Origin of the sequence: Arthrobacter sp. IK3 (assembly GCF_051337705.1) — a bacterium.
Taxonomy (GTDB): domain Bacteria; phylum Actinomycetota; class Actinomycetes; order Actinomycetales; family Micrococcaceae; genus Arthrobacter_B; species Arthrobacter_B koreensis.
On record NZ_JBPPSW010000009.1, the window covers coordinates 1 to 203,257 of the forward strand.

Below are 203,257 nucleotides of genomic sequence, written 5' to 3' on the forward strand. Positions count from 1 at the left end.
CGCCGCGGCCGATGACTTCAGTTCCTCCAGCACCCGCAACAAATCCACCAGCTCATAGTCGGGCGCCTCCAATAGGTCGGCACCTGCGAGCGCGGCAGAGAAGCTTCGAACTCTCGCTGCGAGCTGCCGTCCAGGTTCGACTGGACTGCAGCCATTGCCAGCACTGACAGGAAGTGGATTCCCAGTGACACATGGAACATTGGTGTACATACCCCCTGAATTCCGTAGCGGTGGCGCCAGGGGCGGCTGGAATGATTCGAACATGTGTTCGAGTGTAGGGTCCCTCCCCTCGCACCAAAAGAGCGAACCTGCGGGTTCCAGTACTCGCCTTGAGCACCCGCGAGCGCGTGTAAGCTCGGCTTCCTTCGCAGGATCAAACCCGGCAGAGTACCTGGAGACTCTGGGGACAACTCATGGGCGAACCAGCCCAGCATGACGGACTGTGGAGGGGACAACGGTATGCACGAACGGCAGTGTTTTCATGGGGAACGTGTCCACACGCGTCCCGCAGTGGAGGCCCTCCTGAACTGCCCGGGCTCAGAACCCGTTCCCGGAACCTCGTCCAACCCGCCAGCTACCCGCAAACGCCGCGACAGCCACCAGTCCGAGCATCGGGAGGACAACCCACGATTCGGCAAGGAAGAAAGCCGCCAGGTACGCAGCGAAGGCCATTACACCGGTCGCTGCGGTCCGTGTCTCGCGGGTACGCAAAGCGAGTGCCAGAAGCGCCGCGCCATAGACCCCGCTATACGTCGTGCTCCACAGCAGAAGCGCCAGGAACGGTGCCGCGAAACCAAGCAAAGCCAGGGCGCCGCGCTGCCGCCGCACTTTGAAGCGGTTCTCCTTCCTGGCGACGAGGACATAGGCCGCGAATATCACCACTGCTGGAACTATCAGAGGCAGCAGACTCCAGAACGGATACAGCACCCCCGGAAAGAGGAAAGACAGGTCGGCGGGCTCCCACGGCGTCCTGAAGACGGCATTGCCACTCAGGACGTAGAGGAGGGACAACACCGTCCCGACGCCGACGGCGGACATCAGCGCAGCGCCGCTGTAGGCATCCGCAGCCACAGCGGAGCCAGCCGCTGATCCGATCTGATCGCCCGAACGCGCCCCCGGCTCACTCACCGAACTCTGGATCTGTCTCTCGTACCCCGGCATGGAGGGAAATCTAGCACGGAGGCCGGCAGCGCCCGACGGCGGCACCAGCGGACACGACCGGCGGCGCCCGCCTGGTCAACGTCCCGGTCAACGTCCCGGTCCGGCGGCCCACCCGACGAAACACCCCCGGGCACCACCCCGGGAAACACCCCCGGGAACCGCCCCCAAGAAACGGCCTATCCCTGCCACGCAGCAAGGAACCCGCCCCGCCCCCTGGCCAAGGACTAGTCTCAAAGCCCCGCAATCAGGAACACGAGGGCCAGCAGCGCGGGACCCGCCTGGATCAATGCTGGACGGAGCATCCGGGAGTCCTTCAGAAGCAGCACCACGCCGGCAAGCATCATGGAGGCAGCGGCGTAGCCGACGAGGGTAGCCCCTACGGCAACGTTCCCCACCCCCAGCAGGATGACGCCGAGGATCGCTCCCACGGCAAGGAAAAGATTGTAGAAGCCCTGGTTGTAGGCGAGCCCCTGGGTATGGGCCGCCTGTTCGCCGTTGGGAATCCGGAACAGCTCCATGGTCGCGGGGGCCGTCCACCGCATCGACTCAAGCACAAAGATGTACACGTGGATGGCAGCGGCAATGAGTGCGAAGACGGACGCGACGACGAGCATGGGTTCCTCCTACCGGTACCCGGTACCGGAGAACAGTGGACAGCAGGGACAGGCGCCCGGCGCCGTTTCCGGCTTCCCCTATGCTCGCATCCGGCACAGCCGGCCACAATGAGCCGCCGGCAACACGGACGCTCAGCAGAAGAACAGGCTGGCTGAATCCTAGCGGTGCTCAGACGGACGGCGGGTCCGGCCGATAGCTGTCTCCAACCATCCGGCCACGGTGTCCTCCCAGCGGGCAGGGTCAACGTTGTATTCGCGGGTATGCCCGCCCTGCGGGAAACGGACGAAAGTCACCAGGTCCGGATTCTTCTCCGCCAGGTCCGCGGAGGGACCCACGGGAACAAACTCGTCCCGCTCGCTGTGCACGATCAGCACGGGGGTCCGGATTTCCTCGGCCCGGGACACCCAGTCCATGCTCCGCAAATCCAGCGGTGCCGCGAGCCCGGTCAGTGTCCGTCCGGCAGCGTTGGAGATCAGCCACTGCCCCAGCCTGCCAACCTGCGCGGGAATCCGGTTCAGGCGCGCGTGGTGGGCCAGGACCTCCACCCAGTTCACTACCGGACCATCAAGCACCAGGGCACGGATGTGCCGCTTGAGCGGTGAAAGGTCCGCGGTCTGCAGCGCGATCGCTCCGCCCATGGACCAGCCGAAGAGCACGACGTCGCGTGCACCGTTCTCGAGCGCGTAGCGGATGGCTGCTTCGACGTCGCGCCATTCCGTCAGGCCCAGGCCGTAGCGGCCGTCGGAGGCGTAGGGGGCTTCGCCGTCGTTGCGGTAGGAAATCAGCAGGCTGGTCATGCCCGCGCGCCGGGCTGCACCCAGCCCGCGGATCGTTTCGGTGCGCTGGGCACCGCGGCCGTGGACCATGATGGCCCAGGTACCCGAATCGTCCAGCGAGCGCACCAGCCAGGCCGGCGCCGTGCCGTTCTCGACGTCGATCTCTACGTCCTCCTGCGGGAATCCGGCCGCTGAAGGCGACGGGTGAATGGCACCGGACCACCATCCCCGGACGGCCGAGGCGATGTCCCCCGAATAGACCTGTTCGACGTCGCGCTGCACGGTCCCTTCCCGCGGCACGTAGGAACGGATCTCGCCAATCCGGGCATGTCCCTCACCGCGGTTCCAATACAGGCCGTAGGTTCCGGGAACGGTCGTGTCCTCGTTGGCGGGCAGGATCACCTGCAGTCCGTGCGGTGAGTCGATCACCGCGAGGATTTCGAGGTTCTCATCCCGCTCCCGGCGGGGAGTGACTATTTGCCGCGCGAAGTAGACGGCCAGTCCCGACGTCGCAGCGAGCACGGCGGTGGACGCAGCAACGCCCATGCCGGCACCGAAAGCGGTCCATTTGACCCACGGCGGGGTCATTGCGGAGGAGGATTCGGTCACTTCGGAAGGAGAGAGAACCATGACTTCATTGTTACCGACTTTCCGCCGGCAGGGTAAACCCGGCTGGGCGACGTTCCGGGTGGCGCTGACGCCCGGAAAAGCTAGGCTGGCAGGATGAACCCTACGATTCTGGTGCTAACGGAAGAAACGCTGAACGAAGCCGATGCCCGCAACCTGGGTTATCTGGCGGAGGACAACCCGGTCCGGTTCGAAATCCTGGTACCGGCCGATCCCGGACGGAACATGCTGGTGGACGTCCTCGACAACCTCAGCCTGCTGGATTTCGCCGCTGCTTACCGCAACATCGCCGGGCCGCACCTGAGCGAGAAACAGGAGGTCAAGGCCGCTGAGCAGGAGCTCGCGGAATCTCTGGACCTGCTGCGCGGCCTGGGTTTTGACGCCGACGGGCGGGTCACAGGACAGAATCCGGTTGAAGCCGTGGTCGAGGAAGCGCGGCGCTCGCAGGCCCAGCAGGTAGTTGTCATCACCACTCCACACGCGGTGGAAGACACCTTCGGCACGGACTGGGCCAATGAAGCACAGGACCGCCTGGGCGTGCCGGTCCTGCACCTGTATTCGGGATCTACCTTCATCGGGGACTCCTAGGCAGACGGGAGGAACCCGGAGCCGGGATTTATTGGCCGGCTCCGGACGTTGCAGCGAACATGAGCACTAAAGGAACGAACAGTGAGGCGGCAATGAACAGCAGCAATGACACCGGTACTCAGTTCCCGGTCCAGAAGTCCGACGACGAATGGCGGGCCGAGCTGACTCCTGCCGAGTACCAGGTCCTCCGCCAGGCGGGCACGGAACGCCCGTACACCGGCGAATACTGGGACACCAAGACCGAGGGCGTCTACGCCTGCCGGGCCTGCGGTGCCGAACTGTTTACCAGCAGCGAGAAGTTCGATTCGCACTGCGGCTGGCCCTCCTTCTTCGCGCCGCTGGCCGAAGGCAAGGTTCGCTACCTGCATGACCGCAGCATGGGCATGGACCGCATCGAAGTCCGGTGCGCGAACTGCGACTCCCACATGGGACACCTGTTCGAGGGCGAGGGTTTCGACACCCCCACCGACCAGCGGTACTGCATCAATTCGATTTCCATCAAGCTGGTCCCCAAGGCCGCAGACGGGAACTGACCCCCGAGGGGCACGGTTGCCCCCCCGGCCATTGTGCCTCCCGATAGCCCGCCGTACGCTCGAATAACGCGCCGAACCCGTTTTCGGCCCAGCGTACGGCGGGTTTTTTGCTGCCCGCCCGTCTGGCCAGCCAGGAGCTGCAATGGGAACAGACCAGTACCACGAACCGCCGGCGGAGCTGTCCGCCGAGACCCGGACGTTTGCCAGGATGTGCGCCAGCCTGAGCGAGGAAGCCGAGGCGATCGGCTGGTACGTGCAGCGCATCTCCGTGGAGCCCGACGCCGAATCCCGGGCCATCATGCAGGACTCCCTCGGCGAGGAGTTCAAGCACTTCTCCATGGAACTTGAATTCCTGCTCCGCAGAACGCCCCAGTGGCGGGACATGGCACGGGGCATCCTCTTCACCGACGGCGACATCGTTGCCCACGGCGAAGCCTCGGAGGCAGCTGCAACCGACAGCGAGTAGGTCCGGAGCAGGAAGCTTTCCCCCTGCCGAACCCCCCGGAGGTGAATGGGCAATGGCACGGCCAACCATCCTGGACCGGTTCCGCCCGGTCGGCGCGCCCGGCCCCTCCGGGCCCGTAGGTGTTCCATCCACGGACCAGGAAGGCCCCGACGCCGAACTGCTGCCGGTCTTTGCCGCGCTCCAGCCGGATACCGAAGAAGGCAAAGCCCGCGTCGAGGCGGCCACGGCCCGCGCCGAGGAACTGCTGGCCGACGCACGGCGGCAGGCCGACGCCGACGTGGCCCAGGCGCGGCTTGATTCCGGGTCCGTCCGCGCCCGGGCCGCAGAAGAGGTAACCCAACGTGCCGCGGACCAGGAAAAGGAACTCCTTTCGGCGGCTCGGGACCGGGCCGATCGACTTGGGCGGGCAGCACGGGAACGGATTCCGGAGCTTGCCGCGAGGATCGCCGGCTCCATTGCCCGTGACTACCTCGGCGAAGACTCCCCCGACGCCGGACACGACGGCGGGACCGACGCCGGGCAAGGCAACAGCACACACACCGGGGACACACAGTGAGGTCCGACTGGGTGGCCGCATCTGTGCGTGCGAAGGCGATGGCACGCCGGCGGGCCGGGGCAGGACTGTGCCGGGAGGCTGCAGCCCTGGGCTCGCTGCCGCAGGCCCTGGGGCTCTTCGAACAAACCGGTTACGGCCCGGAACTCATCGCGAATCCGAACACCGCAACGGAGCGGACCCCCGCCAGGGCGGCATACGCAGCGGCAAGCGGCACGGAAGTTAGCCTGGCCGCTGCGCAGCACGCAACGCGCCGCAGCGTCCTGTGGCAGCTGCGCGTGCTTGCCGGCTGGCTGCCGGTCTCCGGAGCGCGGATGGTTCGGGCTGCCGGAGCCGTCTTCGAACTCGGGAACATCACAGTGCTTTCCCGGCGGCTCCGGGATGCCGAATCCGCCGAAAGGGATGACCCGCTGCGGCGCCGCGCGGCCCTCCCGGAGTACTTTGACCTGGGCGGACTTGCTACCGCTTGGCCGAGGCTCGCACGGGCGGGGACCTACTCGGAGCTGGTGGAAGCCCTGCGGACAAGCCCCTGGGGAGACCCGGGTACTCCGCAGGACCTCGCGGACACGCTGACGGTCGTCTGGCTCCGCCGGCTGGCGGCCAGTGCACCCCAAACCCGCCGCTGGATGGTGGCCGCCGCGGCGCTGCTGGCTGCCCGCCGCGTGCTCGCGGTACCCGGTGCGCAAGACACCGCAGGCGGCCGGATGGAACCGGGTAACCCCCCGGAAGGAAACCGCCTGAACACCCTGCTGCAGCCCATGATCGGCACGGCCTGGACCGAGGCGCAGGATGTGGCGTCCTTCCGCGCGGCGCTGCCCGCCGCAGCTGCCGGCGCCCTGTCCGGAATTGAGGACCCCGGTGAACTCTGGCGGGCCGAGGCGTCACTGCGGGCACAGGCCGAGGAGGAGGCGTTCGCCCTGCTGCGCTCCGGGCTGCCCGGCCCGGACATCGCCGTCGGGGCCATCACCGTCCTCGCCATGGATGCCTGGCGTGTCCGCGCGGCGCTGGCCGCCGCAGCTGCCGGCGGGGGCAGCGAGGTGCTCGATGCAGTGGCGTGAAACCCTCAGCCCCATCCGCATGGACCGTGTGGCGGTCATCGCCCCGGCGGACCGTACCCGTGACGCCCTGGAAGAGGTGGCCCGCAGCGCCGCCGTCGAACTTGAGCTTCCCTACACGCCCGGTGACGGGCCGGAGGAGATTGACCGCGCTGCCGGAGCGGCGGTGCAGAACGGCGCAGTAACCGGGCTGGTGGGTTGGGCGCCGTCGCGCCGGGTCCTTGAACTGCAGCAGGCGCTGAACCCTCTGGGCGCCGGCGTCGTTCCGCTCAAAGCGCCCCGCGGCGTCCAGCCGCCCACGCTGCTGACCGGAAATGAACACCGCACCCGGCAGGCGCCGAAATTTTCCCGCCTGCTCGTGGACACCTACACCACCGTGCCGTACGCCGACGTGGACCCGGCGAGGCTGGCCGGGCTCGCGTACGTGGTCATGTTCGGCATGATGTTCGGCGACGCCGGGCAGGGGCTGCTGCTGGTCCTGGCCGGACTGATCGTCCGCTCAGGCAGGATCGCGAAAATCCGCCGCTTCCAGCGGACCTGGCTCTTCATTTTCGGCGCCGGACTGGCGGCGGTCTTCTTCGGGGTGCTGTATGGGGAGTTCTTCGGCCCCACCCACGTTATTCCGGTGCTGTGGCTGGAACCGGTGGAGAATCCCGTGCCCCTGCTCATCGCCGCCTTGATTTTCGGTGCCGTGCTGCTCGCCTTCGCCTTCACCCTCGGCACCATCAACCGGGTGCGGGAAGGCGGCTGGGGCTATGCGCTCTATGCCCGCACAGGGCTCGCCGGCGCGTTGCTCTTCCTTGCCGTCGGCATGCTGGCGGGTGGGCTGGTTGCCGGCTGGACTCCCATGATCGTGGCCGCCGCCGTCCTGGCGCTGCTGGCGCTGGTGCTGATCTTCACCGGCCTGTTCGTGGAGGCGGGAGGAGGCGGCACCGGGACCATGCAGGCGTCCGTGGAGCTAGTGGATACCGTCATCCAGCTCGCCTCAAACCTAGTGTCCTTTACCCGGCTCGCCGCATTCGGCCTGACGCACGCGGCGCTGATGTCCATCGTCTGGCAGGGAACCACCGCGCTGTGGCATCCGGACTGGCGGGCCGTGCTGGCCGTGCTGGTGTTCCTTGTGGGTAACGCAATCACGTTCGCGCTGGGAGGCCTGGTTGCTGCGATCCAGGCCCTGCGGCTGGAGTACTACGAGCTTTTCTCACGCATCTTCACGGATGAAGGCCGTCCGTTCAAACCCTGGAGCCCCCGACTGCCCGAATCCGAGGCCTCCGGTTCGTCCACCACTGAAAGGCAAACGCCATGAATCCCTGGTTTGCCGGTATCCCCCTGGCACTGATCATCACCATCCTGCTGGCCGGAGGAGCGCTCTGGCTGCTCCGGCGCCGTCGGGGAGCAGGCATCAAGGTGATGCTCGGCGTGAACGGGCTGATCATGGCAGGAGCGCTGGCCCTGCTGGCCGCCGCCTTCGCGGCTGCACCGGCGTCAGCATCCGGCGGGGCCGCGGGAACAGCGGTTTCCATGGCCGCCGACGTATCCGACAGCTCCAGTGCCGCCCTGATCGGCGCCGCGATCGCCGTCGCGGGTTCCTCGATTGGTGCCGCAATCGCCGTGGCGTACACCGGATCGGCTGCGCTCGCAGCCATGAGTGAACGCCCGGAGATCTTTGGACGAGCCATGGTGGTGGTGGGACTGGCGGAAGGCATCGCGATCTACGGGCTGATCATCTCCATCATCCTGATCGGCCAGGCATGAGCGGCCGGGCGGTCATCGCCGCGCTGGGCGCGCCGGAGATACTGGCCGGGTATGAGCTCGCCGGCGCGCGGCTGGTCCCCGCGAAGACGGACGAGGACGTGCGGCAGGCCTGGTTCGCGCTCCCGGAGGACACCGCCGTCGTCCTCCTGACGGCCGACGCCGCTGCCGCCCTGGCCGGGCACCTGGACAATGCCGCTGCACCCCTGACCGTGGCGCTGCCCGCATGAGCAGCCTTCCGCGCACCGCCGCTCCCGCGCTGGCGCCCATCCGCGAGGCCATCCGTTCCGGCTCGGCAGCGCAGGCCCAAACCATCCTGGACACCGCCGAGCGCCAGGCAGCGGAAATCCGGGAACGCGGACGGTCGGAAGCAGGGCAAATCCGCAGCCGTGCCGAGGCGGACGGCCGTGAGGCGGCGCGGGCCGAGGCTGTGCTTCGTTCCGCCCGGGCGCGCCGCGAAGCCGGCAGGACGGTCCTGGCCCGCGAGGAGGAACTGCGCGAAGAACTGCGCCGCCAGGTCCTGGCCGAGGCGGCCAGGCTCCGCAGCGACCCGCGCTACCCCGCCCTGCTGGAGGCACTGCGGGACCAGGCCCGGCAGCTCCTCGGCGCCGGCGCGCGAACCAGCGAGGCCCCCGGCGGCGGCATCACGGCCAGCCTGGGCTCACGCAGCGTCGACCTGTCCCTGCCTGCGCTGGGCAGCGCAGCGCTCGAACGCTATGCCGGGGAGGTGCGTGACCTGTGGCAGGAGTAGGGACGGGAGGCACCGGCAACGGGGCCCAGGCCGGCGGGACGGGGCTGGTTCGGCGGGTCAGTGGACCGCTTGTTGAAATCAGCGGCCTCCCGGACGTCTCCATGCTGGAAGTGGTGGCACTGGGGCCTGACCGGATCTCCGCGGAGACGATTGCCGTCAACGGCAGCGACGCCGTGCTGCAGGCCTACGAATACACCGGCGGCCTCAAGGCCGGAGACGCTGCGGAAGGAACCGGGCACCAGCTTTCCGCCCTGCTCGGACCGCACCTGCTGGGACAGGTTTTCGACGGCCTGCTCCGGCCGCTGTCCTCCGCTCCCCTGTGGCTGAGCGCAGACCGGCAGGACGCCGCCGAGGACCGGCAGCTCCTGGACCGCCCGTGGAAGTTCGAGCCGCAGGCCACGGTCGGGGACACGGTCAGCCCGGGGCAGGTGCTCGGCACCGTTGCCGACGCGGGAAGCGTGCCGTTCCGGGTCACCGTGCCTCCGGGCGTAGAGGGGGAACTGACCTGGCTGGGCAACGGCCTGCTGCGTCCACTCGAACGCGCTGCCGTAGTGGGCGGGACCGATGTCAGCCTGGCCCAGCGCTGGCCCGTCCACCTCCCCCGCCCGGTCTCCTCCCGCCTCTCCGACGCCGTGCCGATGCACACCGGGCAGCGGGTCCTTGACCTGATGTTCCCCCTTCCCCGCGGAGCGGCCGCCGCTGTGCCGGGAGGATTCGGCACCGGCAAGACACTGCTGCTGCAGCAGATCGCCAAATGGTCCGACGCCGATGTGATTGTGTACGTAGGCTGCGGCGAGCGCGGCAATGAGATGGCGGATGTGCTCGATGGACTGGGCAGCCTGGAGGATCCGCGCACCGGCGGCGCACTCCTGGACCGCACCGTCATCATTGCCAACACGTCCAACATGCCCATGATGGCCCGGGAAGCGAGCATCAACACCGGGGTTACCGTCGCGGAGTTCTTCCGGGACATGGGCTACCACGCGGTGGTCATCGCCGACTCCACCTCGCGCTGGGCCGAAGCCCTGCGCGAGTTCGCCAACCGCAACGGTGACCTGCCGGCCGAGGAAGGATACCCGGCGTCGCTGGCATCCGAACTCGCAGCCTTCTACGAACGCGCGTCCCTGGCCATCACTCTGGGCGGGGGCACCGCATCCGTCACGGTCATCGGCGCCGTCTCTCCCCCGGGCGGGGACATGAGCGAACCGGTGACCACCGGAACCCAGCGCTTCGTCCGTTCGCTGTGGCAGCTGGACCGGGAGCTGGCCTATTCGCGGCACTATCCGGCCGTAAGCTGGCGCGGGTCCTTCTCCCGGGACGCCGACGCCCTGGGACGCTGGCACGCAGCCAACGGGGATCCGGAATGGGCCTCCCGCCGGGCCCGGGCCGGCCTCATCCTGGCCGAGGCGGACCGCCTGGCTGCCCTGGCCGAAATTATCGGAACGAACTCCCTGCCCGGCCACGAGCAGGTGGTGCTGCTGGGCGGGCGGCTGCTGCGCGACGGCGTGCTGGTGCAGAATGCGCTCAGCGCCAACGACGGCTACTGTTCCGCCGCCAAGGGCGCGGCCCTGCTGCAGGCCGTACTGGACACCGTAGACGCCTGCCAGGAACTGGTAGCCCGCGGTATTCCCCCGGCCACCGTCGATTCGTTCGATTTCTCCCCGCTGCTGCGCCTGCGCGAGTCCGCCGGGCCGACCGACGCCGACGGCGTCGCCGAGCGCGCCGCGGACTTCCTCGCCGGGCTAAAGGAGCTGCGATGACCGTGCCAAACCGCAACCTCGTTTCCCACCGCGACGTCCGCGAACTGCGCGGTCCGCTCATGGTTGTGGGCGACGCCGACGGCGTGGGCTGGGACGAGTTCGCCGGCGTCGACGTCGCGGGCGGCCCGGAACGGCATGCCCTGGTGCTGGAGGTCAACGGGGACCAGGCCCTGCTGCAGGTGCTTGAGGGCACCGACGGAATGCGCCTGGGCGGCATCTCGGTGCGTTTCCAGGGCAGGCCCCTGCACATACCGGTGGGACCGGAATGGCTTGGCCGGGTCTGCAACGGACGCGGTGAACCCCTTGACGGCGGCCCTCCGGTTACCGCAGACACCGTGGAGCCGGTGGGTGGATGGCCACTCAACCCGGTGTACCGGATCCCGCCGAAGGAAGCGGTCATCACGGGGATCTCCGCCATCGACGCCCTCACCACGCTGGTCCGCGGGCAAAAACTTCCCATCTTCTCCGTCGCCGGGCTGCCGCATCTGACCCTCGCCACGCAGATCGCCGCCCAGTCCCGCACCGGCGGCCGGAACTTCCGGGTGGTCTTCGCTGCCATGGGCATGACGCACGCGGACATCGCCTACATCCGGGACCGGCTGGAGGAACGTTCCGCGGCCGGGGAACTGGTGCTGCTGCTCAACGCCGCTGACGACCCGGTGATTGAGCGGATCCTCACCCCCCGGATCGCCCTGAGCATTGCCGAGCACCTGGCCTATGAGGAAGGCAGCGACGTCCTGGTGGTCATGAGCGACATGACCAGCTACGCCGAGGCCGTGCGGGAAGTCTCCGCCGCCCGCAAGGAAATCCCGGCACGCCGCGGCTACCCCGGCTACCTCTACAGCGATCTGGCGACCCTGTACGAACGCTGCGGACGTGTCCAGGGCAGGGAGGGGTCCGTGACGATCGTCCCGGTCCTGACCATGCCCTCGGGGGACATGACGCATCCGGTTCCGGACCTCACCGGCTACATCACCGAAGGGCAGATAGTGCTCTCCCCGGACATCAGCGCCCGGGACATCTACCCACCGGTAGACGTACTGTCCTCCCTCTCCCGGCTGATGCGTTCCGGGGCGGGCAAGGGCAGGACGCGGGAGGACCACCTGGATGTGGCGGCGCAGGTGCTCGCCGCCATGGCCAGGGCCCGGCAGGCTTCGGAACTGGCCGAACTCGTCGGTGAGGATGCGCTGGGTGAGGCGGACCGTGCCTACATAGCGTTCCGCTCGGCCGTGGAGGAGAAACTGCTGAACCAGGGAGTGGACGAGTACCGCTCCCTGGAGCAGACGCTCGGCCTGGCGTGGGAAGCCCTCGCCCTGCTGCCCCGCCGCGAGTTGAGCATGATCTCCAACGAAATGCTGGACAGATACCTCCCGGGACCGCTCGGAGGGGCCCGGCTGTGAGCGGGACCGGGCGGGCAGCACGGGCCGAAACCGAACGCCGGCTCGAGACGGCCCGGCGCGGGGCGGAGCTGCTGGACCGCAAGCAGCAGATCCTGCGGATCGCCATCGGCAACAGGGCCGAATCATCCGAGCAGAGCCTGCGGCGCTTCCACGCGGCTGCGGCCCGCGCGGCCCGCTGGCTGGGGCGGTCCCTGGCCCTGGACGGACTGGGACCCATCCGCGAAGCGGTGCCGGACACCCTTGCCGAGGCGGATATCCGCTGGGGCGGAGCCATGGGAATCGCCTACCCCGAGGGCGCCGCCGTCACACTGCCGCACCGGATGCCCTCCACGGGCTCCTCCGCGCTCGCCTACGCTGCCGCGGCACACCGGGAGGCGCTCGCTGCCGCCGTCGTCCATGCCGCCGATGAACGGGCACTGCTCCTGCTCAGCCGGGAACTCGCCGCGACCCGCACCCGGCAGCGCGCCGTCGAACACCGCTGGATACCGAAGCTGGAAGCGGACCTCGAACGGATCCTGCGCAGCCTCGCTGAACAGGAACTTGAGGAGAGCCTGCGGCTGCGGTGGGCGGCGGGTGCAATCTAGGCCGGGACATCCTCCCAGTCGAACGGCGTGACTTCTCCGCTGGCCCAGTCCTGCCGCAGAATGGCGTAGGCCACCGAGGCCACCCGGCTGCCTTCCGCCGTCGGCCAGCCCAGCCGGTAATGCGCTTCCTTCAGGAACCCGGCGCGCAGGAAAGTCCTGCGCATCGCCAGGTTGTCCTCCCGGGTCTGCCCCTCGAAACGCACCGCCTCCGGGAACCGCTCGAACACCAGGGCACACAGCGCCTTCAGGACTTCGGTTCCCCGTCCGCGGCCGCGGAACTCCTCCGCCAGCCGAAGGTCGAACATGGGGGTGTCCTCCTCCAAGTCGTCCAGCACCACCAGTCCGATCCGCTCCGGACCGTCCTCGATCCAGAATCCGATTGACTCCGGGCTCCAGAAGCGGCCCTCCTCCACCAGCTTCCGGGCGGATGCTTCGGTGTGCACCGGCAGGACGTGGAACGGGAAATGGTTGGAGGTCAGGAACCGGACCAGCGCGCGGGACTCATGGTCGGACTGCTCCATGGGCACAAAACTAATAGCCATGACGGAAGTCTAGGAGACGCGGCGGCGTTCAGCCGAGGCGTTCGATGATCGTGACGTTGGCCTGGCCGCCGCCCTCGCACATGGTCTGCAGTCCGTAGCGCCCGCCGGTGCGCTCCAGTTCGTGGAGCAGGGTAGTCATTAGGCGCGCACCCGTGGCGCCGATCGGGTGGCCCAGGGAGATCCCGCCACCGTTGACGTTTACCCTGGACATGTCTGCGTCCAGCTCCCGCTGCCAGGCCAGGACCACGGAGGCGAACGCCTCGTTGATCTCGATACGGTCCATCTGATCCAGGGACATGCCGGTGCGTTTGAGTGCGTGCCGGGTGGCTTCGATGGGAGCGCTGAGCATCATGACCGGGTCATCCCCGCGGGCAGAGATGTGGTGGATGCGGGCGCGTGGTGCCAGGCCGTACCGGCGGACGGCGTCTTCCGAGGCCAGCAGGAGCACTGCGGCGGCGTCCGAAATCTGCGACGACGTCGCGGCGGTCAGCTTGCCGCCGTCGCGCAGCGGTGCCAGGGATTCGATCTTCTCCCGGTTGGGCACGCGTGGGCCTTCGTCCGCCGTGATCCCGGCGACCGGGAGGATCTCGCGGTCGAAGCGGCCCTGGGCCTGGGCGGCAAGCGCCCGTTCGTGGGAGCCGACGGCGAAGTCCTCCATTTCGGCGCGGCTGAGGCCCCAGCGGTCCACCATCATTTCGGCGCCGATGAACTGCGAGATGGGATGCGTACCGTACCGGGCTTCCCAGCCCGCGGAACCGGCAAACGGGTTGGGGAAACCGAGCTCCGCCGCGGCCGTGTTGGCGAAGCCGATGGGCACCGCGGACATGTTCTGCACACCGCCGGCTATCACCAGGTCGCTGGTGCCGCTCATCACGGCCTGCGCGGCATAGGAAATTGCCTGCTGCCCCGACCCGCACTGGCGCTCGACAGTGGTTCCGGGCACCCGCTCGGAGAGCCCTGCGGCCAGCCAGGCGGTGCGGGCTATGTCCATGGCCTGCGGACCCACCTGGTCGATGCATCCCAGGATCACCTCGTCGAACTCATCGGATTCCAGTCCCGTGCGCCGCACCGTTTCGCCCAGGACGGCAGCGGCCAGGTCCGCCGGGTGCATCCCGCTCAGTCCCCCGCCGCGCCGTCCCACCGGAGTACGCAGCGCATCGATAATGAATGCCTCAGCCATGGCCGGCCCCTTTGCCGCTCGTTCGTCTGTGTCCTGCACCACGTTACCGCTCCGCTGCCGGAGCCCGCCGCGGAAACGGCTAGAATGGAAAGGCTGTCATCACGGGCAGCGCTGCCGCGGGCCCCCAGCCCCGCGGCCCTTCTTCCCACCACATGTGAAAGCAGCGGAGTGTCCCAACAGGTATCCACCACCGTCAGCGCCACCGCCACCAAGGAGATCCTCAAGGAGTCCGCCCGCCGGCGCACCTTTGCCGTCATCTCCCACCCCGACGCCGGCAAGTCCACCCTCACGGAAGCACTTGCCCTTCACGCCAGGGTCATCGGCACGGCAGGGGCCACCAATGGCAAGGAGAACCGCCGCGAAACGGTCTCCGACTGGATGCAGATGGAAAAGGACCGCGGCATCTCCATCAGCTCCACGGCCCTGCAGTTCGCCTACCGGGACACCGTCATCAACCTGCTGGACACCCCGGGCCACGCCGACTTCTCCGAGGACACCTACCGTGTCCTCGCTGCCGTAGACTGCGCAGTCATGCTGGTGGACGCCGCCAAGGGCCTGGAAACCCAGACCATGAAGCTCTTCGAAGTCTGCCGCGCGCGCAACCTGCCGATCATCACTGTCATCAACAAGTGGGACCGTCCCGGCCTGGACCCGCTGGCGCTCATGGACGAAATCACCGAGCGCACCGGCCTGGCCCCCATGCCGCTGACCTGGGCGATCGGCATCGCCGGCGACTTCCGCGGAGTCTGGGACCTGCAGAAGGACGAATACGTCCACTTCGAACGGCAGAACTCCGGCGCCTCCCTGGCCAAGGAAGAACACTTCACCCCGGAACAGGCACTGGAACGCGAAGGCGATGCCTGGACCGACTCCCTGGATGAGGCCGAACTCGTCATTGACGGCCGGGAATTCGACCGGGACGCCTTCCTCGACGCCAAGGCCACCCCCATCCTCTTCTCCTCCGCAGCCCTGAACTTCGGCGTCAAGCAGATCCTTGATGCCCTCGTGGACCTGGCCCCGTCAGCTGGACCGCGCGAGGACAAGGACGGCGGCCTGCGCCCTGTCGAGGCGCCCTTCTCCGGATTCGTCTTCAAGGTCCAGGCTGGAATGAACCGCGCCCACCGGGACCATGTAGCGTTCATCCGTGTCTGCTCCGGAATCTTCGAGCGCGGCATGGTGGTGACGCATTCAAACACCGGCAAGACCTTCGCCACGAAGTACGCCCAGCACCTGTTCGGCCGCGAACGTGAAGTGATTGACCAGGCGTACCCGGGCGACGTCGTCGGGCTCGTCAACGCTTCTGCTCTCCGGGTGGGCGACAGCCTGTATGTGGAGGAACCGGTGGAGTATCCCCCCATTCCGTTCTTCTCCCCCGAACACTTCCGGGTTGCCCGGTCCCAGGATCCCAGCCGGTACAAGCAGTTCCGGCGGGGCATCGACCAGCTTGAGCACGAAGGGATCATCCAGGTGCTCCGCTCCGACCGGCGCGGCGATCAGGCGCCCGTGCTCGCCGCCGTTGGCCCCATGCAGTTCGAGGTGGTGGAAGACCGCATGACACAGGACTTCAACGCCCCCATGCGCTACGAGCAGCTCTCCTACTCCCTCGCCCGGCTCACTTCCGCCGGTGCAGCGGAAATCCTCTCCAACGTGCACGGTGCCGAGGTACTGGTGCGCACCGACGGAGCGTTCGTCGCGGTATTCAATGACATCTGGGCGCTGCGCCGCGTGGAGAAAAACCACCCGGAGGTTCCGCTGGCAGTCATCGGCACGGAGTCACCGAACAGCCGCGGCTACTGACGAATACCCGAAGAACCGCTGGGCCAAATCCCGCAGCCGAAAGCGGGAAGCATAAGCGTTGCTTATTTGAACGCGCATCGAGGCTAAGTTTGCTTGATTTGTGGCTACGCTGGGGCCATCGCATCTTCCCGCGCCGGGGAGTTCGTGCAACCGGAAGGTCCCAGCCATGTCATCCACTGCTTTTTCCTCCCCCGCAGGCCAGCTCGCTGCCCCTGAGGACTCTGCCGCGTGGCTGCGCCTGAAGGACGCGGCGACCCGGTTCGCCCAGTTCCAGGAACAGGACGGGTCCGTGCCGGAAGAGCACCGGGACGCGGCGGCGCCGCTGCTGCAGTCCGCGCGGAACGCCGTAGCCGAACTGTCCCCGGCTTTCCCGCACGACGCCGAGTACCTGGACCTGGTGGTCCGGGACCTGGACCGCTGGCTGGAGGCAGGGCTCGGCGTGCCGGACTTCCTCGATTCCCTGCTGGCCTTCCAGCCGCAGCTTGACCGCACCGACGGCCTGCTCCACCTGGTGGTTTTCCCCATGTACACGCAGAACGGCTCCCGCTCCCGGCTGCTCGAAGCAGTACTGGTCGAGGTGATCTGGCCGGACTTCATCGCCGAGCTGGAAGCCGGCGAGTACTCGAACAAGCTCTTCGTCCCGATCCGCTTCCGCGACTTCACCCCCGGCTACGACACCAACTCGGCCGTCCTGTTTCCGGAAACCGTCGCCGTCCGCGAAACCCCGTCCTTCACCTGGGGCGCCATCTTCGCGGACCGGGAAGCCGCCCGGTTCCGCCGCGTCCTGCGGGCGGCCGCGGAAATCACGTCGCTGGAACTTCCCGAAGGTGCGGCCGACCTGCTGGACAGCCAGCAGCTCACCGAGGAAACCTTCGTGATGTGGGACCTCATCCACGACCGCACCCACATGCGCGGCGACCTGCCCTTTGACCCGTTCATGATCAAGCAGCGCATGCCCTACTTCCTCTACTCGCTGGAAGAGCTCCGCTGCGACCTCACGGCGTTCCGCGAGTCCGTCAGGATCCAAAAGGACGACGACGCCGATCCCAAGGCCCGCAGCACCGCACAGCTGGTGCAGTACGCGGTCATTTTCGACCGGATCTTCCGCTTCGCCATTACCGGCTCCCGGGTGCGCAACTATGACGGCCTCGGAGGACAGCTGCTCTTCGCCTGGATGCACCAGCACCGCGTGCTGCACTGGACCGACGGCAAGCTCAGCATTGACTGGGACGAGGCGCCCGCCGTCGTCGTCAAGCTGGGCGAGGAGATCGAGGACCTGTACTGGCGTTCGATTGACCGGCCGAAGACAGCGCACTGGCTCGCCGCGTACGCTCTGGTTTCCGGCACGCTGACACCCCACCCCGCCTCCCGCTGGGCCAAGGGTCCGGACGCGCTGCCGCTCGAGGGACCGCCCCGGGCACTGACGGACCAGGTGCTCGACGACGAATTCCCGCTGTCAATGTTCTACGAGGCACTGTCGAAGAAGATGGCACCTGTCATCGAATCGACCGCCGGAATCACAGGGAGCAGCACGCCATGAGCACAGCCGGAGCAGGGGATGCTGCCGGACTGCAGGGACTGAAGGTCCTGGTGGCCGGAGCCTCCTCCGCCTCCGGCACCGCGGTCTGCAAAGCGCTGGCCGGTGCAGGCGCGAGTGTGGTGGCCGTTGGCTCCAGTGCCGGGCGGCTGGCCGAGGCACTGGAGGATGTTCCCGGCGTCGAGCTGCGGACCTGCGACCTCAGCCGGCAGGGCGACGTGGACGGACTCGCCCGGGATCTGGCGGCCGAGGGCGGCGTGGATGGGCTCATCCACCTCGTGGGCGGCTGGCGCGGCGGCGGGACCCTCGCGGACCAGACCGATGAAGACTGGGATTTCCTGCAGCAGAACATCCTTACCACGCTGCGCAATGTCAGCCGGAGTTTCATCGGACAGCTTGCCACATCCCCGCACGGCCGCCTTGCCATCGTCTCTTCCACCGCCGTGGAGGCGCCCACGGCAGGGAACGCCGGGTATGCCGCTGCCAAGGCTGCGGCCGAGGCCTGGGTCCAGGCCATCGCCGCGGGTTTCAGCGGAACCCGGTCCGCCGCCGTCGTCTTCGTGGTGAAAGCCCTGGTCAACGAATCAATGCGCGCAGCAGCGCCGGAGCGGAAGTTCCCGGGTTACACCGGGGTGGACGAACTCGCTGCCGCGTCCGTGCGGCTCTTCACCTCCGACGCCGCACAAATCAACGGAAAGCGCATCAGCCTGGTGCCGCGCACCTGATCCGTTTTCGCCAATGCCCCACCTTGAGGAATACTGACACCCGTGACTGATACTGCTTCCCTGCATGACACTGCCCTGCGAGCCTTTGCCTCGGACAACTACTCCGGAGTCCACCCGGAAATCCTCCACGCACTCACGGCCGCGAACCTCGGCCACCAGGTCGCCTACGGGGAGGATGTCTACACCGCCAGGCTCCGCGAAGTCTTCACCGACCACTTCGGCAGCCGCATGCGTGCGTTCCCGGTCTTCAACGGCACCGGCGCGAACGTCATCAGCCTGCAGTCCCTGCTGCCCCGCTGGGGCGCGGTCATCTGTGCCTCCACAGCCCACATCAACGTAGATGAAAACGGCGCACCGGAGCGTGTTGGGGGCATGAAGCTCCTGACCGTCCCCACTCCGGACGGCAAGCTCACTCCTGAGCTGATCGACCGCGAGGCCTGGGGGTGGGGCGACGAGCACCGCGCCCAGCCGCTGGCAGTTTCCATCACCCAGTCCACCGAGCTGGGCACCCTGTACACCGTGGACGAAATCCGTGCCATCGCGGACCATATCCACGCCCGCGGCATGAAGCTGCACATGGACGGCGCCCGGCTGGGCAATGCCGCCGCGGCGCTGGGTGTGCCGCTGCGCGCCATCACCGCCGACGCCGGAGTGGACATCCTCTCGCTGGGCGGAACCAAGAACGGCATGATGTACGGCGAGTGCATCGTTGCCCTGGACCCGGATGCCGCCCCCGGCCTGGACTACCTGCGCAAGATGAACATGCAGCTTGCTTCCAAGATGCGCTTCGTCTCGGCCCAGTTCATCACCCTGTACGGCACGGACCTGTGGCAGCGGTCGGCATCCACCGCCAACGCCATGGCGGCCCGTCTGCGCGCCGCAGTGGAAAAGATCGACGGCATCACCCTGACCCAGCCCACCCAGTCCAACGCGGTCTTCGCGACCCTGCCGGCCGGCGTGGCGGATAGGCTGCGGGACAAGTTCCGCTTCTACGACTGGGACCAGGCCACCGGAGAGGTGCGCTGGATGTGCACCTTCGACACCACCGAAGCCGATGTGGACGCCTTCGCGGCAGCCATCGCAGAAGAGGTCGCAGCGGCCCGCTGAACCCGCACACTTTCGGTACGGGCCCTGCCTGCGTAAGGTGTAGCCACGTAACGAATAGGACACACCGGCGAGTCTGCGATCCCCGCAGGCGGGACCGCCGTAACCTTCGAGGGTGAGTGCGATTGGTGACCTGTCAGAGGTGCCCCCGGATTTCCTGACAGCCCTGGGGGCCCTGCGCCGGGCGAAATGCCGCCCGGAACTGCGGCTGGAAGAGATTCCGGCCCCCACTCGGCTGGCTCCGTTTGCCGTTTCCCTGGCCGCGGACGTCACTGCGTCCGGCCCGCAGCCGGTCAGCGGAACCTTCCACGGCCCGGTGGGGCCCGTCCTGCCGGAGAGCCGGGAACTGGCCACCGGCCGCTTCATCCTGCTGCATGATCCGGACGGAAGCGACGTCTGGAACGGAACCTTCCGGATCGTCACGTACATCCGCGCCGAACTTGAACCGGACATGGGAAATGACCAGATGCTCGGCTCCGTAGCGTGGACCTGGCTCGTGGATGCCCTGCAGGAGCACGGGGCGCGCTACTCCTCCGCCGGGGGCACCGCCACCCGGATCCTCTCCGAAAGCTATGGCACTCTTTCGGAGCGCAGCGACGCGATCGACATTGAGCTCCGGGCGTCCTGGACCCCGGACGGAGCCGACGTGCAGGCGCACCTCGAAGCGTGGTCGGACATGGTGTGCACCTTCGCGGGGCTGCCGCCCCTGCCCGACGGCGTGTCCCCGCTGCCGCGGAGACGGCTGAACTAGCCTCGTCCAGCCAAAGAAACAGGTATACGGCCAGTTCTCGATAGACTGAAGTTCTTATGACCGCGCAAACTTCCGGCAATCCGGCTTCAGAGCTGTCCGCAGACGAACCTGTTGCCGCACCCCTTCCCGTCCTTGATGCTCCGCGTGAGGGCGTCCCGCTTGTCATCGACACCTTCAGCGGGCTCGAGCGTGCTGCCCGTGCGCTGGCCGCCGGCACCGGCCCCGCCGGGGTCGACGCAGAACGCGCCTCCGGCTTCCGTTACGGCCAGCGGGCCTTCCTGGTGCAGATCCGGCGTGAGGGTGCCGGAACATGGTTGATCGATCCGGAACCCCTGCGGGACCTGAGCATCATCAACGAAGCGCTGTCCGGAGTTGAGTGGATCCTGCACGCTTCCACCCAGGACCTGCCCTGCCTGTCTGAACTGGGCATGTGGCCGGACAAGCTCTTCGATACGGAACTCGCCGCCCGGCTGGCCGGCCTCCCCCGTGTGGGACTGGCAGCCGTGATTGAGAACCTCCTCGGCTTCAGCCTTGCCAAGGAACACTCCGCCGCAGACTGGTCCACCCGTCCGCTGCCCGAGCCCTGGCTGCGCTACGCCGCCCTGGACGTGGAGGTGCTGGCCGAACTCCGCGAGGAGCTGATCAAGCTCCTGGAAGCGGACGGAAAGCTTGCCTTCGCTGAGGAGGAGTTCGAGGCGATTCGTACCGCGGATCCCGCACCGCCGCGCACCGATCCGTGGCGCCGCACGTCCGGGATGCACCAGCTGCGCGACCGCCGCCAGCTGGCCGCAGTACGCGAACTCTGGACGGAACGTGAGCACCTCGCCGAGCGGCGCGACACCGCGCCGGGCCGGCTGATTCCGGACGCTGCCATTGTGGCCGCTGCCAGGGCCATGCCCTCGACCGTGCCGCAGCTGCTCTCCACGCCGGGCTTCCATGGCCGTGCCGCCCACAAGGAAGCACCGCGGTGGCTGCGCTGCATCGCTGCGGCACGGGAGACGAAGGACCTCCCGCCGCTCCACATTCCCACCAACTCCCCGCCGCCGCCGCGCGTCTGGGCCAGGAATGACCCTGCCGCAGCTGCGCGCCTGCTCACCGCCAAGCCCCGCCTCGCTGCCGTGGCGGAACGCCTGGACATGCCGGTTGAGAATCTGCTGACCCCGGACCACCTGCGCCGGGTGGCCTGGCGTCCGCCGTCCGTGATCGACCTGGACACCGTGACTGCCGCCCTGCGGGAACTGGGCGCACGCGAATGGCAGATCCAGCAGACCGCCGCGGTACTCACCGTCGCGTTCCTGGACCCGGATCCGCTGCCGGAGAAAGAGAAGGACTAGCTACTGCAGGCGCAGGAGCTTGTCGGGATTCCGCATGGCATAGACCCCGGTCACCAGGCCGTCCTGCCGTTCCAGCTGGAAGACGGTGGTTACCGTACCGTCCTCGCGGAAGGCCACGGCGGGCAGCCCGTTCAGCTCGACGAACTCCGGGGCCGCATCCGCACCGAATTTGGCAGCCAGCCCGAGCAGCAGGGCGGCAACCTTCTCCTGACCGTAGACCGGCCGGCGGGCGGCGCTGACTATGCCGCCGCCGTCGGAGTGCAGCACGACGTCCGGTGCGAGGACCTCCAGCAGCGCCTGGATCTGCCCCGTCAGCGCAGCCTGCAGGAAACGTTCGACGGCGGCACGGTGCTCTGCCTTGTCCGGCGGGTTCCGCGGCACACCGGACCGCACTCTTTCCCGTGCCCGGTGTACCGTCTGGCGGACGGACGCCTGGGAGGATTCGAGCACCTCCGCTATTTCGGCGTAGCCGAAGCCAAAAATGTCCCGGAGCACCAGGGCCACCCGTTCCGGCCCGCCCAATTGCTGCATCAGTACCAGCATTGCGGTGGACACATCGGCTCCGGTCAGCGCCGAGGCCTCCGGGTCGTAGGGCCCGGGCGCATCCTGGCCGGTAGGCAGCGGTTCCGGCAGCCACTCCCCCGGATACTCTTCCCGCCGCCGGGATGCCGCACGGACGGCGTTCAGCGCCTGCCGGGACGCAACCCTGGCCAGGTATGCCCGCGGGTTCCGCGGCACACCGCTAGCCGCTGAGTACCGCAGCCAGGTTTCCTGCACCACATCCTCGGCGTCGGAGACGGAACCGGTCACGTCGTAGGCAATGGTGAAGACCAGCCGGCGGTGGGCCAGGAACTCCCGTTCCCGCTCCGCGCTCATACCTGCTGCATCACCGGTGATACCGGCTTCATCCGCGGGCCCGCCGGCCATGTGTATCCTCCGCTTCGCTTGGCTTCGCCGCGGATCCACCGTAGTGTCATGCGGCACAGTACTTCTTTTAGCATCGCAGCGGCTTTTCCGTGAAGGTGGATCCGCCGCGGTGTGTACCCGGCATGGAGTAGCTGGACAGCGCCGTCGGACCGGCCGAGCGAGACGCACTGCCCCAGGAAGCCGCTGCTGTGCGCCGGAAGCGGCGCCCCGGCACGCGACCGCAGGATGTTCGATGCCGCTTCGGCACCCATCGGCATCGCTGTGGCACAGGTCTGCGGAAGGTAGCCGTAGCCGGGAGCCGTGATGACGGCTGCGTCGCCGGCACCGAAGATCCGCCCGTGTCCCGGAACGCGCAGCGACGAATCCACCGTGAGCCGGCCCGCGGAGTCGACGGGCAGCCCGCTGCGCGCTGCGAGGTCGGGGACTCCGAATCCGGTGCACCACAGGACCGCCGCGGCAGCCGGGACGTTACCTTCCTTCACAGCCTGCTGCCGAACCGCAATTCCCGCCCGCTGCAGGCTGCGCAGCACTCCCGCGCGCGCCCCTGCGGAAAAGTGCGGCACCACCAGTCCGGCGGCATAAAGCGTCACCGGATTCCCCGGATGTGCCCGCGCCGTTTCGGCGGCAAGTTCGACAGCAGTCAGGCCGCCGCCCACCACTGCGACGGCGTCTCCCGGCTGCAGGGTGCTGAGCCGCTGCCGCGCAGCTCGGGCCCCGTCCAGCCGGTCGGGTGCCAGTGTTCCCGCAGGGACGGAACTGCTGCCGCTGCCCACGGCGTAGACGAGCCAGTCATAGTCCAGGTGAGTTCCGCCGGAGAGCTGGACCCGGTGCTCTCCGGCATCGATCTTCACGGCCGTTCCCCGGATTAGTTCCACGTCCGGGTGCAGCAGACTGCTGAAGGACACCGTCGCGTCGGCCCTGGTGCCTGCAGCGAACTCGTGCAGTCGGATCCGCTCGGTGAAGCGCGGCTCGGGAGTAGCCAGGCGCACCCTGATGCCGTGCCCGGCCAGACGGTTGGCTGCCATGACGCCGGCATATCCGCCGCCGAGGATTACTGCTGTGGTGTCCATTGGATTTCCTCCTGCAACTCGCTGCTGCGCTCCTTGTGCTGACGCAGATAGGACACCGGCCGGGGCTGTTTTGTGACAGCAGATCGGCAAATGTTTCCTATCCACCGTCTGGCTAGGCGTTTTCAGGATTTTCCTAGGAAAAGTCCGTAAGATCTTGGCTACTATGGACGATCCTTCTCATAAACCCATGCCCTCCTGTGTGCCAGACGACTTGGTTCTAGGAGGGCAGCCCCATGTATGAATGGCTCATGATCGGCGTCGGCCTCCTGCTGACCGTCGGTACCGGCCTCTTTGTGGCTTCTGAATTCGCCCTGGTCAACCTGGACCGCAGCGACCTGGAGGCCCGACAGGCCGCCGGGGAAAAGCGTCTTGGTCCCACGATCAAGGCCCTGAAGATCACCTCGACCCATCTTTCCGGTGCCCAGCTGGGCATCACCCTCACCACCCTGCTCTCCGGTTACACCTTTGAGCCGGCCATCAGCGCGCTCCTGCGCGGACCGCTGCTCGGCGCCGGCGTACCCGAGGCAGTTGTCGGCGGCACCGGCGCAGTGATTGCCATCGCCGTCGCCACCCTGCTGTCAATGATCATTGGCGAACTGGTGCCGAAGAACTTTGCCCTGGCGCTGCCCAAGGCAACCGCCAAGGTGGTTGTTCCGTTCCAGGCCGTGTTTACCACTGTCTTCAAACCGGTCATCCTCGTCTGCAACAACACAGCCAACAAGGTCATCCGCTCCTTCGGCATCGAACCGAAGGAAGAGCTCTCCGGCGCCCGCAGTGCCGAGGAGCTCAGCTTCCTGGTCCGGCGGTCGGCCCTTGAAGGCGTCCTGGACCAGGACCACGCAGAGCTGCTGCACCGCACGCTGCGCTTCACCGACCACACCGCCGAGGACGTCATGACTCCGCGCGTGCGCATGGTCGGCGTCCAGGCCACGGACACGGCAGAGGACATCATTGCCACAGCCGTGAACACCGGATACTCCCGTTTCCCGGTCCTGGGCCGGGATTCGGATGACATCCTGGGCGTGCTGCACGTGAAGCAGGCTTTCGCGCTGCCCCTGGAGGCACGCGCCACCACAACGGCGGCAGACGTGATGGTTCCGCCGCTGCGCGTTCCCGAATCCATGGGGGTGGACTCCCTGCTGGGCATCCTGCGCAGCCAGGGGCTGCAGATCGCCGTGGTGACCGATGAACACGGCGGCACCGCCGGCGTCGTCACCCTGGAGGACCTCGTGGAGGAGATCGTCGGCGAGTTGGAGGACGAACACGACCGCGCGCGCGTCGGCGTCGTCCGCACCGGACGCTCGGTGACCTTCGATGCCTCCCTGCGCCCGGACGAACTGCTGGACCGCGCGGGAATCACCGTGCCGGAAGGCGAGGACTACGAGACGCTGGCCGGCTTCGTCACGCACAGCCTGGACCGGATGCCCGAGCTGGGCGATGAAGTGGAAGTCGACGACGGCGTCCTGCGCGTCGAGCGCGTCCTCGGAACGCACGTTGAACGGCTGCGCTTCACGCCAAACCCCGGGTCCGAATCACCGCGCAGTGCGCACGACCGCCTGGTCGACACCCTGACGAAGGAAGCCATCCATGAATGAGTACCTGCCCGGCATCATCTGGCTGTTCGTGCTGCTGGCCGTGAACGCCTTCTTCGTGGGTGCCGAATTCGCCGTCATTTCCGCCCGCCGCTCCCAGATTGAGCCCAAGGCGGCACAGGGCAGCAAGGCCGCCAAGACCACGCTCTGGGCAATGGAGCATGCCACCCTGATGCTGGCCACCAGCCAGCTGGGTATTACGGTCTGTTCGCTGCTGATCCTGAACGTGTCCGAACCTGCCATCCACCACCTGCTTGAAATCCCGCTGGCCAATACGCCGCTGACCCCTGAGGCCATCAGTGTCACGGCCTTCATCGTGGCGCTGCTGCTGGTCACCTTCCTGCACGTGGTTGCAGGCGAGATGATCCCCAAGAACATCTCCTTCTCGGTGCCCACCCGGGCAGCACTGCTCCTGGCTCCTCCGCTGGTGCTCGTGGCCAAGATCTTCAAGCCCGTCATCTGGACGCTGAACTCCATTGCCAACGGTGTGCTGCGCCTGTTCAAGGTGGAGCCGAAGGACGAGGCAACCAGCACCTACACTCTGGATGAAGTGGCCACCATTGTGGAACAGTCCACGCGCGAAGGCGTGCTGGACGACGCCACGGGTGCCCTGACCAACGCCTTCGAGTTCACCTCAAAGACCGTTGCCGACGTCGAGGTACCGCTGGCAGAAATGGTCCTGGTTCCCGCCCAGCCGACCCCGGCTGATATCCAGGAGGCGGTGGGCAGCCACGGCTACTCCCGCTACATCCTGGCAGACGCCGACGGCGGGCTCACCGGCTACCTTCACCTGAAGGACGTCATGGACCTGAACACTCCGGAGAAGTTCAACGCCCCGGTTCCCGCTAAGCGCATCCGCCGCCTTGCTTCGGCGTTCCGCGGCAGCGAGCTGGAAGATGCGCTGGACACCATGCGCCGCACCGGCTCCCACGTGGCCCGGGTCTTCGACGCAGACGGCAACACCACCGGTGTCCTGTTCCTCGAGGACATTATCGAAGAGCTGGTTGGCGAAGTGCAGGACGCAACAACCGTCTAGCCTGCCAAGCTGCCCAAGGGCCGGAACCGCATACCGCGGTTCCGGCCCTTACAGGTTCCACTGTTAGACTCCGGGACATCATGAGGGGAACCATCCGCACCGCAGCTGCCCTGGCTTTGGACGTCCGGGCACTGGCGCGGCTTGTGCTGCCGGCAGTGGGCCTGCTCGCGATTCTCGCCGGGATCCTCGGCATGCACATGGCCTTCGACCCCCAGCCGGCTGCGGAGCACGCGTCCCCGCACGCGGCAGCGGCCGGACCCACGTCCCAGCACTCCCAGGTATCGGTCCCTGACGCCAGTGGCGCGTCCGGTTCCAGCGGGCATCATGCCGACGGCTGTGCGCAGTGCGGCCCCGCGGGGTGCATGGCAGGACTGTGCATACTCTTCCTGCTCCTCGTCAGCCTCGCGGCATTGCTGGACCCGCTCCGACGGCTGATCCGCGGACGGGAGACTACCGGCAGCCCTGGCTTCCTGCCCACCGCCAAGGCACCTCCCCGGGCTCCTTCACTGAATCAGCTCTGCATCAGCCGGACGTAGAATCCCGGCCCCGGCGCAACGCCGGGGCCTCGCCTGCGCGTCCTTCCCCGACGCGCAGGGCTGAATGCACAGTTAGGAATCGATTCCCAGAAGGAACCCACCGTGAACAAGCACGCCCTTTTTCCCACAGCCGCCCTCGCCGCCGGCCTCGTCCTCTCCGGTTGCGCTACCCCTGGCACGTCCGGATCTGCGTCTCCGTCCGCGGACGGCCGGAGCCACCATGCCAGCGAGTCCCCTGACGCCGAGGCTTCGCACAACAGTGCGGACACCATGTTTGCCCAGATGATGATTCCGCACCACGAACAAGCGGTCGTCATGAGCAGCATGATGCTCGACAAGGAGGACCTCGATCCCCGCATCACGGAACTGGCTCGGGAGATCAAGGCAGCCCAGGGCCCGGAAATCCAGCAGATGGAGGACTGGCTGGAAGCCTGGAACGAGCCGCGGGCCCCTCTGGAAGGGCATTCAATGACAATGGACGGGATGCTCGGGGAAGACCAGCTCGCCGCCCTGGAGCAGGCCCGCGGTCCGGAGGCCGCCAGGCTCTTCCTGACGGGGATGATTGCCCACCACGAAGGGGCGGTCGAGATGGCAGAGGAAGAGATCGCAGCCGGAAAGGACGCCGGCGCTGTTGAACTGGCGGAAACCATCGCAGCGACGCAGAACGCGGAGATCACCCGGATGCAGGCCCTGCTTCAGGACCTCTAGACCCTCCCTCCCTCCAAGAACCACTGATTGGAACCGCCATGACTTTGCAACGATCCACCCCCGCCCGCCGCCGTACGGCCCTCGGTGTGATTGCCCTATCCCTGTCCGCTGCCCTGGTTGGCTGCAGTGCGCCCGCCGGCGGCAGCCAGGAAGGAGCCAAACCGCCCTATCCAAGCCATGTCCACGCACTGGCGCTGGAACCCGGGACCACGACGGTGCTGATCGCCTCCCATGAGGGGATCTACGAGGTGGCAGGGAACCAGCTGACGCCTTCCGGAGCGGACATCGATCTGATGGGCTTCGCCGTGGACGCCGGCGGACGGTACCTGGCCTCGGGACATCCCGGGCCCGGGACAGACCTGCCGGACCCGGTTGGCCTGATCAGCTCGGATGATGGCTTGAACTGGACCCAGGTGTCCCTGGCCGGAGAATCCGACTTTCATGCCCTGGCCGCCACCGCAGACGGAATCATCGGATTCGACGGTTCCCTGCGGCAGAGCACCGATGGCTCTGCGTGGACCGATGCGTCCCCGCAGCTTCAAGTCCACAGCCTGGCGGGGTCCCCCGCCGGGACGCTCGCGGTAGCCACCACTGAGGACGGCCCGTACACATCCAACGACGCCGGAAGGAACTGGAAGCCGCTTCCCGGAGCTCCGCTGATCATGTTGGCAGCAGTCACGGACGATGCCCTGATAGTGGGAGTCCTTCCGGACGGAGGAATTGTCACCAGTTCCGACGAGGGCGCCTCATGGACTGCGGCCGGACAGGCTTCCGGATATCCGGTGGCCGTGACGGCGGCAGGCACAGCCGATGATCTGCAGATCTGGGTCATGACGGATTCAGGGCTGCAGCACTCGGCTGACGGCGGGAAGACTTTCACCACACTGGTTCAGGCGCCGGGGGCAGCATCATAGGCTGACTGCAAGGCCCGGGGCGGGAACCTGCCCGCCCCGGGCCTTGCAGCCTAAGTTACCCGCGAGTAACATTGAGCGTGAGCTAATCCACATCTCAAAGAGGAGCAGTACGTGAGCCCACAGAGCCGAGCACGGCAGATCAGGGACGTCGTTTTCGTCGACGGCGTTCGGACCCCTTTCGGACGCGCCGGCGAGAAGGGCATGTACGCCGACACCCGCGCCGATGACCTGGTGGTCAAGTGCATCCGTGAACTCCTGCGCCGCAATCCCTCCCTTCCGCCCGAGCGGGTGGACGAGGTAGCCATTGCCGCCACCACCCAGACCGGAGACCAGGGACTGACCATCGGCCGTACCGCGGCACTGCTGGCCGGACTCCCTCGCACCGTTCCCGGCTTTGCCATTGACCGCATGTGCGCCGGTGCCATGACTGCCGTGACCACCACCGCTTCCGGCATCGGCTTCGGCGCGTACGACGTCGTCATCGCCGGCGGCGTGGAGCACATGGGCCACCACCCGATGGGCGACGGCGCAGATCCCAACCCGCGCTTCGTCACCGAGCGCCTCGTGGACCCGGCCGCCCTGAACATGGGCAACACCGCCGAGAATCTGCACGACCGCTTCCCGGACATCACCAAGGAACGCACCGACGCATACGCTGCCGCCAGCCAGGAAAAGCTCGCCAAGGCCTACGCCGGCAACCAGATCCAGCCGGACCTGGTTCCCGTAGCCACCAAGAAGGCCGGCGCCGGCTGGACCCTCAGCACGGTTGACGAAGGGCCACGCCCGGGAACCACCGTCGAAGACCTGGCGACCCTGCGCACACCCTTCCGCCCGCACGGCCGGGTCACCGCCGGCAACGCCTCCGGCCTGAACGACGGCGCCACCACGGCCCTGCTTGCGTCCGCGGATACCGCTGAGGAACTCGGCCTTCCCGTAAAGATGCGTATGGTCGGCTACGCCTTCGCCGGCGTCGAGCCCGAGGTCATGGGCATTGGCCCGGTACCCGCCACCGAAAAGGCCCTGAAACAGACCGGCCTAACCATCGAGGACATCGGCCTGTTTGAAATCAACGAGGCCTTCGCCGTCCAGGTGCTCTCCTTCCTGGACCACTTCGGCATTGCCGACGACGATCCGCGCGTGAACCGCTACGGCGGCGCGATCGCCGTCGGGCACCCACTGGCTTCCTCCGGCGTGCGCCTCATGACGCAGCTGGCCCGCCAGTTCGAGGAAGATCCCTCGGTGCGCTACGGCATGACCACCATGTGCATCGGCCTGGGCATGGGCGCCACCGTCATCTGGGAAAACCCCAACCACCCCGACTACAACACCGAGTCCACGGAGGCATCGAAGTAATGACCGCACCTGACTACCAGCGCCTGGCCGGACTTTTCCCGAACGAGGTTGTCACCCACTCCTACGTTTCCGACATGGAGCTGCCCGGAGGTGCCGGCACGTTTGCACTCATCACCCTGGACAACGACGTAGACCACTCCCGCCCCACCACCCTGGGCCCGAACACCCTGCTGGAGCTCGGCCGCGTGCTTGACTCACTCAGGGAGCGTGCCGGCAAGGGCGAGATCGTCGGCGTCGGCGTGACCGGCAAGCCGCATTACCTCGTCGCCGGTGCGGACCTTTCGGCAGTAAAGACACTGGCCGAATACGAAGACGGCGTCGCCATGGCAGCCCTGGGCCACGAGGTCTACGGGAAGCTGGGAACACTCGGCGTTCCCAGCTTCGCGTTCATCAACGGCGTGGCCCTCGGCGGCGGGTTGGAGATTGCCCTGCAGTCGGACTACCGCACGGTATCCACCGGCGCCGGTGCACTGGCCCTGCCGGAAGCGTTCATCGGCCTGGTCCCGGGCTGGGGCGGCGTGTACCTGCTGCCGCGCCTCATCGGACCGGAGAATGCCGTCAAGGTGATGATCGAGAACCCGCTCAGCAACAACCGCACCCTCTCCGGTCCTGCTGCCTACAAGCTCGGGATCGCCGATGCTTTGTTCGAACCGGCCGACTTCCTGGAACAGTCCCTTGCCTGGGCCTCCCGGGTGATCACCGGTGCTGAGAGCGTGAACCGTCCCAACGCCGTCGAACCTTCCGAAGTTTCGGACCGCTGGGAAGCCGCTGTGGCAGCCGGCCGGGCATTTGTGGAGGCGCGCACTTCCAATGCAGCTCCGGCCCCGGCGAAGGTGCTGGACATCTTCGAGGCCGGCAAGGACTGGACCCGCGAACAGTCCCGCGAGGCTGAATGCGATGCCCTGGCTGAACTGATGCAGACTCCACAGTTCCAGTCCACCGTGTACGCGTTCCTGGACCTGGTGCAGAAGCGCGGCAAGCGTCCCGCCGGCGCGCCGGACAAGAAGCTCGCCCGCCCCGTGACCAAGGTCGGCGTCGTGGGCGCAGGCCTCATGGCCAGCCAGCTGGCACTGCTCTTCGCCAAGCAGCTCAAGGTCCCCGTAGTGATGACGGACATCGACCAGGAACGCGTGGACAAGGGCGTTGGCTACGTCCACGCCGAGGTGGAGAAGCTGCTCGGCAAGGGCCGCATCTCTGCGGACGCGGCGAACCGCACCAAGGCCCTGGTTACGGGGTCCGTCTCCAAGGAGGCCTTCTCCGACGCTGACTTTGTCATTGAGGCCGTCTTCGAGGAAATGTCCGTCAAGAAGCAGGTCTTCGCCGAGGTGGAGGCAGTCGTCTCCCCCGAGTGCATCCTGGCCACGAACACCTCCTCGCTCTCGGTCACCGAAATGGCAGCGGACCTGCAGCACCCGGAGCGCGTAGTGGGGTTCCACTTCTTTAATCCGGTGGCCGTGATGCCGCTGCTGGAAATTGTGCGTGCCCCGAAGACCGACGACGCCGTGCTGGCCACCGCATTCGTTCTCGCAAAGCAGCTCAAGAAGACCGCCGTGCTGGTGAAGGACGCGGCCGCATTTGTGGTGAACCGCATCCTGGGCCGCATGTTCGGCGAGATCACCAAGGTGTTTGATGAGGGTACCGACGCCGCAACGGCGGACAACGCGCTGCGCCCCATGGGCCTGCCTATGACGCCGTTCAGCCTGCTGGCCCTGGTTGGCCTGCCGGTGGGGCAGCACGTCCAGGAATCCCTGCACGCCGCCTTCGGCGACCGGTTCTATGTCTCGGAAAACTCGCAGAAGCTGATCGACGCCGGCATCAAGTCACTGTGGCAGAAGGACGAGGACGGGAAGCCGTACGTGCCGCAGGAAACCCTTGACCTGCTGTCCTTCGGCGACTCGCCGTCGACGTCCGAGGAAGTCCTGCGCCGCACGCAGGACGGTCTGGCCGAGGAAATCGGCCTGATGCTGGACGAAGGCGTCGTCGCCGGGCCGGAGGACATCGACCTCTGCGTCATCCTCGGCGCCGGCTGGCCGATGCACCTGGGCGGCATCACGCCGTACCTGGACCGCGTTGGAGCATCTGACCGGGTGAACGGGAAGCTCTTCAACGCCGGTGCTGTGCCGGTGGCGGCTTCCTAGCGTTTCTGTTCCACCCGCTTGGCACGCGCCGGGCGGACCGGAACGGCGGCAACGAAATTCCTGTGCTCGCAGAGCTCGCTTGGAGTATTAAAGCCGCCTAACCCGGTCCGTCCGGCGCTTTTGCTGTGCGGAACGGCCGTGCTGCAGCCTGTTCCGGGACTATCAGCATCCTTGCTAAACTTGCACGTATGAGTGCCCGACGCCGCTTCACCGTGCCTGCCTCCACGCAGGTCCTGTCGGCGTACCTCAAGCGGCTTCTGCTGGCCAAACGGGCCAGTGGCACCAACGGCTGGATGAGTTCCTGGGGCACCAACGCGCACGGCGAGATCGCCGGCTGCCCGCCGCCACGTATCTAGGACGCACCTGCGTTCTTGGCCTTCTTTGCTGAGGACGGACAGGTGCACTTTGCCCTGCCCTGATACCACGCGCGAAAGAACCAGCCATGTCCCACTCTTCCCCTGCCCTACCCAAAAACCAGCAGCCGCACGCAATCTGGCGCGGCGTCCATCAAACCCTCGCCAAGGACACTACGGGCGGCGCCCTGCTGTTGGGTGCCACCATACTGGCTCTCATTCTTGCCAACTCCGCGCTCTCGGGCGTCTACGAAGATGTCCGGCAGTTCACCTTCGGGCCTGAAGCGCTGCACCTGAACCTCAGCGTGGCTTCCTGGGCAGCGGACGGCCTGCTGGCCGTGTTCTTCTTCGTCGTCGGGCTTGAGCTGAAGGAAGAGTTCGTCGCCGGCAAGCTCCGTGATCCGCGGACGGCACTCGTACCCATCGTGGCCGCGATCGGCGGCGTCGCCGTTCCTGCGCTGATCTTCGCGCTGATCAACCGGAACTCCGGCGGGGACGCGCTCAACGGCTGGGCGATCCCCGCGGCCACGGACATCGCCTTCGCCGTCGCCGTGATTGCCGTCGTTGGACGGTTCCTGCCACCGGCGCTGAGGACATTCCTGCTGACGCTCGCCGTGGTGGATGATTTGCTGGCGATCTCCATCATCGCTGTCTTCTACACCGACGGCATCGCCTTCCTTCCGCTGCTCGTCGCCCTCCTGCCGCTGGCAGTCTTCGCAGTTCTGGTCCAGCGGGGCGTCCGTTCCTGGTGGATCCTGATCCCTCTCGGCGTGACCGTCTGGACGCTCATTCATGCCTCGGGAATCCACGCGACAGTAGCCGGCGTCCTGCTTGGTTTCATGGTTCCAGTGATCGCCAAGGGCCGTGCCAAGGTCCGGGTGGGAACCAAGGACAACGGCGAGCCTCTCTACGAAGGCATGGCTGCGCATTTCGCTGACAAATGGTCCGTTTTCTCCAGCGCAGTCGCAGTGCCCGTGTTCGCGTTCTTCTCCGCGGGCGTTACCGTCGGCGGCTTTACCGGCCTGTTTGATGCGCTGGGCAGCAGTATCGCCCTCGGCATCATCGGCGGCCTCGTTCTGGGCAAGGCGGTCGGCATCACCGCGGGGACCTTCCTCGTTACCCGGTTCCGCGGCATCACCATCGACAAGTCCCTGGCCTGGATCGATATCCTGGGCATGTCCTTCATCGCCGGTATTGGCTTCACCGTTTCACTCCTGGTCGGTGAACTCTCCTACGACGCCGCAAGTGCTGCATCGGACCACATGAAGGTGGGCGTGATCGTGGGATCCATTATCTCCGCGACTATTGGTGCCGCAATCCTGACTGTGCGGAACCGGCATTACCGTGCCGCCGGATCCGCTGGCGCCGAAGCAGCTGAGTCCCGCCAGTGCTGAAGCTACGAGCCGGCGTCGAGGCCCGTCACCGGTTCGCCCGTGCGGTCATAGACCAGTCGGAGGACACCGGACGGAAAAACCTGCGGTGGCTCCGCGAACGTGAACGCCGCCGGGACCCCGCCGTCGCCTGAGAATATCCGCTTCCCCGTGCCCAGCGTTATTGGATATACAAAGAGGTTCAGCCGATCCAGGATTCCAGCCGCAAGCAGTGATCCGGCGAGGTCTCCACTGCCCACAATATGGATCTCCTTGTAGTGATCCTTGAGCTGTGCAGCCTCCTCCCCGGCCGCCAGTACCGTGGTCCCGTCCCAGCTGGCATTGTCCAGCGTCCGGGAAACCACAAACTTGTCCATCGAATTGAACTTCTCCGCTATGGGGTTGGAGTCCCCGCGCAGCGGCCAGTAGCCCGCGAAGATGTCGTAGGTCCGCCGTCCCAGCAGCAGCGCGTCCATCCGGTTGATTCCTGACATGATCGCCGCGCCGGATTCGGCATCGGCGAAGGCGGCTTGCCAACCGCCGAAGGTAAACCCGCCGGAAGTGTCCTCATCCGCACCCCCAGGGCCCTGATAAACGCCGTCCAAGGTCATGAACAGATCCAGTGCGATGATCCCCACAGTTTCAGTCCCCCTCCTTCCGGCGGACCATCTCCGTAATCCAGATTGGTGCGTACGGCGAGGTGCAGTTCGGCGGCGTGGGATAGTCCTTCAGAACTTCCAGCCGTTCCCCGATTTCCACGGCCCGGGAGCGGAAATCGGGGTGGGCGATGCCGATCTGCGCCAGGCAGGTGTTCATGGCCCATTGGAGCCGGTCCGGAGCCTGCTGCATCTGAGACTCGATCGTGTCCAACAGGGCGCTGAGGTCCAGTCCTTGAGGCGACTTAGCCACCCGGTCGCTCGTCAGCGCCCAGCCGGCACTGGCCACCGCCGGGTCCGCGTCAGCCAACCATGCCACACGCAGTTCTTCGGCATACGGACTATTCTTGATCACGTAGTTCACCAGCCAGTCCTGCACTTTGGGTACGCGGGATCCGCGCAGCATGGTGTCCAGTTCGTCCTGGTCCAGGGATTTGGGCCGGCAGATCAGCAGCGCCAGCAACCGAGCCGCGGTGTCGCCCGTCTGCCAAAGCTGCCGGGACAGGTCCTGCTGCGTCTTCAGCTCTTTGGCGAGGGCGCGGAGCTTGCCGAGATTCACCCCGTGGTCATCGCCGTGCCTCTCATTGATGGCACGCATCTTCGGGTCTTCAAAGGCGGCAAGCCGTTCCATCACCTCAGAGACATCGGTCCTGGTGCCTGTCGCGGGCATGCTGGAGATTCCGTTCATATCCATCGGTGGGATCTCCGGGACCCTGCGGAATCACTGGCGGCCCGCAGGATCCTGTTCCGCAGCGCTACCGCAGCGGGGACGAGCGCCAGACCGGCAAGAAGTCCCAGCAGCATCGCGGGGCCGCCGATCGATTCAACAGACCCGGCGTGGGCGCAGATCCCGGCAACCGTGATGCCCGACAGACCGACGGACGCTGTTAGGGCGTTCGCCGGTGCGACGGCGCGAAGGGTCAGTCCGCCCTCTTCCAGCACGATTGTGACCATGCGCCAGGAGGCCAGCAGTGCCACTTCGAAGCCGGCGACGGCGGTAACGGCAGCGGCGGCGTACGGGACAGCCAGATGCGCGACTTGCGGATACGCGACGGCGTACTCACCCGCCAAACCCGGCAGCAGCACCGTCTGCGACAACAGGGCCAGGAGTCCCAAGGCCACCAGGAGAAAACGGAGGGGCAGTGCTTCCTGCATCGTCATAGGAAAATGCTCGTCAGTCAGGTTCCTGCTGTCAATCGCCTACCGCCCGCCTACTGGCCCACCCTATTTCGGCGCCCTTAGCACACACTCTGGGTGCTAAACGAAAGTTTTGCGCAATTTTTGCACAAGATGAGAGACAAAACTCAAGATCTTGCCCGGCCCTGATGCGTACGGTCTTCTTCCCTTCCCGGCATCTTGGCGGCGGTTGATTAGACCGCCTAGCGTCAAACCACCGTTCTGCTCCATCGGTGAACCCCCACCCCAGGGAACCGACACTTTCAAAGAACTTAGACGCACACCGGAGGAAAGCATGATTGAAACACCACAGGGCACCGGCGGTTCCAAGACACCCGGGCGGTGGCGTGGCCTTGCCGCTGCTGCCGCCCTCGCCGTCGTAATTCCGTTCAGCGGCGCAGTACCGGCAGCTGCAGACGCTAATTTTCCCTCACCGAACGGCAATACGAACATCTCCAGCATCCTGACCTACAACGACGTAGTGTCCCAGCTGCAGAAGCTTGAAAAGACGAGCCGCTTCAACGTCGATGCATTCACGCTTGCGGAGTACGGAACGCAGGTAAACACCTCCGAGCAGGGCCGTGACCTGTGGGTCGCCACGGTCGGCACCGGCCCGGAGCATGTCTGGGTCCAGGGACGGATCCACGGCAACGAGCCCTACGGCAGTGACTCGATCCTCGCCCTGCTCAAGGATCTGGGAACCAACGGATCTCCCGACTACAAGCTGCTCCGGGAAAAGTTCACGTTCCATTTCATCCCGATGTACAACCCTGACGGTTCGGAGGCCAACCTGCGCCAGACCATCCTCTGGGACCAGGAGACGGACACGCCGCGGCTTGGGTCGAACGGGCGTGAGCAGCGGATCGACCTGAACCGGGACTGGACGCCCACCGGGTTCGTGGCGAACGAATCGCTGGCCTTCTATGAGTACTGGACCAGCGTGAAGCCGGACTACGGCATCGACATCCACCATCAGGGCCTCAAGCAAGAATGGGGCACGGGAGACGATGTGAGCCTGTCCCTGGGCATCTCGCTGGCGCCAGGGGGACCAACTCTTCCCGGTATCAAGGACGGTGCCTACGACGTGCTGACCCGCCAGATGCTGGTCCATGTTTATGACGAGCTCTCCGGCTACGGCTACATCAACATGGACCGCTACCAGGTGGGCAACGGCCTGGAGATCGACATCAAGGGCGGCGTGGTTTCGGCCATGATGCTGGGCCTGAACTACCAGGGCATGAATCCGGAGGGCCATTCCAACCCTGTGGTCTTCTTTGAAACCTCCGGCAACACGTCGGACGGCAGCCTCGGCCAGAAGGCACGCGGCAAGAACATCCAGCAGAACGTTCTTGCTATGAAGGAACTGTTGCTTGGCCTCGCCACCGGCGAGGTCCAGCAGGAGGACCCGGAGCGCTGGGGGGAAATCCCTCACCAGCCGGTCACAGGCTACAACACCGACTATGCGGGCACGGTTCCGGTCCCGTAAATTCTGCGCTCAGGAGGCCCTGCGGCATTCCACCGCGGGGCCTCCTGTCTGCTGTCCGTCCGGCGTCTGTACCTACCCCCGTGTGGCCCTGCGCCTGCTGAGAGTTTCCCTGGGCTCCGATAGGGTGACGCTGTGATCACGAACCCGGAGGCGCCGGCCGAACCCGGAACAACTCAGCTCAGCCGTTCGAGCGCAGCGGCCAGGTACGGTGCCGTCCGCGACGTCTCGCACGCTGCCACGTCATCGGCTGTGCCGGAGCAGACAATCCGTCCGCCGTCGTCTCCACCGGCTGGCCCCATGTCGATCACCCAGTCCGCAGACGCCACCACATTCATCGAGTGCTCAACTACCACCACGGTATTTCCGGCCTCCACCAGCCGGTTCAGCTGGGCCAGCAGCAGCTGGACGTCCTGCGGGTGCAGGCCGGTGGTCGGCTCGTCCAGCAGGTAGAGGGTGTGTCCGCGCCTGGCGCGCTGAAGCTCAGTAGCGAGCTTGATGCGCTGTGCCTCGCCCCCGGAAAGTTCCGTGGCGGGCTGGCCGAGCCGCAGGTACCCGAGTCCGACGTCCAGCAAGGTGCTCAGGCTGCGGGCTGCCGCTGGAACGTCGGACAGGAACTCTGCCGCCGTCTCAACCCGCATGCCCAGGACATCCGCAATGGACTTGCCCCGGTAGGTGATCTCCAGGGTCTCCTCGTTGTACCGGGCGCCGTGACAGTCGGGGCAGGGACCGTATGTGCCTGGCAGGAACAGCAGTTCGACGGCGAGGAATCCCTCGCCCTGGCAGGTTTCACAGCGGCCGCCAGCCACGTTGAAGGAGAATCGTCCGGCGTTGTAACCGCGCGCACGTGCTTCGTCTGTCCCGGCGAAGAGCTTCCGGACGTGGTCGAAGAGACCCGTGTAGGTGGCGAGGTTGGACCGCGGTGTCCTCCCGATGGGACGCTGGTCCACTTTCACCAGGCGGTCCAGGTGTTCAAGGCCCTGTATGCGCCGCACCTGGACACCGGAGTCGGCGCTGCGCGCATCCGCCGCACCGTCGTCATCCTCGGCTTCCGGCGGAGCCCCGTTGACCTGGGTGCCCACGGCCTCTGCCAGGACCTGGCTGACCAGGGTGGACTTACCGGATCCGGATACCCCGGTGACTGCCGTGAGCACACCCAGCGGGATGTCGGCGTCGAGCTCCCGCAGGTTGTGCCGCGAAATGCCCTTCAGGGACAACCAGCGCTCGGCACGGCGACGCGCCGGGGAGATTTCTTCGGCTTCACCGAAGAGGAAGGGCCGGGTGGCGCTCTCCGTCACCCCAGCCAGACCCGCGACCGGGCCGCTGTAGAGCACGGTTCCGCCGCCGTCGCCGGCCTGCGGACCGACGTCGACAATCCATTCGGCGCTGCGCACCACGTCCATGTTGTGCTCAACCACGAACACCGAGTTCCCGGCGTCCTTCAGCTCCTGCAGGACGGCCAGCAGCGGTTCGGCGTCGGCCGGGTGCAGGCCAGCGGAGGGTTCATCCAGCACGTACACCACACCGAACAGGCCGGAGCGCAGCTGCGTGGCGATGCGCAGCCGCTGCATCTCGCCGGGCGAGAGCGTCGGCGTGGCGCGGGACAGGCTGAGGTAGCCCAGGCCCAAAGAAATCAGGATCTCCAGCCGGGAAAGCAGGTCCCGGGTGATGGTGACGGCAACCTCAGTGTCCTCATTCGACGCCGCGGACCGGGACGCCGTGCCCGCCGCCTTGAGTTCCGCCGTCGGCCGGATGACTTCTGCCAGCTCGCCGAGAGTCGCTCCGTTGAGTTCGGCGATGTTCCTCCCGGCGAAGGTGACGGCAAGCGCCTCCGGACGCAGGCCCGCCCCGCCGCAAACCGGGCAGGGGCCGGAGACCATGTACTCCAGGACACGTTCGCGCATCTTTGCGCTCCCGGAGTCAGCCAGGGTGTGCAGCACGTAGCTGCGTGCGCTCCAGAACCGGCCCTTGTAGGGCTTGGCTACGCGGTCGCGCTGCGGGGTAATGGTGACAACAGGCTGTTCTTCCGTGAAAAGGATCCAGTCGCGGTCCTTCTTCGGCAGTTTCCGCCAGGGCACATCGACGTCGTACCCAAGATGGATCAGGATGTCCCGCAGGTTCTTGCCCTGCCAGGCCCCGGGCCAGGCGGCAATGGCGCCCTCCCGGATGGTCAGGGACGGGTCCGGAACCAGGGACTCTTCCGTGACGGTGTGGGCAATGCCCAGTCCGGAGCACTCACGGCACGCACCGGCAGCGGTGTTGGGCGAAAAGGCATCGGAGTCCAGGCTGCCGGGCTGGGCATTGGCCGGGTAGGTACCGCCCCGGGAGAAGAGCATCCGCATTGAATTGGACAGTGTGGTGAGCGTGCCCACCGTCGAACGCGAACTGGCCGTACCGCGGCGCTGCTGGAGCGCGACGGCGGGAGGCAGGCCCGTGATGGCCTCCACCTTCGGATTGTGGCCCTGGGAAATCAGGCGCCGGGCGTAGGGGGCAACCGATTCGAAGTACCGTTTCTGTGCCTCCGCGTAGATGGTGCCGAACGCCAGTGAAGACTTGCCGGATCCCGAGATGCCGGTGAACGCGACAATCGAGTCCCGGGGAACATCGACGTCGACACTGCGCAGGTTGTTTTCCTGCGCACCGCGGACACGGACCATGCCGCGGCCGGCGGGATCGGGCGTGGGTCTGGGAGCGGACTGGACATCGGTTTTAGTGCTCACCCATCGACGCTAACAGGCAGTGTGCTTCCAAATCTGCGAATCCGGCTTGGTTTCACCAACGGCGTGATCAGCGCGCAACCGGATAGGTTGGAAACCATGAAGGACCAGATAGACCAGATCCTGGCTCAGTGGACGGCGGAACGGCCGGATCTTGATGCTTCCCCCATGGCCGTAGTAGGCCGGATCTCCAGGGTGTCGCGGAAAGTGGATACCCGGCTGGCAGCGACCTTTGCCTCACACGGCCTCGACGCGGCTGCTTTCGACGTCCTTGCGACCCTGCGCCGCTCCGGCGCCCCATACACCCTGAGCCCGTCTGAGCTGGCGGCCAGCACCATGGTGACCTCCGCCGCCATCGCACAGCGGCTGAACCGGCTGGAAGAACGCGGACTGGTCTCCCGTACCAAGAACACATCCGACGGGCGGGCCAAGCGCGTGGCCCTCACAGTGGAAGGCCTCGCCCTGGTGGAGCGGGCACTGCCGGACCATCTGGAGACTGAGGAAGGGATCCTCGGTGGGCTAAGCCCGCAGGAACGTGACCTCCTGGCCGGCCTGCTGGCCCGGATTGAGGCAACTCTGGACCAGCAGTAGTCTCCCCTCCGCGGCGGCACGGCAGTCTGCCGCCCCTTGGCCACATCGCCGGAGCTGTACAACCTCCCGCCTGCACTGGTTGAGTACCGGGCATGGCTTCACGAAGCAGCACTTCCGTCTGGCCCGCAGTGCACGAGGAACGCCGCGCACTGCTTGCGGACTTGGCGGACCTGCCCGAGGATGGCTGGCAAACGCCGTCGTTATGTCCGGGCTGGAGCGTCCACGACGTCCTGGCGCATCTCGTGGACACCGCACTCACCACCCGGCTGGGATTCCTGCGCGGCATGGTCACCGCCCGGTTCGATTTCGACCGCAGCAATGACGCCGGCATACGAAAGCACCGCGGAAACAGGCCGGCTGAAACGCTGGCAGCGTTTCGCTTGGTCCAGCAGCGGACGAGCGGACCCCCGGCGCCCCTCGCCACCCGCCTGGTGGAGGCAGTGGTCCACGGCGAGGACATCCGACGGCCCCTGGGAATCGACCGCACCTATCCCCTCGACGCCGTTACCGAGGCGCTGACCCACCAGGCAGAAACATCAGTGAAGCTGGGCGGCGGCAGGGAGCTGGTGGAAGGCCTGAGCCTGACGGCGGACGACGGCGCCTTCCGGCACAGCAGCGGCGCTGAGGTCCGCGGTTCCTCCCTGGCACTGCTGCTCGCGGTCTCCGGGCGGCCAGTTGGGGATGATGAGCTTTCCGGATCGGGTGCGGGCACGTTCCAGGAGCGCCTCTCAGCCAGGAGGAGCGCCTAGCCGTTCGGCGTCGGCCATGGCATCGCGAACTTCGGGCCGGCCGCATCCTGTGTGGCAATAGCGCTGTTCCGAAGGCTTCCCGGAAATCCTGTGCTGCGATAACGCTGTTACGCCGCTCGGGGAAGGACGTTACTGCGACACTGGACGGCCAGACGGACCCCAACCGACGTTACTGCGACACAGGACGGCAGAGCAGGCCGGTTGCCAGGAAGGGGCCGCAGGTCTGTAAGGCCGGCGGGCTGGGAAAACGCCTCCGGCCTTACAGAAAGAACGCCTAGAACAAAGCAACCTTCGGCGTCTGCGGGAAAATCCGGTCCAGTTCTTCAAGGTCCTTCTCCGACGGCACCCAGGAGGCTGCCTCAGCGTTCTGCTTCACCTGCTCCGGCTTCGTGGCTCCGGCGATGACGGAGGAAACCGATGGCCGGGATGCCAGCCAGGAGAACGCCACCTGCACCTCGGTCAGACCGCGGTCCCGGGCAAAGTCGCCGAACTCGCGCAGCTGGTCGTAGTCGGCGTTCTCGAGCAGGTTGGTGCGCGAGTGCGTCAGGCGGCTTCCCTCGGGCGCCTGTCCGGAACTGTATTTGCCGGTGAGCAGTCCGTTGGCGAGCGGGAAGTACGGCAGTACGCCAAGCCCGTAGGCTTCGGCTGCAGGAGTGACTTCCAGTTCGGCGCGGCGGTCCAGCAGGTTGTAGTGGTTCTGCGCCGAGATGAAGCGGGTGCTGCCCTTCATGCGCGCCGTGAATTCTGCTTCGGCAATCTGCCAGCCGGTCCGGTTTGAGTGCCCGATGTAGCGGACCTTTCCGCTGGCCACGAGGTCTTCGAGCGCAGCGAGTGTTTCGTCGATGGGCGTCAGCGGGTCCGGGGTGTGGAACTGGTACAGGTCGATCCAGTCAGTACCGAGCCGGCGGAGGGAAGCCTCAACGGCGGTCACGATGTAGCGGCGGGAACCCCGTGCACCGAAGTCGGGGCCATTGGCTCCCTGCATGTCCATGCCGAACTTCGTAGCCAGGACAACGTCCCCGCGGCGGGAGCCCAGGGCCTTGCCCAGCCGGATTTCGCTCAGTCCGGGTTCTGCACCGTAAATATCAGCCGTATCGAACAGGGTAATTCCCGCGTCAATCGCGGCATGAACGACGGCGTCCGTTCCCTCCTGGGATTCGGTTGCGGTGCCGCTTCGGCCCAGGTTGTTACAGCCCAGCCCAACCGCTGAAACGGTGAGGCCGGAATTGCCAAGTCTGTTGTAGGTGGTCATCCTGTAACGCTATCAATTGACGCTGCGCGGATTGGCTGCGACAGGCTAGGACCCGAAGACGCTCATGGGGCCGTTGGGGCTGGGCGGCTTGTCCGTCTCGAGGATGTACTGGATGGGAATGGGGCCGGTGGGAAGCAGCCCGGGGTAAATGCTCTCGTGGTTCCGGCGCCGCGGATGGTTGCCGTTCTGGCGCAGCTGGCGCGCAAACGCTGTTGATGAGACAGGATCCTGCTGGCCCTGCTCACACCAGATGATGTACATCCCGTACAGGTCTGCGGCCGGGGTGGCTTCGCTCTCGCTAAGCCCGGTGATGGTGCATTCCTGGAGAAAGTCCGTAACGGGACCGGATTGTGCCTGTTCCATACCTCCGACACTAGCCACGCTCCCCTGCGGCTGGGAAGAGTCCCTAGGATGAACTCTTGCCGTCGCTGCGCAGGTAATCTTCAAGGCTCACCGGCGCTGTACCGGTGAGTTCCGCGACGTCGTCAGTTACCCGGTCCATCTCACCGGTGGCGATGGCAGCGTAGCTGGTGGCCCAGGCAAGGGCCTGCCACTGCGAGGCTCCCGCCGCGAGGCGTGATTCAACGGCTTCGTCCAGGGATTCCGCGTAGTAGGTGATGTGCTGCCCCGTTACACGGGAGAGAATCTCAGCTACCGCCGACATGGACAGGGTCTGGGGCCCGGTGAGCGTATAGGTCCGGCGGGCATGCGGCACGGGGGCGGCCAGGATCCGGGCAGCCGCCCGCGCGACGTCGGTCCGCGCCACCGGGGCGAACCGCCCGTCGCCCGCGGGGCCGCGGATCACGCCGTCGCGCCCCACGAAGGAGGGAAGTATGTCCTGGTAGAAGGCATCGCGCAGGAACGTGAACTCGAGGCCCCGTTCGCGGATGTACTGTTCGGTGTCCCAGTGGTCGCGGCCCAGGGTGAAGACATCGTTCTCCGAGGCCCCCATGAATGAGGTGTAGACGATATGCCGTACCCCGGCGTCAACCGCAGCGTCGACGAACGTGCGCTGGTCCTGGGCGCGGTAGGGGTTCTCGGCCGCGGAGACCATAAAGAGGGTCTGCGTTCCCCTCAGTGCCCGCTCGGCATGTTCCTTGTCCGCGTAGGACACCGCGAAGGTGGGTGTGTCCGGCTGCTGCGGAACCCGGGCGGTATGCCGCGCCAGCAGGCGCAGGGGTATGCCCTGTTCCGCCAGCAGCTGCGCCACCATGCCGCCGAGCGCGCCGGTGGCTCCCGTAACGGCGAGGGGAGGTAGGTTGTTCGGCATTGGCGCCACCTGCTTTCCTTGCCCCGCCGGGCCTGCGGAGCTTACTTGATCTTGGGTATCTGTCCTGTCGGGGCCTGCTGTCCGGGCAGCGGCCGGGCGAAGGGAACCTTTGTTCCCAGCACCTGGGCCACGACGTCGTTGGCTACCTGGCGGGCCGTGAGGCCTACGCGCTCCATGACTTCGGCACGCGTCCCGTGATCCAGGAATTCCACCGGAAGCCCTACTTCGTTCAGGGCGGTGTCCACTCCCGCGGCGCGCATCTCCTGGCGGATCCTGGAGCCGACTCCCCCGGCGCGGACGCCGTCCTCGATGACGATGACGATCCGGTGTTCGGCCGCCATGCAGACGATCGAACGGGGAACGGGAAGGACCCAGCGCGGATCAACCACGCTGGAGCTGATTCCCTGGTCGCCGAGGCGGTCCGCCACTTCGAGCGCCATTTCGGCCATGGCACCCACGCTGACAATCAGGACGTCGTTGCTGGCATCGCCGGAGGGACGGCGGGCGAGGATGTCCACGCCGTCCTCGGTGCGTTCTTCAGCCTCGACGTCCGGGCCGACGGTTCCCTTGGAGAACCGGACAACGCTGGGGGCGTCGGAGATCGCAACGGCCTCGCGGAGTTCTTCCCGAAGGCGGGTGGCATCGCGGGGAGCTGCCAGGTGCAGTCCCGGGACGATCTGCAGCATGGACATATCCCACATGCCGTGGTGACTGGCGCCGTCGGGCCCGGTGACGCCGGCACGGTCCAGGACGATGGTGACCCCGGCCTTGTGCAGGGCGACGTCCATCAGCAGCTGGTCGAAGGCGCGGTTCAGGAACGTTGCGTAGAGCGCGACGACGGGGTGCAGTCCCCCGTAGGCCATGCCCGCGGCCGAGGTGAGGGCGTGCTGCTCGGCGATGCCGACGTCGAACACACGTTCCGGATGCTTCTCGGCCATGCGGTGCAGGCCCACCGGGATGAGCATGGCACCGGTGATGCCCACAATGTCCTTGCGCTCATCGGCGATGTCTGCGATCTCGCTGGCGAACACGGAGGTCCAGGACTGTTTTCCACCGGCCGACACCGGCGCGCCGGTCTCGGGATCAATGACGCCGACGGCGTGGAACTGGTCCTCCACGTGTGCGCGGGCCGGGGCGTAGCCGTGACCCTTTTCGGTCATCGCGTGGACGATCACCGGTCCGGCGAAGTTCTTGGCCTTTTCCAGCGCCTGCTCCACGGCTTCGAGGTCATGGCCGTCGATCGGTCCGACGTACTTCATGCCGAGGTCTTCGAAGAGGCCCTGGGGCGCCCACCAGTCCTTGACGCCCTTCTTGGCCGCGTGGAGGCTGTGGTACGCGAACCGGCCTACCGGTCCCCCGTTCTGCAGCCGGCCCTTCCACCAGTCCATGGTGTTCTCATACATGTGGTGGGTTCGCACGGCGTCGATGGTCGGCCGCAGCGAAGCAAGGTAATCGGCGACGCCGCCGATCGTGGGTGCGTAGGAGCGTCCGTTGTCGTTGACCACGATCACCACGCGCCGCTTCTGGTCTGCGGCAATGTTGTTGAGCGCTTCCCAGGCCATACCGCCGGTGAGGGCGCCGTCGCCCACCATGACCACGGTGTAGCGGTCACCTTCGCCGTTCAGCTGGCGTGCGCGGGAGATACCGTCGGCCCAGGAGAGGGAGGACGAAGCGTGGGAGCTCTCCACGATGTCGTGCACGGACTCAGCCCGGGACGGGTAGCCGGAAAGCCCGCCCTGCTGGCGCAGCGTGGAGAAGTCCTGCCGTCCGGTGAGGATCTTGTGCACGTAGGACTGGTGCCCCGTGTCGAAGACGATGCTGTCCCGCGGGGAATCGAAGACCCGGTGGATGCCCATGGTCAATTCAACGACACCCAGGTTCGGTCCCAGGTGCCCGCCGGTCTGGGCCACATTCGTGATGAGGAAAGTGCGGATCTCTTCAGCCAGCGCTGAGAGCTGGGAGTTGCTCAGCTTGCTGAGGTCCCGTGGATCACGGATGGTTTCCAGAAGTCCCAAGAGGGCGCCTCCCTTGCGTCATAGGCAACGGGCAAACGCACCGTCACAGCTTTTAACTCTAACGCCTGCCCCGTGTCCCGGGTTTCCACCCCCACGCAAAACGCCCCGTTTCCTTCCATTCGAAAGGAAACGGGGCGCTGTGCCTTGGTGCTTTGCAGGCCTACTTTGCCGAAATCTGGCGAAGCACGTACTGCAGGATGCCGCCGTTGCGGTAGTAGTCGGCCTCACCCGGGGTGTCGATGCGCAGAACCGCATCAAAGGTGATGGCTTCACCGTTCTCCGGCACCGCGGTGACCTTGACGGTCTTCGGGGTGGTGCCGTTGTTCAGTTCAGTCACACCTTCAACGGAGAAGGTCTCGGTGCCGGTCAGGCCCAGGGACTCGGCGTTCGTCCCGGCCGGGTACTGCAGCGGGAGAACGCCCATGCCAATGAGGTTGGAGCGGTGGATACGCTCGTAGCTCTCGGCGATGACGGCCTTGACGCCCAGCAGTGCGGTGCCCTTGGCTGCCCAGTCACGGGAAGATCCGGAACCGTATTCCTTGCCGGCCAGGACCACCAGCGGGGTGCCGGCTGCCTGGTAGTTGACCGATGCGTCGTACACGGTGTTCTGCGGGCCCTCGGGCTGCGTGAAGTCGCGGGTGAAGCCGCCCTCCACGCCGTCCAGGAGCTGGTTCTTGATGCGGATGTTCGCGAACGTACCGCGGATCATCACTTCGTGGTTGCCGCGGCGGGAACCGTAGGAGTTGAAGTCCTTGCGGGCCACGCCGTGCTCCAGCAGGTACTTGCCGGCCGGGGTGTCGGACTTGAAGGAACCTGCCGGGGAGATGTGGTCGGTGGTGACCGAATCGCCCAGCTTGAGCAGCACGCGGGCGCCTTCGATGTCCGAGACGGGCTCCGGCTGTGCCTTCATGCCCTCGAAGTACGGGGGCTTCCGGACGTACGTGGACTCCGAATCCCACTCGAAGGTTGCGCCTTCGGGGGTGGGCAGGGACTTCCAGCGGTCGTCACCCTCGAAGATGGTGGCGTAGGAATCCGTGAACATTTCCTGGCTGATGGACGCGTCGATGATCTCCTGGACCTCGGACGGGTTCGGCCAGATGTCCTTCAGGAAGATGTCGTTGCCCTCGGAGTCCTGGCCCAGCGGGTCGTTCTCGAAGTCGAAGTCCATCGAGCCGGCCAGTGCGTAGGCGACTACCAGCGGCGGGGAGGCCAGGTAGTTCATCTTCACGTCCGGGTTGATGCGGCCTTCGAAGTTACGGTTGCCGGAGAGCACGGCAGTAACAGCGAGGTCCGCTTCGTTGATCGCGGTGGAGATTTCGTCCTCCAGCGGACCCGAGTTGCCGATGCAGGTGGCGCAGCCGTAGCCGACCACGAAGAAGCCGAGCTTCTCCAGGTACGGGATCAGGCCGGACTTCTCGTAGTAGTCGGTGACTACCTTGGAACCCGGAGCAATCGAGGTCTTGACCCACGGCTGGGCCACGAGTCCCTTTTCGACGGCGTTGCGTGCCAGTACGGCTGCGGCCATCATCACCGACGGGTTGGACGTGTTGGTGCAGGAGGTGATCGAGGCGATCGTCACGGCGCCGTGGTCCAGCTCGAAGCTGCGGCCGTCAGGCATGGTGACCGGAACCTTGTTCACCGAGCGCTCGGCGGGAGCGTCGGATTCCTTGACCAGGTCGTGCTCGGCGTCCTTGATCTGCGTGCTGCCCTCGGTGAAGGACGGGGCGTCGGAGGCCGGGAAGGTTTCTTCCAGCGCCTCGTCGACGGTGCCGTTCTGCGCTTCCACGGTCTCGTGGACGTAGTTCTTCAGGTCCGCGCGGAACTGCTGCTTTGCGCTGGTCAGCTCAACGCGGTCCTGCGGACGCTTCGGACCGGCGATCGAGGGAACCACGGTGGAAAGATCCAGCTCGAGGTACTCGGAGTACTTGACCTCGTTGGACGGATCGTGCCAGAGGCCCTGTTCCTTGGCGTAGGCCTCGACGAGGGCTACGTTCTCCTCGGAGCGGCCGGTGAGTCGCAGGTAGTCCAGGGTGACGTCGTCGATCGGGAAGATCGCGGCGGTGGAACCGAACTCGGGGCTCATGTTGCCGATGGTGGCGCGGTTGGCGAGCGGCACGGAGGCGACGCCTTCGCCGTAGAACTCCACGAACTTGCCCACAACGCCGTGCTTGCGCAGCATCTCGGTGATGGTGAGGACGACGTCCGTGGCGGTGGCGCCGGCCGGAATTTCACCGGTGAGCTTGAAGCCGACAACGCGCGGGATGAGCATGGAGACGGGCTGGCCGAGCATTGCTGCTTCGGCTTCGATGCCGCCAACGCCCCAGCCGAGCACGCCCAGGCCGTTGACCATGGTGGTGTGGGAGTCGGTACCGACGCAGGTGTCCGGGTAGGCGCGCAGGACGCCGTCAACTTCACGGGTCATGACGGTGCGGGCCAGGTACTCAATATTGACCTGGTGGACGATGCCCATTCCCGGGGGAACAACCTTGAAGTCGTCGAATGCGGTCTGGCCCCAGCGCAGGAACTGGTAACGCTCGCCGTTGCGCTGGTACTCGATTTCCATGTTGCGCTCGAGGGCGCCGGCGTTGCCGAAGGCGTCGATCTGCACGGAGTGGTCAATGACCATTTCGGCCGGTGCCAGCGGGTTGACGCGCTTGGGGTCGCCACCGAGGTCGGCGACAGCTTCACGCATGGTTGCCAGGTCCACGATGCAGGGAACACCGGTGAAGTCCTGCATGATCACGCGGGCAGGCGTGAACTGGATTTCGGTGCTGGGCTCTGCGTTTGCGTCCCACTTGGCCAGGGCACGGACGTGGTCCGCGGTGATGTTGGCACCATCTTCGGTGCGCAGCAGGTTTTCCAGCAGGACCTTGAGGCTGAACGGAAGGCTCTGGGCGCCTTCGACGGAATTCAGCCGGAAAATTTCATATTCGTTTCCGTTGACGTCAAGGACGCCTTTGGAACCGAAGCTGTCCACATTACTCATAACAGGACTCCTCTCGCCACCGTTTTATCTTTGTCCAGTGATCCGCCGCACGCTAGTTAGGATTTCCTAACCGGCACAGCTGTTGGGCCCGGCCGGGAAATGGTGGGTGATTTCCCGGGCTGGCAAGTCCCCCCTGCCGTGCAAACGTATGGCGGGAATCCCTTCGGCACGGAGCCGGACAACTGTTTCCATCCTAGCCGGATGCGCGTCCGCCGGACCGTTCACCGCGCCGGATACCGGTATATGGCCCGCCACACACCGGCCGGGCTGCCCAATTCGGGCCGGTGTCAGGGGCGGCGCAGGACCGCGAAGGACTCCATGTGGTGGGTGTGCGGGTACAGGTCAAAGACGCGCAGCATCTCCAGCTCCCAGCCTGCTTCACCGAACCAGGCCAGGTCCCGCGCAAAGGAAGCCGGGTCGCAGGACACGTAGCCAACCACCCGCGGTGAGGCGGCACTGATCTGGTCGACAACCACCCGTCCGGCGCCGGTCCGCGGCGGGTCCAGGAGGACTGCGTCCAGGCGGCCTTCATGGTTGCGCAGCACGCGGTCCACGCGGCCCTGGACAACCTCCACCTGGGGCATGGCGAACAGGTTTTTGCGGGCATCGCGGCTGGTCCCGGGCGACCCCTCAACGGAAAGGACATGCCCCCCGGTTCCAACGGCCTCCGCGAGCGGAGCGGTGAACAGGCCCGCTCCGGCAAACAGGTCTGCGGCGCGCTCACCGGGCTGGAGGTCCAGGCCCTGCACCACAGCCTGCACCAGGGTCCCGGGGGCACTGCGGTGAATCTGCCAGAACCCGGCTCCGGTGACCCGGTAGTCATGCCCTTCGGCCTGTTCCCGGACCCAGGTCCGGCCGCGCAGCCGCGTCAGCTCATGGCTTTCCGGATCCCAGGCGGCCACAGATACGGTCTCACCGGCGCCGGGATCCGCAGCGGTGCCGATTTCGGAGGCAATGCGAGCCAGCGTCCGCGGACGGGTTCCGCCGGCGGGGATAAGCAGGACCAGCGGCGGACCGCCGGCGGCGGGTGCGGCAACCTCGACGCGTTCGGCACCGGTGAAGTCCACCTCCCACAGCTTCAGTGCATTGATGGCGGCCGAAGCGAGCGGCATCTCCTGGACCGGGACGAGGTCTTCGGATCGGTGCGGATGCATGGCCAGGTGCCCGCCCGGAGCTACCGAAAAGCTGGCACGGGTTCGCCAGCCCAGCCCGTCAGGATTTTCTTCGGCAGCCGCTTCAACGGTAACTTCGCGTTCGATGCCGGCAAGGCGCCGAAGCTGCTCGGCAAAGATGCCGGCCTTCAGCCTGCGCTGTTCAGCCAGACCGATGTGCCCGAATTCTGCCCCACCCACCGGAAGCCTGCCGCGTGATCCTGCCTTGAGCGCGTCCGCCGGTGCCCAGAAGTGCGGAACGCGGGCCGGCGCAGGTTCCAGGACCTCCACGACGTCGGCACGCCAGAACCTGGCCTTCTCCCCCGCGTCCGTGAGCCTCGCCCGGACGCGCTCCCCCGGCAGGGCATGCCGGACGAAAACGACGCGACCTTCGTGACGGGCAACGAAATGCCCGCCGTGGGCGGCCGGACCGATTGTCAGTTCAAGATCACCGGGGGCGGATGCGCCCTGCGGGGTTTGGGGGGTCATAGTTGCGTTCGAACTTCCGTGTTGGAGCTAAAACACCATCACACCACGATTTCACCTGCGCACCGGACTATGCTTTCCTTTGGCCCGGAGCGGGATACGGCAGTACGCGGGAGATCCCGCCAGGAACATGAGGTAGGACACGGTGGCGCATTACGTGATCATGGGCTGCGGCAGGGTGGGAGCCATGCTGGCCCATACCCTGGACAACGCAGGACATACCGTGGCGGTCATTGACCAGGATCCGCGGGCGTTCCGGCGGCTGCGGCCGTCCTTCACCGGCTCCCGGGTGACCGGCGTCGGGTTCGACCGCACCACCCTGGAACAGGCCGGCATCGAGGATGCCTACGCATTCGCCGCGGTTTCCAGCGGCGACAACTCAAACATCCTTTCTACGCGCGTGGCGCGCGAGACTTTCCATGTGCCCCACGTCGTGGCACGGATTTATGATCCGGGACGCGCCGAGATCTACCAGCGGCTGGGCATTCCCACCGTTGCAGCCGTGCGCTGGAGTGCAGACCAGGTGCTGCGCCGGATCCTGCCCGAACAGAGCATCAACGGCGACTTCCGGGAAGCATCGGGCCGGCTCATCCTGGGCGAACTGTCCCTGGAGCCTTCGTGGCTGGGCCGTCCCCTGCACGAGGTGGAGGCCGCGGCCGGCGTGCGGATCGCATACCTGACCCGCTTCGGCGAGGGCGTGCTTCCCCGCGCGGACACCAGCTACCAGCAGGGCGACGTCCTGCACGCAATGATGCAGGTAGGACGAACCGCGGAGATCAGCAGGATCCTCTCCGCTCCGCCAATGAAGGAGAACCCGTGAAGGTAGTGATTGCCGGAGCCGGCAGTGTTGGATCCTCGATTGCCCGCGAGCTGCTCTCCCACGGACATGACGTGCTCCTCATCGACGAGAAACCCGAAACTGAAAGCCGGAGCGAACTGACAGGTGCGGCGTGGCTGGTCGGCGACGCCTGCGAACTGACCACCCTGAAGGATGCCGGGATGGACAGTGCCGACGTGGTGGTCTCCGCAACGGGCGATGACAAGGTGAACCTGGTGGTTTCGCTGCTCGCCAAGACGGAGTTCGGAGTGGCGCGGACCGTAGGCAGGGTCAACAACCCCAAGAATGACTGGATGTTCGACGACTCCTGGGGCGTAGACGTTGCCGTCAATACGCCCCGCCTCATGACGGCGCTGGTGGAGGAAGCAGTCGAGGTCGGTGACCTTGTGCGGCTCCTGACCCTGCAGACCGGAGTCGCTTCGATGGTCGAGTTCACCGTCCCGGCCGCCTCGCCTATGCTGGGAGCGCGCGTGGGGTCCGTTCCGTGGCCGCAGGATTCAACCCTGGTTGCCATCCTGCGCGACGACGCTCCCATCACCCCCACCGGCGACGACGTCATAGAGGGCGGCGACGAGCTGTTCTTCGTCACGACCATTGCGGCGGAAGATGAGCTGCGGGCTCTGCTGGCCCCCAAGCCCTAGTTCCTGCGCCGGCTGTGCTTCGCCGCCGGCGCAGGAACTAGGAGGCGCGGACGGTTGCCGGCCGGGAAATGACCCAGGCCAGCCAGAGGCCCAGCGCGTACAGCGGCACGCCCATGGCCAGCCGCATGGTGCCCAGGGCTGCCACGTTGTCTGCCAGGTACAGGGGAAGCTGCACTGCGAGCCGCAGCGCAAACACGGAGATGATGATCCAGGTGGCCAGGGAGTAGGCGCGCAGGCGCTTTGGCTCACCGCGCCAGGACAGGTTCTCGCCCCGGATAAAGCCGAACAGGAGTCCGGCGACCGGCCACTTGACCAGAACTGAGACGGCAAAGGCAAGGATGTACGCGGCGTTGAGGTAGAACCCCGGGAGGAAGAACGTGGTGCCGCTGCCGCTTCGCAGCGCAAACACGGCGCAGATTGCGACGCCGATGACGCCGGTCAGGGACTGGACCAGCGGCCGCTTCTGGATCAGGTTGGCTACGGCGAAGGCTCCGGCCGCGACCACTGCGGCCCCAAGGGACAGGTACAGTCCCGCGGTGATGGTGTAGATCAGCGTGAAGAGCAGCCCGGGGAGGATTGCCTCGGCGAGTCCACGTACGCCGCCGACGGATTTCAGCACGTCTATCTGCCCGTCATCGCCGCGTTCGACGCCGGATCGGGCTGCGTACTGTCCGGCCAGCTCGCTCATCGAAGGCTGGCCGTCGGGGCGGCCCTTGCCTTCGGGGTCTGGGCTGGTGCTCATATTTCACCTTCCGGACGTCCGATGATTTCGTACCGCGGATTGAAGATGGTGGGCTGGCCGGCGACGCTGCTGACCATACCCTCGAACGCTACCTGGGTTCCTGCCACTATGCCGGGAATCCGCCGCTGGCCGATCCAGACCAGGCGGACCCGCCGCCGGGCCTGCACAGCCGCCGGATCCCGGTAGGCGCCCTGCAGGTCCGCCACAACCGCGGTGAACCGCGGCGCAGAATCCGCCGGAACCAGGGTGACTGATTCAACGTAGCCGGTGCTGTGTGCGCGTCCACGGCCCGGCAGATCGGCAATGCGGAGCCGGGCCGGTGCGCCGGCTGCGGCCGGAGTTGTCTGCTTAGCCAATGGTGGTAATTTCCGGCCCGCGCCGGGGCGGTTCCGGCTTGGCTGACTCTTCACCGCGCTTGGGCAGCGGAGAAGCGTCCCGGGGCAGGTTCAGCTGCAGCAGGTCCCGCGGAGGCAGCGGCGCATCGCCGCGGACCACCACAACGTTGCGGAAGACTTCTTCCAGCGGACCGGCTGCATCAGGGTTCATGGCCGCCGGGCCGCCGAAGACGCCGCGGAGGAACCAGCGGGGACCGTCGACTCCAACGAACCGTGCCACACGGTAGCCCTTGGAACCGTCCTGCGCCTGAGCGGGTACCCGGGCAAGCAGTTCGGTGCCCAGCCGTCCCTCAAGCTCGTCAGCCGTGCCGCCCTGGGAGGAGACCGATTGAACGATCTGTGCGCGGATTTCGTCCCAGAGGGTCTCCGACTTGGGTGCTGCGAAGGCCTGCAGCTGAAGACTGGAACCGTCCAGATCCAGGGTTACGGCCACAACGCGCTTGGTCTTTTCTTCTACTTCCAGGCGCAGCGCCAGCCCCTGTGTGGCAGCAATGCGCAGCGCACCCAGGTCCACGTAACCCTCCTCCGAAGGCCGGTCAGCGACGTCGTACGGGCCCTGGGCCGGTCCGTCCGCGGCGCCGGCAGCTTCTTCTGCGGTGTCCTGCTCCCCGGGCACGTACCCGGATTCCGCCCGGTCTTTCCTGCGGCGTCCAAATGCCATCGCCTAGTCCTCTTTCCTTCTGTGGTTCCGGGCAGGTGAACCCGGGATGTGGCGGCCTAAGCCGTTGCTGTGCCGAATCCGCCGGTGGAACCGAATCCTCCGGCTCCCCGTACCGAGTCGGAGAGCTCTGCAACGGGTTCGAACTCCGCAGTTTCAACGCGCTGGATCACCATCTGCGCAATCCGGTCCCCGCGCTTGAGCCGGATGGTCTCGGCGGCGTCCGTGTTTAACAGTGTGACGGAAATTTCACCGCGGTAACCCGCGTCAACGGTACCGGGTGCATTGACGATCGTGAGTCCGTGCCTGGTGGCCAAACCGGAGCGCGGGTGGATCAGGGCCACGTACCCAAACGGCAGGGCAATCGAGACGCCGGTGGGCACGAGGACGCGCTGGCCCGGAGCCAGTTCGACGTCGACGCGGGCCCGCAGGTCCGCGCCTGCGTCTCCGGGGTGGGCGTAAGACGGCGCTTCGAGGCCGTCGTCGAGCATTTTCAGCTGGACTTTCACGCTGGGTCCTGCTTGCTGCACAGCTGTCTCCGGGATCTTTCTGGAACGGTTTGGGAGCACCGGCAGCCAGGGACCGGCGGCGCCTTGATTACTTTAGCGCGTGCCGACTCCCCCGTGCCCTCCCGCCGCGCGGGCGGCACCAGGGGCCGGGCAGGCAAGATGAAAAGCCGGAACAAAGATGGAAAGCTAGGAGTATGTCAACACCCGCTGCCCACAGCCCCGCCCAGACCGTGCTCTACTCGGAGAGGCTGCTGCCGGCATTCTGGATCTGGCTGGTTGTGGCAGGCATGTCCGGGACCTTCGTCCTGGCCTTCATTCCCATCAGCCTGCTCGTGGGAATCCTGGTGGCCGCAGTGGCGGCCGTGGTACTGACCGTGCTCCTGCTGATGTCCACCCCGGTCATCAGGGTGACCGAAGAGACCGTCCAGGTGGGCCGTGCCCAGATTGAACGCAAGTGGATCGGCGCGGTGGAGGCATACCGCGGGGACGACGCGACACAGCAGCGCGGGCCCGCGCTCAACGGCACGGCGTACCTGTGCATCCGCGGCTGGATCAGCCCGGTGGTCAAGATGGAAATCACTGACCCGGCTGACCGGACCCCGTACTGGCTGACCTCCACGCGCAACCCGGAGAAGCTGGCAGCTGCACTGCAGGCGCCGCGCAGCTGACCCGCACCGCCGCAGAATCGGACCGGGCCTAGCCCTCGCACTCGATGCAGTAGTAGAGCCCGTCCTTTTCCTTGGCAATCTGCGAACGGTGCCGCACCAGGAAGCAGGACGCACACGTGAACTCATCCTGCTGGGCGGGAAGCACCCGAACCATGAGCTCTTCGCCGGAAAGGTCCGCGCCCGGCAGCTCGAAGCTGTCCGCTGCCTCCGCTTCGTCCTCATCCACCACGGCCGACTGTACGTTGGTCCGCCGTGTCTTCAATTCCTCGATTGACTCTTCACTGGCGTCCTCGTCGGCCTTGCGCGGCGCGTCGTAGTCTGTCGCCATATCTCTCATCCCACCATCGGTGTCAGTACTTCACGGATAGATCCAGGCACGTACTCCGGCCCCGGGCACCTGTCCCGAAACCGCAGCGCGGCTCGGACTACACAACGCCGCGGCCCCTGCGTTTGTGCCCGCAGTAGAGAGATTTTTGTCCGCCCTGAACGAAATAGCCACGCCTGCGCCGCCTGCACCGTGCCCGCAGGCCAAGAATCCTTGCAGGCGCAGGCCGTGGATCCGCGCCACACCGGGCTAAACGGTAGGAAATCCGGTGCCCGGGTGGCATTGTTTCAGGAAGGAGTTGCTATCGATAGCGAGGATTTTTTCATGCAGGATCTACGGCTCGTGGGTGTCCATGAGGGCGGCGAACATCTGCTGCTGAGCGGACGGGGCGGCGAAACATTCCGGCTCCGCATCGACGAAGCCCTGCGTGTTGCTGCTTCCCGCCCCGCGCGGCGTGCCGGACAGGCTGCCGAGCCCGAGGCGGGGCCCACCATGACTCCCCGCGATATCCAGGCACGGATCCGGTCCGGTGCCAGCGCCGAGGAGGTGGCTGAGCTCTCCGGCCACGACATCGCACACATCCGTCGGTACGAAGGACCCGTACTCGCTGAACGCGAGTACATTGCCCGCCAGGCCCAGTCCGTCGAGGTGGCAGCTCCCATGAGCGCTGCACAGGACAGCCACCGCTCAGCCTTCGGGGATTCTCCGGTGAACCTGGGCGACATGGTCAACCACCGCCTCCGCGCCTTCGGCGTGGACCCGGAAACCGTCGTCTGGGATTCATGGCGCCGCCCCGAGGGTTCCTGGGATGTAGTCGCCAGCTTCAGCCTCGGTGAGAACTCCCGGGTATCCGTCGGCGAGGAGCCCCCCGCCCGCTGGACCTACAGCCCGCTCCGCCGCCAGGTGACCAACGCCAACCGCTGGGCACAGCTGCTCAGCGAACTCGCGCCGGTGGACTCCCCGGTCCCGGCACGCAGGCTCTCCGCCGTCGCGGACCGTGTCTTCGATTTCGAAACCGACACCGCCCCCGAGGAGCCCCTTCCGGTCTCGGACGAAGAGACAGATGAGCTGTTGAACGTCCTGCGGTCCCGGCGCGGCCAGCGCCTGGGCACGGATGAAGACGCCGACGACGCCCTGGCCGCCCTGCTTGCCAAGGGCAGCATCCCCGCAGCCCACCCGCGTGACGGGCAGGCCGAGCTCGAGGACGAGTCCTCGGTGCCTCCGCGCACCGGCAAGCTGAGCCTGGCACCCGTACTGCCCGAGGAGCCGGAAGCAACCGCCGAGCCGGAAGCGGAAGAGGATCCATCCGATCCGCTGCGCCTGGATGATGGCATCAGCACCTCAACGCGGGAAATCAGTATCCTCGCCCGGCCGGTTCGCGGTTCGCGCGGGACGGATGCCGGAAAGCCTCCGGCCGAGCCGGAGGAGCCTTCCGAGACCCCCGAGGCGAAGGAACCGGTGACCGAGCGGCGGATCAAACCCAAGCGTTCCTCGGTTCCCAGCTGGGACGAGATCGTCTTCGGTACCAAAGGCGACTAGCGCCGAGGGCGGTCCGGAAGTATGGCGGACCGCCGGTGCAGCCTATTCCCGGACTGTGCCAACCGCGCAGATGTCCGGATCTTCGCCGGTTCCGGCGTACCGTGCGGCCTGCTGCGCACCCATGCGCCGCATGTAATGCCGCCGGCAGAGCGTTTCGTAGCCCACCACCGGCGGCGCGCCGGCTTCCTCGGGCTCAAAGAGCGCTTCGGGTCCGGGATCGGCCGGCCGCTTGTCCACGTCGCCCACCACAACCTGGTCACCGGTGACCACCATGACCCCGTCCACGGTGCGCGCGTTGTGCGTGGCGCGGCGCCCGCACCAACAGAGCGCGCGGACCTGCAGGACCTCGATTCGGTCGGCCAGTTCGATCAGCCGCTGCGAGCCCGGGAACAGCCGCGTACGGAAGTCCGTGGCGATGCCGAAGGCGAATACATCGACTTCCATCTCGTCCACGATCCGTGCGAGCTGCTCAATCTGCTCCTCGCTGTAGAACTGCGCCTCGTCGCAGATGAGGTAATCCACCCTGTCCCCCGCACCGCGGGTCCGGATCACCTCGTCCCAGAAGTCGGTGTGGTCCGTGACCTCAACGGCGCGGGTCTTCAGGCCCAGCCTGCTGGAGATCATCGCGTTGCCCGCGCGGTCATTGCGGCTGAAGAGAATTCCTCCGCGTCCGCGGGCGCTGTGGTTGTAGTCCATCTGCAGCGCCAGGGTGGACTTGCCGCAGTCCATGGTCCCGGAGAAGAACACGAGTTCAGCCATAACCTACTTCCGCCCGCCCTTTGCCGGACGGGCCAGCGTCAGGAGCGGGACTTCACGCTCGGCACGGGTTAGCGAGCCGTGCTGGCCCACCATCTGCAGGGCGGACGGGCTGGCCCGCCGGGTATCAAAGAGTGCAATCGGCTCACGTGCGGCAATCAGCAGGTCGCCGATGCGGGGCAGGGTTTCCGGGCGGACGGGCCCAAACAAGCCTGCCGCAACGGCTTGGTCCCGGGTCAGGATCCATGCCCTGGTGCCCAGTGCCTGCTGCCAGGAGGCCGTGAGCCGCTCCAGGGTGCCGGCCGGTGCATCCGTTTTAAGGTACAGCTGCACCATGCGCGGATCACCGGCGGTGTGCCGCACACCCTCGATCAGGTCCGGGTACGCCGAGTAGTCAATCCGGTGTTCGGGGGCGGTGTCCACCATGCCGTGGTCTGCGGTAAGGAGAACCAGGGTGTCCGGGGGAAGCTTGGCGGTGAAGCGCTTGAGTGCCGAATCCAGTTCCTCCAGCGCGCCTCCCCATTCCGGGGACTGGGCACCGTAGCGGTGTCCGGTCTTGTCCAGCTCATTGAAGTAGAAGTACATCAGCATGCGCTTTTCCGCGGCCAGCGCCCCCAGCGCGGCTTCTACGCGTGCATGGATGCCCGTGCCCGACGCATGGCTGCCGCCGCGAAGGGCGGCGCGGGTCATGGCTGAATCCGCAAACCGCGGCAGGCTGACCGTCGTGACGGGCAGATGCCCGGATGCCTGTTCAAGGACGGTCGGGAACGGCTGCCAGCTGCGTGGATCCACACCCGGGTCCCAGTTGCCCAGCATGTTGACCACTTTGTCCTGGGCGGGATCAAGCACGTCATAGCCAACCATTCCGTGCTGCCCCGGAGGGAGGCCGGTCCCCAGCGAGGCCAGGGACGCCGCCGTCGTGGTGGGGAAAGCAGCGGTGAGGGTGCGTCCGCCGTCCTGCAGCGACCGCAGGAAGGGAGCGTGTCCGGAGCGCTGTTTCAGCAGGCTCCGGCCGAGTCCGTCCACCATGACCACGCAGACCCGCTTCGCTGCGGGAAGCTCCAGGGTGTTGGTGAAGCCGGGGACCTGCAGGACAGCCGCGGCACTGGTGAGGACCTCAGCTACGGAACTGCGGCCATACCCGGGGGCCGGAGGAAGGGGTTCGGAGGCGGGTGCTGCGTCCATGCCCCTTACCGCTGGTGGTGGCCGCGGTTGAACCGGCTGCCGATGCCCGGCATCCGGTTCCGGTCGAGTGCCGGTTCCAGGGCGCGGACGTTCATGGTGTCGGTGTTGACCTTGCGCAGGGCGCGGGCGAAGGCCTTGGCGTTCTGAACTGCCTGGATTCCGTCAGCCTCCGCGGACACTCGCAGGACAATGTCTTCCTGCGCGATGGTTCCGGTGTAGCCGTGGTCAGCCTCGCACTGGGGATCGGCACAGCCTGCCGGGCCCATGTCCAGGCGCTGTCCGCCGGACCAGGCGATTGCCAGGGTCAGTTCACGGGCCTGGTCTGAGGGCTTGTAGTTCTGGGGCTGGGAGTACATGTAGCCAAGTACCACGGAGCGGATCTGGGCCACCGGAACAGATTCGGTGGAGACCTGCGCCATCATCTGCTCACCGGCTTCGTCGAGTTGCTGGTCGTCAACATGGGTGATCACCAGCATGTCCTCGGTCAGCACCAGGACAGTGATGTGGCGGTGCACCTCGGTCCGGTCGAAATGCGTTTCAAGGTGGATCAGATGGGAGAGGGGCTCGCGCCCGTCCAGGGCGTCATGCACAACGTCTGCCAGCAGCGTGGGGTAGAAGCCTGCGCGCTCAATGGAGGCGTCAAGGCTGCGGCGTTCAGCGGAAAGTAGCGGCGACATAACACCAGTTTCCCCCAGATGCACCCTGAGCACCTAAAAAGGCGCGCTGGGGTTGCATAAGCATCCCCGGCTGGTGCCGTGGCTGTGGAAAAACTAGTCACGCAGCGCACGGCGGGCACTGTCGGTGCGCTGCTGCGGGTTGCCCAGCCGGATATCAGCGCTCAGCACCGTGACGCCCTGCACCGAGACCAGCACCGGATTGATTTCCAGCAGCGCAATCTCCGGGTGCTCGTCCTTCAGCAGCGCCACCCGGGCAATGAGGTCCTCCAGGGCAGCGACGTCGACCTTGGGCAGTCCCTGGTAACCGAAAAGCCGCCGTGAGGTTCGCGGCGTCCTCACCAGGTCCGCAATATCGACGCTCGTCAGCGGCGGAATGCCGTGGGCCCAGTCATCGAGCAGGTTCACCGCGTCCCCGGCAATCCCGAAGGAGAGGACTGGGCCAAGCAGGGGATCCTCGATGGCCCGCAGTACACAGCCCTGGCCCGACGGCGCCATTGACTGCACCTCGAGTTCGAACCGGCCGTAGGGCTCCAGGGCCGTGCGCATCTCGGAAATGTTGCTCCGCAGCGACTGCTCCGAGGAGATGTTCAGCCGCACACCGCCCAGGTCCAGCCGGTGCCGCAGGTGTTCATCCATGGTCTTGAGGACAACGGGCCAGCCCAGCTGGTCCGCTGCCGCGACGGCCTCGTCCTCGGTGCGGAACGGCAGGGACGGCAGGAGGCTGATCCCGTAGAAATCCAGGAGCCGTGCGGTTTCGTCCGGGCCCAGGCGCAGGAGTTCGGTGTTGGCTACCCGGGACATCTGCTCGTCGATGAACGTCTGTGCGGCCTCCGTGTCTACGCCCGCCGGCTCCGCATAGTGGCCGTGTTCCCTTCCTGCCCATTCGCTGTAGCGCACCAGCGCGGCCAATGCGCTGACTGCGGCACCGGGACTGGCGAAACACGGGAGGCCGGCCGGCAGTCCGGGCTCCGCGGCCTCACCTTCCGCGGCCGGCTCCGGCGGAACCTGTTCGCGGGAGCCCAGTATGCCTTCAGTGAGCTGGCTGGGGTCCATGATGCCGGTGAAGACCGCCACCACGGGCTTTCCGCCCTCGATCGCACAGTCCAACAACGTTTCTGCGACGGCGTTGTTGTCCAGTCCCGGTGCCGGCAGCAGCGTCACGACGGCGCTGTGTACGGCCTCATCCGCCAGGGCCTTCGCGACGGCTTCACGCAGTGCAGGCAGTGCCACGCTCTGGCCGCGGTCCAGGTCGAGGTCGATGCGCAGGTGCACGGCGTCCAGGTCCAGCGGCACGGCCGCGTCGGCCAGCACCCGGCCGAGTGCCGCGGAGTTGCTCAGCACAGCCAGCCCCCTGCCCTGCGGCAGCGGCTGGCTGCAGGCGATCTGGGCTACGTCCATGAGCTGTTCGTTCGTGGCCACCCGGATCACGCCGGACTGGCGGAGCATTGCGTCCAGGGCTCCCTGCGGGGCCTGGGTCAGCCGTACCGAGTGCCCCGGGGGAAGCTGCAGGCCGGTGACGTCCGATTTGGCCACGATCACCGGCTTGCCGGTGGCGAGACGCCGGGCAATGCGGGAGAACTTTCGCGGGTTGCCCACCGATTCGAGGTACAGGCCCACCACCTTGGTGCCGGCGTCGTCTTCCCAGTACTGCATGACGTCGTTGCCGGAGACATCCGCCCGGTTGCCGGCCGAAATCGTGGAGGACAATCCCAGGCGCCGGCGCTGGGCAGCTGCGTAGAGAAGGACGCCGATCGCTGCGGACTGGCTGAACAGGCCCAGTCCTCCGCGTCGCGGCAGGGCCGGAGCCATGGAGGCGTTCAGCGAAACCTCGGGACGGGTGTTGATCAGGCCCAGGGACGCCGGTCCCAGAACCCGCATGCCGTTGGCCCGGGCGTAGCGCACCAGCCGGCGCTGGCGCGCCAGGCCCGCTTCGCCGTCGTCGAATCCCGCGCTGACCACCAAAAGGTGCTTGACGCCCGCCGCGGCACATTCCTGGGCCACGCACTGGACCTGGTCATACGGGACGGCAATGACTGCCAGGGAAACCGGTTCGGGGATCTCGGAGATCTTGCCGTAGGAGACCATTCCGGCGAGCTCGAAGGCCTCCGGGTTCACGGCGTAGACACTGCCGGTGAACCCGCCTTCAACGATGTGTTCCATCAGCTGGTAGCCGACGCTGCCCCATTCGCGGCTGGCGCCGATGACGGCAATGGACGACGGCGCGAGCAGGTCCGCGACGCTGCGCGCCTCCGCGCGGTGTTCGCGGGCCTCCATGACGGCGCGGGACTTTTCCGTCGGGTCGATGTCGAAGTCGAGGGCGATCACGCCGTCGTCGAATGCGCGGCGAACCTCATAGCCGGCGTCCGCGAAAACGCTGAGCATCTTGCGGTTCTCCGGAAGGACCTCGGCACTGAAGCGGCGGATCCCGTTTTCCCGGGCGGCGGCGGCCAGGTGTTCCAAGAGGATCGAACCGATCCCCCGGCCCTGGTGCTCATCGGAAATGTTGAAGGCGACTTCGGCCTCGGTGGGATCATCCAGGCGGTCATAGCGGCCGATTCCCACGATCTCGGAGCCGAGTGTGATGACAAACGCAACCCTGTCCCGGTAGTCCACGTTGGTAAAGCGCTTCAGCTCGCGGCCGCTCAGCTTAGCCTTGTAAGTGAAGAAACGAAGATAGATGGAGCTCTGGGACTGCCGCATGTGGAATGCCTGCAGCGCCTCGGCATCCGCCGGGGAGACAGGCCTCAGGTGGCCGGTGCGCCCGTCCCGCAAAACGACATCAGCTTCCCAATATTCGGGGTATTGTCCCTGCTCCGCCATAGACTCAGACTAGTGGGCAATTTTTAGAACCCGCCACTGACCCTCCACAAAGCACCGAAACCGACCAAGTCAACACCAACCTCAAGGACGCAAGAACTACATGGCCCGGCGCTCTGCCTCCGCACCCACTCCCGGCGAACCCATCGCTGAGAACATCATCGATATTGATGTCACCACCGAGATGGAGGGGTCCTTCCTCGAATACGCCTACTCGGTGATCTATTCGCGTGCCCTGCCGGACGCGCGTGACGGGCTGAAGCCCGTACAGCGGCGCATCCTGTACATGATGGCGGAGATGGGGCTGCGTCCGGACCGCGGACACGTCAAGAGTGCCCGCGTGGTCGGCGAGGTAATGGGCAAGCTCCACCCGCACGGTGACTCGGCAATCTATGACGCCATGGTCCGCATGGCCCAGGACTGGGCGCTGCGCCTGCCGCTGATCGACGGCCACGGCAACTTCGGCTCGCTGGATGACGGCCCCGCAGCTTCGCGCTACACGGAGGCAAGGCTGGCGGCCGCCGCGCTGACCCTCACTGACCACCTCGACGAAGACGTGGTGGACTTCGTTCCCAACTACGACAACCAGCTGATGCAGCCGGAAGTACTGCCGGCTGCGTTCCCCAACCTGCTGGTCAACGGCGCCTCCGGCATCGCCGTCGGCATGGCCACCAACATGGCACCGCACAACCTCGGCGAGGTCATCGCGGCTACCCAGCACCTGATCCGGCATCCCGAGGCGACACTGGATGACCTGATGCGCTTCGTGCCGGGTCCGGACCTGCCCTCGGGCGGCCGCATTGTGGGCCTGGACGGCATCCGCGACGCCTACGCCACCGGCCGCGGTTCGTTCAAGACCCGGGCCAAGGTAGAGGTGGAGCAGCTCACCGCCCGCAGGACCGGGCTCGTGGTCACTGAACTGCCGTACATGGTGGGGCCGGAAAAGGTGATCGAGAAGATCAAGGACGCGGTCACCTCCAAGAAGCTCCAGGGAATTTCCGACGTCGTTGACCTCACGGACCGGCAGAACGGACTGCGCCTGGTCATTGAGCTGAAGAACGGCTTCAATCCCAAGGCCGTCCTGGCCCAGTTGTACCGCTACACCCCGATGGAAGATTCCTTCGGCATCAACAACGTGTCCCTGGTGGACGGCCAGCCGCGCACCCTGGGCCTGGTGGAGCTGCTCCAGGTCTACGCTTCCCACAGGCTCGGCGTGGTCCGCCGCCGCACCGCGTACCGGCTGGGCCGCAAGAAGGACCGCCTGCACCTGGTTGAGGGCCTGCTGATCGCGATCGTGGACATTGACGAGGTCATCCAGGTCATCCGCTCCTCGGAAGAGACCGCGGAGGCACGGACCCGCCTGATGTCCATCTACGACCTCACCGAGATCCAGGCCAACCACATCCTTGAACTCCGGCTTCGCCAGCTGACGAAGTATTCGCGGCTGGAACTCGAGAAGGAACAGGAAGAACTGCGCGCAGCCATCGAGGAACTGCAGGCCATCCTGGATTCCGAGGAGCGCCTGCGGGAGCTCGTGTGCGAGGAACTCGGCGAAGTTGCCGCGAAGTACGCCACCCCGCGGCGCACAGTACTCCTCGAATCCGAGGCCGTGGCACCGGTGGCGTCCGAGACCGTTGCCGTCAAGGCGGGCAAGGGTGCCAAGGCCGTGCTCCCGCTGCAGATTCCGGACGATCCCTGCTGGGTGATCCTCTCGTCGTCAGGCCAGCTGGCACGCACCTCCAACCAGGAGCCGCTGGCCGAAGGCGGGCAGCGCACCCGGCACGATGTATTCCGCAGCGTGGTGGCAACGACGGCCCGTGGCGAGATCGGAGCGGTGACCTCCTCCGGCCGGATGATCCGCGTCCAGGTCATGGACATGCCCGCCCTGCCTCCAACCAACGGGCTGCCCAACCTCGCCGGCGGCGTGGCCGCCAAGGACTTCATGACGCTGACGAAGGGCGAGAAACTCGTTGGCCTGGTGCCGCTGAACGCCGTCCTGGCGCTCGGCACCCGCAACGGCGTCGTCAAGCGGGTCAATCCCGAGTATCCGCTGAACCGGGACGACTGGGAAGCGATCACGCTCAAGCCGCGCGATGAAGTGATTGGTGCCGCTGTCGCTGCGAACGACGACGACGAACTCGTCTTCGCGACCAGGGGCGCCCAGCTGCTTCGCTTCCCCGCTTCGGCCGTGCGGCCGCAGGGCCGGACCGCCGGCGGCGTGGCGGGCATGAAGCTCGGTGAAGGTGACGAGGTGATCTTCTTCGGCGTGGTCGCGGCGGGAGACCCGGACGCCGTCGTCGTCACCGTTGCTTCCGGCACCGAAACGATCCCCGGTACGCCCGGCGGCTCGGTGAAGGTGACGGACTTCGCCGAATACCCGGCGAAGGGCCGCGCCACGGCCGGTGTGCGGGCGCACCGGTTCCTCAAGGGTGAAGATGCACTGACAGTAGCCTGGGCCGGGCACGGACCCGCCAAGGCTGCGGCCGCGAACGGCGTGGCGCGGGCGCTGCCCACCGAACACGGGCGCCGGGACGGCTCCGGAGTTCCGCTGGCCAGCCCGGTTGAACATGTCGGTCCCAGCATGACTGCTCCGTAGCCCCCACCGCTCAACCGTGAAGGGCCGGACCTGGTTTTCCAGGTCCGGCCCTTCACCGTTTCAACTCTTCCGCTGCTAGGTGCCGAAGCGCCGCAGCCGCAGCGAGTTGGCGACCACCAGGACCGAGCTGGCGGCCATCGCCGCGCCGGCGATCATCGGGTTCAGCAGGCCAAAGGCTGCCACCGGGATGCCCACGGTGTTATAGAAGAACGCCCAGAACAGGTTCACCTTGATAGTCCGCAGGGTCCGTCGCGAAAGCTCGATCGCCGTGGCGACCTGCCCCAGCGAACTGCCCATCACGGTCAGGTCTGCCGCAGCCATCGCGGCGTCCGTTCCCGAGCCCATGGCGATGCCGAGGTCCGCCTGGGCCAGCGCTGCGGCGTCGTTCACGCCGTCGCCGGCCATGGCTACCGTTGCCCCCTGCTCCTGGAACCTGCGTACCGCGTCCACCTTGCCCTCCGGACGGACGTCGGCCAGCACGTCCTCGGGGGTGATTCCTACTTCCCGCGCCACGGCGGCGGCCACTACGGCGTTGTCACCGGTCAGCAGGACCGGACGAAGCCCCAGTTCGCGCAGCCGTGCCACCGCCTGCCGGGAACCGTCCTTGATGGTGTCCTGCAGGCTGATGATGCCTGCCGGCGTCCCGTCAAGCGCCACGACGACGGCGGTGGCACCGGTTTCCTGTTCGCGGCGAAGCGTGTCCGCCGCAGCTGAATCGAGCGGGATCCCGTTCTCTTCCAGCCAGCCCGGCCGGCCGGCCACGATGCTGCGTCCCTCAACCACTCCGCGGACCCCGCCTCCCGGCGAGGAAAGGAACCCGCTGACGGGCGCCAGCCCCGGCCCCTGCCCGGCAGCTGCCGCGATGGCACGGGCAATCGGGTGCTCTCCGGCATTCTCCAGGGAACCGGCCAGCCGGAGCAGCCCGTCCTCATCTTCGGATCCTGCACCCGGCAGCAGTACCGTCCGTGCCACCGAGAGCTTGCCGCTGGTTACCGTGCCGGTCTTGTCCAGCAGGATGGTGTCCACGGTGCGGGTGTCCTCCAGCACCTGCGGGCCCTTGATCAGGATGCCCAGCTGGGCACCGCGTCCGGTGCCGGTCAGCAGCCCTACCGGAGTAGCCAGTCCCAGGGCACAGGGGCAGGCAATGACCAGGACAGCGACGGCGGCGGTGAAGGCGCTCTGCAGGTCCCCGGTGAACACCAGCCAAAGCAGGAAAGTGACTACCGCGATGGCAAGCACAACGGGAACGAACACCGCGCTGATCCTGTCCGCGAGCCGCGCGATCGGTGCCTTGCCGGACTGGGCCGCGCTGACCAGCGCACCCATCTGGGCCAGGGTGGTTTCGCTGCCAACCCGGGTTGCCCGGACCAGCAGCCTGCCGGAGGTGTTGACGGTGGCGCCGGTGACGGGATCGCCGGGATGCACCTCCACCGGCAGTGACTCACCGGTGATGAGGGCTGCATCAATGGCAGACTCGCCCGCCACAACGGTTCCGTCCGTGGCGACCTTTTCCCCCGGACGCACCACGAACACGTCCCCGGGCACCAGCTCGGACGCAGGAATGAGCACTTCGCGCCCGTCCCGGAGCACCACTGCGTCCTTGGCTCCCAGGCTCAGCAGGGAGGTCAGGGCATCCGCAGCGCTGGTCTTGGCCCTGGCCTCGAGGTACCGGCCGAGCAGCAGGAACGTCGTGACCACCGCAGCCACCTCGAAGTAGAGGTGGGCTTCGCCCATGCCCGGATCAGCCGTCAGTCCCGGATCAGCTATCAGCTGGGCCAGGGAGAACAGGTACGCAGCGCTGACCCCGATCGAGACCAGCGTGTCCATGGTTGATGCCAGGTGGCGGGCATTGACCGCAGCCGCCCGGTGGAAAGGCCAGGCGGACCACAGGACCACCGGCAGCGAGAGTGCTGCTGCAACCCAGCCCCAGTTGGGGAACGCAAAAGCCGGCACCATCGAAACGAGCAGCACCGGCACGGTCAGGATAGCGGCGGTCATCAGGCGGGGGCGCAGCTCTGCCGCGGTGCCGCCGTGTGCCATGTGGTCCTCGTGCCCGCCGTGGCCCGCGGGCACCGCCACCTTCGCCTGGTAGCCGGCCGCTTCCACGGACGCGACCAGCTGGTCATCGGTCACGCCGGCAGGAACCCGGACCGATGCCGAGTTGAGCGGAAGGTTGACGGTGGCCTGGACTCCCTCGATCTTGCCGAGCTTGCGTTCAACGCGGTTGACGCAGGAAGCGCAGGTCATGCCCTGAATATCCAGCGACACCTCGCGCTCTGCCAGGTGCTGCTGTTCATGGGTTGCCATGATTCTCCTTTCAGCCCACTACGGTGTAGCCGGCTTCTGCAACGGCCTCACCGAGCAGCTCCGGCGCGATGGCTTCACTGGAAGTGACCACGGCGGTCGAAACGCCGTCGGCCACCAGGTCCACCTGGACATCCTGGACGCCTTCGACGGCGCTGAGTTCCTCGGTGACAGAAGCGACGCAGTGCCCGCAGGTCATTCCGGAAATGCTGAGTTTTGTTTCCATGGGTTGTTCCTCCTCTGGCGGGGCGGGGCCCCGCCGGTTCTCCGGCAGCCCGCTGCTAGCGCAGCAGCCGGCCAATGGCGTCTGTTGCTTCCTGGACCTTCGTGTCCACGATCGACGGATCCCCTGCTGCCTCCGCTTCCCTGGCGGCCGTAACCACGCAGTGCCCAATGTGGTCCTGGACCAGGCCGAGGCTGACGGCATGCAGCGCCTTGGTCACGGCAGAAACCTGGGTCAGGACGTCAATGCAGTACTTGTCCTCGTCCACCATCCGGGCAATCCCCCGGACCTGCCCCTCAATGCGCTTCAGCCGCCGCAGGTAGGCCTCTTTGTCGCTGGCGTAACCGCGCTCTTCTTCCACCACTTTGATGGCGTCAAGTGCATTCGTGTCCACGATCCGACCTCCCGGTAAATTCTGGCAACACCAGGAAATCTATACCCCCTATGGGTATCCGTCAAGTACCCCCAGGGGGTACCGCTGCGCCGGGTGGCGGACTGCCCGCCGGGCGCTGGCGTAAGGTTGGACGCGTGGGAAAGAAAGCACTGACCAGCGCGGCGGAGGACTACCTTAAGGTCATCTGGACGGCACAGGAGTGGACCGATGCGCCGGTGACGGTATCAGCCCTCTCGGCGCATCTGGGATTCTCTGCGTCCTCGGTTTCGGAGGCAGTGAAGAAACTGTCCGCCCAGGGGTTCCTGACCCATGCCCGCTACGGGTCAGTGGCCCTGACTGCCGCCGGTGAGCAGGCTGCGGTGAACATGGTCCGCAGGCACCGGCTCATCGAAACGTTCCTCGTTGAGTATCTTGGGTATGGCTGGGATGAAGTCCATGACGAGGCGGAGAACCTGGAACATGCCGTTTCGGACAAGATGGTGGAGGCCCTGGCCGTGCGGTTGGGTCACCCGGTCCGCGATCCGCACGGAGACCCCATTCCCGCCCCGGACGGCAGCCTGCCTCCGCTGGATGCTTCACGGCTGAGCCACAGTGAACCGGGAGAACTCCTGCGCATCGCGAGGGTCTCGGACACCAGCCCCGAGCTGCTGCGCTACCTGGGCGGCATGGGGCTGGGTCTGGACACCGAGATCAGCATCCTGGAGCGGCAGGCCTATGCCGGCACCCTCACACTGGAACGGGGCGGCGGACGCGTCGAGCTTGGACTGCCCGCCGCCGAAGCAATCTGGGTTGTGCGGGCCTAAGCCGGTTCCGTGTCCAGCGGCTGGTCATACACCACCTGCCGGCTGACCGGCCGGTAGCCCAGGTTCTCGTAGATCCTCAGGGCACCGGACGGATTCTCGGTATCCACGCCCAGTCCGGCGTTCTGCATTCCCGAGTCCCTGAAACGCCGCATGGCTTCAGCGAGCATGGCCGGGGCAATCCCCTTGCCTCGCCACGGCCGCAGCACACCCAGGAGCTCGGTATACCCTTCGGAGTAGCCGAAGATTGCCGGCGACTCGGGGTCATAGCTGGCCAGCTGGTAGGCGCCAATCGCTCCGGTGTCGTTATCGACCACCACGAAGCTCCAGTCAGGGCGGAACTGAGGATGGCCCACCGTAAACTTCCAGCTCTCGGCGTCACGGGGCTCACTCCCCCAGTGATCCCGGAAGGCTTCGTTGTGGGCCTGGCGCAGCTCCTCCGAAATCCCCTCCGAGAAGGTCCGGAACTCCATGCCGCCCGGAAGCTGCGCATCCGGCAGGTCTCCGTCAAGCGGACGCGTCATCTCAGTGAAGTACCGGACCACGCGGGCACCCACTGATTCAAGCAGGGCCAGATGCGATGGATTGTTGGCTTCTGCATAGCTGCGCAGCACCGGGTTCGCGCCGTTCCGTTCCCGGACCCGTTCCCGCGCCCGGGCGGCCTGCCAGCGGTAGACCGCGGTACCAATGCCCTGCCTCCGCCAGGCCGGGTCCACTCCGCCGAATCCGGTGGCCCGGACTGACCCGGGATTGAGGCTGACAAGACCAAACGCCCGCGGCACACCGTCCGCGTCCACCCCCAGCAGCGAGTCAGCTGCCGGATCATCACCCTGCCGCTGCAGCGCATGCTCCAGGTCAGCACGGTCTTCCGCCCAGCCAGGCTTGTCTACCTCCACCATGCGGCGGATCAGGGCATGCCAGTCATCGACGTCGGCGGCTGTAATGGCACGCCACGCCAGCTGGGTCTGCGGTCCGGGCAGCTGCACGGGATGTGTTGGGGCCATGGCTCCTAGCGTAAGGCAAGGCTGCTTTTCGCTGCACCCAGTTCGAGCCTGCGGCTGCACCAGGCGGCGTCGGCCGGGTTGTGGGTCACAACCACCACTGTCTTTCCGGCCAGTCCGGTGGCGAGGTCCGCCATCAGCTGGTGCCCGGCAGCAGCATCCAGGTGTGCGGTGGGCTCGTCCAGCAGAACGATTCCGGCTTCCGTGAGGAGGGCGCGTGCCACTGCGAGGCGCTGGCGCTGGCCGCCGGAGAGCCGGTGCCCGCCGTTGCCGATTCGGGTGTCGATGCCTTCTTCCAGCTCGCCAACCAATCCGCCCAGCCCGACCGCCTCAAGGGCAGCCAGCATTTCGGTTTCGCTGGGGGCCCGGGAACGGTCGCGGGCAATCAGCAGGTTTCCGCGCAGGGTGGAGTCAAAGAGATGTGCCTCCTGCGGGCACCAGGCCATGCCGCGGGCTTCGCGGCTGAAGTCCGACGCCGGACGCCCGCCAATGCGGAACGTCCCGGCCTGCGGCTGCAGGAACCCGAGCAGGACTCCCAGCAGGGTTGACTTGCCGCTGCCGGAGGGGCCGGTGACGGCGAGCCAGTCGCCCGGCTCCAGGCTGAGGTCGACGCCGCTGAGTACGTCCCGTGATCCGCCCGGGTACCGGTACCGGACACCGGCCAGTTCGATGCTGCCCGGGCGGGGCGCCGAGGGAATTCCCGCACTGGATTCCGGCTCCGTACCGGGATCCACCGAATCCGAGCCGAGGTCCGGGAGCACCTTGTCTCCGAGGACACGCCAGGCGGTGAACTGCTGGACGGATCCGTTGACGGCAGCGAAGCACTCGAGCAGGGCCAGCTGCATGAGCACGATCACTGCGGCGACTGTCGCGGGGACTCCCTGGGCCAGGCCCAGGATCCAGAGCGCGGAACCGGCGCAGGCCAGTGCCGTCAGAGCATTGGCCAGGCCCTGTGCCCAGGCGCTGCGCCGTGCGGCTCCGGCAGCGGCAGCGTCCAGCAGCCGCTGGCGCGTCAGCACGGGCGTTGCGGAACTGTTGGCTTCCAGGTCCCTGGCCGCCCCGAGCAGCTTGGCCATGGAGGCCATGGCCTTCGACTGCAGCGTCACCGTACGGGCACGCGCTGCGGCGTCGGCCCAAAGAGCCACGGCCGGAGCCGCGATGAGCCCAATCAGGCATAGGCCAATCTGCACCCAGATGGCTTCAGGGATCAGGACCCAGGTGGCAATGCAGGCGGCGACCGCGGTAACGAACGCCGTCAGCGGGGCGAAGACCACGCGCGGGGCGATGTCCCGCAGTTCATCCACGTCTCCCACGAGGCGTTCCAGCGCTCCCCCGCCGCGGGCCAGCCGGCGCCATCCTTCGGGGCGATTCAGCAGCCCGTTCCAGAGCCGGATGCGGATCGAGTTCGTGGCGCGGAAGACCGCGTCGTGCAGGTGGAGGCGTTCGCGGTAGCGCAGGACAGCGCGGCCAATGCCGAAGAACCGCACGCCCACAATGGCGGTCAGGAGGTACAGGATGGGAGGCTGTTCAGAGGCGCGGACAATCAGCCACCCGGACAGGGCACTGAGTGCGACGGCGAAGATGGTTGCGCCCGTGCCGTAGGCCAGTGCCTTCAGGAACTGCGGGCTCCAGGGGCGAAGCACCAGGAGATTTTTCCACAATGGCTGATGCACGTAGCCGGCCTGTGCGGTTGAACCGCTGAACTCGGGCTGCACCTCCGGAACGGCCGGGGCAGCCGCCGGCCGTGCGTCCGGCAGCGGGAGGTCAGCCCCGGCGCCGATCCTGACCACGGTCTGTGCAAGAGCAGCCGTCCGCCGGTCATGGGCGACCAACAGGATGGTGTATTCGGGGCTGAGGCGGGCCAGTGCGGACCGGACTGCAGCGGCACTTGATTCATCCAGGTGCGCGGTGGGTTCATCGGCGAGCAGCACACGCACGCCGGGCACGCTGCGCACGCGGGCGATGGCCCGTGCCACGGCTACCCGGCGCTGTTCGCCGGGGCTGAGGTCTGCGGTGTGGGCATCAAGCAGGTGCAGTGAGCGGATCTCTGCCAGCGCCTGCTCCGCTGCGGTGCGCTGCTCGCCGGGGTCCGCCAGGCCGGAGTAGAGGCCGATCTCCGCCGCCACGGTTTCTTCCATCAGCACCGGATGCTGCGGGATCCAGGCCACCTGGGCCCGGTTCACGCCGGAGGCTCGGCCGCTGATCCGTACTCCTGCTCCGTCCCGGCGAAGGCCGGCCAGAACTTCAAGGACGGTGGTCTTGCCGCTGCCGCTGGGGCCGGTCAATGAGGCTATCGCCCCGGCCGGCACGGCGAAGGACAGGTCTTCGACCACCGGTTCGGAGCGGCCGTCATAGGTGACGGTCAGCCCGTTAACCCTTAGGCCGGCGTCGTTGTCTTCCGGTTCCAGGGCGAGCGGCTGGGCGGAGGGCGCCTCGAGCACGGCGCTGGAGCGCTTCAGCGCCTCCAGCCCGTCTTCGCTGGAATGGTGCGCGGTACCGAGGTCACGCAGCGGCTGGTAGCACTCGGGAGCCAGGATCAGGGCCAGGAGTCCCATCTCCAGGGACATGTCCCCGTGCACCAGGCGCACACCGATGAACACGGCGACCACTGCCACAGAGATCGTGGCGATCAGCTCGAGCGCCAGGGAGGACATAAAGGCGACCCGGAGCGTTTCCAGGGTGGTGACGCGGTAGCGGTCGGCAACATCGCGCAGCGCCCGGGTCTGGGCACGCGCCCGGCCCAGGCCCACCAGCACCGGCAGCCCCTTGGCCAGTTCAAGCATGTTGTCTGAGAGCCGGTTCAGTGCCTCGATGGCCTTTGCCGTCTTGTCTCCGGTGTGCAGGCCAATGAGGATCATGAACACCGGCACCAGCGGAACGGTCAGCACCACTACGACGGCGCTGACCCAGTCCGCGGTGAGGATCCGGACACCCACCAGCAGCGGCAGGACCGCGCAGGTAACCAGTGCGGGAAGGTACTTGGCGTAGTAGTTGTCCAGGCCGTCCAGGCCGCGGGTCAAAAGAACGCTGAGCGCCCCCGGGCCCATGCCGGGCACGCTGCCGCCGTCGGCCAGAACCCGCTGCGTGAGCTGGCCCCGCAGTTCGTCCTTGACACCGGCCGCGGCCCGCTGTGCCACGGTTTCCTGGGCCCAGATGGCCAGGGACCGCAGCACTGCACCGCTGATACCCGTCGCTGCCACGTATCCCCAGTCCGGGCTGCCGGCGGCGAGGCCGGCGATTCCCGCGGCCACGCCGGTTGCCAGCAGCACCAGGGCCAGGGCCTTGGCCGCGGCCACGACCCCCAGCAGATACAGCGCCCGGCGGCTTGTGGCGCTGACCGGAAGGACCGGCTTCACTGGACCTTCACCTTGTGGACAGCGGGGATGGATTCAGCCGTGACGCGCTTGCGGAAGACCCAGTACGTCCAGCCCTGGTAGAGCAGGACGACCGGCAGGCCGAACACGGAGACCCAGGTCATGACCTTCAGCGTGTAGGGGCTGGAGGACGCATTCTCGATGGTCAGGTTCCAGGCGGCATCAAGCGAGGACGGAAGGACCACGGGGTACATGGCAGCGAAGATCGACACTGCCCCAAAGAGCAGGAATGCACCCAGCGCCGCGAAGGAGAGCGCTTCCCTGCCCCGGTACGCCATGACCCAGGCGACCACCAGGGCAACCACGGCAACGGCCAGCGGAATCAGGGACATCAGTTCACCGCTGGAGAACTGCACGCCGATGGCCCAGACAGCCAGCGGCAGCACTCCCACGGGCAGCCAGCGCACGACGGCGCGGCGTGCGCGGGCACGGATCTCGCCGTCGGTCTTCAGCATCAGGAAGGCGCAGGCATGGACCAGCGCAAAGCCGACGACGGCGAGGCCGCCAAGCACTGCCCACGGAGTAAGCCAGGCGAAGGCTCCGCCCACACGGTCGCCGTTCTCGTTCAGCGGCAGGCCGGTGGAGGTCAGGGCCAGGGCGGCACCCACGCCGAAGGCGCTGACAAAGGATCCCAGTGCCATGGCCCAGTCCCAGCGGTTGCGCCAGCGGTCATTGTCCCGCTTCCCGCGGTACTCGATGGAAACGGCACGGAAGATGAGTCCGAGCAGTACCAGGGTCAGCGGCAGATAGAGCGCGGAGAACAACGCCGCGTACCAGAACGGGAAGGCTGCGAAGGTCATCGCGCCTGCGGTGATGAGCCATACTTCGTTGCCGTCCCAGACGGGACCAATGGTGTTGAGCAGGACGCGCCGCTCCCGCTCATCGCGGGCGAAGAGCTTCATGAGCATGCCCACGCCCAGGTCGAATCCTTCCAGGAAGAGGTATCCAACCCACAGGAAGGCAATAACTATGAACCAGAATGTTGTGAGCTCCATGGTCTTCCGTTCCTGCTAGTAGGCGAAATCGAGGACATCGTCGGACTTGCGTCCGCCGGGCTTGCCGTCACCGGCGGTTCCGTCCGGCCCGTCGGAGCCGTCACCGCTGTGTCCGTTGCCGGGCACCAGTTCAGGCATGGCGGATGGAACGCCGCCGCGGACGTACTTCGCCAGCAGTCCGACTTCCACCACCAGGAGGGCCAGGTAGATGACCGTGAAGGAGATGACGGAGAAGAGCAGTTCCGCCCTGCTGACGCCAGGGGAAACCGCCGCGGCGGTGAACATGAACACGTTGTCTATGCCGGTGAAGCTGGGGTTGGGCACTACAACGAACGGCTGGCGGCCCATTTCGGTAAAGATCCACCCGGCGCTGTTGGCACCGAACGGCGCGAGGATGCCGAACACAGCCAGGCGCATCAGCCCCTTGGACTGCGGCACGGTGCCCTTGCGGGTAACCCAGAGGGCCACTGCGGAGGCGATTGCGGCAATACCGCCGAAGCCGATCATGATGCGGAAGCCCCAGTAGGTCACGGCCATGACGGGCAGGTAATCGATCTCCTGGCCGGCCTGCTCGCCGTACATTGGGTCATCCGGCAGGTGGGTGCCGTACTTCTCCTGGTATTCCGGGATCAGGGTGTTCACGCCGTCGACCGGGGTGTTGAAGTCACCGTTCGCCAGGAAGGACAGGACTCCTGGTACCTCGATCAGCGTCTTGACGTCGTCGCAGTTACGGGCACCGACGTCTCCGACGGAAAGGATGGAGAAGGAAGTGCCGTTGTGGCAGGCAGCTTCCGCGGCAGCCATCTTCATGGGCTGCTGCTCGAACATCAGCTTCCCTTGCAGGTCGCCGGTGATTGCGGTGCCGGCGAACGCGACCACGGCGACGGCGGCACCAATGCGCAGGGCCTTGATCCAGACGGCGTGGTCCGTCTTGTCGCGTCCGATCGCGGCGTCTTCGCCCACGATCACGCGGCCGCTCTCGTCCACCGTGTCGATCCCGTCGCGGCGCCGCTTCCACAGGTGGTACCAGGAGATGCCCAGCAGGAAACCGCCGGCGACGGCGAACGCGCCCGTGATGGTGTGCGGGAAGGCGACCAGGAGGGTGTTGTTCGTCAGTACGGCCCAAATGTCCGTCATGACGGCACGGCCGTCCACAAGCTCAACGCCAACCGGGTGCTGCATCCAGGAGTTCGCGGCGAGGATGAAGTAGGCCGAGAGGGCCGAGGCTCCGGTTGCCAGCCAGATGGTGGCAAGGTGGAGTTTCTTGGGCAGCCGGTTCCAGCCAAAGATCCACAGGCCCAGGAATACCGATTCGGTGAAGAACGCCAGGAGCGATTCGAGTGCCAGCGGGGCGCCGAAGACGTCGCCGACGAACCGGCTGTACTCGCTCCACGCCATACCGAACTGGAACTCCTGGACCAGCCCGGTAGCCACGCCCATGATGAAGTTGATCAGGAACAGCTTGCCCCAGAACTTGGTGAGGCGCAGGTACTCTTCCTTGCCCGTGCGGACCCATGCGGTCTGCAGGGCGGCCACAACCAGGCCCAGTCCGATGGTCAGCGGGACCATCAGGAAGTGATACACCGTCGTAATGCCGAATTGCCAGCGGGCAATGTCCAATGCTTCCACGTGCAGGTCCTTAGTTATGTCATGTTCTACAAGCGGTAGAAAACCCTTCTTCTACGCATCGTAGAACACTTGGCCGCAATGTTTCTACGTGATGTAGAGAACTACGTTGAAAGTCGGTATTGTTAAGCATCCCGACGCGGCGCGCCAAGGCGCAAGCGTCCATGGAAAACCAGGCCGGGGCGAACTCCCGGACCAGGGACCGAAAACAAAGGAAGATGCGGACTATGGCGACACTCGGAGAGCTCGAGCGGGCGATGATGGATCTCCTCTGGGAAGCACCCGAGGCGTTAACCGCCAACGAACTCCGCGAACGGCTGGCCCAGAATGATGCCGGCCGCCCAGATGCCAAAGGCCTTGCCGTAACCACGGTCCTCACCGTCCTGTCCCGGCTCGAAAAGAAGGCCCTCGTAGCGCGTGAGCGCGACATCCGGCCCCACCGCTACCGTGCGGTGACCACCCGCGCCGAACACACCGCAGAGCTCATGCACGAGGTCCTCGGCTCTGCCAACGACCGCGAAGCGGTCCTGGCCCGCTTCGTCGGTTCCGTCTCGGCAACCGAAGCGCAAACCCTGCGCAGGCTGCTCGACGGCGCCTAGGCCCCCGGTCTGCGCCCCGCATGTTCTGGGCCTCCTACTTTCTCGCTGCACTGGCAGTAATCCTCGCCTGGCCGGTTCCGGTCCTGCTCTCTCGCGCCAAATGGCCCGCTAGGTCGCCATTCACCGCGATGGTGCTCTGGCAGTCGATCGCCCTTGCCGGCGGGCTGTCCATGATCGGCGCCATGCTGACCTGGGGCCTGGAACCGATTGGCGACAACCTAGCGCAGGGGCTTTCGGGTCTCTGGAACATCCTCCTGCAGCGGCAGTCCGTGGAGGCACTGGGCCTGGTCCACGTCTTTGCCATCAGCGCCGCCGTGTTGCTGACCGTGCATCTGGTCTTCACCCTGCTGCTCACCTACTACCGCATTGTCTCCGGCAGGCGCCGCCACCGGGACATGCTGAACCTGCTCAGCTCTCCGTCGCTCAACACCCCGGCGACCCTCGTCATCCCGCACCCCTCCCCCGTTGCCTACTGCCTTCCGGGAGGAGCCCACTCGGTCACCGTCCTCTCGGACGGACTGATGGACATCCTCTCCGAGAAGGAGCTTTCGGGTGTACTCACCCATGAGAGGGCGCACCTGAGCCAGCACCACCATCTGCTGCTCTGGGCCTTTGCCGCGTGGCGCGCGGCCCTGCCGTGGCTGCCCACCTCGCAGCTCGCCCAGCGCTCTGTCAACGAACTGATCGAGATGCTGGCAGATGACGAGGCGCTGAAAAAGGTCGACCGCCCCACGTTGATCCGCGCCGTCGCGATTGTTGGTTCGGCCTCAGGTGCGGGCGCTGATTCCGCGGCCGCTCTTCCCGGCTCCTCGGTTCCCGCCGTAGCCGGCGGCGGCCGGGAGGACGAGACCGGCATGGCGGCACGGCTAAGCCGCCTGCTGACGCCCCAGCCGCCGCTGCAGCGCTGGGCCAGCATCCTGATCCAGGCCGCTGCCGTGCTGCTCCTGGCCGTCCCGACCGTCCTGCTGTTTGCCCCCGGCCTCATTCACGCGTAACCGGCAGGGGGCGGTCCCCTATGCGTCGATGCGGTCCCGGTCCAGCATCGCGGCGCCGGCGATGATGAACTCCTTGCGCGGGGCAACGTCGCTGCCCATCAGCAGTTCGAACGTCGCCTCATCCACATGCCGGTCGGCTTCCTCCGCCTCGCTGAGGCGGATCCGGCGCAGGGTGCGGTGGCGGGGATCCATGGTGGTTTCAGCGAGCTGGTCCGCATCCATTTCGCCCAGGCCCTTGTAGCGCTGGATGGGCTCCTTGTAGCGCTTGCCTTCTTTCTCCAGCCGGTCCAGCAGCTGGTGGAGTTCCTTCTCGCTGTACGTGTAGACCATCTCGTTGGCTTTGGAGCCGTGGTTGATCACTTCCACGCGGTGCAGGGGCGGAACAGCGGCATAGACACGCCCGGCCTCCACCAGCGGGCGCATGTAACGGAAGAAGAGGGTCAGCAGCAGCGTGCGGATGTGGGCGCCGTCCACGTCCGCATCGGTCATGAAAATGACCTTGCCGTAGCGCGCGGCGTCAAGCTGGAAGCTGCGGCCGGAACCTGCCCCGACTACCTGGATCAGGGCTGCACACTCGGCGTTGGATAGCATGTCCGAGACGGAGGCCTTCTGCACATTGAGGATCTTGCCCCGAATCGGCAGCAGCGCCTGGAAATCCGAAGACCGCGCCAGCTTGGCAGTACCCAGGGCGGAATCACCCTCCACGATGAACAGTTCGGACCGTTCGTTGTCATCAATCCGGCAGTCGGCGAGCTTAACGGGCATTGAGGATGTTTCCAGCGCGTTCTTTCGCCGCTGGGTCTCCTTGTGCACTCGCGCAGAGATACGGGATTTCATCTCCGACACGACTTTTTCCAGCAGCAGCGCGGTCTGGGCTTTGTCCCCGCGGGCCGTTGAGTTGAGCCTGGCCGTGATTTCCTTTTCGACGACCTTGGACACAATCGACCGGACGGCGGACGTGCCGAGGATCTCCTTGGTCTGGCCTTCGAACTGCGGTTCGGCGAGCCGCACCGTCAGCACGGCAGTGAGCCCGGCAAAGACGTCGTCTTTCTCGATCTTGTCGTTGCCGGCCTTCAGCTTGCGGGCGTTGCTTTCGATGACCTTGCGGAAGGTCTTCAGCAGCGCCTGCTCGAAGCCGGCCTGGTGGGTACCGCCCTTGGGCGTGGCGATGATGTTGACGAAGCTGCGGATGCTGGTTTCGTAGCCAATCCCCCAGCGCAGCGCGATGTCCACCTCGCACTCGCGTTCAACCTCGGTGATCTTGCTGTGCCCGCGTTCATCCAGGACCGGAACGGACTCCTTGAACTTTCCTGCACCGTGCAGGCGCCAGATGTCGGTTACGGGCGCATCCGCAGCGAGGAACTCAACGAATTCTGAGATGCCGCCGTCGTGGTGGAAGACCTCCTCAACCGGTCCGTCTTCTCCGGGAGTTCCGGGCAGGCGCCGTTCGTCCCGCAGCGTGATTCGCAGGCCGGGCACCAGGAAGGAGGTTTGGCGGGCCCGGGCCTCAAGCTCCGCGTAGGAGAACTTGGCATCCGGGGTGAAAATCTGCCGGTCGGCCCAGTACCGGATCCGGGTGCCGGTGACGCCGCGCTTTGCCTTGCCAACTACCTCGAGCTTGCTGCTGTCCAGGAACGGCGTGAACTTGGCGTCGGGGGTTGGCTTGGAGCCGCTGTCCGCAAAGACGCCGGGCTCTCCGCGGCGGAAAGTCATCTGGTACGTCTTGCCGGCGCGGTCCACCTGCACGTCCAGGCGTGATGACAGTGCGTTCACCACGGAGGCGCCCACACCGTGCAGGCCGCCGGACGCGGCGTACGAGCCGCCGCCGAACTTGCCGCCGGCATGGAGTTTGGTGAAAACCACCTCGACGCCGGAGAGTCCGGTCTTGGGTTCGATGTCCACCGGAATGCCGCGGCCGTCGTCATGGATCTCTACGGAGTTGTCCGCGTGCAGGATGATCCGGATGCTCTGTCCGTAGCCGGCCAGGGCCTCGTCGACGGAGTTGTCGATGATCTCCCAGAGACAGTGCATCAGCCCCCGGGAGTCAGTGGACCCGATGTACATGCCGGGGCGTTTCCGGACAGCCTCGAGGCCTTCCAGGACGGAAAGGTGCCGGGCGTTGTACTCAGTATCCAGGGGGACCACGGTGCTGAACTCCTAGGGCCGGAAGGGCCTTGATATGCGTAGGGATGCCTTGCGGCGGGGCAGCCGGAGGCAACCGGCCTTCTATAAGGTTAATGCCCGCCGGTGACAGTGCCCTGCAGCGACTCAGGGGCCGCGCCCCAGCGAAGGGACTGGCGGGCGGCAAAAGTGAACAGTGCCACTGCCCGCTGGCTTGGATGTGACCTACCCGTTGGTACGCGCAGAGCGAAAGGCGGGCCTTAATCGAAAGGCCCGGCCGGCAAAGATGGTTATATGAAGTATCAACACCCTTAAGGAGGCACTCATGACAGCAGCAGTTGCTACACGTCAACTCAATGCGCTGGACCGCTGTGACCGCTGCGGCGCTCAGGCTTACGTGCGCGCGGTACTGGAATCCTCCGGTGGGGAACTTCTTTTCTGCGCTCACCATGCACGGACAGTGGAGGCGAACCTTCGCCCCCTGACCTCTGAGTGGCAGGACGAGAGTGCTCGTCTGCACCAGAAGGCAGCTTCTCCGGAAGATTAATTCCGAAGACCAGCAGTCCCAGACCTCGCGAAGGCCCCTCCGGTGTGGAGGGGCCTTCGTTCTGTCCGGGCATGTTTCCCCGGACTGCCGGTCCCGGTGGCCCGCCCCGTCGAGGGACCGGGACGGGCCGGCATCCACCCGCCGGGATGAGGCAGTAGTGGAGAACTAAAAGGCTGTGCCCCCGCGATGTTCGCGGGGGCACAGCCTTTTAGTTCTGCCGGTTCTGCAGTGTCCTAGTCGAGGTAGTCCCGCAGGACCTGCGACCGCGAGGGGTGGCGCAGCTTCGACATGGTCTTGGATTCGATCTGGCGGATCCGCTCGCGGGTCACGCCGTAGACCTTGCCGATCTCGTCCAGGGTCTTCGGCTGGCCGTCAGTGAGCCCGAAGCGCATGGCTACGACGCCCGCTTCACGTTCGGACAGGGTGTCCAGGACGGAGTGGAGCTGTTCCTGCAGCAGGGTGAAGCTCACTGCGTCAGCCGGAACAACTGCCTCGGAGTCTTCAATGAGGTCGCCGAACTCGGAGTCGCCGTCCTCACCCAGCGGGGTGTGAAGGGAGATGGGCTCGCGGCCGTACTTCTGGACCTCTACGACCTTTTCAGGGGTCATGTCCAGTTCAAGCGCCAGTTCTTCGGGAGCGGGCTCGCGGCCAAGGTCCTGGAGCATCTGGCGCTGGACACGGGCCAGCTTGTTGATGACTTCCACCATGTGCACCGGGATACGGATGGTGCGGGCCTGGTCCGCCATGGCGCGGGTGATCGCCTGGCGGATCCACCAGGTGGCGTAGGTCGAGAACTTGAAGCCCTTGGTGTAGTCGAACTTCTCCACCGCACGGATCAGGCCCAGGTTGCCTTCCTGGATCAGGTCCAGGAAGAGCATGCCGCGGCCCGTGTACCGCTTGGCCAGCGAGACGACGAGCCGGAGGTTGGCTTCCAGCAGGTGGTTCTTGGCACGCTTGCCGTCGTGGATGATCTGCTGGAGGTCCCGCTTGAGCTTGGGATCCATGTCCGGATCCGCAGCGATCTTCTCTTCGGCGTACAGGCCCGCTTCAATGCGCAGGGCCAGGTCCACTTCCTGCTCAGCGTTCAGCAGGGCGACCTTACCGATCTGCTTCAGGTAGTCCTTGACGGGATCCGCGGTGGCGCCTGCGGAGACGACCTGCTGGGCAGGTGCGTCGTCGTCGTCGGCGTCGGAGTAAACGAAGCCGGAGCCGGTGGGGGCTGCCTCGGGGGCGTCAGCCTCGACGACCTCCACGTCCGCTTCCGTAGGCTCTGCCTCTGCCTCGTCGGTGTTGACGTCAGCGTCTTCGGCGGGAGCGGCTGCCTTCTTTGCGGTGGTCTTTGCCGCGGAGGCCTTTGCCGGTGCCTTGCGGGTGGAAGGCTTGCGGGCAGATTTGGCAGCCGTCTTGGTGGCTGCGGCAGGTGCCGCCTCAGCAACCTCGGCAGTCACAGTGTCAGTCTCTTTGACAGCAGTTGTCTTTCTCGCGGACACAGAAAACCTTTCAATACGGCGGGCTGCGGCGCCGCCATGGGGGCAACACCACTATGACCCTGTCAAGTCCGTGCCATAACCAGTGCTTTGTACGCGGTGCAGTTCCATATGCAAACACACCGCACCCTGTTCCTATTCCCCGCGTGAGCGGAAAGCCGGAACGACACTAGGTACACGAACCCAACCGGGTCTCGGTTCCCATTGTCGCATGCTTTGGCGCGCTGCCACCACCGGACACGGAGAGTCGGCGCTCTCCCGTGCCTGCCGCGGGCTGATCAGGCGCCTGGACCGCCGTGCCAGGCGGTCAGCGGGGAGAGCGCCCATTGCGGCAGCTCGCCCCTGCGCAGCAGTTCGCGCAGCAGCGCCGCGAGCCGGTAACCGGGTACCTCGCGAAGGGCGGCGGAGAGGCTCAGCTCCGCCCGGGAGCTGCGCCCCCGCGCCCATTCGACCCAGCCCAGCAGGGTCAGCAGGGCAGCGGCCGGCTCGCCTGCCGCGCGCAGGAGGAGATTACAGAAGACGGAATGGGCAGCGTCCAGGCGCTCCCAGTCCGGGGCGCTGCGGCTGCGTCCAATGAGCATGGAGATAAACTGCTGCCCGGCCAGCGCTGACGGCTCCTGGCCTGCGTTTGGCGTGTCCGGTACCAGGTCCGGGTGCAGCACATGACGTATCCCCTGTGCGGCAGCAGCCATTCCGGAGGCGGCGAGAACCAGGACGGTGTCCCGCACCGGCTTGCATTCAAGGCTCGCAAGCAGCAGGGCGTCGCCCTCGTGCCCGTTCCGCCCGGGATTCGGGTCCACGGGCTCGGACGGCGGCAGCCGGGTCGCTGAACACATCCTGTGGTCCCAGGCGGCGAGCACTTCGTCGAAGACATCCGGTGAGCCCCACCTTCCCTCCATCCGGCGGCGCACTTTATCGATGCGTGCGTCCATTGCCGCGGTACGCAGTGTTCCTGCACGGCGCAGCGTTCCCTCCAGCGATCCTTCCAGCGAAGGTGCGAAGGCGCTGCCCCGGTACACGAGCTCTGCGCCCAGCCTGCTCCCGGCAATCCCGTCTGTTGGGTGTCCGGGCCAGGGGCAGCAGCCAGGGTCCGTGCAGAAGTAGGCACGCCACGTTCCGTTTCCAGTCAGCCATGCGTCACGGACTATCAGCCCGTGCCCCTCCAGTTCGCTGCACAGTATGTCCATCAAGGCGCTGTACGGCGGAGGGGTGCCTTCCTCCGGCACCAGATCGGTATACAGCACGGCCAATACTCCATCGGTGTCTTCGTCGTTGGAGAGCAGGCTGGTGATCCGGTCTGCGTACCCGGAGATCAGTTCCAGGCTGTCCAGCCCGGCGCTGTCCCCGGCGCAGGACGCACCGGGCAAATCCAGCCGAAGCGTTGCCCCGAGCCGTGCGCCGCGCAGGCCGAGAAGCACCAGCGATTCCTGCGGCGTAAAACCGAGGCAGTGCGGCACGAACGCCAGGATGTCCTGCGGGGTGCCAGCGCGCAGCACCTCGGTGGTTCCGGCCCCGGCGCCGTCAGCACCGGGACCCCCGTCTGCGGTGTCCGCTGCGGGATGGTGCCGGCGAGGTGCGGACCGGCGGGCGGCGTCCGGGCGTCGTATGTTCTGGAATTCGCTCATGGGCCCCAGACTGTCCGTTCAGGCCGCCCAGCGGTGCCGGAACGCGCCCCCCGGAGGGATAACGGCCCGCAGTTCGAGCGTCCAGCACCACTGGGGAGGGAAAGACCCGGAAGGGACTCCCGCTTTCAACACGAGCGCTGTTTAGTCGGACGCCGGTTCCTGCACGGGCTTCCCCTCTTCTTCCGGCCCGGCGCCGCGCCGGAAATCCCTGCGGCGGCGCCGTTCGCGGGCCAGCGCTTCGCGCAGCGGCGGCAGGCGCAGCCCTTCATCTGCCAGGGCAGTGCGTACCCTCCGGCGGTTGACCAGGATCCCTGCCACACCCACGCCCATCACGAGGAACTGCACGGACAGCGCGATGCGGAAGGCCGCAAGGTCATAGAGGTCACCGCCGGAGAACCCGGTGCTGAGCAGGAGGTCGAGGACCAAGCCTATGAGGTACATCGAAATCAGCGACGCGCCAAACCCGCCAATGTTCACGATTCCGGTGGCAGTGCCCAGGCGCGTGCTGGGGTTGTACGTCCGCGCGAAGTCGAAACCAATCATGGAACCGGGGCCGCCAATGGCGAGTACCGCTACAAGCCCGGCAAGGACCCACACCGGAGCCGGGCCCGGCCAGAGCATGACCACCAGCCAGCCGCAGGCCATGGCGGCGGCTATCAGCAGCACCATGGTTGACCGGCGCAGGGGATGCCGGCCTACCCAGGAACCGAGCCACGGTCCGCACACGATGGCAACCGCCACAAAGAAGGTCATCAGCGCCGAGGCCGCGGCAGGGGAAACCTGTTCCGCGCTGACGAGATAGGGGTACCCCCACATCAGCACGAAGACGGTCCCCGGAAACTGGATGGTGAAGTGCGTCCACATACCCAGCCGGGTGCCGGGCTGGAGCCAGGCTGCCGAGAGGGAGCCGCCGTCGTGCGCTGGGCGCGGGGAACGGGCGGCGGCGCCTGGCTGGTTGCGGACGAAAGCCAGCGCCAGCACGAAGGCAAGGACTGAGAGCGCCGCGGCCGAGATGAACGCCGTGTTCCAACCAAGTTCATGCAGCGCGAAGGCGAACGGGATGGCACTGGCAATCTGGCCCAGCTGTCCGATAATTCCGGTCCACTGGGTCAGGACGGGGATTCTCGGCGCCGGAAACCACGCCGGCAGCAGCCGCAGTACCGAGATGAAGGTCAGGGCATCGCCGGCGCCAACCAGGGACCGGCCCACGATTCCGGCGCCGACAGACTCCGCGGCGGCAAGCTGGAACTGACCGGCGAACATCAGCACAGCCCCGCAGGTAATCAGGAGCCGGGGACCGAACCGGTCCACCAGCATGCCTACGGGGATCTGCAGGCCTGCGTAAACGACCAGCTGCACCACCGTAAAGATGGACAGGACGGATGCTGTGGCGGAGAACCGTTCTGTCGCTTCCACCCCCGCGACACCAAAAGCCGTACGCTGGGTGACGGCGACCATGTAGGCAAAGACACCGGCGCCCCAGACCAGCCAAGCACTCCGGTTTTTCATGCCGCACCGCCCGGCGCGGCGGCCAGGATACGGGAGGCTCTAGGCCTTGCCGTCGCCTCCGGGTGTTCCAGGCCGGTCGTCGCCGCCTGGTAGGCGCTCGGGGCCGTTCGGTTCAACGCTTTCCTCATCCTCGTCTGCCGCAGGGCCTTCGCCGTCCGGACCTGGTTCCTGCTCGTCCTGTGCAACAAGCAGTGCTTCGGTCTCTTCCTCGGCCTGCGGGCTGGCCAGGTACGCTTCGACGGCGGCACCGAGCTCTTCGGCGTCGGGCAGCTCATCATTGTTCTTGACCAGCAGTGAACGCCGGACCGTGCTGCCGTTGTACTCGTCGTACCGGCTTTCCAGCGTGGCCACGACGCCGCGTACCTCTGCCGAGGCATCCACCTGCTGCGCAATCTGCTTTTCAACCTCCCGGCCGGCCTCACGCAGCCGGTCGGTCGGCAGGACCAGATTAGCCGCCGCACCGAGGTATTCCAGCGCCGCCACGGCGGCAGGAGGAAATTCGGCATCCGAAAGGTAATGCGGTACGTGAACCACATGGCCCACGACGTCGACTCCGGCCTCAGCGAGCCTCAGTTCCAGCAGGTGCCCTACGGCAGCCTGGATCTGCGCCGTCGGCTTCCATGAACTGATGCCCTCGATCAGGTCCGGGCGGTTGCCGTGCGCGGTCACACCGATGGGGCGCGTGTGCGGCACCGGCATCGGTATTGAATGGACCCAGGCGACGAGCGAGACGTCGAGGGCCTGAACGAGGCTCAGCACTGCGGCGGTAAAGCGTTCCCACTGGAAATCGGGTTCGAAGCCGGTCAGGAACAGGAAAGGTTCCCCGAGGCCGTCATGGAAGCGGTGGAGTTCGATGCGCGGGGCCTCGTAGCCCGTGAAGTGGTCCTCGACGAACGTCAGCTGCGGACGGCGGGCACGGTAATCGATGAGCTGGTCGGCATCGAAGGTGGCCACCAGGTCGTGTTCCAGGTTTTCGAAAAGCTCGTCACGGATCTGGGACACCACGTGGCCTGCCTCGCCGAAACCCGTGAATCCGGCAAGCAGCGGCAGTCCGCGCACTTCGGCGGAAGCGGCCAGTTCCGGATCCAGGTTGAACAGGGTCAGCGGATCAAGCATGTTGTACCTTCCTGCCACTCGTCCCGTTAGTTTGCGGGGGCGCTTAAGAAACCAAGCGCTTGGTTGTCAATCCCTTACTCAAGGGTAAACGCCATGCACCGGCGGATTCATTCCACACCCGCAGCGGAGCCGGTCCGCGTGGGCCGCGGCGGAAGAGACTACGATCGGAAGAGCAAAGCACCAAGAACACACAAAAACGTGAGGATGAAGCTTCGTGAGCAAAGCCAGTGAGCCAGACCTGCAGGTAATTTCCCGGGACGTCCGCAAGGTCCAAACGCAGGCACTGGTAGTGGGCGTCGGCCAGACCCCTGACGGCCCCGTCCTGGTGGACAGCCCGCTCTCACAGAAGTCATCCTCTGCAGTGGCCGGATCCTTCGCACTGCTGGGCGTCACAGGTGCCGCAGACCAGGTGGTACGCCTTCCCGGCCTGCCGGAGCTGGATGCCGAGATGCTGGTGCTGGCAGGACTTGGCCCCGTTGCCGCCGGCGAGCAGCTGGGCACCGAAGCACTGCGCCGGGCCGCCGGCTCCGCAGTACGGCAGCTCGCAGGCACCTCGACGGTAGCCCTGGCGCTTCCCGCCTCCACCGTGGAAGATGCAGCCGCGGTTGCCGAAGGCGCCCTGCTTGGCGCATACAGCTTCACGGAACACCGCAGCACGCACTCCACCAAGGTTCCCGCGCCCGTCTCCTCGATCACTGTGGTCACCTCCACCGCAGACGACGCCGCACTGAAGCCGGCCCTCGAGCGCGCCCGCGTCGTTGCGCGCGCCGTGAACGCCACCCGCACGCTGGTGAACCAGCCGCCCAGCCACCTCTACCCCGAGACGTTCGCTGCCGCAGCCCGCGACGCCGCACGTCCGCTGCCCGTCAAGGTCACCGTCTGGGACGAGAAGAAGCTTGAACGCGAAGGCTTCGGCGGCATCCTCGGCGTCGGCAAGGGATCCGCCCGCCCGCCGCGCCTGGTCAAGGTTGAATACTCCCCCGCCCGTGCCAAGGCCAAGCTCGCCCTCGTCGGCAAGGGAATCACTTTCGATTCAGGCGGACTGTCCCTGAAGCCGGCCGCCGGCATGCAGGCCATGAAGTCGGACATGGGCGGCGCCGCCGTCGTCCTCAACGCCCTCCTGGCCGTTGCGGAACTGGGCCTTCCGCTCAAGGTGACCGCCTGGCTCTGCCTGGCCGAAAACATGCCTTCCGGCACCGCCCAGCGCCCCTCTGACGTCCTGACCACGTACGGCGGACGCACCGTGGAGGTCCTGAACACCGACGCCGAGGGACGCCTGGTCATGGCCGACGGCCTGGCGATCGCCAGCGAGGAAAACCCGGACGTCATCATCGACGTCGCCACGCTGACCGGCGCGCAGATGGTCGCGCTGGGCAACCGCGTCTCCGCCGTCATGGGCGAGGACGGTGTGCGCGATGCCGTCAAGGCTGCCGCAGACCGCGCCGGGGAACTGTTCTGGCCCATGCCGCTGCCAGAAGAGCTGCGGGCGAGCCTGGACTCCCCCACCGCGGACCTGGCGAACATCGGTGAGCGCTTCGGCGGCATGATGACCGCGGCAGTGTTCCTGCGCGAGTTCGTCGGCGAAGTGGACGGCGTAAAGATTCCGTGGGCCCACCTGGACATCGCCGGACCGGCGTTCAACGAAGGCGCGCCCTACGGTTACACCCCCAAGGAGGGCACCGGCGTTGCGGTACGCACGCTGGTCTCCTACGCGGAGGACGTGCTGGCCCGCGCGGTATAGCACCCCAACATGTTATGCGTGCAACTTAAAGGGGCATTTGTTGCGCGTGTTTCTGGTTACATTCGCCTTCCGGCCCACTTAACCGAGTGGATGCCGGGGAAACTGGGCGATAGTGTGAAACCTATTCACAACCGCCCGAATCACTAACCGACGCGCCATCAGTGCGTCAACAGATTACGCGAGGGAGCGTCCACGTGGCCGAAGAGGCAACTGCGCAAGAGTTCGACATCCTGATCCTCGGTGGAGGCAGCGGCGGCTACGCCGCGGCACTCCGCTCCGTGGAGCTGGGCTTTTCCGTTGGGCTGATCGAAAAGGGGAAGCTGGGCGGCACCTGCCTGCACAACGGCTGCATCCCCACCAAGGCACTGCTGCACTCAGCCGAAATTGCTGAAAACGCCAAGACTGCGGAGAAGTACGGCATCAAGGCCACCTTCGACTCCGTGGACATGAACGCCGTCAACTCCTACAAGGACAACATCATTGCGGGCAAGTTCCGCGGCCTGCAGGGCCTGATCAAGTCCAAGGGCATCACCGTCATCGAGGGTGAAGGCCGCCTGACCAGCGAGAAGACCATTGAGGTCAACGGCCGGACCTACACCGGCTCCAACATCATCCTGGCCACCGGCTCCTACTCCCGCTCCCTGCCGGGCCTGGAAATCGGCGGACGCGTCATCACCTCCGACCAGGCACTGACCCTGGACTACGTCCCCAAGAGCGCCGTGATCCTCGGCGGCGGCGTAATCGGCGTCGAGTTCGCGTCCGTCTGGAACTCCTTCGGTGTCGACGTCACCATCGTGGAGGGCCTGCCGTCGCTGGTCCCCAACGAAGACGCCGCCATCATCAAGAACCTTGAGCGTGCCTACAAGAAGCGCGGCATCAAGTTCAGCACGGGCATCTTCTTCGAGAAGGTGGAGCAGAATGACGACGGCGTCGTCGTCACCCTCGCCGACGGCAAGACCTTCGAAGCCGAGCTGCTGCTCGTCGCCGTCGGCCGCGGACCGGTTACCGCCAACCTTGGTTACGAGGAGGCCGGCCTGACCATGGACCGCGGCTTCGTTATCACCAACGAGCGGCTGCACACCGGCGTCGGCAACGTCTACGCCGTGGGCGACATCGTTCCCGGCTTGCAGCTGGCACACCGCGGCTTCCAGCAGGGCATCTTCGTCGCCGAGGAAATCGCCGGCCTCAAGCCGGTCGTCGTCGAAGACGTCAACATCCCCAAGGTCACCTACTGCGAGCCCGAAATCGCTTCCGTGGGCCTGACCGAGGCCAAGGCAAAGGAAAAGCTGGGTGCCGAGAATGTCCAGGTCCAGGAATACAACCTGGCCGGCAACGGCAAGACCTCCATCCTGGGCAGCTCCGGCCTGATCAAGATGGTGCGCGAGAAGGACGGCCCCATCATTGGCGTCCACATGATCGGCGGCCGCATCGGCGAGCAGATCGGTGAGGCACAGCTGATCGTGAACTGGGAAGCCTACCCGGAAGACCTGGCCGGCCTGCTGCACGCGCACCCCACCCAGAACGAAGCCCTTGGCGAAGCCGCGATGGCACTCGCCGGCAAGCCGCTGCACGGCTAGAGCGAAGAGTTTCCCGGTGCATCCGGCGCCAGCGGCGCCGGGTGCACTAGGCTTCAAACCAACCAGCACCAGCGGCACGGCTGGTCAAAGAACTAACAAGGAGAAACGGGGACAATATGTCTGAAACCGTGAACTTACCCGCCCTTGGTGAAAGCGTCACCGAAGGCACCGTAACCCGCTGGCTGAAGCAGGTAGGCGATACCGTCGCCGTTGACGAGCCCCTGCTGGAGGTGTCCACCGACAAGGTAGACACCGAAATCCCGTCTCCGGTTGCAGGCGTCATCGAGGAGATCCTCGTGGCCGAGGATGAGACCGCCGAGGTCGGCGAAGCGCTGGTGCGCATTGGCGACGGCTCCGGGTCCTCCTCTGACGACTCCGGTTCCGCGCCCGCACAGGAAGAGGCGCCGGAAGCCGAAGAGGCTCCCGCCGAGCCCGAGGCGAAGGAAGAAGCACCGGAAGCACCCGCAGAGGACTCCGGGTCAGCAGATTCCGGTGACAGCACCGACGTCACGCTTCCCGCGCTGGGCGAGAGCGTTACCGAGGGCACCGTTACCCGCTGGCTGAAGGCCGTAGGCGACGACGTCGCGGTAGATGAACCCCTCCTGGAGGTTTCCACCGACAAGGTGGACACCGAGATCCCCTCCCCCGTGGCCGGCAAGCTGCTGGAGATCAAGGTCAATGAGGACGAGACCGCCGAGGTAGGTTCCGTCCTGGCCGTCATCGGTTCCGGTTCCTCAGCCCCGGCCAAGGCCGCACCGAAGGAAGCTGAGCCCGTGGCTGCCGCTCCTTCGACCGAGCGCGAGGAGCCGGTTGCAGAGCCGAAGGAAGAAGCTCCCAAGCAGGAGGCTCCGAAGCAGGAAGCCCCCAAGCAGGAGGCTCCCAAGCAGGAGGCTCCCAAGGAAGAGACCGGCAAGGAGGAGTCCGGCTCCGGCACGTACGTAACCCCGCTCGTCCGCAAACTGGCCAATGAGCACGGCGTGGATCTGTCCACCGTCAAGGGCTCCGGCGTGGCAGGACGCATCCGCAAGCAGGATGTCCTGGACGCTGCTGAAGCCGCCAAGGCAAAGGAACCGGCACCGGCTGCGGCGCCGTCGTCCTCTGACAAGGCTGCTCCGGCGAAGATCAGCGAAGAGAGCGCGAAGCTGCGCGGCACCACGGTCAAGGCACCGCGGATCCGCCAGACCATTGCCCGCCGCATGATGGAGTCCCTGGACACTTCGGCACAGCTGACCCAGGTGCAGGAAGTCGACATGACGCGCATCGCCACGATGCGCCAGAAGGCGAAGGCCGGCTTCAAGGAGCAGAACGGCGCCAACCTGACGTTCCTGCCGTTCATCGCCAAGGCCGTGGTGGAGGCGCTGAAGGCGCACCCGAAGCTCAACGCGTCCTACGACAGCGAGTCGCAGGAAATCACCTACCACGACGCCGAGCACCTGGCGATCGCCGTTGATACCGAAAAGGGCCTGCTGGTTCCGGTTATCAACGACGCCGGGGACCTGAACCTCGCAGGTCTGGCCAAGAAGATCGCCGACGTCGGTGCGCGCACCCGCAGCGGCAAGATCGGTCCGGACGAGCTTTCCGGCGGCACCTTCACGATCACCAACATCGGCAGCGTCGGAGCCCTCTTCGACACTCCGATCATCAACCAGCCCCAGGTGGGAATCCTGGGCACCGGTGCGATCGTGAAGCGGCCGGTTGTCCGCACGGATGAGGACGGCAATGACACCATTGCCATCCGATCCATGATGTACCTGTCCCTGACGTACGACCACCGCCTGGTGGACGGCGCCGATGCAGGCCGCTTCCTTCAGACCCTGAAGGCACGCCTGGAAGAAGGCAGCTTCGAAGCCGACCTGGGCCTCTAGGCGCTAAGACACAATGACAGGCGGGTGCCCCCGACGGGGGCACCCGCCTGCTGCGTTATTTGGGCGTCGGCATCCCGACTTCTACTCGTTGTAGAGTAGTTATCGGAAGAATTACGTCCCCTGACACACTGTCGGTAAGATCGAAACCATGGACTTCCTTCATAGCTTCCTCGTCTTCCTGCACATCCTCGGCGCCGGTGCCATCGTTGGTATCTGGCTCGCCAAGATCAAGAACCCCACCGTGATGCCGGGCCAGTTCCACGCTGCACTGCTGCAGCTGGTGACCGGCATCCTGCTGGTCGGCCTCAACGAAATGGGTGACGGAGAGGTAAACCACGTCAAGGTGGCCGTAAAGCTCGTCATCGCGCTGGTGATCGCCGTCATGGCCTTCATCGGCCAGCGCAAGTACAAGAAGGACCAGCCGGTCTCCGGCGTCCTGGCCAACGGCGTAGGTATCCTCACCGTGGTCAACGTGGCACTGGCCACCATGTGGTAATCGACCTCTGATCCACAGCGCGGCATCGCGCACCGGTTCCTCCCCTCACGTTCCGAGGGGAGGAACTTTTTCATGCGTCCCCGGGCCTGCCGGTCTCCGGTATCTGTATGCCGGGGTCTGGCAGTTGAGCCACCTGCCTGCAAGGATGGGCGGCAGCGCCCTACGGCAGTCCCGCCCGGCGCCCGGCCCCGAAGGAGCTCCCATGGCTACTGTCCGTAAAGCACACACCATCTGGAACGGGGACCTGTTCCATGGCACAGGCGAAGTCACCCTCGATTCGTCCCAGCTGGGAACGTACGAAGTAACGTGGAAGGCCCGTGCGGAGGAGTCCGGGGGCCGCACCAGCCCCGAGGAACTGATTGCGGCCGCGCACTCCGCATGCTTCTCCATGGCCTTCAGCAACGCCCTGGCGGAGGCGGGCAAGACGGCAGAACGCATCGAGACGTCCGCGGAGGTCAGCTTCGTTCCGGGAACCGGTATCACCGGCAGCCATCTCCGCGTCACCGCCGTCGTGCCGGGGCTGACCGCCGAGGAGTTCACGGACATCGCCGAGTCCGCCAAGACCGGATGCCCGGTGTCCCAGGCCCTCTCCGGCATTAGCATCACCATGGACGCGACGCTCGAAACCTAGGGCCGGCGCCCGTCCCGTGGCGTCAGGGTACGGCTACAGTGCCGATCCGGCCCAGAGGCCGGCGATCGCGGCACCGACAGAAGCCACAAGCATCACGACACCGCTGATGAACGCCGCGGCCTTACGGCCTTCCCTGATGAGCTGCACTGTTTCATAGCTGGCGGTACTGAAAGTGGTGTATCCACCGAGAAAAGCAGTACCAAGGACGATGCCGAGTTCAGTGGGAAGCATCCGCCCAGCCGTGAGTCCCGTGAGCACGCCCAGGACTAGGGAGCCGGACACGTTGATGATCGTCGTTGCCCACTGGAACGTCGTCCGGAGGCGGGATCGGACCACTCCGTCAACAACGAACCGCAGCGCCGCGCCCGCGCCGCCTGATGCTGCTAAAAGTACAAAGAGCCAGGGAGTCACCGCAAGGGACCCCGTTCTCTTGGCCTCTGTGGCGACCGGCGTCGAACTGCGCTGGAGGCGGCTATGCCTGCCCACGTGGCACAGGCACCGATTGCGACAGTTCCGAGTGCGTAGAGGACGCCTTCAGGGGCCAAACCGTCCCGGAGAAGCACCGCTGTGTCCCTGGCCAGCGCACTGTACGTGGTAAATCCGCCGCAGAAACCTGTTCCCAGGAGGAGCCGGAGGTTCCTGCTGATCGAGCGCTCACTGCCCAGAAGGGCCTCGTAGAGACAGCCCAGTAAAAAGGCGCCCATGACATTGATTGCCGGGATGGCCAGGGGCACGGACCCGAGGTGCGGAATCAGCAGGGATAGAGCCTCCCGGCAGGCCGCACCCGCAGTTCCCCCGGCGGCAACCAGCGCGATAGGCCGCCAGCGCAGGTGCGGCGGGCGTTCGGAGGCCTTCACTCGACCGACCCGCCTGAAGCTCTTCCCTCGTTCTTCGCGCCGACCGGAACCACAACAACCGGTCGAAACTGCCCGCGGGCAAGCTTTGCCGCGATGGACGAGCTAAGCAGCTCCTGGATGCTCCCTCCCAGGGATCGCTCGCGCGTACCCACAACGATCATGGCGGCGTCGACAGTATTCGCCAGGTGGCCCAGAGCATGTGCTACATCGCCGGGGATGGCCAGGGTGCGCCACGATACGTCTGTACCGGCGAGGATGCCGGCCAGATCCGCGGCCAGCTGCGGATCAAAAGCGGCCTCACCCTCGTCGGCAAAATCGGGGTCGAGGGAAGCACTGGTCATTGATCCATCCGCAGACTCGCCGGTAGCGAAGCGGGCCGGGTTGGCACAGGCACAAATCAGCTCGGACCCGAATTGCCTGGCGAAGCGCGCTGCCTGGCCCACCACCCGAGGGGACTGGCCCGGCGCGACGCCGACAACCACAGGTTGCCCGGGCCCCGCGCCGTGGTTCGTCTCCATCACGTGACCCTACACCCGCTCTTCTCCACCACGTCCGGGTATGGTTTGCGGCCGCGGGGGCAGCGGCGCCGGGCGCAGGCTCGGATAGCCTTCCCGGGCAGGCGGCATGTCAGTGGGGATCTCCGCCAGCATTTCCTTCAGGATCGCCACACCCTGCTCCAATTGGGGGTCCACGCCCGCTGCATAGGCGTGCGGCGGGTATGGAACCTCGATGTCCGGCTCCACCCCGCGGTTCTCCACGCCGAAGCCCACACCCTCGGTGAACCAGAAAGCGTAGCGCGGCTGGGTGACCGATGTACCGTCCGCCAGGTCGAAGCGGCCGTCAACACCAACGACGCCGCCCCAGGTCCGGGTACCGACTACCGGTCCGATTCCCCGCAGCTTAGCCACCTGCGTCACGATGTCACCGTCAGAACCGGCGAACTCATCGGTGAGGATCACGACCGGACCCCGGGGAGCCTGGTCCGGGTAGGTCCCGGCCTGCTCGCCCCGCGGGAGCATCCACGCGGTGACCTTCCTGCCGATGAGCTCTGCGACAAGCTGGGAGGTGTGGCCGCCACGGTTATGGCGGACGTCAATGACCAGTCCGTCCTTGGCCGCCTCGCTGTCCAGGTCACGGTGAAGCTGCGCCCATCCGCTGGCGACCATGTCCGGAATGTGGAGGTAGCCGAAGCTGCCGTCGGATGCTGCACGCACGGCCCGGCGGTTCGCGTTCACCCAATTCTGGTAACGCAGCCGCTCCTCGCTGCGCAGGGGAACGACGGCGATGCGCCGCTGTTGCGGGCCGTCCTCGCCTGAAGTGCGGACAACGGTCAGTTCCACCACGCGGCCCCCGGCGCCCACCAGCAGCGCGGCAGGTCCCTTGTCCGGCGGAACCGGCAGTCCGTCCACGGCAGTGATGATATCCCCGGGGCGAACGTCCGCTCCCGGAGCGCTCAGGGGCGAAATGGCCTTGGGATCGGACGACTCCGGGTCCAGGATGCGCACGACCTCCCAGCCGCCTGCACCCGGACGGAGGTCAGCGCCAAGGAATCCCTGCGCACCTCCCCCGGCTTCCGCGGCACCGGAGGCCGTAACGTACGCATGGGACGTGCCCAGTTCGCCGTGCAGCTCCCAGAGCAGGTCCACCAGGTCGTCATGCGAGCCCAGGTTCTGCACCAGGGGACGGTAACGGGCGTGTACCTCGTCCCAGTCCAGTCCACCCATGTCCGGGGTCCAGAAGAACTCACGCTGCAGCCGCCACGCTTCGTCGAACGCCTGTCCCCAGACCTTCAGCGGCTCCAGCAGGACCCGGATCCTGGCCAGGTCAACGGTGACGTTCTCCGGGGAATCCTCGTCCGCCCGGGCACCGGCGGGAACGGCCCGCAGGCGGTGCTCGTTGCGCAGGACCACCGTGCCTGCGTCCTGGGAGAGTTCGTAGTCTTCCAGCGCAGGAACAAGAACGGAGACTTCCCTGGCCGCTACGTCGAAACGCTCCAGCCTCTTGCCCGGTGCCCGGTCCGAGGAATTGGCCCGTCCGTCGCCGGTGACGCCGTAGACATCTTCGGCCAGCCACAGCAGGGCGCCCTCGGCTGCGCGCAGTTTGGTGTAACTGCCCTGGGGCACCGGAACCGCGATGATCCGCTCTGCCAGCCGCTCCAGGTCAACGGCGGTTCCTGGTGCCTCTGCATCCTGCGGGTCGTCGGACTCCGTGTTGTCGGCAGCAGCATCCTCCACCACGTGGGCGGCGGGGCCGAACGGCGAGTTGGTGCCGGCGGCAAGCGCCACGAGGAACGGCTTCGTGGAGGTGGGGAATCCCAGATCGAAGCCGTGGGTGTCATAGACGGGGTCGAAGCTGCGCTCGGACAGGAATGCGAGGAACTTTCCATCCGGGGTAAACGACGGGCTGTGGTCATGGAACCTGCCGTCGGTGACGTCCGTGATCGCGGTGTCGCTGCCGGACACTTCCCTTAGCCGGATCCTGCTGCGCGCTCCGTGGACGGTGACGGGCTCAGCCCAGGCCAGCCAGCGGGAATCAGGGCTGAATGCCAGGTCTGTTACGGCTCCGTGGCCGCTGTCTGCTATCTCCACAAGCTGGGCGGTCCCGGCATCCAGGAGGTAGACCTTGCCGAACTCGGTGGCAACGGCCACAAGCCTGCCGTCCGGGCTGGGTATCAGCTGGGCTGTACGCGACGGTGCCGGGAAGGGAACCCGCACCAGTCCGGAACCGGCTGCCCTTTCCTGCGACGCGAGCACTGCCTCGGATGCGCCCTGCGCAGGCGCTTCGGCGCTGTCCTGTCCTCCGGCGGGTGCAGCGGGGGGCGGAGCGGCTTCCGTGCTGCCAGCCGCGGGTCGGCTGACTGCCGAGACCGGGCGCGGCAGGTCACTCACATCCGGCTCGGCGGCTGCCTGGGTGGCCGGTGACGGGGCAGGGACGGGAGCCGGGCGCACATCGCCGGCGGCCGGCAGGGACGCGAAGACATCCTTGATGAACAGTGCCTCTTCATTGTCCGGGTCCGCGACGTACACGGCACGGCCTCCCGGGAGCGGGCGTCCGAGCCGGGCGCGTACGCCCGGGGTTGCCTCAATGACCCGGGAGGGGCCGTCCTTGTGGGTGAGCCAGTGAAGGGTCCCATGGGTTTCCACGACGCTGGACTTCCCGCCGGCATCCGGGAATGCCGTACGGAGGTGCTGCGCCGCATTGAGCGGACGTGGCCGCCGGTTGGTCCCGGCCGAGCCCAGGGTGATGTCCAGCCGTTCCGCCTCGGCGTCGAGGGACGGAAGGACCCACAGCGCGCCCGCCGATTCGAAGATGATCCGGGTACCGTCGGATGAGGGGTGCCGGACGTAGAAGTCCTGGAAATCTGTGTGCCGGCGCAGTCCGGTGCCGGCAGGCGTTACGGAGTAGATGTTGCCGTGACCCTCATGGTCGGAGAAGAAAGCGATCCTGCCATTGACCCACATCGGGTAGGCAAGGTTGCCGTCCAGCTCCGGAACCAGGCGCACAAACTCGCCGTTGCCATCGGCGTCGATCCAGAGCTTTCCGGCGGTTCCCCCGCGGTACCGCTTCCAGCGGGCGGGCTCGCGGCTGAGCACCGAACCGATGACCAGGGGCCGTTCGTCCCCGAGCACGGGCCCGTGGGCCAGGGTGTCCACCGGGCCGTAGGGAAGGCGCTGCGGCGCGGTTCCGTCCAGCGGCACCTCGTAGGCCCAGCGCAGCCGGAAGTCCTCGAACTCGAAGGGACTCGTTGCGATCACGGCCCCGCCCGGAGCGAACCCCCGAACCGTCGTGCTCTGGTTGCCCCAGAACGTGAGCTGGCGGAAGTCTCCTCCGTCAGTATCGGCGGTCACTACTTCAGGGGCAGATCCCTGCGTCACGCTCCAGGCGATCCTCGAACCGTCCGGTGAGAACTTCGGGTTCCGGGCCGGCAGCTGCAGGGAGGAAACCCGCCAGGCCCGGCCGCCGGAGACCGGCGCCACCCACACGTCGTCCTCAGCTACGAAGGTCACTCGGTCACCGTGCAGGTCAGGATAGCGAAGATACGGAGTTGAACTCATACCCCCGATCCTATCTTTTGGTGACCGAGGGCTCCTGAAGGCTTGCCGCCGCGGGCAGCACTGCGGCGATCCGCCAGCTGCCTCCGCTCCGCTGCAGCTCAAGAAGCACTTCCTGGCGCTGCTCCGCGCCGGGATCCGCGGCCTGGGTCCCGTCGCTGCGGACCTGTGTCCAGGCCGAGAGTTCAGCGGAGACCGCTATCCGGACGCGTTCCCCGGAAAGAGGGGACGCAGCGGAGGCATCCAGTACGGCTGCGGTGAGCCCCTCGAGACGCTCACCGCGTTCCTGCAGGGCCCTGACTGCTGCCAGGTCTGCCGCTTCCACCTCGGAGCCCGGCTGGTTGACCCATCCAAGAAGCTCCGGGTTTCCCGCGGCGAACGCCCGGGCCCGGAGCACGGGCAGCACTTTTGCCGCGGCCAGCGGATCATCTCCGGCAAGGACAGCCAGCTCCCCGGGTGTCGGTTCGGATTCACCCTGGGCAGGCTGCAGCTGCGCCGCCGGAGGTTCGGCCCGTGGAGGGCCTTCGGGGCCGGGACCGGTAGGGGCAGTCTCCTGGACCTGCCCTGCGGCGGGGACCGACCTAACGCCATCCGGGCGCAGCACCTCAGGCGCCAGGACCGCAATGGCTCCGAGCACCGCCGTAGCGCCCACCAGCAGGGCAGCCGCGATCAGCCAGCCGCCGGTCTTTCCGGCACCGCGGCGGGTCTTCCGTGCGCTGCCCCCGGGGGCTGCCCGCGTGCCCCGCAGCGGTTCTTCCCAGGGAGCCCGCGGGGAACGCCGCGCCTTCCGCTGCCCGGGGCTGCGCCTCCGCCGGGACCTGGCCGGGGGCGAGGTGCGGCGCGTGCGCAGTTCCGCGGCAATGCTGGGGTGCACGGCCGGGAGCAGGTCCAGCGGTTCCGGCGGGCAGGCCCGCAGCACGCGGGCGGCGAAGTCACCGGCCGCCGGCCGTAACTCCGGGGCCTCCTCCAGGGCCGAATCCACCAGGTCCCGCAGCGCCGGCGGGAGGTTCGGAAGCAGAACACTCAGCGGAAGGCGCAATCCGGGAACCAGAGGGCGGCCGGTGAGCATGAACCAGCCCAACGCACCCAGGGCGAACACGTCACCTGCGCGCCCCTCCCCCGGTTCCCCAGCCTGGAGCGCCGTCTCGGGTGCACTGAAGCCCGGAGTCCCGGTGCCTCCCCGTCCCGGTTCGGCCAGGAGCCTGCCCGTACCGAAGTCAGCCAGCAGCGGCTTGCCGTTGGCAGTGAACAGGACGTTGCCCGGAGATACATCTCCGTGAACTGCGCCGTCAGCGTGGAGGCAGTCGAGCGCACGCCCCACGGCGACGAGCACAGTGACCGTTTCTCCGGCGCTCAGGACTCCCCGGGCGGCCACAAGCCGGGCCAGGCTGTCACCGGGAGCGTACTCCAGCAGCAGTCCGTGGCCCTGGGACGTGGCCAGGACACCCTCGACGCCCAGCAGGTTCTCATGCCGGTATCTGGACAGGATGCCCAGCTCCCGGCGGATTTCAAAACCATCAGACAGCGCATCCCGGCCGAGCGGCACCTTCAGGGCGTACCGTTTCCGGTCCACCGGCCGCTCCACCAGCCACACGGATGAGCTGCTGCCCTTCCCCAGGCAGCGGCCTACGTGCCACTGCGGATCAGGGAGTACCGGCCTGGGCGGGGAATCTTCTTCATCCTCTCCGGGTACGTCCGGGTCCTGGACCATTTGCATGCCGATATTTCTAGCCTTTTCGGCGCACTCGCGCAGAAGTTATCCACAGGCCCGGCGAAACATAACGTGAATCATGCCCGCTTTCGGTCACAATCCCGGCTAGGGTAGCCGGTATGGATTTGCAGTTTCTGCGCGTGGGCCTTGCTCCGGACTACCTGGATTACCGGGAGGGGTGGGACCTCCAGCGCAGGGCCCACTCCGAGGTGAGGGACGGCAGCCGTCCGAACACCGTTTTCCTGCTCGAACACACGCCTGTTTACACGGCGGGCCGCCGCACCGAACCTCACGAGCGCCCTTTCGACGGCACGGAGGTTGTCAGTGTTGACCGTGGAGGCAAACTCACCTGGCACGGTCCGGGACAGCTCGTCGGGTACCCCATTCTTAAGCTGCCGGACCCCGTCCTGGTGGTGGACTATGTGGCTGCACTCGAGGAGGCGCTCATTGCGGTGCTGGCCGGCTACGGCGTCGAAGGCCGGCGCGTCGAGGGACGATCCGGAGTCTGGATCACCGGCACGGACAACGCCCAGGACCGCAAGATAGCCGCCGTGGGGATCCGCGTGGACCACGGCGTCACCATGCACGGCTTCTCGCTGAACTGCAGCAACGACCTGGCACCCTACGCCCAGATCATCGCCTGCGGCATCACGGACGCCGGAACCACCTCCCTGAGCCAGGAAACAGGAACCCTGGTGACCCCCGCCGCCGTCGTGCAGCGGGTCGAGGAGGAACTCATGCGTACCCTCGGGGGGCTCACCAGCCGTCCCGGAGCCGCCGCGTCCGCACCAGCGGCCGCCGGCACAGTCGAAGAAACACAAGGAGCCGTGACGTGACACTTGCCCCCGAAGGCCGCCGCCTGCTGCGCATCGAGCAGCGAAACGTCGCCGTTCCGGTGGAGCGCAAGCCCGACTGGATCAAAGCCAAGGTGAACATCGGTCCCGAGTATGTGCACCTCAAGGGCCAGGTGAAGAAGGAAGGCCTCCATACGGTTTGCGAGGAAGCCGGATGCCCCAACATCTTCGAATGCTGGGAAGACAAGGAAGCCACTTTCCTCATCGGCGGCTCGGACTGTACCCGCCGCTGCGACTTCTGCCAGATCGACACCGGCAAGCCCTCTCCCCTGGACCGCATGGAACCGATGAAGGTTGCCCGGTCGGTCCAGTCGATGAACCTGCGCTACGCCACAGTCACCGGAGTAGCGCGCGATGACCTGGCGGACGAGGGCACCTGGCTGTATGCCGAAACGATCCGCCAGATCCATGCAGTGAACCCGGGAACCGGCGTCGAAATCCTGATTCCGGACTTCTCCGGCAAGCCCGAGCACATCCAGGCGATCTGCGACGCAGCCCCTGAAGTCTTCGCGCACAATGTGGAGACAGTGCCGCGGCTGTTCAAGCGGATCCGTCCCGCGTTCCGCTACGAGCGCTCCCTCGACGTCATCACCCAGGGCCAGGCGCTGGGGATGGTTACCAAGTCCAATCTGATCCTGGGCATGGGCGAGACGCGGGAGGAGATTTCCGGCGCGCTGCGGGACCTGCGCGACGCCGGCTGCGACCTGCTGACCATCACCCAGTACCTGCGCCCCAGCGAACGCCACCTGCCGGTTGACCGCTGGGTTAAGCCCGAGGAGTTCGTTGAACTGAGCGCCGAAGCCGAGGAACTTGGTTTCCTGGGCGTCATGAGCGGGCCCCTTGTCCGGTCCTCTTACCGTGCCGGCCGGCTGTGGGCCGGCGCCATGCGGAAGAAGGGCAGGGTACTGCCGCCCAACCTGGCGCACATCGAAGACTCCGGGACCGCCGCCCAGGAGGCATCCGCCGTCCTGGCCCGGCAGTAATCCGGGCAACCTCCACCGTTCAGCGGCCCGGCGCTTTCTTCCTGTTGTCATCGGGAGAAAGCGCCGGGCCGTCATCACGTAGAATTGACGCATTATGGCCAACAGCACTGATTCCGACGCATCCAAGGGCGCCCGCCGCGGCCTCTTCTCCCGCAAGCCGAAGGCGGAAAAGAAGAACAAGCAGCCCGGCCGCATGAAACAGATCGCCGATGTCTTCAAAATGACCCGGCGCAACGATCCCAGTGTTATCTGGCGGATGGTTGGTGCCTTCCTCGGCATCATCGCCCTCGGCCTGATCATCGGGTTCCTGATCGACAACTGGATTACGATGCTCATCATCGCGATCCCGCTCGGTCTGCTGGCCGCCATGTTCATCCTCTCCCGCCGCGCGGAACGTGCCGCCTTTTCACAGATCGAAGGCCAGCCCGGCGCCTCCGGTGCTGCACTCTCCGTCCTGCGCCGCGGCTGGATCCTCGAAGAGCAGCCGGTGGCCGTCAGCCCCCGCACCCAGGACGCAGTCTTCCGCGCGATTGGCCGCCCCGGCATTGTGCTGGTCACTGAAGGACCTGCCAACCGGGTCAAGGCCCTGGTGGACGGCGAACGCCGCAAGATGAACCGCATTGTTCCCAACGTGCCGGTCCACGTCATCCAGACCGGCCGCGGCGAAGGACAGGTTCCGCTGCAGCAGGTGGCCAAAAAGGTCAAGAAGCTGAAGAAGTCCCTCACCAAGCAGGAAGTCCAGGCGGTCAACAAGCGCCTCTCCGCGATTGGCCAGCGACTGCCCATCCCGAAGGGAATCGATCCATACAAGGCGCGCCCGGACCGCAAGGCCGCGCGCGGCCGCTAAGCCCACGCCAGATAAGGAACGCCCCCGGCAATCTGCCGGGGGCGTTCCTTATCTGGCGTGCGGGCCTGCGACGGGGTTCAGCGTCCGTGCTTGACCTTGACGAGGACGGTTTTCATGGCCCGGTCGTGCAGGCCCCGCTGGTCGGCGTCGAAGACCAGGGCCGGGATCACCAGGCAGAGGAGCAGGGTACGGACGACGCCGGCGAGGGGGCCGGCTGCGCTGCCGTCCAGTTTCTGGACCTGCAGGCTGAAGACACGGTGGCCGATGCTGTAACCCAGCAGGCCTACAAGCACGATTTGTTCAACCGCGAAGACCAGCAGAATCGAAAGCTCAGTGCCGCCGAAGAACGCGTAGGCAATGACCGAGGCGATCGCCCAGTCGATGACCAGCGCCCCAAGCCGGGGTCCGACCCGGGCAATGGAGCCCGGTCCGCCGGGCGGCCTTCCGAGGCGCCGGCCCGGCCAGCTGCCTTCGTCTGACGGGGGGCCTTCGAGCCATGAACCTAAGCTTCTTCTGTCAACCACCGTTTAAGACTACCGGGTTGCCCGGAGCGCGTCCGACGGTTCGTGAAGCGCCGGATTATGCCTGTGGCGGGGCGCACAGGCTAGGGTGGAGGCAGGAGCACAGTGCACGTAACGTCGCCGAAACATTGGTGACACGGGCGGTTAATGGGCTGCTCCTAGACTATTTCCAGTTGCCGGATCCTGCGGGAATTCCCAGCTGGCGCACGGACAGGTCCACCGCCCGAGGCCTTCCAACCAAACATGTATAAGGAGCATAGACACGATGTTCAAGAATGCGGACGAGGTCCTCAAGTTCATCGCTGACGAAGATGTGAAGTTCGTTGACATCCGGTTCACCGACCTTCCCGGCGTGCAGCAGCACTTCAACGTTCCGGCCAAGTCCGTGGACGCCGACTTCTTCATCAACGGCCAGCTCTTCGATGGTTCCTCCATCCGCGGTTTCCAGGGAATCGCCGAGTCGGACATGCAGCTGATCCCCGACGTAACCACCGCTTTCCTTGATCCGTTCCGCATCGAGAAGACTCTTGCACTGAACTTCTCCATCGTGAACCCCCGCACCGGCGAGCCCTACCACCGCGATCCCCGCGGCGTAGCCGAGCGCGCCGAGGCCTACCTGGCTTCCACCGGCATCGCCGACACCGCGTTCTTCGCTCCCGAGGCCGAATTCTTCATCTTCGACAACGTCCAGTACGAGTCCGCCCCGCAGGGCAGCTTCTACAAGGTCGACTCCATCGAAGCTCCCTGGAACAGCGGCCGTGAGGAAGAAGGCGGCAACCTGGGCAACAAGACGCCGTTCAAGGGCGGCTACTTCCCCGTTGCGCCGGTGGACAAGCAGGCTGACCTGCGCGACGCCATCTGCGTGGAGCTGGACAACGCCGGCCTCGAGGTCGAGCGGTCCCACCACGAGGTGGGCGGCGCCGGCCAGGCCGAAATCAACTACAAGTTCACCACGCTGACCCACGCGGCTGATGACCTGATGAAGTTCAAGTACATCGTCAAGAACGTCGCTGATGCCTGGGGCAAGTCCGCCACCTTCATGCCCAAGCCGGTCTTCAACGACAACGGTTCGGGCATGCACTGCCACCAGTCGCTCTGGAACGGCGGCGAGCCGCTGTTCTACGACGAGAAGGGCTACGCAGGCCTTTCCGACGTCGCACGCTGGTACATTGGCGGCCTGCTGAAGCATGCCTCTGCCGTCCTGGCCTTCACCAACCCGACGGTGAACTCCTACCGCCGCCTGGTCAAGGGCTTCGAGGCTCCGGTGAACATGGTGTACTCGCAGGGCAACCGCTCCGCCGGTATCCGTATCCCGATCACCGGTTCCAACCCGAAGGCCAAGCGCATTGAGTTCCGCGCACCGGACCCCTCGTCCAACCCGTACCTCGCCTTCGCCGCCCAGCTGATGGCAGGCCTCGATGGCATCAAGAACCGCATTGAGCCGGCAGACCCGATCGACAAGGACCTCTACGAGCTCCCGGCCGAGGAAGCCAAAGACATCCAGAAGGCACCGGGATCCCTCGAGGAAGCACTGGATGCACTCGAGGCAGACAACGAATTCCTGCAGGCAGGCGGTGTGTTCACCCAGGACATGATCGATGCCTGGATCACCTACAAGCGTGAGAACGAGATCTTCCCGCTCTCCCTGCGCCCGAACCCCTTCGAGTTCGAGCTCTACTACGGCGTCTAGCATCTCCTGCGGCTAACCCAGCCGCAGCCGAAAAGGCCCGCACAGCTGCTCCGGCAGCGGTGCGGGCCTTTTTTGTTTCCGTCGCCGGCGGGCATTGACCCTGCGGGAGTTCAGGTGGACGGTGGACCCATGCCCGGATCATTGCAGCCACTGTGGGACAGCCTCGCCTCCCAGGTTGAATCGGGGTGGTGCCCGGGACTCGCTGCGGGGGTCCGCATCGGCGGCGAGACCGAAGTCAGGGCGTTCGGAACACTGGACGTGCAGGGGACCGAACCGGTCCTGCCCGGCACGCCGTTCCGCATCGCCTCACTGAGCAAGCTGGTCGGCGGTGCGCTGGCACTGGATCAGGTGGCGGAGGGCAGGCTGACCCTGGACGATGACATCTCGCGCTGGCTGCCCGGATTGGGAGACCTGCGGGTGCTGGCGTCGCCGGATGCCCCGCTCTCCGTCACCGTTCCGGTACGCGGGCCGGTAACGCTGCGGCACCTGCTGACCCTCACCGCCGGCTTCGGCATCGATTTCGGCGACACACCCTACTCCAGGGCCACCCGTGAACTGCTCTGGGGCCCCAATCCCCCGGATATGGACCCTGACACCTACCTGGCCCGTCTGGCGGAGCTTCCGCTTGCCGCCCAACCGGGCCAGCGCTGGATGTACCACTCGGGCGCGGACCTGCTTTCGGTGCTGCTTGCCAAGATCGCCGGCAAACCCCTTTCGCAGCTGCTGGTGGAGCGGATTACCGGCCCGTTCGGCCTGGACGGCACCGGTTTCCCCACCGGTGAAGAAAATTTCCCTGCCGTCTATCAGGAGGAGGACGGGGCACTCGTGGAGGCCGGGGCCTACCGGGACGCCTTCAGCGCCCCGCCGCAGTTCGAATCCCTCGGCGGCGGCATGGTCTCCACCGTTCCGGACTATGTCGCCTTCCTGTCCGCGCTGACCGACGACGTGCTGCTCCCGGCTGGCACCGCAGCCTCGATGGCCGCCGATCATCTAACCGGGAGCCAGCGCGCCGGGCTCACCGAGATGGCCGGGCCCGGGCAGGGCTGGGGCTACATGACGGCCGTGCAGACCGAACCCGGTGCCGCCTGGTCCGAGCCCGGAATGTGGGGCTGGGCGGGAGGTTCCGGGACCAGCGCCGCCGTCTATCCGAACGGAGACATTGGTGTGGTTTTTACCCAGCGCCTTATGTCCGGCCCGCAGGACAGCTTTGACTGGTTCTGGGAACCCCTGGGCCGGGTGCGCGGTGCCCTCCGTTCCAGCGGCTAGCCACGGGCGCCCAACGCACGACGGCGGCGCCGCGCCTGGCAGTTGAGACCACGCACCGCACCGCCGTCGTCATGGACTGGGGCTCTAGAGGACCTTCGCCAGGAAGTCCTGCAGCCGCGGGGACTGCGGATTGCCGAACAGTGCCTCGGGGGCGTTTTCCTCCACGATGTGGCCGTCGGCCATGAAGACCACACGGTCCGCTACTTCACGGGCGAAGCCCATCTCATGGGTGACGACAACCATCGTCATGCCTTCCTTGGCCAGGTCACGGATGACCTGGAGAACCTCGCCGACCATTTCCGGGTCAAGGGCGGAGGTTGCCTCGTCAAAGAGCATGACGTCCGGCTTCATGGCCAGGGCACGGGCAATAGCCACACGCTGCTTCTGGCCGCCCGAGAGCTGCGCGGGGCGGGCATCGGCCTTGTCGGCAAGTCCCACCCGTTCCAGCAGCGACAGGGCGTTCCGGCGGACTTCAGCCTTCGAGCCCTTCTTGAGTTCAACCGGGGCCAGCATGATGTTCTCCAGCACGGACATGTGCGGGAAGAGGTTGAAGTGCTGGAAGACCATGCCGATGTGCTGGCGGACCTTGTTCAGATCAACCTTCGGATCGGTGAGGTCGAAGCCGTCTACGACGACTTTGCCGCCGGTAATGTCCTCAAGCTTGTTCAGGCAGCGGAGGAAGGTTGACTTGCCGGAACCGGACGGGCCAATCACGCAGACCACTTCGCCCTCGGCTACGGCAACGTCAAGGCCTTTCAGGACCTCGACCGGACCGTAGGACTTGCGCAGGCCGATGGTTTGGATCTTGCTCACTTGTTGAACCTCTTATCCAGGACGTCCGCCAGCTTGGTAAGCAGCGTGATGACGATGAAGTACAGGGCGGCGACGATGATCAGTACCTCTGCGGTACGGAAGTTCACCGCGTAGACCTGCTGTGCCTGGTACGTCAGTTCCGCGAAGCCGATGACGGCAAGCAGCGACGTGTCCTTCAGCGTAATGACGAACTGGTTGATGAAGGACGGCGTCATGATCTTCACGGCCTGCGGAATAACGATCTTCTGCATCGTCTTGCCGTAGCCAAGGCCAAGGCTCCGGGCTGCTTCCATCTGGCCGGGGTCCACGGACTGGATGCCGCCGCGGACAATCTCGGTCATGTAGGCACCGGCGTTGAGGCTCAGCGTCAGGACACCGGCAGTCAGCACGTCAACCGGCTGGCCGATGATCTGCGGCAGGCCGAAGTAGAAGAAGAACGCCTGCACCAGCACCGGGGTGCCGCGGAAGATCGATACGTAGGTGGTGGCGATGCCGCGCAGCACCACCTTGGAGCTGACCTTGAAGAAACCAAAGATCACGCCCAGGATCAGCGCGAAGAACAGGGACAGCGCGGTCGCCAGCAGCGTCAGGCCGAGGCCCTTGGCGAAGGCAGGCGCGTTGTCGGTAACCAGGGACCAGAAGCTTGAATCAGCCGCACCGGCGTCCAGGTAACGGTCAAGGATCTCGTCGTATTCGCCCGATTCGCGCAGGTCTGCAAGGCCGGCGTTGAACGCCTCGAGCAGTTCGGGGTTGGTGTCCGCGTTCACGGCGAAACCGTAGGAGGAACCAACTTCCTTTTCGGTGACGGTCTTCAGGCCGTTGCCGGACTTGATGCCGTACGCAAGGACCGGGTAATCGTCGAAGACGGCTACGGAGGAGCCGGCCTTGACGTCGTCGTACATCTGCGCCGACTGGGCGAAGGCGACGACCTCGAAGCCGTACTGGTCCTTGATGGAGTCCGCGAAGGCCTGGCCTTCGGTGCCCGTCTTGACGGCTACCCGCTTACCCTCAAGGTCTTCGTAGCCGGAGACGTCGTTGTTGTTCTCCGCGACGGCCATCTGGATACCGGACTCAAAGTACGGGTCGGAGAAGTCGAAGACCTTCTGGCGTTCTTCGGTGATGGACATGCCGGCAATCACGCCGTCCACCTGGTTGGACTGCAGCGCCTGAAGCGCAGCATCGAAGCCGAGGGAGCGGATCTCAACCGAGAAGCCCTGGTCTTCGGCAATTGCGTTCATCAGGTCGATGTCGATACCGACCAGTTCGCCGTTCTCCCGGAATTCGAAAGGCGCGAAGGTAGTGTCAGTACCGATCGTGTAGGTCTTGCCGGCCGCCCCACCGGCGTCCGGGGAGGTGGCCGCGAAGGCCCCGGATGCGGGAATTCCCAGCAGCAGCGCAACCGCTGCCAGCAGGGAGGTGAGGGGAACCGCGAGTGAGGCGGGGCCCTTAGGCACCCGTTTGCCACTGTGCAAAGTAAACATCTCCTAGCTAATGGTTCGCGGCGATGCGCAGCAAACGCCATCAAAAAGCCTACTAGGAAAGCGGGCACTGAAATTACCGAAGGGCCTCCAAACGGGCCTCAACCCACCCCGTAGCCGTAGAACCAGCGTTCAAAAACGCCGCGTGCCCGGCGGGTGATCCGGAGGTAGTCTTCCTCCAAAACAGCGCCCTGACCTGCGTCGTAGCCGCACCAGCGGGCAACGGCCTCCAATTCCCGGCGCGAAGATGGCAGCACATCCGGGTTCCTGCCGCCCCGAATCACATTTGCACAACGGATCCGGCTGGCCAGCAGCCAGCTCTCCCGCAGGACGGCCGTATCCTGCTCCGGAAGGAAGCCGGCCTCGGCCAGGGCATCCAGCGCAGGAAGGGTGGCCGTGGTGCGCAGGGCCGGGTATGCGTGCGCATGCTGGAGCTGCAGGAGCTGGACGAGCCACTCGACGTCGCTGAGCCCGCCGCGCCCCAGCTTGAGCTGCCGGGACGGATCCGCTCCGCGCGGCAGCCTTTCGGATTCAACCCGGGCCTTGATTCGGCGGATCTCCCGGACGTCGGACTCGGCGAAGTTCTCCGGATAGCGGATCGGATCGACCAGGGACAGGAAGTCTTCTCCCAGCCGGTCGTCTCCGGCCATCGGCCGGGCCCGCAGCAATGCCTGCGCTTCCCAGGCCAGCGACCACCGCTCGTAGTACCCGGCGTAGGAATCGAGGCTGCGCACCAGCGGCCCCTGCCGGCCTTCCGGCCGCAGGGCGGCGTCGAGCTCCAGGACCCGTTCAGCCTGGACGGCCGGACGGCACGGCTGCTGCAGCAGCGAGGAAACCAGCTGGACGATCTTCTCTGCCTGTCCCTGGGCCGCCTGCGCGTCGGCGCCGGGCAGCGGCCGGTGCACGTAGAGCACGTCGGCGTCGGATCCGTAGCCGATTTCGCGTCCGCCCTGCCGTCCCATGGCCACCACAAGTACGTCGGTGAGCTGTTCCTCCCCGGCGTAGACCTCGTTCTCAGCCACATGCAGCGTGCCGAGGACTGCGGCACGGTCATTGTCTGACAGGGCCCGGCCCACTTCTTCCTGGCTCAGCAGGCCAGCGCTGTCCGCCAGGGCGATACGCAGCATCTCCCGGCGGCGGATCAGCCGGATCAGCCGGACAGCTTCGGCGGGACGCGGATGCCGGGACATCTTGGCGCGCATTTCCTGCCAGAGCGAATCAAAGCTGGACGGCTGAAGGTCCTTGTCCGTTCCCAGCCAGGCAGTTGATTCGGGCGAAACCTCGAGCAGCTCACTGATGAACCGGGAGGACGTGAGGATCTGGCAGAGCCGCTCCCCCGCGGCCGAGGAGTCACGGATCATGCCCAGGAACCAGTGGCTGTCACCGAGGGATTCGCTGAGCCTGCGGAAGCCGAGCAGCCCGGCGTCTGGATCCACGCCGTCGCCCAGCCAGCCCAGCAGCACCGGGAGGAGCTGGCGCTGCAGGGCGGCCCGGCGGCTAATGCCGTTGGTCAGGGCCTCGATGTGCTTCATCGCGCCGCGCGGGTCGGCGTAGCCCAGGGCCGCGAGCCGGGCCTGGGCGGCCTCCGGGCTGAGCCGCACCTCGGCCTCGGAAAGGTTCGCTGCGGTAGCCAGCAGAGGTCGGTAGAAGATCGCCTCGTGCAGGCGCCGTACCAGCCGCTTGGTCCGCTGCCAGGTTTCCAGCAGCCGCTCGGCGCTGGGACGGACCAGCGCCAGCGCACCTGCCGAAGACTTCGACAGGGCGCGCAGGGCCGGCTCGGATTCGGGCATAAGGTGGGTCCGGCGCATGTGCACCATCTGGATCCGGTGCTCCAGGACCCGCAGGTAGCGGTATGCCGCGTCGAGGTCCGCCGCGTCGCCGCGGCCGATGTAGCCGCCCTCGCTCAGCGCTGCGATGGCGGCCGTGGTGGTGCGGACCCGCAGCGTCTCGTCGATCCTGCCGTGTACCAGCTGCAGCAGCTGCACGGTGAACTCGACGTCCCGCAGCCCGCCCTTGCCGAGCTTGATCTGCCGGTTCTCCTCGTGGGACGGAATGTGGTCCGTGACGCGGCGCCGCATTGCCTGGACGGACTCAACGAATCCGTCACGCTCCGAACTGGACCAGATCAGCGGGGCCACGGCATCTTCGTAGCGCCGTCCCAGCGCCGCGTCTCCGGCCACGGCACGGGCCTTGAGCAGGGCCTGGAACTCCCAGGTCTGCGCCCACCGCTGGTAGTAGTTCAGGTGGGAGTCCAGCGTACGGACCAGCGGACCGTCCTTGCCCTCAGGCCGCAGGTTGGCGTCAACCTCCCACAGGCCCGGTTCCGGGGCCGAGGCGTTGATGACCCGCGAGATTCCCGCCGCCATCGCGGTGCCGATCCGTCCGGCGAGGGACTCGTCCAGGTCCGGTGCGTCGATCACGTAGATGACGTCGACGTCGGAAATGTAGTTGAGCTCGCTTGCACCGCACTTACCCATGCCGATCACGGCCAGGCGCACCGCAGCGACGTCGGCCGCGTCAAACGCGCCCTCCGCCAGCTCGGCGCGGGACACCGCCAGCGCTGCCTCCAGGGCTGCCCCGGCCAGGTCTGCCAGTTCGCGCCCGACGGCGGGCATGGTGTCTTCCGGCGATGCAGCGCCCAGATCCCGGATCGCCAGGTCGAGAAGGTGGCGCCGGTACCTGGTGCGCAGCTGCACGTACGCTTCCGGGCCGGTCAGGCGGGCCACGGGATTCGGACCGGAGCCTGCCTGCACCGACTCCAGCAGCGAGGCACGCAGCGTGCGGGCGGGAACCTGGCCCGGTTCGGCACGCAGTCCGGTGTGGAAAAGCTCCGCATTCTCCGGGTGCCGCATGACGAATTCGGCAAGCGCCTCGGACGCCCCGAGCACCCGGAAAAGCGCTTCGCCTTCTTCCTGCTCCCCGGCAACCAGCTCGGCGAGGGAAGGAATCCGGTCGAGCAGCCGAACCAGGGACTGCAGCGCCATGTCAGGGTTCGCTGACCGGACGAACCCGGAGAAGAGCCGCTCCTGGTCCATCCCGGCGAGTTCCGGCGCGGCCAGGAACCGTTCGCTTTTCTCGAGGTCGGTGAATCCGGCGGCGATCAGGCGTCTGGTCAGGCTCATCGGCAATCGGCTTCCGTTAGAGGATGCTGAGGTTCTTCTTCAGCTCGAAGGCGGTGACCTGCTGGCGGTATTCATTCCAGTCGGCCCGCTTGTTGCGCAGGAAGTTCTCGAAGACCTGTTCGCCCAGGATCTCCGCGACCAGCTCCGAGTCCTCCATGACGCGGATGGCGTCATGGAGGCTGGAGGGAAGCGGTGCGTGCCCCATGGCGCGCCGCTCAGCAGCGCTCAGCGACTCGATGTCATCCTCGGCTCCCGGCGGCAGCTCGTAGCCTTCCTCGATGCCCTTCAGGCCGGCGCCCAGAAGGACGGCGTAGGAGAGGTAGGGATTGGCCGCCGAATCGATGCCGCGGTATTCGATCCGCGCAGACTGTCCCTTGCCCGGCTTGTACAGCGGCACGCGCAGCAGGGCAGAGCGGTTGTTGTGGCCCCAGGACAGGTAGCTGGGTGCCTCTCCCCCGCCCCAGAGCCGCTTGTAGGAGTTCACGAACTGGTTGGTCACGGCGGTGAACTCCGGCGCGTGGCGCAGGATTCCGGCCATGAACTGGCGTGCCGTGGCAGAGAGCTGGAACTCGGCGCCGGCCTCGAAGAAAGCATTGGTGTCGCCCTCGAACAGGGAGAAGTGCGTGTGCATGCCCGAGCCCGGGTGGTCGGAGAAAGGCTTCGGCATAAAGGTTGCGTAGCAGTCAGTCATCAGGGCGACTTCCTTGACCACGGTGCGGAACGTCATGATGTTGTCCGCGGTCTGCAGGGCGTCCGCGTAGCGCAGGTCGATTTCGTTCTGGCCGGGGCCCGCCTCATGGTGGCTGAACTCGACGGAGATGCCCACGGCTTCCAGCATTGACACCGCCGTGCGGCGGAAGTCCTGGGCCACGCCGCCGGGAACGTGGTCGAAGTAGCCGGCGCGGTCCACAGGGACCGGCTCGCCGTCGGGACCCGGCTGGTCCGACTTCAGCAGGTAGAACTCGATCTCCGGGTGGGTGTAGCAGGTGAAGCCCATGTCCGCGGCCTTCGCCAGCTGCCGCTTGAGCACGTAGCGGGGATCCGCAGCCGAAGGCTGGCCATCCGGGGTGAGGATGTCGCAGAACATCCGGGAGGTCTGCTCCTCGTCACCGCGCCACGGCAGGATCTGGAACGTGGAAGGGTCCGGCTGGGCCAGCATGTCCGACTCGAAGATCCGGGCCAGTCCCTCGATCGAGGAACCGTCAAAGCCAAGGCCCTCGTCGAACGCGCCTTCCACTTCCGCCGGTGCCAGGGCCACTGACTTCATCGAACCCACAACATCCGTGAACCACAGCCGCACGAACCGCACGTCGCGTTCTTCGATCGTACGCAGAACGAATTCCTGCTGGCGGTTCATGCTTAACCTCTTTCGCTGTACTTCGCTTTGGCGGTTCCGGATCGGGCGTCCTGCGGGCTCCCGACGGCAGCGTCCGGCCGATGGGGCCATGCTGCTGGGCAGGCTCGCTCGGCAGTGCGCGCAGCCTGCAATTACTCTACCCAGCCAACTGCCCTTTTACGGCCCAGGAGCGGGTGTGCCTTCCGCACATTACGCGCAGGACATAAAGCCGGTCCGGCCCGGCCGGCCCAACGTTTAGTAGTCTCGAAGAATGACCAGCGCTGAACAGCCCAAACCGTACGGCACCGAACAAAGCAAGGCACCGGTGCCGCCGCGGCGGGTACGCACCTCCTACCTCCAGCAGCTCAAGGACACCGGCGGCAGGTTCGCCATGCTCACGGCCTATGACCAGTACACCGCGCAGATCTTCGACGAGGCGGGCATTGAGACCCTCCTGATCGGTGACTCTGCGGCCAACAACGTGATGGGGCACGAAACAACGCTGCCCATCACGCTGGACGAGATGATCGTCTTCGCCAAATCGGTTTCCGCCGGTGCAAAGCGCGCACTGATTGTCTGCGACCTGCCATTTGGTTCCTACGAGGTGTCCCCGGCCCAGGCCATCGAGTCCTCGGTGCGGCTGATGAAGGAAGCCGGTGTGCAGGCCGTGAAGATGGAAGGCGGCGCGCACTACGCGGACCACGTCCGCGCCATGACGGCCGCCGGCATTCCGGTGATGGCGCACGTCGGCTTCACTCCGCAGAGCGAGCACGCACTGGGCGGCTACAAAGTGCAGGGACGCGGCGACGCGGCGCAGGCGGTAATTGACGATGCCACGGCCCTGGCCGACGCGGGCGCGTTCTGCGTGCTGATGGAAATGGTTCCTGCCGACGTCGCGGCAGCAGTTGACGCGGCCGTGCGCGTTCCGACCATTGGCATCGGCGCCGGAAACGCCACCACGGGTCAGGTTCTGGTGTGGCAGGACATGGCGGGGATGCGCGGGGGCAAGGCTCCCAGGTTCGTCAAGGCCTTTGCTGACGTTCGCTCGGTACTGTCGACCGCTGCCCGTGAATATGCGGACGAGGTTCGAAGCGGCACCTTCCCGGGCCCGGAGCACAGCTTCTAGCAGCTGCGGACGGGCGGCCGCAGCCGCCCGTCCGTCCGTTCAGGCCCTAGTCGTCGTCCTGCTTATCCCACGCCTCGTTGCGCGCCTGCACCTTCTGCAGCGCGGCAGCGGCCTCCTCGCGGGTCTGGTACGGCCCCAGCAGCTTCGTCCAGTCCGACTGCGGGCCCACCTCGACTTCATGGGTCTGTACGTTGAACCAGTACTCTGCCATTGGCCCTCCTCAGTCTCGGCCCCGGATCCCGTGCGGGCCTCCGGGGATGTTCAGCCAACGTCCCATGCAGGAGCACGTAACGCTGGCGATAAGATCGATAGTATGCCCCAGAATATTGCCACCGCACCCCTTGGCCGCCTGCAGCCGGGAACGGTCTCTCCCCGCCGGCACGTGCCGGCGTCGATAGCCCGCCCCGAATACGTGGACAGGGATGCACCCGCAAAATTCACCGGCTCGGAAGTGAAGTCCGCGGAAACCATCGAGAAGATCCGCGTCGCCAGCCGCATCGCGGCCCAGGCCATCGTTGAGGTCGGTACCCGCATTGAACCCGGCGTCACCACCGATGAGCTGGACCGGGTTGCCCATGAATTCCTGCTGGACCACAACGCCTACCCGTCCACACTGGGCTACCGGCACTTCCCCAAGTCAATCTGCACCTCCATCAACGAGGTCATCTGCCACGGCATCCCGGACAGCACCGTCATCCAGGACGGGGACATCGTCAACGTGGACATCACCGCGTACATCAACGGGGTGCACGGCGACACCAACTACACCTTCCTCGCCGGCAACGTGGACGAAGAGTCCCGGCTCCTGGTTGAACGCACCTCCGAATCGCTCCGGCGCGCCATCAAGGCGGTGATGCCCGGACGGGAAATCAACGTGATCGGCCGCGCCATCGAGTCATATGCCCGGCGCTTCGGCTACGGTGTGGTCCGTGACTTCACCGGACACGGTGTGGGAGAGGCCTTCCACACCGGGCTGATAATCCCGCATTACGACGCCGCACCGGCCTACAGCCGCCTCATCGAAACCGGAATGGTGTTTACCATTGAGCCTATGCTCACTCTCGGGACCATTGAGTGGGACATGTGGGAAGACAACTGGACCGTGGTCACGAAGGACCGCAAGCGAACCGCCCAGTTTGAACACACCCTGCTCGTCACCGATGACGGCGCCGAAATCCTGACCCTGCCCTAGGGCACCGCCTAGCACTGGAGAACCATGGCCAAGAAGCATAAGAACAAGCACGACGCCGTCATTGGCATCGACATCGGCGGCACGGGCATCAAGGGCGGCATTGTCGACCTCGCCAAGGGCAAGCTCATCGGTGAGCGCTTCCGCATCCCGACGCCGCAGCCTGCCACCCCGGAGGCCGTTGCCGGCGTCGTCGGCCAGATCGTCGCCGAACTCTCCGCCCGCCCGGACGGGCCGGGCCCTGAGGTTCCCGTTGGCGTAACCTTCCCGGCCATCATCCAGCACGGCGTGGCCCGTTCCGCGGCCAACGTGGACAAGAGCTGGGTGGACACCGACGTCGACGCCCTCCTGACCAAGGCGCTGAACCGCGAAGTGCAGGTCATGAACGACGCCGATGCCGCCGGCCTGGCTGAAGCACGCTACGGCGCAGGACGAGGCGTAGACGGCACGGTGCTGGTCATCACCCTCGGCACCGGGATCGGATCGGCACTGATCTCCAACGGCGCGCTGGTGCCCAACGCCGAACTGGGGCACCTGGAAGTCGACGGCGTTGACGCCGAAACCAAAGCGTCCGCCTCCGCACGCGAACGCGACGACATCAGCTGGGAAGAGTACGCCAAGCGCCTGCAGCGCTACTTCTCCCACGTCGAGTTCCTCTTCTCCCCCGACCTGTTCGTGATCGGCGGCGGCATCTCCAAGCGCAGCGAGGACTTCCTCCCCCTGCTGGACCTGCGCACCCCCATGGTCACGGCCAACCTGAAGAACAACGCGGGAATCGTCGGGGCCGCACTGCAGGCCGCCCTGCACTTCAAGTACATCAAGTAGCTCCTCCCCTCAATCGAGATCGCAGAAAGTGCCCGTTAGAACGTTCTAACGGGCACTTTCTGCTATGTCGATGAAGGGGGCGCCTACTGGGCGGTGAGCGGCCGCTGGGCGCCGGCCGGAACTCCGCCGGCGCGGGCGGACTCGGCGCGCAGCGCGGCGATCGCCGTTTCGAAGTCCTCCAGCGAGTCGAAGGACTGGTACACGCTGGCGAAGCGCAGGTACGCCACCTGGTCCAGCTTCTGCAGCGGCTGCAGGATGGCCAGCCCCACCTCGTGGGCCTGGATCTCCGCGACGCCGGATGCCCGGATGGTTTCCTCCACCTCCTGGGCGAGCAGGGCCAGGTCATCCTCGCTGACGGGACGGCCCTGGCAGGCTTTCCGTGCCCCGTTGATGACCTTGCTGCGGCTGAACGGCTCGGCCACGCCGGAGCGCTTGATGACGCTCAGGCTGGTTGTCTCCACGGTGCTGAACCGGCGTCCGCATTCGGGACACTGCCGGCGGCGGCGAATCGCGGACCCGTCGTCAGCCAGGCGGCTGTCCACAACCCGCGAATCGGCGTTGCGGCAATACGGACAGTACATTCATCGGTCCTTTCACACGCGGGCGGCGGGCTTGACGCCCTCATTCTAGGTCCCCGCTCCGCCGGCTCGCCGCCGGCCGGGCAGGGAGCTGCTATTCGGCGAAGCGGATGCTCACGGAGTCGCCGTGGGCCGGCAGGTCCTCCGCACGCGAGAGTGCGACGACGTGCCCGCTGACTTCCTCCAGGGCGTTCCGGCCGTAGTCGATCACCTGGATGGCGCGCATGAAGGTGGTGACGTTGAGTCCGGAGGAGAATGCCGACGTTCCGGCGGTGGGAAGCACATGGTTGGACCCGGAGCAGTAGTCTCCCAGGCTCACCGGGCTGTAGCTGCCCACGAAAATCGCCCCGGCATTCGTGACCCGTCCGGCCACTGCATTTGCGTCCGCGGTATGGATTTCAAGGTGCTCGGCACCGTAGGCATTGCAGACGGCAATGCCGTCCGCCAGCGAATCCACCAGGACGACGGCGGACTGCGCGCCGGCCAGTGCCGTGCGAACACGCTCGGTGTGCTTGGTGGCCGGGACCTGGACGTCCAGTTCGGTCCGGACCGCTTCAGCGAGTTCCGGTGAGTCCGTCACCAGCACGGACGCGGCATTGGGGTCGTGCTCGGCCTGGCTGATGAGATCCGCGGCCACGAACTTCGGTTCGGCTGCCGAATCGGCGAGGACCGCAATCTCGGTGGGTCCGGCTTCAGCATCAATGCCGACTACGCCTTTGACCAGGCGCTTGGCCGTTGCCACAAAGACGTTGCCGGGACCGGTGACCACGTCCACCGGTTCCAGCGCAGGGCCGGCTTCGCTTTCCTCGATGCCGTAGGCGAGGGCAGCGATCGCCTGGGCACCGCCCATGGCGTAGACCTCTTCAATACCCAGCAGCTCGGCTGCCGCGAGGATGGTGGGGTGGGGAAGGCCGCCGAATTCCTTCTGCGGCGGAGACGTCAGGGCGAGTGAAGCCACCCCCGCAGCCTGGGCCGGCACCACGTTCATGACAACGGAGGACGGGTATACGGCCAGTCCGCCCGGAACGTAGAGGCCTACCCGGTTGACCGGAACCCACCGGTGGGTGACCTTCGCGCCGTCCGCAATGTCCACCTCGACGTCGGCCGGGCGCTGGGCGGCCGCGAACATCCGGGCACGGCGGATCGATTCCTCGAGTCCGGAGCGGACGGCGGGGTCCAGGTTCTCCAGGGCCTCGATGAGTGCCTCGCGCGGAACCCGCGGATGGTCCTGGCGTACGCCGTCGAACTTTCCCGCCAGCTCCGACAGGGCGGCGAACCCGCGGGAGCGGACATCCGCGATGATGGCTGCAACCGCGTCGGAAGCCACGTCGGTAGTGGTTTCCGCCCGCGGCATCACTGTCTTCAGCTGCGCAGGAGTATGGGTCCTGCCGCGCAGGTCGATGGTACGCAGGGAGGCAAAGGGCTGGCCGGTTTGTTCAGCTGCGGAGAAAGTCACAGCCCCATTCTACCTAGGCATCCAGGCACGCCGGTCCCAGCAGCACCTTGAGGTCACCGAAGAGGGACGGCGTGGGGTTCACCCGAAGGTCCACGCCGAGTTTCATGACTTCGACAGTGCGGTTGCCGTTGAGCCGGATCTGTACCTCGGAGGTTCCGGGATGGGTCCGCAGCACGTCACCGAGCTGGGTCACTACGGTTTCGGTGGCCTTGTAGGTGGCCATCGAAATCACCACCGGACCGGAATGGCCCTCGCTGAGGTCCGGGACAGTCAGTTCCTGGGCGTTGAGCGTCACCGCGCCGTCATCGCGCCGCTGCAGGCGTCCGCGTACGACGACGATCAGGTCCTCTGCCAGCACGGCGGCGATGGGGCCGTAGACCTGGCCGAAGAACATGACTTCCATGGAACCGGCGAGGTCCTCAATCTCGCAGCGGGCGTAGGCGTTGCCGCTGTTCTTGGCGATGCGGCGCTGCAGCGAGGTGATCATGCCGGCGATGGTCACGATCGATCCGTCCGGCGGGCCTTCCTCGCTGACGATCGAGGTGATGGAGGAGTCCGCGTGCTGGCTGAGGATTCCTTCCAGGCCCTGGAGCGGGTGGTCGGAGACGTACAGGCCCAGCATGTCCCGTTCGAAGGACAGTTTGTCCTTCTTCTCCCACTCGGGGAGGTCCGGGATATCGATGGAGATTGAATCTTCCGGCTCGGACTCCCCCATGCCCGCGAACAGGTCGAACTGGCCGACTGCCTCGTTGCGTTTGAGCACCACCACGGAGTCGATGGCTTCTTCGTGGATCATGGCCAGCGGACGCCGGGCGTGGCCCATCGAGTCGAAGGCGCCGGCCTTGATCAGCGATTCGATGGTGCGCTTGTTGCAGACAACGGCAGGAACCTTCATCAGGAAATCCTTGAAGTTGGTGTAAGCGCCCTTTTCCTCCCGGGCACCCACCATCGCCTGGACCACGTTGGTGCCAACGTTGCGGATGGCGCCCATGCCAAAGCGGATGTCCTTGCCCACCGGGGTGAAGTTCACCGAGGACTCGTTGACGTCCGGCGGCAGCACCGTAATGCCCATCTTGCGGCATTCGTTCAGGTACATGGCCAGCTTGTCCTTGTCATCACCCACGGAAGTGAGCAGGGCTGCCATGTATTCGGTGGGATAGTGCGCCTTCAGGAACGCGGTCCAGTAGGAGACCAGTCCGTACGCGGCGGAGTGTGCCTTGTTGAAGGCGTAGTCGGAGAACGGGAGCAGGATGTCCCAGAGGGCCTTGATGGCAGCCTCCGAGTATCCGCGCTCCACCATGCCGCCGTGGAAGCCTGCGTACTGCTTGTCCAGCTCGGACTTCTTCTTCTTGCCCATGGCACGGCGGAGGATGTCTGCCTGGCCGAGCGAGAAGCCGGCCACCTTCTGGGCGATCGCCATTACCTGTTCCTGGTAGACGATCAGGCCATAGGTCGTGTCCAGGATCTCCTTGAGCGGTTCTTCCAGCTCGGGGTGGATCGGAGTGATCTCCTGGACGCCGGTCTTGCGCAGGGCGTAGTTGGTGTGCGAGTTCGCGCCCATGGGGCCTGGCCGGTACAGCGCGATAACAGCGGAAATGTCTTCGAAGTTATCCGGGCGCATCAGTTTCAGCAGGGACCGCATGGGCCCGCCGTCGAGCTGGAACACGCCCAGGGTGTCACCGCGGGCCAGGAGTTCGTAGGACTCCTTGTCATCGAGCTCCAGCTTCTCAAGGTCGAGGTCTACGTCCTTGTTGAGCTTTATGTTCTCAATCGCGTCCGAAATGATGGTCAGGTTCCGCAGGCCGAGGAAGTCCATCTTGATCAGGCCGAGGCCTTCGCAGGTCGGGTAGTCGAACTGCGTGATGATCTGGCCGTCCTGCTCCCGCTTCATGATCGGGATGATGTCGATCAGCGGATGCGACGACATGATGACGCCGGCGGCGTGCACGCCCCACTGGCGCTTCAGCCCTTCCAGTCCGATCGCGGTTTCAAAGACGCGCTGGGAATCCGGATCGGTGGCCAGCAGCTCGCGCAGCTCTTCGGCTTCGCCGTAGCGCTTGGCTTCCTTGTTGTGGACGTCGGTCAGGGAGATGCCCTTGCCCATGACGTCCGGCGGCATTGCCTTGGTGAGGCGTTCACCGACGGAGAAGGGGTAGCCCATGACGCGGGAGGAGTCCTTCAGCGCCTGCTTGGCCTTGATGGTGCCGTAGGTGACGATCATGGACACCCGGTCCGCGCCGTACTTCTCGGTGACGTAGTGGATCACCTCGGAGCGGCGCCGATCATCGAAGTCGACGTCGAAGTCAGGCATTGACACACGGTCCGGGTTGAGGAACCGTTCGAAGATCAGACCGTGCGCCAGGGGATTCAGGTCGGTGATGCGCATGGCGTACGCGACCATCGAACCTGCACCGGAGCCACGGCCCGGACCCACGCGGATGCCGTTGTTCTTGGCCCAGTTGATGAAGTCGGCAACCACCAGGAAATAGCCCGGGAAGCCCATCTGGGTGATGATGCCGATTTCGTATTCCGCCTGCTTGCGGACGTCGTCCGGGATGCCGTTCGGGAAACGGTACTGCAGCCCGGTTTCGACTTCCTTGACGAACCAGGATTCCTCGTTCTCCCCCGGCGGGCAGGGGAAGCGCGGCATGTAGCTGGCTTTGGTGTTGAACTCGACGTCGCAGCGCTCGGCAATAAGCAGGGTGTTGTCGCAGGCGTCGGGGTAGTCGCGGAACATGGCCCGCATTTCCGCCGGGGACTTGAGGTAGAACTCGTCGGCGTCGAACTTGAACCGCTTGGGGTCGGCAAGGGTGGAACCGGACTGCACGCACAGCAGCGCGGCGTGCGCCTTGGCGTCCTCGGCGTGCGTGTAGTGGAGGTCATTGGTGGCTACCAGCGGCAGGTCCAGTTCGCGTGCCAGCTTGATCAGGTCAGCCTGGACGCTGCGCTCGATGTCCAGCCCGTGGTCCATGAGTTCACAGAAGAAGTTTTCCTTGCCGAAGATGTCCCGGAAGTCCGACGCCGCCTGCTTGGCTTCGTTGTAGAGTCCCAGGCGCAGCTTCGTCTGCACTTCGCCGGACGGACAGCCGGTGGTGGCGATCAGGCCCTTGCCGTAGGTCTGCAGCAGGTCCCGGTCCATGCGCGGCTTGTAGAGGTACCCTTCCAGCGAGGCCAGCGAAGACATCCGGAAGAGGTTGTGCATGCCTTCCGTGCTCTCGGCCCACATGGTCATGTGGGTGTAGGCACCGGCACCCGAGACGTCGTCGCGTCCGCCGCCGCCCCACTTCACACGGGTCTTGTCCTGACGGGCGGTGCCCGGCGTCAGGTAGGCCTCGACGCCGATGATCGGCTTGATGCCGGAGTTCCGTGCCTTGTTCCAAAAGTCGAACGCACCGAAGACGAACCCATGGTCCGTGGTGGCCAGGGCATTCATGCCCAGCTCATCGGCGTGGCTGAACAGGTCGGTCAGGCGCGCTGCCCCGTCCAGCATCGAGTATTCGGTGTGATTGTGAAGGTGGACAAACGATTTAGACGTACCAGTTGCTGAAGCCACCTAACCATTCTAGGCGCCGCCGAAGACTCAGATATCTCCGCGGGCCAGCGCGTCGAGTGCGTACTGCAGGTCCTGGGGGTAGTCGGAGGTGTACTCGACCCATTCCCCGGTGCCGGGATGGGTGAAACCAAGCTTCCGGGCATGCAGCCATTGCCGGGTCAGTCCCAGCTCCGCTGCCAAACGCGGGTCCGCGCCATAGGTCAGGTCCCCGGCGCACGGATGGCGCAGGGCGGAGAAGTGCACGCGGATCTGGTGGGTCCGGCCCGTCTCCAGGTGGACTTCCACCAGGGAGGCACGGCCGAAGGCCTCCAGCACCTTGTAGTGCGTCACGGAGTTCCGGCCCTCATCGACGACGGCGAACCGCCAGTCGTGCCCCGGGTGGCGGCCGATCGGGGCATCGATGGTGCCCTCCAGCGGGTCCGGCAGGCCCTGGACCAGCGCGTGGTATTCCTTTTCCACGGTGCGGTCGCGGAAGGCCTGCTTCAGGAGGGTGTAGGCATGTTCAGTCTTGGCGACCACCATGACGCCGGAGGTTCCGACGTCGAGCCGGTGGACAATGCCCTGCCGCTCCCCCGCCCCGGAGGTGGAGATCCGGTAGCCTGCGGCAGCCAGAGCGCCCACGACGGTGGGCCCAACCCAGCCGGGAGAGGGATGGGCGGCCACGCCAACCGGCTTGTCAATCACCACGAAGTGCTCGTCGTCGCCAAGGATCCTGAGATCCTCTACAGGCTCAACGACGACGGCCAGCGGGTCCGGCTGTTCAGGGACGTCCGCGGCCACGCTGTCACCGGCATGCAGCCGGTCAGACTTTGCCAGCGGCCGTCCGCCCCGGGTAAGCCAGCCCTCGGCACACCAGCCGGCGGCGGTGGAGCGGGAGACATCCAGCAGTTCGGCCAGAGCGGCGTCTGCACGGACCCCCTGGTGTTCCTCCCCGATGGTGAAGCGTTCATGGATTTCAGGCATCAGTGCTGTCCTTGCCTGCGGATGCACGGGTTCCGTCCATGTTGATGCCGCGAAGAGTCAGCAGGCACACCAGGATGACGCCCGAGACAACGCAGGAATCCGCGATGTTGAAGATGGCAAAGTTGGGGAAAGCGATGAAGTCCACCACGTGGCCCTGGCCGAATGAGGGTTCCCGGAACAGCCGGTCGGTGAGGTTCCCCACGGCCCCGCCAAGCACGAGTCCCAGGGCGACGGACCAGGCGGCAGAACGCAGCCTGAACATCAGGTAGATGAGGAAGCCGGATACCAGGACCATGATGATGGTGAAGATCCAGGTGTAGTCGGTCCCGATGGAGAACGCCGCTCCGGGGTTCCGAATGAAGTGCCAGCGCAGCAGGGGCGGCAGGACGTCCGTGACCTGTCCCTCGGTCATCGTGGCAACTACCCAGATCTTGGTGAGCTGGTCAAAAACCCAGGCGGCGAATGCGACGAGCGCCATGACCAGGGCATAGCGCGTCAGGGCTGCTTTGGGCCGCGCGGGCGGCTGGGGCTGGGGGGCTGGAGCCGAGCTTGAATCAGTCATGGTGCTTTCGGGAGTCGGACGGAACAGTTGCCGGGAATGGCCGGTTCTGAACAGGCGGTGCAACAGCATGGGCCGGTGGCCGGGAGATCCCGGCCACCGGCCCATGTCTCTGTCACCAGTCTAATCCTGATTCATATCCGTCCAGGCGGAAACGACTAGCTGTACGCGCTTTAAGCGTCCGCGGTCTCCGAGGCTACCGAGCCGCGGGAGTCGAGGTCACGCAGCTGGCCTTCGATGTACGCCTTGAGGCGGGAGCGGTAATCCCGCTCGAAGCCGCGCAGCTGCTCCACCTTGCGCTCCAGCAGTGCTTTCTGCTGTTCGAGGGAGCTGAGAATCTTGCGGCTCTTCTCCTGTGCTTCGGTGACCAGTCCGCTGGCTTCGATCTGTGCCTCGGCAATGATCTTGTCGCGCTGCTCAACGCCGGCGCTGACGTAATCGTCGTGCATCTTCTGGGCCATGGCCAGGATGCCTGCGGCGGACTCGGCCGTGTTGGCGGAGGCGGCGGGCTCGGCGGCGCGGGGAGCTTCGGCCTTGGGCTCTTCGGCCTTCGGTGCCGGAGCCGGCTCGGGCTTCTTCTCTTCCTTGACAGGCTGGGACACCTGCTCGGTCTTTGCAGCCGCAGAAACCGGGGCGGGAACCTGGTTGCCAGCAGGAGCGTCAGCCACTGCCTCGGCGAGCTGCCGGCGCAGGTCCTCGTTCTCGGCATTCAGCCGGCGGAGTTCCACGACGATTTCGTCGAGGAAGTCATCCACCTCATCCTGGTCGTAGCCTTCACGGAACTTAGTCGGCTGGAACCGCTTATTGACTACATCTTCTGGCGTCAGGGCCATCTGGTCACCTCATACTGGTTATCAGGCCGGCCTGCCCTTGGGCAGTGAGCCTAGTTACAGAATCTAGAACATAAAATCAGGGATCATTTCAATATAATTTTCACATTATATCTTTTGCGAACCGATATCGAACCAACGCCTCGCCTGCCTAGCGAACGGCTGCTGCCCACACGATCTGCATGGCAATGCTTACCACGATGAACAGCAGCAGGAACGCCAGGTCAAGGGAGATCCCTCCCAGGCGCAGCGGCGGAATAATCCGCCTCAATGCCCGGATGGGAGGGTCCGTAGCCCCGTAAACCGCGGTAGCCAGGACCAGTGCGGCCCCCTTGGGACGCCACTGACGGGCAAACATCTGCACCGCGTCATAAACGATGCGCAGGATCAGGGCGAGCTGAAAGAGCATCAGCACCAGGTACAGCAGGGCAAAAATAATACTCACGCGTGTTGTCGTTTCCGCCGTAGGAGAACGGCTGCCCGCTCCGCCCCGGAGGGGCGGCGGCTAGCTCTGGTTGAAGAAAGTGGACTGGGACTCGCTGACCTTCTTGTCATCCCCCAGCACCTCGACGTAGGACGGCGAGAGCAGGAAGACCTTGTTGGTCACCCGTTCGATGGTACCGCGCAACCCGAACACAAGTCCCGCGGAGAAGTCCACGAGGCGCTTGGCGTCCGCTTCTCCCATGTCGGTGACGTTCATGATGACCGGAATCCCGTCGCGGAAACTCTCGCCGATGATCTTGGCGTCATTGTAGGAACGGGGATGGACAGTAGTGATTTGCCGCAAACCTGCCACGTCTTCCTTTGCCGATGAGGGGGCACGCTTGATGGGAGTTACCGGAGCACGGTATTCCTCCGCCGCGGTCTTGCGCTCGGGCTGGGACGGCGCTGCCGGCTCGCGGTCCTGCCGCTCGTTTTCCGGTGCCCGTTCCTCTTCCCTGGCGGGTGCCTCGCGGACAGGCTTCTGCTCGTCCTCGTAAAGCTCATCGCCATCGGCGAGCCCAAGGTAGATCATCGTCCTGCGCATTGCGCCAGCCATGGTTGCTCCTTCAGTCCTTCAGCGTCCCGCGTTATCCAGTGGTACCCAGTGATTTTGCAGTGTTACCCCTGCCGTCTTTGACGCTACCCCACAGCGGGGCGGGGACCGAGAACATCCGAGCCAATCCGCAGGTGTGTCGCGCCGTGCGCCACTGCGGCTTCGAGGTCCTGGCTCATGCCGGCGGAGATACCCGCAGCCTGCGGATAGCGGGCCGTGAGATCGGCGGAGAGTTCCTGGAGGCGCCCAAAGGCCTCTGCCGGATCCCCGCCGAGCGGCGCAACGGCCATGAGTCCGGCAAGGGACAGCCCGGGATCTGCTGAGACCGCCGCAGCGAGCTCCAGCATGTCCGCGGGGCGGGCCCCGCCGCGGCCGGGCTCGAGGTCCTCCCCGGCGCGCAGATCGAGCTGCAGGTAGCAGTCCAGCGGCGCCCTTTCCGGCTCTCCCGCTTCGGTGCGCCGGCGGTTCTCGGCGGCCATTGCCTTGCCCAGTGCCGCCACAAGCCCGGGCCGGTCCACGGAGTGCACAGCGGAGGCGTACCGGACCACTGATTTGGCCTTATTGGTCTGCAGCTGCCCAATGAAGTGCCAGCGCAGATCTGATCCAGCCAGCTCTGCGGCCTTGGCCTCGGCTTCCTGGGCCTTGTTCTCGCCCACGTCCCGCACTCCGAGCCCCGCCAGCAGGGCGACGTCGGAAGCCGGAAAGTACTTCGTGACAACGATGAGTTCCGGTTCAGTGCGGCCTAGGGCCGCTGCGGCGATGCGGTGCCGGACCCGCTCGAGGCGGCGCTGCAGGTCTGCTGCACGGTCAGTGGTGGTGCTCATTGCTTCCTCGATGGTGCTGTATTCCGTTGGGCCGGGCCGGGTCACCGGGGCTGCCAGATGAGTCCGGCGAACCGGCCCGTGGGGGCATCCCGGCGGTGGGAGAAGAGCCGCGGTTCTTCCATGGTGCATCCGGGGACCATCTGGACGGATACATCCTGCGACAGCAGCTGGTTGCGGGCTGCTGCAGGCAGGTCCAGCGCCGGTGTCCCCCAGCTGGTCCTGGAAGACGCGCCGGGAAGGTGGGCTGCCTGTCCGAGCATTTCTTCCGGAACCTCGTAGCATTTGCCGCACACCGCGGGGCCGATCCACGCCTGGATTCCGGTGGCGCCGGCGTCGCGGAGGGCAGTGACCGTATGTGTCAGGATGCCGTCCAGCAGGCCGCGCCGGCCCGCGTGTGCTGCCGCACTGACCGCGCCGTCCGGCCCCATCCCGGCAAAAACCACCGGCAGGCAGTCGGCTACCATAACGGCCAGCGGGGCGGAGCCGTCCGGGCTGAGGAGTGCATCCGCCACCGGGACCTCCCCTGCCGCGGGAAGGCCATGCACCAGGGCCACGTCTGCTGAGTGGACCTGTTCCATGAACCGCAGCGACTCCGGCTGCACGTCCATCCGCTGTTCCAGCAGGGACCTGCGCCGGCGCACTTCGGCGGGATCATCCCCGACATGCAGCGCGAGGTTGCCCGCCGATGTATCGGTGAAAGCTACACGGAACCCCGCAGGGCCCTGCCCTTCCCACCAAAACATACGATCAGACAACCCCGCGCCCGTACTGGTCTTACTTGAGGAAATCAGGAACGTCCAGGTCGTCCTGGCGCCCCGCGCTGAGGTCGGGCTCCACCACGGCGGGCAGGTCGACGTCGAACCCGGCATCGGCAGGTACGGTCTGCGGGCGCTGGGCCCAGGCCGAGTTCCCCGTGCCGGCAGCAGCGGCAGCTGCGGCCGGAGAGGTGAGCGGCTGCTCAGCAGGCTTGGCCGAAGCGGGCTGCGAGGTGACATCCACCTGGTCGAAGCCGGCGGCGATCACGGTCACGCGGGCCTCATCTCCCAGCGCATCGTCAATGACGGCGCCGAAGATGATGTTGGCCTCCGGGTGGGCGACTTCCTGCACCAGGCGCGCGGCTTCGTTGATCTCGAACAGGCCGAGGTCGGAGCCGCCCTGGATGGACAGCAGGACGCCGTGTGCACCGTCAATGGAGGCTTCGAGCAGCGGGGAGGCGATAGCCAGCTCGGCTGCCTTCACTGCTCGGTCCTCGCCGCGGGCGGAACCAATGCCCATCAGTGCGGAGCCTGCGCCCTGCATCACGGACTTCACGTCGGCGAAGTCGAGGTTGATCAGGCCGGGGGTGGTGATCAGGTCGGTGATGCCCTGAACACCGGACAGCAGCACCTGGTCCGCGGAACGGAAGGCGTCCAGCATCGAGACGTTGCGGTCGCTGATCGACAGCAGGCGGTCGTTCGGGATGACGATCAGGGTATCGACTTCGTCCCGCAGGGTATCGATGCCGGATTCAGCCTGGTTGGAGCGGCGGCGGCCTTCGAAGGTGAAGGGACGCGTCACCACGCCGATGGTCAGGGCGCCGAGGGAACGGGCGATCCGGGCCACGACGGGTGCACCGCCGGTGCCGGTGCCGCCGCCCTCGCCTGCGGTCACGAAGACCATGTCCGCTCCGCGCAGCACCTCTTCGATTTCCTCGGCGTGGTCCTCTGCAGCCTTGCGGCCCACCTCGGGATCGGCTCCGGCGCCCAGGCCGCGGGTCAGTTCACGTCCGACGTCAAGCTTCACGTCGGCGTCGCTCATCAGCAGCGCCTGGGCATCTGTATTGATGGCAATGAATTCGACTCCGCGGAGTCCGACGTCGATCATTCGGTTTACGGCATTCACGCCGCCGCCGCCGATGCCGACGACCTTGATGACGGCCAAGTAATTCTGCGGTGCTGCCACGTCCTGTGTCCCTTGTTCGAATCTGTGCAACTGATCAATGCGGCCGGGTCTGCCCCGGCCAAAACCTTCAACCGAACAACCTTAACCCTCGACTTGAGGGTTATAGTTATGTCAAGTACTGCTCTAACCACGACGCTATGGGGCGCCGGATGCTTCCGCAATTACCGTTCCGCGCGTGTCGGTCAGAAACTTCACGGGTGTTTTGCGGCTCGAAGCTCACCGGGTCACCGGCCGGTTCGGGGTGCTCACATCAAACACCGAAACCGGCGGGTCAGCTGGAGGCATCAGCAGCAGGGCCTCAAGTGCCCTGGCCTTCGCCGCGTTCGCATCCGCGCTTCCCCAGAATACCGTCTGCCCGCCGGTGAGCTTGAGCTCCACCGAGTCCACCGTCTGCGCCGATGCGTGGTCCAGCATTCCCAGCACCTTCGGCGGAAGGGCGGCCAGCACCGCGGTAACCGTCGGGAAGACGGAACTATTGACCGCTTCCGTGCCGCCGTCAATCAGCGGCAGTGCTGCCTGGCCCCTCTCCCCCACGGACTTGAGCTGGCGGCCCTGCTCATCGATGAGCAGGAACTCGCTGCCGTTCTGCAGCACTGCCACCGGAACCCGTTCGGTGACCGTGACCACCAGGTCCGACGGCGGCACAGCGGTCACCTTCACCGACTCGACCTCCGGCCGGTCTCGCAGCAGTGCTCCCGCGTCGGAGTCCGAGATGAGGGCCAGCGGGGTGCCCAGCAGCGGAGACAGTGCGGCTTCGGCTTCCTGCGTGGCCAGCAGTGTATTGCCTTCCACCCGGAGGTTCTTCAGGGCCAGCGCCGGTGAGAAAAACACCACGAAGAACAGCGCCGCAAGCAGCACTGCAGCAATTCCCGAGCCCACCAGGACGTATCGCCGGCGCCGGCGGGCGGGTGGTTCGGGGAAAGCCAGGACGCTGGCCTCGGGCTGCCCGGCAGTCCCGTCCGGCTCCGTTCCTCCGTCCGTGCCGGAAAGCCCGGGCTCGTCGAAGGCATCCCGTGTCGCGGAGATGACGGTGTCCGGATGTCCCGAGGCACCCGGACGGATCTCGTGAATCTGTGCGTCCCGCGCGCCGAGGACTTCAACCTTGGCGGAATTGGCTGCGCTGCGCGCTGGCTGGGCACGGTCGGGGTGCGTGCCCGGGCTGGATACGCGGGGTCCGGTGGCTGCCGCCGGCGAACGGCGGGGTTTCCTACCCGGCATCCGGGCCGCTCCCCCCGGAATCGTGGCTTCCCAGGGCCGCTACCAGCGCGGATCCGTACTGGGTCACGTCGCCGGCGCCAACCGTCAGCACGATGTCCCCGGAGACCGCCCGGCCGGCAATCTCCCGGACGGCGGTGCCGGCGTCGGAGGCCACGGCGGATGGCGTCTTCAGGCGTGCGGTGATCAGTTCCGAGGTGACACCCGGAATAGGGTCCTCCCGGGCGGGATAGATGGGCAGGACGGTGACCGAATCTGCCAGATCGAGTGCCTGTGCGAACTCGGCCGCGAAGTTGCGGGTCCGGCTGAACAGGTGCGGCTGGAAAAGGACATGGACGGCATGGCTGCCGGCAACGGCCCGCGCTGCCTGCAGGGCCGCCGCCACCTCGGTCGGGTGGTGGGCATAGTCATCGAAGACGCGCACTCCGCGGGCCTCGCCCTTGGGTTCGAAGCGGCGCGCCGCTCCAGAGAAGGTACCCAGGCCGCGTGCGGCCGCATCCGGGTCAACCCCCAGGGCCAGCGCGACGGTGAAGGCGGCAGCGGCGTTGAGCACGTTGTGCCGGCCCGGCACCTGCAGCTCCAGCCGTTGCTCGCGGTCCCGGTGGTCGTGGCGGAAGTGCAGCGTGCTGGCGCTCCGGCGCCCATCCGACTCGGTCCCTGAGATGCGGACGTCCGCGTCCGCGGAGTACCCGTAGGTGCGAACCGGTGATCCCACGTTCCGCGCCAGCAGGTCACGCACGCCGGGATCATCCGCGCAGGCAACCAGGACGCCGTCTTCGGGCAGCAGTTCAACAAAACGGTCAAAGGAGGCAAAGACCGCCTCGGCTGTGCCGTAGTGGTCCAGGTGGTCCGCCTCGACGTTGGTTATGACGGAAATGCGGGGTGAGTAGTTCAGGAACGAACCGTCCGACTCGTCGGCTTCGGCAACGAACATCTGCCCCGAACCGGCAGCAGCGTTGACGCCGAGTGCCGCGACATCGCCGCCGATGGCAAAGGAAGGATCAAGTCCGGCTTCGCGGAGCAGGACGGTGATCATCGCCGTCGTCGTGGTCTTGCCGTGCGTACCGGCGACGGCAACCACCTCCCGGCCCTCCATTGCGGCAGCCAGTGCCTCGGAACGGTGGAGGACACGGATGCCGGCGGCTTCGGCTGCCGCGAGCTCGGGGTTGTCGGCACGGATGGCCGTGGAAACAACCACGGTGCGCGCACCGGCGATGTTGGCTGCGTCATGGCCCACATGCACGTCGGCTCCCAGTGCCTCAAGGGCACGCAGGCCGGCGGAGTCGCGGGCATCCGATCCGGAAACCCGAACGCCGCGTCCGAGCATGACACGGGCGACGGCGGACATGCCGGCTCCGCCGAGGCCAATGAAGTGGACCCGGCCAAGGTCTTCAAGCATCGGGGTGCTCATGAGTCTTTCCGTTCCGCTGCCTCAACAATGAGCTCAGCCATTCGGGTGTCCGCGTCGCGGATGCCGCGTGCGGCGGATGCCTCCGCCATGGTCTTCAGCGCCTGGGGATCCTTCAGCAGCGGAATAATGTTCTCCCTGATCCACTCGGGGGTGAACTGCGAGTCCCGCACCAGCAGTGCGCCGCCGGCATCGACCAGCCCGGCCGCGTTCAGCGCCTGTTCGCCGTTCCCGTGCGGCAGCGGAACCAGCACGGCCGGAAGGCCGACGGCGGAGATTTCGCTGACCGTTCCGGCGCCGGAGCGGGCCAGCAACAGGTCCGCGGCGGCGTAGGCCAGTTCCATGCCGTCTACGTATTCGACCTGACGGTACAGCGGGGCGGTCAGGGCCTTGCCCTCGGCATCTGCGGCCGCCTTTCCGCGGCCGGTGACGTGAAGGGTCTGGATGCCTGCGGCGGCCAGTTCGGGGAGGGCGGCGGTGACAGCGGCGTTGATGCTCGCAGCACCGGAGGAACCTCCAGTCACTACCAGCGTGGGCAGGTCCTGTTCCAGCCCCAGCGCCGCACGGGCATCATGCCGGGCCGCATCGCGGTCAAGTCCGGAGATTTCCCGGCGCATGGGCATGCCCACCCAGCGGGCACCTGCAAGTTTGGTCTCTTCAAAGGCGACTCCCACGACCGCCGCGTTCTTGGCCCCCACCCGGTTGGCCAGCCCCGGACGGGCGTTGGCCTCATGCACCACCACGGGGATCCGGCGCTTACGGGCGGCCAGGTACACGGGAGTGGACACGTAACCTCCCACGCCCAGAACGACGTCGGCCGCTGCGGCGTCCAGGATCTCCCCTGCCTGCCGCACCGCGCGGGCCAGACGCGCGGGAAGGCGAGCGAGGTCGCCACTGGGCCGGCGGGGCATGGGGACGCGGTCGATGACGGCCAGCTCATAGCCCGCTGCCGGAACCAGCCGGGTTTCCATGCCCGCGGAAGTGCCCACCACTTTGATGCGGGCATCGGGCCGCAGCTGTCTCACGGCGTTCGCTATGGCAAGCAGCGGGCTGATGTGCCCTGCTGTGCCGCCGCCGGCGAGGACTACTGAAAGTGGGGACTGCGTCATGGAGCTGCTGGTTCTCTCTCGGGGATAGTGCGTGCAAAGGACAAAAGGACTCCGACTGCGGCGAGGGTGAACGTCAGGGACGAACCGCCGTAGGAGATGAAGGGCAGCGGGACGCCGATCACGGGAAGCAGCCCGGTCACCATCGCGATGTTCACGGCGGCCTGGCCAATGATCCAGACGAGGATGCAGCCGCAGACAATGCGGATGAACGGCTGCGTGTGGCGCATGGTCACCCGGACCGTGGCCACTGCAAGGATACCGAACAGCACCAGCACCACCAGGGTGCCGAGGAGTCCGAACTCTTCGCCGATGATGGCAAAGATGAAGTCATTGTGGGCTTCCGGGATCCAGTTCCATTTCTGCCGGCTCTGGCCGATGCCGACGCCGAACCAGCCGCCCGAGGCCAGGGCGTACATCCCGGCATTGGCCTGGTCACAGAGGCCTGCCGAACAATCCAGCTGCAGCCAGGCACTGATGCGGCTGGTCCGGTTGCCGCTGGCAATCGAGGAAACGATCGCGGCTGCGCCGGCAGCCAGGCTGAGCAGCCCGAGCAGTTTCAGCCGGGCACCGGCGAAGAACAGCGCCGCGAGCATGATCAGGCCCATGATGATCACCGTGCCGAGGTCATGCCCCAGCAGCACCAGGCCGATCAGCAGGCCGCCGCCCGGCAGGACCGGAATCAGGGCATGCTTCCAGTCGGCTATGAGGGGCCCCTTGCGGGAGAGCACGGCGGCGAACCAGACCGCCATGGCAAGCTTCGCAGCTTCGGAGGGCTGGCCCGTGACCGGGCCGAACGCCAGCCAGTTCTTGTTGCCGTTGACTTCCACGCCGATGAAGAGCACCAGGACCAGCAGGAGGGCTGCGGCGCCGAGTGCGAGCCACGCGATGGCCCGGTAGAAGCGCGGACCAAACCGCGAGAGTCCGAGCATCAGCACGATGCCGATGGCGGCAAACATCAGCTGCTTGATGAAGAGATCGAACTCGGTGGCGGCTTCGGCGTCCCCCGCGGCGGCGGCGATGGCCTCAACGGAAGACGCGGATAGCACCATCATGAGCCCGATAGCCGTCAGCGCGAGCGTGGTGCCCAGGATCATGTAGTAGCTGGATCCGGTCGCCTTGGAGCCGCTGCCCTCAAGCAGGACCATGAAGGCCGTAAACCGTTCCCCAAGCCGCAGGCCCCGTTTCTTCGGCGGGACCGCTCCGGCACCTGAACCGGCGGGCGCACTTCCGGCGGCGCCGGCTCGGCCGGCTGTACCGGCGGGTCCTGCAGCCGAGGGGCCGGGCCGTGTGCCTGCCGGGCGCCGTCGCGCCGTCGGCTTGCGGCCCTTGCCCGTGGACGTGGTCACCATCTACGGCTCCTTGGTGGTCTGCGCCTGCCCTTCCACGTATCCGCGGACAGCTTCAATGAAGGCCTCGCCCCGGTGGGCGTAGGAGCGGAACTGGTCCATGGACGCCGAGGCCGGTGCCATGAGGACCGTGTCCCCTGCCTGTGCCGCGCCGGCCGCTGCGGCCACGGCCTGGACCATGACGGCTTCGCCGGTGGGCGTTCCTTCCTCTCCAGTGTCCGCCTGCCGGGCTTCAATTACCGGCACATCGGAAGCGTGTCGGACCAATGCGGCACGAAGCTGCGATGAATCGGAACCGATGAGCACTACGGCACGCAGGCGGTTGGCGTTGGCGGCGACCAGCTCGTCGTAGGTGACGCCCTTGGACAGCCCGCCGGCAATCCAGACGACGCTCCCGAAGGCGGCCAGCGAGGCAGCCGCAGCATGCGGGTTGGTGGCCTTGGAGTCATTGACCCAGAGGATGTCATTGAGCTTGGCCACCGGTTCAATCCGGTGCCCGCCCGGGGCATAGTTCCGCAGCCCGTCGCGCACCGCAACCGGTTCGACGCCGAAGGCACGCACCAGTGCCGCGGCGGCGAGGGCGTCAGCGGCGAGGTGGCGCGGCGCGCTGTCGCCCAGATCGTCCAGGGACGCCAGTTCGGCGGCGGCATTGCGGCGTTCCTCGATGAAGGCGCGGTCCACCAGGAGCCCTTCGACTATTCCCACCATGCTGATCGCCGGAGTGCCGGTGGTGAAGCCCACCGCACGGCATCCCTCCACCACGTCCGCGTCTTCGACCATGCGCTCGGTCTCGGCCTGTTCAGCGTTGTAGATGCAGGCAACCTGGGTGTTGGCGTAAACCTTCGCCTTGTCCGACCGGTAGGCGTCATAGCTGCCGTGCCAGTCCACGTGGTCTTCTGCGATGTTCAGGCAGACGCTGGCCAGCGGCGACACCGTATGGGTCCAGTGCAGCTGGAAACTTGAGAGTTCGACGGCGATCGCGTCCCAGCCCTGCGGGTCGCGGATGGCGTCCAGGATCGGTGTGCCCACGTTGCCTGCGGCAATGGCCCGGAGTCCGGCTGCGCGCAGCATGGACTCGGTCATGCCCACCGTGGTGGTCTTGCCGTTGGTGCCGGTAATGGCCAGCCAGGGAGCCGTGGGGCGGCCCTCGCGGATGCGCACCCGCCAGGCCAGCTCAACGTCGCCCCAGATCGGAATCCCGGCGTCCGCGGCTGCCGCGAGGACGGGATGCGTGGGCCGGAGCCCGGGTGAGGTGACCACGAGTTCGGGCTGTTCGCCGTCGACCGTCGAGAGCCCGTCCATGGCTCCGGCACCCAGGCGGACATCCGCGGCGCCGACGATCTTCAGCGTGTCTGCCTTGCCCCTGTTTTCCTCGGAGTCGGCGCCGTCCACGACGACCACGCGGGCACCAAGCTCAATCAGGGTGTCCGCTGCCGAGAACCCGGACAGGCCGATTCCCGCTACCAGGACCCGCAGGCCCTTCCAATTGGAGTCCCACGTGGTCAGGCTGTCCAGCCGGGGATTCGAAGCGTTCGATGCGGAGGCGATGCTCACTGTCCGGCCACCCAATCAGCGTAGAAGAGTCCCAGGGCAAGGGCGACGCAGAGCCCGCCGATGATCCAGAAGCGGACCACCACGGTGACTTCTGCCCAGCCCTTGAGTTCGAAGTGGTGCTGCAGGGGCGCCATCTTGAACACGCGCTTGCCGCCGCTGAGCTTGAAGTAGCCCACCTGGATGATGACCGATGCGGAGATGATCACGAACAGTCCGGCCAGGAGGACCAGCAGCAGTTCGGTGCGGGAGAGGATCGCGAAGGCCGCGATGGCGCCGCCGATGGCCAGGGAACCGGTGTCCCCCATGAAGATCTTGGCCGGGGACGTGTTCCACCACAGGAAGCCCACCAGCGCACCGGCCATTGCGCCGGCCAGCAGGGCAAGGTCCATGGGGTCGCGCACTTCGTAGCAGACCCCGGTCTCGCCCGGGTTGGCCAGGCAGGACTGGTTGAACTGCCAGATGCCGATCAGGAAGTACGCACCGAACACCAGGATGGAGGCACCGGCGGCCAGGCCGTCAAGGCCGTCAGCCAGGTTCACGCCATTGGTCGCGGCGGTGATGATCACGCTGGACCAGAGGATGAACAGGATCGCGCCGATGATCGTGCCGGCAAAGGCGAGGTCAATTGCGGTGTCCCGGACGAAGGAGACGTTGGTCGACGCCGGGGTCAGACCTGCGTGGTTCGGGAACTGCAGGGCGAGGATGGCGAACACGATGCCCACGATCGCCTGCAGGATGATCTTGGCCTTGGCGTTCAGGCCAAGCGACCGCTGCCGCGAGATCTTGGTGTAGTCGTCGATGAAGCCCACGAATCCCATGCCGACCATCAGGAACAGCACGAGCAGCCCGGACGCGGACGGACCAAACGTGGTGGGGTTGATCGCGTAGGAGATCAGGTGGGTAATGAAGTAGGAAGCCACGACGGACGCCACGATCACGGCGCCGCCCATGGTGGGCGTACCGCGCTTGGTGTGGTGCGACGTCGGGCCGTCGTCACGGACAAACTGCCCGTAGCCCTTCCTGACCAGGAAACGGATGAACAGCGGGGTCAGGACAAGCGCCAGGACCAGCCCGAGCAGGCAACCGATCAGGAGGGAGATCACAGTGCCTCACCCCGGTTGGGCTCGTCCTGGGTGCTGCCTGCTGCTGTAGGGGTATTCAAGGCGATCCGATCACCAAGGAACCGCAGACCGGCACCGTTGGAAGATTTGAACAGGACAATGTCCCCGGGTTCGAGGGAGGACTCAAGGATTGCCTCGGCCTCTTCGGGGGTCTGGACGAAGGTCGATTCGTCTCCCCAGGACCCCTCCATCACGGCTCCGGTGTGGAGGGCGCGGGTTCCCGTTCCCACCACAATGAGCTTGGAGATATTCAGGCGGACCACGTAGCGGCCAATGGCGTCATGCTCGGTGACTGCGTCGTCACCGAGCTCAAGCATTTCGCCGAGCACGGCCCAGGTGCGCCGTCCCCTGCCGAGCTCGGCCAGGGTCCGCAGCGCAGCACGCATTGATTCAGGGTTGGCGTTGTAGGCGTCGTTGATGACGGTGACGCCGTCGGCGCGGTCGGTGCGTTCCATGCGCCAGCGGCTCGCGGCCTTCTGTCCGGAGAGTCCCGCGGCGATATCCGCCGGGGAGATTCCGGCGGCAAAGGCGGCACCGGCGGCGGCCAGCAGGTTCGCCGTGTGGTGGGCACCGATCAGGCCCGATTCGACCCGGTGGCGTTCCCCGGTTGGGAACTCAAGGGTGAATACCGGCCGCCCCTGCCCGTCCGTGCGGGCATCGACGGCGCGCAGCGTGGCGTGGTTGCCCGGCAGTTCATCGGTGGAGGACGTGAAGGAAAGCACCTTCGCCGTGGTGCGCTTGTCCATGGCGGCGACGCGGATGTCGTCTCCGTTGAGTACGGCAGTGCCCTCCGGGGACAGCGCTTCGACCATTTCGCCCTTGGCACGGGCAATGTTCTCCACGCCGCCGAATTCTCCGGCGTGGGCGGTGCCAACGCAAAGGACGACGCCGATGTCCGGGCGCACCATGTCCGCCAGGTACGTGATGTGCCCGATTCCGGTGGCTCCCATCTCGACCACGAGGTAGCGGGTGCCGTATCCGGCGTTGAAGATGGTCAGCGGGACTCCGACCTCGCCGTTGTAGGAACCGACCGGAGCCACGGTGTTCCCGTGTGTTCCCAGCAGCCCTGCAAGCAGGTCTTTGGTGGTTGTCTTACCGGCCGAGCCGGTGATGCCGATAACGGTCAGCGGGCCGTCCGCGCGGAGCCGGCGAACTATTTCCGCGGCCATCTGTCCCATGGCGGCAACAGCGTCCGGAACCACGATGCCGGGGAATACCGTGCCGTCCGCGCCGGTCACCGGGCGCTCGGTCAGGGCCAGTGCGGCGCCGGCTTCAAAGGCCCGTTCCACGAACAGATGCCCGTCGGAAAACTCGCCCGGCTTGGCAATGAACAGGGCCGCCGGGCCGGCTTCGCGGGAGTCGGTGGTGGCCGACGTCACTGGAATGGACGGGTCTGATGCTGCTGCCCCCACCAGCTCGCCGCCCGTAATTGCCGCAATTTCGGCTGCATTAAGTTCAATCATGACGATTTAGGACTCTACCCCGTCGTAAGTAGGCACTGTGAATCCGGCCTTGGCCAGCGCAGTGCGAAGTTCAACCCGGTCATCAAGGGCATGGTTGACTCCCTTGACCTCCTGCCACACCTCGTGTCCGCGCCCGGCCACGAGGATCGTGTCCCCCGGGCCGGCCAGTTCAACGGCGCGGTAAATTGCGGCTGCACGCGGGGCTTCTTCGAGCACCAGCGGGCCGTGCCCGTCCTGCCCTGCGGCGCTTCGGGCACCGCGGAGCACATCGGCACGGATGGCGGCCTCGTCCTCGTCGTGCGGGTCGTCGTCAGTGACAATAACGACGTCGGCCAGGCGCGCCGCGATCTCCCCCATGAGGGGGCGTTTGGTCTGGTCCCGCTCTCCCGTGGCGCCGAAGACGACGATGACCCGACCCTCCGGCCGGCGGACGGACTCGAGGGTGCGCTGCAGCGCGTCGGGGTTGTGGGCAAAGTCAACGATTGCCGCCGGAGCCTCACAGACCAGCTGCATCCGCCCCGGCACTTCGACCGTGAAGGGGTCCTGCCGGTCCAGTGCGTCCTGCACGGCAGCGGGGTCGGCACCCGATTCGAGGACCATGGCCAGGGCCAGGGCCGCGTTGGACACGTTGAAGGTACCCGGCAGGCCGGTCCGCACCCGGAGGGGCGTGCCCTGAGGGCCGTGGAGCTCGAAGCTGTGGCCGAGCCCTTCCCGCTGCACGGAACGGACCTGCCAGTCGGCGTCGGAAGCTGCACCCGAGGTGGACAGCGTAACGCCGCGGGTTCCCGCGGCTTCCGCCATCCGGCGCCCCCATTCCTCGTCCACAGTAACCACGGCACGCCGGCTGCGGTCCGCCCGGAACAGCTCTGCCTTGGCGGCAAAGTACTCCTCCATGGATCCGTGCAGGTCCAGGTGGTCCTGCGTGAGGTTGGTGAAGCCCGCGACGTCGAAGACCACCCCGTCCACCCGCCGGTAGGAAATCGCATGGGAGGAGACTTCCATGGCGGCCGCGTCCAGGGCACGCTCGCGCATCAGGGCCAGCAGGCCGTGGACCTGCGGTGATTCGGGAGTGGTCAGGACACTGGGAATCGCTTCCGCTCCGGCCAGGATCTCTATGGTGCCAATCAGCCCCGTGGTGCGGCCAAGGGCCTTCAGCAGCGAGGTGATGAAGTACGTGGTGGTGGTCTTGCCGTTGGTTCCGGTGACGCCGAAGAGCAGCGGGGCGCTGCCGTCCTGCGGCTGGCTGTTGAAAACCGCGGCAGAAAGCGGCCCCACCAGCCGCCGGACATCCGCTGTCAGGAACACCGGCAGGGCGGTCTCCGGAAGCTGGTCCAGCCCGGCCGCGTCGGTCAGGACAGCGGCCGCACCGGCAGCCTCGGCACCGGCCGCGAATCCGGCCCCGTGGTGCCGCGCTCCCGGCAGGGCCAGGTAGAGGTCCCCGGGAAGGACCTGCGCGGAGTTGATGCTTATGCCCGTGACCTCGACGTCCCATGCGCCTGCGGCGGTTCCGGGCGCCGGCGTGATGGCCGGAGAGCCTTCGGGGAGCGATGCCGCAGCGCGGGCCAGGCTGACCGGCTGCACCCGTTCGGGGCGCATGCCGCTTTGGGCATGCTGATTGTTGCTATGTGGCACTGCACTGCTCCAGCTTTAGTACTCGATGGGGTACGTAACCGGCTCCCCTTCGGAGGGGGCTACGTTGTTGGTGGTCAGGACCTGTTCCATGACCTTCTGGAAGGTCTTTCCGGGTTCGATGTAGTAGAGGTCTCCCTTGGGCCGCTGCAGGGTCACTACGGCGACGTACTTGGGATCATCCATGGGCGCAATACCAGCATAGGAGACGGTGTATCCGTCATACCCGCCGTTGGGGCTCGGCGCCTCCGCGGTACCGGTCTTGGAACCGACCCGATACTTCTCGAGTGCTCCCGACGAGCCGGATCCCTCAACCGTGGTGGTCTCCAGCATGTGCTGGACTTCCAGGGCTGTGTTCTCGGACACAACCCGGGTGCCCCCGTCCTTTTCAGCCCTGTGTTCGACGCCGTCGGCGTCGATCCTGGCATCCACCAGCCGCGGTTGAAGCCGAACCCCGTCATTGGCGATGGTCTGGAAAACCATGGCGGTGTGCAGCGCCGTCTGCGTTAGGCCCTGGCCGAAGAGGACGGTGTACTGCTGGCGGGTGTCCCAGTTATCCGGGGTGGCGAGCAGGCCGGACGTCTCGCCGTTGAGGCCCGTTCCCAGCTCGGTCCCGATGCCGAACTTCCGCAGCCAGTCGTAGCGCTGCTGGGGAGTGAGCTGCTGGCCAACCATGACTGTTCCGGTGTTCATGGATTTGGCCAGCACGCCGGACGCCGTCATCCGGACCGTGCCGTGGTCAAAGGCGTCCTTGAAGGTCTGCCCGTCAATTGAGTAGGTGTTGTCGATCTGGAACTGGGAGGTGGGGGTGATGATCCCCTCTTCGATGGCAGCCGCCATGGTGATCACCTTGGTGGTTGAGCCCGGCTCGAAGGAATCCGTCACCGAGCGGGCCTTGCGGGAATCCGCTTCCGTGGCGCCGGGATTGTTCGGGTCCACCGTGGTGGATTCCGCCATGGCAAGGACGTTGCCCGTCTCCACCTCCACGACGACGACGTTGCCCCAGTCCGCGCTGTACTCCTGGACCTGGTCCGCAATGGTCTGCTGGGCGAACCACTGAAGGTCCTGGTCAATGGTCAGCCGGATCGAATCGCCGTCCTGAACCGGCACGTCTTCGTTGGTGGCGTACGGAATGCGGATGCCGTCTCCGCCAATCTCGTACGTCTTGCTTCCGGCCTCACCCGCCAGGATCGAGTCCTGGGTCAGTTCCAGACCTTCCTGGGCTCCCTCGGTCCCGAGGAAACCGACGATGGATCCGGCCACGGGCCCGGAGGGGTAGGTACGGAGGGTGGTTCGGTCGGCATAGACGCCGGGGAACTTGACGGCCAGGACCTTGTCCCGGATTTCCGGGGTCACGGTCTTTGCCACGAAGTTGAAACCCTTTTCGCCCAGGACCGACCTGCGCAGAGTCTCAGTGTCCTGGCCCAGGACCGCGGAAAGTTCCTTCAGCGCAGCGTCGAACGTCACGGTTTCAAGGTCACCCTCGGAGTTTCGGCGCTGGTATTCATCCTCGTCGTAGGCAGCGGCGAGCCGCTGGTCGACAACGATGTCGAAGCGCTCCACACTGCGTGCCAGGTAGTTGCCTTCGTTGTCCAGGATGCCCCCGCGCAGTGCCGGCACATTCACGGTCACCAGCCGGTTTGCCACCGCTGCCTCCGCCATGCCTTCCGGATCCACGGCCTGCACCTGGAACAGCCGGACGCCCAGGACGGTGAGCAGCACCAGCACAATGATCATCCCGGCCCGTAGCCTGCCGGTCACGAGGTTTACCCTGTGGTCCTCCGGTGCCGGAGCCTGTCCTGCTTTTGCCACAACGTGTCCTCGCCGGTGCTGGTTGGTTTACTGGCCGCTTCTCTGGCTGGGAGCCGGAATCGTGCCGCCGTTCAAATCGGTTTCCGCCGGTGCGGGGGCAGGAACGGGAGCCGGTTCCGGTTCCGCACCGGTAGAAGCACTGTCCTGCTGCTGCGCGGCCCGTGCGTTTTCGGCCGGTTCCGGGGCAGCAGGCTGTGCCGGGGTAACCGGCTGGGTCAGGACCTGGGGCAGCTCAATCAGTGTTCCGGGTCCCGCACCTTCCTTGGCAGGCTCAGGATCCCCTGTGACCGCCAGGGTCTGCAGGTCGATCGTACCGAACGTAGGCGAAACAACCATGCCCAGTTCGCCGGCGGCACCGGCCAGGACCTGGGGAGCCTGGTTGTGCTCCACCTGCTGGGTCAGTGCCTCGTTCTGCTGGATCAGCTGGGTGCGCTGGTTCTGCAGCTGGACGAGCTCATACTGGCCGCTGGACACAGAGATGTTCAGGCCGAGGACTGCTGCGAGGCCGGCGGCAAGCGCGGCGAAGCACAGCGCCACCGCAGGGACCCGGCGCTTTCGGGTTGCCGCGGGGACCAGGGCCAGCGGTGTCCGGCGGCGCGGAGCTGGCTGCTGGGGCGCCTCCTGCGGCAGGGCACGTGCCAGGTTGCCCTGCACGGACGGGGCTGTCCGCACCGGAACCTGCGGCCGGCGTGGTGATCGTTCAGTCATCGACGTGCCCCATCCATGGTTGCGCGAATCCGTTCGACTGCCCGCAGCTTGGCCGATGCCGCGCGCGGGTTCTCTGCGATTTCCTGCTCGGTGGGAACTTCGGTTCCCTTGGTCAGCCGCTTGAGCTGCGCCTTGTGTTCCTCGAGCTCAACCGGGAAGCCCTTGGGCGCCGAGGAACGGGAGCCGGCTGCGAAGATATCCTTCACGATCCTGTCCTCCAGGCTGTGGTAGGACATGACGACGATGCGTCCGCCCACACCGAGCACGGAAAGCGCGGAGGGAATGGCCCGTTCCAGCACGTCGAGTTCCTCGTTGACCTCGATGCGCAGTGCCTGGAAGGTGCGCTTTGCAGGGTGGCCGCCGGTGCGGGCCGCTGCTGCCGGAACCACTGCGCGGATGGCTTCGACCAGTTCGCCCGTAGTGGTGAACGGCTTGCCGGCACGGGTGGAGACAATCGAGGACGCGATGCGGCCGGCGAACTTTTCCTCGCCCCAGCGGCGGATGATCGAAACCAGTTCGGCCTCGTCATAGGTGTTGACGATTTCGGCAGCAGTGCGGCCGCGGCTGGTATCCATGCGCATGTCCAGCGGCGCGTCGTAGGAGTATGCGAAGCCGCGCTCACGCTCGTCGAGCTGCATGGAGGAGACGCCGAGGTCGAACAGCGCACCATCGATGGTTTCGAATCCGAGGTCCTGGACGACGTCTGCGATCTCGTCGTATACGGCGTGCACCAGGTCCGTGCGGTTCTCGAAGGCTGCCAGCCGCTCCCCCGCCAGGGCAAGCGCCTGCGTGTCACGGTCAATGCCGATGACGTGCAGTTTCGGAAAGCGCTCGAGCATGGCTTCGGTGTGCCCGCCCATGCCAAGCGTGGCGTCCACGACGACGGCGGTGCGCCCGGCTGCCTCGGCTGCCTCGATGGCCGGTGCCAGGAGGTTGATGCAGCGGTCCCGCAGTACGGGTACGTGCCGGTCCTCAGTTGGACGGTCTTCGTTCATTGGTCTCTCCCTCCGCTGCCTGTCCGGTTCAGCGGGTTCTTGGACCAGATCCCCATCCGCGCCTCACGGTACGCCTGGCTCCGGGGAAGGTGAGCCAGGTGAATTCCATGGGGCGGCTGGAGATCTCGTTCAAGATCCCGCCGGGTCCGGCGTCGAATTCCTCTGGGTACTGCTTTACTGCCTGCTGTGCAACGGCTAGAAGATGCCGGGCATCGTGTCTTCGTCAGTCTCCGAAAACGCGTTTTCCTGTTCCTCCAGGTATTCCTGCCATGCCGTGGCGTCCCAGATCTCGGCCCGGGTGCCCGCGCCGATAACGGCGAGTTCACGTCCGAGCCCGGCATACGAGCGCAGTGCCGGCGGAATAGTAACGCGGCCCTGCTTATCCGGGATTTCGTCAGAGGCTCCGGACAGAAACACACGAATGTAGTCACGGGCCTGGCGTGATGACAGTGGAGCCTGCCTCATCTGCTCGTGGACCTTCTCGAATTCCTTCTGGCTGAAGACGTAGATGCAGCGTTCCTGGCCCCGTGTCAGCACCAGCCCTTCGGCGAGTTCGTCACGGAACTTAGCGGGAAGGATGAGCCTGCCCTTCTCGTCAAGGCGCGGCGAATGAGTTCCGAGGAACATCGCCACCACCTGTCAGATATGGGAGTTACACCCCTCCTGCACTGCCCTACCCTCTTACGCCCCCCACTTTACTCCACTTCCCTCCACAGTCAACGCAATTCGATAACGTTTTCCGGCGCGTCGTGCCCGTGGTTCCCAACGCGGGCAAGGGAAAGCGGGGCGTGGTGTGCGGTGGAGGGAAAAGTGCTCTTCGAGGGGCCCACCGGCGGTTAAAAAGGAAAAGACCCGCAGCTGCGGGTCTTTTCGGCCTCCCGGGCCTGTGCCGGGGAGGAAAGTGGGGCTGGCGGCGCTAGGGCTGGTCCCGCTTGCGCTCATCCCATTTGTTCTCGAGGTTGGACATAAATCCACGGGGAGCCGCGGCGCGCTCCTTGCGGCCCGCAGGAATCTGCGTCTCAGCCTGCTTGCCCTTGGTGGTCGCGTAGTACATCCCGGCACCCATGACCATAAACCCAACAATCCCCACCAGGATGTTGAACGGACTGTCGAGGGTGATACCCAGGATCAGGACTGCTATCCCGGCAACTGCCACGAGTGCGCCCAGCACAATCCGCCGGGTAGACATGCCTCGGCCGGCCGAGGAAGCCATTGAATTGGCAAACTTCGGGTCCTCAGCGTGTAATTGCTGCTCCAGCTGATCAAGCAAGCGCTGCTCGTGTTCTGAGAGTGCCATTACTGTCTCCTTGCGGTCCAAATGTGCCCTGTAATCCAAGCAACGAACCCGGCGTGGTGGTTGTTCCCGCGGAGGTGTCGACGCTGATCTGCAACTAGCTCTAAGGATAGTTTGCAAACGGGTCCGGGGAAAGCGGCTGCCGGACGCTGCGGCTTCCTCTCAGCTAAAGCTCAGCCTTGCCCGCCCGGGGGCTTGTTCCGCTCCCGCCCCAGGAGGCGCGCCGGCATGATGCCGGCTTCCCCGAACCGCCGGTTGATGCGGTCCAGTGCGTCCTCCGCAGAGCGCCAGTTGTCATCCCGGCCGTCCAGCGTCAGCTGCTGGGCAGCGCCGTCGGCCGTCTCGAGCTTCTCCGCCCGCAGGCCAATCAGCCGCACGCTCATGGGCCGGCGGCCCAGTCCGGCCAGCAGTCCGCGCACCGCCTCATACAGAAGCTGTGCACTGTCCACCGGTTCAGTGAGCGTGCGGGAACGCGTCAGCGTTGAGAAGTCGGCGTACCGAAGCTTGAGCGACACGGAACGGCTTTGGAGTCCTGCCGCCCGCAGCCGGGCAGCGGTTCGGTGTGCCAGCCGCAGGAGTTCCGTCTCCAGCACCTCATCTTCATCCACGTCCCGGGCGAACGTCTCCTCCGCGCCGAGGCTCTTCTCCACGCGTACCGGAGTGACGGCGCGCGGATCCCGCCCCCAGGCCAGGTCGTAGACGTGCCTTCCGGTGGCACCGAGCAGGCGCTGCAGGACGGTGGGAGGCGTATGGGCCACATCAAAGACAGTATTGATGCCCACCCGGGCAAGGGCTTCGCGGGTTTTTGCGCCCACCCCCCAGAGCGCGGAAACGTCCAGGGTGTGGAGGAAGCCGATGGTCTCCTCCATCGGGACCAGCAGCAGGCCATTGGGCTTGCACCGTGCCGAGGCAATCTTCGCGACGAACTTGGTGGATGCGATACCCACGCTGGCAGTAATCCCCAGTTCCCGGGACACACGGCTGCGGACCAGTTCACCGATCTGCCGCGGCGGGCCCAGCCGGCGCATCGAGCCGGCGATATCCAGGAAGGCTTCGTCCACGCTCTGCGGCTCCACCAGCGGCGTTATGGATTCGAAGATGGCCATGAGCCGGGCCGACACCTGCCGATACACCCCCTGGTGCGGTTCCAGGACCTCCGCCTGGGGACACAGTCTGCGCGCGTTGGCCATGGGCATGGCGGACCGCACCCCGAAGCGGCGGGCCTCATAGGATGCCGAAAGGACAACGGACCTGCCTCCCAGGCCTCCGACGATCACCGGCCGGCCAACCAGTTCAGGACGGCGGAGCAGCTCAACGGCCACATAGAAGGCATCCATGTCCACGTGCATGATGGTGCAGTCCCGGTTTTCGGCCGCCGCCTGCGTTTCTGTACCCACGTCCCCATACTAGGCAGCCAGCTGACACTCCTCCGCTCGCCTAGACTGGATTGCAGGCCCTGACCCTTCGTCGATGCGGATCCCCATGAAGAAATTCCTCGCAGTTGCCTGCAGCGCAGCCATCCTGGCCGCAGTTGCCGGCTGCAGTTCCGACGCCACTTCCCCCGACACCACTGCGTCCCCCAGCACCTCGGCGGCATCCCCCTCGTCCTCGGCCGCGGAGGCCAGCCCAACGACGTCCCCCTCGCCTACATCCGCCATCGCGCCAGGTTTCCCCGAAGCCCTCATCCCCGTCTTCGCAGGATCCGAGCCCACCGCCTCCAGTTACGAATCTGACGGCAAGCTCGTTACTGCCTCCATGACGGCTTCCTCCCCCGCCGCCCCCGAGGAAATCCTTGCCTTCTACACGGCGCACTTCGAGAAACTCGGGTTTACTGCCCTTGAAGGCGACGCGGTGGATTCAACACCGGCCAAGGACTTCGCCCGCACTACTGACTCCGAGACGGAAACCGTGAACGTCTCAGTCGTCACCCGGAACGGCAGCTCCGTCTACACCGTGGGGGCGAACGTGCTTCCCGCTACCGCCGAAACCGCAGGATAGGACACTCCGTGAGCCAGGCACCCGCCGCATGGGAAGCAAACCCGGAACCCGGACAGGCACCGGGGGACGCGGTGCAGGAACAGGCCGCGTACCGCCAGGCCCTGTCCGCTGACCTGGAGCAGTTCCTCGATTTCCAGCGCGAGGTCCTGGAGGACGTGTCCAGCGAATCGGTTCCGCTGCTTGGCGCCGTCCACTCGCTGGCCAAAGGCGGCAAGCGCCTGCGTGCGCTGCTGAACTACTGGGGTTGGCGAGGCGCCGGCGGGGACGCACTGGGAGCTCCGGCAATCCGGGCCGGCGTTGCGCTGGAACTGTTCCAGAGTGCGGCGCTGATCCATGACGACATCATTGACCGGTCCGACACCCGCCGCGGCGCGCCCAGCGTGCACCGGCACTTCAGCAACCGGCACGCCGAAGCCGAATGGTTCCTGGACGGACAGCACTTCGGTTCCTCCGCAGCGATCCTCGCAGGCGACCTCTGCCTTGCGCTGAGTGAAGAGGCATTCACCTCCGTGGGTGAACGCGCTGCCTACAACACCCGGGCACGCGCCCTCTTCAACCGCATGCGCACTGAAGTCATGGCCGGGCAGTACCTGGATATTCTCGAAGAAGTGGTTGGGCCCGGGCATGAGCCCGAACGCGCGGTTGTGCGGGCCCGGAACATCCTGCGGTACAAATCCGCGAAGTACAGCATTGAGCATCCCCTCGCCATAGGCGGGGCGCTGGCCGGCGCCGGGAACGAGCTGCTGGCCGCGTACTCACAGTTCGCGCTGCCGCTGGGTGAAGCGTTCCAGCTGCGGGATGATGTGCTGGGAGTATTCGGTGATCCGGAGCTGACCGGGAAGCCTGCCGGGGACGACCTGCGTGAAGGAAAGCGCACGGTGCTGATCGCCTATGCGCTGAGCACCGGATCCGAGGCTGTCCGGAAGGAAATCACGGACAATCTCGGCCGGCCGGACCTGGATGACGACGCCGTAGCGTCCCTCCGGACGGCCATCGAGGAAAGCGGTGCGCTGGCTACTACGGAAGCACTGATTGCCGAGCACACCGAGCAGGCCTTCACCACCCTCGCCTCTCTGGCTGTGGATGAGCAGACCCGCTCGGCGCTTGAGCTACTGGCACATGCGGCCGTAACCCGGACTGCCTAGGGCACTTTCACCACGCCAGGGCCTGCGCCCGGCGGCGGATCTCCGTCTTCCGGCCTTCCTTCAGTGCGTCCACGGGACGTCCGGGGAGGGTGTCATCCGCGGTGAAGAGCCAGCGGAGCATTTCCTCATCGGAGAAACCCGCATCAGCGAGGACCGAAATAGTCCCCTTCAGGCTGTCCAAAATGGCGCCGTCGTTAATAAAGGCTGCAGGCACGCTGCGGATCTTGCGCTCACCGAGCCGCACCGCCAGCAGCGCGCGTTCTTCCAGCAGGCTGTGCACCTTGCTGATTGTTACGTCTAGTTGTTCAGCCACATCGGGCAGGGTCAGCCAGTCGGAAACCAGTTCCTCGAGTTCATTCACGTTTCCAAGATTGCCACGGCAGCAGCAATCCGGGCCAGTCGGAGCCCCTTTCACCCCTGCGGCATGGGCCGATAAGTTTTGCCGGCGGGTATCGCAATCCAGCAATTCTCGTGTAAATTCGCATTAGTCACAGTAATCACACCCGTAACACCCGTATCACTACTTGTTTTTTGTCCCGCGGACTGCGGCACAAAGCCGCCCCGCCAACAGATGAGGAAACGACCCGTTATGACCGTGCAGCCCAATGCCAGGCCGCGTACCGCTGCCTTGCCCCGCAAACTGAGCGTTGCTGTAACCACGGCAGCGATCCCGGCTGTCATGATGTCCTCGTTGGCTCTTGCCGATCCGGCCCAGGCCCAGGTTCCGCAGTCACCGGCCAAGGCACTGTTCCCGCAGCTTCCGCTGCAGGCCAAGAAGACCCTCCCCTCCGCCGTCATTCCAGCCGCCCAGCTCGCGGCGCAGGTCCCGGCCACGGTCGCCGCCGAATCCTCGGTTCCCGCGACCCACCGGATTGTTCCGGGAGACACGGTCAGCGCCATCGCCGCAAAGTACGGCCTGGACATGAACGAGCTGCTCCGGGTCAACAACCTCACGCCGTCCTCGATCATCTACGCAGGCAAGGAACTGAAGCTGACCGGCTCGGCACCCGCAGCGGCGGCTCCGTCCACCAAGGCGCCGGCCGCAGCCGCCGGAACCTACACCGTGGCTGCCGGGGATACCCTCAGCGCCATTGCCGCCAAGCACGGCGTCAGCCTGGCCTCCATCCTGCAGGCGAACAACCTCAGCATGACCACCGTGATCTACCCCGGGGACAAGCTCACCATTGGAGCAGGCGCCGCCACTTCGGTGACCGCCCCGTCATCCGCTGCTGCTCCGGCGGCTCCCGCCCCGGCTCCCGCAGCGCCGTCGGCCGGCACGTACACCGTGGTCCCGGGCGATACCCTGGGCGCCATTGCCGCCAAGCACGGGGTCAGCCTGAAATCGGTGCTGGACGCCAACAACCTCAGCATGACTTCAATCATCCGCCCGGGCCAGAAAATCTCCCTGTCCAGCGGATCGACCGTCACCACGGCTTCCTCGGCGCCGGCAGCTCCCGCGGCCGCACCCACGGACCTGGTGCCGAGCACTTTCCTGCACTACACCTACCCGCAGCACGTTGTGGCCAACGCCAACCTGAACAAGCAGGCGCTGAACTCCGTGGCGGTGCCTTCGCGGGCACAGATGCAGCAGATGGTTGCCGACACCGCCGCCTCCATGGGCGTTGATCCGGCACTGGCCCAGGCCTTCGCGCTGCAGGAATCCGGTTTTGACCAGCGTGCCGTGTCCCCGGCAAACGCCATCGGCACCATGCAGGTCATCCCCTCCTCCGGCGAATGGGCCTCCGGACTGGTGGGCCGCGAGCTCAACCTGCTTGACCCGCAGGACAACGTCACCGCCGGCGTGGCGATCATCCGGGCGCTGGTCCGCACCAGCCCCAGCCTGGAGGTTGCCATTGCGTCCTATTACCAGGGCCAGTACTCGGTGACCACCCAGGGAATGTACGAGGACACCAAGGCATACGTGGCGTCCGTCCTGGCCCACCGGGCCGGGTTCTAGCACGCACGGAACTGGAGCCGGGAGGCGGATCGGGTGTCGATCCGCCTCCCGGCTCCTTCCGCTTATAGGATCAAAGGGTGCATGAGCCCGTGAGTGACCCTCTCCTGGAAACCCTGGTAGACAACCGCTACCTGGTGCGGTCCCGCATCGCGCGCGGCGGAATGTCCACTGTCTATCTGGCAACCGATACCCGGCTGGACCGCGACGTCGCCCTGAAGGTCCTGTACCCCCACCTCGCGGCGGACCGCGGATTCCTCGACCGTTTTGAGCGGGAGGCCAAGTCCGCTGCCCGCCTGTCCCACCCGCACGTCGTCGGCGTCCTGGACCAGGGCGTCACCGACTCGCTGTCCTATCTGGTCATGGAATACGTTCCCGGCCGCACGCTGCGTGACGTCCTCAACGAGCGGCACAGGCTCTCCCCCCGCCTGGCGCTGGCCATGATGGATGCCGTGGTGGACGGGCTCGCCGCCGCACACGAAGCGGGGCTCGTGCACCGCGACGTCAAGCCCGAAAACGTGCTGCTGGCCAGCAGCGGTGCCATCAAAATAGCGGACTTCGGCCTGGCCCGTGCCGTGACTACCAGCACGAACACGGGCACGCTGGTGGGCACCGTCGCTTACCTGGCCCCTGAACTTGTCACCGGTGCAGGCGCTGACGCACGCAGCGACATCTATTCCGCCGGCATCATGCTCTACGAGATGCTCACGGGTTCCCAGCCCTTCACCGGCGAAGTGCCAATCCAGGTGGCATTCGCCCACGTGCACTCCTCGGTCCCGGCGCCTTCCGCCGCCTGCCCCGGACTGGCTGAGGACCTGGACGAGCTGGTGCTCTGGTGCACCTCGCAGGACCCGGAGGGCCGGCCGGTGGACGGCCGCGCCCTGCTGGGGGAACTGCGCCACATCCGCACGTCCCTCACCGACGAACAGCTGGACTTCCATGCCCCGGGCAGTCCCCCGGCACAGCGTCCGGGCCAGGGCGACCGGACAACCGTCATGACACCGACGCCTTCCGGCGCCACGGAAGTGATCAGCCAGGCGCAGCCCAACGCCACCGAAGTCCTGCAGCGCACGGACAACGCCACCACCGTCCTGGGGCACCCGCTCACCGCGGAGGGCTACCAGGACGACGATGGTTATGACGGGCACGGCGACGACGACGGCGACTACCCTGAGCTCTCCCCACGGGCAGGCCGGCGGCTTGCCAAGAAAGACTTTAAGGCAAGCCAGAAAGAGGCCAGCCGGGCAGCGCAGCGTCCTGAGGTATCCCTGCGTCCGGGCCGTCCGCGCAGGCGGGGCGTCCTACTGGCGCTCCTGGTTACCCTGCTGGTTGCCGCGGCTGCCTTCGCCGGCTGGTTCTTCGGAGCCGGTCCCGGAGCACTGGTGTCCATCCCGGAGGTCTCCAACACATCGGTCGAGGCCGCTGGAAGCAGGCTTGGCGAGGAAGGACTCCGCTATACCACCAGCGAGGTGTATGACGAGGTGATCTCGGCCGGAATGGTGGTGGGAACCGATCCCGCCGCCGCGCAGCAAATCCGCCGGTTCCAGCCGGTGACGCTGCTGGTGTCCCGCGGACCGGAACTCTTCAGCGTCCCCAACGTCATCCAGCGTTCGCTGGAGGACGCCCGGGAGAAGATCACCGAGGCCGGTCTCGCCACCGGAACCGTCACCGAGGAATTCAGCGAGGATGTTCCCGCAGGGCAGGTCCTCGCGCAGGTACCCGCAGCGGACGCTGACCTTCGCCGCGGCACTCCCGTGGACCTTACGGTGTCCAAGGGCCCGGCACCTGTCGAGGTCCCGGTGGTGGCCGGGAAGACCGAGCAGGAGGCGGTACGGCTAATCCAGGAGGCCGGATTGTCTGCCACCGTCTCCCCCGAGCGCATCAACAGCGTGGATGTTCCCAAGGGATCCGTGGCAGTGCAGACGCCGTCCTCCGGGCTGGTGGAGCGGGGCGGAACGGTGACACTGACCATTTCCGACGGGCCGCGCATGGTCCAGGTGCCCAGCTATGTGGGCAAGCAGGCGGACACCGCACGCGAGGAACTTGAACGCCTGGGCTTCCGCGTCGAGGTCAACGAAATCCTGGGCGGTTTCTTCGGAACGGTCCGGGCCCAGGATCCGGCGGGCGGCACGGCCCCGGAGGGTTCGGTCATTAAGCTGACCGTCGTCTGACAGGACGCCGGCACAGGAACGGGGACTGCCCAGGCAGTCCCCGTTCCTGTTCGGAAAGGTCAGCTCTTCTCCGCGAGGGCTCCTGCCACCAGGAATGCCATCTCCAGGGACTGCATGTGGTTCAGGCGTGGGTCGCAGACCGACTCGTAGCCTTCCACGAAGGCCTCCTGGTCCACGGGATCTGCTCCGCCCAGGCATTCGGACACGTCATCGCCCGTCATCTCGACGTGCAGGCCGCCCGGGAAGGTGCCCAGCTCGTTGTGGACCTCGAAGAAGCCGCGGACCTCGTCCATGACGTCGTCGAAGTTGCGGGTCTTGTATCCGTTGGGGGACGTTACCGTGTTGCCGTGCATGGGATCGGTTACCCAGAGTACCTGGGCACCGGAGGCGGTCACCTTCTCCACCAGGGTGGGGAGCTTTTCGCGGATGTTGCCGGCACCCATTCGCGTGATGAAGGTCAGGCGCCCCGGTTCGCGTTCGGGATCCAGTTTCTCGATCAGGGCCAGTGCGTCCTCAGCCGTGCTGTTGGGGCCGAGCTTCACGCCAATGGGGTTGCGGACGCGGGACAGGAAGTCCACGTGCGCCGAATCCAGGTCGCGGGTACGCTCACCGATCCACAGGAAGTGGGCGGACGTGTCATAGGGCTGGCCGGTCCGCGAATCGATCCGGGTCAGCGCCCGCTCATAGTCCAGCAGCAGCGCTTCGTGACTGGCGAAGAACTCAACGCGTTTCAGGGCCTCGAAGTCGGCGCCGCAGACGTCCATGAAGCGCACTGCGCGGTCGATGTCCCGGGCGAGGGACTCATAGCGGGAGTGCGCCGGGTTGGCGGTGAAGCCCCGGTTCCAGTGGTGGACCAGCCGAAGGTCTGCGAAGCCGCCCTGGGTGAAGGCACGGATCAGGTTCAGGGTGGATGCGGAGGTGTGGTAGGCCCGCACCATGCGTGCCGGGTCATGCCGGCGGGACTCGGGGGTGAACTCGAAGCCGTTGACCATGTCTCCCCGGTACGCCGGGAGCGTCACACCGCCACGCGTTTCATCATTCGAGGAACGCGGCTTGGCAAACTGGCCGGCCATGCGTCCCATCTTGATCACGGGCAGGGACGCCCCGTAGGTCAGCACCACGGACATCTGAAGGATGGTGCGGACTCGTGCGCTGATCTTGTCCGCCGTCGCAGCCTCGAATGTCTCCGCGCAGTCGCCTCCCTGCAGGAGAAATGCCTTTCCCTGGGCAGCCTGGGCAAGCCGTTCACGCAGGATGTCCACCTCGCCGGCGAATACCAGCGGAGGGACCATGGAGAGTTCCGCTACGGCGGCCTCATAGCCGGGGTCTTGGTGCCAGGTGGGCTGCTGGGAGATGGGCAGCGAACGCCAGTCATCGAGTCCGGGATATACGGCGGCACCCGAGGACGGCGGGAAACTGGGATCAAGGTCAGCAGGTTTTTGGGTCACCCCTTAACCCTACGTCGCGGCGTCCGCCCTCAGCGATCCAATGTGTCCTGTTACGCAGGAATCGGGTGCGGCAGGGCCCTTAGGCACCCCGCGGGGACTGCTGCGACCCGCCGGAGCTGTTGTCTCCGCTGCCGCCGTCCGCAGGGGTCTGCTCTTCCGCCTGCTTGGCCTTGTCCGGGGAACCGATGACGGTAACCTCGCCGGGTTCCTTGTGGCCCTTTCGGCGGCCGGTACCCGGACCTACCCCGGTGTCAGGAGTATCGGCATGCGCCAGGCGGACAGCCGCGCTGCGGGACTCTGCCGACTTTGACGCCTTGCGTGCCGCCGCCATCTGGTCCTTAACGGTGCTGGCGTACACGTCCACGTACTCCTGGCCGGAAAGGCGCATGAGCTCGTACATGATTTCGTCAGTGACCGAACGCTGCACAAAGCGGTCGTTTTCCATGCCCGCATAGCGGGAGAAATCCAGCGGCTCACCGACAATAATGCCGATCCGGCGGATATTCGGGATGCGCCGCCCGATGGGCTGGACCTTATCGGTTCCGATCATTGCCACGGGGATGACGGGCACACCGGTCTGCAGTGCCATCTTCGCCACACCGGTCTTGCCGCGGTACAGCCGGCCGTCGGGGCTGCGGGTGCCTTCCGGGTAAATGCCCAGGAGGTTGCCGCTCTCCAGCACCTTCACGCCGGCACGCAGCGCCGCCTCGGAGGCAGCACCGCCCGAACGGTCGATGGGCAGCTGGTTGGAAAGGCGGAAGAACGCTGCAGTGAGTTTGCCCTTCAGGCCCCGGCCCGTGAAGTATTCCGACTTGGCCAGGAAGCTCACCGGACGCGGTACGGCCAGCGGCAGGAAGATGGAGTCCGAGAAGGAGAGATGGTTGCTGACGAGGATCGCCGGCCCAGTGGCGGGAACATTGTCCATACCCTTGACCCACGGCCTGAACAGGAGATTCACCACCGGTCCGATGAAAATCGTCTTCATCACCCAATAGAACACGCGGCCAGCTCTCCCGTCGGACAAGACAATTAAGGAACCAATCAAGGAACCAATTGAGGAACACAGTGGGGAACCCGAATGGCACCCCCTGGTACTACTGTAAGCGCCGCGGCGGCAGCGTAGAATTTCTGCCGCTCCTGACACGGCCGACTTTGTTTCCGGCGGGGTGGAAAAACGCGCGCCTAATGCAACCATAGAGACATGACTTCCCCAGGGGGCCCGGCACCATTTTCAAGCGCCGGAGAAGGCCCGAACGCATCCACCGGCGTGCTCCTCAGCCATGGCTTCACCGGTTCAACGGTGAGCATGCTGGGCTGGGCCCGCTATCTGGCCGAGGCCGGGTATGCCGTCAGCCTTCCCCTGCTGCCCGGCCACGGAACCACCTGGCAGGAGCTGGCACGCACACCCTGGCAGCACTGGTACCGGGGCTATGAGGACGCGTACACGGAACTGGCCGCGCGGACGGACCGGGTATTCGCCGCCGGACTGTCCATGGGCGGCGCCCTGGCGCTGCGCCTTGCTGCCCGGCAGCCGGTAGCCGGAGTCGCCGTCGTCAATCCCGGCCTGACCGTCGCCGACCCCCGGGCCCGTTACGCCCACCTGCTGAAGTATGTGTTGCCCTCCGTTCCCGCGATCGGGAACAGCATCCGCCTGCCGGGACAGGACGAGGGAGCGTATTCCCGCACTCCGGTGGGGGCCGTGGCCCAGCTCCTTCGGCTCTTCAAGGACACCGCAGAGCACCTGCCCGAGGTGAAGGTGCCTGTGATCGCCTTCCGGTCGACCGTGGATCCGGTGGTGCCGGAGTCCAGCATGGACCTGGTGCGCAGGCAGCTTGGCACAACGGAGCTTGAAGTAGTGCCCCTCCCCAACAGCTACCATGTGGCCACGATGGACCATGATGCACCGCTGATCTTTGACCGTTCCCACGAATTCATCCAACGGGTGAGTGCAGGTGCCGCAGCATGAATGAACGCGAACCGGACCGTAACGAGTCCACGGACGAGGCCACCTGGCTGGACCTGGTCGCCCGCCTGCAGGAAACTCCGGACACTGATCCCCGGCAGCCTTCCCCCGAGCGCCAGGCTCCCGACGGCGATTCCGCCCAGGCGCCTGGCCCCGCCGCCCCGCCCGCGGGGCCGCGCTCCGCGGCGGACCGCACCCGGGCCATTTTCGAGAACCAGCCGCTGCGTGCGACCCCACCCGCCGGACCCCGTGACTACAGCCCGGAAGAGGACGAGTCAGACGGCTCATTCGTCCCGGAGGAACCGCCGCCGCTGGGAAGCGGCGAACCGCTGGTGATTTTGGCCTGGCTGGGTGCCGCGGGAGGACCGCTGCTGCTGCTCCTGTTTGCCATGTTCTGGCGCGGCGCACCAATGGCCGTGGTGCTGGGCGTCGTCGCCATTTTCGTCACCTGCGCCGGCTACCTGCTGTTCCGGCTCCCCCAGTCGAGGGATGAGGGCGACGACGGCGCAGCGGTCTAGCGGTGAATCACCGCCGGGCGGCAACCCGGGAAAGGTCTGCTGCGCCGATCAGCCCGGCTGCCGGCCCGAGCGCCGCCTTTTCGATGCGGGCTTCCGGACGGAAACCACGGCCCGTGAGGTTCCGCGAGTAGGCCCTGCGGGCCGGTTCCAGCAGCAGCTCACCGGCGTCGCTCAGACCCCCGCCAATCACGAACATCCCCGGGTCCAGGGCCGCAGCGAGGTTGGACAGTCCCAGTCCCAGCCATTCGCCAACCTCTCCTACCAGCTCAATGGCAGTGCGGTCCCCTTCGAGCGCCAGCCTGGTCACTACGGCACCGGTAATGTCCGGGATGTTGCCGCCTACACTGCCCAGGATCTCCTGCGCCACCGGCGAATTTGCGGCAGCGAGCTCACGGGCTTCGCGTCCCAGGGCGTTGCCCGAAGCGTACTGTTCCCAGCAGCCGCGGTTGCCGCACTCACAGCGCTGCCCCTGCGGCATGATGATTTGGTGGCCGAACTCCCCCGCAACGCCGAAGCGTCCGCGTTCCAGGCGGCCGTCCATGATCATCGCGCCGCCGATTCCGGTGCCGAGCGTGATGCAGACGAGCCTGCTCTCTCCCCTGCCTGCCCCGAAGCGCCACTCAGCCCAGGCGGCGCCGTCGGCGTCGTTGGCGAGATACACCCGGCGGCGCAGCAGCCGTTCCAGGTTCTCCTGGAGGGGCTCGTTGCGCCAGGCCAGGTGCGGACTGAAAAGCACCGTGCTGCCGGAGAGGTCCATCCAGCCGGCGGCACCGATGCCCACCGACCACACGTGCTTGTGCGCGGAAAGTTCCCGGACCAGTTCAACGATGACGTTCTCGACCTCTCGCGGGTCCTGTCCGGGCGTGGACCGGCGGAGGACTTCCAGTACCCGTCCGCTGGCATCAACCAGTCCGGCTGCCACCTTGGTTCCGCCAATGTCGATCCCGATGGCCAGGCCGCGCCGTCGCATCGGAGACGAAAGCCGCACGCTCCGCCGCGGACGCAGGGGGTCTGAGGGCCTGCGGGACCACCGCGCGGCAGGGGCGGAAAAAGGAATCGGAGCTGGGTTAGGGGCATGCATCAAAGACCCATTGTAGGCAACGGGCAGCCGGCGAGGACGCAAGCGTTATGCATTCGAAAGTTACCCGCGAGTATAAAATGTGATCTAGGTTATAGGCTTAGGAGCAACCCGCCGTCCAAACAGATACCAAAGGAGCTATCGTGCGCGAATACAGCGTTCCGGTCCTGGTGGAAACCGCACCGGAAACGAACACTACGGACCTGCTTCTGGAACAGGCTGCCAAGCCCTCCAATCCGGCCCTCTTCGCCGTGCGCTCCACCGGTGACGACTGGAAGAACATCACCGCCACGGAGTTCCTTGCCGATGTCTCCCGCATTGCCAAGGGCCTCATCGCCAGCGGAATCGGACAGGGCGACCGCGTAGGCATCATGGCCCGTACCCGCTACGAATGGACCCTCGTCGATTTCGCGATCTGGTTTGCCGGAGCAGTCTCCGTTCCGGTCTACGAGACGTCCTCCCCCGCGCAGGTTGCCTGGATTCTCGGCGACTCCGAGGCTGTCGGCGTAGTGGTGGAGGCCGCACGCCACGAAAACGTGGTCCGCCAGGCAGGTGCGGATGAGGATCTCTCCGCCGTCAAGAACGTCTGGCAAATCGACGGCGGCGGGCTGGACGCGCTGCGCGAGGCCGGGGCGAAGGTTCCGGACGAAGAACTCGAAGCCCGCCGGTCCTCGGCCGGGCTGGCGGACACGGCCACGATCATCTACACCTCGGGCACCACCGGAAAACCCAAGGGCTGCGAGCTGACCCACGGCAACTTCGTCAACCTCTCCCGCAACTCGACGGCAGCGCTGCCGGAGGTTGCCAAGGAGGGCGCCCAGACCATCATGTTCCTGCCCCTGGCCCACGTCTTTGCACGGTTCATCTCCGTCCTCGCCGTCGCGGCCGGTTCCACCGTGGCCCATACCCCGGATGTGAAGAACCTGCTCCCGGACCTGCAGAGCTACAAGCCCACCTTCCTGCTGGTGGTCCCCCGCGTCTTTGAAAAGGTCTACAACTCCTCGATGCTGAAGGCCGAGGACGGTGGCAAGGGCAAGATCTTCCATGCCGGTGCCAAGACGGCCATCGAGTACTCCAAAGCCAAGGAAACCGGCAAGGTGCCCCTGGGACTGAAGCTCCGCCACGCCCTGTTCGACAAGCTGCTCTACTCGAAGATCCGCACCGCCATGGGCGGACGGGTTCAGTACGCGATCTCCGGCGGCGCACCGCTGGGAGACCGGCTGGGGCACTTCTTCGACGGGATCGGCGTGATGGTCCTGGAAGGCTACGGCCTGACCGAAACCACGGCACCGATCAGCGTCAACACTCCGCAGCTGATCAAGATCGGCACCGTAGGCGCACCGCTGCCGGGCAACGCGGTGAAGATCGCGGAGGACGGCGAAATCCTGACCAAGGGCATCAGCGTCATGAAGGGCTACTTCAAGCGCCCTGACCTCACCGAGGAAAACTTCGCCGACGGATGGTTCCGCACCGGCGACATCGGCCAGCTCGACTCTGACGGCTTCCTGCGGATCACAGGGCGGAAGAAGGAGATCATTGTCACCGCCAGCGGCAAGAACGTCATCCCGGCACTGTTGGAAGACTCGATCCGCGCGGATGCGATCGTCTCCCAGTGCGTGGTCGTGGGTGACCAGCGGCCGTTCATCTCCGCCCTGATCACCATCGATGAGGAAGCTCTGCCCGGCTGGCTGGAACGGCACGGCATGCCCGCGTCAACCACCGTGGCCGAGGCAGCACAGTCCCGGCAGCTCCAGGATGAGCTGCAGGCCCTGGTGGACCAGGCCAACAAGGCGGTTTCCCAGGCTGAGGCCATCAAGGTGTTCAGGGTAGTCAGCACCGACTTCACTGAATCCAGCGGCCACCTCACTCCGTCCCTGAAGATCAAGCGGGCCCAGGTGCTCAAGGACTTCTCCGACGTGGTCGAGGATATTTATTCAGGCCAGAAGGTCTAGCCGCCGCCACACTGCCGGCTGGCACAAAGGCAGGAGCCCCGGATGTTCCGGGGCTCCTGCCTTTTTGGCGCTCGGCGCCTTAGGGCCGCAGCGCTGTGTCCTGGGGGTTTGTTCCGAGGGAAAGGAGCGCATTCTCCACTACCTCGGTTAGTGCCGGATGGATCCAGTACTGGCCGCGCGCCATGGAGGCGGCGTCGAGTCCGAAAGCCATGGCCTGGATCAGCGGCTGGATCAGCATGGAGGCCTCGTGGCCCATGATGTGGGCACCGAGCAGCTGCCCGGTGGTGCGGTCAGCGAGCAGCTTGACGAAGCCGGTGCTGTCCTCCATGGCCCAGCCGTACGCCGTCGACCCGTATTCCTGCACCGCCATCACCAGGTCCATGCCGTTGGCCAGGGCGTAATCCCGCGCCTCGGCTTCGGTCAGGCCCACCGAGGCGATCTGCGGGTGGCTGAACACGGCGGAGGGAACAAAACGATGGGAGGAAGCCTGCAGGTCGTCAGGGTGGACGAGGTTGTGGGCCACCGTGCGTGCTTCCAGGTTGGCGACGTGCTTGAGCTGATCGGCACCGCTCACGTCTCCCAGCGCCCAGAGCCCGGGAACCGGCTGGCCGCCGCTGAGTACCCGCTGGTATTCGTCCACGGCCAGGCGGCCGTCGGGCTCCACGTCAAGGCCTGCCGCCGCGGGGTCCAGCCGGTCCGTGTTCGGGACCCGGCCGGTGGCAACCAGGACCAGGTCGACGTCGAGCTCCGACGTTCCGGCGGGTCCCTCCAGGACGGCGCGGACTGATCCGTCCGCGTTCTCGGCCAGGGAGGCAAGCTGCGTGTTCAGCCGGACGTCCCACTGTCCTGATGCTGCGGCAGTGAAACGCTCGGAGACAGTTTCGTCCTGCGCACGGAGCAGCGCTCCGGACCGCACGGCCATGGTTACTTCTGATCCGAAGGCCGAGAAAACGAAACCGAATTCGGCGGCAATGTAGCCGCCACCGAGGATGAGCACCCGGTCCGGCAGCTCGTCCACGCGCATGACAGTGTCAGAGGTGTGCACCTGGGGCAGGCCAATACCCGGAATGTCCGGGAGGACCGGCCGGGAACCGGCTGCAACCACAATCTGGTCCGCGGTGATTTCCTTCCCCGATGCGGTCTCCAGCCGGTGCGGGGAGGTGAATCGCACGTACTCGCTGTAGAGGGTGACGTTCTCCAGCTCTTCCGCCCGGTAGCGCCGGCCGCCCTCGGAGATCGCATCGATCCGGCTGAAGATGCGGTCCCGGATTTCGCGCCAGCGGACTTTTTCCACCCGCTGGTCCACTCCCAGCCGGGCGGCTTCGGCTGCCGAAGCGGCGAGCTGGGCGGGATAAACGAACATCTTCGTAGGAATGCAGCCAACGTTCAGGCAGGTGCCGCCGAAAGTGCCGCCGTCAATGACGGCTACCTTGCGGTTGTCCCAGTCGGGAGTGATAAGGGAATTGCCGGAGCCGGAGCCGATGATGGCGAGATCGTAATGGGTCACCATCCCAGTCTATCGGCGCCGGTTCCGGCATCCCCGGGTGTTCTCTGCTGCCTTAACCGTGCTCGATAACCACCAGCAGGTCACCGCCGTCCACCTGCTGCACGCCGCTGACGGCGAGGCGCTTGACGGTACCGGCAACGGGTGCCGTAATGGATGCTTCCATCTTCATGGCTTCGATCGTCGCCACCGTCTCGCCGGCGCCTACCTGGGCACCTTCCTCCACCGTCACGGTCACTGCCCCGGCAAACGGTGCTGCGACGTGGCCCGGCTGGGCGGGGTCCGCCCGTTCGGAAACCTTTGCGTCCGTCGTGACGCTGCGGTCCCGGACCATGACCGGACGCATCTGGCCGTTGAGGGTGGTCATGACCGTGCGCATGCCCTTCTCATCCGGCTCGGACACGGCCTCCAGGGTGGCAATGAGCCGCACGCCCTTTTCGAGTTCCACCACGTGTTCTTCCCCGGGGCGCAGCCCGAACAGGTAGTCCCGGGTGTCCAGCACGGAGAGGTCTCCGTAGGTTTCCCGGACGGTGGCGAACTCCCGGGCCGGCCCGGCGAACAGGAGCCGGTTCAGGGTGTCCCGCCGCGTGGCGGAGTCCCCGGCCAGGCCCTGACTGTCCACCTCGGTCAGTTCCACCTGGCGGGCCTTGGGTTTGCGGCCCTGCAGCGCCTTGGTACGGAAGGGCTCCGGCCAGCCTCCGGGAGGATCGCCCAGCTCTCCGCTGAGGAAGCCGATCACTGAATCCGGGATGTCATAGTTCTGCGGGTTTTCTTCGAAATCCTCCGGAGCGACATTGCTGCCCACTAGCTGCAGTGCAAGGTCGCCCACCACCTTGGAGGACGGGGTGACCTTGACCAGCCGGCCCAGGATCTTGTCTGCTGCCGTGTACATGTCCTCGATCGCTTCGAAGCGCTCCCCCAGCCCCAGGGCAATGGCCTGCTGGCGGAGGTTCGAGAGCTGTCCGCCGGGAATTTCGTGGCGGTAGACCCGCCCGGTGGGCCCGGCCAGCCCGGATTCGAAGGGCGCGTAGACCCGGCGCACGGCTTCCCAGTACGGTTCCAGCGAGCTCACGGCTGCCAGGTCCAGGCCGGTGTCCCGTTCGGTGTGCGCCAGCGACGCCACCAGCGAGGATGCCGACGGCTGGCTGGTGGTGCCGGCCAGCGTTGCGCTGGCTACGTCGACGGCGTCGACGCCGGCTTCCGCGGCGGCGAGGAGCGTCGCGAGCTGGCCCCCGGCCGTGTCATGCGTATGCAGGTGGACCGGCAGGTCGAACCGTTCCCGCAGGGCCGCTACGAGTTTCGCGGCCGCCGCGGGACGAAGCAGTCCTGCCATGTCCTTAATGGCCAGGATGTGCGCGCCGGCGTCCACCATCTGCTGGGCCAGGTCCAGGTAGTAGTCCAGCGTGTAGAGCTTCTCCTGGGGATCGAGCATGTCCGAGGTGTAGCAGAGCGCTACCTCGGCCACGGCGGTCCCGGTGCGGCGGACGGCTTCGATGGCCGGGGCCATCTGGGACACGTCGTTGAGCGCGTCGAAGATGCGGAAAATGTCGACGCCGGCGGCGGCGGCCTCCTCGACGAACGCATCAGTGACTTCGGTGGGGTATGGCGTGTATCCCACCGTGTTCCGGCCGCGCAGCAGCATCTGGATGCAGATGTTGGGCAGCGCCTGGCGCAGCGTGTCCAACCGTTCCCACGGGTCCTCGCCCAGGAAACGGAGTGCGACATCGTAAGTGGCACCGCCCCAGGCTTCGACAGAGAGCAGTTCGGGTGTCAGCGCCGCGACAGCCGGAGCTGCTCCGGCCAGGTCGCGGGTGCGTACCCGGGTGGCGAGCAGGGACTGGTGTGCGTCGCGGAAGGTGGTGTCAGTGACAGCCAGTGCCTGCTGCTCGCGCAGTGCGGCCGCAAATTTCTCCGGGCCCAGTTCCAGCAGCCGCTGGCGGGACCCCGGTTTCACTTCAGGGAGGTCCGTCGGCAGTTTTTCCCGCGGGTCGATCTGGGCCGGCAATTCACCGTTGGGCTTATGGACGGTGACGTCGGCGAGCCAGTTCAGCAGTTTCGTGCCCCGGTCCGCGGGACCGCGGGCATTGAGCAGTTCGGGACGCTCTTCAATGAAGGAGGTGGCAACATCTCCGGCGACGAAGTCCGGATCCTCGAGGACTGCCTGCAGGAAGGAGATGTTGCTGGAGACTCCACGGATGCGGAATTCTGCCAGCGCCCGCCGTGCCCGGTTGACGGCCGCCGGGTAGTTGCGCCCGCGGCAGGTGAGCTTCACCAGCATCGAGTCGAAGTGCGGGCTGATGTCCGCGCCGGCGTAGACGGTGCCGCCGTCCAGCCGTACGCCTGCACCGCCGGCGGACCGGTAGGCGCTGATCTTCCCTACGTCCGGCCGGAACCCGTTGGCCGGATCCTCGGTGGTGATACGGCACTGCAGGGCCGCCCCGCGGATCTGCAGCTCCTCCTGCACCAGGCCAAGGTCAGAGAGATTCTCGCCGGCAGCAATGCGCATCTGGGACTGGACCAGGTCAACGTCGGTGATTTCCTCGGTGACCGTGTGCTCTACCTGGATGCGCGGGTTCATCTCAATGAAGACGTGCTGTCCGGCACGTTCCCCAATGGTGTCCACGAGGAACTCCACGGTTCCGGCGTTGACGTACTTCAGCGACTTGGCGAAGGCCACGGCGTCACGGTAGAGCGCCTCGCGGATGCTGTCATCCAGGTTCGGCGCAGGCGCAATTTCAATGACCTTCTGGTGCCGACGCTGCAGGGAGCAGTCACGCTCAAAGAGGTGGATCACGTTGCCGTCATTGTCCGCGAGGATCTGCACCTCGATGTGGCGGGGGCGCAGCACAGCCTGCTCCAGGAAAACCGTGGGGTCACCGAATGCGGAATCGGCTTCCCGCATGGCAGCCTTCAGAGCTTCAGGGAGGTCATGCGCGGTGTCCACCCGCCGCATGCCGCGTCCGCCGCCGCCGGCAACCGCCTTGACGAAGATGGGGAACCCGATTTCCTCCGCTTCAGCCAGCAGGGCTTCGGCGTCAGCGCTGGGAGCGGTTGAGCGCAGTACGGGGATGCCCGCCTCGCGGGCGGCGTTGATGGCATGGACCTTGTGGCCGGCCAGTTCCAGGACGTCTGCGTCCGGGCCAATGAAGGTGATGCCGTTGGCCTTGGCGGCACGTGCCAGCTGCGGATTTTCGGACAGGAAGCCGTAGCCCGGGTAGATCGCATCGCAGCCGGATTCCTTGGCCACGCGGATGATCTCGTCCACGTCCAGGTATGCACGGACAGGATGCCCCTCGCTGCCGATCAAATACGCCTCGTCAGCCTTCTGGCGGTGGATTGAATTGCGGTCCTCATGGGGGAAGACGGCGACGGTCTTGGCCCCAAGTTCATAGGCCGCGCGGAACGCACGGATGGCAATTTCGCCGCGGTTGGCTACCAGGATCTTCGAGAACATTGCACTCCTGCGTCGTTGCGTCGGGATGGAACGGACCGTTCAGCGCTAGGTCTTCAGTTTCTGCACGGCCCGAACATTCGGCAAGCGGGTAATTCACATCACATCGAACATAGTTCAGTGCACGGCTCAGATGTGCAAACCCGCGCCTGCCCGGCCTGTCGGGTTGTGTCACATAGAATGATTACGGTTCCCTGGCACGGACCCGGCGCCCGTGATCCCTCGACACGTTAGGTTTTGGTTCAACAAGTGCAAGTAGTGAGCATCAGCAGCCTGAAGGGCGGCGTCGGCAAGACCTCCGTAACGCTGGGTTTGGCCTCAGCGGCCCTGGCCGCCGGCATTCCTACCCTGGTGGTTGATCTTGATCCGCATGCCGATGCCACCACGGGCCTGGCCGTGTCCCCCGGCAACAACCTGGGCATCGGGGACATGCTCCGCAGCGCGCGCCGCGCAGACCTTGCTGCCAATGTGGTGCCAAGCGGATGGGTTGAGACTGCCCGAAAGCAGCCCGGAAACGATCCCAAGCGCCGCCCCGTGCTGGATGTAGCCATGGGTTCCGCCTACTCCGGCATCTACGACCGCCCGGACCTCGGCAAGCGGGATCTGCGCCGCCTCTCCACCCTGCTCGGCAAGGTCACCGGTTATGGCCTGGTGCTGATCGATTGCCCTCCGTCCCTGAACGGCCTCACGCGGATGGCATGGAGCGCCAGTAACCGGGTACTTCTCGTCGCTGAGCCCGGGCTCTTCTCCGTCGCCGGCACCGAACGCACCATGCGCGCACTGGACCTGTTCCGCCAGGAGTTCGCCCCGAACCTCGCCCCGGCAGGTATCGTTGCCAACCGCGTCCGCCCCACCTCCAACGAACACACGTTCCGGCTCGCGGAAATGAAGCAGATGTTCGGTGACCTGCTCATGGAACCGAACATCGCCGAGCACGCCAACTGGCAGCAGATCCAGGGCGCTGCACACTCTGTCCACCACTGGCCCGGTGACTCCGCGAAACAGGCGGCGGGGTCCTTTGACGCGCTGCTCAAGAACCTGGTCCAGACGGGCAGCATGCGCAACCGGGTCATGCGACGGCCGGCGGGCTAGTTCCTCCGCCGCACGCCCTCATGAGAGCAGGACGCCGGACAGCAAAAAGGCCGCTTCCCTTTCCGGGAAAGCGGCCTTTCGCTTTAAGTTTTAGCTGATCTTGCGCGCAGCCCTGCGGCGGCTGAGCTCGTCTTCCGGGAAGGAATGGTCTTCGGCGTGTTCGCTGGGAAGCTGCGCCAGGCTGCCTTCGACTTCGCGCCATACCCGCCCTACTGCGATGCCAAACACGCCCTGGCCACCCTGGACCAGGTCAATGACCTCGTCCGCGGAAGTGCACTCGTAGACGCTGGCGCCGTCGCTCATGAGGGTGATCTGGGCCAGGTCCTCCACACCGCGTTCGCGCAGGTGTTCGACGGCGGTGCGGATCTGCTGCAGGGACACTCCGGTATCCAGAAGCCGCTTGACGACCTTCAGGACGAGGATGTCGCGGAAGCTGTAGAGGCGCTGGGTGCCGGAACCGGACGCTCCGCGCACGGCGGGCTCCACCAGTCCGGTGCGTGCCCAGTAGTCGAGCTGGCGGTAGGTGATGCCTGCTGCCTTGCAGGCAGTGGGGCCGCGGTAGCCCGCGTCCTCATCGAGAACCGGCAGGTCTTCGGTGAACAGCAGTCCCTGGGCACTTGCCGGCAGAACCTTTCCGGGTGCTACGGCGCGGTTTTCGCCGGCATCGCCTTTCGGACTCACTGTTCCTCCTAGTAATGGTTCCCGCAACGTCTATAGCCGCTTGGTTACCACAGCGGAGACGGACGGCCAGTGCCCTGCCGGGCCTGGTAACCTGCCGGCGCTGATGCCTGCAGTTTTCCTAGTGTGTCTCCGGTAACCCATTGGCGCAATGGGAACTCTATGCTTCGACGTTAGATCCGTGCGCGGGCTAGGTCAAAGATGCGGCGGGTATTTTTTGGAGCGTGTCGAATCCGTCAGCGCTCAAAGTCCTCAGGCTCGACGTCGGCGAGGAACTCCCGGAACTGCCGCAGCTCCTGCTCGGCGTTCTCCGCTTCGTCCTCATCGTCCTCCGTATCGGACTCGGTAATGCGCACGCCGGCCTCTTCCAGGACGGTTTCGGCGCACATGATGGGGCACGGGACCCGCAGTGCGACGGCGATGGCGTCCGAGGCGCGGGACCCCACCCGGGTGCCGTCGTCGAACACCAGTTCAGCGTGGAAAACCGTGTCCTCGACAGAGACCAGCCGGACTTCGGTCACCCGGCGGCCCAGCGCCTTGATGACGGCAGCCAGAAGGTCATGGGTCATGGGTCGAGGGGGCACGATCCCCTGCTGCACGAAGGCGATGGCGCTTGCTTCGGGCGCACCGATCCAGATGGGCAGGTGCCGCCCCCCTTCCGTTTCCTTGAGAAGGACCAGGGGCTGGTTGGACGGGAGTTCGATCCGAACACCCACCACTTCGACTTCCTGCATCGGCTTCAGCTCTCCATCCGGGCTATTTGTCCGTGGACCAGGGCGCTGTGCAGGCTCAGGCAGAGATCGCTGATCTCCCGGGCCGTCTCCGCGGCCCTCGCCTGCGAGGCGACGTCCCGCCGTGAGGCAACCGGGGCAATGGCACGTTCCACCAGTCCAATTTCCCGGTCCGCTGCCGCCCGGAACGGCCGCAGGTGCCTTGGTTCGATGCCGTGGGCTTCGAGCTGGCGGCACGCTTTGGCGACTTTCAGGGCGTGTTCATCATACTGCTGCGCCTCGGCGCTGATAAGTCCGTAGCTGATGAGGCTGCGGACCAGTTCGGCGGCGGCTCCGGACTCCGCCACGAGTTCGTCGAAGGAAAGCAGGCGCGCGCGGCTTCGTGCAGCCAGTTCCCCGGCGAGCTGGTCCGAGACGGCACGGGGTGCCAGGGTCAGGCCCCCGGGGAGGGATTCGGGCCGCTCCCCGCGGTCAACGGCGTCAAGGTAGTCCTTGATGACTTTCAGCGGCAGGTACTGGTCCCGCTGGAGGGCCAGGACAAAGCGGAGCCGCTCGACGTCCTGGGAAGAGTACTTCCGGTACCCGGCAGCGGTCCGCTGCGGTGAGACGAGTCCCTTTTCTTCCAGGAACCGGATCTTGGAGGCGCTAATGCCGGGAAACTCGGCACTCAGGTCCGCGAGGACCTGGCCGATGTTGAGTACACGCGGGCGCGCCCGCTCCGCAGCGGAGCCGATAGCCCGCCGCGCTGCCTCTGGTCCTGGCATCCGCGTGCGCCTTTTACGCCGTGCCGGCAGCCGGGCGCGCAGCGTAGAAGGTGAGCCGGAACTTGCCGATCTGCACTTCATTTCCGGTACGCAGGAGCAGGTTGTCCACGCGGTCGTTGTTGACGTACGTGCCGTTCAGGCTCATCGAGTCCACTACCCGGAAGCCCTCCGGCGTGCGGCGGAACTCAACGTGCTTGCGGGAAACCGTCACATCGTCCAGGAACACGTCCGCGTTGGGATGGCGTCCGGCAGTGGTGACGTCCTGGTCGAGGAGGAACCGTGCTCCGGCGTTGGGGCCCGAGTGCGCAATGAGCAAAGCTGAACCGGCCGGCAGGGCTGCTACGGCAGCCCGCTCGTCCGCGCTGAGCTTGGGCTCGATCGTCGTTGCGTCGGAGATTGGCGGAAGGCTGATCGACGTCGTGTCCTCCGCGCTGAAGCCACGCTGATCATCCGCTGCTGCGGCGTTGTAGTCCTCGCCCGCCATGGTGTTTCCTCCCCAAAAAGAACCGGCCAACCCGCCCAGGCGGCGGCTGGCCAAATGTACACTCACTTACCGTTCGTGCCTTACCGGCTGTCTTAGCCTACCTGCTATGAGCCGTCTGCGGCACAGAGGATCCGGGCCCCTCTTCCAGCCCGGGCATCCCGGCCGGACGAATCGCCGGTTCACACCCTGACGTGGACCTTCACTGATTGGCTGCGCCCTCAGTCCAGAACCGCCAGCTGCACCATGCTCGGCAGGCTTGCCGGACCAAACCAGGTCTCCAGCGCGTCGACCAGGTCTGCCTGGCTGTCCGCAGAGCTGCCGCCGCCCTCATCCGGTTCGGACTCCAGCCAGACGATGTGCCCGTCCGGCCGCAGCAGCCGCGAGGGCACCTGCGGATGGAGCCCCGCGCCGGCGATTGAATCCACCCGGTCTTCCCAGCCCTCCAGCAGCAGCTCGCCCGTCCGGTCCAGCAGCACTCCCCGCCCGGTATGCATCCGGTCGTACAGCGTTCCCTGGCCCAGCGGGATGTCCCGCTGGCGGCGGCCTACGAGGTCCGGACCGGGGCCAAAGTCATACCGGATATCCAGCGCGGTGATCTTGCCGATCAGGTGCCGGTTGACGGCGTCGAACTCCATGAGTTCCGTGAGCAGTTTCCGCACGGCCTGCGGGCCCGGCTCCGTGGAGACCAGTTCTGACTGCGCGCGGGTGGTGTTCAGGACGTCCGCGGCGACCGGGTGCCGTTCAGTGAAGTAGGTGTCCAGCAGCTCATCAGGCGCCCACCCGTTCACCGCTGCGGCGAGCTTCCAGCCCAGGTTCAGGGCATCCTGCAGTCCCAGGTTGAGGCCCTGGCCGCCGAAGGGAGGATGCACATGGGCGGCATCTCCGGCCAGGAACACCCTTCCGGACCGGTAGGCCTCCGCCAGCCTCGTCGCGTCCCCGAAACGGGAAATCCAGCGAGGCGAGTGGGCTCCGAAGTCCGTGCCGGCGTAGCTGCGCAGCTGCTGCTTCAGTTCGTCCAGACCCGGCGGGACGGTGCGGTCTTCGGCAACGCCGTCCGCCGGAACCACCACCCTGAACGCACCGCCGTCCACGGGGCCTGCACCGAAGTCGCGGTGGGTTTCGCGGACGCGGGAAGACACCGCCGCCACCTCATCGGGCGGCGCCGTGAACTCCACTTCCCCCAGCAGGAACTCCCGCCTGCTGGGCTCGCCCGGGAAGCCGATCCCCGCCAGGGACCGGACTATGCTGTGGCCGCCGTCGCAGCCAACGAGGTACCGCGCCCGGAGTTCACTGCCGTCCGCGAGCGCTGCCGTGACGGAGGCATCGTCCTGCGACAGGCCGGTGAGTTCGGTTCCCCGGCGGATATCCACGCCCAGTTCAAGTGCACGCCGGGTCAGCAGGGTTTCGGTCTCAGTCTGCGGAATGCCAAGGACGTAGGGATGGGTGGTGTCCAGTTCCGGGGCACTCCGCAGGATTCCCGCGAAGAATCCGTCCAGCGGATACCGGGGGCCGGCTGCTGCGAACTGCGCCCCGAGTCCGCGCTGGTCCATGATCTCGATGCTGCGGGAGTGCAGTCCCAGGGCACGGATAACGGTGTTCTGTTCAGGCTCCTTATCCAGCACCACCACGTCCACTCCGTGCAGGCGGAGTTCACTGGCCAGGAAGATTCCCGTAGGGCCGGCTCCGGCGACGATTACTTCGGGCACAGGCGTCCCCCTCGATCCCTCTGGACTGTCATCTCAGCGAAGCGTACGTCCGTACCGGGAAAATGTTGAGGGAACAGGTTCAGGGCAGGATCTCCAGACGCAGAATGCGGTCGCCCTCCGGAGCCGGGAGTCCCCGGCCGTCCGTATCGCTGCTCAGGCCCCACAGGCTCCGTCCGGCGCGGCCACTGCGTCACGCAGCTGGCCTTTGCCGGCAAGCGATCAGGTGTCCTGGGCACTGTCCCGGTTCCCGGCATCGCCCGTGGTGGGGACTTCAGTTCGGCCCTGTCATCAATCCGTCTCCTGCGGCACAGTAGAAGGACGCCGAGAGGAAGCAGGTGGTACGCCGTGGAGGTTCTTTTTCTGCATGGGGCGGGCGGATGGAAGGACGATCAGCAGATTGCCGGGGAACTGCGCTCACGCTTAAGGGTTCCAGTGTCCATGCCGCGCTTTCCTGATGACGGAATGACCGCGGAGGCATGGCTTGCCGGCATCGATGCGGCGTTGGAACCGCTGGGTCCGGAGACCGTGATCGTCGGGCATTCGTTTGGATCCTCGATGGCGCTGCTGCGCTTTGCGGTGCTCCCGCCGGAACCGATGCCCCTGGGGATGGTGCTGCTGGCCACGCCATTTTGGGGATCTGAGGGCTGGCAGGGAGAGTATGCCCTGCCAGCCGGCTTCGCCCTTCCGCCGGGGCTGCCCGTATTCCTCCACCACTGCCGCGACGACGACACAGTGCCATTCGAGCACCTGGACCGCTACGAGGCGCTGCTTCCCGGTGCGGTGGTCCGCCGGCATGAAACCGGCGGCCACCAGTTCGGGGACCAGCTGGACACAGTGGCCCGGGATGTCGCCGCCCTGGGTTCCTAGACCCCGACGACGAACCTGAGCGCGCTCCAGACCAGGACCGTGGTGATGGTGGTCCAGAGCACGATCGCCACGCCCTGCCAGAGCAGTACCCAGCGGCGCGAGGTGCCGCCGGCTACGAGGATCGAAGCCGTGAACTGGGTGGGGATGGCCAGCGGACCCAGGATGCTCGCCCCCGGGACACCGAAGCGGACCAGCCAGCGCTTGAAACGCAGCCGTCCCTTCGATTCGGGTTTGGCGGCGGGCACCGTTACCAGAGTGGCGGTGCCGGCGGCTGCGGCGGCAGCGGACTCTGCCCGTGCATCCACCCGGCTGGTGACGGCGGTGCGGGCCCGGGCGGTCACCAGGACTACCAGTGCAACGCTGGCAAAGTTGCCGACGGCGGCCGCGGCAGCGGCAAGGACGGGGTTCAGCCCGCCGACGACGCCGATCATGGCCCCCGCTTCGCCTTCCAGGAAGGGGACAGCGGCAGCGAGCACCAGGATGAAGGGCTGCATGAATTCAGGCACCTGGCCTAGCAGCTCCTGGAAGTTGTGGACGAGTTCCTGGGTGGGGTTCATCGAGCTGGTTCCTAGTCTCCTCAGCGGGGGCCTCTCCCCCGGCTTGTGGAAGCAGTAGAAACCGTGTTCCCGGAACAGGGTCAACCCCTGGGCGGAACGGCCCGCCGGCACGCTTACCGGCTGATCCGCTCATCCGGCTTCCCGTTTGTCCCGAACACCTGCCGCAGACCCGCCAAACAGGCCTACCCTGAAAGACCGCGGGTGGACGAGCGGCAATCCAGGAACAGGGAGCATCAGCATGTGCACAGGCATTCGGTACAGCGACGGCAACGGCAACCTTTATCTCGCACGGAATCTGGACTGGACGTTCGGTTATGGCGAACGGGTAGTGGTCGCACCTACCGGATATGCGCCGAAGTCACCCTTTGGCGCAGTCCGGGACATCAAGCACGCGGTCATTGGCATGGGGATCGTGGAAGAAGACACCCCGCTCTATTTCGACTGCGGCAATGACGCCGGCCTGGCGGTAGCCGGGCTGAACTTCCCCGGATACGCCAGCTATGCCCCGGACCAGGTGGCCGGAGCGGTCAACGTGGCTGCGTTCGAATTCCCGCTGTGGGTCGCCACCCAGTTCGCCACCGTGGACGAGGTGGAGGCAGCGCTGGGCAACGTGGCTATTGTTGACCGGCCCATCAACGAAAAGTATCCGAGTTCGCTGCTGCACTGGATCATCGGCGACGCGAGCCGGTCCATCGTCGTGGAGTACACGGCTGCGGGCATGCAGGTCTTCCATGACGATGTAGATGTCCTGGCGAACCAGCCCGGGTTCACCTGGCACCACGAAAACCTGCGCAACTACCTCAACCTGTCCCCGGAGTTCCCCGAGGAGGTGGTGCTGAACCAGGCGCACCTGACCCCGTTCGGCTCCGGCTCGCTGATGCGCGGCATTCCCGGTGACTACTACTCGCCGTCGCGCTTTGTCCGGGCTGCCTACGTGCACGCCCACTATCCGCAGAAAACCAGCGAGGCGGACAACGTCAGCCGCGCCTTCCACACGCTGCAGCAAGTAGCCATGGTGGAGGGCAGCGCATCCATGGGCAGCGGAGACTTCGAAAAGACCATCTACACCGGCCTGTTCTCGTCCAGGACCATGACGTACTACTGGAACACCTATGAGGACCCGGCCATCCAGAGTGCGGCGCTCGCCGACCACAAGCCTTCGGGACAGGACCTGGTGGTCGTCTAGCGGCGGCGATTAGCGGGCGCCCCGTTCCCCGGTGCCCGCATTCAGTCGGGAGTGCGGGTGGTCCGTTCCCCGCCCGCGGGCTGCGCGCCGCCCATCATCTGCTCGGCGATCTTGTTGGCCCGGACCAGCACATCCAGCTGGGCCTTGTTGTACAGCTCCGTCAACGCATTCCCGAACGTCTCCGTGCTGAGCTGGTGCCCCTGGGACAGGTGCCCGGCGGGATTCCTCAGCCAGGGGTAGTTGGCGAGGTGCTTCACGATGACTGCTGCCACCCTCTCGGCAAGGGCCTGCCGGGTCTGCTCGTCGGCGTCCGCGGGAAGGTTCTCGATGTCCGGCCCCGTGTCGTCACTCTCATCCGCGGACATCTTCCGGATATCCTCAAGCGCCTCCTCGTCATAGAACCGGGTCATAAGGTGGACGATAGACCGGTCGCTTTCGGACAGCCGTGAAGCAACCGCTTCGAAACCCGCCGGCACATCCGCTGGCGCCCGATGTTCAATGATCGCGGCAATGTGCGCCCGGGCCTGGTGCAGCGCATCGATGCGCTGCTGGAGTTCGGCATCCACTTCCCGCAGCACCTCTGCCGTTCCCGGGTCGGCATCCGCGGCATTGCCCAGCCGGGACAAGGGGATGCCCAGGACGGCGAGTCTCCGGATGCGGAGCAGGCTGACCAGGTGCCGCACCTCGTACTGTTTGTAGCCGTTGTAGCGCCGGTCAGGCTCCTCGAGCAGACCGAGGCGGTGGTAGTGCCGCACGGTGTTCACGGTGGTGCCGGCAAGATCGGCGAGTTCGCGCGTACTCCAGGACATGCGCCTCATCTTTCCCTCCCGCGAACCCGGTGTACAGCGCTCCCGCATCCCTCCGGGGGAATGTTTCCCAGCCTTCGGGCATTTACCCAGTGACCCCAGCACCCAAGGAGTTCTCCCACATGCACACCGCTTCCTCTTCTTCCCGGGGACAATCCGAAACCGGACCCGGCCGGATACGGCGGGCCGGCGTCGTCGTCATCGGAGCCGGGCAGGCAGGCCTGTCAGCCGGCTACCACCTGGCCCGGCGGGGCTTTGCCAGTGCCCTGGCCGAGCGGGACGCCGAGCGGAGCTTCGTGATGCTCGACGCCGGAACGGCGCCCGGAGGTGCCTGGCTGCACCGCTGGGATTCGCTCACCATGGCCACTGTCAACGGAATCTTCGATCTTCAGGGATTCCGGCAGGCCCCTCCTGATCCCGGCACCCCTGCCCGGATTGCGGTCCCTGAATATTTCGCGGCGTTCGAGGAACGCATGCAGCTTCCAATCCTCCGTCCCGTCACGGTCTTCTCGGTGCGTCCGGCAGACGATGACCCCGACGGTGAGCTCCTGGTCGAATCCGACGCCGGTACCTGGGCTGCGCGGGCAGTGATCAATGCCACGGGAACCTGGGACAACCCCATCGTGCCCGAGTATCCCGGCTCTGAGGGCTTCATCGGCCGCCAGCTGCATACCCGGGACTATTCCTCGCTGGAGGAGTTCGCGGGGCAGCGGGTCGCCGTTGTCGGCGGCGGCATCTCAGCCATCCAGCAGCTGGAGGAGATCTCCCGGGTGGCCGAGGTTTTCTGGTACACGCGGCGGGAACCGGTTTTCCGGGACGGACCCTTCGATGCGGAGGCAGGAAAGGACGTGGTGGCCCGGGTTGCGGCGGATGTGGAAGCGGGCAGGCCCACCGGCAGCGTGGTTTCCTACACGGATCTGCTGTGGACCCCGTACGCACTGGCCGCGAGGGAACGCGGTGCGCTGGAACGGAGGCCGATGTTCACCGGCATCGAGCCGGATGGCGTGCGGGAGGCCGACGGCTCGCTGACCCGTGTGGATGCCATCCTGTGGGCCACGGGTTTCAAGCCGTCACTGGCGCATCTTGATCCGCTCCGGCTGCGCAATGAGCGCGGCGGAATAGAGGTTCACGGCACGGTGTCCGCGGCGGATCCGCGCGTCCACCTGATCGGGTTCGGCCCCTCGCAATCCACCGTCGGAGGGAACAGGGCCGGGAGGGACGCTGTCCTGGCCGTTGCCGAACAGCTCGGCGCCGTGGCTGTCCGCAGCTAGGCAACCGGCAGCGGTTTGCTGCTCCTCAGGCGAGTCCGCCGTTGGGATAGATGACCTGACCGTTGATCCAGCGCGAGGGACCGGCCAGGAACGCAGCAACTTCGGCAATGTCCTCCGGGGTGCCGAGGCGCTCCAGCGGAGCCAGCTGGGCGAGCCTGTCGATGGCCTCCTGGTCCTTGCCGTCCAGGAAGAGCGGTGTGGCGGTCGGACCGGGAGCAATCGCGTTGACTGTGATGTCCCTCCCCCGCAGTTCACGGGCCAGCACCGGAGTCAGGGCCTCAACTGCAGCCTTGCTGGCCGCGTACGGCGCGTAGGTGGGATGCTGCAGGCGGGTCTGGCTGGTGGACACATTCACCAGCGCCCCTCCGCTCCGAAGCCGCTGGGCGGCCAGCTGGGAGACCACGAAGCTTCCGCGGATATTGGTGCGGTGCATCCGGTCGAGTTCATCCAGGTCCAGGTCCACCACCGTTGAGAGGACCATGATTCCCGCGGTGTTGATGACGACGTCGATTCCCCCGAAGGCGGCCTCGACATCGTCAAAGAGCCGGGTCATGGCTGCGGAGTCTGCGACGTCCCCGCCCACGGCGATGGCCCGGCCGCCGTCGGCATTCACTTCCTCAACCAGCTCCGTGGCCCTGTTGACGTTCCCGGCGTAATGGACCGCCACGGCAAAGCCGTCCCTGGCGAGGCGCCTGGCGATCGCCCGGCCGATTCCCCCTGATCCGCCGGTGACGAGGGCAATCCTTGGATCCCGGGATGTGCTGGATTCAGACATGTTGTGCTCCGATCGAGGAGGGACGTAAGTACATACAGCCACGAAGAGGGCCGCCGAGTCCACTAACTTGCCCGTGGCGGCTTGCTGTGAACAACTTCAACGCCAGAGAACGCGCAGCCGAAGCCGGACCTCCCACACTGCGTTGCTCCTGTCACCTCCGGTGACCACTCGTACCTCTTCAGTAACGAAGAATGGGAAGGATGGCCGTTCAAGGGCACAAAAAAGCCCCGGCCGGACATAGTGTCCGCCGAGGCGATTTTAGTTTCTGTCGGGTTGACAGGATTTGAACCTGCGACCCCTTGACCCCCAGTCAAGTGCGCTACCAAGCTGCGCCACAACCCGTTCCGCTGATCCGTGTGGCCGGTTTGTTTCCGGCCGAACCAACTCAAATACTCTACATCATGGTTTGCGTTTTCCCCGCATCGGCGCCGCCCCGGAGTTCACATTGGCTCCGGGGCCGGCGGCCGTGCTAGCGCGTGTTAGCGCTTGCCTGGCTTACCGCGCTTCTCGCGGACGCGCATTGACACCTCAATCGGTGTTCCTTCGAACCCGAAGGTCTCCCGCAGACGGCGGGTGATGAAGCGCCGGTAGCCGGGATCCAGGAACCCCGTGGTGAACAGGACAAACTTCGGCGGCCGGGAGGACGCCTGGGTGCCGAAGAGGATGCGGGGCTGCTTGCCGCCGCGTACCGGGTGCGGGTGCGCGGCGACGAGCTCGCCAAGGAAGGCGTTCAGCTTGCCGGTGGGAATGCGCTTGTCCCAGTTCTCCAGGGCCAGGTCCAGGGCGGGAACGAGCTTGTCCTTGTGCCAGCCGGTCTTGGCGGAGATGTTGACGCTCGGAGCCCACTCAACGTGGGCCAGGTCGCGCTCAATTTCGGTCTTGAGGTAGCGGCGGCGTTCGTCGTCGAGCAGGTCCCACTTGTTGAAGGCCAGGACCAGCGCACGGCCGGAATCGATCGCCAGCTGCAGGATGCGCACATCCTGCTCGGAAAGGACTTCGTCCACTGCCAGGAGCACGACGGCGACCTCCGCCTTTTCAAGCGCGGCCTGCGTACGCAGCGAGGCATAGAAGTCTGCGCCCTGGGCCATGTGCTGGCGGCGGCGAATGCCTGCGGTATCCACGAAACGCCAGGTGCGCCCGCCCAGTTCGATCAGCTCATCCACCGGGTCGCGCGTGGTGCCGGCGAGGTCGTCCACAACTACGCGGTCGCTGCCGGCCAGCTTGTTCAGCAGGGAGGACTTGCCCACGTTGGGGCGGCCGATGAGCGCAATGCGGCGCGGGCCGCCGCTGGATTCCAGGCCGCCGTAGGCGGAGTACTCCGGCAGCACGTCCAGCACGGCGTCGAGCATGTCTGCGGTGCCGCGGCCGTGCAGCGCCGAGACCGGGTAAGGTTCGCCGAAGCCCAGGCCCCAGAGCACCGAGGCGTCCGCTTCGTTCTGGACGTCGTCCACCTTGTTGGCGACGACGATGACCGGTTTGCCCTTGCTGCGCAGCATGCGCACCACGGCTTCATCGGTGGCGGTGATGCCAACGGTTGCGTCGACAACCAGCATCACGGCGTCGGCGACGTCGACGGCGATTTCGGCCTGGTCGGCTACGCGGGCATGGATACCGCGGGCATCGTGCTCCCAGCCGCCGGTGTCCACCAGCGTGAAGTTCACGCCGTTCCAGGTGGCGGGGTAGGACACGCGGTCGCGGGTAACGCCGGGGGTGTCTTCAACCACGGCTTCGCGGCGGCCGAGGATACGGTTCACCAGGGTGGACTTACCCACGTTGGGGCGGCCCACAATGGCGACGACGGGGTCCAGCCGCAGCGGCGCGTCTTCGTCATACTCGTCGTAGCCGCCGGCCAGCAGGGCGGCGTCTTCGTCGTCGAGTTCGTAATCGGAGAGCCCGGCGCGCAGGGTTTCGGCGCGCAGGTTGGCTTCGTCGTCGTCGAGGGCCGCAAGCCGCTCGTCGATCTGGTCCTCGCCTGCCGGGATGTACTCTTCGGAGTCACCGTCAAAGGTCGGGTTGGCGTTCATAAACTATTGCTTTCTTTCCGTTGAGGCCGTCGGCGCAGCTGCGCACGGCCGTCTCCGGACGTTCAGCCCGGGTAAGTGTTGGGGTGCCGGCACGGAAAATCCCATGCGGCCACCAGTCCATTGAAACACGGCAAGGCGCCGGGACCCCATTGGAGTCCCGGCTGTCCGCCTGCCGTCAGTACTTAGTGCGTGCTTGAAAAAACCACATCCAGCACGGCCCGGACCGTTTCTTCGAAGTCCAGGTCAGAGGAATCAACGGTGATGACGCCGTCGGCCGCCTGCTGGAAATTCACCACAGTCGAGTCCTTCACGTCGCGGGTGAGTACCTGCTCCCGCAGCGCCGCGGCGGACTGGGAGCCGCCCAGCTGCACGCCCCGGCGGCGCAGGCGCGCCTCCTCGGATGCCGTGAGCAGGATCCGCACCTCGGCAGTGGGCGCCACCACCGTGGTGATGTCCCGGCCTTCAGCCACGATCCGGAGCCCTGAGTCCTTGATGAGCTGCTGCTGGCGGCGCACCAGTTCGGCGCGGGCACCGAGCGTGGTGGCCACGGCGGATACATTGGAGGACACCTCGGGTTCGCGGATCGCCTGGGTGACGTCCTCTCCCCCAACCCGGACCCATTCGGCATCCGGTGAGGTACTCAGGTCAATGTCCGCGTTCCGGGTCGCGGCTTCAACGGCCACTGCATCCGCCAGGTCAATGCCCGCCCGCATGCAGGCGATGGTCACCGCCCGGTACATGGCACCGGTGTCCAGGTAGTTGGCGCGCAGCCGGCGGGCCACTTCACGGCTGATGCTGGACTTGCCGGACCCTGACGGTCCGTCGATTGCCACCACCAGGGGCTTGCCCAGCCGAAACTGTGCCGGGTCCTGCTCTGTCATCACTGAACTACCTTCCAGCCGCGCGCGGTCAGTTCGCTGACCAAGCCATGCACTTTGCTCGGCAGCACCGAGATTTCCACCCGTCCAACCTGGCGTCCGGAGGCGTGCTCCAGCCGAAGGTCTTCCAGGTTGACGCCTATTTCGCCGATCTCCGTGAGGAGCCGGGCGATCTGTCCGGGGGTGTCGTCCACCAGGACGGTGAAACTGACGAAGGACTGCGGGGGCGTACCGTGCTTGCCCGGAATCCGTGCCTGCCCGGTATTCCCCTCGGCGATGAGCTGGGCCATATCCAGGCGCGCGCCGTCGGCGGAGGGGTTTTCAAGCGTATTGATCAGTCGGTTCAGGTCCTCCCGCACCCCGTGCAGGATGCTGACCAGGCGCGGTGCGTTGCCGCTGAGGATCTGGACCCAGAGCTTGGGGTCGCTCGCCGCAATCCGGGTGACGTCCCGCAGTCCGTTGCCAGCCAGGGCCAGCGCTGGAGACGGGGTGTCCTGCAGCCGGCTTGCTACCAGGGAGGACATGACCTGCGGAAGGTGGCTGATCAGCGCCACCGAACCGTCGTGCTCTTCGGCATCCATGCGCGAAACAACGGCACCGAGGTCGATCGCCAGGGCTTCGGCGGTCTTCACGGCTTCCGGGGTGCTCTCCTCGGCGGCGCAGATAACCCAGGGCATCGAGGTAAACAGGTTCCCCAGCGCCGCCACCGGTCCGGACTTTTCCCGTCCGGCCATCGGGTGGGTGCCAACATACCGGGACAGGTCCGTCCCGGTGGCCCGCAGGTCCGCCAGGACGGCAGCCTTGATGCTGGCGATGTCCACGACGACGGCGCCCGGCCAGTCCGCCAGTGCCTGCGCCGCCAGGGACGCAGTCACGTCCGGCGGCGCGGCGACGACTACCAGCTGGGGCGCGAAGCCGGGCCCTGCGTCCTGGAGCAGGCGTCCGGCGCCAATGTCCTTCGCCACCGCGGCGGTGGAGGGGGAAATATCTGAAAGCACGACGTCGATGCCGCGGGCCCGCAGGCCCAGGCCGATGCTCGCACCCAGCAGTCCGGTGCCGATGACCAGCACCGGTCCGGACAGGTGTGTGCCCCCGTTGGCCAGCACGGTCACGGGACTAGAGGCCCACGACGGCCATCAGGTGGCCGACTTCGTGGCGTCCCAGGACACGGATGCTGCCCTGGCGCTGGTCATTCAGGCGGATCGGGCCCATCTGGGTGCGGACAAGGCGCTCCACGGGGTGGCCAACGGCGTCGAACATGCGGCGGACAATGCGGTTCCGGCCGGAGTGGAGTACCACCTCCACGAGGATGTGGCCGGGAGTCGAGTCCACCAGACGGAACGAGTCAACCTTGGCGAAGCCGTCCTCCAGCTCAATACCTTCACGCATCTGGGCGCCGATGCCGTGGGCCATGGGCCCGCGCACCTGCACCAGGTAGGTCTTGGGCACCTCGTAGGAGGGGTGGGTCAGGCGGTTGGCCAGCTCGCCGTCGTTGGTCAGCAGCAGCAGGCCTTCAGTGTTGGTGTCCAGGCGGCCAACGTGGAAGAGGCGCTCATGCTTGTTGGTGCTCTTGAGGTAATCGCTGATGCACGGCCGGCCTTCCGGGTCCTCCATCGTGGAGACGACGCCGCGCGGCTTGTTGAAGACGTAGTACTTCTGCGTCTCGTCGAGCTGCAGGCGCATGCCGTCCACGTGGATGGCCACGGTCTTGGGGTCCACGCGCACGCCGAGCTCGGTGACGACTTCGCCGTCGACCTCCACACGGCCCTCGGTGATCATTTCCTCGCAGACACGGCGCGAGGCTACGCCGGCGCTGGCCATGACCTTCTGCAGCCGGATGCCCTCGGGATCGTGGTGCTCGGAAATGACGGGCTTGCCCGGACGGCGCGTGTGCGTGCGCTTGGTCACCGGGCCCAGGTTCTTGCCGAAGCGTTCGTTGCGGAAAGCCCGCTCGCCGCCGCCCTTGCCCTTCGGGGCGCCGGTGCGGGGACCGCCGGGCTTGAAGCCGCCTTCCTTGGGCGCGCTTCCCTTAAAACCGCCGGACTTCGGTGCGCCAGACTTGAAGCCTCCCTGCTTGGGGGCGCCTGCTCCGCCTGAGGACTTCGGGCCTCCGGTGCGTCCGGTGGCGGGCTTGGAGCCCTTGCCGAAGCTGCGGCTGGAGCCTGCTCCCCCGCCGCTGCGCGGATTACTGCGGCCTGAGCCGGAACGGGGTGCCTGTGTCATTGAGAAGTCCTTCGGATGTAGCGGTCAGTAAGTAGTTTCTTCAAATTCCGGGAGGTTTTCCAGCCCGGGCAAGTGCGGTGCGATCTGCGGCAGTTCCTCTACGCTGCCCAGACCCAGCTTTTCCAGGAAAAGCGGGGTTGTCACGTAGAGCAGTGAACCGGTTTCGGGTTCGGTTCCGGATTCAGTTACCAGCCCCCGCTGGATCAGCGTCCGGACCACGGAATCCACGTTGACTCCACGGATGGCCGAAATTCGTCCGCGGGTGACCGGCTGCCGGTAGGCAACCACTGCCAGGGTTTCCAGCGCGGCCTGGGAAAGCCGGGCGCTCTGCCCTTCGAGAACGAACTGCCCAACGACGTCGGCGAAGGCGGGGCGGGAGTAGATTCGCCAGCCGCCGGCAACTTCCCGGAGCTCAAAACCGCGCGGTTCAACTGCGCGCAGTCCGTCAGGTCCGTCCCCAGTATAGCCGTCATACTCTTTGCGCAGACCGTCGAGGAGTTCTTCGGCGGCCACGGCGCCAATTCCCAGTGCTGCGGCAAGGCTCGCGGCGCTCACCGGCTCGCTGGCCACCATCAATACCGCTTCGGCTGCGGCACGCACGCCGCCGGGCCGGTCCCCGACGCCTCCACCGTTGGCCGCGGAGGTGTTTTCAGTGCCCTGGTTCGAGAGCTGCGGCTGCATCGGTCTCCTCGTCAGCGTCGTCGTATTCATCGGTGAGGGTGGAGGCGGACCAGCCAAGGGAGCCGGTTCCGGTCCAGGTGATCTTCAGCTCGCCCAGCGGCTCAGGCTGGTCGAAGGCCAGCACTCCGTCGCGGAACATTTCCAGGAGTGCGAGGAAGCGGCCAACAATTTCCAGCGGTGTGGCTCCCTCCGCCAGTTCCAGGAACGTCAGCGGGCTGCCCTGCCGGAGCCTGTCCCCGATAATCCGCGCCTGTTCCCGCACGCTGACACGCGGTGCGTGCAGGTGCGCCAGGCCGACTTCGGTGGGCGGACCGGGTTTGGGTTCGAGCGCCTTCCGTGCCAGCTGACCGAATTCCCCGGCGCTCGTTTTCCAGACCAGTTCCGGCAGCATGGCAGCCAGGTGCGGCTCCAGCGCGGTGTCCCGCGGGAAGCGGAGGCCTTCTTCCTCGAGCCGGCGTTCCATCAGGGAGGCAACCTCTTTGAAGGCGCGGTACTGCAGTAGCCGGGCGAAGAGCAGGTCCCGCGCCTCCAGCAGGGCGATGTCGTCGTCGTCCTCCACGTCTCCAGCCGGAAGCAGGCGGGCTGCCTTCAGGTCAAGGAGCGTTGCCGCGATCACCAGGAACTCACTCGCTTCGTCCAGCGCCCAGCCCTGGCCGGAAGCCGTCAGCGCGCGGATATAGCCGATGAATTCGTCGGTGACCGTGGCAAGGGCAATTTCAGTGATGTCCAGCTCATGCTTGGTGATGAGCCCAAGCAGCACGTCGAACGGGCCGCGGAAGTTCTCCAGCCGGACCTCGAACCCGGCCGCGGCGGCCGTATCCCCTGCGGCGCTAGGGTGCGCCGCCGCGGGCAATCAGTTCCTTGGCCAGCCGGCGGTAGGACTCAGCGCCGGCGTGGTTTCCGGCGTAGGAGGTGATGGGTTCGGCAGCGACGGTGGCATCGGCGAACTTGATGGTGCGCTTGATGACGGTTTCGAAGACCTTGTCCCCGAAGGCTTCCACCAGGCGGCCAATGACCTCGCGGCTGTGCAGCGTGCGCGCGTCGTACATCGTGGCGAGAACGCCGTCCACCTGCAGGCCCGGGTTCAGCCGGTCCTGGACCTTCTCGATAGTCTCCACCAGCAGCGCCACGGCGCGGAGGGCAAAGAACTCGCAGATCAGCGGAATGATCACGCCGTGGGCAGCGGTAAGCGCATTAACGGTCAGGAGGCCCAGGGAGGGCTGGCAGTCGATGAGGATGACGTCGTAGTCGTCCGAGACACGGCGCAGCGCGCGTTCCAGGACCTGCTCGCGGGCAACTTCGTTGACCAGCTGGACTTCGGCGGCGGAGAGGTCGATGTTCGCAGGCAGGAGGTCGATGTTCTCAACGTGCGTTTCCTGGATGGCATCGCGGATGTCCACCTTGCGGTCCATGAGCACGTTGTAGACGGTGACATCCAGTTCGTGCGGGTTGGTGCCCAGCCCGGCGGACAGGGCGCCCTGCGGGTCGAAGTCCACCAGCAGGACCTTGCGTCCGGCCTCTGCCAGTGCGGCACCGAGATTGATGGTGGACGTAGTCTTGCCGACGCCGCCCTTCTGGTTCACCATCGCGATGATGCGGGCCGGACCATGGGAAGTCAGGACCGGAGGCTCGGGGAACTCAGTCAGCGGCCGGCCGGTAGGACCCATGGCTTCGCCGGCTGCGCCCTGTGCCTCGTCCTGCAGAGTTGTGGAACTCTGTTCGCTGCTCACGTATAAATCCACGCTTCCGTCTCTAGCTGTCCTGCTGGCTGTCCCTTCCAAGGTTACAACCGTGCAACACGGATACCGCGAATCCCGGCGCGTAACGCCTGCGAGCCTTGACGCTCAACCTTAACTCGAACCTTGATCCACGGGACGGCGGGCCGGTCCGGCCGGGCGGGATCAGTTTCGCCGAAACCATTGACGCATTTTCCGCTCGGCGGTTAGCGTCTAGGTAAACAGATGTTGACTGTGAGGCAATACGAGGCGCAGGTCCACGTCAAAGCCCAGTCCGCCGAACCGACAGGACCAAATGTGGAATACATAAACGCCGCGATCGTTGTGGCTTATCTCGTAGGGATGCTTGCTTTCGGATGGTGGGGAAAGTCCCGCACCAAGAATGAGAGCGACTACCTCGTAGCCGGCAGGCGGCTCGGCCCGCTCTTTTACACGGGAACCATGGCTGCCGTAGTCCTGGGCGGCGCGTCAACCGTGGGCGGCGTGGGCCTTGGCTACCAGTACGGCATCTCCGGAATGTGGCTCGTAGTGGCCATCGGCGCCGGTGTCCTGCTGCTCAGCCTGCTCTTCGCCTCGAAGCTGCAGAAGCTGAAGATCTACACGGTCTCCCAGATGCTCTCGCTCCGTTACGGCCCGGGTTCAACCCGCATGTCCTCCGTTGTCATGCTGGCCTACACCCTGATGCTGTGTGCCACCTCCACGGGCGCGTACGCCACCATCTTCGTAGTGCTCTTCGGCTGGGACCGCTGGCTGGCAATCGCCGTAGGCGGCGCCGTCGTACTCATCTACTCCACGATCGGCGGCATGTGGTCCATCACCCTCGCGGACATGGCGCAGTTCATCATCAAGACCATCGGCGTGTTCGCGCTGATGCTGCCCTTCACCTTCGCCAATGCCGGCGGCATCGACGGAATCCGCGAACGCGTGGACGCTGAGTTCTTCAGCATCACCGGCATCGGCGCGCAGAGCATCATCACGTACTTTGTGGTCTACACCCTTGGCCTGCTGATCGGCCAGGACATTTGGCAGCGCGTCTTCACAGCCCGCACACCCCTGATTGCGCGCTGGGGCGGCACCGCGGCCGGCATCTACTGCATCCTGTACGGCGTGGCCGGAGCCCTGATCGGCATGGCAGCCTCCGTCGTCCTGCCGGCCATCGAATCCAAGGACGATGTCTACGCGGACGTCGCCATGAACATCCTGCCGGTGGGACTGGGCGGGCTGGTCCTGGCTGCCGCCGTCGCGGCCATGATGTCCACTGCCTCGGGTTCCCTCATTGCGGCCGCCACGGTGGCGCGCACCGACGTCGTGCCCTACGTCCGCAGCTGGTTCGGCGGTTCGAAGGCCACCGGCACCGACGCTCCGTCCGCCGAAAACCCGGAGCACGACGTCGCCCGCAGCCAGGCCTGGGTCCTGGGCCTGGGCGTCGTGACGATCCTGCTGGCCATTGTGGTCCAGGACGTCGTGGCGGCCCTGACCATTGCGTACGACATCCTGGTGGGCGGCCTGCTGGTCGCGATCCTGGGCGGACTGTTCTGGAAGCGGGGCACCGGCTTCGGCGCAGCAGCCTCCATGGTCGCCGGAACCGTGGCAACCCTCTCCACCATGATCTACCTGGAAATCACCGGAGATGCTCCGTATGACGGCGTATACGCCAACGAACCCATCTACTTTGGCCTCATCGCCTCCGCGGCGGTGTACTTCGTGGTCTCGTTGCTGACGCCGCGGACAGACCCCGCAGTGATGTTCGCCTGGGAGGACCGCGTGGCGGGCCGGGCGCAGCTGGACGCGGCAGATGCAGGCGAGACTGTGGACGCTTCCCGCGCCCAGTAGCTGAGCAGACAAAACAGACAAAAGGAACGCTCCCGCCAGGTGCGGGAGCGTTCCTTTTGTCTGCCGGTTTCTAGGCCTTCGGGCGCGGGCTAGGACCGGCCGCCGGCTGCGGGAACGGCGCTCTCCACTTCCCGGGATTCCTCCGTGGGTTCCGGTTCGCCGGACCCGGCGTCGACGTTCATGCTGGCTTCGTCGAACGGAAGTTCCTTGTCCAGGACCCGGCGGACCTGGTCCTTGTCGATTTCCTTGGTCCAGGTGCCGATCAGCACGGTGGCGACGGCATTGCCGGTGAAGTTGGTCAGGGCGCGGGCTTCGGACATAAAGCGGTCGATGCCCACGATCAGGCCAACACCTTCGATCAGGTCCGGGCGGTGGGACTGCAGGCCGCCGGCGAGGGTCGCGAGGCCCGCACCGGTAACACCGGCAGCGCCCTTGGAGGCGATGATCATGAAGACCAGCAGTGAGATCTGCTCACCGAGCTCCAGCGGCTTTCCCATCGCGGAGGCGACGAACAGTGCGGCCATGGTCAGGTAGATGGCCGTGCCGTCCAGGTTGAAGGAGTAGCCGGTGGGAACGGTGACGCCGACGACCGGCTTGGAAACTCCCAGGTGCTCCATCTTTGCGATAAGCCGCGGCAGGGCCACCTCGGAGGACGAGGTGGAGAAGATCAGCAGGTATTCCCGGCCGAGGTACCGCATCAGCTTGAAGATGTTGAAGCCGGTGACAATCTTCAGCAGTCCGCCGAGGATGACGGCGATGAACAGCACGCAGGTCAGGTAAAACGCGATCATCAGGGTGGCCATGGAGACGATCGCCTGCACGCCGGTTTCGCCGACGACGGCGGCGATGGCTCCGAAGGCGCCGATCGGGGCGAGCCACATGATCATCATCAGGATGCGGAAGACCAGCACCTGGATGTAGCCGATGCCTTTGAGGATCGGGGCGCCGCCCTTGCCCATTTTCTGCAGCGCGAACCCGACGAGCAGTGCCACGAAGAGGGTCTGCAGGATCGACTCACCGGTCAGCGAAGCGAGCAGCGTGGTGGGAATGATCCCCAGCAGGAACCCTACGGTCCCGCCGTCCTCTTCCGGTGCGGCCGGTGCAGCGGCTCCGGACGACTGGAGGTCCAGGCCTTCACCGGGGTGGATGAAGTTGCCTACGACCAGCCCGATGGCCAGCGCGAAGGTGGACATGACAATGAAGTAGCCCAGCGCCAGGCCGCCAACCTTGCCGACAGTGGCAGCCTTGGCGATCGAGCCGATGCCCAGGACGATCGTGCAGAAAATCACCGGTGCGATCATCATCTTGATCAGGCCGATGAAGGCTGTACCAAGAGGCTTCATGGACTTGCCGAGCTCGGGAGCTACCAGTCCAATAACTGCACCCAGGATCACGGCAGCGATCACGGCTATGTAGAGGACGTGTGTCCGGTCCTTCTTTTTGGCTTTGACCGTGGGCTGGTCGCCGCCGGGTATGGTGGCAGAGGCCATCGCATGCTCCTAGCTTCGTTGATAGCTGGGCCCCGGCGGCGAATCGCAGCAGGAACCGGAAGTAATCCGGCTACATCCTCTCCGCCCCGTGTGACGGTGGTCACGGTTGTGTTCATACTGTTCACGGAGATCCCCCGGGAACCAGCCGCCGGGGAACCAGAATGCGCGTTGCCGCACCGAAGGAGATACTTGCGCAAGTGGAGCCTGGCCAGCCGGCTGCTTATTGGCCAGCTGGCGTTTATCCTCTGCCTGTCCGCCGGGCTGTCCTGGGCGCTCTACGTCCAGGCGGAACAGCACAGCTACGAGGAAACCGCGGACCGGATGCTCTCCGTCGCGGAGACGATCGCCGCGGACCCGTTCGTGCTTGAATCGGTCACGGGCGAGAACCCGAGCGCCGCGCTCCAGCCCTATGCCGCAGAAGTCATGGGCTCTGCGCACGTGGACTTCCTCACGATCATGGCTCCGGACCGGACGCGCTTTACGCACCGAAACGAGTCCGAGATCGGCAGGCAGTACATCGGGTCCGTGGACCAGGCCCTGGCCGGCACCTCCTTCACCGAGGTCTACACGGGCACCCTGGGTCCCTCGGTCCGGGCCATGGTGCCGGTGCTGGACAGCCGCGGCGAGGTTCGGGCACTGGTGGCTGCCGGGTTGACCGTGGACCGGGTAGCGATCGCCCGCGATGCCGAGCTGCCGGGACTGTTCATCATCGCGACTGCCGCCCTGGCCTGGGGAACCCTGGCCTCCCTCCTGCTCACCCGCTACCTGCGGCGGACCACGCAGGACCGCCGCCCGGATGAGCTGGCAGGCGTCTTCGCCTTCCACGACGCCGCGCTGCATTCGCTGCGGGAAGGCCTGCTGCTGATCAACAACGACGGCGAACTGGTGCTCCGCAACGACCAGGCCGCAGAACTGCTGGGGCTTCCGGACGGGGCGGCGGAGGGCCCCACCGACTTCCGCGGCCTGGGCCTTCCCGAGCCGCTGGCGGAGCTGCTGCGCTCCGGGCGCACCGCCGTCGACGAATTCCACTTCACGAAGGACCGCATCCTGGTCATCAACCAGTCCCCCGCCGTGGCCGCGGGGGCGGCGGGTGCCGGCCGCGGCAGGAAAACTGGTGAACCCAGGCGGCTGGGAACAGTGACCACCCTCCGGGACCACACGGAGGTGGAGGCCCTGACCGGTCAGCTGCAGTCAATGCGGACGCTCACCGACGCACTCCAGGCCCAGGCACACGAACATGCCAACCGCCTCCATACCGTCGTGTCGCTGATCGAGCTGGACCGCCCTGCGGAGGCACTCGAGTTCGCCACCCGGGACCTGGAGCAGTCCCAGCAGCTGGCCGATGACGTCGTCAGCGCTGTTGGCGAGCCTGCGCTGGCCGCCCTGCTGGCGGGCAAGAGGGCACAGGCGCGGGAGCGCGGAATCGATCTGGAGCTGGTGCTGCAGCCGGAACCGGAAGACGGGACCGGGCCTGCCCTGCTGGACTCCGGCGAACTGGTGACCATTGTGGGGAACCTCGTGGACAACGCCATGGATGCCGTCCAAGGCCTGCCGGACCCGCACATCACCGTGCATTTGGCGGTGGTGGACGACGGCGGACGTCCGGGTTTCCGGCTCTGCGTCCAGGACAGCGGGCCGGGGGTACCGGCTGAAGCACGCCAGCGCATTTTCGAACAGGGATTCAGCACCAAGGCCTCCCTGCCTGGCACCGGCCGCGGGTTTGGCCTCGCCCTGGTGAACCAGGCCGTGCTCCGGCTTGGCGGGACGCTTCAGCTGGACCCAACGGCGGAAAGCGGCGGCGCGCGCTTCACGGTGCTGCTGCCCCTGCCCGAGGGAGCACACCGGTGATCGCGGAACGGCTTATCCGGGTCCTGGTGGTGGAGGACGAACCGGTCGTGGCGGAGGTGCACTCGGAGTATGTGCGCCGCACCGACGGGTACACGCTGGCCGCCGTTGCCCACACCGCGGCCGAAGCCCTGAAGTTCCTGCAGGCACCGGAGGCGGATGTTGACCTGGTGCTGCTGGACATGAACCTGCCGGACCTCCACGGGCTCGACCTGCTGCGCCGCATCCGCGGTGCGGGGATCCCGTCGGACGTCATTGCCGTCACCGCGGTGCGTGAACTCCCGGTTGTGCGGCAGGCGATGTCTGCGGGAATTGCCCAGTACCTGATCAAGCCGTTCACCTTCGCAGCGTTCAGCACCAAGCTCGGGGCCTACCGTGAGTTCCACGCGAACCTGGCCGGTCAGGGCTCCTCCGCCACTCAGTCCGAGGTGGACCGTGCGCTGGCCGCCCTCCGTCCGGCGGTACCGGCAGTCCTGCCCAAGGGGCTGTCCCCGGAAACACTCCGGGCCGTGTCCGAAACCCTCAAGCAGGCCGGGGCCCCGATGTCCGCCTCGGAAGTCTCTGCCGCACTGTCCATGTCACGGATCACCGTGCGCCGGTACCTCGAGCACCTCACGGCTCAGCGGGCGGTCCTGAGGACCCCGCGCTACGGGTCTCCCGGGCGGCCCGAGCTCGAGTACGCCTGGCGCCGCTGATTCCCGTTGCCGTCCGGCGAGAGGGCAGTTACGGCTCTTTTGAGCGCTCTAAACAGCCGTAACTGGCCTCTCGGCGATGGGTCAGGATGCGGCGGGATCGGGACGCAGCAGCGGGATGAGGTCATCGAGCACTGAACGGTCTTCGATGGTGGAGGGCACGGTGAAGTCATCCCCGTCAGCAATTTGGCGCATGGTCTTGCGCAGGATCTTTCCGGAACGTGTCTTTGGCAGCGCCTCCACCACCCGGACCTCGCGGAAATCGGCCACCGGGCCGATCCTGATGCGGACCAGGTCCGCGAGCGCAGCCTGGATTTCCTCCTCCACAGCTTCCGCTCCGGCCTTGAGGACCACGTACCCGCAGGGCCGCTGTCCCTTGAGGCTGTCCTTCACCCCGATCACGGCGCATTCGGCAACGGCAGGGTGCGAGGCAACAATCTGCTCGATCGCTCCCGTGGAAAGCCGGTGGCCAGCCACGTTGATGACGTCATCAGTCCTCCCCATGACAAACACGTAGCCGTCCTCGTCCAGGTAGCCCGAGTCGCCGGTGGCATAGCTGCCCTCAAAGGCTTCCAGGTAGGAGGCACGGTAACGGTCATCGCTGCCCCACAGCGTTGCGAGGGTTCCCGGCGGCAGCGGCAGGTCCAGGACAATGTTCCCCTCTGCCCCGGGCGGAACCTCCGCCCCGGCACCGTCGACAATCCGCACCCGGAACCCCGGGACGGGAAACGTCGGCGATCCGGGCTTCAGGGGCTGCGCGTCCAGTCCCATGGGGTTCGCGCAGATGGCCCATCCGGTTTCGGTCTGCCACCAGTGGTCCACCACCGGGATGCCCAGCGATTCGGAGGCCCACCGGTACGTCTCCGGGTCCAGCCGTTCCCCCGCGGCGAAGAGGGTCCTGAGGCCGGAGAGGTCATATCCCGCGGTGAGGGCGGCATCGGGGTCTGCCCGGCGTATGGCCCGCAGCGCAGTGGGCGCGGTGAAGAGGACGTCGACGCCGTGTTCGGCCGCCACCCGCCAGAACGCACCGGCGTCGGGAGTCCCCACCGGCTTGCCCTCGTACAGGACGGTGGCGGCACCGGCAATCAGCGGTCCGTACACAATGTAGGAGTGCCCCACAACCCAGCCGACGTCGGAGGCCGTCCACATTGTCTGGCCCGGAGCGACGTCGTAGATATTGGCCATTGACCAGGCCAGGGCCACTGCGTGGCCACCATTGTCCCGCACCACGCCCTTGGGTGAACCCGTGGTTCCGGAGGTGTAGAGAATGTACAGCGGGTCTGTGGCGGCAACGCTGACTGGTCCCTGTGGACGGGCAGAGGCGGCCAGCATGGCCCAGTCCAGCCAGGCTGCGCCGCCCGCGCCGTCGAACTCCGCTGCCGTGTGGGCAAAACCCTCGCGGGCCGTGACGACGACGGCGCGTACCGGGTGGGCTGATGCCTCCAGTGCCTGGGCGACGGTGGGGAGGTACTCCACGCGTCGCTTGGGCTCTAGTCCCCCGCTGGCGGTCACCACGGCGTCAGGACGGGCGTCGTCAATCCGTGCCGCCAGCTCAGTGGCGGCGAAGCCGCCAAACACTACCGAATGCACCGCGCCCAGCCGGGCGCAGGCCAGCATGGCAATCACTGCCTCGGGGATCATCGGCAGGTAGATGACCACACGGTCCCCGGCACGGATACCCTGCCCGTGCAGTACTCCGGCGAAGGTCTCCACCTCCGAGAGCAGTTCGGCAAAGGTGTAGGTGCGCTGGCTGCCGAGCATCGCTGAGTCGTACACGAGCGCAGTCTCGCTGCCGCGCCCGGCCAGTACGTGGCGGTCAAGGGCGTTGTAGCTGGTATTCAATGCACCGTCCGGGAACCAGCGGAACAGCGGGGCGCCAGAGTCATCCAGCGCCCGCTGCGGCCGGACATCCCAATCGATGAGGTCCGCTGCCTTCAGCCAAAACGCCTCCGGGTTATTGACGCTGGCGGCATAGGTTTCGGCGTAGCCGGCAGTTCCCATGAATCCTCCTCGATTCGCGGTCCGTTCGCGTGGTCGCGGCGCACGCAACCGTGCGTACCGGCCATCGTAGGCGACCGCGAGGGTTGTGGAAACCCCCATGTGTATACACAACGTGCTCACGCCCGGAGCAAACGGGAGACTTGCTTCACGATAACCCTTTCTGTGTATACACTGAGGCGAGCAAGAGACATCGTGGGAAGGGCTACCATGCGGGCCAGCGACAAGGCCTACGCCATGCTGCGGGAGGACATCGTCGAATGGCGGCTGCCCCCGGGAACCGTGCTGGGAGAAGTTGAACAGTCCCAGCGGCTGGGCGTCTCCCGGACTCCGCTGCGCGAGGCCCTCGCCAGGCTTACCGCGGACGGGCTGACCGCTCCGCACAACGGACGCGGCGTCGTCGTCACGCCCATCTCCCCTGAAACCGTGCTCGCGCTCTTCGAACTGCGGCAAGCCCTGGAATGCCAGGCGGCCTCGCTCGCGGCGGTAAGGGGCCGGCCCGAGATCTTCCGCGGACTGCGGAGCGATTTCCAGGAAGCGGCGGCGCGGCTGGACGCGGATCCCGGCGAAGACCCGGCGCGGCGCGGGTACTACGCCCTCGTGGCGCGGCTGGACGCCGGAATCGACGAAGCTGCCGCCAATCCCTATCTGGCGCAGGCCCTGGTCAACGTGCGGCTGCACCTTGCACGGGTGCGCCGGCTGGCGAAGGACAACCCGGCGCGGCTGCGCGAGACGGCCGGCGAACACGCCACGATTGCAGCGGCCATCGCATCCGGGGACCCCGCCCTCGCAGCAGCCGCCACCAAAGTCCATCTGCACAAGAGCCTTGAACACTTCACCACCGTCAACCACCCCTGAGACGAACCACCCGAGAGGACCACGCCTTGAAAACGCATCACGTACGTGTTTACCGCAGTGAGGAAAACCTGCCCCGCGAGGAGCAGCTGGCCTGGAAGATCGCCGCTGTTGCCGCCGACCCCGTGGACGTCACGGACGACGTCGCAGACATGGTCATTAACCGCATCATCGACAACGCCTCCGTGGCCGTGGCATCCCTGAACCGCGGACCGATCGTCGCCGCCCGGGCGCAGGCGCTGTCCTTCACGCCGTCTTCCGGGGGTTCCGGAGCCTCTGTCTTCGGTGTCCAGGAAAAGACTTCCCCCGAGTGGGCCGCCTGGGCCAACGGGGTGGCCGTCCGTGAACTGGATTACCACGACACCTTCCTCGCCGCGGAATACTCACACCCCGGAGACAACATTCCTCCGATCCTGGCCGCTGCCCAGCACACCGGCGCATCCGGCGCGGACCTGCTGCGCGGCATCGCCACCGGCTACGAAATCCAGGTGGACCTGGCTAAGGCCATCTGCCTTCACAAGCACAAGATCGACCACGTCGCCCACCTCGGTCCCTCCGCCGCGGCCGGCATTGGAACCCTCCTGGGCCTGGACACCGAGACCATCTTCCAGGCCGTGGGCCAGGCACTGCACACCACCACCGCAACGCGGCAGTCCCGCAAGGGTGAGATCTCCACCTGGAAGGCGCACGCACCCGCATTCGCCGGGAAGATGGCCGTCGAGGCCGTGGACCGTGCCATGCGCGGCCAGACCTCCCCCACCCCCATCTACGAAGGCGAAGACGGTGTCATTGCCTGGCTGCTCGACGGGCCCGATGCCTCCTACGACGTGCCGCTGCCGGCCCCGGGCGAGGCGAAGCGTGCCATCCTGGACACTTACACCAAGGAACACTCAGCCGAGTACCAGGCCCAGGCCTGGATCGACCTGGCCCGGAAGATCCACCGCGAGCACCCCGAGACGGCCGACCCGGCCAACGTTGCCTCGGTGCTGATCTCCACCTCGCACCACACCCACTACGTCATCGGCTCCGGCGCCAACGACCCGCAGAAGTACGATCCCACTGCGTCACGCGAGACGCTGGACCACTCGATCCCGTACATCTTCACGGTCGCCCTGCAGGACGGCGCCTGGCACCACGTTGATTCCTACTCCCCCGAACGTGCCGGGCGCCCGGATACCGTAGCGCTCTGGCACAAGGTCACCACGGTGGAGGATCCCGAGTGGACCCGCCGGTACCACTCGGTGGACATTGCGGAGAAGGCCTTCGGCGGCCGGGTGGACATCACGCTGGCGGACGGCACCGTGATCACGGACGAGATCGCCGTGGCCGACGCCCATCCGCTTGGTGCCCGGCCGTTCGTCCGCGCCGACTACATCCACAAGTTCCGCACGCTGGCGGCGGGACTGGTCTCGGAGGAGGAAATGGACCGCTTCATTGCGGCCGCCGAGCGCCTTCCCGAACTCGCGGCCGGGGAACTCGGCCAGCTCAACATCAACGCCGCAGCAGGCGTCATCGACCCCGCCGCCGCACCGAAGGGACTGTTCTAGATGCTGTACTCCTCCACTACCCCTGAGCAGAAGCGCATCGCGATGCGCGAAGGCCTGGCATCAGGCACCCTCCAGCAGTACCCGGGAGCGTTCAACCCGCTGTCCGCACGGCTCATCCAGGGAAAGGGCTTCTCCGGCGTCTACATCTCCGGCGCAGTCCTGGCCAATGACCTGGGCCTGCCGGACATCGGCCTGACGACGCTGACCGAGGTGGCTGCCCGCGCCGGACAGATTGCCCGGATGACGGACCTGCCGGCCATTGTCGACGCCGACACCGGCTTCGGCGAGCCGATGAACGTTGCCCGCACCATCCAGGAGCTGGAGAACGCCGGGCTGGCCGGCTGCCATATCGAGGACCAGTTCAACCCGAAGCGCTGCGGCCACCTGGACGGCAAGAACGTGGTGGACCTGGACACCGCCACCAAGCGGATCCGCGCTGCCGCCGATGCCCGCCGGGACCCGAACTTCCTGATCATGGCCCGTACGGATATCCGTGCGGTCGAGGGCCTGGAAGCCGCCCAGGACCGGGCCCGCGCCCTCGTCGAGGCAGGCGCAGATGCGATCTTCCCCGAGGCCATGAAGACGGTGGAGGAATTCGCCGCCATCCGCGCCGCCGTCGACGTCCCGATCCTGGCCAACATGACCGAGTTCGGCAAGAGCGAACTGTTCACCTATGACCAGCTCGCTTCCGCAGGCGTGAACATGGTCATCTACCCGGTGACGCTGCTGCGCAGTGCCATGGGTGCTGCCGAGCGGACGCTGGAGACCATCAAGGCCGACGGCACCCAGGCCGCCAGTGTTCCCAGCATGCTCACACGTGCGCGCCTGTACGATCTGGTGGATTATGAGGCGTACAACCGCTTCGATACCTCGGTATTCAATTTCCAGGTCCCCGGCACCCCGGCGTCGGCCTGACCCCGGACGTTCCATTACGGCATACGCACCAAAGAAGGCACTGCACCACCGCTGACCTGCGCATCACGACGAAGGAGTCCCAATGACCGACACCACGATTCATAAGGGCCTGGCCGGAGTGCTGGTGGACACCACCCGCATTTCCAAGGTCAACCCGGAAACGAACTCGCTGCTCTACCGCGGCTACCCTGTCCAGGAGCTGGCCGCCAAGTGCTCGTTCGAGGAAGTTGCCTACCTGCTCTGGCACGGAGAGCTGCCCTCGGCGGATGAACTCGCGGTGTTTACCGACGCCGAGCGTTCCCAGCGGGCGCTCACTCCGGAGTTGAAGGCGGTCATCGACGCGCTGCCGGTCACCTGCCATCCGATGGATGTGTGCCGGACGGCTGCCTCGGTCCTGGGCGCCCAGCACGAGGCTGCGGACGATTCCAGCGCAGAGGCCAACCTCGCAAAGTCCGTGAGCCTCTTCGCCGGCATGCCTGCCGTCGTCGCCTATGACCAGCGGCGCCGGCGCGGCGAGGACCTGGTGGAGCCACGGGAAGACCTGGGGTACTCGGCCAACTTCCTCTGGATGACCTTCGGTGAGGAAGCCGCCCCCGAGGTGGTGGACGCTTTCAACGTCTCGATGATCCTGTACGCGGAGCACTCCTTTAATGCGTCCACGTTCACGGCGCGGGTGATCACCTCCACGCTGGCGGACCTGCATTCGGCGGTTACCGGAGCCATCGGTGCACTGAAGGGTCCGCTGCACGGCGGAGCCAACGAGGCCGTGATGCACACCTTCCAGGAGATCACCGAGGCCACCGCGGAGGAGGACGAAGCTGCCGCCTACGCCGCTGCCTGGTTGGATGAGGCGCTGGCCGAGAAGAAGAAGATCATGGGCTTTGGCCACCGGGTCTACAAGAACGGTGATTCCCGCGTTCCCACGATGAAGGCTTCACTGGACGCGATGATCAAGCACTATGACCGTCCGGACCTCGGCGAGCTCTACACGGCGCTGGAAACGGCGATGGCGGAGCGGAAGAACATCCTGCCCAACCTGGACTATCCGGCGGGACCGGCCTACCACCTGATGGGCTTCGACACGCCAACCTTCACTCCGCTGTTCGTAGCGGCGCGGATCACCGGCTGGACCGCGCACATCATGGAGCAGCTGGAAGCCAACTCGCTGATCCGTCCGCTGAGTGAATACAACGGCCCGGACGAGCGCCACCTGGCCTAAGGCCCGGTTCAAAACACGAATGCCCGCCGCAGGTTTTCCTGCGGCGGGCATTCGTGTTTCATCCGGGAAGCTCCTGATCGGCATGCGGGTGAACCGCCTGCACCGCCCGGATCTCTGGATGGCACGCAGCGCACCTGGTGCCGTAGGTATTTGGCATGAGACCTACGTGGTGGACCGGGTAGAGCCGATGTACGTGGGCATGCCGCTGACCGGTCTGGCCGCCGCAACCGGCAGCCGAGAAGCCGGGCTGCACAGCGGCTGGGACCGGCGCGCAGGGCTGCCTGAACGGCGGGGCCATCCAGCGCTCTAAGTGGAGGAAAAGACGACGCTTGCCACGCACTCATTGTCCGGCGCCAGCGTGATGACGGCGGCGAAGTAGTCGCCGTCGAGCACGCGCGGCAGCCAGTGCGCCGAATCTTCCCACATGTGCGGGTACGGAATGGAGCCTGCGGGGTACCAGGCAGGATCGATTTCCGAAGACGGGGACGGCTCCCCCAGCCAGTTCCAGCTGCGGTAGACCACCGTGGACATGTCCCATTCGGGTTTCGCGGGAAAGACGAATTCGATGGTCCCGGCCGGTTCAAGATCAGATTCCGCCATCCTGACCCCGGATTCCTCGAAGACTTCCCGGACGGCGGCCTGCTCGGGGGTCTCTCCCGGCTCCACGTGTCCGCCCAGGCTCACGATGCGGCCAACACCGAATCCGGTCTTCTTCAGCCCCAGCAGAACTTCCTGCCCGCCGCCGCGGGTTTCGCGCATCAGGAAGCACAGCACCACCGGGGTTGCCCGCGGCGACTGCCCGGCCGGGTTCACAGTGCCCGCGGATGGGCCGCGGCATAGACTTCACGCAGCGTGTCGGCCGTGACCAGTGTGTACACCTGGGTCGTCGTGACGGACGCGTGGCCAAGCAGCTCCTGGACTACGCGAACGTCCGCACCGCCCTCCAGCAGGTGCGTGGCGAAGGAATGGCGCAGGGTGTGCGGGGAAACATCCCGGTCTATCTTCGCCCGTTCGGCGGCGGTCTTGAGGATCGTCCAGGCGCTCTGCCGGCTCAGCCGTCCGCCACGCGCATTGAGGAAGAGCGCCGGGGTGCCTTTCCCGTTGGCCGCTGCGCCGGGCCGGCCACGGACGAGGTACTCGTCCAAAGCCCGTGCAGCGTAGGAGCCGAGCGGCACCAGGCGTTCCTTCGACCCTTTGCCGAACAGGCGGACGACGTCCGGGCCGTTGGCCGGGATGCGTTCAAGTGAGAGGTCGTCGATATCCAGGCCCACAGCTTCGCTGATGCGTGCGCCGGTGGAATAGAGGAACTCAAGCAGGGCCCGGTCACGCAGCCCGGTGGGGGTGTCCAGCGGAACGGCTTCCAGGATGCGCGTCACCTCATCCACGCTAATGGCCTTGGGCAGGCGTTTGCCCGGAAGCGGCGGATGCACGTCTGCGGCGGGATCCTGCTCCGTCAGCCCTTCCAGCGCCCAGAACTTGTGAAGTCCGCGCACGGCAACGATAGTCCGGGCGGCTGAGCGCACGCTGAGGGCGGAGGCGCCGTCGGACCCCTCCGCGATGGACCTGGCAAAGGCAGTGACGTCGTGCCGGGTGATATCGGTGACGGAGGTGCGTCCGCCGGCGGCAAGGAAACGCGCATAACGCAGCAGGTCGCGGCGGTAGGCATCCACCGTATTGCGGGCCAGCCCTCGTTCGACGGCCATGTGCTGCAGGTAGGCACCAATGGCGCGGCCAACGGCGGTGGAACGCAGTTCCTCCTCTGCGGACCGGGAACTGCGGGCTGCCGGGGCGGGAGCCTTGGGCATTTCCGCCTGCTCCTGGGCTGCGAGTTCTGCCCGGTCGAGGACGAGGGTGGGGTTCAGCTGGGCGGAAAGGTCCAGCTCGACGGTGTCATTGTGCCGGGGCACGGCCTGGGTGCCGTCCGTTCCGGCACTGGATGGAGGAACGTTTGACGGCATTGGTTCCCCCTAGCGGACGGAACCGTTGGGCCAGGCGTGATGCTCCGAATGGTGTTCCGGCCAGGGCGCATCCCCCGGACGCAGGCCGGCGTAGCCGGTACTGCGCGCCGCAGCAGCCGCAAGTACTGCCGCTGCCGCCGAGGGGCTGTGGATCCGCCCTTCCAGGACCGCCTTCACGGCGTCGTCGAGATCCACCCAGAGCATCTTGATTTCCGCTTCCTCGTGGAAGCGTTCGTGCCGCTCGGCCTCGGGGACCTCGTGCAGGCCGCGGGCAAGGTAGATGCGGAGCTCCTCTCGGGAGGACCCGGGAGAGAGGAAGAGGTCGGTGAGCACGTTCCAGTCCTCAGCAACGAGGTCCGCTTCCTCGGCCAGTTCACGGACAGCGGCGGTGAGGTAGTCCTCGCCTTCGACGTCCAGGAGCCCGGCGGGGATTTCCCACAGCGTCATCCGTACCGGATGGCGGTACTGGTTGATGAGCAGGATCTGGCCCTGTTCGTTCATTGCCAGAATGGCCACGGCACCTGGGTGCCGGATGAAGTCGCGGACCAGGGGTTCGCCGTCGTCGGTCAGGGTGAACTTTTCGCTCACCACGTCCCAAATGGGACCGCTGTAGGCCACGGAAGATTCCAGCAGCCGTCGCGGACTCTGTTCGTCGGCGAACCCCCGGTCCTCGCTCATGTCCTTACGCCTCCGCGCCCTGGTGTGCCAGCGCAGCCTTGATCAGGCCGGCGAACAGCGGATGGGGACGGGTGGGCCGCGAGCTCAGTTCCGGGTGCGCCTGGGTGGAGACATAGTACGGGTGGACTTCTTCGGGGAGTTCAACGAACTCCACGAGCTGGCCGTCCGGGGACGTCCCGGAGAAGACCAGGCCGGCTTCGGCAATCTGCTCGCGGTAGGCGTTGTTGACTTCGTAGCGGTGCCGGTGGCGTTCGGCGACGGCGGTCTTGCCGTACGTCTTGGCCACAACGGAACCTTCGTCCAGCTTGGCGTCCCAGAGACCCAGGCGCATGGTTCCGCCCATGTCTCCCTGACCTGCAACGATGTCCTTCTGCTCGGCCATCGTCGCGATGACCGGGTACTTGGTATCCGGCTCGAACTCGCTCGAGGACGCGCCCTCCAGGCCCACCACGTTGCGGGCGTACTCGATGACCATGCTCTGCAGGCCAAGGCACAGGCCCAGGGTAGGCATCTTGTTCTCGCGGGCGAACTTCAGTGCGCCCAGCTTTCCTTCGAGGCCGCGGATCCCGAAGCCGCCGGGAACGCAGATCGCGTCCACGCCGTCCAGTGCCTTGCGGGCACCCTCTTCGGTAGCGCAGTCATCGGAGGGAACCCAGCGGATCTTCACCTTGGTGTTGTTGGCGAAGCCGCCGGCCCGCAGGGCTTCGGTCACCGAGAGGTAGGCATCCGGCAGGTCGATGTACTTGCCGACCAGCGCCACCTCAAGGTGGTGCCTGGGGTTGTGGACGGCCTCGAGCAGGCGGTCCCACTTGGTCCAGTCGACGTCCTTGAACTTCAGTCCCAGGTGCTGGACTATGTACGCGTCCAGGTTCTGGGAGTGCAGGGTCTTGGGAATGTCGTAGATGCTCGGAGCGTCCGGGCAGCCGATGACGGCATCAACGTCGACGTCGCACATGCGGCCGATCTTGTCCCGCATGGAGTCCGGCACGGGCCTATCGGAGCGGATGACGATCGCGTCCGGCTGGATGCCGATGGAACGGAGGGCTGCCACCGAGTGCTGGGTGGGCTTGGTCTTCAGTTCCTGGGACGGACCGATGTACGGCACCAGGGAAACGTGCAGGAAGAAGACGTTGTTGCGTCCTACGTCCTGGCGGACCTGCCGGGCCGCTTCGAGGAACGGCTGGGACTCGATGTCGCCTACGGTGCCGCCGATTTCCGTGATGATGACGTCCGGGGACTTCTTCGCCTCGGATGGCAGGCGCATCCGGCGCTTGATCTCGTCGGTGATGTGCGGAATGACCTGGACGGTGTCACCGAGGTATTCGCCGCGGCGTTCCTTGGCAATCACGGTGGAGTACACCTGGCCGGTGGTCACGTTGGCGGACCCGTCGAGGCTCTCATCGAGGAAGCGCTCGTAGTGTCCAATATCGAGGTCAGTCTCGGCACCGTCATCGGTGACGAAGACCTCTCCGTGCTGGAAGGGGTTCATTGTGCCCGGATCCACATTCAAGTAGGGATCGAGCTTCTGCATGGTCACCGAGAGGCCGCGTGCCCGAAGCAGGTGACCGAGGCTGGAAGCCGTCAGACCCTTACCGAGGGAAGAAGCCACACCGCCGGTGACGAAGATGTGTTTGGTCGTAGAAGACGACTTGGGAAACCTGGAATTTGATCGCTGCACCACGGAATTCGAGCCTATCACCTTTTGTTGGTTGGGGTATTACTCACCGGGGACGGCAGCCGTCGCCAGCAGTTCCTCGGCGTGGGCACGGGCCGACTCCGAGTCCTCATGGCCCGCGAGCATCCGGGCCAGTTCCCTGATCCGGGCCTCGCGGTCCAGCACGACGACGTCGCTGGCGGTTACGCCGGTTCCGTCGCCTGCGGAGGAAGAGGTCTTAATCACGCGGATGTGGTGGCCGGCGAAGGCCGCCACCTGGGGCAGGTGGGTGACCACAATCACCTGGACATGCCGAGCGAGCATCGCCAGCCTGCGCCCGATTTCAATGGCCGCCTTGCCGCCGACGCCGGCATCCACCTCGTCAAAGACGAAGGTGGGCACCGGGTCCACCTCCGCCAGGACCACTTCGATCGCGAGCATGACCCGCGAGAGTTCGCCGCCGGACGCTCCCTTGCCCAGCGGGCGGGGCGGGGCGCCGGGATGCGGCGCGAGCAGGAACTCAATGGCATCGGCACCGTACGGACCAAGCTCACCGGTTGGCTCTACGTTGATGACCAGCCTGGCGTCCGGCATGGCCAGCGCGGTCAGTTCCGCACTCACGCGTTCTCCGAGTTCGGCTGCGGCTTCGGTGCGGAGCTTGGTCAGGCCGGCTGCCTCGTCCCGGAGCCGGGCTTCGAGTTCGGACAGTTCGGCTTCGAGGGATTCGATCCGGTTCCCGTCGTCCCCCAGGTCGGCCAGCCGCGCACGGCTCGTTTCAGCCCATTCCAGCACCTCATCGATGCTGGGAGCGTACTTCCGGACAAGGGTGGCAAGCTCGGCCCTCCGGGCTTCAACTTCCGCGAGTCTTCCGGGTCCATCGGAGTCAAGGGATGCGCTGTAGCTGGACAGTTCGGCAGCAATGTCCGCGAGGATGTAGCCTACCTCGGCGAGCCGGCCGGCTGCGGCAGCCAGCGCCGGGTCGTGTTCACCGGCAAGTTCCAGCTGGCGCTTGGCGGCGTCAACCAGCGACGTGGCGTCCGATCCGTCGGAGAAATCCCCGGCGACCAATGCGGAATGGGCGCCGACTGAGGCTGTCCGCAGCTCCTCGACATTGCCCAGGCGCATCGCCTCGGTTTTCAGGTTCTCGTCTTCGGCCGGTTCCGGGGCAACGGCGTCGATCTCTTCAAGTGATGCGGCAAGGTACTCCGCTTCTCGCAGGCGTTCCCGGGCGGTCTCGCGCAGCTCAGTCAGCTCGGCTGCTGCGGCGCGCCAGCGGTCATAACCCTGCCGGTAGGCAGCCATGGCTGCGGAGAGCGTTTCTCCGGCGTACTTGTCCAGGGCTTCCCGCTGGGCCGTGGTGCTCTTGAGCCGCAGCTGGTCCGTTTGCCCGTGCACCGCCACCAGGTGGCTGCCCACCTCTGCCAGCACGCCCACCGGAGCGGATCGTCCGCCCAGGTGTGCGCGGCTGCGGCCGTCGGCGTTGACGGTGCGTGCCACCAGGAGTTCAGTGCCGCCGTCGTACTCCTCCAGCTCTGCGCCTGCGTCCGCGGCGCGGACAAGGGCCGGGCTGTCCGGCGAGAGCCGCACGACCGCTTCCGCCAGCGCGGATTTGGCGCCGGTGCGGACCGCACCGGCGTCCGAGCGGGCGCCCAGGAGGAGTCCGAGGGCGGTGATGACCATGGTCTTGCCGGCGCCGGTCTCACCGGTGACCACGGTGAAACCTGAACCAAGTGTCAGCGTCGCATCGGTGATGACGCCCAGGTCCCGGATGCGGATTTCTTCGATCACGGGAGCACTCCTCCGCTCTCGGCTACGTCTGCGGGATGGTTCGCCGGTCCGCGCCAGCCCTGGGTGGGCAGCTGGAATTTGCGGACCAGGCGTTCGGAGAACGGCGTCTGGTGGGTTCGTGCCAGCCGGACGGGAACATCCGACCGGGTGACTTCCACGCGGGCACCCGGGGGCAGGTCGAGGCTGCGCCGGCCGTCGCACCAGAGCAGGCCGTTGGCGGCGTTCCGGGTCAGGATCTCCACCGCCAGAATTGAGTCCGGGGCCACCACCAGGGGCCGGGAGAAGACGGCATGGGCGCTGATCGGCGTGATCAGCAGGGCTTCCACCTCCGGCCAGACCACCGGTCCCCCGGCGGAGAAAGCGTAGGCTGTGGATCCGGTGGGGGTGGCCATGACAACGCCGTCGCAGCCGAAGGATGAAATGGGGCGGCCGTCCACCTCCATGACTACCTCGAGCATGCGCTGGCGGTCCGCCTTCTCGACGGCGGCTTCGTTCAGGGCCCAGGTGTGGGCGAGCAGGGTGCTGTCCAGCCACACCTTCACGTCGATGGTGAGGCGTTCCTCCACCGTGTACGCCCGGTCCACGACCCAGCCGACGGTCTTCTCCAGGTCTTCGCGTTCACTTTCGGCCAGGAATCCAACGTGGCCCAGGTTCACGCCGAGCAGCGGGACTTCGGTGTCCCGCACCAGCTCGGCGGCGCGCAGGATGGTTCCGTCTCCGCCCAGAACCATGCCGAGATCCACATCCGCGAGCTGCAGATCTTCGAAGAGGATTTCGGTGGGGACGGTGAGCTGTCCGTATTCGGCCTGGATGTCCTCGAGGTCCTTGCGCCGCATCACCGGCACCAGGCCGGCGGCGTGCAGCTGGGTGCAGACTTCCTGGGCCGCAGCCATGGCGGCCTTCCGGCCGGTGTGCGCGAGCACCAGTATCCGTCTGCTCATCTTGTCCAGTCCTGTTCTGCCCCGTTACGGAGCAAGTGTGTTGCCGTCCCGCCAGTCTTCTACGCCCTGCGGCGCCTCCGCAAACGCGCCGGGTCCGCCAAAGACCCCGTTGACGAGTACCGCCGCCGCTGCGGCCCGGTCTGCCACGTCGCGGGGAGTCCCCTGGGGGACCGTCATCCACATAAAGAATTCCACATTCCCGTTCTGCCCGGGCAAAGGACTGCGGGCGATTCCGCTGATTTCCAAACCCGCGTCCAGCGCGGCGCCGGCCACCCGCTCGACTGCGAGCCGGTGGCGTGCCGGATCGGTCACGACGCCGGTGCGGTTCAGCAGCTCCCTGCCCACCTCGAACTGGGGTTTCGCCATCAGCAGCAAGCTGCCTCCCGGCCGTGTGGCGGCTGCCAGCGGGGCGATCACCATGGTCAGGGAGATGAAACTCAGGTCGGCGACGGTGAGGTCCACGGTGCCGCCAATGTCCGCGGGTGTGAAGTAGCGGACGTTCATGCCCTCGAAGACCCGGACCCGTGGATCCGCGCGGAGGGAATCCACCAGCTGGCCGTGCCCTACGTCCACCGCTGCCACTTCCCGGGCCCCGGCGCGCAGCAGCACATCGGTGAACCCGCCGGTTGATGCACCGGCGTCCAGGCAACGCAGACCGGTAGGTTCCACGCCGGGGAATGCCGCCAGTGCACCCGCGAGTTTATGCCCGGCCCGGCTCACGTAGTCGGGTCCGCCGTCGTCTGCCACGCTCAGCGGTTCCTCCGGCCGGATGGGTGCAGACGCCTTGGTGAGCACGGTCTGGCCGCGCTGTACGCGTCCTGCGGCGATGAGCTTGGCGGCATGCGTGCGCGAACGGGCCAGGCCGCGGGTCACCAGTTCCTGGTCAAGCCGGGCCATGCTAAGCGGGTCCCTGTCCAGGAAGCGGCGCCGCGGTTGGAGTCACGCCCGTGGAACCTGCGCCAGGCACAGATCCGCGGCTTTGGCCTGGTTCCTCGTTGAGCGCCGCGAGCAGACCGTCGTGCAGTCCTGCGTAGAGGGCAGCGTGATCACCCACCGGCGTCTCGGCGATGTCTGACAGGCCGGACAGCACCTCATCGACAGCCGGGTCCCCGGTCAGTTCCGGTTTCGGGGAGTCCCCGCCGGTCTCTGCTCTTTCTTCCACGGGCACAGCCTAGCGCCCGGCGCTGACAGTCCAGCGGACCTGTGGATTCGTTGCCTTCTCAGCATCCGGGTGTTCTTCCCACCAGGCAGCACACGCCGCCCGCCATCCGTCCAGATCCCCCTCAGGGGCCGCGATGAGTACCTCTTCCCCGCGAACACGGGCCGTCGCCGAGCCGCAGCGGACTCCACCTTCAACGGTTTCGACGGCCGGGTACGGCTCGTACAAGGCTGCCAGGGATGGAAGGAGATAGCTGGGCCGCTCCGGCGTCCGCGCGGCCAGCGCCGCGGCCGGGCTGTCGACGCCGGTGAGGACCAGGGCAGTCGCATAGCCGGCATTGGTGCCGCCCAGGATGTCGGTGTCCAGCCGGTCCCCGACGACGAGCGGCCGGGCCACACCCACATGGCGTGCCGCCGTCGTAAACAATGGTGCTTCCGGCTTACCGGCCACCACGGGACGCTGACCGGTGGCGGCAGCGACGGCAGCTACCAGTGTGCCGTTGCCCGGGGCGATGCCTCGTGCCTGCGGGATGGACAGGTCCGTGTTCGTGGCAACCCACACGGCTCCGGCAGCGACCGCAAACGCAGCTTCGGCAAGGTCCTTCCAGCCGAGCGACGGGTCGAAGCCCTGGATCACCGCCGCCGGATTCTCTTCGGCCGAGTCGACCGGTTCCAGGCCCTGGGCCCGCACCTGGTCCCGCAGCGTTGCGCTTCCGGTGACCAGCACCCTGCTGCCGGCCGGAACCAGTCCGGCCAGCAGCTCTGCCCCGGCCTGTGCGGAACCGAAGACATTCTCCGCGGTGGCGGGCGCCCCAAGATCACGCAGGTGCTCAGCGACCGCCGCCGAGGAACGCGAGGCATTGTTCGTGATGTAGGCGAGTTTTACGCCGGCACCCTCCAGCTCCTGCAGCGCCTCCGGCGCTCCGGGAATGGCATGGGGGCCGGCATAGACAACTCCGTCCAGGTCCGCGAAGACGGCATCGAACCTGCCGAGCAGCGACTCAGTCATTGCTGTCCGCGCTCGAACGGGCGTCCTCGTCCTCGCTGTCGGACTCGGTTTCCTCGGCTCCCAGGAGGGATTCTCGCTCGTCACTGGGGAGGGCGTCGTCCTCCTCTGCGTCGACGTCGACGTCGGCCGGGTTGGCTTCGATTTCGGCGCGCTCAGCGTAGTTGCCGGAGCGGTCCTCTCCCGTGCCGGCGTCGGGACCCGTGCTGTCACCGTCGCTGTCGCTGTCGCGGCGGAAGCGCGGCTTGCCTGCCGGTTCATCGTCCTCACCGAGGTCCATGATCTCCGGCTCAGCGAACGCGCCAACGCCCAGGACGCTTTCTGCCAGCAATGCCTGACGGCGCCACGGCTCGGCTTCATTGCCCCGTCCTGCCAGTTCAAGGGCATCGGCGTAGGCACGGAAGAGCCTTGGGCTGTAGGAGAAGGCGCGGTTCTTGTCCAGCTGCGGGATCTCGAGTGCGCTGACAGCGGCGTCGTACTGCTCCATGTCCATGCGGGCACCGGAGGCAACGATCGCGATGTCCACCTTGCCGGCGTTGTCCAGTCCCGCAGCTTCCTCGGAACGGACCAGGTCCAGGGCACGGTCCGGGCGGCCCAGTCCACGTTCGCAGTCCGCCATCATGGCCAGGTATTCATTGGATCCGCTGATCCGGCGGTGGGTGCGGAACTCGCGCAGTGCATCACCGAACTCCCCCGCCGCGTAAGCGGTCAGGGCCACTGCTTCACGGACTGCTGCAAGGCGGCCGCCGCGGCGGCTTGCTGCCAGGGCGTGCTGGAAGGCAAGCTCGGGATCGGTATCGATCAACCGGCCCGCCATCACCAGGTGCTTGGAAACCCACTCACCGTTGACTTCTTCGAGGTTGCGCAGCTGGGCGCGGGTGACCTTGTCCAGCTCCTGGCCCGTGACGTCGTCGTCGATCTCCGGAGAACGTTCTCGGTCGGCACGGTTGGCGCTGCGCAGGTCCCGGGCGTTGTGCTTGCGCTCAGTGACGGGAGCTTCCTCGGTGCCGTGGCGCTGGGGGCGGTCATTGCTCCGCTGCGGACGGTCGTCCTTGCGGAAAGGCTTGCGGTCGCCATCGCGCGCCGGCCGGTCACCAAACGGCTTACGATCACGGGAATCCTTGCTGAACGGCTTACGCTCACCGCGATCCGAATTAAATGACCGACGCTCACCATCACGTCCCGGCCGATCACCAAACGGCTTACGATCACGGGAATCCTTGCTGAACGGCTTACGCTCACCGTCCCGCGCCGGACGGTCATTCCAGGATTTCCGCTCCCCGCGCTCACTGCTGAACGGCTTACGCTCATCACGTCCGGCAAACGGCTTACGCTCACCGCGATCCGAGCTATAGGACCGACGCTCACCATCACGTCCCGGACGATCATTCCATGACTTCCGCTCCCCGCGCTCACTGCTGAACGGCTTACGCTCACCACGATCCGAACTAAAGGACCGACGCTCACCATCACGTCCCGGACGATCACCAAACGGCTTACGCTCACCGGAATCCTTGCTGAACGACTTACGCTCACCGGAATCCGAGCTAAAGGACCGACGCTCACCATCACGTCCCGAACGATCACCACGGTCATTGCTGAACGGCTTGCGGGAAGCGCCTTCTTTACCAAAAGGCTTACGCTCGCCGTCACGAGCGGGACGACCGGAGGAAGACTGCCGGTCGTTGTAGGACTTGCGCTGCGGGGGCTTACGATCGTTCGCGCGGGGTCGTCCCTGGCTGTCGCGCTCTTCCCGGTTGTTCTGCTCGGACATGCTGAGTTCCTCTCGTCGTGAGCCGACCAACGGAATTTAACTGCAGTCGCTCGTCACTATGTATGTGTAGGTAATTGGCAGGACTACACCTGCAAAAGTCTTGGGGACCGCACGGGGTCCTCCTCAATTCTACGGCAGAGCGCGTGCACCACGATCCGATCGGCTGTCTACGGCGTGTGACACACAGTGAAGCTCCCCACTTTCCACCCCCGTGCTCCGATGAAGAGACAGCCGAGGGTGGGTGGTTCCCACCCTCGTGACCGCCGTTTCTGATGAGACCGGGTTCCTGCGGTGGTTCCCACCCCCCCCCCCCCGTGACCGGTGGGGCTCCTGTGACCGCACCGACGGCGGTTCCCAGTCGTCGTGCCCGGTGTTTCCGATGGGGTTGCGCGGGGGCGGTGGTTCCCAGCCCTCGTGGCCGGTGGTGCCTGGTGTGGTCCCGGGAGGGGCCAGGAGTCACAGGGGCTGGGAAACCCTGTGCCGGTCGCGGACCTGGAACCCTGGCCCCCGCGGCCGGCGGTGCCACCACAACGCAGACCGGTTCCCCGGCCCGGCCGGCTGTTCCGGTCCCCATGTTCAGGCCCGGGGCCGGGGGCCGGGGAACGGCTGGTTAAACACGGAAAGGACCCGCACCAGGGTGCAGGCCCAAAAACCAACGGTCCGGGCCGGCAACCAGCCCCCACCCACGAGTCGCCGGCCGCCGGTCACG

178 protein-coding genes, 1 tRNA gene and 1 pseudogene are annotated in these 203,257 nt (G+C 66.2%); 71 read left to right on the plus strand and 109 right to left on the minus strand.

Annotation, left to right across the window (positions count from 1 at the left end; all coding sequences use genetic code 11):
- The 4 genes from ACSLGO_RS12680 to ACSLGO_RS12695 all read right to left on the minus strand — a co-directional run.
- Positions 1–264, minus strand: a 264-nt coding sequence (locus ACSLGO_RS12680; protein WP_436401239.1) for a hypothetical protein, incomplete at its 3' end; no start/stop codon positions are given.
- Positions 265–537: 273 nt separating this feature from the next.
- Positions 538–1,161, minus strand: coding sequence for a hypothetical protein (locus ACSLGO_RS12685; protein WP_436401240.1), 624 nt, complete (start codon positions 1,159–1,161; stop codon positions 538–540).
- Positions 1,162–1,391: 230 nt separating this feature from the next.
- Positions 1,392–1,775 (minus strand): DUF1304 domain-containing protein, encoded by a 384-nt coding sequence (locus tag ACSLGO_RS12690; RefSeq protein ID WP_436401241.1) that lies wholly within the window; start codon positions 1,773–1,775, stop codon positions 1,392–1,394.
- A gap of 159 nt (positions 1,776–1,934) precedes the next feature.
- Entirely contained in the window at positions 1,935–3,182 is a 1,248-nt protein-coding gene (locus ACSLGO_RS12695; protein WP_386916463.1) for an alpha/beta hydrolase, read from the minus strand.
- 93 nt (positions 3,183–3,275) lie between these two features.
- Here ACSLGO_RS12695 and ACSLGO_RS12700 point away from each other — a divergent pair, with 93 nt between their 5' ends.
- From ACSLGO_RS12700 to ACSLGO_RS12755, 12 genes are all read left to right on the plus strand, one after another.
- Positions 3,276–3,767: a hypothetical protein gene (locus ACSLGO_RS12700; protein WP_152274354.1), complete on the plus strand. Its 492-nt coding sequence runs from the start codon at positions 3,276–3,278 to the stop codon at positions 3,765–3,767.
- Positions 3,768–3,859: 92 nt separating this feature from the next.
- Complete coding sequence (msrB, locus tag ACSLGO_RS12705) at positions 3,860–4,300, plus strand: peptide-methionine (R)-S-oxide reductase MsrB (protein WP_152274590.1); 441 nt, start codon at positions 3,860–3,862, stop codon at positions 4,298–4,300.
- Between the two features lie 142 nt (positions 4,301–4,442).
- Entirely contained in the window at positions 4,443–4,766 is a 324-nt protein-coding gene (locus ACSLGO_RS12710) for a ferritin family protein (protein WP_091605367.1), read from the plus strand.
- Positions 4,767–4,818: 52 nt separating this feature from the next.
- Entirely contained in the window at positions 4,819–5,322 is a 504-nt protein-coding gene (locus ACSLGO_RS12715; protein ID WP_436401242.1) for a hypothetical protein, read from the plus strand.
- Positions 5,323–5,333: 11 nt separating this feature from the next.
- Positions 5,334–6,377, plus strand: a complete 1,044-nt coding sequence (locus tag ACSLGO_RS12720) for a hypothetical protein (protein WP_176697592.1) — start codon at positions 5,334–5,336, stop codon at positions 6,375–6,377.
- Positions 6,364–7,680 (plus strand): V-type ATPase 116kDa subunit family protein, encoded by a 1,317-nt coding sequence (locus ACSLGO_RS12725; protein ID WP_436401243.1) that lies wholly within the window; start codon positions 6,364–6,366, stop codon positions 7,678–7,680. The genes ACSLGO_RS12720 and ACSLGO_RS12725 overlap by 14 nt, the downstream gene beginning before the upstream one ends.
- Positions 7,677–8,129 carry an ATP synthase subunit C gene (locus ACSLGO_RS12730; RefSeq protein WP_325786403.1) on the plus strand — a complete coding sequence of 151 codons (453 nt, stop codon included), beginning with the start codon at positions 7,677–7,679 and terminating at the stop codon, positions 8,127–8,129. The genes ACSLGO_RS12725 and ACSLGO_RS12730 overlap by 4 nt, the downstream gene beginning before the upstream one ends.
- Positions 8,126–8,356, plus strand: coding sequence for a hypothetical protein (locus ACSLGO_RS12735; RefSeq protein WP_436401244.1), 231 nt, complete (start codon positions 8,126–8,128; stop codon positions 8,354–8,356). Before ACSLGO_RS12730 ends, ACSLGO_RS12735 begins: the two co-directional genes overlap by 4 nt.
- On the plus strand, positions 8,353–8,877 hold the full coding sequence (locus ACSLGO_RS12740) for a hypothetical protein (RefSeq protein WP_277664555.1): 525 nt from the start codon (positions 8,353–8,355) through the stop codon (positions 8,875–8,877). Before ACSLGO_RS12735 ends, ACSLGO_RS12740 begins: the two co-directional genes overlap by 4 nt.
- On the plus strand, positions 8,865–10,637 hold the full coding sequence (locus ACSLGO_RS12745) for a V-type ATP synthase subunit A (RefSeq protein ID WP_436401245.1): 1,773 nt from the start codon (positions 8,865–8,867) through the stop codon (positions 10,635–10,637). The genes ACSLGO_RS12740 and ACSLGO_RS12745 overlap by 13 nt, the downstream gene beginning before the upstream one ends.
- Entirely contained in the window at positions 10,634–12,037 is a 1,404-nt protein-coding gene (locus ACSLGO_RS12750; RefSeq protein ID WP_436401246.1) for a V-type ATP synthase subunit B, read from the plus strand. Before ACSLGO_RS12745 ends, ACSLGO_RS12750 begins: the two co-directional genes overlap by 4 nt.
- Positions 12,034–12,621: a V-type ATP synthase subunit D gene (locus tag ACSLGO_RS12755; RefSeq protein WP_325786408.1), complete on the plus strand. Its 588-nt coding sequence runs from the start codon at positions 12,034–12,036 to the stop codon at positions 12,619–12,621. The genes ACSLGO_RS12750 and ACSLGO_RS12755 overlap by 4 nt, the downstream gene beginning before the upstream one ends.
- Here ACSLGO_RS12755 and ACSLGO_RS12760 read toward each other — a convergent pair.
- Both ACSLGO_RS12760 and ACSLGO_RS12765 read right to left on the minus strand, forming a co-directional pair.
- Positions 12,618–13,163 (minus strand): GNAT family N-acetyltransferase, encoded by a 546-nt coding sequence (locus ACSLGO_RS12760; protein ID WP_277664551.1) that lies wholly within the window; start codon positions 13,161–13,163, stop codon positions 12,618–12,620. The two genes, ACSLGO_RS12755 and ACSLGO_RS12760, sit on opposite strands and share 4 nt — an antisense overlap.
- Positions 13,164–13,191: 28 nt before the next feature.
- The gene (locus ACSLGO_RS12765) at positions 13,192–14,343 is read right to left on the minus strand and encodes an acetyl-CoA C-acetyltransferase (RefSeq protein ID WP_436401247.1); all 1,152 of its coding nucleotides are present in this window, start codon (positions 14,341–14,343) and stop codon (positions 13,192–13,194) included.
- Positions 14,344–14,511: 168 nt separating this feature from the next.
- Between ACSLGO_RS12765 and ACSLGO_RS12770 the strand changes: the two genes are divergently transcribed.
- The 6 genes from ACSLGO_RS12770 to ACSLGO_RS12795 all read left to right on the plus strand — a co-directional run bounded on the left by ACSLGO_RS12770 (position 14,512) and on the right by ACSLGO_RS12795 (position 21,591).
- Positions 14,512–16,140, plus strand: coding sequence for a peptide chain release factor 3 (locus tag ACSLGO_RS12770; RefSeq protein ID WP_152274344.1), 1,629 nt, complete (start codon positions 14,512–14,514; stop codon positions 16,138–16,140).
- A gap of 166 nt (positions 16,141–16,306) precedes the next feature.
- A complete protein-coding gene (locus ACSLGO_RS12775) occupies positions 16,307–17,680 on the plus strand; it encodes a DUF6421 family protein (RefSeq protein WP_325786411.1) in 1,374 nt (457 codons plus the stop codon).
- Positions 17,677–18,402, plus strand: coding sequence for an SDR family NAD(P)-dependent oxidoreductase (locus ACSLGO_RS12780; RefSeq protein ID WP_325786412.1), 726 nt, complete (start codon positions 17,677–17,679; stop codon positions 18,400–18,402). Before ACSLGO_RS12775 ends, ACSLGO_RS12780 begins: the two co-directional genes overlap by 4 nt.
- A 42-nt stretch (positions 18,403–18,444) precedes the next feature.
- Positions 18,445–19,509 (plus strand): threonine aldolase family protein, encoded by a 1,065-nt coding sequence (locus ACSLGO_RS12785; RefSeq protein WP_386887557.1) that lies wholly within the window; start codon positions 18,445–18,447, stop codon positions 19,507–19,509.
- A 121-nt stretch (positions 19,510–19,630) separates the two neighbouring features.
- Entirely contained in the window at positions 19,631–20,257 is a 627-nt protein-coding gene (locus ACSLGO_RS12790) for a DUF3000 domain-containing protein (RefSeq protein ID WP_091605972.1), read from the plus strand.
- A 56-nt stretch (positions 20,258–20,313) separates the two neighbouring features.
- A complete protein-coding gene (locus tag ACSLGO_RS12795) occupies positions 20,314–21,591 on the plus strand; it encodes an HRDC domain-containing protein (protein WP_325786414.1) in 1,278 nt (425 codons plus the stop codon).
- On the opposite strand, the gene sigJ is transcribed toward ACSLGO_RS12795, so the two are convergent.
- Together sigJ and ACSLGO_RS12805 are read right to left on the minus strand one after the other, a co-directional pair.
- On the minus strand, positions 21,592–22,467 hold the full coding sequence (sigJ, locus tag ACSLGO_RS12800) for an RNA polymerase sigma factor SigJ (protein WP_091605974.1): 876 nt from the start codon (positions 22,465–22,467) through the stop codon (positions 21,592–21,594).
- Entirely contained in the window at positions 22,464–23,588 is a 1,125-nt protein-coding gene (locus ACSLGO_RS12805) for an NAD(P)/FAD-dependent oxidoreductase (protein ID WP_436401248.1), read from the minus strand. Before ACSLGO_RS12805 ends, sigJ begins: the two co-directional genes overlap by 4 nt.
- Positions 23,589–23,821: 233 nt before the next feature.
- Here ACSLGO_RS12805 and ACSLGO_RS12810 point away from each other — a divergent pair, with 233 nt between their 5' ends.
- From ACSLGO_RS12810 to nhaA, 9 genes are all read left to right on the plus strand, one after another.
- On the plus strand, positions 23,822–25,183 hold the full coding sequence (locus tag ACSLGO_RS12810; protein WP_436401249.1) for a hemolysin family protein: 1,362 nt from the start codon (positions 23,822–23,824) through the stop codon (positions 25,181–25,183).
- On the plus strand, positions 25,176–26,216 hold the full coding sequence (locus ACSLGO_RS12815; RefSeq protein WP_152274339.1) for a hemolysin family protein: 1,041 nt from the start codon (positions 25,176–25,178) through the stop codon (positions 26,214–26,216). The genes ACSLGO_RS12810 and ACSLGO_RS12815 overlap by 8 nt, the downstream gene beginning before the upstream one ends.
- Before the next feature lie 80 nt (positions 26,217–26,296).
- Positions 26,297–26,752: a DUF6153 family protein gene (locus ACSLGO_RS12820; RefSeq protein WP_091605418.1), complete on the plus strand. Its 456-nt coding sequence runs from the start codon at positions 26,297–26,299 to the stop codon at positions 26,750–26,752.
- A gap of 102 nt (positions 26,753–26,854) precedes the next feature.
- Positions 26,855–27,460: a DUF305 domain-containing protein gene (locus ACSLGO_RS12825; protein ID WP_436401250.1), complete on the plus strand. Its 606-nt coding sequence runs from the start codon at positions 26,855–26,857 to the stop codon at positions 27,458–27,460.
- A 38-nt stretch (positions 27,461–27,498) separates the two neighbouring features.
- The gene (locus ACSLGO_RS12830; RefSeq protein ID WP_436401251.1) at positions 27,499–28,374 is read left to right on the plus strand and encodes a F510_1955 family glycosylhydrolase; all 876 of its coding nucleotides are present in this window, start codon (positions 27,499–27,501) and stop codon (positions 28,372–28,374) included.
- 111 nt (positions 28,375–28,485) lie between these two features.
- Positions 28,486–29,727, plus strand: coding sequence for a thiolase family protein (locus ACSLGO_RS12835; RefSeq protein WP_263128836.1), 1,242 nt, complete (start codon positions 28,486–28,488; stop codon positions 29,725–29,727).
- A complete protein-coding gene (locus tag ACSLGO_RS12840) occupies positions 29,727–31,865 on the plus strand; it encodes a 3-hydroxyacyl-CoA dehydrogenase NAD-binding domain-containing protein (RefSeq protein ID WP_436401252.1) in 2,139 nt (712 codons plus the stop codon). The genes ACSLGO_RS12835 and ACSLGO_RS12840 overlap by 1 nt, the downstream gene beginning before the upstream one ends.
- 188 nt (positions 31,866–32,053) lie before the next feature.
- A complete protein-coding gene (locus ACSLGO_RS12845) occupies positions 32,054–32,221 on the plus strand; it encodes a hypothetical protein (protein ID WP_377956233.1) in 168 nt (55 codons plus the stop codon).
- An 86-nt stretch (positions 32,222–32,307) separates the two neighbouring features.
- The gene (gene nhaA, locus ACSLGO_RS12850; protein ID WP_325786428.1) at positions 32,308–33,612 is read left to right on the plus strand and encodes a Na+/H+ antiporter NhaA; all 1,305 of its coding nucleotides are present in this window, start codon (positions 32,308–32,310) and stop codon (positions 33,610–33,612) included.
- A gap of 2 nt (positions 33,613–33,614) precedes the next feature.
- Here the strand turns inward: nhaA and ACSLGO_RS12855 are convergent, their stop codons facing one another.
- The 3 genes from ACSLGO_RS12855 to ACSLGO_RS12865 are packed head-to-tail and all read right to left on the minus strand — an operon-like array spanning position 33,615 to position 35,405.
- Positions 33,615–34,226, minus strand: coding sequence for a dihydrofolate reductase family protein (locus ACSLGO_RS12855; RefSeq protein ID WP_436401253.1), 612 nt, complete (start codon positions 34,224–34,226; stop codon positions 33,615–33,617).
- A gap of 4 nt (positions 34,227–34,230) precedes the next feature.
- Positions 34,231–34,914 carry a DNA alkylation repair protein gene (locus ACSLGO_RS12860; RefSeq protein ID WP_436401254.1) on the minus strand — a complete coding sequence of 228 codons (684 nt, stop codon included), beginning with the start codon at positions 34,912–34,914 and terminating at the stop codon, positions 34,231–34,233.
- Between the two features lie 14 nt (positions 34,915–34,928).
- Positions 34,929–35,405 (minus strand): hypothetical protein, encoded by a 477-nt coding sequence (locus ACSLGO_RS12865; protein ID WP_436401255.1) that lies wholly within the window; start codon positions 35,403–35,405, stop codon positions 34,929–34,931.
- Between the two features lie 310 nt (positions 35,406–35,715).
- Between ACSLGO_RS12865 and ACSLGO_RS12870 the strand changes: the two genes are divergently transcribed.
- The gene (locus ACSLGO_RS12870; protein WP_436401256.1) at positions 35,716–36,906 is read left to right on the plus strand and encodes a M14 family zinc carboxypeptidase; all 1,191 of its coding nucleotides are present in this window, start codon (positions 35,716–35,718) and stop codon (positions 36,904–36,906) included.
- A 173-nt stretch (positions 36,907–37,079) separates the two neighbouring features.
- Here ACSLGO_RS12870 and uvrA read toward each other — a convergent pair whose 3' ends face one another.
- Entirely contained in the window at positions 37,080–39,560 is a 2,481-nt protein-coding gene (gene uvrA / locus ACSLGO_RS12875; RefSeq protein WP_436401287.1) for an excinuclease ABC subunit UvrA, read from the minus strand.
- Positions 39,561–39,719: 159 nt separating this feature from the next.
- Here uvrA and ACSLGO_RS12880 point away from each other — a divergent pair, with 159 nt between their 5' ends.
- Positions 39,720–40,211, plus strand: coding sequence for a MarR family winged helix-turn-helix transcriptional regulator (locus tag ACSLGO_RS12880; RefSeq protein WP_436401257.1), 492 nt, complete (start codon positions 39,720–39,722; stop codon positions 40,209–40,211).
- A gap of 92 nt (positions 40,212–40,303) precedes the next feature.
- A complete protein-coding gene (locus tag ACSLGO_RS12885; RefSeq protein ID WP_436401258.1) occupies positions 40,304–40,960 on the plus strand; it encodes a maleylpyruvate isomerase family mycothiol-dependent enzyme in 657 nt (218 codons plus the stop codon).
- Between the two features lie 274 nt (positions 40,961–41,234).
- Here ACSLGO_RS12885 and ACSLGO_RS12890 read toward each other — a convergent pair whose 3' ends face one another.
- The 6 genes from ACSLGO_RS12890 to ACSLGO_RS12915 form a co-directional block, all read right to left on the minus strand.
- A complete protein-coding gene (locus ACSLGO_RS12890; protein WP_091605460.1) occupies positions 41,235–42,212 on the minus strand; it encodes an aldo/keto reductase in 978 nt (325 codons plus the stop codon).
- Between the two features lie 45 nt (positions 42,213–42,257).
- The gene (locus ACSLGO_RS12895) at positions 42,258–42,575 is read right to left on the minus strand and encodes a winged helix-turn-helix domain-containing protein (protein ID WP_263128825.1); all 318 of its coding nucleotides are present in this window, start codon (positions 42,573–42,575) and stop codon (positions 42,258–42,260) included.
- Positions 42,576–42,618: 43 nt separating this feature from the next.
- Entirely contained in the window at positions 42,619–43,482 is an 864-nt protein-coding gene (locus tag ACSLGO_RS12900; protein WP_433123476.1) for an SDR family oxidoreductase, read from the minus strand.
- 41 nt (positions 43,483–43,523) lie between these two features.
- On the minus strand, positions 43,524–45,497 hold the full coding sequence (dxs, locus tag ACSLGO_RS12905; protein ID WP_436401259.1) for a 1-deoxy-D-xylulose-5-phosphate synthase: 1,974 nt from the start codon (positions 45,495–45,497) through the stop codon (positions 43,524–43,526).
- Between the two features lie 160 nt (positions 45,498–45,657).
- Positions 45,658–48,483, minus strand: a complete 2,826-nt coding sequence (gene acnA, locus ACSLGO_RS12910; RefSeq protein WP_152274325.1) for an aconitate hydratase AcnA — start codon at positions 48,481–48,483, stop codon at positions 45,658–45,660.
- Between the two features lie 287 nt (positions 48,484–48,770).
- Entirely contained in the window at positions 48,771–50,123 is a 1,353-nt protein-coding gene (locus tag ACSLGO_RS12915) for a class I SAM-dependent RNA methyltransferase (protein ID WP_436401260.1), read from the minus strand.
- Between the two features lie 142 nt (positions 50,124–50,265).
- Here ACSLGO_RS12915 and ACSLGO_RS12920 point away from each other — a divergent pair, with 142 nt between their 5' ends.
- Both ACSLGO_RS12920 and ACSLGO_RS12925 read left to right on the plus strand, forming a co-directional pair.
- The gene (locus tag ACSLGO_RS12920) at positions 50,266–50,940 is read left to right on the plus strand and encodes a potassium channel family protein (RefSeq protein ID WP_436401261.1); all 675 of its coding nucleotides are present in this window, start codon (positions 50,266–50,268) and stop codon (positions 50,938–50,940) included.
- Positions 50,937–51,599: a potassium channel family protein gene (locus ACSLGO_RS12925; protein WP_325786442.1), complete on the plus strand. Its 663-nt coding sequence runs from the start codon at positions 50,937–50,939 to the stop codon at positions 51,597–51,599. Before ACSLGO_RS12920 ends, ACSLGO_RS12925 begins: the two co-directional genes overlap by 4 nt.
- A gap of 37 nt (positions 51,600–51,636) precedes the next feature.
- On the opposite strand, the gene ACSLGO_RS12930 is transcribed toward ACSLGO_RS12925, so the two are convergent.
- The 4 genes from ACSLGO_RS12930 to dut are packed head-to-tail and all read right to left on the minus strand — an operon-like array spanning position 51,637 to position 53,963.
- Positions 51,637–52,341: a DUF3159 domain-containing protein gene (locus tag ACSLGO_RS12930; protein WP_263128821.1), complete on the minus strand. Its 705-nt coding sequence runs from the start codon at positions 52,339–52,341 to the stop codon at positions 51,637–51,639.
- Positions 52,338–52,697 carry a hypothetical protein gene (locus tag ACSLGO_RS12935; RefSeq protein ID WP_436401262.1) on the minus strand — a complete coding sequence of 120 codons (360 nt, stop codon included), beginning with the start codon at positions 52,695–52,697 and terminating at the stop codon, positions 52,338–52,340. The genes ACSLGO_RS12930 and ACSLGO_RS12935 overlap by 4 nt, the downstream gene beginning before the upstream one ends.
- Positions 52,690–53,397 (minus strand): DUF3710 domain-containing protein, encoded by a 708-nt coding sequence (locus ACSLGO_RS12940; protein ID WP_091605486.1) that lies wholly within the window; start codon positions 53,395–53,397, stop codon positions 52,690–52,692. The genes ACSLGO_RS12935 and ACSLGO_RS12940 overlap by 8 nt, the downstream gene beginning before the upstream one ends.
- Before the next feature lie 56 nt (positions 53,398–53,453).
- On the minus strand, positions 53,454–53,963 hold the full coding sequence (gene dut, locus ACSLGO_RS12945) for a dUTP diphosphatase (protein WP_255300531.1): 510 nt from the start codon (positions 53,961–53,963) through the stop codon (positions 53,454–53,456).
- 134 nt (positions 53,964–54,097) lie between these two features.
- On the opposite strand from dut, the gene ACSLGO_RS12950 reads away from it, so the two are divergent.
- On the plus strand, positions 54,098–54,571 hold the full coding sequence (locus ACSLGO_RS12950) for a DUF3093 domain-containing protein (RefSeq protein WP_091605491.1): 474 nt from the start codon (positions 54,098–54,100) through the stop codon (positions 54,569–54,571).
- A 28-nt stretch (positions 54,572–54,599) separates the two neighbouring features.
- On the opposite strand, the gene ACSLGO_RS12955 is transcribed toward ACSLGO_RS12950, so the two are convergent.
- A complete protein-coding gene (locus ACSLGO_RS12955) occupies positions 54,600–54,899 on the minus strand; it encodes a DUF4193 domain-containing protein (RefSeq protein ID WP_091605493.1) in 300 nt (99 codons plus the stop codon).
- A 321-nt stretch (positions 54,900–55,220) separates the two neighbouring features.
- Here ACSLGO_RS12955 and sepH point away from each other — a divergent pair, with 321 nt between their 5' ends.
- Positions 55,221–56,435, plus strand: a complete 1,215-nt coding sequence (gene sepH / locus ACSLGO_RS12960) for a septation protein SepH (RefSeq protein ID WP_436401263.1) — start codon at positions 55,221–55,223, stop codon at positions 56,433–56,435.
- 42 nt (positions 56,436–56,477) lie between these two features.
- Here the strand turns inward: sepH and ACSLGO_RS12965 are convergent, their stop codons facing one another.
- The 4 genes from ACSLGO_RS12965 to ACSLGO_RS12980 form a co-directional block, all read right to left on the minus strand.
- Positions 56,478–57,194, minus strand: a complete 717-nt coding sequence (locus ACSLGO_RS12965; RefSeq protein ID WP_091605500.1) for a thymidine kinase — start codon at positions 57,192–57,194, stop codon at positions 56,478–56,480.
- A 3-nt stretch (positions 57,195–57,197) separates the two neighbouring features.
- Positions 57,198–58,376 carry an alkaline phosphatase family protein gene (locus tag ACSLGO_RS12970; protein ID WP_436401264.1) on the minus strand — a complete coding sequence of 393 codons (1,179 nt, stop codon included), beginning with the start codon at positions 58,374–58,376 and terminating at the stop codon, positions 57,198–57,200.
- Positions 58,377–58,381: 5 nt separating this feature from the next.
- Positions 58,382–59,053: a DUF5998 family protein gene (locus ACSLGO_RS12975; RefSeq protein ID WP_091605506.1), complete on the minus strand. Its 672-nt coding sequence runs from the start codon at positions 59,051–59,053 to the stop codon at positions 58,382–58,384.
- 93 nt (positions 59,054–59,146) lie between these two features.
- Positions 59,147–61,873 carry a bifunctional acetate--CoA ligase family protein/GNAT family N-acetyltransferase gene (locus ACSLGO_RS12980; RefSeq protein WP_091605509.1) on the minus strand — a complete coding sequence of 909 codons (2,727 nt, stop codon included), beginning with the start codon at positions 61,871–61,873 and terminating at the stop codon, positions 59,147–59,149.
- A 100-nt stretch (positions 61,874–61,973) separates the two neighbouring features.
- Here ACSLGO_RS12980 and ACSLGO_RS12985 point away from each other — a divergent pair, with 100 nt between their 5' ends.
- Positions 61,974–64,466: a DNA gyrase/topoisomerase IV subunit A gene (locus ACSLGO_RS12985; RefSeq protein ID WP_091605511.1), complete on the plus strand. Its 2,493-nt coding sequence runs from the start codon at positions 61,974–61,976 to the stop codon at positions 64,464–64,466.
- Between the two features lie 75 nt (positions 64,467–64,541).
- Here ACSLGO_RS12985 and ACSLGO_RS12990 read toward each other — a convergent pair whose 3' ends face one another.
- Genes ACSLGO_RS12990 through ACSLGO_RS13000 form a run of 3 tightly spaced genes read right to left on the minus strand, consistent with a single transcriptional unit; the run spans position 64,542 to position 67,387 of the window.
- Complete coding sequence (locus ACSLGO_RS12990) at positions 64,542–66,773, minus strand: heavy metal translocating P-type ATPase (protein WP_386887594.1); 2,232 nt, start codon at positions 66,771–66,773, stop codon at positions 64,542–64,544.
- 10 nt (positions 66,774–66,783) lie between these two features.
- Complete coding sequence (locus ACSLGO_RS12995) at positions 66,784–66,996, minus strand: heavy-metal-associated domain-containing protein (RefSeq protein ID WP_152274316.1); 213 nt, start codon at positions 66,994–66,996, stop codon at positions 66,784–66,786.
- A gap of 55 nt (positions 66,997–67,051) precedes the next feature.
- Positions 67,052–67,387, minus strand: coding sequence for a metal-sensitive transcriptional regulator (locus tag ACSLGO_RS13000; RefSeq protein WP_276529350.1), 336 nt, complete (start codon positions 67,385–67,387; stop codon positions 67,052–67,054).
- Between the two features lie 134 nt (positions 67,388–67,521).
- Here ACSLGO_RS13000 and ACSLGO_RS13005 point away from each other — a divergent pair, with 134 nt between their 5' ends.
- The gene (locus tag ACSLGO_RS13005; RefSeq protein WP_255300532.1) at positions 67,522–68,190 is read left to right on the plus strand and encodes a metal-dependent transcriptional regulator; all 669 of its coding nucleotides are present in this window, start codon (positions 67,522–67,524) and stop codon (positions 68,188–68,190) included.
- Here ACSLGO_RS13005 and ACSLGO_RS13010 read toward each other — a convergent pair.
- The 4 genes from ACSLGO_RS13010 to ACSLGO_RS13025 are packed head-to-tail and all read right to left on the minus strand — an operon-like array spanning position 68,187 to position 75,186.
- Entirely contained in the window at positions 68,187–69,191 is a 1,005-nt protein-coding gene (locus ACSLGO_RS13010) for a GNAT family N-acetyltransferase (protein WP_436401265.1), read from the minus strand. The genes ACSLGO_RS13005 and ACSLGO_RS13010 overlap by 4 nt on opposite strands.
- 5 nt (positions 69,192–69,196) lie before the next feature.
- Positions 69,197–72,544 carry a thiol reductant ABC exporter subunit CydD gene (cydD, locus tag ACSLGO_RS13015; protein ID WP_419242596.1) on the minus strand — a complete coding sequence of 1,116 codons (3,348 nt, stop codon included), beginning with the start codon at positions 72,542–72,544 and terminating at the stop codon, positions 69,197–69,199.
- A complete protein-coding gene (gene cydB, locus ACSLGO_RS13020; RefSeq protein ID WP_386887601.1) occupies positions 72,541–73,557 on the minus strand; it encodes a cytochrome d ubiquinol oxidase subunit II in 1,017 nt (338 codons plus the stop codon). Before cydB ends, cydD begins: the two co-directional genes overlap by 4 nt.
- Positions 73,558–73,572: 15 nt before the next feature.
- Positions 73,573–75,186 (minus strand): cytochrome ubiquinol oxidase subunit I, encoded by a 1,614-nt coding sequence (locus ACSLGO_RS13025; protein ID WP_436401266.1) that lies wholly within the window; start codon positions 75,184–75,186, stop codon positions 73,573–73,575.
- Positions 75,187–75,410: 224 nt separating this feature from the next.
- Here ACSLGO_RS13025 and ACSLGO_RS13030 point away from each other — a divergent pair, with 224 nt between their 5' ends.
- Positions 75,411–75,782 (plus strand): BlaI/MecI/CopY family transcriptional regulator, encoded by a 372-nt coding sequence (locus ACSLGO_RS13030; RefSeq protein WP_091605534.1) that lies wholly within the window; start codon positions 75,411–75,413, stop codon positions 75,780–75,782.
- Between the two features lie 20 nt (positions 75,783–75,802).
- The gene (locus ACSLGO_RS13035) at positions 75,803–76,777 is read left to right on the plus strand and encodes a M56 family metallopeptidase (protein ID WP_091605537.1); all 975 of its coding nucleotides are present in this window, start codon (positions 75,803–75,805) and stop codon (positions 76,775–76,777) included.
- Positions 76,778–76,795: 18 nt separating this feature from the next.
- Here ACSLGO_RS13035 and ACSLGO_RS13040 read toward each other — a convergent pair whose 3' ends face one another.
- Positions 76,796–78,922 carry a DNA gyrase/topoisomerase IV subunit B gene (locus ACSLGO_RS13040; RefSeq protein WP_152274313.1) on the minus strand — a complete coding sequence of 709 codons (2,127 nt, stop codon included), beginning with the start codon at positions 78,920–78,922 and terminating at the stop codon, positions 76,796–76,798.
- Between the two features lie 301 nt (positions 78,923–79,223).
- Here ACSLGO_RS13040 and ACSLGO_RS13045 point away from each other — a divergent pair, with 301 nt between their 5' ends.
- Positions 79,224–79,445: a DUF7455 domain-containing protein gene (locus ACSLGO_RS13045; RefSeq protein WP_091605542.1), complete on the plus strand. Its 222-nt coding sequence runs from the start codon at positions 79,224–79,226 to the stop codon at positions 79,443–79,445.
- 233 nt (positions 79,446–79,678) lie between these two features.
- On the opposite strand, the gene ACSLGO_RS13050 is transcribed toward ACSLGO_RS13045, so the two are convergent.
- From ACSLGO_RS13050 to ACSLGO_RS13065, 4 genes and pseudogenes are all read right to left on the minus strand, one after another.
- On the minus strand, positions 79,679–80,935 hold the full coding sequence (locus ACSLGO_RS13050) for an RNA polymerase sigma factor (protein ID WP_152274312.1): 1,257 nt from the start codon (positions 80,933–80,935) through the stop codon (positions 79,679–79,681).
- Between the two features lie 275 nt (positions 80,936–81,210).
- Positions 81,211–82,557: a DUF4192 domain-containing protein gene (locus ACSLGO_RS13055; protein WP_436401267.1), complete on the minus strand. Its 1,347-nt coding sequence runs from the start codon at positions 82,555–82,557 to the stop codon at positions 81,211–81,213.
- A 141-nt stretch (positions 82,558–82,698) separates the two neighbouring features.
- A complete protein-coding gene (locus ACSLGO_RS13060) occupies positions 82,699–84,066 on the minus strand; it encodes an MFS transporter (RefSeq protein ID WP_436401268.1) in 1,368 nt (455 codons plus the stop codon).
- A 222-nt stretch (positions 84,067–84,288) separates the two neighbouring features.
- Positions 84,289–85,182, minus strand: a pseudogene (locus ACSLGO_RS13065) (proteasome assembly chaperone family protein); the annotation flags it as partial.
- 214 nt (positions 85,183–85,396) lie between these two features.
- Between ACSLGO_RS13065 and ACSLGO_RS13070 the strand changes: the two are divergent.
- The 5 genes from ACSLGO_RS13070 (at position 85,397) to ACSLGO_RS13090 (ending at position 91,492) form a co-directional block, all read left to right on the plus strand.
- Positions 85,397–86,923: a leucyl aminopeptidase gene (locus ACSLGO_RS13070; protein ID WP_263128805.1), complete on the plus strand. Its 1,527-nt coding sequence runs from the start codon at positions 85,397–85,399 to the stop codon at positions 86,921–86,923.
- Between the two features lie 194 nt (positions 86,924–87,117).
- The gene (gene lpdA / locus ACSLGO_RS13075; RefSeq protein ID WP_091605558.1) at positions 87,118–88,500 is read left to right on the plus strand and encodes a dihydrolipoyl dehydrogenase; all 1,383 of its coding nucleotides are present in this window, start codon (positions 87,118–87,120) and stop codon (positions 88,498–88,500) included.
- A 116-nt stretch (positions 88,501–88,616) separates the two neighbouring features.
- Positions 88,617–90,365: a 2-oxoglutarate dehydrogenase, E2 component, dihydrolipoamide succinyltransferase gene (gene sucB / locus ACSLGO_RS13080; RefSeq protein WP_386887980.1), complete on the plus strand. Its 1,749-nt coding sequence runs from the start codon at positions 88,617–88,619 to the stop codon at positions 90,363–90,365.
- Positions 90,366–90,513: 148 nt separating this feature from the next.
- The gene (locus ACSLGO_RS13085) at positions 90,514–90,861 is read left to right on the plus strand and encodes a hypothetical protein (RefSeq protein ID WP_091605563.1); all 348 of its coding nucleotides are present in this window, start codon (positions 90,514–90,516) and stop codon (positions 90,859–90,861) included.
- Positions 90,862–91,063: 202 nt separating this feature from the next.
- Complete coding sequence (locus tag ACSLGO_RS13090) at positions 91,064–91,492, plus strand: OsmC family protein (RefSeq protein ID WP_263128802.1); 429 nt, start codon at positions 91,064–91,066, stop codon at positions 91,490–91,492.
- Between the two features lie 33 nt (positions 91,493–91,525).
- Here the strand turns inward: ACSLGO_RS13090 and ACSLGO_RS13095 are convergent, their stop codons facing one another.
- The 5 genes from ACSLGO_RS13095 to ACSLGO_RS13115 are packed head-to-tail and all read right to left on the minus strand — an operon-like array spanning position 91,526 to position 98,118.
- Entirely contained in the window at positions 91,526–91,903 is a 378-nt protein-coding gene (locus ACSLGO_RS13095) for a fluoride efflux transporter FluC (RefSeq protein WP_277665284.1), read from the minus strand.
- A complete protein-coding gene (locus ACSLGO_RS13100; RefSeq protein ID WP_277665285.1) occupies positions 91,900–92,349 on the minus strand; it encodes a fluoride efflux transporter FluC in 450 nt (149 codons plus the stop codon). The genes ACSLGO_RS13095 and ACSLGO_RS13100 overlap by 4 nt, the downstream gene beginning before the upstream one ends.
- A complete protein-coding gene (locus ACSLGO_RS13105) occupies positions 92,346–92,867 on the minus strand; it encodes a universal stress protein (protein WP_091605574.1) in 522 nt (173 codons plus the stop codon). Before ACSLGO_RS13105 ends, ACSLGO_RS13100 begins: the two co-directional genes overlap by 4 nt.
- Positions 92,868–92,876: 9 nt before the next feature.
- Positions 92,877–96,404: a S41 family peptidase gene (locus ACSLGO_RS13110; RefSeq protein WP_436401269.1), complete on the minus strand. Its 3,528-nt coding sequence runs from the start codon at positions 96,402–96,404 to the stop codon at positions 92,877–92,879.
- Positions 96,405–96,414: 10 nt separating this feature from the next.
- The gene (locus tag ACSLGO_RS13115; RefSeq protein ID WP_436401270.1) at positions 96,415–98,118 is read right to left on the minus strand and encodes a protein kinase domain-containing protein; all 1,704 of its coding nucleotides are present in this window, start codon (positions 98,116–98,118) and stop codon (positions 96,415–96,417) included.
- A 113-nt stretch (positions 98,119–98,231) separates the two neighbouring features.
- Between ACSLGO_RS13115 and lipB the strand changes: the two genes are divergently transcribed.
- The 3 genes from lipB (at position 98,232) to ACSLGO_RS13130 (ending at position 100,796) form a co-directional block, all read left to right on the plus strand.
- The gene (lipB, locus tag ACSLGO_RS13120) at positions 98,232–98,948 is read left to right on the plus strand and encodes a lipoyl(octanoyl) transferase LipB (RefSeq protein WP_091605581.1); all 717 of its coding nucleotides are present in this window, start codon (positions 98,232–98,234) and stop codon (positions 98,946–98,948) included.
- Positions 98,945–99,949 carry a lipoyl synthase gene (gene lipA / locus ACSLGO_RS13125; protein ID WP_091605583.1) on the plus strand — a complete coding sequence of 335 codons (1,005 nt, stop codon included), beginning with the start codon at positions 98,945–98,947 and terminating at the stop codon, positions 99,947–99,949. The genes lipB and lipA overlap by 4 nt, the downstream gene beginning before the upstream one ends.
- A gap of 94 nt (positions 99,950–100,043) precedes the next feature.
- Positions 100,044–100,796, plus strand: coding sequence for a DUF4191 domain-containing protein (locus tag ACSLGO_RS13130; RefSeq protein WP_091605586.1), 753 nt, complete (start codon positions 100,044–100,046; stop codon positions 100,794–100,796).
- Between the two features lie 77 nt (positions 100,797–100,873).
- Here ACSLGO_RS13130 and ACSLGO_RS13135 read toward each other — a convergent pair whose 3' ends face one another.
- Entirely contained in the window at positions 100,874–101,320 is a 447-nt protein-coding gene (locus tag ACSLGO_RS13135; protein WP_091605591.1) for an RDD family protein, read from the minus strand.
- A 262-nt stretch (positions 101,321–101,582) separates the two neighbouring features.
- On the opposite strand from ACSLGO_RS13135, the gene glnA reads away from it, so the two are divergent.
- Both glnA and ACSLGO_RS13145 read left to right on the plus strand, forming a co-directional pair.
- Positions 101,583–103,007: a type I glutamate--ammonia ligase gene (gene glnA, locus ACSLGO_RS13140; protein WP_091605594.1), complete on the plus strand. Its 1,425-nt coding sequence runs from the start codon at positions 101,583–101,585 to the stop codon at positions 103,005–103,007.
- 129 nt (positions 103,008–103,136) lie between these two features.
- Entirely contained in the window at positions 103,137–104,273 is a 1,137-nt protein-coding gene (locus ACSLGO_RS13145) for a serine hydrolase domain-containing protein (RefSeq protein ID WP_400503434.1), read from the plus strand.
- Positions 104,274–104,357: 84 nt separating this feature from the next.
- Here the strand turns inward: ACSLGO_RS13145 and ACSLGO_RS13150 are convergent, their stop codons facing one another.
- The 4 genes from ACSLGO_RS13150 to ACSLGO_RS13165 form a co-directional block, all read right to left on the minus strand.
- A complete protein-coding gene (locus tag ACSLGO_RS13150) occupies positions 104,358–105,086 on the minus strand; it encodes an amino acid ABC transporter ATP-binding protein (RefSeq protein ID WP_091605599.1) in 729 nt (242 codons plus the stop codon).
- The gene (locus ACSLGO_RS13155) at positions 105,083–106,540 is read right to left on the minus strand and encodes an amino acid ABC transporter substrate-binding protein/permease (RefSeq protein ID WP_377956258.1); all 1,458 of its coding nucleotides are present in this window, start codon (positions 106,538–106,540) and stop codon (positions 105,083–105,085) included. Before ACSLGO_RS13155 ends, ACSLGO_RS13150 begins: the two co-directional genes overlap by 4 nt.
- A gap of 125 nt (positions 106,541–106,665) precedes the next feature.
- Complete coding sequence (locus ACSLGO_RS13160; RefSeq protein ID WP_436401271.1) at positions 106,666–109,686, minus strand: bifunctional [glutamine synthetase] adenylyltransferase/[glutamine synthetase]-adenylyl-L-tyrosine phosphorylase; 3,021 nt, start codon at positions 109,684–109,686, stop codon at positions 106,666–106,668.
- 16 nt (positions 109,687–109,702) lie between these two features.
- Entirely contained in the window at positions 109,703–111,043 is a 1,341-nt protein-coding gene (locus ACSLGO_RS13165; RefSeq protein ID WP_325786461.1) for a glutamine synthetase family protein, read from the minus strand.
- Between the two features lie 250 nt (positions 111,044–111,293).
- On the opposite strand from ACSLGO_RS13165, the gene panB reads away from it, so the two are divergent.
- On the plus strand, positions 111,294–112,148 hold the full coding sequence (panB, locus tag ACSLGO_RS13170) for a 3-methyl-2-oxobutanoate hydroxymethyltransferase (RefSeq protein WP_152274297.1): 855 nt from the start codon (positions 111,294–111,296) through the stop codon (positions 112,146–112,148).
- Between the two features lie 46 nt (positions 112,149–112,194).
- Here the strand turns inward: panB and ACSLGO_RS13175 are convergent, their stop codons facing one another.
- A complete protein-coding gene (locus ACSLGO_RS13175) occupies positions 112,195–112,359 on the minus strand; it encodes an SPOR domain-containing protein (RefSeq protein ID WP_141653674.1) in 165 nt (54 codons plus the stop codon).
- Positions 112,360–112,461: 102 nt separating this feature from the next.
- Here ACSLGO_RS13175 and map point away from each other — a divergent pair, with 102 nt between their 5' ends.
- Both map and ppgK read left to right on the plus strand, forming a co-directional pair.
- Entirely contained in the window at positions 112,462–113,340 is an 879-nt protein-coding gene (map, locus tag ACSLGO_RS13180; RefSeq protein WP_263128792.1) for a type I methionyl aminopeptidase, read from the plus strand.
- 24 nt (positions 113,341–113,364) lie between these two features.
- Positions 113,365–114,162 carry a polyphosphate--glucose phosphotransferase gene (ppgK, locus tag ACSLGO_RS13185; protein ID WP_091605615.1) on the plus strand — a complete coding sequence of 266 codons (798 nt, stop codon included), beginning with the start codon at positions 113,365–113,367 and terminating at the stop codon, positions 114,160–114,162.
- A gap of 83 nt (positions 114,163–114,245) precedes the next feature.
- Here the strand turns inward: ppgK and nrdR are convergent, their stop codons facing one another.
- From nrdR to dinB, 25 genes are all read right to left on the minus strand, one after another.
- Positions 114,246–114,743 (minus strand): transcriptional regulator NrdR, encoded by a 498-nt coding sequence (nrdR, locus tag ACSLGO_RS13190; RefSeq protein WP_091605618.1) that lies wholly within the window; start codon positions 114,741–114,743, stop codon positions 114,246–114,248.
- A gap of 91 nt (positions 114,744–114,834) precedes the next feature.
- Positions 114,835–116,196, minus strand: coding sequence for a histidinol dehydrogenase (hisD, locus tag ACSLGO_RS13195; protein WP_436401272.1), 1,362 nt, complete (start codon positions 116,194–116,196; stop codon positions 114,835–114,837).
- 13 nt (positions 116,197–116,209) lie between these two features.
- Positions 116,210–119,749, minus strand: coding sequence for a DNA polymerase III subunit alpha (gene dnaE, locus ACSLGO_RS13200; protein WP_152274295.1), 3,540 nt, complete (start codon positions 119,747–119,749; stop codon positions 116,210–116,212).
- A 27-nt stretch (positions 119,750–119,776) separates the two neighbouring features.
- Positions 119,777–120,712 carry an RluA family pseudouridine synthase gene (locus ACSLGO_RS13205; RefSeq protein ID WP_263128791.1) on the minus strand — a complete coding sequence of 312 codons (936 nt, stop codon included), beginning with the start codon at positions 120,710–120,712 and terminating at the stop codon, positions 119,777–119,779.
- Positions 120,705–121,274: a signal peptidase II gene (gene lspA / locus ACSLGO_RS13210; protein ID WP_263128790.1), complete on the minus strand. Its 570-nt coding sequence runs from the start codon at positions 121,272–121,274 to the stop codon at positions 120,705–120,707. Before lspA ends, ACSLGO_RS13205 begins: the two co-directional genes overlap by 8 nt.
- 170 nt (positions 121,275–121,444) lie before the next feature.
- Positions 121,445–122,104 carry a DivIVA domain-containing protein gene (locus tag ACSLGO_RS13215; protein ID WP_091605626.1) on the minus strand — a complete coding sequence of 220 codons (660 nt, stop codon included), beginning with the start codon at positions 122,102–122,104 and terminating at the stop codon, positions 121,445–121,447.
- Positions 122,105–122,252: 148 nt separating this feature from the next.
- Complete coding sequence (locus ACSLGO_RS13220) at positions 122,253–122,546, minus strand: YggT family protein (protein ID WP_091605629.1); 294 nt, start codon at positions 122,544–122,546, stop codon at positions 122,253–122,255.
- A gap of 60 nt (positions 122,547–122,606) precedes the next feature.
- Positions 122,607–123,140 (minus strand): cell division protein SepF, encoded by a 534-nt coding sequence (locus tag ACSLGO_RS13225; protein WP_436401273.1) that lies wholly within the window; start codon positions 123,138–123,140, stop codon positions 122,607–122,609.
- A gap of 83 nt (positions 123,141–123,223) precedes the next feature.
- A complete protein-coding gene (locus tag ACSLGO_RS13230; protein WP_091605635.1) occupies positions 123,224–123,961 on the minus strand; it encodes a YggS family pyridoxal phosphate-dependent enzyme in 738 nt (245 codons plus the stop codon).
- 41 nt (positions 123,962–124,002) lie between these two features.
- Entirely contained in the window at positions 124,003–124,704 is a 702-nt protein-coding gene (locus tag ACSLGO_RS13235; RefSeq protein WP_091605638.1) for a polyphenol oxidase family protein, read from the minus strand.
- A gap of 31 nt (positions 124,705–124,735) precedes the next feature.
- Complete coding sequence (ftsZ, locus tag ACSLGO_RS13240; protein WP_091605641.1) at positions 124,736–125,902, minus strand: cell division protein FtsZ; 1,167 nt, start codon at positions 125,900–125,902, stop codon at positions 124,736–124,738.
- A 216-nt stretch (positions 125,903–126,118) separates the two neighbouring features.
- Positions 126,119–127,120 carry a cell division protein FtsQ/DivIB gene (locus tag ACSLGO_RS13245; RefSeq protein WP_436401274.1) on the minus strand — a complete coding sequence of 334 codons (1,002 nt, stop codon included), beginning with the start codon at positions 127,118–127,120 and terminating at the stop codon, positions 126,119–126,121.
- On the minus strand, positions 127,110–128,528 hold the full coding sequence (murC, locus tag ACSLGO_RS13250; protein ID WP_277664769.1) for a UDP-N-acetylmuramate--L-alanine ligase: 1,419 nt from the start codon (positions 128,526–128,528) through the stop codon (positions 127,110–127,112). Before murC ends, ACSLGO_RS13245 begins: the two co-directional genes overlap by 11 nt.
- Positions 128,525–129,634, minus strand: coding sequence for an undecaprenyldiphospho-muramoylpentapeptide beta-N-acetylglucosaminyltransferase (gene murG, locus ACSLGO_RS13255; RefSeq protein WP_436401275.1), 1,110 nt, complete (start codon positions 129,632–129,634; stop codon positions 128,525–128,527). The genes murC and murG overlap by 4 nt, the downstream gene beginning before the upstream one ends.
- Entirely contained in the window at positions 129,631–130,983 is a 1,353-nt protein-coding gene (gene ftsW / locus ACSLGO_RS13260; protein WP_091605653.1) for a putative lipid II flippase FtsW, read from the minus strand. Before ftsW ends, murG begins: the two co-directional genes overlap by 4 nt.
- Positions 130,984–132,528, minus strand: a complete 1,545-nt coding sequence (gene murD, locus ACSLGO_RS13265; protein WP_436401288.1) for a UDP-N-acetylmuramoyl-L-alanine--D-glutamate ligase — start codon at positions 132,526–132,528, stop codon at positions 130,984–130,986.
- Positions 132,529–132,530: 2 nt separating this feature from the next.
- On the minus strand, positions 132,531–133,637 hold the full coding sequence (gene mraY, locus ACSLGO_RS13270) for a phospho-N-acetylmuramoyl-pentapeptide-transferase (protein WP_091605656.1): 1,107 nt from the start codon (positions 133,635–133,637) through the stop codon (positions 132,531–132,533).
- Complete coding sequence (locus ACSLGO_RS13275) at positions 133,634–135,118, minus strand: UDP-N-acetylmuramoyl-tripeptide--D-alanyl-D-alanine ligase (protein WP_277664767.1); 1,485 nt, start codon at positions 135,116–135,118, stop codon at positions 133,634–133,636. The genes mraY and ACSLGO_RS13275 overlap by 4 nt, the downstream gene beginning before the upstream one ends.
- Positions 135,119–135,124: 6 nt before the next feature.
- Entirely contained in the window at positions 135,125–136,714 is a 1,590-nt protein-coding gene (locus ACSLGO_RS13280) for a UDP-N-acetylmuramoyl-L-alanyl-D-glutamate--2,6-diaminopimelate ligase (RefSeq protein ID WP_152274583.1), read from the minus strand.
- 51 nt (positions 136,715–136,765) lie between these two features.
- On the minus strand, positions 136,766–138,559 hold the full coding sequence (locus ACSLGO_RS13285; protein WP_436401276.1) for a peptidoglycan D,D-transpeptidase FtsI family protein: 1,794 nt from the start codon (positions 138,557–138,559) through the stop codon (positions 136,766–136,768).
- A 27-nt stretch (positions 138,560–138,586) separates the two neighbouring features.
- Complete coding sequence (locus ACSLGO_RS13290) at positions 138,587–139,267, minus strand: hypothetical protein (protein WP_263128782.1); 681 nt, start codon at positions 139,265–139,267, stop codon at positions 138,587–138,589.
- Positions 139,264–140,262 carry a 16S rRNA (cytosine(1402)-N(4))-methyltransferase RsmH gene (gene rsmH / locus ACSLGO_RS13295; protein WP_263128781.1) on the minus strand — a complete coding sequence of 333 codons (999 nt, stop codon included), beginning with the start codon at positions 140,260–140,262 and terminating at the stop codon, positions 139,264–139,266. The genes ACSLGO_RS13290 and rsmH overlap by 4 nt, the downstream gene beginning before the upstream one ends.
- 195 nt (positions 140,263–140,457) lie before the next feature.
- Positions 140,458–140,889, minus strand: a complete 432-nt coding sequence (mraZ, locus tag ACSLGO_RS13300; protein WP_419242578.1) for a division/cell wall cluster transcriptional repressor MraZ — start codon at positions 140,887–140,889, stop codon at positions 140,458–140,460.
- Positions 140,890–141,178: 289 nt separating this feature from the next.
- Positions 141,179–141,559 (minus strand): DUF3040 domain-containing protein, encoded by a 381-nt coding sequence (locus ACSLGO_RS13305; protein WP_091605675.1) that lies wholly within the window; start codon positions 141,557–141,559, stop codon positions 141,179–141,181.
- Positions 141,560–141,729: 170 nt separating this feature from the next.
- Entirely contained in the window at positions 141,730–142,953 is a 1,224-nt protein-coding gene (gene dinB, locus ACSLGO_RS13310) for a DNA polymerase IV (protein ID WP_436401277.1), read from the minus strand.
- A gap of 85 nt (positions 142,954–143,038) precedes the next feature.
- Between dinB and ACSLGO_RS13315 the strand changes: the two genes are divergently transcribed.
- Both ACSLGO_RS13315 and ACSLGO_RS13320 read left to right on the plus strand, forming a co-directional pair.
- Positions 143,039–143,554: a hypothetical protein gene (locus ACSLGO_RS13315; protein WP_152274287.1), complete on the plus strand. Its 516-nt coding sequence runs from the start codon at positions 143,039–143,041 to the stop codon at positions 143,552–143,554.
- A 71-nt stretch (positions 143,555–143,625) separates the two neighbouring features.
- On the plus strand, positions 143,626–144,699 hold the full coding sequence (locus ACSLGO_RS13320) for a polyprenyl synthetase family protein (protein WP_193313238.1): 1,074 nt from the start codon (positions 143,626–143,628) through the stop codon (positions 144,697–144,699).
- A gap of 7 nt (positions 144,700–144,706) precedes the next feature.
- Here ACSLGO_RS13320 and ACSLGO_RS13325 read toward each other — a convergent pair whose 3' ends face one another.
- Entirely contained in the window at positions 144,707–145,060 is a 354-nt protein-coding gene (locus tag ACSLGO_RS13325) for an Rv2175c family DNA-binding protein (protein ID WP_091605682.1), read from the minus strand.
- Between the two features lie 228 nt (positions 145,061–145,288).
- Between ACSLGO_RS13325 and ACSLGO_RS13330 the strand changes: the two genes are divergently transcribed.
- Both ACSLGO_RS13330 and pknB read left to right on the plus strand, forming a co-directional pair.
- Positions 145,289–146,656: a LysM peptidoglycan-binding domain-containing protein gene (locus ACSLGO_RS13330; protein WP_436401278.1), complete on the plus strand. Its 1,368-nt coding sequence runs from the start codon at positions 145,289–145,291 to the stop codon at positions 146,654–146,656.
- An 89-nt stretch (positions 146,657–146,745) separates the two neighbouring features.
- Positions 146,746–148,824, plus strand: a complete 2,079-nt coding sequence (gene pknB / locus ACSLGO_RS13335) for a Stk1 family PASTA domain-containing Ser/Thr kinase (RefSeq protein WP_377956270.1) — start codon at positions 146,746–146,748, stop codon at positions 148,822–148,824.
- A 59-nt stretch (positions 148,825–148,883) separates the two neighbouring features.
- On the opposite strand, the gene ACSLGO_RS13340 is transcribed toward pknB, so the two are convergent.
- Positions 148,884–150,272, minus strand: a complete 1,389-nt coding sequence (locus ACSLGO_RS13340; RefSeq protein ID WP_091605690.1) for a class II 3-deoxy-7-phosphoheptulonate synthase — start codon at positions 150,270–150,272, stop codon at positions 148,884–148,886.
- 79 nt (positions 150,273–150,351) lie between these two features.
- A complete protein-coding gene (locus ACSLGO_RS13345; protein ID WP_263128774.1) occupies positions 150,352–151,272 on the minus strand; it encodes a lysophospholipid acyltransferase family protein in 921 nt (306 codons plus the stop codon).
- A 201-nt stretch (positions 151,273–151,473) separates the two neighbouring features.
- Here ACSLGO_RS13345 and ACSLGO_RS13350 point away from each other — a divergent pair, with 201 nt between their 5' ends.
- Positions 151,474–152,238, plus strand: coding sequence for an alpha/beta hydrolase (locus ACSLGO_RS13350; protein WP_091605692.1), 765 nt, complete (start codon positions 151,474–151,476; stop codon positions 152,236–152,238).
- On the plus strand, positions 152,235–152,753 hold the full coding sequence (locus tag ACSLGO_RS13355; protein ID WP_091605695.1) for a hypothetical protein: 519 nt from the start codon (positions 152,235–152,237) through the stop codon (positions 152,751–152,753). Before ACSLGO_RS13350 ends, ACSLGO_RS13355 begins: the two co-directional genes overlap by 4 nt.
- 7 nt (positions 152,754–152,760) lie before the next feature.
- Here ACSLGO_RS13355 and ACSLGO_RS13360 read toward each other — a convergent pair whose 3' ends face one another.
- A complete protein-coding gene (locus tag ACSLGO_RS13360; protein ID WP_091605698.1) occupies positions 152,761–153,834 on the minus strand; it encodes an ROK family glucokinase in 1,074 nt (357 codons plus the stop codon).
- Between the two features lie 140 nt (positions 153,835–153,974).
- Between ACSLGO_RS13360 and ACSLGO_RS13365 the strand changes: the two genes are divergently transcribed.
- Positions 153,975–155,783, plus strand: a complete 1,809-nt coding sequence (locus ACSLGO_RS13365) for an AMP-dependent synthetase/ligase (protein ID WP_263128773.1) — start codon at positions 153,975–153,977, stop codon at positions 155,781–155,783.
- A 79-nt stretch (positions 155,784–155,862) separates the two neighbouring features.
- On the opposite strand, the gene ACSLGO_RS13370 is transcribed toward ACSLGO_RS13365, so the two are convergent.
- Together ACSLGO_RS13370 and ACSLGO_RS13375 are read right to left on the minus strand one after the other, a co-directional pair.
- Positions 155,863–157,290, minus strand: a complete 1,428-nt coding sequence (locus ACSLGO_RS13370) for a mycothione reductase (RefSeq protein WP_419242568.1) — start codon at positions 157,288–157,290, stop codon at positions 155,863–155,865.
- A 52-nt stretch (positions 157,291–157,342) separates the two neighbouring features.
- Complete coding sequence (locus tag ACSLGO_RS13375; RefSeq protein WP_436401279.1) at positions 157,343–160,741, minus strand: pyruvate carboxylase; 3,399 nt, start codon at positions 160,739–160,741, stop codon at positions 157,343–157,345.
- 246 nt (positions 160,742–160,987) lie between these two features.
- On the opposite strand from ACSLGO_RS13375, the gene ACSLGO_RS13380 reads away from it, so the two are divergent.
- Complete coding sequence (locus tag ACSLGO_RS13380; RefSeq protein ID WP_152274282.1) at positions 160,988–161,830, plus strand: ParA family protein; 843 nt, start codon at positions 160,988–160,990, stop codon at positions 161,828–161,830.
- A gap of 90 nt (positions 161,831–161,920) precedes the next feature.
- On the opposite strand, the gene ACSLGO_RS13385 is transcribed toward ACSLGO_RS13380, so the two are convergent.
- From ACSLGO_RS13385 to ACSLGO_RS13405, 5 genes are all read right to left on the minus strand, one after another.
- Positions 161,921–162,511 (minus strand): MerR family transcriptional regulator, encoded by a 591-nt coding sequence (locus tag ACSLGO_RS13385; protein ID WP_091605709.1) that lies wholly within the window; start codon positions 162,509–162,511, stop codon positions 161,921–161,923.
- Between the two features lie 233 nt (positions 162,512–162,744).
- Positions 162,745–163,242: a bifunctional nuclease family protein gene (locus ACSLGO_RS13390; RefSeq protein WP_436401280.1), complete on the minus strand. Its 498-nt coding sequence runs from the start codon at positions 163,240–163,242 to the stop codon at positions 162,745–162,747.
- Between the two features lie 5 nt (positions 163,243–163,247).
- The gene (gene ftsR / locus ACSLGO_RS13395; RefSeq protein ID WP_091605711.1) at positions 163,248–164,003 is read right to left on the minus strand and encodes a transcriptional regulator FtsR; all 756 of its coding nucleotides are present in this window, start codon (positions 164,001–164,003) and stop codon (positions 163,248–163,250) included.
- A 13-nt stretch (positions 164,004–164,016) separates the two neighbouring features.
- The gene (locus ACSLGO_RS13400) at positions 164,017–164,487 is read right to left on the minus strand and encodes an FHA domain-containing protein (protein ID WP_091605714.1); all 471 of its coding nucleotides are present in this window, start codon (positions 164,485–164,487) and stop codon (positions 164,017–164,019) included.
- Positions 164,488–164,705: 218 nt separating this feature from the next.
- Positions 164,706–166,193: an FAD-dependent monooxygenase gene (locus ACSLGO_RS13405; protein ID WP_436401281.1), complete on the minus strand. Its 1,488-nt coding sequence runs from the start codon at positions 166,191–166,193 to the stop codon at positions 164,706–164,708.
- A gap of 345 nt (positions 166,194–166,538) precedes the next feature.
- On the opposite strand from ACSLGO_RS13405, the gene ACSLGO_RS13410 reads away from it, so the two are divergent.
- Entirely contained in the window at positions 166,539–167,060 is a 522-nt protein-coding gene (locus ACSLGO_RS13410) for an alpha/beta fold hydrolase (protein WP_386917921.1), read from the plus strand.
- Here ACSLGO_RS13410 and ACSLGO_RS13415 read toward each other — a convergent pair.
- On the minus strand, positions 167,057–167,617 hold the full coding sequence (locus ACSLGO_RS13415; RefSeq protein WP_386917920.1) for a small multidrug efflux protein: 561 nt from the start codon (positions 167,615–167,617) through the stop codon (positions 167,057–167,059). The two genes, ACSLGO_RS13410 and ACSLGO_RS13415, sit on opposite strands and share 4 nt — an antisense overlap.
- Before the next feature lie 238 nt (positions 167,618–167,855).
- Here ACSLGO_RS13415 and bsh point away from each other — a divergent pair, with 238 nt between their 5' ends.
- Complete coding sequence (bsh, locus tag ACSLGO_RS13420; protein WP_263128765.1) at positions 167,856–168,803, plus strand: choloylglycine hydrolase; 948 nt, start codon at positions 167,856–167,858, stop codon at positions 168,801–168,803.
- A gap of 41 nt (positions 168,804–168,844) precedes the next feature.
- On the opposite strand, the gene ACSLGO_RS13425 is transcribed toward bsh, so the two are convergent.
- Positions 168,845–169,612 (minus strand): MerR family transcriptional regulator, encoded by a 768-nt coding sequence (locus ACSLGO_RS13425; RefSeq protein WP_263128764.1) that lies wholly within the window; start codon positions 169,610–169,612, stop codon positions 168,845–168,847.
- Between the two features lie 119 nt (positions 169,613–169,731).
- Between ACSLGO_RS13425 and ACSLGO_RS13430 the strand changes: the two genes are divergently transcribed.
- Positions 169,732–170,880, plus strand: coding sequence for an NAD(P)-binding domain-containing protein (locus tag ACSLGO_RS13430; RefSeq protein ID WP_436401282.1), 1,149 nt, complete (start codon positions 169,732–169,734; stop codon positions 170,878–170,880).
- Positions 170,881–170,905: 25 nt separating this feature from the next.
- Here the strand turns inward: ACSLGO_RS13430 and ACSLGO_RS13435 are convergent, their stop codons facing one another.
- From ACSLGO_RS13435 to ACSLGO_RS13475, 9 genes are all read right to left on the minus strand, one after another.
- Positions 170,906–171,655, minus strand: coding sequence for an SDR family oxidoreductase (locus ACSLGO_RS13435; RefSeq protein ID WP_091605734.1), 750 nt, complete (start codon positions 171,653–171,655; stop codon positions 170,906–170,908).
- A gap of 268 nt (positions 171,656–171,923) precedes the next feature.
- Positions 171,924–171,997, minus strand: a tRNA-Pro gene (locus tag ACSLGO_RS13440).
- 137 nt (positions 171,998–172,134) lie between these two features.
- Positions 172,135–173,679, minus strand: coding sequence for a ribosome biogenesis GTPase Der (gene der, locus ACSLGO_RS13445; protein ID WP_386917917.1), 1,545 nt, complete (start codon positions 173,677–173,679; stop codon positions 172,135–172,137).
- Positions 173,680–173,861: 182 nt separating this feature from the next.
- A complete protein-coding gene (gene cmk / locus ACSLGO_RS13450) occupies positions 173,862–174,560 on the minus strand; it encodes a (d)CMP kinase (RefSeq protein WP_325786486.1) in 699 nt (232 codons plus the stop codon).
- Positions 174,560–175,663, minus strand: a complete 1,104-nt coding sequence (locus ACSLGO_RS13455; protein ID WP_377956281.1) for a prephenate dehydrogenase — start codon at positions 175,661–175,663, stop codon at positions 174,560–174,562. Before ACSLGO_RS13455 ends, cmk begins: the two co-directional genes overlap by 1 nt.
- Before the next feature lie 10 nt (positions 175,664–175,673).
- Entirely contained in the window at positions 175,674–176,780 is a 1,107-nt protein-coding gene (locus ACSLGO_RS13460; protein ID WP_091605745.1) for a pseudouridine synthase, read from the minus strand.
- A gap of 24 nt (positions 176,781–176,804) precedes the next feature.
- The gene (gene scpB, locus ACSLGO_RS13465) at positions 176,805–177,461 is read right to left on the minus strand and encodes an SMC-Scp complex subunit ScpB (RefSeq protein ID WP_091605747.1); all 657 of its coding nucleotides are present in this window, start codon (positions 177,459–177,461) and stop codon (positions 176,805–176,807) included.
- A complete protein-coding gene (locus tag ACSLGO_RS13470) occupies positions 177,430–178,314 on the minus strand; it encodes a segregation and condensation protein A (protein ID WP_377956282.1) in 885 nt (294 codons plus the stop codon). The genes scpB and ACSLGO_RS13470 overlap by 32 nt, the downstream gene beginning before the upstream one ends.
- Positions 178,292–179,191, minus strand: a complete 900-nt coding sequence (locus tag ACSLGO_RS13475) for a ParA family protein (RefSeq protein WP_425546168.1) — start codon at positions 179,189–179,191, stop codon at positions 178,292–178,294. Before ACSLGO_RS13475 ends, ACSLGO_RS13470 begins: the two co-directional genes overlap by 23 nt.
- A 348-nt stretch (positions 179,192–179,539) precedes the next feature.
- Between ACSLGO_RS13475 and ACSLGO_RS13480 the strand changes: the two genes are divergently transcribed.
- On the plus strand, positions 179,540–181,030 hold the full coding sequence (locus tag ACSLGO_RS13480; RefSeq protein ID WP_436401289.1) for a sodium:solute symporter: 1,491 nt from the start codon (positions 179,540–179,542) through the stop codon (positions 181,028–181,030).
- 89 nt (positions 181,031–181,119) lie between these two features.
- Here the strand turns inward: ACSLGO_RS13480 and ACSLGO_RS13485 are convergent, their stop codons facing one another.
- Positions 181,120–182,520 (minus strand): cation:dicarboxylate symporter family transporter, encoded by a 1,401-nt coding sequence (locus tag ACSLGO_RS13485; protein ID WP_091605755.1) that lies wholly within the window; start codon positions 182,518–182,520, stop codon positions 181,120–181,122.
- Between the two features lie 189 nt (positions 182,521–182,709).
- Between ACSLGO_RS13485 and ACSLGO_RS13490 the strand changes: the two genes are divergently transcribed.
- Positions 182,710–184,368, plus strand: coding sequence for a sensor histidine kinase (locus ACSLGO_RS13490; RefSeq protein ID WP_325786488.1), 1,659 nt, complete (start codon positions 182,710–182,712; stop codon positions 184,366–184,368).
- Positions 184,365–185,060, plus strand: coding sequence for a response regulator (locus ACSLGO_RS13495; RefSeq protein ID WP_387006934.1), 696 nt, complete (start codon positions 184,365–184,367; stop codon positions 185,058–185,060). Before ACSLGO_RS13490 ends, ACSLGO_RS13495 begins: the two co-directional genes overlap by 4 nt.
- 81 nt (positions 185,061–185,141) lie before the next feature.
- Here ACSLGO_RS13495 and ACSLGO_RS13500 read toward each other — a convergent pair whose 3' ends face one another.
- Positions 185,142–187,058 carry an AMP-binding protein gene (locus ACSLGO_RS13500; RefSeq protein ID WP_436401283.1) on the minus strand — a complete coding sequence of 639 codons (1,917 nt, stop codon included), beginning with the start codon at positions 187,056–187,058 and terminating at the stop codon, positions 185,142–185,144.
- 207 nt (positions 187,059–187,265) lie between these two features.
- On the opposite strand from ACSLGO_RS13500, the gene ACSLGO_RS13505 reads away from it, so the two are divergent.
- The 5 genes from ACSLGO_RS13505 to ACSLGO_RS13525 all read left to right on the plus strand — a co-directional run bounded on the left by ACSLGO_RS13505 (position 187,266) and on the right by ACSLGO_RS13525 (position 191,901).
- A complete protein-coding gene (locus ACSLGO_RS13505; RefSeq protein ID WP_091605763.1) occupies positions 187,266–187,913 on the plus strand; it encodes a GntR family transcriptional regulator in 648 nt (215 codons plus the stop codon).
- Between the two features lie 26 nt (positions 187,914–187,939).
- On the plus strand, positions 187,940–189,457 hold the full coding sequence (locus ACSLGO_RS13510) for an MmgE/PrpD family protein (RefSeq protein ID WP_152274266.1): 1,518 nt from the start codon (positions 187,940–187,942) through the stop codon (positions 189,455–189,457).
- Positions 189,458–190,372: a methylisocitrate lyase gene (prpB, locus tag ACSLGO_RS13515; RefSeq protein WP_387006928.1), complete on the plus strand. Its 915-nt coding sequence runs from the start codon at positions 189,458–189,460 to the stop codon at positions 190,370–190,372. It begins immediately after the preceding gene.
- A gap of 82 nt (positions 190,373–190,454) precedes the next feature.
- Positions 190,455–191,591, plus strand: coding sequence for a bifunctional 2-methylcitrate synthase/citrate synthase (locus ACSLGO_RS13520; RefSeq protein WP_091605771.1), 1,137 nt, complete (start codon positions 190,455–190,457; stop codon positions 191,589–191,591).
- 19 nt (positions 191,592–191,610) lie between these two features.
- Entirely contained in the window at positions 191,611–191,901 is a 291-nt protein-coding gene (locus ACSLGO_RS13525) for a monooxygenase family protein (RefSeq protein WP_386888056.1), read from the plus strand.
- Here the strand turns inward: ACSLGO_RS13525 and ACSLGO_RS13530 are convergent.
- The 10 genes from ACSLGO_RS13530 to ACSLGO_RS13575 all read right to left on the minus strand — a co-directional run bounded on the left by ACSLGO_RS13530 (position 191,898) and on the right by ACSLGO_RS13575 (position 202,548).
- The gene (locus tag ACSLGO_RS13530) at positions 191,898–192,404 is read right to left on the minus strand and encodes an 8-oxo-dGTP diphosphatase (RefSeq protein ID WP_325786492.1); all 507 of its coding nucleotides are present in this window, start codon (positions 192,402–192,404) and stop codon (positions 191,898–191,900) included. The two genes, ACSLGO_RS13525 and ACSLGO_RS13530, sit on opposite strands and share 4 nt — an antisense overlap.
- Complete coding sequence (xerD, locus tag ACSLGO_RS13535) at positions 192,401–193,396, minus strand: site-specific tyrosine recombinase XerD (protein WP_436401290.1); 996 nt, start codon at positions 193,394–193,396, stop codon at positions 192,401–192,403. Before xerD ends, ACSLGO_RS13530 begins: the two co-directional genes overlap by 4 nt.
- A 162-nt stretch (positions 193,397–193,558) precedes the next feature.
- Positions 193,559–194,227, minus strand: a complete 669-nt coding sequence (locus tag ACSLGO_RS13540; RefSeq protein WP_091605776.1) for an NUDIX domain-containing protein — start codon at positions 194,225–194,227, stop codon at positions 193,559–193,561.
- Between the two features lie 4 nt (positions 194,228–194,231).
- A complete protein-coding gene (locus tag ACSLGO_RS13545; RefSeq protein ID WP_091605779.1) occupies positions 194,232–195,926 on the minus strand; it encodes a CTP synthase in 1,695 nt (564 codons plus the stop codon).
- 18 nt (positions 195,927–195,944) lie between these two features.
- Positions 195,945–197,669 (minus strand): DNA repair protein RecN, encoded by a 1,725-nt coding sequence (gene recN, locus ACSLGO_RS13550; RefSeq protein WP_091605782.1) that lies wholly within the window; start codon positions 197,667–197,669, stop codon positions 195,945–195,947.
- Positions 197,666–198,610, minus strand: a complete 945-nt coding sequence (locus ACSLGO_RS13555) for an NAD kinase (RefSeq protein WP_091605784.1) — start codon at positions 198,608–198,610, stop codon at positions 197,666–197,668. Before ACSLGO_RS13555 ends, recN begins: the two co-directional genes overlap by 4 nt.
- A gap of 24 nt (positions 198,611–198,634) precedes the next feature.
- Positions 198,635–199,507 (minus strand): TlyA family RNA methyltransferase, encoded by an 873-nt coding sequence (locus ACSLGO_RS13560; protein ID WP_436401284.1) that lies wholly within the window; start codon positions 199,505–199,507, stop codon positions 198,635–198,637.
- 1 nt (position 199,508) lies between these two features.
- Positions 199,509–199,772, minus strand: coding sequence for a hypothetical protein (locus ACSLGO_RS13565; protein ID WP_091605790.1), 264 nt, complete (start codon positions 199,770–199,772; stop codon positions 199,509–199,511).
- Between the two features lie 9 nt (positions 199,773–199,781).
- Complete coding sequence (locus ACSLGO_RS13570; RefSeq protein WP_436401285.1) at positions 199,782–200,777, minus strand: HAD-IIA family hydrolase; 996 nt, start codon at positions 200,775–200,777, stop codon at positions 199,782–199,784.
- Complete coding sequence (locus ACSLGO_RS13575) at positions 200,770–202,548, minus strand: hypothetical protein (protein ID WP_436401286.1); 1,779 nt, start codon at positions 202,546–202,548, stop codon at positions 200,770–200,772. The genes ACSLGO_RS13570 and ACSLGO_RS13575 overlap by 8 nt, the downstream gene beginning before the upstream one ends.
- Between the last annotated feature and the right edge of the window lie 709 nt (positions 202,549–203,257).

Coding starts and splice junctions, on each gene's coding strand:
- ppgK (WP_091605615.1), top strand. CDS start 113,365: ATGGCCAAGAAGCATAAGAACAAGCACGACGCCGTCATTGGCATCGAC.
- ACSLGO_RS13355 (WP_091605695.1), top strand. CDS start 152,235: ATGAATGAACGCGAACCGGACCGTAACGAGTCCACGGACGAGGCCACC.
- ACSLGO_RS13145 (WP_400503434.1), top strand. CDS start 103,137: ATGCCCGGATCATTGCAGCCACTGTGGGACAGCCTCGCCTCCCAGGTT.
- msrB (WP_152274590.1), top strand. CDS start 3,860: ATGAACAGCAGCAATGACACCGGTACTCAGTTCCCGGTCCAGAAGTCC.
- ACSLGO_RS12695 (WP_386916463.1), bottom strand. CDS start 3,182: ATGGTTCTCTCTCCTTCCGAAGTGACCGAATCCTCCTCCGCAATGACC.
- ACSLGO_RS12685 (WP_436401240.1), bottom strand. CDS start 1,161: ATGCCGGGGTACGAGAGACAGATCCAGAGTTCGGTGAGTGAGCCGGGG.
- ACSLGO_RS12880 (WP_436401257.1), top strand. CDS start 39,720: ATGAAGGACCAGATAGACCAGATCCTGGCTCAGTGGACGGCGGAACGG.
- ACSLGO_RS12715 (WP_436401242.1), top strand. CDS start 4,819: ATGGCACGGCCAACCATCCTGGACCGGTTCCGCCCGGTCGGCGCGCCC.
- ACSLGO_RS13500 (WP_436401283.1), bottom strand. CDS start 187,058: ATGGGAACTGCCGGCTACGCCGAAACCTATGCCGCCAGCGTCAATAAC.
- ACSLGO_RS13045 (WP_091605542.1), top strand. CDS start 79,224: ATGACAGCAGCAGTTGCTACACGTCAACTCAATGCGCTGGACCGCTGT.
- ACSLGO_RS12980 (WP_091605509.1), bottom strand. CDS start 61,873: ATGGCGGAGCAGGGACAATACCCCGAATATTGGGAAGCTGATGTCGTT.
- lspA (WP_263128790.1), bottom strand. CDS start 121,274: ATGACTGATTCAAGCTCGGCTCCAGCCCCCCAGCCCCAGCCGCCCGCG.
- ACSLGO_RS13415 (WP_386917920.1), bottom strand. CDS start 167,617: ATGAACCCCACCCAGGAACTCGTCCACAACTTCCAGGAGCTGCTAGGC.
- ACSLGO_RS13525 (WP_386888056.1), top strand. CDS start 191,611: ATGCCCGCCGCAGGTTTTCCTGCGGCGGGCATTCGTGTTTCATCCGGG.
- ACSLGO_RS12730 (WP_325786403.1), top strand. CDS start 7,677: ATGAATCCCTGGTTTGCCGGTATCCCCCTGGCACTGATCATCACCATC.
- ACSLGO_RS12805 (WP_436401248.1), bottom strand. CDS start 23,588: ATGGACACCACAGCAGTAATCCTCGGCGGCGGATATGCCGGCGTCATG.
- ACSLGO_RS13540 (WP_091605776.1), bottom strand. CDS start 194,227: ATGAGCGAGGACCGGGGGTTCGCCGACGAACAGAGTCCGCGACGGCTG.
- uvrA (WP_436401287.1), bottom strand. CDS start 39,560: ATGGTCCGTGTCCGCGGTGCGCAGGAAAACAACCTGCGCAGTGTCGAC.
- mraZ (WP_419242578.1), bottom strand. CDS start 140,889: ATGTTCCTCGGAACTCATTCGCCGCGCCTTGACGAGAAGGGCAGGCTC.
- ACSLGO_RS12820 (WP_091605418.1), top strand. CDS start 26,297: ATGAGGGGAACCATCCGCACCGCAGCTGCCCTGGCTTTGGACGTCCGG.
- ACSLGO_RS12930 (WP_263128821.1), bottom strand. CDS start 52,341: ATGAGCACCAGCCCAGACCCCGAAGGCAAGGGCCGCCCCGACGGCCAG.
- ACSLGO_RS13505 (WP_091605763.1), top strand. CDS start 187,266: ATGCGGGCCAGCGACAAGGCCTACGCCATGCTGCGGGAGGACATCGTC.
- ACSLGO_RS12950 (WP_091605491.1), top strand. CDS start 54,098: ATGTCAACACCCGCTGCCCACAGCCCCGCCCAGACCGTGCTCTACTCG.
- ACSLGO_RS13085 (WP_091605563.1), top strand. CDS start 90,514: ATGGACTTCCTTCATAGCTTCCTCGTCTTCCTGCACATCCTCGGCGCC.
- ACSLGO_RS12780 (WP_325786412.1), top strand. CDS start 17,677: ATGAGCACAGCCGGAGCAGGGGATGCTGCCGGACTGCAGGGACTGAAG.
- acnA (WP_152274325.1), bottom strand. CDS start 48,483: ATGAGTAATGTGGACAGCTTCGGTTCCAAAGGCGTCCTTGACGTCAAC.
- ACSLGO_RS13055 (WP_436401267.1), bottom strand. CDS start 82,557: ATGAGCGAATTCCAGAACATACGACGCCCGGACGCCGCCCGCCGGTCC.
- sepH (WP_436401263.1), top strand. CDS start 55,221: ATGCAGGATCTACGGCTCGTGGGTGTCCATGAGGGCGGCGAACATCTG.
- ACSLGO_RS13175 (WP_141653674.1), bottom strand. CDS start 112,359: ATGGCAGAGTACTGGTTCAACGTACAGACCCATGAAGTCGAGGTGGGC.
- ACSLGO_RS13560 (WP_436401284.1), bottom strand. CDS start 199,507: ATGGCCCGGCTTGACCAGGAACTGGTGACCCGCGGCCTGGCCCGTTCG.
- xerD (WP_436401290.1), bottom strand. CDS start 193,396: ATGCCCAAGGCTCCCGCCCCGGCAGCCCGCAGTTCCCGGTCCGCAGAG.
- ACSLGO_RS13460 (WP_091605745.1), bottom strand. CDS start 176,780: ATGACACAGGCACCCCGTTCCGGCTCAGGCCGCAGTAATCCGCGCAGC.
- rsmH (WP_263128781.1), bottom strand. CDS start 140,262: ATGAACGAAGACCGTCCAACTGAGGACCGGCACGTACCCGTACTGCGG.
- ACSLGO_RS12735 (WP_436401244.1), top strand. CDS start 8,126: ATGAGCGGCCGGGCGGTCATCGCCGCGCTGGGCGCGCCGGAGATACTG.
- ACSLGO_RS13160 (WP_436401271.1), bottom strand. CDS start 109,686: ATGAGCCTGACCAGACGCCTGATCGCCGCCGGATTCACCGACCTCGAG.
- sucB (WP_386887980.1), top strand. CDS start 88,617: ATGTCTGAAACCGTGAACTTACCCGCCCTTGGTGAAAGCGTCACCGAA.
- ftsW (WP_091605653.1), bottom strand. CDS start 130,983: ATGGTGACCACGTCCACGGGCAAGGGCCGCAAGCCGACGGCGCGACGG.
- ACSLGO_RS12900 (WP_433123476.1), bottom strand. CDS start 43,482: ATGCCGAACAACCTACCTCCCCTCGCCGTTACGGGAGCCACCGGCGCG.
- ACSLGO_RS12955 (WP_091605493.1), bottom strand. CDS start 54,899: ATGGCGACAGACTACGACGCGCCGCGCAAGGCCGACGAGGACGCCAGT.
- ACSLGO_RS12740 (WP_277664555.1), top strand. CDS start 8,353: ATGAGCAGCCTTCCGCGCACCGCCGCTCCCGCGCTGGCGCCCATCCGC.
- ACSLGO_RS13485 (WP_091605755.1), bottom strand. CDS start 182,520: ATGGCCTCTGCCACCATACCCGGCGGCGACCAGCCCACGGTCAAAGCC.
- ACSLGO_RS13030 (WP_091605534.1), top strand. CDS start 75,411: ATGGCGACACTCGGAGAGCTCGAGCGGGCGATGATGGATCTCCTCTGG.
- ACSLGO_RS12995 (WP_152274316.1), bottom strand. CDS start 66,996: ATGGAAACAAAACTCAGCATTTCCGGAATGACCTGCGGGCACTGCGTC.
- cydB (WP_386887601.1), bottom strand. CDS start 73,557: ATGGAGCTCACAACATTCTGGTTCATAGTTATTGCCTTCCTGTGGGTT.
- ACSLGO_RS12915 (WP_436401260.1), bottom strand. CDS start 50,123: ATGACCCCCCAAACCCCGCAGGGCGCATCCGCCCCCGGTGATCTTGAA.
- ACSLGO_RS13010 (WP_436401265.1), bottom strand. CDS start 69,191: ATGGCCCCAACACATCCCGTGCAGCTGCCCGGACCGCAGACCCAGCTG.
- ACSLGO_RS13350 (WP_091605692.1), top strand. CDS start 151,474: ATGACTTCCCCAGGGGGCCCGGCACCATTTTCAAGCGCCGGAGAAGGC.
- ACSLGO_RS12795 (WP_325786414.1), top strand. CDS start 20,314: ATGACCGCGCAAACTTCCGGCAATCCGGCTTCAGAGCTGTCCGCAGAC.
- ACSLGO_RS12760 (WP_277664551.1), bottom strand. CDS start 13,163: ATGGCTATTAGTTTTGTGCCCATGGAGCAGTCCGACCATGAGTCCCGC.
- ACSLGO_RS13090 (WP_263128802.1), top strand. CDS start 91,064: ATGGCTACTGTCCGTAAAGCACACACCATCTGGAACGGGGACCTGTTC.
- ACSLGO_RS12990 (WP_386887594.1), bottom strand. CDS start 66,773: ATGGCAACCCATGAACAGCAGCACCTGGCAGAGCGCGAGGTGTCGCTG.
- ACSLGO_RS13105 (WP_091605574.1), bottom strand. CDS start 92,867: ATGGAGACGAACCACGGCGCGGGGCCCGGGCAACCTGTGGTTGTCGGC.
- ACSLGO_RS12940 (WP_091605486.1), bottom strand. CDS start 53,397: ATGGCATTTGGACGCCGCAGGAAAGACCGGGCGGAATCCGGGTACGTG.
- ACSLGO_RS12865 (WP_436401255.1), bottom strand. CDS start 35,405: ATGACGATGCAGGAAGCACTGCCCCTCCGTTTTCTCCTGGTGGCCTTG.
- cmk (WP_325786486.1), bottom strand. CDS start 174,560: ATGACAGAGCAGGACCCGGCACAGTTTCGGCTGGGCAAGCCCCTGGTG.
- ACSLGO_RS12725 (WP_436401243.1), top strand. CDS start 6,364: ATGCAGTGGCGTGAAACCCTCAGCCCCATCCGCATGGACCGTGTGGCG.
- ACSLGO_RS13275 (WP_277664767.1), bottom strand. CDS start 135,118: ATGATTGAACTTAATGCAGCCGAAATTGCGGCAATTACGGGCGGCGAG.
- ACSLGO_RS13575 (WP_436401286.1), bottom strand. CDS start 202,548: ATGTCCGAGCAGAACAACCGGGAAGAGCGCGACAGCCAGGGACGACCC.
- ACSLGO_RS13165 (WP_325786461.1), bottom strand. CDS start 111,043: ATGAACCGCCAGCAGGAATTCGTTCTGCGTACGATCGAAGAACGCGAC.
- bsh (WP_263128765.1), top strand. CDS start 167,856: ATGTGCACAGGCATTCGGTACAGCGACGGCAACGGCAACCTTTATCTC.
- ACSLGO_RS13330 (WP_436401278.1), top strand. CDS start 145,289: ATGACCGTGCAGCCCAATGCCAGGCCGCGTACCGCTGCCTTGCCCCGC.
- ACSLGO_RS12870 (WP_436401256.1), top strand. CDS start 35,716: ATGATTGAAACACCACAGGGCACCGGCGGTTCCAAGACACCCGGGCGG.
- ftsR (WP_091605711.1), bottom strand. CDS start 164,003: ATGCCAGGACCAGAGGCAGCGCGGCGGGCTATCGGCTCCGCTGCGGAG.
- ACSLGO_RS12815 (WP_152274339.1), top strand. CDS start 25,176: ATGAATGAGTACCTGCCCGGCATCATCTGGCTGTTCGTGCTGCTGGCC.
- ACSLGO_RS13290 (WP_263128782.1), bottom strand. CDS start 139,267: ATGACTGAACGATCACCACGCCGGCCGCAGGTTCCGGTGCGGACAGCC.
- ACSLGO_RS13035 (WP_091605537.1), top strand. CDS start 75,803: ATGTTCTGGGCCTCCTACTTTCTCGCTGCACTGGCAGTAATCCTCGCC.
- ACSLGO_RS13110 (WP_436401269.1), bottom strand. CDS start 96,404: ATGAGTTCAACTCCGTATCTTCGCTATCCTGACCTGCACGGTGACCGA.
- der (WP_386917917.1), bottom strand. CDS start 173,679: ATGAACGCCAACCCGACCTTTGACGGTGACTCCGAAGAGTACATCCCG.
- ACSLGO_RS13305 (WP_091605675.1), bottom strand. CDS start 141,559: ATGGCACTCTCAGAACACGAGCAGCGCTTGCTTGATCAGCTGGAGCAG.
- ACSLGO_RS13400 (WP_091605714.1), bottom strand. CDS start 164,487: ATGGCGGGCGAGGACTACAACGCCGCAGCAGCGGATGATCAGCGTGGC.
- ACSLGO_RS13230 (WP_091605635.1), bottom strand. CDS start 123,961: ATGAGCACCACCACTGACCGTGCAGCAGACCTGCAGCGCCGCCTCGAG.
- ACSLGO_RS12845 (WP_377956233.1), top strand. CDS start 32,054: ATGAGTGCCCGACGCCGCTTCACCGTGCCTGCCTCCACGCAGGTCCTG.
- ACSLGO_RS13375 (WP_436401279.1), bottom strand. CDS start 160,741: ATGTTCTCGAAGATCCTGGTAGCCAACCGCGGCGAAATTGCCATCCGT.
- ACSLGO_RS13360 (WP_091605698.1), bottom strand. CDS start 153,834: ATGCATGCCCCTAACCCAGCTCCGATTCCTTTTTCCGCCCCTGCCGCG.
- ACSLGO_RS13060 (WP_436401268.1), bottom strand. CDS start 84,066: ATGAAAAACCGGAGTGCTTGGCTGGTCTGGGGCGCCGGTGTCTTTGCC.
- murG (WP_436401275.1), bottom strand. CDS start 129,634: ATGACGCAGTCCCCACTTTCAGTAGTCCTCGCCGGCGGCGGCACAGCA.
- ACSLGO_RS12810 (WP_436401249.1), top strand. CDS start 23,822: ATGTATGAATGGCTCATGATCGGCGTCGGCCTCCTGCTGACCGTCGGT.
- prpB (WP_387006928.1), top strand. CDS start 189,458: ATGCTGTACTCCTCCACTACCCCTGAGCAGAAGCGCATCGCGATGCGC.
- panB (WP_152274297.1), top strand. CDS start 111,294: ATGACCAGCGCTGAACAGCCCAAACCGTACGGCACCGAACAAAGCAAG.
- ACSLGO_RS13225 (WP_436401273.1), bottom strand. CDS start 123,140: ATGGCTGGCGCAATGCGCAGGACGATGATCTACCTTGGGCTCGCCGAT.
- ACSLGO_RS12885 (WP_436401258.1), top strand. CDS start 40,304: ATGGCTTCACGAAGCAGCACTTCCGTCTGGCCCGCAGTGCACGAGGAA.
- ACSLGO_RS12700 (WP_152274354.1), top strand. CDS start 3,276: ATGAACCCTACGATTCTGGTGCTAACGGAAGAAACGCTGAACGAAGCC.
- ACSLGO_RS13480 (WP_436401289.1), top strand. CDS start 179,540: ATGCTTGCTTTCGGATGGTGGGGAAAGTCCCGCACCAAGAATGAGAGC.
- ACSLGO_RS13430 (WP_436401282.1), top strand. CDS start 169,732: ATGCACACCGCTTCCTCTTCTTCCCGGGGACAATCCGAAACCGGACCC.
- ACSLGO_RS13235 (WP_091605638.1), bottom strand. CDS start 124,704: ATGTTTTGGTGGGAAGGGCAGGGCCCTGCGGGGTTCCGTGTAGCTTTC.
- ACSLGO_RS12690 (WP_436401241.1), bottom strand. CDS start 1,775: ATGCTCGTCGTCGCGTCCGTCTTCGCACTCATTGCCGCTGCCATCCAC.
- murC (WP_277664769.1), bottom strand. CDS start 128,528: ATGAGCACCCCGATGCTTGAAGACCTTGGCCGGGTCCACTTCATTGGC.
- ACSLGO_RS12860 (WP_436401254.1), bottom strand. CDS start 34,914: ATGCCCGCGACAGGCACCAGGACCGATGTCTCTGAGGTGATGGAACGG.
- ACSLGO_RS13555 (WP_091605784.1), bottom strand. CDS start 198,610: ATGAGCAGACGGATACTGGTGCTCGCGCACACCGGCCGGAAGGCCGCC.
- ACSLGO_RS12765 (WP_436401247.1), bottom strand. CDS start 14,343: ATGGCTGAGGCATTCATTATCGATGCGCTGCGTACTCCGGTGGGACGG.
- ACSLGO_RS13570 (WP_436401285.1), bottom strand. CDS start 200,777: ATGACTGAGTCGCTGCTCGGCAGGTTCGATGCCGTCTTCGCGGACCTG.
- ACSLGO_RS13280 (WP_152274583.1), bottom strand. CDS start 136,714: ATGCGCCCCGAACGGGTGCAGCCGGTCAGCCTGGCCCGCGCTGCGGCA.
- glnA (WP_091605594.1), top strand. CDS start 101,583: ATGTTCAAGAATGCGGACGAGGTCCTCAAGTTCATCGCTGACGAAGAT.
- ACSLGO_RS13315 (WP_152274287.1), top strand. CDS start 143,039: ATGAAGAAATTCCTCGCAGTTGCCTGCAGCGCAGCCATCCTGGCCGCA.
- map (WP_263128792.1), top strand. CDS start 112,462: ATGCCCCAGAATATTGCCACCGCACCCCTTGGCCGCCTGCAGCCGGGA.
- ACSLGO_RS13390 (WP_436401280.1), bottom strand. CDS start 163,242: ATGCAGGAAGTCGAAGTGGTGGGTGTTCGGATCGAACTCCCGTCCAAC.
- ACSLGO_RS13215 (WP_091605626.1), bottom strand. CDS start 122,104: ATGGCCCTGACGCCAGAAGATGTAGTCAATAAGCGGTTCCAGCCGACT.
- ACSLGO_RS13130 (WP_091605586.1), top strand. CDS start 100,044: ATGGCCAACAGCACTGATTCCGACGCATCCAAGGGCGCCCGCCGCGGC.
- ACSLGO_RS12965 (WP_091605500.1), bottom strand. CDS start 57,194: ATGGCTGAACTCGTGTTCTTCTCCGGGACCATGGACTGCGGCAAGTCC.
- lipB (WP_091605581.1), top strand. CDS start 98,232: ATGGATTTGCAGTTTCTGCGCGTGGGCCTTGCTCCGGACTACCTGGAT.
- ACSLGO_RS12830 (WP_436401251.1), top strand. CDS start 27,499: ATGACTTTGCAACGATCCACCCCCGCCCGCCGCCGTACGGCCCTCGGT.
- ACSLGO_RS12895 (WP_263128825.1), bottom strand. CDS start 42,575: ATGGAACAGGCACAATCCGGTCCCGTTACGGACTTTCTCCAGGAATGC.
- ACSLGO_RS13435 (WP_091605734.1), bottom strand. CDS start 171,655: ATGTCTGAATCCAGCACATCCCGGGATCCAAGGATTGCCCTCGTCACC.
- ACSLGO_RS12775 (WP_325786411.1), top strand. CDS start 16,307: ATGTCATCCACTGCTTTTTCCTCCCCCGCAGGCCAGCTCGCTGCCCCT.
- ACSLGO_RS12985 (WP_091605511.1), top strand. CDS start 61,974: ATGGCCCGGCGCTCTGCCTCCGCACCCACTCCCGGCGAACCCATCGCT.
- nhaA (WP_325786428.1), top strand. CDS start 32,308: ATGTCCCACTCTTCCCCTGCCCTACCCAAAAACCAGCAGCCGCACGCA.
- ACSLGO_RS12890 (WP_091605460.1), bottom strand. CDS start 42,212: ATGACCACCTACAACAGACTTGGCAATTCCGGCCTCACCGTTTCAGCG.
- ACSLGO_RS12970 (WP_436401264.1), bottom strand. CDS start 58,376: ATGGACGCAGCACCCGCCTCCGAACCCCTTCCTCCGGCCCCCGGGTAT.
- nrdR (WP_091605618.1), bottom strand. CDS start 114,743: ATGTACTGTCCGTATTGCCGCAACGCCGATTCGCGGGTTGTGGACAGC.
- ACSLGO_RS12975 (WP_091605506.1), bottom strand. CDS start 59,053: ATGTCGCCGCTACTTTCCGCTGAACGCCGCAGCCTTGACGCCTCCATT.
- ACSLGO_RS13425 (WP_263128764.1), bottom strand. CDS start 169,612: ATGTCCTGGAGTACGCGCGAACTCGCCGATCTTGCCGGCACCACCGTG.
- ACSLGO_RS12710 (WP_091605367.1), top strand. CDS start 4,443: ATGGGAACAGACCAGTACCACGAACCGCCGGCGGAGCTGTCCGCCGAG.
- ACSLGO_RS12840 (WP_436401252.1), top strand. CDS start 29,727: ATGACCGCACCTGACTACCAGCGCCTGGCCGGACTTTTCCCGAACGAG.
- sigJ (WP_091605974.1), bottom strand. CDS start 22,467: ATGAGCGCGGAGCGGGAACGGGAGTTCCTGGCCCACCGCCGGCTGGTC.
- ACSLGO_RS12750 (WP_436401246.1), top strand. CDS start 10,634: ATGACCGTGCCAAACCGCAACCTCGTTTCCCACCGCGACGTCCGCGAA.
- ACSLGO_RS13245 (WP_436401274.1), bottom strand. CDS start 127,120: ATGCCGGGTAGGAAACCCCGCCGTTCGCCGGCGGCAGCCACCGGACCC.
- ACSLGO_RS13520 (WP_091605771.1), top strand. CDS start 190,455: ATGACCGACACCACGATTCATAAGGGCCTGGCCGGAGTGCTGGTGGAC.
- ACSLGO_RS13205 (WP_263128791.1), bottom strand. CDS start 120,712: ATGCCTGAAATCCATGAACGCTTCACCATCGGGGAGGAACACCAGGGG.
- ACSLGO_RS13115 (WP_436401270.1), bottom strand. CDS start 98,118: ATGCAAATGGTCCAGGACCCGGACGTACCCGGAGAGGATGAAGAAGAT.
- scpB (WP_091605747.1), bottom strand. CDS start 177,461: ATGCAGCCGCAGCTCTCGAACCAGGGCACTGAAAACACCTCCGCGGCC.